The following is a 226,770-nucleotide window of genomic DNA, read 5'->3' on the forward strand; positions in this document are numbered from 1 at the left end:
CATTCCGAACAAGTCCATTGGAGAGTCGCGTTGTCAGGATCTCTATTAGGGCATGTGTTTGGTACCGATCGAGCTGTTTTGTGAGTAGCTGTTCCATCTCACAATCGATCATCTCCGGTGCTCTTCGTCCAATCAATGTGTACGAAATCGACTCTTCGAAGTCTGAAAGCTGGCTTTGAAGTGTAGCGACCGATCGTCTTTTAGATTCGTCAACATGGTCGATTGCAATGACCGCTCCTGCGGTGGTTGGTTGGAGCCAGGAAGCAAGCTGATCGTAGATTGTGTCTGTCCCTATCCCATGTTTTGGAACCTCGTTTTCGACAAGTTGGTCCAGTATTGTATGATAGAGCGAAAACTGCGTTGTTGCCTCCCGACTGTCAACATAGACAAAATCAATGGGATTTATTGAGTCGACTCGTGTCGTCGTATATATTGGCGCCGTTTGCTGTCTCCGGAGTCGTCGGAATCCACTGAACAATGCGGTTACAACCGCACTTTTACCACTTCCTTTTGGTCCCCATAAATACAGATTCTCAGGCTGCTCGCCGGTAAATGCCGGCTCGTAGACATCTAGTAGCTGTTCAAGCAACGATCCGCGGCCTGTTGGATCTGTTAGATGGTAGACTGGGCTGAGTTGGTCATATTCAAGCACTAATCGCGGGCGAGTTTCGATCTGTCTTCGCCGTGCAATTCGTTCGTCGATGTTCATCGGTTCCGTTGTATCTACTGTTGTTTCGAAGTCACAAACTGGTCACCTTTCTGTACGGTATGTTGTAGTCTCTGCTCTGATCATATTTTGATCAGAATGACTGCGGGTTCCGTTCGCTGTACCGGTGCGGTGCAGAAAGGAGAGCCGAGATGTGCTGTGCTGTGATTCGATTATGGTGCCCCAGGTACCCACACCGCGGTGTCGAAGATTCCAACAAGTGCAAACACTGCAATGAGGAACGTCCCGAAGACAATTGCTGCTGCCGGTGGATCAACGTGTGTATCTCCATGGGCGTAGAAGATGCGTTGGAAGAACTCACCAAAGAGTCCTGAGACGAACCCGAATACGGCTCCGACAATCACAGCCACAGTCACATCACCAAACGTTGCAAATGCTGCAAGCGCTGCGGTGCTCGCTGGTAACGTAATATGATGCGTCACTGGGATCTTCTCGACACCACAGTTCAAGAAGACAAGGCTTGCAGCGCTGATTCCGAACGCTAAGAACGGGCTGCCTGTCTCAAGTGCAATAAACGCTCCAAGTACACCAACAAAGAAACTCATCAATCCGACACCCGCCCACTCATACTGGTGTGGAAGCCATGGTTCCACGAGCAATCGGCCAGTCCCATCCGTCTGCTCATTCTCAAACGGTTCCATATCAAGATAGCCATCACCCTCCGGCTCTCCAATGATATCATAGCCAAATGCTGCTCTGTGTGCTATTGCCGACAACACGACAGCGACCGCGATCGGATCCCACGGTAATCCAACACCTGCTGATATGGTTGTGATTACAAACCCCAGAATCCCGAACAATCCACCGACAACAAGAACGTCTTTCTGATGTGTTCCGAATGCGTAGAGGATATTTTTCCCTTCATGATAGCCGAAATCGGTGTCGATATATCCCTTTTGTGCGGCGTATGCTGTTGCGGCCGCACCACCAGCGAAGGCGATGTGTGGACCAAAGACTGGGCCGAATGCGATCGCATCCGTAATCATCACTGCCTCTTGTCCGCTTGCAATGCTTGCTGCTTCTCCGGCAATAACCATGAATCCCGTGAAGATGAATGCTGGAAGCGCACCCAGCGCCGCTCCAAATAGTCCGCCTGCGAATGCAGCGATCCACAGCTGCGGCTCAAAAAACGGCCCAAATTGGAGAACGACGAACTCACCAGCCATCTTCAGTCACCACCGCGCGCCCAATCGAGCGACCGCTTCACTGCTTCCTGCCAGCGGTCGTAGCGTGCATCCACGTCGCTTGTGTCTTTTGGTGAGAACTCCCGATCGATCTGCCAGTTGTCGCGCAACTCGTCGATCGTGTCCCAGTAGCCGACTGCGAGGCCAGCGGCGTATGCGGAGCCGAGGGCGGTTGTCTCGTCAACAACCGGTCGGGCGATATCCGTGTTGATGATGTTCGACTGGAGTTGGCACAAGAAGTTGTTTTTGACTGCGCCACCGTCGACACGCAGCGACTGGAGGTCAATTCCGGAGTCTTCTTCCATCGCTTCGGCAACGTCGCGTGTCTGGAACGCGATCGATTCGAGGGTTGCGCGGACGATGTGTTCGCGCCGCGTGCCGCGGGTCATTCCCACGATTGTTCCGCGTGCGCGCTGATCCCAGTGTGGTGCGCCAAGACCGGCGAACGCTGGGACGAAGTAGACGCCGTCCGTGGAGTCCACACTGCGTGCGAGTTTTTCGGACTCCATTGCATCCGAGATAAGCGTCATATCTTCGAGCCATTCGATCGCAGCGCCCGTGATGAAGATCGAGCCTTCGAGGGCGTACTGGACTGGTTGGCCTGAGCGCTGGAAGCCAACGGTGGTGAGGAGGCCGTGTTCGCTCATGACGGCCTCGTCGCCGGTGTTCATGAGCATGAACGAGCCGGTTCCGTAGGTGTTTTTGGCGTCTCCGGCGTCGAAACAGGTTTGCCCGAAGAGGGCGGCTTGCTGGTCACCGAGTGCGCCCGCAACAGGTACTTCAGCACCCAAGAAGCCGTCTGCGTCGGTGCTGCCGTACGTGTCTTCGTCCGAGGATGGACGGACTTCCGGTAGCGTTGCGCGTGGTACGTTGAACTCTTCGAGAAGTTCGTCGTCCCACTCCATGTCGTGGATGTTGAACAGCATCGTTCGCGATGCGTTCGTCACGTCAGTGATGTGGTTGCCCGTCAGATTGTAGATTACCCACGTATCGATCGTGCCGAAGAGGATTTCGCCCTCTTCAGCGCGGTCGCGGACATCTTCTGGCCGGGATCGCTGGAGTTTGATCGGGTCGGTGTTGTCCAAGAGCCACTCGGCTTTGGTTGCGGAGAAGTACGCGTCAGGCTCGAGACCGGTTTTCTGCTGAACGTCGTCTTTTTTGCCGTCTGCTTCGAGGGTCTCGATTCGGTCAGTGGTTCGGCGGTCCTGCCAGACGATCGCGTTGCCGATGGGGCTGCCGGTGTCTTTGTCCCACATGACGGTGGTTTCACGCTGATTGGTGACACCGATGGCTTCGAGCTGTTCGGCATCAATGAGGGCGTCATCGAGGGCGGTGTTGATGACGGATTTGGTGTTTTCCCAGATTTCCATTGCGTCGTGTTCGACCCAGCCCGGCTCCGGATAGATCTGTTCGTGCTTTTCATAAGCGTTTGCGATCACTTTGCCGCTGTGATCGAACACCATAAACCGTGTGCCTGTCGTACCTTGGTCGATTGCGCCGACGTATGTGTTATCTGCCATTGGTAAGTCACCACTCTTGTGTGGGGCCATTCGTTCAGGAATTCTTTACTAACGCCCCCACATCAGCAGTAAATTCTATGGACAATAGTGATAATAGTTTCTTCAATTAACACGATTTTCAGGGTTATTTTCCTACTAATCCGACAGATTCGGGCATATACCGACAGGAATCCCATATTGTTGAGTGACACTGACTATCATACATATTGGTACTTTACGGACATCGGCCCTCGGGAGGTAAAGTAAAGTGTACAGCGTCCAAGATCAAACTGGACAATGACTGACGCGCCACACGTCCTCGTAATCGGCGGTGGCTCGACCGGGTGTGGAATCGCCCGAGATCTTGCCATGCGCGGTTTAGAGGTCACCCTCGTCGAAAAGGGGAACCTTACACACGGGACAACCGGACGGATGCACGGGCTTTTACACAGCGGTGGGCGATATGCTGTGTCTGACCAAGCAAGTGCGAAAGAATGTATTGAAGAGAACAGAGTACTCCGCGAGATCGCAAGCCACTGTGTCGAGATGACTGGTGGATTGTTCGTCCAGCGACCTGAGGATCCAGATGAGTATTTTGAAGAAAAACTGGAGGGCTGCCGTGAGTGTGGTATCCCAGCAGAAGTACTGAGCCCAGAGGAGGCCCGAGAAATGGAGCCATACCTCGCAAAGGACATCAAACGGGCGATTAAGGTTCCGGATGGAGCGATCGACCCCTTCCGGCTCTGCGTTGCGAATGCAGCCTCAGCACAAGAACACGGTGCACGTATTGAGACCCACGCAGAGGTCATCGACGTACTTGTTGAGGATGGCGCTGTTGTTGGCGTTGAGATCAAACACGACACTGGACCGGGCAAGCGGGTTCACCGAGAGCCTGGCTCAACTGAGAAAATTCATGCGGATCATGTTGTCAGCGCAACTGGTGCATGGGCAGGAAAAATCGGAGACATGGCTGGTGTCGACGTTGAAGTCCGTCCATCGAAAGGTGTGATGACTATCATGAACACTCGACAGGTCGACACGGTTGTAAACCGTTGCCGCCCAAAGGGTGATGCAGATATTGTCGTCCCACACGAGACAACCTGTATTCTTGGAACGACCGATATCGAGGTTGACGATCCAGATGATTATCCGGAAGAGGAGTGGGAGGTCGATATGATGATCGACACACTCTCCGAGTTGGTTCCAATGCTTGCAAACGCTCGGACCATCCGATCGTTCTGGGGTGTTCGACCGCTGTATGAGCCGCCTGGGACGGGAACAACGGATCCAACCAACATCACTCGCGACTTTTTCCTGCTTGATCATGAGGATCGAGATGGCCTTTCGGGAATGACTTCGATCGTTGGTGGGAAATTCACTACCTATCGAATGATGGGTGAGAAAATCTCGGATCACGTCTGCGAGAAGTTCGACATCGACGCGGAATGTCGAACTGCAGATGAGCCGCTACCTGGAAGTCATGATTTCTCCATTCTGCGAGACTACATGGATGAATTTGGACTTCGATCGCCAATTGGACGACGAAGCGTTGAGCGACTTGGCTCACGTGCAGAGGAGGTCCTCAAAACGGGCGAACCGAATCCAGTGGTCTGTGAGTGCGAAGCAGTTACCAGAGCAGAGATTCAGGATGCGATCGACCAGTCCGGGTCTGATTTGAATGCGGTTCGAATCCGAACCCGTGCATCGATGGGTAACTGTCAGGGTGCATTCTGTTGTCACCGGATGGCACATGAGCTGTATCCAACCTACGATGAGCCGGTCGCGTATGAAGCCTTTGACGAGCTCTTCCAAGAGCGCTGGAAAGGTGAACGGCATGCATTGTGGGGTGAACAGCTATCGCAGGCGATGTTAAAGTACAGCTTGCACTCAACAACAATGAACGCCGATCACGATGCCGTTCGGACTGGCAGCGCGATCGACTTCTCGAAGTTTGACAGCGGACAAACAACAGCAGTTGCAGGTACTGCAGGCACGGAAACCGCAGCAACAGATGGTGGTCTTCCACCAGCTAATGGAGGCGATCAGTAAGTGGCGATCGAAGAGGATGTCATCGTTATCGGTGGTGGCATTGCAGGCTCAATCGCCGCACTATCTGCAGCAGACACTGGTGCACAAGTTCGGCTCGTGACACACAAAAAGAGCACACTCCGCCACGCAAGTGGACTCATTGACGTCCTCGGTTATACGGATGGTGAGAGTGGACCGGTGCATGACCCGTTTACGTCACTTGATGGGCTTCCTGAAGAGCATCCATACTCACTTGTTGGCGAATCAGCAATTCGTGGTGGTCTCGAGATCTTTGACACAGTAACTGACGGTGCCTACAGCGGTGCACACACAGACCAGAATGCGTTAGTAACGACCTCTGGTGGTGCAATTAAACCAACCGCACGCTATCCGACAAGTGCTGCTGCTGGTCTTGTGAGTGACGATCGATCGATGCTCATTGTTGGCTTCCGATCGCTCACTGATTTCAACGGTGAGCTCGTTGCAGACCACCTCGCGGCGGCAGGCGTTCCGTTCGAAGTTAACGGAGCAGAGATTGAGGTACCGGGTAACTACCGAGCAGATGCACGTGTAACTCGGATCGCAAACGCACTTGATCTTAACAAGGATCTATCCTACAATGGGCGTACCCTTCCCGCACGGGAAGCATTTGCAGAGGCAATTAAACCGCATCTCGGTACGGCCGATCGTGTCGGAGTTCCAGCACTTCTCGGCGACGATCACGCAGACGATGTTCGTGCTGATCTTGAGCGCTCCCTTGGCGTTGCTGTGTTTGAAATCCCAATGGGGCCACCGAGCTATCCTGGGCTTCGGCTGGAAGACTTGCTGTTTGATGCGCTTGACGACGCAGGGGTACGGATCAGTGATGGGAACCCGGCGGTTGGGTACGAAACCGCCGCAGATGGAGACACACTCGAGTCAATCACAATTGACCGGCGTGGAAGAGAGATTCCGTACCATGCTGAGCAGTTCATTCTTGCAACCGGTGGGCTAGTTGGCAAAGGAATTAACTCCGATCGAAATGGCGTCTATGAACCAGTGTTTAATTGCTATGTCCCGCACTCGGACGATCGGTATCAATGGTTCAGTGAAGACGCATTTGGTGAGCATCCGTTTGCGACGTTTGGTGTTCCGATTGACGAGCACTGTCAGCCACTGACGGCCGAGGGCAAGACGGAGTTTAGCAACCTACGAGCAGCAGGCGGCGTCATTGGTGGCGTCGATCCAACGGCAGAGAAATCAAAAAGCGGCGTCTCGCTTGCGACCGGCTATGCTGCCGGGAGAGAGGCAGGGGAGGCGATATAATCATGAGCGACGCAGAATCACCAAGCAGTTTCGACCCAACAGCACAGTCTTTCGAACCAGTCAGCGTCTTTCCGGATGCAGAGGACATGGATCTCCGGCCTGGTGCAGATAATTGTTATAAATGCACCGCATGTGACACGTCATGTCCAGTAGCAGAGGTTGATGATGAGTTTCCTGGACCGAAGTTCCAGGGACCGGAGCAGTGGCGACTCAAACGAAAATCCGATGAGGCAGTTGATGACTCGATCATGTCGTGTTCCAACTGTATGCGCTGTGACAATGCATGCCCATCAAGCGTTCCGCTCAGCCAAATGCATAATACGGCCCGAGCGGAGTACGTTGACGAGGAGATGGACAAACTCTCCCGTGAGTATCTCCGGAACCGGACCCTTGCAAACTATCGTACGCTTGCTTCGGTCGGAAGCAAAGTACCACGGCTGACGAACTTTGTGATGGGTAACAGTATCGTGCAAAAAATCAATGAGAAAATCCTCGGCATCACTGCAGAGCGCGAGTTCCCCGACTTTGCAACGGAGACGTTCCGCCAGTGGTGGAACAAACGCGGCGGTCCAAAAGTTCGATCGGAAGAAAAACGCGTTGCATACTTCCACGGCTGCTACTCAAACTACAACACCCCTGAGGTGGGTAAGGGGATGGTTCGAGTGTTCGAATCCTTTGGCTACGAAGTTGTCGTCCCGAAACAGGGCTGTTCGGGAACGCCAATGTTCGCAAACGGAATGCTTGCTGACGCAAAACGAGAAGCGGGCATTACTGTCGATAACTTCTCAGGGCTCATTGATGAGGGATACGACGTCATTGCATCGTGTACGTCCTGTTCAATGTCGCTAAAACAAGAATACCCGGAACTGTTCAGCATGGACGGAATTGAGGACCTCTCTATTCACACCTACGAAGCGATGGAGTATCTGCGCATCCATGAAGATCTTGAAGGTGCGATTGCTGACGCATCTGTTGAAGAGCAAGCGTTTGCATATCACGCACCGTGTCACGCACGAAATCAGGGGCTCGATCGACAAGCTGTCGAGCTGTTCCGCGATCTCGATGGTGTCGTCATCGAAGATGTTGGTGACTCCTGTTCTGGGATCTCCGGAACCTACGGGTGGAAAGAAGAAAAATACGAGACCTCAATGAAGATCGGTGAAGAGATGTTCGGCCATATGGAACATTCGACCGGGAACGTTGGAATGACCGAGTGTCCAACCTGTTCGATGCAGATGGAGCACGGAACTGGATACGATATTAAACACCCACTCCAGCTACTAGAAGAAGCACTCGTCGAATAGCGACCAGAATTTCTTTTGGTCTGCTAAAAGCGCAAAAAGTGCGATCGAAATACTATCTTGATTTTACGGTATTGTACGGTGTATTACTCACTGATATTCACTTGTCGAAACGTCTGTTGAAATGCTGTGCTTAGCGAGGTTACTCCAGCCGATCGACGCTTAGAGTGAAACGAGTATCGGTTAGAGTGGGCATAATCGTAGACTACGGCCGTATACAGCAACGTCTCTGACGGATCAAATTTTGTTTTGATTATCCGAGTGAAATGTATTAGCTGCTTTACTTTTCCAACGCGACACTACAGTATGGAATACAATATCGATGCGGACGAATCGGTGAGCGTGGCCGTGATACAGGCAGTAAGTACAGTTGAAGAATAAAAAATACAGTCTCTCACCGCTGGCAAACGTCGTTGACACTGATGCATTGGATGCCCTGTTCAGATCCCGACATAACGGGACAGAACGGACTGGTGGACGCCTTTCGTTTGTCTATAACAACTGTTTGCTCACAATCAAAAACGGGGAGTATCTTACACTCACACAGCTCAAATCTCATCACAGTAAATCAAATAATAATCAATTAGGTGACAAACACTTTACGTAAATATGTATTCGGGCCGTTTCACCGCTCAGGAAGCCGGCTCACGAACAGATAGTAATGCTTAAAATATGAACCAACGGGCAATCACGACAAGTCCGTTTCCGAATTTCTCACCGAAGATTGGTTGTTCTTTTTATATTAGCCATGACCGAACTCACCAAAATCGTTGATCGATCAGCCAGAAGGAGCCGGCCAATTGCCGGCGTGCCCCGTATTCAGCACTCCGTTATGATTACCTATTAAAACTGAACGATTTTAACTGAGCGGCGTGGCACGGTTCACCAAGAAAACAGATCGAGGCGATTCACAGAAATACAATGCGGATGCCACGGGGCTTGACCCCGAGGCTGTTGACAACGTACGCCGCTGTTTGTGCATGATTTACTGCTGCTCTGTGCTCTCAATGAATGGTGAGTCCGTCCCCATTGACGAGATGGATAACGGTGTTACGTGGACTTTTTGCGACGGATTGTTGTTACAGGGATCTCTGCTGTCCGGACAACCTTTTCGGTAACGCTTCCAAGCAGATAACGATCGGTACCTGTTCGTCCGTTCGTACCCATCAGAATAAGATCAATCTCGTTGTCATCAGCATATTTTAATATCTCTTTATATACAACGCCGCTCCCGATACGCTCTTTTGTTGAGACATCCGAAAGTTCTGCCACTGCCCGTTCGATCGCCCGCTCACCCTGCGATTTGAACGCTTCTTTCGACTCCTTTGGTGTCTTTCCGACCATTCCCTTTTTTTCACGGTTTTTTTCTTTTCCAGACATCCCCGATCGTTTTCCGGACGATCGTTTTCCAACCATGGCGCTATTAATATTGTGCGTCGGCATCACATACAGCACGTGTACCGTCGCATCAAATGCGGTGGCCATTTCTCGGACATGGGAGAGGGCAGATTCACACGGTTTACTACCATCTGTTGGGAATAAGATATTATCGTACATCCGTAGTATGGTACATACATTCACACATGATAAATCATTCTTTTTATACAAATATCGAGACACACTCCCAACACGATTTTTAAAACATGAAATGGACGCACACAGGTGAGAAGAAACAGGATCTGTTAGTCCCAAGAGTGATTCAACGTAGTCTCTATCTGTGGCTTCTGCAACGTGTTTTTACCATTAGAACGCGTAATGTAAATTGTCGTATTTTCGACCCATTGGCCGGTACATCTGGTATTTGCGAGTGCTGGCTGGATCGATTAATCGACAGAATACGGTTGTAATCCAATGACTCATACAACAACGGCACTAATTATTGGCGGTGGTGCAACTGGAGTCGGTATCGCCCGAGATTTAGCATTGCGTGGTGTTGGTGTAACACTTGTTGAGCGTAGTGGACTTGCAGGTGGAACATCAGGGCGATCGCATGGCCTTCTGCACAGCGGTGCACGGTACGCAGAGTCGGACCCACGGGGGGCAAAAGAGTGCATCGAGGAGAATGAAATACTTCGATCGATCGCAGGCCACTGTATCAGAGACAGCGGTGGGCTCTTTGTCCAACTTGATGACGACGATCCAACATACTTCGAAGAAAAACGAGACGCGTGCATCGAACTTGGAATTCCAGTGACTGAGCTCAGTGGCGACGATGCAAGAGTACAGGTTCCCGAACTATCTGATGATGTTGTTCGAGCGCTCGCTGTTCCTGATGGCGTCGTCTATCCATCAAGGCTTGTTTCGTTGAATGCACAGAGTGCGGTTGATGCAGGCGCAGAGATATTTATTCACAGCCCTGTTACCTCGATAACCGTCTCAGATGAGAGAATAACGGCAGTCTCTGTTGGTGGTGAACTAGACGAGACGATCGAAGCAGAGTACGTTATTAACGCAACTGGGGCATGGGCTGAACAGTGTGCTGCACTCGCAGGTGTCTCGGTTCCAATGCGACCAACAAAAGGCGTGATGGTTGCGATCCCGTACGAAGGGTTGGATCCCGTACTTAATCGGTGTCGTCTACCTGCAGATGGCGATATTATCATCCCACACGATGATCAGGTTGTTCTTGGCACAACAAGCGTTGCTGTTGATGACCCGGACAGTTACGCAATGGAGGACTCCGAGATTGAACAGATGTTTACCGAGTGTGCTGCGATGCTCCCATCAATCATCGGTCGTGAGGCGGTCCGCCCATACTGGGGTGTCAGACCGCTCTATGCACCAGATGAAGATAATCGTGGAACCGCTGATGCTGGTGTGGGTAATGAGCGAGGGATCTCCCGTGACTTCACGCTTATCGACCATACTGCGGACGGTGTTTCGAACTTCGCAACGATCGTCGGTGGGAAGCTAACCACGTACAGACAGATGGCTGAGGCAGCGAGCGACTTGGCTTCCGAAAAGCTTGGCGTACCCACAGCATCCACAACTGCAACGACGCAGATGGAGGGATTAGATGACCCTTCGTATCTCGATTCACTCGTGGATCGCTATGATGCCCGATCGCCTGCGGATGCAGATATGATCAGACACACAGTGTGAAATATCCTGTCAGAACCTGTGTGGACCCATGTGTTCTTATATACAGACCGATTCAGCGACTGTATGTTCGCGGATCGGTCCAGTTGGATTGCTGACAATCAGCCACTGAAGGGATACGGCGTGGCAGTTACACGACGGAGTACTGGAACCGACCCGCTCCTTTTTGTTACTGGATTTGGTGAATCAAACCGTCTCTATACATGGGATACTACTACAGAGCAACTTACGGACACCTCCTGTGGTATCCTTGCAGATACACAGCGACGAGCGATCGGTGTCGCTGCGGCAGATGTCGATGCTGATGGACATGAGGAGATCTACGTTCACAACACCGATGCGTATGGCGGATATACGAAAAACTGCGATCTGCTGTTTGACCGAATTGAACACGATGATCGGACGCTCTGGTGCGATATATTTAGTCTTGAAGTGAACTACGATCGGGGGAATTTTCATGCAGGGAGATCGGTAGCCGCCGTCGACCGATATGGGACTGGTCGCTATGGAATGCTGGTTGCTTGCTACGGAACACCATCACGCTTCTACGAACTTGGGGATGATGGTGAACTCACAGATATGTCTGATGCCGTCGGCTTGGAGTTCACCGGTGGCGGCCGATCGGTGCTTTCTGGGCCACTCATTAGTGATCGGATGGATGTCTTTATTGGCGCAGAGCGTGGGCCAAATAAGCTGTTTCGAAATGAGAATGGTCATTTCACGGACGTCTCTGAATCGGTCGGAGTGAGCGATCCAGACGGTAATGCACGCGGCGCTGCGCTGTTGGATAACGGCTGTGGTACCTTCGACATCGTTGTAGGTAACTGGGAGGGCCCGTGTCGCCTCTTCCAGCGCCATGGCGATCGATTTGTGGGCGGGATGCCAGAGGCGTTGCAAACCGCAGAACGCGTTCGAAACATTGTCGTTGCGGATTTCGATAACGACGGTAATCAAGAGATATTTGTCAACGCCATTGGAGCAGTAAACCGATTCTATCGCTGGGAGAACCGGACGATAACCCCACTTGATGCAGGCCATGCTGACGAGCCAACGGGACTTGGGACCGGTGCAGCTGTTGCGGACGTTGATGGAGATGGAACGGTTGAATTGCTCGTTGTGCATGGAGAACTCAAAGCACAGCCGTTATCGCTGTTTAGTATCCCAAACGAGAACGGCTGGTTGCGTGTGTATCCAACGACCCAGTATGGTGCCCCAGCACGTGGAGCCGTGGTTGAGCTACAGACAGACTGTGGTACGCAGCGGCGAGTGATTGACACTGCAAGCAGCTATCTCTCTCAATCTGAGCCAGTTGCGCATTTTGGCCTTGGAACCGATCAGGTACCGGTTTCGATCACCGTTACGTGGCCCGACGGACGGAGTACAACTGAAACCGATCTTACGGTATGCACAGAGGCTTCGGTCCCACATCCGATCGCGCCCCGATTTTAATTTTGGTTCACCCCGATTGTGTCCGTCACATCTGCCGATGGAGATGGGTTAAAGTGCTTCTACTGGAGAGTATTGTGATATGGTTAAACCGACGTCCGATCTGGGCGAGGACGTAGATGAGTCGAACGCTCCCGAATGTACTGTCTGTGAAACGAGAATCATTCGATCACCAACCCACCGTGTTGTCCCTCGAATAGAGGATGGTGTCGTCAAACACCGACATTTTTGTAGTGAGAAATGCCACACGGAGTTCGAGACAGCGTAGCGACGGGAGACAACACCGCAGTCGTATTCTCGGGGAGCGTTTTTATCCTCGGAGACGGAACATCGTGGTATGATTTCACTAGAGGATGCAGTGACGGCACGGTTGGAGTCTCATGGTGCACGATTTGAGGTACTTATTGATCCAGATGCTGCGTTGGCTATCAAGCGCGGCGAGTTTGATGGCGAACTTGAGGAGGTGATTGCCGCAGAAGATGTGTTCGAAGATGCATCTCGTGGCGATCGTCCTGCGGAGGCAGATCTAGAAAAAGCGTTTGAGACCACCGATCCACTTACCATTATCCCAGAGGTTATCAAGCGCGGAGAGATCCAGATCACGGCAGATCAACGCCGGGAGATGCAAGAACAAAAACGCAAGAGCTTGATTAATACAATCGCCAGAAATGCGGTGAATCCACAGATGGACAATGCACCGCATCCTCCTGAACGAATCGAGCGCGCGCTCGAAGAGGCAGGCTTTCGTGTTGATCCGATGGAAACAGTCGAAAACCAGGTTGATGAGGCGCTTGAAGCGCTCCGTCCCGTGATCCCAATTCGGTTCGATGAAGTGACGATCGCGGTCCAAGTTGCCGCTGACAAAGCAGGGAGTGCACAGGCACAGATTAGACAGTATGGTGACCTCGAACGTGAAGAGTGGCAGAACGATGGCTCATGGGTTGGCGTCTTAACATTCCCCGCTGGATTGCAGAATGACTTCTACGATATGGTCAACGATGTCACGAGCGGTCAAGCAGAGACACGAGTCATCAAAGACAAAGACGATATTAATACCCGGTAACAGAACCGCGTTCATTACCCCTGTTTGTATCCGATCAAAAAGCCGATCGTAAATCCCGCAGAGATCGAAAGCGTTGACAGAATTGTCCATACCCAATCCGGCGGTGCTTGGGTTGTTTGGTCTGTACCGCTGATCGCACCAGATGTTAGCCGTTCCCAGTCAACGGTTACAATGCCTCGTGCTTCAAGAAACCGAAAAATAGCCAACTCAATGCCGATAATGATCGCGATGAGTTTTGCGATTCGCTTGAACGCAAACCCGATAAGCCCACCAATAATTGCTGCCCCGCCAGCCTCCATTCCGAGCTGTTGGACATTCACGTCAATCATACAGTCATGTGATCATGAATGGCGATATGTCTTCCGTCCGGGCCGGATTTAAGGTTGTCCGCCGGCTACACTCTAGGTAACAGTGCAGGCATACTATCAACAGACAGGCGGTGATCAATAATGAGAGCCATCGTCGCAAAGCGTGTCGATGCTGGAACCGCAGATATCTCTGAGATCAGTGAACTTGCCGTTGCTGGCGGCTACGAAGCCGTTGATTCGCTAACGCAAACGCGGGAAGAGGATTCAGCGTATGTCTTTGGTGAAGGAAAGATCGCTGAGCTCGCAGCGCTTGTTGCCGATCGACAGGCAGACGCACTCATTATTGACAATGAGGTTGGCCCATATCAGATGTATAACATCGGCCAGGCGATGCCTGACGGTGTTGAGGTCATCGATCGGTTTACACTCATCCTCGAAATCTTCGGCCAACGAGCCCAAACGAGAAAGGCACAGCTGCAGGTTGAACTTGCAGAGCTACGGTATGAGCTCCCACGTGCGGCAGCAAAAACCAGTCTCGCAAAGCGTGATGAACGGCCTGGTTTCATGGGACTTGGTGAGTATGATGAGAGCCGTGAGAAGGATATCAAAGCACAGATATCCAATATCAAAGCCGAACTCGATTCGATCGCACAGAAAGAACAGGACCGCCGTGAACGTCGTCGTGAATCCGGGTTTGATCTTGTCGCGTTGGCTGGCTACACAAACGCTGGAAAATCAACTCTATTGCGACAGTTGGCGGCTGAGCTCTCTGTGGACGAAAACGTCGATAAACATCCGGACTTGGATTCGATCGCCGAATCCAAGGATATGCTCTTTACAACGCTTGGCACAACGACACGGCGGGCGACGCTCGATCGACGTGAAATTCTGCTCACAGACACTGTTGGATTTATTTCTAACCTTCCACACTGGCTTGTTGAATCCTTCCAATCAACGCTTGAATCGGTCTATAGAGCGGATTTGGTGCTGCTCGTTGTCGATGCAAGCGAATCCGTCCAAGAGATACGCGAAAAGCTTGTGACAAGTCACGACACGCTGTATGAACGGAATGAAGCACCGATTGTGACCGTTTTCAATAAGATTGACCAGGTTGAGCAGGCTGAGCTTGCAGACAAACTGTCCGCACTCTCTGGGCTGACGCCGAATCCAATAACTGTCTCTGGGCTTACTGGAGAGCACATCGAGGAACTAAAACACCGGATCGAAGCGGAACTACCTGCATGGGAGCGCGAACGGCTCTTGCTCCCACTGACTGATGAGACGATGTCTGTTGTGTCATGGATTCATGACCACGGATACGTCTCCGAGGAGAACTACGAGAACGATCACGTTAGCGTGTCATTTGAGGCGCGTCCACCGATCGTTGAAAAAGCACGAGCCAAGGCGGCAGAACTGCATCCAGTTGAACCAAACTGACAATCTGCCATATTTTCGTTCCATTAGCTGGCATATCTGGTCGTCGCGAGCACTGCGTTTACAGCAGCGGTCAAGCCGGCATCGCATATCGTACACTGGTTGTGGGAAACCAGCCGGGATCGAACGTCCACACGGATCCAAATGTGACCTCGTGTGCACAGTACAAACCGACAACCATGGGTGGGTGACCCAAACTGTCTTGGGAATCAATTATCCGGTATGGGCGATTTTTTTGCATAAACGCTGGATAGTCGCAATCATACCCCGGATTTAAAAACGATCGACCCAGTCGTTGTGTGGCCATGTGCAGCGATTTATTTATTGTGTGTCATATAATCTGTCCACAAAAATACTTTTTCGATGAACAAGTAATATGGAGGCATGGATGACGAATCATCTCTACCACAGATCGATGACAGAGCCGATATTGAAGAGCTAGAACGTAGATTGCATTACCAGAGTTTGCAGATACGACTACTATGGGCGACGCTACTAGTCGCGATTACGCTCATATTTCCAGTCGCTGGGTTTGGATTAGCATTTTTGATTGTAACGTTTCTGTTTTTCAAATCAAGACGGTGATTATATTGAACACATTGGAACCGGCCCACTTGCGGACATTGAAAACAGATTGCTGTCAGGAGATGACTATTGCTACACACGGTCCCCATGTGTAACATATTCTAATCGTTTACGACCCGTGCGTTGTCGGCTGGACTCGTGATTGAGGCTTTGAACAGACGCTTGAGGCAGTTATTTTCCGTGGACTCTTCATTCCAGCGGACATAGACCTGAGTGAGAATGTCGAACACAGGCGTCGATAATCGTTGTCCGTAGTGGTGGGCATACTGACGACAGAAATGCGATACAGCACTTCGCTCGTGAAGGGACAGTTGGCTTGTTGGTCAGAGCCATTATCAGGGCGGCCGATGCACTGTCAGCCTCCGGTTGGCTTGCAAACAAGGCTGGCTACGATCCAGCAGCAGTCTCTGATCCGTTGGTCACAACGGTTAAAGATGTCACCGCGTTAGTGATCTACTTCGGGCTCACAACAGCACTCCTACAACACCTGTTGTAACTACCGACATTCAGGTACTTTTGACTGTCAGGAACTCTGCAAATAGGCCTTACATCCCGGAGGTGGTAATATTGCTTATATATGGCCTCCTCAACAACCGAACAGACTGGTATCGAAGGCGGAGACCAACCAATCCCGGTCACAGTAGTTAGCGGTGTTCTCGGTGCTGGAAAAACTACGCTTGTCAATCAGCTTTTGTCAACGGTCGAGGACACCCGAATAGCGGTTATTGTCAACGATATGGGTCAGATAAACATCGATGCAGATCTGATTGAGCGTGAAAACGAGGATACCGGAATCGTCGATCTCTCAAACGGATGTATCTGTTGTCGATTACAGGATGATCTGATCACCGAATCCCTGCGGCTTGCAGAGATACGTGAGTTCGACTATCTCGTTGTTGAATCCTCCGGCATTTCAGAGCCCCTCCCGATCGCACGGACGTTTATTGAGGGAACTGACAAGACGGAGGGGCCGGTTGAGCAGTTCCGATTGGATACGATGGTGACAGTGTTGGACAGCTACGGCTTTTGGAAAGAGTTTGATTCCGGCGCATCAATCCCAGAGCCAGATACCGATCCTGAGCGGCCGCTTGCGGAGGTTCTCATTGAATCGATCGAGTTCTGCGATGTACTCCTGTTGAATAAGATTGACATGGTTCCCGATTCGGAGGTCGACCGAATCGAGACGGCGGTTCGAAAACTCCAGCCACATGCCCGGATTGAGCGTACAACCTACGGTAAAATCGATCCCGCAACTATTCTTGGTACTGGCCGGTTCGATTTCAAAACGGCGCGCCGATCAGCAGGCTGGAAACAACAGCTCCGATCGCACCGAAAAGTGGCAGAAACCAATCATGGAGCTGAACACAAACAGACCGACGACCATGACCATCCGCATACAGACGCGGCTGCAACACACGGGATCAACTCGTTTGTCTATACCCGAACAGACCCATTCGATGCGGAGCGATTAGCGGAGGTCCTCCACGATCGAACTGATAACGTCATTCGCGCAAAGGGACTCTGTTACGTTGCAGGGACAGATGATGTGATTGGGATGAGCCGAGCCGGTGACGCAATTCAAGCTGGACCGATCGGTTCATGGGGTGAACAAACACCAACGACAGAACTGGTATTTATTGGCACAACGATGGATGAGGACGCGATCGCTGATCAGCTTGATGCTGCACTCGCTGATTCAGGGCCACCCACAGATCCGGACGAGATATTCCCGCTTCGAATCAACCCCTAGACAACTCACACCGCGAGATCATCTTGTAGCTCGTCGAATCCTTCGCTAAATCCGTAGTTCGATCGCTCCGCTCGCAGCTGATCCATTGCGGTCTGGTAGGTCCGATCGTATTCCAACAGATCAGTCCACCCATCCGTAAACGCGTAATTACAGTATTTGCACATATTTATGCCACGTTCGCGTTTGTATTGGGTTTTTGTGGTTATTAAATAACATATCAAGTAAAAAAGAATAAATACTGTATCAAACGGAGAGTATATATTGGGTAACTTGCTATTTGAGGTAACACTGTGATCGATTCCGGGCATGGCTCGACACAGCTGTCACCTATGGAAAGTACAATCGAAACCACACACGGGTTCTTGACCGGGCAATGTGAACGCTGCGACTGGTATGTGATCAAGGATTCATACCCGAAACTCGTAACCGCATATCAAAGCCACCTTCGAGCCGAACATCCGAAACTGTGGCTACGTCGGTAAGTTCGGCAGCTAGCGACTAATCGTCTGCAGGTTCTGCACCACCGTTGCTTGCAACAGTGATTGCTATCTCTGCGGCTGCAGCTTTGTACTCCGGTATCTTTGCGCGATCGTCAAGCACATCGTTCGTGAGCCGGTTCGCTGATGCAGCAGCAAAGTGTGGCGTCGTCCAGATAACGCCCTCTTTAATCGCCTCTGTCACTTGCGCTTTCACCTCGATTTCGCCACGGCGAGATCGGAGCGTTACCATGTCACCATCTTCGATTTCATACCGTGCCGCATCATTGGGATGAATGTCAACAAAGTTCTCTGGGTGTTGGCGATTGAGGGTTGGCGATCGGCGACTCATTGTTCCCGTGTTGTAGTGCTCCTCCAATCGGGCTGTCGTGAGAATGAGTGGATACTCTTCATCTGGCACTTCTGCGGGTGGCTGATGGCGCACACCCTCGATCTGTCCGAGTCCATTTTCCGTATCAAATGAGCTCTCGTATAGATACGGATCACCCTCGTCACCGAGCTCATAACATGGCCAGTGAAGCCCCGTCTCCCCAAGCAGTTCATACGTCATCCCGTGGTAGCTTGGACAGACCTGTCTGAGCTCTTCGAACACTGCCTCAACATCATCAAAGCGGAATCCATCCTCACCAAAGAGCCGGCTTCCAATCTCCATCAGAATCTCCAGATCGTGTTTGGTATTCTCGTGTACCTTCTGGACGCCACGCATTCGCTGGACACGCCGATCGGTATTTGTGACCGTGCCACCACGTTCGGCCCACGTTGTAGCCGGTAAAATTACATCCGCATACCTAGCGGTTTCAGTCATGAAGATATCTTGTACGACACAGAACTCAAGCTCTTCAAACCGTTTAGCGACCTCGTTCGCATCCGGCTCGGACATAATTGGGTTCTCACCCATAATATACAGGCCGTGAATCGATCGACCAGCCTCATGTGAGATCTCGACGTTCGTGAGGCCAGGTTCGGATGGGATTTCGAATCCCCAGACAGCTTCTACGGATCTTCGAGCCTCATCATCGTCAACGAGCTGATACCCAGGAAGAACGTTTGGCATTGCACCAACATCACAGGTTCCTTGGACGTTATTCTGCCCACGGAGTGGGTTAACGCCGGTTCCAGGACGGCCAAGATTTCCAGTGATGAGTGCGAGATTGATCTCGTTTTGGACGTTATCAACACCGCAAGTGTGCTGGCTCATTCCCATCCCTGTGAAGATGGCCGCATTGTTCGCCATTGCATACTTTTCCGCAGCCAACTCGATATCTTCGAGCGGTACACCGCACTCTTCGGCCGCAGCCGCTTTATCAAACGATTCGAGCGTTTCTGTGAGGTGTTCGAACCCTTCAGTTCTGTTTGCAATAAACTCCTCATCAATCCAGTCATTTTCAAGAATCGTCTTGATAACAATATTGAGGAGTGGAATGTCTGTTCCCGGGTTCAGCTGGAGATGCATATGCCGATCGCTCTCGCTAATTTTGAACGATCGAGTCGTCTTATTCGCGTGTGGGTCAACCTGAATAACAGTTGCCCCTTCAAGCACAGCCTGTCTGAAATACTGGCTGTTTGCGATCGGATGCTGTTCACCTGGATTGGCACCTTGAATCCAAAAGAGATCCCCTGCCTCGCGCAGATCTGCCATACTGTTTGTCATCGCACCAGCACCGAGACTGGTCCGCAGTGCCCATACAGTCGAGGCATGACACATCCGTGTACAGTTATCAATATTGTTTGTCCCGTAGCGTCGAGCGATCTTTTGTAGCAGGTAGTTCTCCTCGTTCATCGTTTTTGAGGAGCCGAAAAAGCCCATTGCATCGGGTTCATACGTGTCACGGATACGCGTCATCTCTGAGACGATCCGATCGTATGCCTCCTCCCATGTTGCCTCTCGGAACTCACCATCCTCTTTAATGAGCGGCTCTGTAAGGCGATCTTCGTGATTGACAACTTGGGTCGCTGCACCGCCTTTGATACAGATTCGACCCTCATTGACAGGGGCATCAGCCCACGGCATGAATTTCACATCACCAGGGTCGTCTCCCTGCTTCACTTGAATCCCACAGCCAACACCACAGTACGGGCAGATTGTTTTCACCGGGTCCGATTCATCAGTTGACATGGTGATCACCTGTGAGGTATGTACTCATGCATCGATGTTACGGTTTGTCAGTCATGAGTGTGTCGGACAGAAAACATGAATATTTATTCTTATATATTCTATCGTCGACAAAACCATTACACTGCGTGGGGATGAGATCATGGTATGATGCTCTCTGCGGAAGACATCGATCGGTATGTCGAGCAGTATCAGGCGGTTGAACCGCTCTATCCTGTCGAATCGGAGGCGATCGAGACGCTCCCAACTGCGCTTCAGACTGGTGAGTACGGGTGGAAAGATACCGAGTGGATCGTTCAGTGGTGTTTTCGACGCTATCTCGGCGACTATCCCGATACGGACCGTCGTCGTATAGAGGATGCATTTGCGACCGAATCATTTGAGTTGGTCCACACGGCTATTTCGACAGCAGCAGACACAGACGACCTACACACTGCGGCCGATGCACTCACAGCACTTTCCGGTGTTGATATCTATGTAGCATCCGCATTACTGTTCTTTATTTCTCCGGAGCAGTACCTCGTTATCGGCCCGCGAGAGTGGGAGGTTCTCTCCGAATCTGGGTTTCTCGATCGGACGTATCCTGCATCGCTGACGATCGATGCGTATCAGGAGTATCTAACTGCCTGTACCCAACTGGCAACCGAAACCGATCGATCGTTTTGGGAGTGTTACATGGGGCTGTGGCAGTGCTGGAAGAGCGAGGTGGATCACTGACCCGCTGATACTCTCACAGTGTGAAAATCTACATCGCAGTTCATTATGTTCTACGCCCGACATTCACATATTCTATGACACCACAATCCACTGATTCACCTGTTGAGACGGACTATGAGATTGCACAAAACGCAGCTATCGATCCGATTTGGGAGATCACTGAACCGTTTGGGCTATCGCAGGCAGACGTAGATCCATACGGCCGATACAAAGCGAAACTCACACCTGAGGCGATCGATCGGATCCAGTCCGAGACCGAACCGGACGGAAAGCTTGTGCTTGTGACGGGAATGACACCAACACCAATGGGTGAAGGCAAAACGGTCACCGCGGTTGGACTTGGTCAGGCACTCACACAACGTGGCTACAAGGCATCAATTACACTCCGTGAGCCGTCGCTTGGCCCGGTTTTTGGAATCAAAGGAGGCGCTGCAGGTGGTGGCTACTCACAAGTGCTCCCAATGGAAGACATCAATCTCCATTTTACCGGTGACATGCATGCGCTGACCGCGGCTCACAATCTTATTTCGACGCTCCTTGATAATCATATCCGTCAGGATACAGAACCGAGAATCGATCGCAAAGCGGTGAGATGGAAACGAGCAATTGATATGAACGATCGGGTGCTCCGAAACACCGTTATCGGCCTTGGTGAAACCGGTGGGGCGGTTCGAGAGGATGGATTCCTCCTCACTGCAGCCTCTGAGCTGATGGCTGTGCTCTGTTTATCCAAGACACTCTCGGAGCTGAAAGATCGTATCAGCCGTATTATTATTGCATACGACGAAGGCAAGAATCCGGTCACCGTCGCAGATATTGGTGCAACTGGACCTGCAACACTACTACTTCGGGATGCAATCAAGCCAAACGTAGTACAGTCAATCGAAGGCACACCGGCATTTGTCCACGGTGGCCCGTTTGCAAATATCGCACATGGAACCAATTCGGTGATCGCAAATGACGTCGCACTGCGCCTTTCGGAGTATGTTATCACTGAGGCTGGCTTTGGGTCCGATCTTGGTGCAGAGAAATTCATGCACATTGTCAGCCATCAGACAGACGTTACACCTGCCGCAGTTGTGCTTGTTGCCTCGATTCGTGCACTTCGATACCATGGCCAAGAGATGTGGCCCGCAGATCTCGATGCGCTCAAAGAACCGGATGTTGCAGCCGTTCGAACCGGGCTTAGAAACGTGGATAAACACGTCGAAAACCTCAGAAAGTTCGGAATTCCGGTTGTCATTGCGATCAATCGGTTTCCGAACGATACAGACGAAGAGATTGAGATGGTCCTCGATCACTGTCGAAACGATCTCAATGTTTCCACTGCGGTCTCGACAGTTCACGAAGACGGTGGTGCTGGCGGAATTTCGCTTGCAGAGCATGTTGTGTCTGCCGCGTCCCAACCATCCGAACTCACACCGTTGTACGAGCCAGAGGCGTCGATCGAAACAAAAATTGAGACGATTGCGACTGAGATATACGGTGCCGATTCTGTCACGTATAGCTCGCAAGCAAAAACAGACATCGAGCGGATTGAGTCACTCGATATGGATACACCTCCAATCTGTCTCTCAAAGACGTTTCACTCACTTAGCGACGACCCAAGCTTGAAAGGAGTTCCAGAGGGGTGGTCACTAACTGTCTGGGAACTCTACTACTCTGCCGGTGCTGGATTTGTCGTCGTGCTCACTGGAGACGTGATGACACTTCCTGGTCTCCCCGCAGACCCTGCAGCGACTTCGATGGATATCGATACAGACGGAGACATATCTGGCTTGTTCTGAACGATACTCACCGCTTTTGCCACAATCCTCAACAGGGTGAGTACCGAACACATTCGATATGACCAACCGATCGCGTGACCATTTGCTCACGGTCGATCTGTCAACGAAGTCCGTTGAGCGGTGGAAGATTCCCAACAGATGGTGTCGTGAGTATATTGGGGGGAAAGGTCTGGGTGCGCGATATCTGTATGAGGCGCTCTCCCCTGGGACCGACCCTCTTGGTCCAGCTAACGCGATCGGATTTGTCGTAGGCCCGCTCTCCGGATATCTCCCCGGCCAGTCCCGATTTGCGGTGATTACAAAATCACCGCTGACTGGCGCATTTCTTGACTCCTACAGCGGTGGCTCGTTTGCCGATCGCCTCGCAGGCTCACTGGACGATTGTTTGGGTATGTTCGTTACCGGACAAGCCGATCATCCGGTTCAAATCGCTGTTTCCGGTGGGACTGCGACAATTGAGCCAGCGGAGACGTGGGGGATGGACACGGCCAACACAGATTCGAACGCACCGGCCGCGGCTACCGCCTGTATTGGCCCTGCGGGCGAAAATCAGGTCATGTATGCGACGATTGCAGCTGATGGAGGTGACCATCACGCTGGACGAGGTGGTGCTGGCGCGGTAATGGGGAGCAAACAGCTGAAAGCAGTACTCGCACTCGATGGGCCGCCGGAGATACCACCAAACGTTGCACCACTCAAAGAAGCGCTGCTGGAGACGTACGAATCTCACGACACTGGCACATGGCACGCTTCGGGAGGCACAATGGAGAGCATTGATTTTGCCAATACCGTTGGTCATCTTGCAACAGAAGGCTGGCAACGCGATCGGTTCACTGAGGTTTCTGACCTTGGCATTGCGGCTGTACAGCGCGCCGCGAGCAAGCGTGAACAAACAGAGACGGAAACAGAACTCCCCGGTGACTTCTATTTCGAAACCGATGACGGACGCGTCGTGCTGCGCGGTGCTGCACCGATGACGCTTGGTGCAGGGCTTGGCATCTATGATTTGGAGGCAGTCACAGCACTTGGAGAGCAGTGCGATCTGCTCGGAGTTGACGTCATAGACACCGGAAATGCGGTCGCATGGGCAATTCGCGCAGCGGAGGAGGGTGTGATAGAGACAGACCTCTCATTTGGGGATGCAACGGGTGCAAGCGAACTCATCGACGCCATTGCAACGCGCGATCGATCACCGAATCCACATTGGCCCGAGAAGCTTCCAACAACGCTTGCAGACGGAATCGACGCCGCAGCAAACGCGTACGGTGGCAACGACCTGATCCCAACGGTAAAATCGATGGCGCTCCCCTCGTACGACCCTCGTGGGGCCGCGGGGATGGCACTCGCGTACGCGACAAGCGATCGCGGTGCCTGCCACAGACGCGCTCGCCCAATCGAGACAGAGGCACTCGCGGCTGAGACATGGTCTGTTGCAAAAACCATCGAATTTGTGATTGGTGCACAAACAGTTCGATCAGTGCTTTGGAGTCTTGTCATTGATGATTTCGTTGGCGAAGCGTTATGGGAAACACTGGGAAGTGACTGGCTCTCTGCGATCGGGTATGACTACACGCAGCCGGATCTCTTGGAAGTTGGCGAGCGAATTTGGACACTCGTCAGACTGTTCAACGCTCGCGAAGGGTTTGATCGGGCGGACGATCGGCTCCCACCAATACTGACATCACCTGCGAACGATGCCACTCCCGAGCGGATTGTCGATCCAGAACGCTTCGGGTTGCTACTTGATGGATACTATGCTGCGCGCGGATGGGATGCAGACGGGATCCCCACCGCGGACACAATTGCTCGACTTAACCTTTCAGACGTCATTGCGTCCATGTGAGAGACGTAATCCATTTTGCACCCAGCGCCCTACCTTATGTATGGACCTCCATCCGGGTACCTCACGCAGGTCGTTTCTCAAAGCGGCAGTTGCCGTTGGTGGCGCATCCGCACTAGCTGCGTGTCTCGATCGGTTTGAGGATGATGAACCAATCCCAACTGGAACGGACGATACGTCTTCGCTACCGGCTGGCCAACACGAGTGGAACCAGTCACTTGACCGAGACGAACATGATAATCTTATCCTCCCAAAACATCATGTCTTTTTATATCTCGACCTTGCTAATGGCGGTGAGCCAACTGCTTCAGACCGCGAGTCAGTTGAGACCGCGCTCCAGACAATCGAGCAAGCGTACGAATGGAGTCATCGAGGAGCCGTATTCGAACTCGCATACTCGCCCTCGTACTTTGATCGGTTCTCGGAGTCGCTTGATGAGACGATCGATCTCCCGATGCCAACGGCGATTGGATCGCTTGAAAACCCGACGTTGGACACGCAAGACGCGCTCTTACACATTGCATCTGATCGACCGGATGCACTGTTGGCGATCGAGGAGGCGATGTTCGGTGACGAATCAGAAATGAACGGAGTCGAGATAACCGAACGGCTCAATTCAGTCTTTTCGGTTGATAATCGCCGATCCGGGTTTATTGGCCCGGGGTTACCAGCCGAACGCCAAGATATCAGTGGTATCCCAGATGACCGGCCTGTACCGGAGGAATCACCGCTATTTATGGGGTTCAAGGCTGGGTTTACTGGCAATCAAGCAACCGAGGAATCGGTGACGATTGCTGCGGGCCCGTTTGCTGGTGGGACGACAAAACACGTTTCAACGGTTCGACAGGAGCTCGATAAATGGTATACTGAGAACAGTTTTGACGATATGGTTGCGTTGATGTTCAGCCCTGAGCTTGCCAGTCGGGGCACTGTCGAAGGAGTTGGTAATAATCTCGGCGATCACAGCGGTGTAACCGAGGAAATATACGAAAACGTTCGCGAGCACGCGGAACAATACCGACGTGTTGGGCACGCTGAAAAAGCAGCCAGAGCAAACAGAGATGATGACGGAAACCCGCTCTTGCTTCGTCGGCACGTGGAGTCTACTGATGGAAGCGTTGCAAGCCTGCATTTTCCAACCTACCAACTCCAGATTTCGGACTTCATTGCCGTCCGCGAGGCGATGAACGGCTCCGATCTGACTGACACCCCTTCGATCCAAAACCGTGTTAACAACGGTATTTTACGATACCTGTTTACCCAACACCGTGGAAACTTCCTATTGCCGCCACGATCGCTTCGATCGCTTCCGACTCCCACCGGTGAATAGTACAGTCACGGTTACTCAGTGTATGTCAACGCGACTGTGACACCATCTGCATACATGACGTATACGTCAAAAACACCATCATCACTCGTGTCTAACAGTGTTGGACTTGCATAGATACGCACATCTTTCTCTCTCTCATATGTGGCCATCACCGAACCGTCGCTTGGATTAATCACAACCACCTGATTTGTATGGGTCGTCACGATCAGTTCTGTCTCCCCATCACCAGTCACATCCGCCGCCGCTGCTGGTGGAACCACTTGTACCGGGTTTTCAGTGAGCTGTTGTCTCCATTTTGTCTCTTGTGTTTCGCTATCGATCGCAGCGATACCGCCACCACGCGTGGTAACAAATAGTTCAGAGACACCGTCACCAGTGCCATCAAATACAGGGCCAACATTTGCAGCGCTGCCAACAGAATGATTCCATACCGTGTCACCAGTCTGTGCCGACACTGCCGTCACAGAGCCATCTGATTGACCCAACACGATCGTCGCTGCGCTATTTGCCGGTGTAGACATTGTTGTCATGCTATACACAGGAGTCTCATGTTGGCGTTCCCAAATACGTTCACCCGACGAATTGAGCAGGACCATTGACCCACGGATTGTCGTTGCAAGAATGTTGGATTCGCCATCACCAGTGAGGTCAGACACGATCGGATCTGCCTGCATGTATCCGTCGATCGTATATTGCCACTGTCTCTCACCATCAATTGAGTAGAGATAGAGCGAGCCAGTGCCATCTGCAAGAAGCAGCTCCGGCTCATTGCCAGTAATGGTTGCTTTGATTGGTGCTGCGTATCCGTAGCTATCGATCGGGTAGCGTTGCTTCGCCGCGCCTGTCTCTGGATCGTATGCGACGACTGCGTTCTCCGTTGAGCCGGCAAGCACACGCGTGTCTCCATCTACGCGTTCAACACTGACATCGGAGATCCCGTGGATCGTACAGACTTGTGGATCAATGCCTGCTTCCCATTCCGTCGTCCCATCCGAAGCAGAGACTGCAACTAACCGACACTCGGCACTGTCTTCGGCACCACTTACAGGGAGAAACACCCGTTCACCATCAGTTGCCGGTGTATGATGGTTTCCAGCAAGCGACACTGCGGTATCTGAGTGCCACTGTTCGGTGAGTTCGCCGTGTTGTCCATCTGGGACACCCGCCAGCGCTCCAACCGTACCAATCAGTAGGCATGCGACGCTGACGCCAATGACAACTGCAATTGGCTGAACGGTCCGGTTCTGTCGTGTCACTTACTCAAGCGCCGCCTCAATCGCATCAGACACCGGCCCGTACGAGTCTCCTGGTGAATCATATGCGACGATCGACCCATCAACAACGATTCCTGGTGTTCCTTCAATACCGGTCGAAAGCCCATGCTCTTTTTCGGCATCTGAGACATCGCGATACGACTGGTGGCTGCCCGCAGCGAGTGCGGTACATGGATCTGCACCAACGCCATCTGCAAGGTCTCCAACGAGTTGCCAACTGTAGTCTCCAAAGTCTTCGTATACTGCTTTCGAGAATGAAAAGAAGGCTTCGTCGTCTACCGTATCTTGGACGCTTCTTGCGGCACTTGCAATCTGGTATGACCAATCATCGCTTACCGGGATTGGGAGATCGTAGTGCTCAATTCGAAGCTGCCCGGAATCAACATAGTCAGCTTCGATCTCCGAAAACACATTCGTTGCAAACGCGGCACAGCCACCGCAGCCGTAATCTTCGAACAGTTGCAGCGTCACCGGTGCATCCTCGTCACCGATTGCTGGTGGATCGAGCGATGAAACCGAATCCGGCTCTTCAAGATCACAGTCATAACTTGTCTCCACCTCATCGCCACCGAGACAGCCTGCTAGCCCGATCGCCGCTCCTGCACCAACAGCTGTGAGGACCGATCGGCGCGTTGGATTCATGTCGAAATATATGGGACGTGCGGTATTTATCAGCATTGCTGCAGACATATTCGTGAGCGACAGTTCTTTGATACGTCACAACATACCAGTTATTATGCCGACAGTAGAGTTTCGTGGCCAGTCGATCGAGTGTAAAGAAGGTGCTGTTCTCCGTGACGTGCTTAAAAAAGCAGGTCTTTCGGTTTATAATGGAAAAGCAAAGCGGCTCAACTGTCACGGGATGGGTAGTTGCGGAACCTGTGCGGTTCGTGTTGATGGAGAGGTAAGTGATAAAACCCGTCGCGAGAGTGTTCGGCTACTTGTGCCACCGCATCATCCAAACTACCGGCTCCGGCTGTCATGTCAGACAAAGGTGCTTGGGGATGTTCGTGTCGAAAAATACGGCGGGACATGGGGTACAGATGTTGGAAACGATCCACATGGTCCGATCGAGGACGATGAGTAATGGAGTGTGAACCGGACGAATATACGGCAGAGAAATATCTCACCGCAAAGCGAACTGTCGACGACCGGGCACTACATCGGCCAACAATTGACCGACTTGTTGAAGAACTAGCTGCACGCGCTGGCGACCGATCGGAGCCACTGCGAATTCTTGAGGTTGGTGTCGGCGTTGGAACAATGCTTGAGCGACTTCTTGCGTGGGAGCTACTGCCACCGGGCCCTGTCGAATACGTTGGTGTCGATCAGAACCCGGCGGCGATCGAAGCCGCACGCAATCGGGCACGATCGCTGTCGGATCACGACCCCTCGGAGGCGACAGCGGTCACAATCGAGCGAACTGATGGTCAAAGAATTACTGCGGAGTATCATATCGGGGACGCGCTTGCATTCGCAGAGAAAACCGATCCAGTCGATTTGCTCATTGGAATGGCATTTGTCGACCTTATCGATCTCCCCCACGATCTCTCAACGCTTTGTACTGCACTGAGACGTGACGGCCTTGCGTACTTTCCGATCACGTTTGACGGAGAAACGATCTTTACTCCTGTTTCGGATCCACAGTTTGAGTCACAGCTACTCGATACCTACCATGCAACGATGGATGCATCCGATCGACCGGGGACAAGTACGACTGGCCGATCGTTGCTACACGAGGCAGTGCCACCGGAGCTGTCGCTCCGTTCTGCCGGTGGGTCTGATTGGGTCGTTCATCCAGTACGTACCGAACCACCGCACTACGCCGCTGATGAAGCGTACTTCCTCCATCACATCGTGAACACTGTTCACACCGCAGTTGAGTCATTCGAACCACCATTGGGGATGCATTCGAATCCGATCGACACACCAACGCTTGAGCAGTGGGCTGAAACCAGACATACCCAAATTGGGGATGGAGAACTCACGTATGTCGCCCACCAGTACGATCTGTTATTCGCTGCGGACGCGAATCGTACATAGAAAACTGTTTACAATACGCGGCAACACTTGCGAGCATGCACGTCTATGTTGGTGAGGGAACAAGCCATGAGGAGGCAGAGGCGATCGCGTCTGCGGTTGCGACGCACCTCGGGGTTGCTGTTGAGGTTTTTATTGGTGATGCAGGCGAACCGGCTGCAAACGGAGCGCCGCAGTATCCGCTTGCTGATGAGTTCGGGCCGACCGAAAGAGAACAGACGCTAAAAGACGAAATCGACGATATTCTCGCGGGTGGGCCTGAAAAGTACAAACAGCGGCTTCCAGAACAAGGAAAACGGTTCGTTCGCGATCGGTTATCATTGTGGTTTGGCGACGACGCTGAGGACTCCCAAATTAAATTTGAGGATGGAAAGTTTGCTGCGTTTGATAACTGGCATCCATCGAGTCCAGAGGTTGAAGAAGCAGACGAAAATACTCGACTTCCTGGAGATGGCTTGTTAACTGGTGCTGCGGAGTTTGATGGCCGTGACGTTCATTTCATGGCCAATGATTTTACCGTGAAAGCCGGATCAATGGCCCGCCTTGGTGTTGAAAAATTCCTCCGAATGCAACAGCGTGCACTCAAAACTGGCAAACCGGTTCTGTATCTGATGGACTCCTCTGGCGGCCGTATTGATCAACAAACTGGGTTCTTCGCAAACCGCGAGGGCATCGGTAAATACTACTACAATCATTCGATGCTCTCCGGTCGTGTCCCACAGATCTGTGTCCTGTATGGTCCATGTATTGCTGGAGCAGCATACACGCCTGTATTCGCTGATTTCACTATTATGGTCGAGGGGATGAGCGCAATGGCGATCGCCTCACCACGGATGGTTAAGATGGTAACGGGTGAGGAGATCGACATGCAGGACCTCGGTGGACCGGAGATTCACGCAAAATACTCCGGCTCGGCCGATCTCATTGCACGGGATGAAGAACACGCTCGTCAACTTGTCTCCCAACTTATCAGCTATCTCCCTGACAAAGCAGGAGAGAAGCCACCACGAAGCACGCCACGGCCGCCAAAGTACGACCCTGCAGGAATTGATGAACTCATCCCCGAGGAACCAAACCGACCGTACGACGTTCACGATCTTATTGAGCGAATCGCAGATGCGAACTCTGTGTTTGAAATAAAAGCGGCATACGGACCGGAGATCGTCACTGCGTTCGCTCGGATTGATGGTCGCCCAACCGGTGTCATCGCAAACCAGCCGATCGCCCGATCGGGTGCAATCTTCCCGGATGCGGCTGAAAAAGCAGCTCAATTCATCTGGACTTGCGATGCGTACGAAATCCCACTGCTCTATCTCTGTGATACACCGGGGTTCATGGCAGGATCACAGGTTGAAAAAGATGCGATCTTAGAGAAAGGAAAGAAGATGATCTACGCAACCTCTTCTGCAACCGTTCCAAAACAGACCGTGGTTGTTCGAAAGGCATACGGTGCGGGTATCTACGCAATGGGTGGTCCTGCCTACGATCCGGAGAGCGTTATTGGCCTTCCATCGGGAGAGATTGGAATTATGGGGCCAGAAGCAGCGATCAACGCGGTATACGCCAGAAAGCTTGCATCGATCGACGACCCGGACGAACGCGCAGCGATGGAAGCACAGCTTCGCGCGGAGTATCGAGAGGATATCGACATTCACCGAATGGCAAGCGAGGTCGTTGTCGATGAGATTGTCCCACCAAGTGAACTCCGCAAAGAACTGGTGCAGCGATTTGATTTCTATCGATCGGTCGAGAAATCGCTGCCAAATAAAAAACACGGCACAGTCATTTAATATCGGATATCGTATCTGATAGTTGAAGCAGGCCACTTATCAGATGATATTAACAATAGAGAGACAATGTGGTGGAGCGTCGTCTCGCAGTTGGAGTCGTTATTGAGTGATATTGCTTCAACGGAGATGCGTTTGGCGGCATCGGTTGTGATCATTCTATTCGCACTCGGGCTTGGATGGCTTCTCATTCCACGGATTGTGACGACAACACAAAGACTGGTTGGAACATGGAGCGAGCGCCTCCTTCAGGGCCGAGCGGAAAAATCGCGTGATAAGCTTGCAGTATCAGTCCCAATTTCGGCCCTTCTTCGGTTATTTATTGGCCTCCTCCAACTGCTTCTCTTCGTGCTCACAATTGTTGCAATTCTCATTCTGTGGGGGCAGCTAGATGTTGTCTTGTTCCTTCTCCCGCTTGCTGAAGATGCATTTTCGATCGGAACACGCATTGTCATCACGGTTGGACTGCTTGGTGGAGCATACATCGGCAGCGACTTGCTTGATGAGCTCATCACCGAATTCAGCCAAGACACCGATCAGATCACCGCTCACCAGCAACAGTTGCTCACACGGCTTGTCCAGGTCTCGCTCCTCGTGCTTGCTGCAATTACCGCACTTGGTGTCTGGGGAATCGACCTGAGTGGATTCCTTGTAGGTGCTGGTTTCTTGGGAATTGTATTGGGTATGGCTGCCCGACAGACGCTTGGCTCACTTATCGCCGGATTTGTACTGATGTTTTCTCGTCCGTTTGAGATCGGCGATTGGGTGCAAATCGGCGAAGAGGAGGGGTTCATTACGGAGATTACGATCATGAACACACATATGCGGAACTTCGACGGAGAATACGTCGTCATTCCAAATGATAACGTCACAGACGATGCGATCACAAACCGAACTCGAGAGGGGAAGATCCGTCTGCATATGGATGTTGGGATTGATTATGAAAGCGACCCAACGCATGCGTGTGAAATCGCACAGTCAGTGCTTGATGACATTGACTCGATCGCAAACAATCCACAGCCGCACGTCATTCCTGCAGAGTTTGGCGACTCTGCGATCATTTTGGATATGCGGTTCTGGATTGATCCACCGATGCCTCAACTCCGATGGCGGTCAAAAGCAGCGATCGTGACGCGGATTCAAAAGGAGTTTGCAGCCGAAGGAATCAGCATTCCATTCCCACAACGCGTTGTCTCCGATCGATCCCCGGGGCAAACAGTTCCTGGAACCGGAGATCCTTTCGAGAAACCAGTGTCACCGAAACACGATCAAAAATAGGGGGCGTTGGCTCAGTCCGAAAGCTCAACCGTCGCGCCGAGATCGCGCATCGCCTCAAAGAAGTTCGGGAATGAGACATCAACGTGTTCGGCTCCGGTGACTGTTGTTTTGCCGTCTGCACAGAAGCCAGCGATCGTCAGCGACATAATAATCCGATGATCGTGGTAGCCAGCAACAGTCGCGCCCGTAAGCGTTGTCTCCTCGCCGTGGATGGTGAGCGTATCTTCTTCCTCGGTCACTTTTGCACCCATCTTTTCGAGTTCGGTTGCCATTGCGCTCACTCGATCGGTCTCTTTCAGCCGGACGTGTGCGCAGTTTTCAATCACTGTCTCTCCATCTGCGATCGCTCCGAGCAGTGCAATTGTTGGGAGTAGATCCGGTGTATCACCAACGTCAACGGTCGTCCCTGTAAGCGTGGATTTCTCGATGCGAATCTCGCCTGCGGTGGTATCCCATTCAATCGTAGCACCCATCGCTTCGAGAATTGAGACGATCGCACTGTCCCCTTGTGCACTTGGCTGTGCACCTTTCACGATGACTTCCGTTCCAGCCGCTGCAGCCACAGCCCCTGCTGCAAGCAGATACGACATCGAGGAGAAGTCACCCGGAACATGATACGTTCCATCCTCGGCGCGGTACTGTTGGCCGCCCTCGACAACAAACCCATCCGCACCGGCCGATCGAATCTCGCTATCCGGATCTGCACCAACTGGCTCTGCGACCACACCAAATGCGTCTAAGACCTCAAGTGTAATATCGACATATGGTGCAGACTTCAGCTCTGTGGTCAGCTCAATCTCGATTCCATCGTCGGTCACAGCACCGGCCATGAGCAGCGCTGAAATATACTGTGAGGAGACGTCTCCAGGGATCGAGACTGACCCACCGGTGAGTGGGCCTTTGATTGCCAGCGGTGCCTGTCCATTTGCTCTGGTGCTCTCGGCGCGCACACCCAATGCTGAGAGTGCATCGAGGAGTGGCCCTTGTGGACGCGATCGAAGCGAGTCATCGCCAGTCAGTACCGTGATTCCGTCTGCGAGCGCGGCAGCGGCCGTCACAAGTCGCATTGTCGTGCCACTATTCGCACAGTCGATCACATTGTCCGGGACGCCGGTCGTGCCGTCAAAGCCGGTTATCGAAAGCGGTCCATCGTCGCTTCGATCGACAGTTCCACCAAAGGCATCAACCGATCGCATTGTCGCCTTGGTATCTGCGCTATCGAGGTAGTCGTACACTGTCGCACCGTCGCTGTATCCTGCAGCAAGGATCGCTCTGTGCGTGTAGCTCTTCGACGGCGGTGCCCGAACGGTTCCAGAAACCGTCGATGGTGAAATATGTGCGTCCATACAGAGTCGTTTATTTCGAGGGGTATCAGCGTACCGAAGGCGACAGACCGTGGACTGCCGATCGTAACCAGGAGCTATTCCGCGACAAAAATTGCTTTACTGATTGACTGTGCAGTTGTGGTATGGAACCAGATCTATCCCTCCTTTCGGATCATGTACGCGAACTCGATGTCGATGGCTATCTTATCCACGCAGCAAGCACCGATTCAAATCAGCGCTATCTCGCTGGATTCGGCGCACCTGACCCGTTTGTGACACTGTATACCCCTTCTGGACTACATCTTCTTGTATCTGGCTTGGAGTATGGCCGAGCACAAAAAGAGAGCCATGCAGATACCGTTGAGCGACCGTCGGATTACGACCTGTCGGAGTACCGTCAACAGTACCCAGAACATGAAGCAACGGCTCGTATGCATGCTGATTTCCTCAACACATACGATGTCGACTCCGTTGCTGTCCCCGAGACATTCCCACTTGGCACCGCAGACGGCTTACGCAAACATGGGATTGAGGTCGAAGCTGACGCAGATGATGTATTAACGGTGATTCGATCGGTCAAGACGGCCGACGAACTGGACCATATTCGTACCGTCCAAGCAGCAAACGAAGCTGCAATGGTCGCCGCAGAGGACCTCATCGCAACTGCAACCGTCTCAGACGGTGTACTCTACGATGATGGTGAGCCGCTCACAAGCGAGCGAGTCAAAGAGGCGATCGAAATCGAACTGCTAAGGCATGGCTGTGCGCTTGATGAGACGATCGTTGCATGTGGGAAAGATGCAGCGGACCCGCATAATCGTGGGAGCGGGCCGCTCCACGCGAACGAGTCGATTATTATCGATATCTTCCCACGGGGGAAAGCGTCAAAATATCACTCCGACATGACTCGGACGTTCTGTAAAGGCGAACCCTCGGACACACTTCGTGAGTGGTATGAACTGACTGCGGAGGCACTGTCGGCTGCATTGGATGCGGTTGAGCCAGGTGCGACGGGTGCTGATGTCCACGCAGCAGCGTGCGAAGTGTATGAGGATGCAGGATTGCCAACATTCAGAACCGAGCCAACCACCGAGGTTGGGTTCATTCACAGCACCGGACACGGTGTTGGGTTAGATGTACATGAGCTTCCGGGATTGAATCCACGCGCGGGGGAGCTTTCAGCCGGCCACGTGATTACCGTTGAACCAGGGCTGTACGACCCTGCAGTCGGTGGTGTCAGAATCGAAGATATTGTTTTCGTCACTGAAGACGGCTACGAGAATATCACGGAGTATCCGATCGATCTCGTTGTCGAATAGCCTGACTCGATCGCCGGAAGCAAAACGGGCTTTTGTCTCGCTCCAAATTCACCACCAGTGAACTGGCGATATCGGTACACGGTGTTGATTCTCTGTACGCTCGCGTTTTTCGCGACAATGGTCGCGCGCCTTGTGATCAGTCCGGTTGTCCCTGCGATCGGAGAGTCGTTTGACGTTACCAATGCAACGGTAGGCGTTGCGCTCTCCGCAATGTGGGTTGCATACGCGCTTTCGCAGTTTCCAAGCGGTATCCTTGGCGATCGGTTCGGCGAACGCACGATCATCCTCACCGCAGTTGGACTCACCGCAATCGCCAGTCTGTTGCTGGCGCTGTCGCCATCCTTTATTGTCTTTTTCTTGTTTGCGGTCGTTCTCGGCGCGGGTGCTGGCCTTCATTACAGCGTTGCGACCACATTTCTTTCACGGCAATACGACGATATTGGTCGGGCGATCGGGTTTCATGTCGCTGGCGGCCCGCTTGCAGGATTGCTTGCACCGGTAATTGCAGCAGTTGTTGCTGCACGCTATGGCTGGCGAGCCGCACTGCTACTCGGGACCATCTTTGCGGTTCCAGTGTTCGTCTTATTTTTGTGGCGGATCAAGCCAACCCCACCCCAACGACCGGATCAACAGCTCAAAGAGCGGTTCCAGATCGGGCCCGTTGTTGAGTTACTCTCCCGGAGAGACATCCTGTTCACCGTCTTTCTCTCAATGCTTGGTGCATTCTCTTGGCAGGCAACTGCATCATGGCTTCCAACGTTTCTTGCGGTTCATCACGAACTCTCAACCGCTGCTGCAAGCGCCCTCTTTTCGTTGTATTTTGTTGTCCACGGCCTGACGCAACCGCTAACGGGGTGGCTCTCAGATCGGTTCTCTCGTGATGCTGCCGCTGCGGTGACGATGCTCACTGGCGTGTTTGGATATGGACTGATTGTGGTTGCTGATGGTTTTGTCTCGATCGTTTTTGCCGTGATGCTTGTGGGGCTTGCAATGAGTTGGGGCGCACCGCTGCAGTCACGGTTCATTGATCGGCTTTCCGAACGTGAACGAAACGCCGGATTTGGCCTTGTGCGAACTGTCTACATGGTGCTTGGCGCAAGCGGGAGTGTTGTGATTGGTGCGTTCTCCGAATGGTTTGGCTGGATCGTTGCGTTCGGATCGATCGCAGCAATACTCGCGATTGCATTTGTTGGGATCATCTTGAACCGACTTTTCAAATTGAATCTCTGAGAGACGTCGAAAGACACTCTTCGATCCCCGCAAAAACAGTAGTTATGAGTACAGAGGATCGGACAGCAACCACTGTTGCTGTCGTTGTTACTGCGCCGGAGGGTGTACAAAAGTACACTGCCCGTGTTTCGTGTACTGATGGAACGATCGAACAGGTTGAACCAAGCGTTCTGACACGGTTTTTTGAGATTGCAGAGGGCGGTGAGGGTGCTGCATTTGTTCGTGCACGAGCAGTTGATATGACTGGTGAAGCCCGATCGGTTGATGGGAGCAAGCCCCTGTTTTCGCTGACGTTTGAGGAGGCTGTTCCTGTTGAATCGATCTCGTTGCACTTTGAGACGTTACTTGGGCATGATGGAGAGACGATCCCAAACGAAAACGTCCGATTTGATGTTGTCGAATAAACAGCGGTAGGTGAGTCCATCGAACTACTTTTGAGCAGTCGCCCGTACGTCCGAGTATGGAACTTCTTGTCGTTGGTGCCGGTGAGATGGGTCGGTGGCTTGCCGACACCGTCGACGCCTCAGTTGCGTTTGCTGATCTTGATTCTGCGGTTGCTGTGGACGCGGCTGCTGGCCGACCGACATGCCGTACGGTTGAGACTGACACCGACGAACAGTTTGACGCAGTCTGTCTTTCCGTTCCGATGTCGGCTGTTGTCCCCGCGATCGAACAGTACGCGGAGAATGCAACCGGAGCGATCTTTGATATTTCTGGCGTGATGGCTGCGCCACTTTCGGCGATGGAAACACACGCCCCATCGATTGAACGGGCAAGCTACCACCCACTGTTTGCACCGCCTCGAATTCCCGGTAACATCGCGGCGGTCACAGCAGACAGCGGGCCGATTCTTGAGGCGATTGAGTCGGATCTTAAAACCGCTGGCAACACGGTTTTTTCGACGACAGCCGAGGAGCACGATCGAGCAATGGAAACCGTCCAGTCCGCGGCTCATACCGCAATTTTAGCGTATGCACTCGCAGCAGAGGATGTTCGACCGGAGTTTGCAACGCCGGTTTCAGCACGGCTCGATGATCTCGTCAGCACCGTAACTGAAGGCTCACCGGACGTGTATGCAGAGATTCAGGACGCCTTCGATGGCGCAGATCGTGTTGCAGCGACCGCCCAGGCAATTTCGGACGCCGATCGAGCGGCGTTCACGGAGCTATACCGAAAGGCAGGTACGGATACGGAGACTCGAACCCGACATGACTAATGACGTAATGAGGCCATTGCAATGATTGACCGAGAGGCAGTCCGATCAAACGCAAAGTATCTCCGACAGGTGCGGCCGATCGATCCTGAAGAAATCGCAGAGTATATTGAAGACTACCCACATCCTGCGGTCGTCAAACAGACGCTTCGTGAGGAGGCGTTTGATTTGGGGCTGATCGAGAAGGAAGATGGCACGTTTGTCCCAGTTCCGGAGGAACCAGTGGACGCCCCAAACTGGAATCCTACGGCAGTCCCGGACTCGTACTGTTTTGCGCTTGAGGATCTGCTTGTTGGCGAGTACGGTGCCAACTGGCACGTTGGAGAGAGTGGTGACCGGCTCCGTGAAGCGATCCGACGGCTCAAAGCCGACTACTTCTACGGGAATGCTGTTGAGTACGATCAGGTTGCTGCGCTTGGCTATGCGATCTATCATCTCCCGGACTACTATGCCGTTGTGGGCTATGTGCTTGAGACGCTTGCCGAACGTGGATTGCTCGATAGACAACTCCGAGTACTCGATGTTGGCGCAGGCTCCGGTGGGCCTGCGCTTGGGCTGTCCGACTTTCTCCCTGCTGATGCGCTCGTGGAGTATCATGCGATCGAGCCAAGCGCATCGACGGACATCCTCTCGCGGATGCTTGAGGAAACCGGTCCGAACTTCCACACGACGATCCACGAGACGACGATTGAGTCCTATACTCCTGCGGACGGGGAGACATTTGATCTGATTCTCTTTGGAAATGTACTGAGCGAATTAGACGCCCCAGCGGATGTGGTGTCAGACGCAACGGCATGGCTCGAACCGGATGGCTCAATCGTTGCGATTGAGCCTGCGGATCAAAACACTGCAATTGGGCTTCGTGATGTTGAGCGAACGGTTGCCCCACCGGACGGCGCGTTGAACATCTACGCACCAACGCTCCGGTTGTGGGATGGGCACGCACCAAGCGATCGTGGTTGGTCGTTCGATGTTCGAGATGACCTTGAGGTTCCTCCATTCCAACAACGGCTTGCAGATGGCGCAAAAGATGATGAAACACCGATCGAACTGCCGGACCCGGACGCATACATCAATGTTGATGTGCAGTTCGCTTACAGCATTATTCGGTTGGATGGGGAGCTTCGATTCCCCTTCAAATCAACGGCAAGCCGATATGCAAAGATGGCACAGATGGAGAATCACGTCACTGAACGAATCAATCTGCTTGCTGTGAAACTCAGTCATAATCTGAGTTCGGACGCAGACGCCAACCCACTATTTAAAATTGGAGACGGAAGTGAGACGATTGACCACTACGCGGTCCTTACACGACGAACCGCACTCAATGGCGAGTTGGCTGCTGCACCGTATGGATCGGTTCTTGAGTTTGAGAATGTACTCGTCCTGTGGAATGACGATGAAGAGTCGTACAATCTTGTTGTTGATGACGAGACGGTCGTCGACGCGATTGCGGGCTACACCCACTAATTTCGATCTCTCCGCAGGTTCTTATGAATCCACACCGTACAGCTATGTATGTCGACAGAGACCGCAACGTTCGGTGGCGGCTGCTTCTGGTGTATCGAAGCTCCATTTAAAGAGATCGACGGTGTAACCGAGGTTACGTCAGGATACGCCGGTGGGCATGTTGAAAACCCTACGTACAAACAGGTCTGTTCCGGGAATACGGGACACGCCGAAGTTATCCAGGTCACGTATGACCCAACCGTTCGTGACTACGTTGATCTCCTTGAAATCTTCTTTACTGTGCACGATCCAACACAGCTCAACCGGCAAGGGCCGGACGTTGGCTCACAGTACCGATCGGCGATTTACACACATACGGAGTCCCAATATGAGCAGGCAATCGCATTTATTGAAGAACTCAACAGCTCAGACGCATATACAGATGAGGTTGTCACAGAGGTTGAGCCGATTGAGACCTTCTACGAGGCCGAAGCACATCACCAGGACTACTACGAAAAGAATCCCGATCAGGCATACTGCTCGTTCCACATCCCACCGAAACTTGATAAAGTCCGAGAAAAATTTGCCGATCGGATGAAAACAGAGCAGATTCACTAACGACCCACTCCATCCACCCCATGGCGACTCCCTCTCGAAAACCGCGAAGACGATCTATTACGAACACGCGAAGCATCATTGAGGCCTGCCTCGTTATTGTCACAACGACACTTCTTGTTGGCGCGGCGCTTCGAGTGTTCAGCGAGGTTGATCTCCAATCGCTTGCAATGGGCGGTGATGCGCTTGTTGTTGCGTTTGCGCTTCCAGTGCTTCTTGTTGGTGGACAAGTGGTGTTCGGGTTGCTTGCAGTCAGTGCATTTCGTCGCGGTCGCCGATCGCCATACCGTTCAACGCAGACCGGAATCACAACCAATGTTTCTGAGACCGCGCTACTCCCTGGTGAAGCCGCAGGATCGTGTGCTATTTGTGATGGCCAAGTTGGGACAGGAGCAAAGCGAACATACAGGCGTGATGTCGTGATCTGTGGAGTTCCGCTCAACCTTCGGCACGGATACAACGAGTACTGTCAGCAGTGTCTACCGGATGTGACTGTCGATCGTGAGCACGCGACAGAACCAACCGCAGCGGATGCGGGTCCAGCCACCTACGATCGGGAGTACGAGTTGGACATGAACCGATAGCTTAGTCTGCAGGTGTGTTCTTCGGCGTGGTATCCGCTACTGTGAGCTGTCTAACGGCTCGAAGCGCGCCGATCGCAATCAGGATTTCGAGCCCGCCAACAACCAGAAACGCGGCGAGATAGCCGTATGTTTCTGCAACGAGACCGCCAATCAAGAAGCCAGAGAGAAAGCCAAGGCTGCCGAACACATTGAATCCACCCATTGCGACACCGCGCTCTGCTGCGGGGACAATATCGGTTACAAGCGCCATTGTTGCCGGCGCAACAAGCGCCCCACAGACGCCGACAAGAATCATAAGGCCCATCGCCAACTCGACAACCGGAGCCACCCCGACTGCAATGATTGCTACTCCATAACAGACGGAGCCGATGATGACTGGCACAAACCGGCCAATCCGATCCGAGAGCGTTCCAAGCGGATACTGTAACAGTGCAAACGGGAGGAAGAACATCGCAAGCGCGATTCCGATTCCTGCAGCATCAAGCCCAAACACATCTCCGAAGTAGTACACCCCAACAAGCGAGAAGAAGCCCGCTGTGAGCCGATCAATAAAGCCAAACGCGTATGGAACCCGAAGTGCTGGCCGATCGCGAAGCGTTCCAATAACCGCACGTAGTGCGACGCCGCCACCGGCTGCTCGATCGGGTACTGTTGCAGCGACCAATCCAGCGCCAGCAAGCACGACAGCACCTGCATACACCGGTGCAAATGGGTCAATCGCTGCAAGCTGACCGCCAGTGACCGAGCCAACGGCAGCGCCAAGGCCGATCGCAATTCCGGCAGCACCCATATTTCGGCCATGCCCGCCTGAAAGGTCCATTAACATTGTAATCCCAAGCGAGAACGCTCCGATTGTGAGTGCGCCACCGATCACACGGATAACGAGAACGGCCTCAAAACCGAGTCCAAGAGTGGGCACCACTGCAAGCAAAAGATAGCTTGCAGCCCCGCCAAATGCGCCAAAGACGACAAGTGGAGTTCGGCGACCGAGTGAATCACTTGCCGCACCCCAGACGGCTGCAAACGAGACAAACGCTGCAAACTCCGCAACCAAAAACCACATTCCGGCGCTTATTCCACGTGGTGCACCCAACGCGACAACTAATGCATCCAATCCAGGATAAAACAGGACCTGTGACACAAGCACCGCCCACACGACAACTGCAAGTCGGCGTCGATCGGTGCGTGAGCCACTCTCCATAGCTACTTATTGACGATACTGCCTGAAAGGCTATCCGCCTTGCTAGCTACGATAGTGACACTGTCGGTGTGTCAAAGAATGCAGTTTCATACCCCTCGTGGCGGGCAATCTGTGCTGGTGTCGTAACGGTCACTGCAACCTCCGAATCAGCCGTTAGCTCGGCGACTGGTGTTCCATAGTGAAAGCCAAGTTCGGGATCGATCGCCGGTGACAATGGAACTGTTTCGTCGTTCCCATCTGTTGTAACTGTTGCATCCAATCCTAACTGTGGAATGAGTAGTTCGTTGTATCGTGTCTCTGCAGTCACAGCGAGGTACGGATCGCTCCCAAAGCGATCGGCATCGACGACCGCAGCCTTGTACCGAATATCGTCCTCTCTTCCTTCTCCTAGTGACTCTCCAGGAAGCGACTCTGCGAACCCAAGCGGCATATGATCCATATGCATCGGCTCAACAGCGGCTTGTTCTCCCTGTCGATCAGGGTACTCTTCGAATGGGAGGTCGTTTCGTTCGGCCTCGTCGTATTCGAAATCGATCGAAACCGTCTGTGCTTGGTCAAATCGACCTTCGAAATCACCGTAGGCCTCGCCAACGATACCCTCAACTGTGACCTCCGCGGTGTACTCACCATCACCGTCAAGGTGGTAGTTATCCCCGTAGTGGAATCCCATCCGTTGAGAGAGCATTGGATAGACGGTTTCACGTTCGTTTACGTCATTGCCACCAGTGATCCCAATGTTTACACCTGAAACAGGGATTGGGAGTTCCGTCTCGTGGTCCCACACACCTACCATGAGATGGACAGCGTCATCTCGACCAACATCGAATTTTCGAGCCTCGTACCCACCGTCGTCTGCGGAGAAGATTCGCCAGAACCGGTGCGGAAACGTGTACATCAGATGCACATGGAGGCCGTTATCTGCCATGCCCATCCCAGACATGTTCATTCCTTCGGTATGCGTTGGGTAGTAGATGGCATCCGGCCGATCGGAAACGAGCGGTGGCTCTCGGCCGTAGGTAGTCTCACCGAGTACGGAGAGCGGATCAGTACACCCTGCAAGCGAGCCAACAGCACCCGCACCGAGTGTACTCAAAAACATCCGTCTGTTCATATCTTATACTCAGTGATTGTCCCTTTTACCCATTCTGGTCTGCACGTCTAATCCCTAGTATTGACCTCGTAGACGTTGGTACACGCGTCGAAACAGCGTTCCGATCGAACGAGTTAGGTGTCCCAATCAACTATATGTGAATATGGTACTCGCCCCTGCACACATCCCTGCAGAGCCAAATACAACGCTACTTTTGGTTGTCGGGGTTGCGGGTGTGCTTTCGGCGATCGTTTTTTTGATTAGTGTTGCTGCGTTCTTCCGACGCCAGTCAGTCGCATATCTCCTCTTAGCAGTTGCATTTGGCTTACTCTTTGGTCGGGCATTGGTCGCATTCCTTGCGATCGGTGGCATCGTATCGATGGCAAACCATCACCTGATTGAGCATGCAATTGATGCACTCATGGCAGCAGTTGTAATTGTTGCAATCTACTACGCACGACGGGTTGAAAAACAGGTTTCAGAGGCATCTTATGAGTGATACACGAACACAAATATACCAGCGAATAGAGAATGAACCGGGAATACATTTTAATGCGCTTGTCCGGGAGTTAGAGTTTGCTCCTGGACAGGTGCAACATCATATAAAAAGGCTGCTTCGATCGGAGAGAGTAATTAAAGAGCCACGAGATGGCAGAACCCATTATTTTGTGCCAACGTTTGAGCCATGGGAACGGTGTCTCCTCACGCGATACCGGCGTGAAACAAGCCGTGATATTCTCTTATATCTGCTTTCTGAAGGCCCATCAACGCCAACTGCGGTTTCTGAGTCGGTTGGGATTGCGCGCAGTACGCTTTCGTGGCATACCGATCGACTCGTTGCTGATGAGATCGTTGAAAAAGAACGAGATATTCGGGGCCATGTGACGCTCTCGCTTTCTGATCCTGAACGGACCGCTGCGCTCCTCGAAGCGGTGACACCGCGACCAACGGAGCGTGCAACCGATCGGTTCACACGGCTCTTTGATGGCTTGTTAGACGGATAAAAAATAGGACGTTGTGCTTGTGCTTACGGTTCGAGAAGCACTTTTGTAACGCCCTCTTCTCGGTTATCGAACGCTTCGTACATCTCTGGTGCCTCTTCAAGCCCAACACGGTGTGAGACAACCCAACTTGGGTCTGCCTCGCCGGAGATGATCATGTCACGGAGATAGCGGTTGTATCGTTTGACATTACACTGGCCGGTGCCGATCTTCTGTCCTTTCTCAAACAGCTTTCCGAAGTCGATTCCAAGCCGCCCCTGTGCGGACATCTCATCCGGTGCGCCTGGGTCGGATGGAACATAGAGACCGGGGATTCCAAGCCGTCCAGTTGGTCGTACCGTCTGGATAAGCTGGTTAAGAACGACCGCAGGGTTCTCTCGGGCAGGATCGTACGCGTCATCACCTGGATCAGTCTCAGGATCGATCGCTTGATATCCAACTGCATCAACACCTTTGTCAACCCCGCTGCCGTGTGCGTCTTTGATCTGCTCAACCGGGTCTCCCTCTTCAAAGTTGATCGTTTGTGCATTGCAGTGTTCTTCTGCAAGCTCAAGCCGACTTGGGACACGATCGACAATATAGATCTCGGATGCGCCTTGGATGTGTGCACTGTATGCTGCCATTAGCCCGACTGGCCCTGCACCATAGATTGCGATCGACTCACCTGGCTGGAGATCTGCCAATCTGGTTCCGTGCCATCCGGTTGGGAAAATATCTGCCAAGAGGGCAAACGAATCCTCATGTGCCTGACCCTCCGGGAGTTTGAGGGCATTATGATCCGCATACGGGACACGGAGTTTCTCCGCCTGCCCGCCTTTATAAGGCCCCATTGCAACGTACCCATACGCACCACCTGCAAAGCCTGGGTTAACGTTCGTACAGAAGCCTGTGTAGCCTTCTTCACAGTTCTGACAGAAACCACACGAGACATTGAATGGGAGGACGATTCGATCGCCTTCCTCCAGTGTACTCACTGCGTCGCCAACATCGGTCACAACACCCATGTTTTCGTGACCAAAGACAATCCCCTCTTCTGCGGCCGTCCGCCCCTCGTACATATGGAGATCTGACCCACAGATACAACTGGTTGTGATGTCGATCAGTACGTCGTTTGGATGTTCAAGTTCCGGTTCCTCGACCTCTTCAACCGCAACCTCATGCGGTCCTTTGTATACCACTGCTTGCATTGACATTGTGTAACACCTATTCCGCGGATGAAACTGCCACGTCCGGGCCGTTATTACTTTCTTCAGCCCGTATGATAGTCGAAAAATACTGTAACAAGACTGTTTATCTCTTATGAAAAAACTGCTAGGCTGTCGTGTATTTTTGTGATTTGATCACTGACCAATTGGCGTCGATGAGAGTCGTTGTTACCAACCGGTTGCAATGTCATCGGCGATCGCCTGTAGAATGCGATCGGTCGCACGCTCGACAACGGTTTCCATGTACGCAGAGTCTGACTCGGTTGGGTCGCCCAACCCGCCTTGTTTTGTAATGTCGTCAAAGTAGGTATACGGTCTGGTTTGTGGCATCTCACTCACCGTTTGTGGCTCTTTCTTTGCTTCAACAACCAAATCTGGTCGGTACAGTTCAACAAAACTGGTCTCATGCTCACCTGCGTGCCCCCACTGGTCACCAAACTGCTCTTCGAGGAGGTCAGTTGCATACGCAGTCCAGTGAATAAAATGGGTTGTGAGATCGTGATCGCGCTGGAGCCGATCGGCTGCAATTGAGAGGGAATCCTTGTTGCCACCGTGACAGTTCAACAACAGCAGCCGATCGACATCGTGTTCGCTGAGTGAGTGTCCGATATCAATAATCGTCTCGATATACGTTTGCTCCGAGAGAGTAACTGTGCCGGGGAACTGCATGTGGTGTTCGGAGAAGCCATACGAGAGTGTTGGCAGGCGATAGATTTCCAACTCATGATTTTCTGCGCTCGTTACCAGCTCTGCGGTAAGATGATCCGCTCGGAGCGAATCAACCGATACTGGAAGGTGTGTCGAGTGTTGCTCGTGGCTCCCACACGGGAGAATCACCAGATCAGCCCGATCGTACGCGGCTTCCACTTCTTCCCACGTCATCGTTGCGAGGTCATACGCAGTTTCAGTACCAGTCCCAGTTCCAGTTCCAGCTGTAGTTTCGGACATACACTGCAACGGGACTGCTATCAGCAAAGAGGTGTGGGTGACAGCAACCGAGACACGCCCTATGAAATCTGGTGCTTCTCTTTGGAGACGACGTGGACGTTCTCGATCGCAGTTCCTGGGTACTGTCCCTTCGAATCCTTCTCTGCGGCTTTGACCATATCCCACACTACATTCAAACCGGTTGTGACACCCTCAAGCGCTTCCATCTCACATCCGGTTTTTCCGGTTGTCTCCACAGCAACCGACAGCACAACTCGATCGTCCAAAATCCTAAACTCCGTATCAATGTTGGTGATCGGAATCTGGTGGCACATCGGAATCGTCTCCCAAGTGTGTTTGACGGCTTGGACAGCGCCAACCCGTGCGGTCGCAAGCACGTCCCCTTTCTCAACGGTGTCTGTTTCGATCGCCTCCACTGTACTTTCTGAAAGGTGAATATGACCTTCTGCAACAGCACGGCGCGCAGTGTCCGGTTTTGCTCCAACATCGACCATTTGGACGTTTCCTGCCTCATCTGTGTGTGTGAGCTGGTCTGTCGAACCAGCATCAGTCGGTGATGGCTCTTCACTCATGCGTGCGACGTGCCTCCGGGAGCAGGTCGATTAAATCCGTCGCCATGAGTCCATTTCCAGACTGTTCAAACGCAATATCGCCTGCGGTGCCGGTGAGATATGCACCGACAGAGGCCGCGGTAAGTGGGGGAGACGTGGCGAACAGCGACCCGGTAACGCCGGCGAGAACATCACCAGTTCCACCAACCGTCATCCCGGGGTTCCCTGTTCGGTTGACCCTCGTCTCTTTCCCATCTGTAACAATGTCGTAGGCTCCTTTCACCAGTACTGTCTGCTCGATTTGCCCCGCAAACGACTCGACCAGCGCTTTCCGCTCTCGCCACGCAATGTCCGTCTTTCCACCCATCTTTTTCAGTTCGCCCTGATGTGGGGTACAGATGAGCGTCGCATTGGTGTCTACATCTGGGACAACGGATAATGCGTCTGCATCAATCACTGCCTTGCCATCATACGACTGTAAAAACTGTCCAACTGCCTCGATCGTCTCCGGATGGTCACCGAGTCCTGGCCCAAGCACAACAACATCGTTGTCTGCTGCGATCGGCATGACAGACTCAAGCTGCTCCGGCGTAAGCCGATCGCCCGCATACGATCGAACAATAAGATTCTCGCTGAATCCTTGTACCTCCCGTGCAATCACCTCCGGAACAACGACGCGAACCAGATCTGTCCCCGATCGCAACGCAGCGCGTGCAGTAAGGGTCGGTGCCCCAGTGTAGGGCCCGCCGCCGATCACTGCTACTGTCCCGTGGTCTCCCTTGTGGCTCTCGGAAGCCCGCTTTTCAGCGTCAAGATCGCCAGGACCAACAAATACTGACGCTGCGTCTGGAATCCCGATATCGTGAACCGTCACGGATGCTGACAGCGTTTCGAGGCCTGGTTTTGTATCGTGGAAGGTAACCACGTAATCTGCGTTGACTGCAATTCCCGCTGCCTTCCCGGTATCAGCATCAATACCTGATGGAACATCGATGGCGACCGTCACTGCATCTGTATCGTTAATTACGTGCGCCGCTGTTGCTTCTGGCTCTCGAAGCGACCCGGAGACACCAGTCCCGATCATCGCATCGACAACCACATCAGCGCTGTCAAGATCGATCGACGAGAGCTCGCTGCTGTCTCTTACAACCTGTGTCTTAGACTCGCTGTTGCGTAGTGCATCCCAGTTCTCTTTTGCAATTACGGTTGTGATCGTTTCCGGCTTGCCGAGTAGTATTGTCTCTGTCTGGTACTCCGAAAGGAATCGTGCAGCGACGAAGGCATCACCACCGTTGTTACCCCGCCCACAAACGAACACCACCCTTTCACCAGGAGACACGTGCTCACGAACCACGCGGGCAATGGCGTTCCCGCTTGATTCCATCAGTTGCTTGCGGGGAATACCAAGGGCCTCCGCATTTCGATCGACAGCAGCCATTCGATCGCTTCGTATCATTACGGTGAATATCGACGACAGTATGCAAAAAGGTGGTTGCCCCGGCGCAACATATTGATACCTAGACGTGGAATGAACGGTATGGAACCGCCTGTATCGGGGTCGAATCAACGTCAGTCAACCATCTTGCGTGCCCGCCCCACCGAGTATTGGGGGTGGCTTGCGGTCGCATTGTTTTTATTGTTGACCGTTGATCTGCTTACTTCGATGTATGCCGCAGCAGCGGTTGGCCTCCACGCAGAGGCGAACCCGATTATGGCGTGGCTCCTTGTGCAACCGCTGTGGATACTTGTTGGCACCCACGTTGTCGCAGCCGTTGTGAGTGCGATCGCGTTTGAAGGAATCCTTCGACTGTTGAACCGATCGACCGGTACCGGACAAAGACTGTTTGCCGTAAGCCTGGAATGCTGGCTTGGCTGTCTCGTTGCCTTTGGGCTGTTTCTGTTTGCGAATAACGTCTCCGTAATTGTCCATGGAATGAGTCTACTCTAGGCTGACTCTGAGGATTTATCAGTGATGGGGCGCCGAGTAACTGGTAGATGCATACAACGGGTGTCCGTCCATGACCGAACAGCCGTGGAGCGATATCTTCGGGCACTCACGCCCGTATTCGGAGCAAGCAGACGGGATTGAGACTGCGATTGAAACCGCAGATGCCGGCGGGTACACCGTGATCGAGGGCGCGTGCGGAACCGGAAAGACCATGCTCGCGCTCACTGCTGGGATCGATCGGGTTCGTGATCCAGACTCACAATATGAACGTGTTGTCGTGCTAACAAGCGTAAAACAACAGCTCAGACAGTTTGAAACCGATCTCAACACGATCAACGAAAATCTGCCTGCGAACTATGCGCCGATCTCCGGGTTGACGATCGTGGGGAAGGCGGATGTCTGTCCGTACAGCCGTGAAGGCTGTGGCAATATTGACGAACAAAGCGTCTATGAACGCTGTGAAGGGCTCAGAGAACGGACACGAAATCTCGTCGGTGATGGGGGGTCAACGTCTGCCGGTGCGCTTGCCGAACAGGCACGCCGGGCTCAAACTGGGCTTGGGAACTCAGGTACTGGCGGACCAACCTATCTCAAAACTGCTGACGAGCCGACACCGTATCTCCCATCGATGCCGGAGCATGGAAGCGGCACTGCAAGCACCGAATACTGTCCGTTCTATGCGACATATCTCGATGATCTGCCGGAGGACGGGGATCCGATCGAAGCAGTGCCGTTCGATATTACGGATAAGGGATTGATGGATACAGAGCAACTGGTCGCACTGGCTGCAAGCCACGGGAGTTGTCCCCACTCAGTGATGGGTGCGGTGCTCCCGCACGTCGAAGTTGTTATTGGAAACTACTATCATGGATTCGACCCACTCACGTCAGGGACGTTTACGGGCCCGGTTATTAACGAGGAGACGTTTCTCGTCTGCGATGAGGCGCATATGCTTGAACCGCGGGTTCGTGATCTGGTGAGCCAGCACGTTGGTGATCGAACGCTTCAAACTGCAGAGAGCGAACTGACACGAATCATTCAGCCGTTGACGGACGATCGCCAACAGTTCAATACTGATGTCCAAACAGTTCGCGCAGAGATCGAAGCCAGCGATGTCTCGATTCGTGAGTTGAAGTCGTTTCGATCGTTTATTCACGATCTCCGTGAGGAACTTGACCGGCGAGTCACCGCTCATCTTGACAGCGAACACCCCAACTGGCGATCGAGTCTGAAAGACCTGCCTGATGAAGAGATTCCGCTTCGTGATCCGAAAACACCACAGCCAGACGAACTGACCGACTGGGCTGACGAGCAAGGGTATACTGATGGTGTGTGGTCACGAGCGGAGATTATCGGGAGCCTCGTTGGTCGGGTACTCAATGAGGTTGAAGACGAAGATACAAAACGAAGCATCCCTGCAGTTGGACGAACACTTAGCGCATGGTATCTCCATGACCACAGCGACTATTTCAGAGAGATCGAACTCTCACGAACGTGGGAACAGTCCGAACCGGCGACATCGTGGCGACGAGCGTACAATGCGAGTCTAGTGTTATACAACTGTGTTCCTGGTGATGCAATCGGCGATCGACTCGCCGAGTTTGGTGGTGGTATTCTGATGAGCGCAACTCTGGCTCCGATTGACGTCTTTGAGCAGGTGTCCGGATTAGACCACCTCAGAAGATCCGATCGGCCGGTTTCGCGGAAGACGTACGGACTCACATTCCCTGCGTCAAACCGGGCGAGCTTCGCTGTTGATGCACCAAAATTCACCTACGAAAACCGTGGTGACCCCGGAGAGAAGACACCAACTCGGCAAGCCCACGCTGATGCGGTGGTTGCGGTTGCAGCGTCGCCCGGAAACGTCCTTGTTGGCATGCCAAGCTATCGTGAGGCAACGTGGATTGCGGAGGTTCTCGAACAACGGATCGACAAACCGGTGCTTCTTGATGAATCAAGCGGCGATCGGGCGACAAACTCGCTTAAATCATCGTTCTTTGATGGGGAAGACAAAGTTCTCGTTACAAGCCTTCGTGGGACGCTCACCGAAGGTGTCGATTACAGCGGCGATCGGCTCCATGCAGCAGTCATCTGTGGTGTTCCGCTGGTTAATACTGCAAGTCCACGAACACGCGCCGTAATGACCGCATACGATCGGCGATTCGGAAACGGATTCGAAACCGCGCTTACCGTCCCTGCCGTTCGAAAATCTCGTCAAGCGATCGGTCGTGTGATTCGTGGACAGGATGAGAAGGGTATTCGTGTACTTGTCGATGCGCGGTATGCGAGAGAGTCATGGAACAGCGTCCGTGGTTATTTTCCTGAACACGAGCGCGAGGAGTTCACGCCTGTGAGCCCTGATATGCTTACATTTGGGATTGAACAGTTCTGGAACTAATCGATCACCGTTCAACGAGATCACTCCCCGTAGGCTATGGATAACTATGCGTTTCTCACACTAGCACTCTCTTTATGGTTGCCATGCAGCAGCAGTATCATGTGGTTTGTCGACACTGTCGGTTTGAGAAGCTAGTGGACTCGGAAGCGGAGGCCGATGCAACCGTTCGAATGCACCACCGAATGACCGGCCACTCTACCGTGTTTGGTGAGGTTGTATAACAACTCACCGCAGGCACAACACACTTGCAGTATTACCGTCACCATACAGATATGACTATTTCCGATCGACGTGCGGCCACCGCTCGCGCTGCCGAGTATGGTGCAGAGATCGCGCTTGAACACTTTCGATCGACACTTACTGTCGACACAAAGCAAGGGATTCTGGACTCTGTCACCGAGATCGATCGGACCGTCCAGACGGAACTCACTGAACAATTGGAAGCGGCGTTCCCCGAAGAGCCAATCATTGGCGAAGAGAACAACGCACCGTCAGTCGTGCCTGCTGAGGGGCCAGCATGGATTATCGATCCGATCGATGGCACAAATAACTACATTGCGGGAAACCGAGTCTGGGGCGTTGCAGTTGCAGCAACAGTTGATGGTGAGCCCATCGCCGCGACGACCGCACTTCCAGCACTTGGTGAAACATATACCGCTGGAGCGGAGTGGACACATCGATCGGGCGACTCAGTAACGGTAAGTACACTGTCGAATCCTGCCGCGTTTACACTCACGCCAATCTTTGGACTTGCAGATATCCACCGCACAGAACTTGTTGCGGCAACGGAGACGATCATCTCCACATTCGGTGATATGAGACGAGCAGGCTCCGCACACGCAACGCTCGCTGGTGTTGCAAGTGGAGAGTTACAGGGAGCGGTCTCAACAGTTGAGCTTCATCCATGGGATACCGTTGGTGGTGTTCACCTTGTTCGGCAAGCAGGTGGGACCGTGACTGATCTTGACGGCAATCACTGGCGACATGACTCAACGGGGTTAGTTGCGACGAACGGAACCGCACACGAGGCGGTTCTAGATGCATTTCAGGAGTAGCGCAGATTAAGCAAGTTTGGCGATTGCATCGAGGAGGTCGTCTTTGTCTTGCACGCCAATGACTGTGTCTTTGAGTTCACCATTGCTGTAGAACTCAAGCGTTGGTACACTACGGATGCCTCGTTTCTCTGCGATTGATCGAAGCTCATCAATATCTACTTTGAGTACCGCAGCGTCCGACTCTGCAGCAACGTCTTTGACCGTTGGCTCAAGCATCTTACATGGGCCGCACCACTCTGCGTGGTAATCAACAAGAACCACCGCATTCGACTCAAGCAGTTCGTCAAATTGGGATTCACTCTCGACGTGGATCGGCTCCGAGGCAGTTGTCGTGCTCATAATGAACAATAGGTACGCCTATCATAAAATAGTTCCACGCGTGTGTTGGACGTACGCACTTCCATCGTTATTCCATCGTATAGCTCAGAAGGACTCCATCATCCATCCGATCGACCGACTCAAGAGCTACTGTAGGGAAGTCAGTAACGAAGCCATCACCGTCGGCTAATGTTGGTGCATCTCGACCCCCGATGATTTTTGTTCCGACATACACGGTTAGCTCGTCTACAACCCCTAATTCGATCAACGAGAAGATCAACTCGCCACCGCCTTCGACCATAAGCCGGTTGACACCCTCCGTTTCTAACGTATCGAATGCAGTTTTGAGGTCAACCTGATCGCTGCCAGCGGTAATGATCTCCGCACCAGCATCACCGAGCGCTTCAAGTCGATCGGTTGGCGCAGCCGACGAAACCAATACATACGTTGTTGCTTCGTCATCAAGTATTCTTGCGTCAGGCGGTGTTCGAGCACGGGAGTCTGCAACTACACGAGCGGGGTTTCCAGAGCGGCCATTTTTGAGGCGATGTACTCGTCTATCTTCAACATCGAGCGTTAGATGTGGATCATCCGCAAGTACGGTCCCGACGCCAACCATTACACCATCTGCAGCCGCTCGGATTCGATCGACGCGATCGAAATCACTCGGGCCACTAATCGCGATCTGCTCGCGTTGTCGTGATGAGAGTTTCCCGTCGACGCTCATTGCCGCGTTGACGACTACATACATGCCAGCGAGAACGAACGCAGCAGGCATGGTCGTTTCGATTGAGCCTAAAAGCTAAGAGGCTGTTCACACAAACACCAGTATGTCACTTTCTGTCCGAATGCTTGGGTGGGGTATCCCACCAAACGTCACCGGTGGACTCGATACACACGTTGGCTATCTTGTCTCGGAACTCGTTGATGCAGGTATTGATATCGAACTTATTTTTCCTGCAGAGTTTGCGCCGGCTGAGCCACGAGATGAGTTGGTGCCAGTGGAGACTGGCGATGGCGATGTTCGCGGACGAGTTGACAAGCTAACCGACACGTTTGTTGAACGCTCACGAGATGCAGATATTATTCACACCCACGATTGGTTTGGATATAACCCTGGGCGACAGGCAGCCGCGGAATCGGATGCTGTCTGGGTTTCCTCATTTCATTCGCTTTCTTCCGATCGGAACATCGACCCACCACAGCTAGAGGTCGAGACCGAACACAAACTTGCTCAAGAGGCAGATCATCTCATCTCCGTCAGCCAGCTTGTGGCGGATGATGTAAAACAGCTCTACGATGCTGACTCTACGGTGATACACAATGGGTTTGCTTCAGTTGAGCCATCAGGCAAAGATGTCCGATTGGAACTGGGTATTGAGGGACCAATGGTACTGTTTGTTGGCCGACACACCGATCAGAAGGGAATTTCGCATCTGTTGTATGCAATGAAAAAGCTTCGACGCTCCGATGTTACCTTGGTCGTTGGTGGTACTGGTCACCAGACAGAGCAGTTGAAAGAGTTTGCATCTATTCTCGGGATCGAGGATCAAGTGATCTTTGCTGGCTACATCCCGAGTAAGACGTTGGGGGATTACTATGCTGCCTCTGATGTGTTTGTCTCGCCATCGCTTGCGGAGCCGTTTGGGCTGACAATCACTGAAGCACTGGCAGCGGGCTCACACGTCGTTGCAACGAAATCGGGAGTCAGAGAGACGCTCCCTGATGGGCTTCTTATTGAAGTAACTCCAGACTCTGAGTCAATCGTTGCGGGGATTGAAGAAGCACTCGCTCGAACGGAGCCACCACAGTACGAAGAACGGACGTGGAAACAGATGACTGGCGAAATTATCGCAGTCTACGAAGAGCTTGCAGAGACTGCCTGATCGCCACAAAGAACAGTTACGTCAGTTGCAGGCTCTGGATGAACAATACGGAATCCACGTCGGGTCCGAATGACGCCGCGTGTGCTTGTTGCGTCGCTACTTTGTCCTTGGTATGATGTCTGTCGGTCGTACGGCGTTTGGCGATCGTACGGCGTTTGACGGTCATACGGAGTCGCTTCACTTCGGTCATACGGGCTTGTTTGAGATTGTGATGACTGCTCTCCCACCTCCCATTCTGGTGGGAGATAGATTCGCTCGCCGCTTTTCGATCGGATAACAACTGCAATGTCGCCTTCGCCAGCAACTCGCACCTCAGTTCGTTCACCAGTGATTGTTGTGGTGTATTCAAGACGCTCTGCCATACACGCTGATTCGTCTACAGGTAGTTAGTAGTGCTGGCTGTCTGGAAATGTGTGATGCGGGCGCGAACAGTTTTAACCTAAGGCGAACGAATCGAAAGTGATGGATATCGACAGCCATGCCGAAGAGCTTGCCTCCGCTCTCGGTGTTGATAAAACGGAGGTCAAAGACGACCTAGAAAACCTTTTGCAGTATAGCGTGCCGATCGACGAAGCAAAACAGAGTGTCCGCCGGAAACACGGCGGCGGAACAACCGAGTCAGTGACACCCGAGTCTGTTTCGATTCGTGATATCTCAACCGAACACAATTCGGTGAATGTCACCGTTCGCGTCCTCAATGTCGGCACACGAACGATCAGATACCAAGGTGAAGATAACACGATCCGCGAAGGAACGTTCGCTGATGAGACGGGGACGATCTCGTACACTTCGTGGCAGGACTTCGGATTTGAGGCCGGTGATTCGATTACAATCGGTAATGCGAACATCCGAGAGTGGGATGGTAACCCAGAGCTCAATCTTGGGGCGAACACCACGGTTGCATTTGCGGACGAAACTGTCACGGTCCCCTATGCTGTCGGTGGTGATGCGACGCTGCTTGAACTGGAGCCCGGCGATCGTGGTCAGAACGTTGAGGTTCGTGTTCTAGCGGTCGAAACACGAACAATCAATGGGCGTGATGGAGAGACAGAAATCCTCTCGGGCGTTCTTGCAGATGAGACAACAAAACTGCCATTTACTGATTGGCAGCCACGATCGGAGATTGAACCTGGGGCAAGTATCCGTATCGAAGACACCTATATTCGGGAGTTTCGTGGTGTTCCCTCAGTGAACCTCTCGGAATTCTCGACAGTAACCTCGCTGGAGACTCCTGTTCAGGTCACTGAAAACGCTCCGCGGATGGCGATTGCAGATGCGCTTGATGCTGGTGGAATGTACGACGTAGAGGTTGTTGGCACTGTCCTCGAAGTTCGTGACGGCTCAGGTCTCATTGAGCGATGTCCTGAATGTGGCCGTGTCATTCAAAACGGGCAGTGTCGGAGCCATGGCGCTGTTGAAGGCAAGGATGACCTCAGGATCAAGGCAATTATTGATGACGGGACCGATGCACTCACCGCAATTTTAGGAACAGAATTAACGACAACTGTGTACGGTGGCGATATTTCGGATGCAAAAGATGCTGCGCGTGAGGCGATGGATAAAGAAGTGGTCTCATCGGCGATCGCAGAACGTCTTGAAGGGCGTCTCTACAGAGTCCGAGGAAACCTTTCAGTTGACGAGTACGGTGCAAACCTTAATGCTGATGAGTTTGAGCGGTTTGCGGAGTCACCACATGATGCGGCTACTGCAGCGCTCTTGGAGGTGGAGCAATGAGTACCACCGATGCACCAGGACGGCGTGAAGTTGCGCATCGGCTGTTTGCTGCGGAGTTTATGCATACGACACTCTCGTACTCCGAAAGTGATGAAGAACGAGCACCAAACTATGTTGTCACACCGACTGGAGCTCGAGTAAATCGACTCTTCGTTGCCGGTGTTCTGACCGAAGTTGAGCGGGTCAATGACGACACACTTCGTGGCCGCGTTGTCGATCCAACAGGCGCGTTTGTCACGTACGCTGGCCAGTACCAGCCCGAAGAACAGACATTCCTTGATACCACAACACCACCTGCATTCGTTGCATTGACTGGCAAAGCACGAACGTTTGAGCCGGAAGACTCCGACATCGTCTACACGTCGGTTCGTCCAGAACGGTTGAGTACGATCGATGCAGATACTCGGGATCACTCGATTGTCACGACAGCACGTGCAACGCTCGACCGGATTGCCGTATTTAAACAAGCACTCGAATCCGACCTTCGAGGTGAGGAGCTAACCGCTGCACTCCACGCTGGTGGCGCGTCGCCATCACTTGCAGCGGGTATTCCACGTGCAATTGACCATTACGGGACAACGGAAGCGTATCTCGAAGCAGTGCGGCAGCTTGCAGTGCAGGCGCTCAATGTTGTCGCAGCAAACCGTGAGGCAGTTGAGAGTCTTGAAGTCTCCCCGGACGAACAGACGCCAACAACAATTGGGTCGCTCCCAGAAACATCGGTAACGATCGAAGCGGCGACAGTGCAGCCCGATTCAGTAGCCGAGGCGGTTGACGACCCGGCTGTTACCGAACAGTCCGAATCGATCGACGACTCAGTCTCTGCTGTATCAATTGAAGAACCCTCGGCTGAATCAACACACGAGTCAGAGCCACGCTCTGGATCCGAATCTGAAGCGAGGGCCGAATTAGACGAAAAGGTAGACGCAGAACCGACTCAAGCACAGCCCGCTGAGACCGAGGAACACATAAAAGAAGAACCTACGGTGGAGTCCACTGCGATAGATGATGCCGAGCCAATCGGCGACTTCAAAGACATTTCAATGGACTCTCCAGAAGACAGTCCTGAAACTGAGAGTGAGACTGATACTGAGACTGTTGACGACGAGGTGGATGCCGAACTCGACGGAATGTATGAACTCGATGCAGAGGAGCGAGAGGCGGTCGAAGAAGAGTTCGGAACAGAGTTCTCAACTGGTGGTGAGGTCGATGACCCTGGAGAAGCAGGAATCGACGTGCCTGATGTGGATGAGCTCGCAGACGCAATGGAAGCAGCAGAGGCAGATGAAGTCGTGGAAGATGATGCTGAAACTGCCAAAACAGAAAATACAGGTGAACTAGGTAATTTCGAGGATATCGCGTCAAACGACGCTGATACAACAGCCGAAGAGACACCATCCGAATCAGTTGTGGAGCCGGAAACGGCGTCACAGCCCGAGGTCGAGACAGAGCCAAAACCGGAGCCTGAACTAGCAGAATCAGAACCGGAGACAGAACTAACAGAGCCAGACGACACGGACAGCTCTACAGCGGGAGAGCCAGAGCCGTCCGCAGTCAACCTCGAAGATGCCGCGATCGACGTAATGCAGGAACTGAACAACGGTGACGGTGCAGAACGATCGACAGTTGTAGAAACGGTTACCGATCGATACAACGCAGATCCGGATGCTGTTGATTCAGCGATCCACGACGCCCTCCTGAGCGGCCGCTGCTATGAGCCAACAGATGGCGTGCTGAAAGCGATATAATATATCGCTCTATCTACTACGACACACTGATGGGCCGCTCACGGATACTCGTTGAACCAATCCCAAACGAACCTGCTGCTCGGATTTATTGTGGAGATGAACTCGCAGTTGCGATCGCAGATTATCATGCAGGAATTGAGGCTGGGTTACGGTATGAACGTGGTGTCGAACTGGAAAGTAATGCTGATCGGCGGCTCGATCGGGTCTGTTCATTGCTTGAGCGGACCGGTGCAGATCGACTCATTGTGCTCGGTGATCTTGGGCATCGAATCGGAGAACCAACTGGTGCTGAAAAGGAGGAGCTGGACACATTTTTTGACACCGTTCTTGAGCGTGTTAGCCTCACACTTGCAGTTGGCAATCACGATGGTGGATTAGTTGCGGAGTATGACTCGCGTCCGGGAGTGACAATTATAGACAGTGCTGGTGGCTTGGTTGGTGATCGTTCAGTAGGCGTCTTGCATGGTCACACATGGCCTGATCCATCATTGTCGAAGGCAGAGATCATCTGTATGGGTCATGAGCATCCAACCGTTCAGCTACAGGATACTGTTGGTGGAACACGGGTTGAAAAAGTATGGCTTAGAGGGACGTTCGATCGGACAACACTATTCGACAATCCAAAGGGTGCGTGCGGTGCTGATCAAGCCATAACAGCCTTCGGTTCTGTTGAGCTTGTTGTCTTCCCCGTGTTCAATGAGCGATCAGGTGGGACATGGATCAATGTCGAGGGACAAGCGTTTCTCTCTCCATTTCTCCCTGATGCGTTGTCTGAAGGTCACGCATACCTGCTCGACGGGACACGATTAGGTGCATATCAACAGGTATGAAATCTCAACATCTGAGTAGAGAAAACACATAAACATCCATTGTATCCCCTTAAAAAACAAATGTGGTGCTCTATGTGCCAGTATGTGTCGCTATTCACGAACTACGGTTAAGCGATTAGGCACGGTATCTCTGTCTGTCATGAGTGTCGTAACTCCATCTGACGACAGTACCGAATCGTACACCATGGGGTGGAATGTCCTGCTTATTGCAGGAGCGTTGTTTATCCTCTTTGGACTGTTTGCGGTCATCTTCCCATTTATTACGGGGATTTCTATTTCACTGCTCTTTGGAGCGTTGATCATTGCTGGAGGAATCGTTCATCTGGTTAATGCTGTTCGTATCCCAGGGTGGAAAGCAACGAGTTGGAATATACTCCTCGGTGTCGTGTTCGTCCTCGGTGGCGTTGCACTTGTTACACAACCGATCATTGGCTTGGTAACCTTGACGCTCCTCCTCGCTGGATTCTTCATTGCAGAAGGAGTGGTTAGCATCGCCATGGCACTCCGTTTTCGAGGTGAAAACGGGTGGACACCAATGCTGGTAAACGGTGTTTTCTCACTCCTTCTTGCAGGCATTATCCTCGCGGGGTTCCCGGGAAGTGCGGTTTGGGCGCTCGGCATTATTGTTGGGGTCGATCTCCTGATGACCGGTGTGAGCCTCCTTGCGCTTCGATCGCAGGCACGATCGACAGCGTCCACAGAAACACCACCTGACGATGGGGTGACACGACCAAGTGTCTGAAAAACGCTAGTTGTATTCTTTTCGAGCGGTGCGCTTAATCCGCTGTGAGCAGTACCACTGATAGATGAGTGGACAGCAGGAGGCTGCTGGTGCAGACGTCTTTACGCTCTTTGGTGATGCAGTCCGATCGGCACTCTCTGAGCGTGGTTTTTCAACGCCGACTGCACCACAGCGACAAGCGATTCCACCGCTTGTTTCCGGACAGAACGCGCTTGTCATTGCACCCACCGGGACCGGAAAGACCGAGACTGCGATGCTGCCAGTGTTTAATGCAATCGCAGAAGCCCCCGATCGGGACGGGATTTCAGCACTGTACATTACCCCCCTACGCGCACTGAATCGAGATATGCAGGATCGACTTGCATGGTGGGGTTCATACCTTGATATTGAGATTGACGTTCGGCACGGAGACACAACACAGTATCAACGCCAGAAACAGGCCAACGACCCCCCGGATGTACTTGTCACAACACCTGAAACGCTACAAGCGATGCTGACTGGCAAGAAACTTAGAACAGCACTCTCGGATGTCGCGCATGTGATTATTGATGAAGTCCACGAGCTTGCAGCCTCAAAACGAGGTGCACAGCTAACGATCGGACTTGAGCGACTACGGATTGTGGCAGATTCGTTTCAACGAATTGGGCTGTCTGCAACAGTTGGGTCGCCTGCTGAGGTTGCTCGGTTTCTCACCGGCTATCAGGGCGAGAGACGGCCAGACCCGGACGCGGATCGGGGGTATGCGATCGTCGAGGTTTCGGTTGGCAGTCGTGTTTCGTTTACCGTTACCCAGCCGGAAATTGAACCACGAGATGATCGGCTTGCTGGCAAACTTGCGACCACACCGGAGATGGCAAGCCATGTCCGAGCAATTCGAGATATTGTCACAGCCCACGAATCCACGCTTATTTTTGTGAATACTCGACAGACAGCGGAAGCGCTTGGCTCACGATTCAAGAAACTCGGGCTCCCCATCGATGTTCACCACGGAAGTCTCGCAAAAGAAGCACGAATTGACGTCGAAGACCGATTCAAAACTGGCGAGATTGACGCATTGGTCTGTACCTCCTCGATGGAGCTTGGTATTGATGTCGGTCGTGTTGATCACGTCGTACAGTACGGCAGCCCGAGAGAAGTTGCGCGGCTCTTACAACGCGTTGGCAGAGCTGGGCACAGATACGACAAAGTATCGGATGGCACGATTATCACAAGCTCCGCAGATGATACATTCGAGTCGATCGCAATTGCCCGGCGAGCAGTCTCCGGGTTGGTTGAGCCAGCCGGAATTCACCATGGGAGCCTGGACGTTGTGGCCAATCAGATCGTTGGTCTCCTTATGGATGTTGGCGAGGTTCGTATCGACGATGCATTCCGACTGGTTACAAACGCGTACCCGTTCCGAGACCTGACCGAATCACAGTTCCGATCGGTCATCAAAGAACTGCGTGGGAATCGACTCATTTGGGAGGATGAAGAGAACGACCGACTGGAAAAATCAGGCGGTACGTGGCAGTATTTTTATGCAAACCTCTCGATGATCCCCGACGAAGAGAGCTATGAGGTCCATGATATGTCCTCAAGGACGCAGATTGGAACGCTGGATGAGCGCTTCGTTGTGAATTTCGCATCGCCAGGAGAGGTATTTATTCAACGCGGGGAGATGTGGCGGATTAACGATATCGACGATGACGAAGCCAGGGTGAACGTCGCGCCGATCGAAGATCCCGGTGGGGAGGTGCCATCATGGGTCGGACAGGAAATTCCAGTCCCGAAAGCGGTTGCAAGCGAGGTCGGTAAAATCCGCGCTGCTGTTGAGCCACAGCTGCACGATGGCGCATCTCGATCAGCCGTTGGACGTGAGCTACGACAGCGCTATCCGACCGATACATATACTATTGAACGAGCGCTTGAGCCGATGGAACGACATGTCGCAGAAGGCTATCCAGTTCCAACAAACGATCGAATTGTTGTCGAAAGCTATGGCCGAACCGTCCGTCTCAACGCCGCATTCGGCCACGAAATTAATGAGACACTTGGCCGGCTCTGTTCTGCACTAATCGGCCAACAGACAGGATCATCCGTCGGCATGGAGGTTGACCCGTACCGAATCAGTTTCGAAGTGCCAGCGGCGGTGGGGCCGGGCGCATTCATTGACGTGCTTGAAACAACAGCCCCAGACCATCTGTCCACATATCTTGAACTCGCACTGAAGCGATCGGACTCGCTCAAGTTCACATTAGCGCAGGTCGCAGCAAAGTTTGGCTCGTTAAAACGGTATCAAGGCCGGAACCGATTCGGTGGCGATCGGTTACTGGCCGCACTTGAAGGGACTGCCGTCTACGACGAGGCAGTGAGAGAGACGTTCCACCGCGATCTCGACGTTGAGGGGACCGAAACCATCCTCAGAGAGATACAGTCAGGCACTATAACGATCGAAACAGCACGTGGTGAAACGCCGATCGGCATTGATGGGCGATCAGGTGGCAAAGAGCTGCTTGTGCCGGAGAATGCGGATGCAAGCGTGATTGCGGCCATCAAAAAACGAATCCAGAACGATCGAGTCATTCTGTTCTGTCTGCACTGTCACGAATATGAACGGCGAACCAAAGTACGGCGCGTTCAGGAACACCCACACTGTCCACACTGTGAATCGACGAGAATTGCGGCGCTGAATCCATGGGCAGACGAAGTTGTGAGTGCAGTGAAAGCGAGTGATAAAGACAAGGACCAACAGAAACAGACCGAGCGTGCGTATCGATCGGCAAGCCTTGTCCAAAGCCATGGCAAAAAAGCGGTGATTGCGCTTGCTGGACGGGGTGTCGGCCCACACAATGCGGCTCGAATTATCGCAAAGCTTCGAGAGAACGAGGCGGACTTCTACAGGGATATTCTTGCCCAAGAGCGACAGTATGCACGAACGCAGTCATTCTGGGACTAACAGGCGGGTTGCGGCTGGAACAACGACAAATGCGACATACGGCATTGTAAACCCGAACAAAAACCCACCGAGATGTCCCCATACGTTTGTTCGATCGCCAACCAACACAAGGGCACCGAATATGCCAAACGTCGCAACGGTCCCACCAATAAGCAGCGCAAGCTGTTCGTTCTGTGTGATTACTCCAAGTTTCGATCGGCTTCGAAATAAAAAGACAGCGCCAACGGTGCCGAGTGAGCCGACAGCAACAAGCGCAACCATGGGGACACCGATCGGAGTTCCAACTTGAGTCCCAAGCGAGACAGTTACCGCAAGTGCGAACGGAACAATCGCCCACAGTGGCGTGATTGTATCATCGCTCACGGCACCAACTGCAGCAAACAGCACAACCAATAAAAATCCGATGAGCGTTGCGTTGAGCCCCGAAAAGCCGAGTGTTGCTTGATCGGTCATGGTGCCAAGGGTGGACAGCGTTAGCCATGCGATCGCAGGCGGTGCAATCGTTACATAACAGAGTACGGCCGTTCGAAACTGTGTCCGCCACTGTGCAACTCCAGCGAGCGGATAGATTGCTGCAACAGTAACCCAATAGTTGAGTATATTATCAAACAGGTGTTGCCCATCGAGGTGGACGTAGCTCAGCGTATATGCAGACACAAATATATGTGGGCTCTCAAAAATAGACTCCGCACTCAGATCGAATGCCCATTCGTAGCCGATCGGAGATATCCAGATAAGGGTTAAAACAAGCGGCACTGCAACGAAAACACCGAGCAACTCTCTGGTGTCCGGCTTGCCGCTTGTAACATACCACCAGTGTGCAGCATCTTGGAAAAACGATCCGATTGTAGCACCTCTCGATTGCACAGCGTCTCTTCGGACTCAACAAGTATACATGTTGCAGTGTCAGTCAACACCCTCCCACTCTTTGAGTAGCTCAACAACCGCAGTTGAGAGAGCCTCAAAATCCTGCATAGTCAATCCGTCTGTCGTCACAAACACACCGGAGTCTTCAGTTCCTGCTCGAACGAGAAACCCATTTTCGAAGACGCGGATTGTGTAGCGATACTTGCCAAGTTCGGAGCCACGATACGCATCGGTTGTTGTTTTAAAATCGTGCCACTCATGGCCAATGAAGGACATCTGATCTGCATCCCGTTCTAAGTCATCTCTGAGGTATACCTGCATATAATTCGTCGGATCAAAATACGTCACCGATCGGCAGTTATCTCCAACTGCACTCCGACAGGTTCGAGTCAGTTGTTCAGCACGCGTTTCAGTTAGCGGTGGATCACTCATCGGGATTTCTTCACCAGACATTGTATACGTACGTTGTTCTCCGGTGAAATTAATCCACCCCTCGTGACAGTCTATAACACAGGTGTCGCTGTTAGCGTCGACGTTCGATTGCCTCGAGGGCGGATGCAAAGTGGTCTGCAGTGATGATGACCTCATCTGTATGTTGATTTGCCGTCTCTCCTTCATATGTCTCTGCAACATTCAAAATTGCGAGGAGTGCAGCCTCCCGACAGACAGACGTAATCTCTGCACCGGAGTAGCCCTCTGTCTGGTTGGCGAGTGAGTCGAGATCAACATCATCAGCAAGCGGCTTCGATCGCGTATGCACGTCGAAAATTGCACGTCGAGCACCCTGATCCGGCTCTGGAACTTCGATATGCCGCTCAAGCCGCCCTGAACGAAGGAGCGCACGATCGAGCGAATCTCGCCGATTTGTCGCCGCGAGGACAACGAGGTTCGGATTGTCCGAGAGTCGATCGAGTTCAGTGAGTAGCTGTGAGACGACCCGATCGCCAACCCCGGAGTCACCACCGATTGCGTCTCGATCGCCCGCGATTGCATCGATTTCATCAAAGAACAAGATTGCAGGGGCAGATTGCCGTGCCCGTTCAAATACTTCTCGAACCGATTTTTCGGATTCACCGACGTATCGATCGAGCAGCTCAGGCCCTTCTACCTGAATAAAGTTCACACCGCTCTCACCGGCGATCGCACGGGCAAGCAACGTCTTTCCAGTCCCTGGTGGGCCATATAACAAGACGCCAGTTGGTGGCGTTGTATCTGCTGCATCAAACAGCGGCCCGTACTGTAACGGCCATGTTACCGCCTGCTCAAGGTTCTTTTTTGCCGTCTCCAACCCGCCAACATCTGCAAAGTTCGTTGTTGGCGTCTCTGCGACGTACTCACGCATCGCACTTGGCTCTATATTCGCCATCGCGTGTTCGAAGTCTGCGCGTGTGACTTCGACTGTCTCAAGCGGCTCACCGGCATGTCGCGCCCGTCGGAGTGCCGTCATTGCGGCTTCTTTCGAGAGCGAAGCCAGATCAGCCCCAACAAAACCGTGGGTTTGAGAAGCAATCTTATCTACTTTCACATCCTCCGCGAGTGGCATCCGCCGGATGTGTACGTCAAGTATCTCGCGTCTACCTGCTTTTCCTGGGACCCCGATCTCGATTTCACGATCGAACCGACCACCACGCCGAAGCGCCATATCAAGCGAATCAACGCGATTTGTTGCACCAATCACGATGATATCGCCACGCGCATCCAACCCATCCATCAGTGTTAGCAACTGCCCGACAACACGATTTTCAACATCCCCGGAGTCATCTCGTTTTCCGGCGATCGAATCAATTTCGTCGAAGAAAATAATTGCAGGCGTGTTTTCCGCAGCGTCCTCAAACACCTCTCGAAGCCGCTCTTCGGATTCACCTTTGTACTTCGACATAATCTCCGGCCCTGAAACAGTGCGGAAACTTGCGTCAACCTCATTGGCGACTGCTTTTGCAATCAGTGTTTTTCCGGTTCCCGGTGGACCGTGGAGGAGTACGCCTTTCGGCGGCTCAACGCCAAGCCGTGTAAATACCTCCGGACGAGAGAGCGGCAGTTCGATCATCTCACGGACCATCTCAAGCTCGTCGTCTAATCCACCAATATCCTCATACGTGATACCATCTGTTGGGCGCTCACCATCAGGCTCTGTGCCGGTAACACGATCGACCGTCTTTTTGAGACTCCCTTTTTCTGTCACGGCGACTCGGGTATCTGCTGTGACACGAACGGTTCCTGCGGGAGTGGTGTTCGTGACGACAAATCGACTGCCTGCAAGTCGTTCGATACGAACACCTTCGCCCTTTCGGACCGGCCGGTCGCGGAGATCGCGCTTCACAGCGGCCTCGATCGTCTCGTGTTTGATATCTACTTTCGCGAGTTCCGCAGGCGCAGATAGCGTTACTGACGTTGCCTCTTTGACGGACTCTTTGTGGACACGAACGGATTCACCAACTTTCACGCTCGCATTCGATCGTGTATCCGCATCAATCTGGATCGTTCCATCCTGCGCACCGGGGCCACCGGGCCAGACCTTTGCAACGGTTGCATTTGGGCCATTGATTACGACTGTATCGCCGCTAAGGACGCTGAGGGCTCGCATCGACGACGCGGGGAGGCGGGCAATTCCACGCCCGGCATCACGCTTTTCAGCGCTTTTGACCGTGAGGGAAATACCATTGTCATCGCTCATATTCATTTGTTAGTGGCCGACTCTTTTAGCCTTCCCGACAGCCACACTGTCCCGTTTGCTGAGAATAACGGTTTTATGAAGTGATACCGAACCACATGATATGGTCACACAGACAAAACGGGACGATGGTGTGTGGTTCCAATGTGAGAAATGTGGCCTTCTACTTGATGATCAGATCGATGCCAAAAGGCATGAGGAGGCTTGTGACGCGAAGGATCCAACCTACTTTCAGTGACGGTCGCACTTATTGGTGTTCTGCCGCGAGTTGTTCGGCGTGCGATCGCGACTGCGCAACCGTCCAACGAATTTTTTTCGCGTTCGGGTCGTAGGAGAGAGCATCTTTCACGACGTCTCGAAGCACTCCTGTGTCGAGTTTGAGTACCGTGCCATCCGCATCACCAAGCTCATACACGCCGTATCGATCGGGTGCTTTCGAGACAGTTGAGCGATCGAGCGATCGCCACTGCTTTTGCAGACTCATTCTTCGGATTCGTCTGCTGGTTCGTTGACAAACTCGAAACTCTGTTCGCCCCAATCATCCTCGACAAAACAGAAAACACGACCGCGTGCAACCTCGGGGTCCGCTTCGACTTCATTTCGCAAGCCGTCGATATGGCGAACCGTTACCCCGGGGAAAATCTCCTCTTCTTCACCTGAACCTAACATTATGCGTCCGACTCCAGTATCTTTGAGAATATCGTCGTGTGTCTTTCGATCGTTGACATACAGCATGACGCCCTCCGTTTCAGTTGGATCAGTAACGAGAACATGTGTCTCTTTTCCGGGGCCGGTCCGGAGCGTATCTGTAACCTTCTCTGGTACACCATGATATAGTGTTGTTCGGCCATCGGTGTATTCAACGACGACACCCTCCGGGCGAAGCTCCACGCCAAGTGTACTTGGTGCGATGTCGTTTCGTGCGCTCATATAGGAACTCTTTGACAGTCAGAGGGAAAAACACGCTGACTCACCGAGCCTTTTTGTCTCCACTGGTAGTCCAACCAATATGGTACCAAATAACACGGTGTACACGGATGACTGTGAGTCTGTTCGATGTGTAGCGTGCGGTGAAAAAACACCACTGGTGCACACGGTTGGGAGTCCAACGTGTTATCATACACTGTGTCGCGACTGCAATAGCAAGTGAATATGGGGTATTCGCCGTCATCGCTACACCTTTTTACTCCGCTCTCTGCGATATGCACATGGACGGACAGGCGGCCGCACCCGGTGCGGGTACTGTGTTGAACGCGTTGGCAACCGGTGTCGGATCAGCGTTTGCGATCGATATCGAGACGCGAGCGACGGTCTCGCTCTCTTCTGATGTGGAGTCAATCGACGGCGAGATTGCAGAAGACCTAACCGCAGACACACGGCTCATCGAAGCGTGTGTTCGTGCGGTTGTCGATCGGTTTGGCGATGGGGAAGGCGGCACTGTTCGGACCGACAGCGACGTGCCGATGGCCGCAGGATTAAAAAGCTCAAGCGCCGCTGCAAATGCAACCATCCTTGCCACATGTGACGCACTCTCAGTCTCTGTTGGTTCAACTGGTGAGCTAACCCACACAGAGGCCTGTCTGCTTGGTGTCAATGCCGCACGAGATGTTGGTGTCACAATTACCGGTGCGTTTGACGATGCAAGCGCAAGCATGTTGGGCGGTGTCACCGTCACAGACAACACCGAAGACGAGTTGCGTGCCCGAGAGACAGTCGACTGGGATGTCTTAGTGTGGACGCCCCCAGAGCGGGCCTACAGTGCGGATGCGGATGTCGATCGGTGTCAGAATATCGCCCCAACGGCGCGGCTTGTCGAAGAGTTAGCACTCGATGGACGCTACAAAGATGCGATGAATGTGAATGGCCTTGCATTCTCGGCCGCGCTTGGCTTCCCAACCGAGCCGACGGTCGATGCAATGGCACACGTCGATGGTGTCTCGCTGTCAGGTACTGGGCCAAGCATCGTTGCAGTTGGAGACGAATCCGAATTAGCACACCTCAAGTCCCAGTGGGACGAACAAGATGGAACAGTCATCGAGACGACAACGCGAACAATGGGAGCACACATACTATGAGTCAACAGTCAGCAGAAAAAGAACTTGCAGCGCTACGAGAAGAGATCGAAGAGATCGATCAAGATATTGTTGAACTGATCGCCCGGCGGACCTATGTCGCAGATTCAGTTGCACAGGTGAAAGCAGAGCACGATCTGCCAACAACCGACGAATCACAAGAAGATGTCGTCATGGATCGAGCCGGACACAATGCAGAGCGATTTGAGGTAGATTCGAACCTTGTGAAGGCGATCTTCCGGTTATTGATCGAGCTGAACAAGGTAGAGCAGCGTGAGAATCGATAGTAAATAGCACGGCCCTTGAGGTCGGTATCTACCTATCCCTCTAAACGGATACGTCTACACGTCCCGCCACAAGAGCGTCGTCCAATTCTGAGGTACCCTCAAGTTCGCCGATGGAGGTCGGGGGTTCAGGGTCATTCGTGTATGGCTGTAAGGCAAGGTTCCACCACTTAACGTCGTGCCACTTCCCCTGCTCGTAACCGACGTTTCGATAGGTGCCCACCGGCTCGAATCCCATCGCTTGATGAAAGCCTACACTCGGTGGATTCGGTAATGTCGTGCCCGCATAGACGTTGTAGAACCCTTGCAGACGTAAGGTCTCGAACAACGAGTTGTAGAGACCTTTCGCGACACCGGCTCTGTGAAACTCCTCGCTTACATAGACGGATGACTCCACGCACCACTGGTACGCGTCACGCCCACGATGCCCACCGGCATAATAAGCTCACTTGAAAACTGGTCAACGGCTCTCCCCTTCGGTACGCTATCAGCACCCCAGTATGTGTACCTCCTATACTGATCACAGCAGATACGTCAGTCCAGTCCGAGACTCAGTTTCAACGCTTCGTCCACTGCCTCCATCGACTCTCTATCGAGACTTCCAAGCACCGAGTGAATTCGTTTTTCGATGGAGACAACACGAATTTGATCGAGGCGAATTGAGGAATCTTTCTCAAACGGCGACTCTGCTGCTTCGACTAATACCTCAAAGGGATAGCCCCTATACGTTCCCGTCGCAGGGGCAACGATAGTCGTACTAGCATTGTTATTACCAACGTCGTTCTGGACGACTACCGCAGGGCGAGTTTTCTTCATTTCGTGCCCTTCCGCAGGATCAAGCCGTACGATAACGACGTCGCCGCGACGAATTTCCAAGTCCTCGCTCATTTATCCAGCCCGCCCCACGCCTCGTCCGATGCTTCGTCCCACTCTTCTGCAAGCTCTTCCGCACTCTCAGATGCCTCGCGGTACGCAGCAGCCAGTTCATCTTCGTCGGGATGGTCAGATTCCACCTCGACGACGGCGACGGTCACACGTTTGTTCGCATATTCCGTTCCGAGATAGATTCGACCTCGGTCATCGGTCTCGTTCGTTCGGAGGTCTCGAGCATCTACTTTCGTCATGTTACCGACTTGGACCTATTGCTGAATAAGTGTTGCCCACTATTACCCACGATAGATATTTTCTGTGATTCGTACCATGGATTTCATCTACTTGAACAAGGTCGAGCAAAGGAACAGTAGATAGCACTAATCGGGTTTCTAAGCGCGTGTAGCGCCAATAAGCAATTAGAAATCTTCCGGTTGCTGTTCAGTTGGTTCGTGTTGAACGGATTGAGCAGTAGACCGATCACCAGATCCAGCGGATACTACACTTGCTTGTTGAACAGCAGTATCCAATGTAGGATTCTGAAACCAAAGTCATGCATGACATCCTCCTCGCCGTAAACGACGAGGTTTCCCCATCCGCGCCCGGGGTCGCACCGGCCATCGCACCCTGCAACACGGTGCGTGGGGCCCGGATTGTCCGACGGGGGCAAATTCACCCGGCAAAGCCGGGGTGTCTCGGTTCGTGCGCTGTACGTGAGTCCCGTGAGGGATATGGCGTATTCGGCGTCCGTGCGAACGCGGTATCTCCTTGCACCGTGCATCCCCGTTGCCCGCAAAGGGGTCGGAGGATGCCCCCGGACGCCGATTTCTCCGCGTCTGAGCACGGGTCGTGCCATCGACCTGCGTCACCTTTCTACCACGGTGGTGACGCTCAAGCGCAGTAGGCTCGCGTTTTTGATACCCATCTTTCGGCGGGTGCGTCGGTGGACGTGAGTCCGGTCGAAGGTATGTTATCGACCACGCCGACGGGAGGAACGCCAAACCACCTCCAGTTTTCCGCGTTGAATTACCGGAGAGACGGCCCCCGACTGCATAAAAACGCGGTTTGGGGCGCAAGTGGTCGGATTCACGCCCGTCCCCAGAACGCGCCGCGTTCTGGTGTACGAACGAGAGCAGAGCTCTCGTCAACGCCGTAAACGGCGGGACTCTCTCCTTGATTTGGGTAGGTCAACCAGAATGTACTTACTTAGTCAGTCTTACTGAACCTACAATGGCTGGTGCAGCATTACAACGATTTGGTATCCTTACTGTGCTGTTTGGGGGCTTCTCCGTGTTTATTGATCCATCTGGAATGGAGACAGCAGCGACGATAATGATGATCGGATTTATTATTGGGATTTTTGGTTTCGGGATTGAGGTAATGTCCACTATGGATAAATAGACCTCCCAGATGAGTTCTGATACTGGCTACTGTATACCCTGTACTGATCGGTGAATGTCAAGCCAGCCTCTCGATTGGCAACTATCGTTCGTGCGAATGTATGGTGGATTTTGTTGAGTTGAACAAGGTCGAACAAAGAGAAAATAGGTAGATCTGCATTAAAAACGTGCCAATAGGATTTCATTAGACTCGTTTTCAGACTGCCTCATCCAGTAACAACGTATTACCGTAGCTGTAGACCCACAGTACATTACTACAGGAAATCATATTGAAAACAGTTATAACTAGCATACTAGTTCGTTTAAACGAATGTCTACCGATTTGACAGTTGGGGCCGCTATCAGCAAGGAGGATCTTACTACGCTCGAATCTGAACTCCGTGGGAGCGTTGTCCGTCCATCGGATTCCGATTTTGACGACCGCCGATCGGTGTGGAACGGGGCGATTGACAACTACCCTCTGCTCATCGTGCAGTGTCAGGGTGCAGTTGATGTACTCAATGCACTTGCATTTGCAACCGAACATGAGCTTCCATTTTCGATCCGCGGTGGTGCACACCACCAAACCGGTGTGGCGATCGCCGAGGACGGTATTGTCCTCGATCTTTCCTCGATGAATCACGTTCGCGTTGATCCTGATGAACAACTTGCACAGGTTGGTCCGGGCTGTCGTGCTCGTGATGTTCTCAAAGAAACACAGCACTACGGGTTAGCACCACCAACAGGCAGTGCAGGTGATGTTGGTGTCGCAGGATCGACGCTTGGCGGTGCAATCGGATGGATGCGCCGAAAGAACGGGCTCGGCATTGATGCACTCCGATCGGTCGATATCGTTACACCGGCTGGTGAACTCATAACTGCAAGCCCTGAAGAAAATGAAGAGCTATTCTGGGCAGTTCGTGGCGGTGGTGGAAACTTTGGCATTGTGACGAACTTTGAGTTTGAACTGTACGAGGTCGGGCCGATCGTCGCTGGACTTGGTGTCTTCTATCCTGCGGAAAACGCACCCGCGCTCTTAACAGAGTATCGGGAAGCAGCAGCTGAGGCACCTGATGAAGTCACGACGATGGCACTGAAAACACACGTGCCAGACCTCCCTCCGATGCCGGATGCGTTGGTGGGTGAGGAAGCGGTTGCAATTCTTGGAAGCTACATTGGTGAGACAGAGGCTGGCATGGATGCGCTCCAACCGTTTCGGGAGTTTACCGACCCGCTCATCGATATGAGCGATCCGATGCCGTACCTCCTCTTACACCAACTCGGAACAATGATGTTCCCGTCCGGTCGAAAGTACAGCCACCGATCGTGTTTTGTTGATGAGCTTTCGGATGATACGATCTCTGCGGTTGTCGATCAGATGGAGACCGCACCATCTGCTCTCTCTGCGATCGGTATCTGGCAGCTGGGGGGCAAAATTGCAGCGGTAGGTAGCGACGAAACAGCCTACCCACACCGTCAGGCAGCGTATATGATTACTGTTGAGTCTAACTGGGAATCCGGCGACGATGATGCAAATATTCAGTGGGCGCGTGGAGGTGACGAACGATTCCGTGAGCTAGGTGGCTATGGTGCATACGCCGGTTTTACAGGGGTTTCCCCGCGCGACTCAGAACCGGTACGTGAACGAGTCTATGGAAGGAACTACGATCGTCTTCTCGAAATTAAAACTACCTATGATGAGCAAAACATCTTGAATAAAAACGTCAATCTCGACCCGTCATCTGAGTAGCCCGAACGTTCGCTCTTTTTATTGTTACAGTAATTCTTAAAAAGGAACAACGGCCCCTCTATCGGCCGATTCGGCAGCATCGTAGACAAATCTTGCCGCTGCGGCATCTAACACAGCAGTTCCAACTGACTTCACCACAACAATCCCCGATCGTGTACTGGGTTTGGATTCGAGTTCACGCCCAAGCGGTTGAATATGTGCTGCGTATTCGCTCGGGATGTCTCCGGTTTCGATCGCTTCTTCTGGAACATCAGCATAGCGCGCTGTCGCTCGCTCGATTGTCTCACGATCAAGCTCCTGCATCGTAGACGTGTAGGCACCAACTGCAATCACGACCGCATCGTCACGAAGTAGCGAGCCGTCAAATGTTGGTGCAGTCGCAGTCGTTGCTGTGACAATAACATCAACATCTGAGACGGCAGCGTCCGATGTCTCAACAGCAACTGCATCAATCCCTTCCGATCGGAGCTCATCTGCACACGTATGTTTTGAATCGCTTGGCGAGTAGATGTGGACCTGCTCGACCGGACATGCGGTGGCGATTGCACGTGTCTGCCACCTCGCCTGTGTTCCCGCCCCAAGTACACCGACCGTAATCGGACCATCGGTGAACTGCCTTGCTGCAAGCCCACCGATACAGCCGGTTCGAGCGTTTGTAATCGTGCGTCCATCTAGGTACCCCAATGGTGTCCCAGTTTCTGCATCGGTTACGGCGATCGTCGCTTGCACTGTTGGTAATCCACGATTCGTATTTCCGTCGTGGACCGTTGCCAATTTTGTCACCGCATATGGCTCACCGTGAATATACGCTGGCATCGCAAGCCCTGTTCCGAGCGGTTCATTGCCGTGAATACCCTGACCGATCGGGTAGTGCGGTCGCTCCGGCCGTGTTACCGTGCCCTGTGCTTGACTGATCAACGCATCCCGACAGAGTGGAAGAAGTTTCTCAAGCGAGAGCAGTTCGTCAACCGCTTCGGCTCTAATGATTCGCATGCCAACGCAAACAACACACGTCCTCGAATAGCCATCGGTCTGTGTGGAATGGTCACATGCCGATCAATTTATACGGAAAATGTGTGAACTGTTGTAGCATGACAAACCCCGTGGTTATTGTTGGTGGGGGAATAATCGGGTTAGCCAGCGCACACGCACTGTGTGAACGTGGTGTTGATGTTCTCGTGTGTGAAAAGGGGTCGATCGGCAGCGGCAGTACCGCTCGATCAGCAGGTGGGATCCGAACACAGTTTTCCACCCGTGTGAATGTTGCACTCTCGCTTGCGAGTCTCCCCACATGGGAATCGTTTGAAAAGCAGTTTGGGGTCGATATTGCGTTCAGACAGGTTGGGTATCTCTTCCTCGCACGCGAGTCGGATACCGCTGACGCGTTCGCAGCCAATGTCGAAATGCAGCAATCGCTCGGAGCGGTCAGTGAACTGCTGTCGCCGGCGGAGGCAGCCGAACACTGCCCCGCGCTCAACACGGAGGCGTTTGTTGCTGCGACGTATGCTGCATCGGATGGGTTCGCAGATCCGTATCTTGCCCTCCAAGGCTACGCGAGCGCGGTCCGTGAGGCAGGTGGCGAAATACGGACAAAGACAGCTGTGACAGATATTCACCACGAGGACGGCGGTCGAGTTACAGGTGTGACGATCGACACACCGGATGGACCCGAGCAGATTGAAACCGCGACAGTCGTGAACGCGTCAGGACCGTGGGCCAAGCAGGTGGCCGCGCTCGCAGACATCGACCTCGCGGTTTCTCCACGGCGGCGACAGGCGCTCGTGGTGGATCCTGAATCACCGATCGAAGCGGACACTCCACTCACAATCGATCTTGATACAGGCTCATATTTCAGACCGGAGCGAGAGGGCGCGGCGATTGTCGGTGGAGAGTTCTCTACAGATGACCCGGAACAGAATCCGGATCACTACACTGAGTCGATCGATCTTGAGTGGGCAGCAACCGCAATCGAGCGTGCTGCCGATGCTGCAACATACTTCGGACCGGAAACGCGGATTCGACGTGGGTGGGCCGGACTGTATGCAGTAACGCCCGACCACCATCCTATCATTGAGGAAACCGTTCCTGGCTTTGTGAACGCGGTTGGATTCTCCGGACATGGGTTCCAGCATGCACCCGCAACGGGCAAACTTGTCGCAGAGATTATTGCAGAGGGAGCGGCAACAACAGTTGATATCTCACAACTGACGAGCGATCGTTTCGACAAAGATGAGCTGCTTGTCGAACGGAACGTCGCCTAGGTCGGCGTTCTGCTGTGCGTCCACAGATCGGAATCGCTCCGAGCACAAGCGCGAATGTGAGAATTAGAATCCGACCGATTTGATGTCTGTTAGAACCCCTTCCCAAGCAGCTCTCGTGCGATGATATTCTTTTGAATCTCCGTTGTCCCTTCATATATCTGGGTGATCTTGGCGTCGCGATAGAATCTCCCAACATCGAAATCATCTACGTAGCCTGCGCCGCCATGCACCTGCACTGCTTCATCGGCAACGTCAGTTGCAACACGCGAGGCATACTCCTTCGCCATCGACGCAAGCATCGTTACATTCTCCGCATCCACATCGACACCCCAAGCAGACTTGTATGTCAGTCCTCGAGCCGCTTCCGTTTGCGTATACATCTCTGCAAGCTTATGTTGAATCGCTTGGAACTCGGAAATCGATCGGCCAAACTGCTCGCGCTCCTGTGCATACTCCAGCGCCCGCTCTGCAGCGCCTTTTGCGATTCCCACTCCCTGTGCTGCAACGGCGGTTCGCGTCTCATCAAAGAACTGCATAATCTGCAAAAAGCCCATGCCACGGGTGCCAACAAGATTCTCTTCTGGGACGCGAACGTCATCAAACACTAACTCTGCGGTGTCGCTAGCACGGATCCCTAGCTTCCCTGTGATTTTTTCTGCGGAGAACCCGTCGCGATCGTTCTCGATGATAATCTGTGAGAAGCCAGTGTAACGATCGTCAACATCCGGATCGGTCTCACAGACCACCACAAAGTAATCGCCAACTGTGCCGTTCGTAATCCACATCTTGTTCCCGTTGATCACCCACTCATCACCATCCTTCTCTGCACGGGTCGAAACCGAACTAACGTCTGATCCTGCATGCGGTTCGCTTATTGCGGCACCCATGACGGCCTCACCCTCCACAAGTGGTGGGAGGTACGTCTCTTTTTGTTCCTCAGTTCCAAACGCAATAATTGCTTCTGCGCCGAAGCCCGCACTCGCAATACAGAGTCCAATACCGGGATCGGCAGCAAACAGTTCCTCAACAAGGATTGCCGTCTCAAGCGTTGAGTAGCCAATACCACCGTACTCGATCGGGACATGCGGTGCCAATAGTCCCATCTCGGCAGCCTTCTCCATCACCGCATCAGGATACGCTTCGTTGCGATCGTACTCCGCAGCGACTGGTTTAATCTCGTTTGCAGCAAAGCGCGATACCTCTTCTCGAAGTGCAATCTGCTCGTCGGTGAGTCCAAAGTCCATACGGTGTGCTCACAACCCGCATAATTATTCCTTTGTGAACCCACGTTGCGTGGTAACAAGTTGTATGAGCAATCGGCACATAGCTGGAAATAACGCTTTTTCAGTCTCTCGGTAAGCCATATCTATGGACGCCAAAACGATGCTTGGCGAGATCGAATCTGCAATCGAGGAAACCTTCGATCCGCATAAACGGCATCAAGAGAAAACACGCGCGGAATCGCGACGAAACGTGTATAAGAAAGCGCTCAAAGAGGTCGAAACTGTTGGCGGGTCAGAGCAGATGCATGCACTTGGCGTTTGGATTCAAAACCAGATCAGATACCATCAGCGGCTTCCGTCAGGCCGTGAAGTAAGAAAACGTGGCGCAGAGATGTGCCGATCGAACGGTCACCGAGTTTCGACCGGCTCATGGCTTGGTGCTTGACTACCCATTAAGAAACGTATCGATCCGGTTCATCGCTTCTTTTAGCTCCCGCATGCTTGTCGCATAAGAGACACGAAGATGGCCTGCACCCCCTTCTCCAAAGACACTTCCGGGGACAACTGCAACTCCCTGTTCTTCCAACAGTGTTTCAGCAAATGCTTCATCATCACCACCGGGTTCTGGGAATGCATAGAACGCACCACGAGCCTCAAAACAGTCCATCCCCATCTCATCAAACCGTGAGAGGACGAACCGGCGGCGACGGTTGTACGCCGATCGCATCTCTGCAACTGCATCACCACAGCTTCTGAGCGCTTCAATCGCAGCAAACTGTGCTGTTGTTGGGGCTGATAACATGGTGTATTGGTGCACCCGATTCATCGCGTCAATACCCTCCGCAGGTCCCATCGCATACCCAAGCCGGAGGCCGGTCATCGCATACGCTTTTGAAAAGCCGTTGATGACAATCGTCCGCTCGCGCATACCAGGTTGTGTGGCGATCGAAGTATGGTTTCCACCATATGTCAGTGCAGCATAGATCTCATCCGCAATCACGGTAATATCGTGTTCAACACAGAACTCCGCAACACGAGCGACCTCACGTTCGTTCATAACCGCACCGGTTGGATTGTTCGGATAACAGAATACGAGAACGTCTGCATCCTCTGCACCTGCTGTTTCGAGTGACTCCGGCGTGAGTACAAACTCATCTTCCGGATACGTTGGGACGCGGATCGGTGTCCCACCTGCAAACTTCACCCCTGGAACGTAAGAGATGTAGCTTGGCTCATGAATTGCAACGCCATCACCCGGGTTAACGAACGTTCGCATTGCAAGGTCAACCGCTTCGCTTGCGCCGGTTGTAACAAGAATCTCTTCATCCGGATCGTACTGCAGCCCCCACTGGCGGACATCTTCTGCAATGTACTGTCTAAGCTCACGCTTGCCTCGGTTTGAGGTATATGAGGTTTTGCCGCGTTCAAGCGAGTCGATCGCAGCCGATCGAGCCGCCCACGGTGCAGAGAAATCCGGCTCACCAACACCCAATGAAATGACATCATCGCGCTCTTCGGCCAACTCAAAGAACTTCCGAATACCGGACTCTGGAACCGACGACGCGCGGTCTGAGATTCGCATCTATTGATCCCTCACGGAGACACCGACAGGCGATCATCGTCATCTCGGTCACCGAACTCAATGCCACCCTCTTTGTATGTGTCCATGATGAAATGCGTCACTGTCTGGGTGACTTCCGGAATTGGCGCAATCTGCTCGGAGATGAACCGAGAAACCGACTGCATCGATTCGCCGTTGACTTCGATCGCAAAATCATAATCCCCGGAGACAAGTCGGAGCGATTCGACCTCCGGGAACTTCGCAATCCGATCTGCAATCTGCTCATAACCGGTTTCTCGATCGAGTTCAACATTGAGTTCAACGAATGCAGCGACATGGCGTTCATCAACTTTGTCCCAATCGATTACCGCTTGATAGCCGTGAACTATCTCTTCGGATTCAAGTTCGGCAATAAGTTGGACGATCGTTTCGACGTCCACTCCCAACTGACGCGCAATATCGTCGACGTCTTCTCTGGCATCCGTCGACAGTACGTCAAGCAGTTCGCGTTTCGTCTCCATATCCACTCATCACAGGTCACACGTCAAAGGGTTTGCTACTGTGCGCGACGCGGTAGCATGGTGGTTGTCGACTGCACAGTTCTCCCCCTTCGGTACCATTTATATTGCCGCCTCAAAATCGGTGGATGTGTCCGAACAGCAATCCCGTCGTGTGATCGCACTTGTCTCTGGATCACATGTGATCAACCATGCATATCTCGTTATTTTAGCGCCGCTTGTGACTGTGCTTGCAACCGAATTTAATGTGTCAGTCGGTGCGATCGGTCTTGCGATCGGAACGCAAGGGGCTGTTGTTGCACTGTTGCAGATTCCATTTGGCGAACTCTCCGATCGTCGTGGGCGATACTTCGTGCTTAAAATCTGTCTGATCGTCGGTGCGATCGGAGCGACACTGACTGCGCTTGCGCCAACATATTGGACGCTTGTTGCTGCGCAAGCTGTGCTCGGTGTTGGGGTGGCTGGTCATCATCCTGCGCACTATCCAATGCTCGCAGCAGCAAGTACAGAAGACAAACGTGGCCGCGCATACAGCTACCATGCGCTTGGCGGGGCACTTGGATTTGGCCTGCCATTTGGTGCGGTTGCGGTCGCACGCATCCTGGGCTACTCGTGGCGGGTTGCACTGCTTTCGGTTGCGATTATCGGTGCACTCTATGGAATTGGCTGTCTCCTCGCACTCCGTTCTGCGGATCCTCGAATAACTGGCCCCGCAAAAGACGTTGACGCAACAACTGGCTCGCGGATGCAGGATGCAATTCGCAGCCTCAAAGCGTCGGTTAAATCTGCACCCATTCTCGGAATTGCGATCCTCTCGCTTGTCACCTCTGCTGCAGCATGGGTGATTCGAACGTATGCGCCGATCCTCTACGAGCAAACGTATGGATTGTCTCCCGAGGTTGTTGGCTTATTCATGTCTGCCATGTTCATCGTTGAGGCTGTGCTCATTCTGTTTGGCGGGGTTGTGACCGACCGCTTCGATCCGATCGGCGTGATGATTGGTGGCTACCTCGGATTAACTGTGCTTGCGGTGTCGCTTGCAACTGGATCAGTGCCGCTTGCACTGCTTGCGATCGGGTTGACATTCACCGGCACCATTACCGTGAGTCGTCCAGCTCGATCGACACTCACCGATCGGCTCTCTGCACGTGCAGATCTTGGCAAAAATTTTGCGGTCGTGAGTGTCGGTATCTCTGCAGGTGGTGCAATCGCACCGCCGGTATTTGGGTGGCTTCTAGATGTTATTGGGGTACAACTTGTGTTTGGACTTGTTGCGGTGCTCGGCGGTGTCTGTCTGGGAATGACGTTGTGGCTTGATCGAATGACCCCGGATCGACATCCAACAGGAGCACTACAAGCGGAGTGAGACGCGGCTGGCCGCCATCAGAACCGCTAACACGATTGAGCGGTCTCATTCTGTATGAACTATCTTCCATGGGCAGTTCTCGCGCTGGCGGCATACACCCTTGTTGCGCCGTTAATGCGGGTCGCAACAACCGGCGATGGGGCAATTCCATCCGATATTGCAACGATGATCTCAAACACCGTTCTTGTCGTGGCCGCAGCTGGCATTGTTGTTGCAACGAGCCAAAACGTGAGTGCACATCTCACGAGCTCGAAAATTCCATATGCCCTTGCAGCAGGTGTTTGTCTTGCGATCGGTATTCTTGCGTACTATCGGGCGCTTTCGCTTGGACCGGTGAGTGTAGTCACACCTGTATTTGGGCTCTTTCTTGTGACAAGTTCCGTGTTAGGAATTCTTGTTCTCGGGGAGGATTTCACTGCGAGAAAGCTACTTGGAATCGTCTTTGCCGTGCTTGCGGTATACTTTGTCACAGTCGAGTAACAGTCCGCACAGACGATCTTCTGCAAGCCGAACTATTTTGCGATCGGGCTATTAACAGTCAGCTATGGTCCTAAAAGAATCCGAATCCGAGCTCGATCGTGGTGACGAAGCACCAGATTTTGAACTCAAAGGGACAGATGGGGAGCGTTACTCGCTTTCATCGTTCACCGACAACGCGGCGCTGTTAGTGGTGTTCACATGTAACCACTGTCCATACGCGAAGGCGAAATTCGAACTCCTCAACGAGTTGGCTGCAGACTACGATGATGCGGCGATCGTTGGGATCAATCCAAACGCAAATGAGGAGTACCCAGACGACTCTTATGAGCGGATGGTTGAACTCACAGCTGATGGAACGATCGCATACGATGCATACCTCTATGACGAAACACAGGCGGCTGCTGCAGCGTATGGGGCAGTCTGTACCCCTGATCCATTCCTCTTCGAGAATGATAACGGCACGTGGCGGCTTGCATACCACGGGCGGCTTGATGATGCACTAAACCCGGATGCAGAGCCAACGGCGTTTTACATCCGTGATGCGATCGACGAGGTTCTTGCTGGTGAGGCTGTTTCACATCCCGATCGGCCATCACAGGGTTGTTCGATCAAGTGGACTGACAACTGAAGCTACGTCGATCTGGCTTTACCAGCCTGTTCTTTTGCCTGCTTCAGTGCAGTTTCCGCATTTTCGACCGCAGCGGCGTGTTTTGCAGGATATGCCTCAACTTTTGCTCGAAGGGTGATGCCATTGCCGATCTCGATGCTGTTTTTGAACGCTTGTTGTTTGTCTAGTCGAAGGAAGAACGAGCAGTTATCATCAATTCGTTCATCAAGCTCTCCGATAATTGTGTCAATATCGTCGAGCTCGCTCAATCGCTCAAGCACATATCGCATATCATCGGCCAACTCAACGCGAGCCGAAAGGATGATGATTCGATCGCCGTGATGTCCCTTGTTTTCGACGCGATCGAGTTCAAACTCGTCCGGAAGCAGGTTTCTGATTGCGTCTTCAACCCGTTTTTCATCCTCAGTCGCATAACAAAACGTCCGCAGATCGATGTAATGAAACGGAACACTCGCCATTAGTTGATCTCTACGCGGGCGCAGTGAAAAAGGGCGTGGCTTAGGATAACCGGTGTTTACTCTTCGTCAGTTTCGCTGTCGTCTGCTGCTGAGAGGGCATCAGCAGGAACGCCTGCTTCCTGTCCTTCATCGAAACTAACGGTGTAGGTTGCTTCACCGAACATGTTTTCGATGACCTGCGTGACTGTCCCTGTCTCTCCATCAAACTCGCTGTGTTTGTCTGCCAGGACAACTTTGTCGTCTTTCTCAAAGCTCATAGTCTATATTCTGTTGAGATGCCTATAAGGTCGGTGATTCACCGTGCAGTATGGTCGAAGGATTATTGACTTGTGCGCGAGTAATAATTGGCATGATTATTTCGTTGCGTTGCCTTCCAACCACGCCATCATCTTCAGTTCCAATATATGACGGCGGTTGATGAACTCTGGTTTCTCGCTGATCGTGCCGCCCAACAAGCTGAACAAACCTACCATACCCTCAGTAGTCGATACGACTCTTTTATACTCGCAGAGCGAACCGATCGTGTCTCTCGTCCGCGGTTTCGAACACTCGCTGACCGAATTGTCAACTGTGGCGCGCCTTACGGTGCACATACGATCGTTTATAACCGGATAGATGGTGGTTCTGTGTTGCTTGTGTACCACGATGGTGTTAATAAGTGGGTGCTTCCCGGTGGCGAGATCGACGGTGGGGAAACATACCGAGAAGCCGCAGTTCGTGAACTACACGAAGAAGCAGGGATTGACGCAACATATGAAGGTCTCACCATGCTCACTCGTGTCACAATAACAACGCGATCGTATCAAACATGGGGCGTATTACCCGTCTTTGCTGCACAAACCGAGTGCGTTGAAACAACGGTCTCAGATCCCGATAATGAAATCACTGCTGCAAAGTGGTTCAGTTTCAGTTCGTTGCCCGAGGAGACACGCGATCGGTCGGCACTCAAAGAGTGGTGGGACGGACAGAAAGAAACCGCAGAGTGAGCTTACCGCGTCTGTGCGTTTGAGATTGCACGGTGGAACGGCTGATCAGCGATCTGCCGTCGAAATTCGACGATCGAATCTTTTCCGGTTGTACTCATGGCTGCGACAACAGCATATACTTCTTCGCGAGACACTTTGACACCCGTTTCGGTGAGTGCATCTTCCGGCCGAGCAGTAAGCTCACGAAGTGTTCCAACTGCAAGGAGGAATGGGACACCCCATGCAGCCATCGTGTTTCCGTGTTTCAACGGCATTGCAGTCAGGTACTTTTCGGCGTCATCAAGGAATGAATGAGCGTGGTCTGCAGTTCGGTTCACCACTGCAGCGGCCGCGTCTCGGTTCGATGGATCAACGACACTGTCTTGATCAATTCCTTCATCAGCAAGCCACTCTGCAGGCAAGTAGACATTGTTCTCTTCTGTGTAATCGTCATACACGTCTTTCGAGATGTTCACCAACTGCAAGAGCAATCCAAACTCTTCTGCGGTCTCATACAGTGTTTGGCGCTTCTCGGATGCAAGGTCGCCTCGCGTAAGGAGATTTGTGATCAGATTCCCAACGGTTCCGGCTGCATAGTAGCAGTACTCTTCGAGTTCATCACGTGTGTTGATTCGGAGGCCACCGTTGTCCGCGTGGCGTTCGACAAACATCGCCATCCCACTGACAAGTTCAGAAACAGGCGGGACGATCGCTTCTTGAACGTCGGCTGGAAGGCTTTCAAATGCGGAGAGGACTCGTGGTGCAGCCGCGACAACCTCCCAATCAGCCGATCGCTCAGCAACTGGTGGCAGCCATGGATCGATCGCAACAAGGAATGCATCAATCTCGGTCTCTGAATCCGGATCGATCGCCTCGTTGTAGATCTCTAAGGCCTCAGCCTGTTCTTTTGGTGGGATGTGACCTGCATCCTCGACAGTATCAGCAATTCGACAAAGGAGATAGCCCAGACAGATGTGCGTTGACATTGGCTCTTCGAGCACGTCAACAGTCAGCGCAAACGTCCGTGAAACGTCCTGAACGGCGTCGTGACACCATCGCAGGTCGTCTTCGACGTCAGTCCCGGGTGGGCGAGATTCGTGTCCGCTCATTCAAGTACTCTACTGTATGTAAGCAGGCCTAAAAAGTCTCTTGGGCAAGAGATGGATTTCTGCCAGTAGTCTAGGATGAAAAACCGTGTGGAAACGCCTAAGGTAGCACACCGAAAACGTGGGATATGGATTTTAGCCTCTCCGCTGAACAACGCCAAATTCGGGATATGGTTTCGGAGTTTGTTGATGAAGAGATCAAACCTCGTGCTGAGGAGATCGATAAAACCGACGAGTTTCCTGCAGACCTTGTTGCTGAGATGGGCAAGCTTGGACTTATGGGAATGCCGTTTCCGGAGGAGTATGGTGGTGCTGGACTGGATTACCACAGCTATGCGATCGGTCTTGCTGAAATCTCGCGCGGCTCAGGTGGGCTCGGAACGGTAGTCGCAGCACATACAAGTCTCGCTGGAAACATGCTGTATGCATTTGGCGATGACGAGCAAAAAGAACAGTACCTTACACCACTAAATGAGGGAACGGATATCGGTGCATTCGCACTTTCGGAAGCCAGTGCAGGAAGCGATGTTCCGGCTATGGAGACGACTGCTGAGAAAGATGGGGGCGAATACATACTCAACGGCGGAAAGCTCTGGATCTCAAACGGATCCGTGGCAGAGACGGTAACTGTCTTTGCAAAGACCGATCCGGATGCCGGAAATAAGGGGATCTCTTCGTTTATTGTCCGTCCCGAAGAGGATGATGGCTTCATTGTCGAAGGAACCGAACACAAACTGGGTGATAAGGGCTGTCCGACTGCAGAGCTACGATTTGATGAGCTGCGAATCCCTGCCGATCGGCTCCTTGGAGACGAAGGTGACGGCTTCGTCCACGCACTAAAAACGCTGAACGGTGGTCGCATTACGATCGCAGCCCGATCGGTCGGCATTGCGCAAGCAGCACTGGATGACGCAGTGAACTATAGCCAAGAGCGAGAGCAGTTCGATGGCCCAATTAGCCAGTTCCAAGCGATCCAGCACAAGCTTGCAGACATGGATACCAAACTACAGTGCGCACGCCTGCTTATGCACCAGGCAGCCGATAAAAAGATTCGCGGTGAGAAGTTCATCAAGGAGGCAGCGCAGGCAAAACTGTATGCGAGTGAGATTTCCCGTGAGGTTGCAAACGAAGCGATTCAGATCCACGGTGGCTACGGCTACACAACGGATTTCGCAGTCGAGCGATACTACCGGGATGCGAAGCTCAACGAAATTTACGAAGGGACCAGTGAGATTCTTCGGAATACGATCGCCGCACAGCTGTTAGACTGAACGATTAGGATGCCTGTCGCGGTTGGGGTGGCCGATTGACGTTATCTGTTATTTCTCCGTCTTGACCGGTGTACGGGCTGTATGCCTCGGCAAATACCTCGGTGAATGCTTTTGTGACGCCGACAACAAGCGGTCCCAAAAAGATGCCAATAAATCCAAACAGAAACACACCGCCAAAAATGCCGAGGAGAAACAGTCCGGGATTCATCTGTGCGGTTCGAGCCCCGATCATACCGCGTAACAAATTATCTGAGAGGCTGATCACAATCAGCCCAAACAACCCCAAAAACAGTGCTGAAAGAAACTGTCCACCCGCAAGCAGATAGAGCGTTGCAGGAATCCAGATCGCAGATGCCCCAATGACAGGCAAAATTGCAAAGAACACGGCAATGACGGTCCAGAATACGATACTAGAGAATCCGCTAATCGCCAAGGCAATTCCTGTGAGCACGCCCTGAATCACCGACACAAGCACGCTCCCAACAATAATCGCCCACAAGAGGCGGTCTACCCGATCGTGTAACTCCATGCGCAGCGGTTCCGGTAATGGCGTAACCGAGTGAATCCACGCAACAAACCGATCGCCATCTTTCAAAAAATAATACAACAACAGACCAAAGACGGCGATTCCAACAAGGAACTCAGTTACACCACCAAGCAACGAGACTACATTTGTCACGTACCCCGCAATGCCACCTGGTTCACCAGTCAGGAACTCGATGAGGAAGCCTTCGCCCCGACCGATCCATCCGGGTGTATCAACCGGTCTCCCGAGCAGATTCTCAACCCGCTGATCAATAAGAAACAAATCAATCTCACCCTCTTCAATGCGAGTGCCAATCTCTATGGCTTCAAGAATCGCAATTCTGAGGATCAACACAACGGGAATGACGAATAGCAGGGTTGTTGCAACTACTAACAGCGCAGCGGAAATACCTGCACTCAGCCGATCGGTGAGCCGATGTTGAAGCGGCAAGAGGAGATAGGCGACAAGTGCAGCACCCACAATTGGTGTCACAAATGGAAGGAACAAAAGTGCAGTCAGCAATCCGAGTATCGCCAAGACAGACAGCGCAAAGCCGTTTGTAAGCTCCATGACCGAACACGGTCAGAGATACGGTTAGTAGCTGTTACCAGATACGTGACTACTCGTGACCGGAAACACGAACCGATTCATACGGTTCTTCAAGATATTCGATATCGCTACTAGTCAGGTTGATTGACAGCGCTTCAACGGCATCTTCGAGATGTTCGATCGACGTTGTCCCAACGATTGGTGCAGTGACAACGTCTTTTGAAAGGACCCATGCAAGCGCAATCTGGGCCATCTTCACGCCTTTCTCTTCAGCGAGCTCTACAACGCGGGCGTTAATCTCTTTGCCACCGCCCTCGCGGTATGGATGTCTGTACAGATGCTCTTCAGTCTCCCCACGTGTTGTCGAGTCGATCTGGTCATCCGGACGGGTCAGATAGCCGCGAGCAAGCGGTGACCACGGGATCACACCAACGTCTTCTTTTTTACAGAGTGGCAGCATCTCTCGTTCCTCCTCCCGATAGACAAGATTGTAGTGGTTCTGCATCGTCACAAACCGATCGAGACCGAGTGAGTCACTCGTATACAACATATCCGAGAACTGATGTGCCCACATGGATGATGCACCAACGTATCTGGTTTTTCCACGTCGAACTGCATCGTCAAGCGCTCGTAGTGTCGTTTTCGGTGGTGTGTCGTAATCGTAGCGGTGGATCTGGAGGAGATCGAGCGTATCCATCCCTAATCGATCGAGACTGGCATCTAACTCCTGTTCGATCGCCTTTCGGGAGAGTCCGCCCGAGTTTGGGTCGTTCTCGTCCATCTGGAAGTAGACTTTACTGGCGACAACTGCCTCATCGCGGCGGCCTTCTAGCGCCTTCCCGAGTACTCGCTCGGACTCTCCGTTTGAGTACATATTAGCCGTATCAAAGAAATTGATTCCAAGATCGATCGCCCGATCAACCAACTCAATCCCCTCTTTTTCATCAAGGACCCACCCACGCCAGTCGCTTGAGCCAAAACTCATACAGCCTAAACAGATTTTCGAGACTTCCATACCAGTCGTGCCAAGCGTCGTGTACTCCATGTGGGATACTCACACGCAACCGACAAAAAGCCGATCGAAGCGGCTAGGTGGGCGAGGCAATTTAGCCAACAGCGCACCAACTATCAGTATGACTGTGTGGGTACTCGGTGACCAGTTGACAGCGGATGTAGGGCCAATTCAGCACACAGACCATGTGCTGATGATCGAAGCGCACGGGTTCGCCGATCGGCTCCGTTATCACCCACAAAAACTGTTGCTCTTATTTAGTTCGATGCGTCACTTCCGCGATTCGCTTCGCGCAGATGGATACGAGGTCACATACATTACTGCTGAGACGTTTGGTGAGGGAGTACAAACGTATTTTACGGCAAACCCTGGCGACAGGCTGGTGTTGATGGAGCCGCCGAGTCACGGTGCTGGCGATCGACTACAGCACCTTGTCGAAAACTGCGGCGGGACACTGACTCGCGTTGAAAACGAACTCTTTGTGACCACACACGCGATGTTTGATTCGTGGGCCGGTGAGCACGAGGAGGGTCGGACATACAGACAGGAGAACTGGTATCGCCACGTTCGCCGAGAAACAGGTATTCTAATGGAAGACGGAGAGCCGATCGGCGGCGAGTGGAACTACGATGACAAAAACCGTGAGACGCCACCCAAAGAGTGGTCTCCCCCACCAGTTCCAACATTTTCCCATGACGATATTACCCGATCAGTCCATGCGTTTGTCAGCGATCGCTATCCTGACAGTTGGGGACGGGTACCGTCAGTTGAGGAGCCGCTGCAGTGGCCAGTAACCCGCGAACAAGCGGTCTCGTTGCTCGATCACGTGATCGACGATCGGCTCGAAGCGTTTGGGCCATATCAGGACGCGATGTTAACTGATGAGTGGGCGTTGTCGCATTCACTGCTTTCCGCTGCGCTAAACATTGGCCTTCTTACCGCACAGGAGGTTGTCGATCGCGCAGCGGCAGCCTATCAGACGGGAACCGCACCAATACATAGCGTTGAGGGATTCATTCGTCAGATCATCGGCTGGCGTGAGTTCATGCGGCATGTTTATCGGCGATCGATGCCGGAACTCGCACAGGCAAACCAGCTTTCCCAGACAGAACCGCTGCCGCCGCTCTATTGGGGCGGTGAGACGGAGATGCAGTGTCTTTCAGAAGCAGTGAACCATGTGTACGATCGAGGCTATGCCCACCATATTGAGCGATTGATGGTCCTCTCGAACTTTGCCCTTATGTATGGCGTTACCCCACAAGCGTTGAACGAGTGGTTCCATCTGGGCTTTGTTGATGCTTATCATTGGGTGACGACACCGAACGTGATTGGAATGGGTTCATTTGGGAGCGACGTGCTCTCCTCGAAGCCGTATGCCTCGTCGGGAAACTACATCAACAAAATGAGTGACCACTGCAAATCGTGTCCGTACGCGATCTCAAAAACAACCGGCGAAAACGCCTGTCCGTTCAATGCACTCTACTGGGACTTCCTCAAAACAAATGAAGAGACGCTTCGTGGAACTGGTCGGATGGGGCTAATGTACGCTCACGTTGATAAGAAAGACGATACTGAGTGGGCGGCAATTCGATCGCGCGTGGATGAAATTCGATCGCTCGCCCAGGAGGGAGAGCTATAGCTACCGCTGATAGCGTTATAAAAACCACGAACGAAAAGACAGCGATCGCTCGTGGCGTGTGGACGGTCACAGCAAAACTGAAACCGCAATTATAACTGATACTGCGTAGCTACGTGTGTAGCTACAGCCGTTCGAGGTTTTTTGCGCGAGGGCCTTTGTCGGCCTGTTCGACGTCAAATTCAACCTCTTGGCCTTCTTCGAGGTCAGGGCCACCGATATCTTCCATGTGGAAGAAAACGTCCTCGTCGAGGTCGTCGCTTTCGATGAAACCGTAACCGCCTGTATCGTTAAAGAAGGCTACCTTCCCTTTCGGCATGACACCTCAATGGAGGGTTAGAAAACATAAAAACGTTTGGACGAAAGGCGATTTATCTATTTTTGTAGAACAGTCTCAACGGGAGGAAGTGATAATCCGTATGTGGATCCCACCGCCGGAATGCGAGACTGTTTGTCATCACAGAGACGCTTGATCCTGCCATTGCGAGTCCTGCAAGTGCAGGGTTGAGCATCCCAAGCGAGGCGATCGGAATAAGCGTCGTATTGTATGCGAACGCCCAAAACAGGTTCTGTCTGACTTTGGTGATCGTGGCCTCCGAAATACGAATCACCTTCAAGACATCCGCTGGGTCGTCCCGCATGAGGGTGACATCCGCGGCTTCGATCGCAACGTCGGTTCCCGAACCGATCGCAACGCCGATGTGAGCAGTCGTGAGTGCAGGCGCATCATTGACTCCATCACCAACCATCATCACTCGATCGCCTGTCGATTGTAACTCGTCTACGGCATCGGCTTTATCCGCTGGAAGGACGCCCGCACGAACGTTGTCCGGGTCAATGCCGACATCCGCTGCGACCGCACGCGCAGTTCGTTCATTATCTCCAGTCAGCATATAGACCGAAAGGCCACGTTTCTGTATGGCTTCGATCGTTGTTTTTGCGCTTTCTCTGACCGTATCTGCTGCGGCAACAACGCCGACGAGGCTCCCTTCGACTGCGACTAACATCGCTGTTTTCCCCTCATTCTCCAAGCGGACCAACTCCTCTTCAGCGGGCTGAGGATCGACTCCGTTGTCCCGCATGAGCTTTCGGTTGCCGACTAATGTCTTACCAAACTCAGTCTGTGCACTAATTCCATGCCCAGGAATGTTTTCAAACTGTGTTGGCTCCGCAAGCGCAAGATTCCGATCGGTTGCGCCGGCGACGATCGACTGTGCTAGTGGGTGTTCCGACCCACGTTCCGCACTGGCTGCGGCAGCGAGGACGAACGCTTCTGCATCACGGTCTGGTTTTTCAATAGCGATTCCCGCACCGTCAGTACGAACGGGGTCTTCGAGCGACACCACATCTGTGAGTGCCAACTCGCCGTGTGTCAGCGTCCCTGTTTTATCGAAGACGATTGCATCAATCTCTTTTGCGCGTTCGAGAATGTCAGCCCCTTTGAACAGGACGCCGTTTGTTGCAGCGATCGTCGAACCAACCATCGTTGCTGCAGGCGTTGCCAGCCCGAGTGCACATGGACATGCAATAAGGATCGACGACGCAAGCACAACCATCGAGAACTCAAGCAGTGGGACGCCGCCCGCAACTGGGCCGCCGCTTACAGGAGTTAGTGGGAGCAGTCCAACGACTGATGACAGCTGTGCTGGGAATAGATACCACAGCACCGCCCACGTGAATGCGTTTATAATGACCAGTGGAACAAAGTAGGCACTCACTTTGTCAACAAGGCGTTGGATATCCGGCTGTCGGGATTGCGCCTCTTTAACGCGTTTGACGATCTGCTGGATTGCCGTCTCTGCACCAACCTTCGTCGCTTCAATAGTGAGCACTCCGTTCTCGTTGATCGTCGATCCGATAACCTCATCACCAACCGATTTCTCTACGGGGACGCTTTCGCCCGTTAACATCGACTCATCAACTGCGCTCTCACCGGAAACAACGACGCTGTCAGTTGGAATCCGTTCGCCAGGTCTAACTTTCAGTCGATCGCCAACCTGTATCGAATCAACCGCAATTGTCTCTTCTGTCCCGTCTTCATGGACGAGCGTTGCATCATCTGCTTTCAGCTCAAGCAGTGCGCGAAGGGCATCGCTGGCTTGCGCTTTCGATCGCGCTTCAAGCCAGTTGCCAAGCGTAATAAACCAGAGGATGAACGCAACGGCCTCGAAGTAGAGTCCTTCGCCAGTGATGGCACCTCCAAGCACACCGACACTGTAGAGATAGCCAACACTGGTTCCCATTGCAACAAGCGTATCCATGTTGGCTTGTCGATTGTGGACTGCCGCGCGGTAGGCACCAACAAGGAACTCCTTTCCAAGCGTTGCCATCAATGCAGTGGCAAGAACGAACTCAATAATGCCAAGCTCGATTCCTGCGATCGTCTCCGGGAGTGAGACGAGCCCAAACATCGACGCCATGATTGGAAGGAATGGCAGGGTAAGGATGCCACCGATAATCACGAGCCGCCACTGCTTTTTCATCTCACGCTTGGCAACCGACTCGCGCTCAGTCTTGGGGTCGCCGTCTTCGGTTGGGCGGATCGGCTCATAGCCTGCCTGTTCGATCGCGTCAAACACCGCATCGAGTTCGATGTCCACCGGGTTGTATTCGACAGTCGCTTCATCTGCTGCGAAGTTAACCGACGCTTCAATAACTCCCGGCACTGCCTCGATCGCGCGTTTGTTCGCTGCAGAACAGTTTGCACAGGACATACCGCCAATCTCGATCGTTTTTCGCTCTCGGAGTGGCTCATAGCCTGCGTTTTCGATCGTTTCATAGATTGTTTTAAGCGAAACAGTATCCGGGTCGTATGTCACCGACCCGTCGTCTGTTGCGAAGTTTGCACTCGCGGACTCAACGCCAGGAAGATCATGTAAGGCATCTTGGACAGTTCCGGTACATGTTGCACAGGACATGCCGGAGATTTCAAGATGGGATGTGTGGCTCATACTAGTCTATACGGGCTCCACTTTCAACCGATTTTTCATTTTGAATCGATAGTAAATCGTGTCCTGAACTTTGGATTCAAAACTACGCATCAGCAGCAAAGCGGTCGTACCGTTCGGTGAAGTTCCCCAAACACGAGCCACAACAAAAGTGGTACAGCGTTCCGTCAATACGTTCGGACTCGCCCTCTCCAGTTACTGCGTTTCCACACTCAACACAGTCAATGGCAAGCTGTGCGTCCGAGCCGATACGTGGTGACCATGACGAATTCGAGAGGAGATGGACATTGATCGATCGAACTCGGTTGAAATCCAGAACGCTATCAAGTAACGCTGTAACGCTGTCCGTTCCAACCGTCGCATGGACAAAAATCGACGCATCTGCGGTGGTGTATTGGTGCTCGATCCGTTCAACATCGCGTAATGCATCGCTTGCAACGGAGAGATATGCGGGTTCAACCGCCAGTTCAACTAATACTGGAACACCGTCCCGAAGCAACCCTGTATCGAGATCGACAGAGAACCCTTCGATCAGACCAACCGCTCGAAGCCGATCGATTCGATCGGTAACTGCAGGTGCGGAGAGCCCAACATGCGCTGCAATATCGCTGTACGGTCGCCTGCCATCTTCAAGCAGAAGCTGGATGATCTCGCGATCGATCTGGTCTAATTCGCGCATACTTCATTTATGTACTGTGTCTCATTAGAGCTATCGATGGGGGTTTATGATCCCAAGTTGGTATACACATATACTTTGGTTTCAAAACCATAATCAACTTACTTGAGTGTCTACTTTCCAAATATATGGTACTCAAACTCGCCGTGAGCGGAATGAGCTGTACGGGCTGTGAAGCGAATGTTGAGAGTTCAGTGAGCGACATTACTGGCGTATCGACTGTCGACGCAGATCATGAGTCAGGTGTGGTCACTGTTGAGGGTGATAGCGACAAACCAGCGATCGAAGCCGCAATCACCGAAGCAGGATATAAAATCGAATAATACTGTTCGTTCACAGTTACTCTCGGCCAAGCGTATGGAACTCCTCGTTTGGCCGCATATCCGCAAAATGGGCCATCCGATTTGAGAGGTTATAGAATGCAGTCACGGCACCGATATCCCAGATTGCTTGTTCGCTGTAGCCGACCTCGGCTAAGCGATCGAGGTCCGCCTGTGTGATCTCCATTGGCCGCTCAGTAAGGGTAACTGCGACGTCTAACATTGCCTTGCGTTTGTCAGAAATATCTGCAGTTCGATAGTTCGAAATGAGTTGATCAGCAAGCAATGGATCCTTCGCATAGATCCGACAGAGTGCACCGTGTGCAACGTTGCAGTAGTAGCAGTGATTGACGCCGGAGACTGCAACCACGATCATTTCGATCGCTTCTCGATCGAGTGCAGACACCTCAACAAGCGCGTCGTGATACGCCATGAATGCACGCCACTGAGCGGGGCTGTATGCCATCGCTGCAAACACGTTTGGGGTAAATCCAGCACGGGCGGTCTCTTCTTCGATCCGCTCTTGTATGTCTGCAGGCAGTGAGTCATACTCCGGGACCGTGAAATTACGCATTGCGTCTTGATCAAGTGTCGGCTGGTCGGTCATACCGATCGGTTTCGGTGCAATCTTCAAAAAGATACGCGCAGGTTAGACTCTTAAAAGACGCCGAATGCAAGGCCCATAACGGCTGCGGAGACGAGCACCCCAAGCGCGAACAGTCCCTGATTTGCGATCGTGTTATCCGCTCGTGTGAGATACACCGAGAACGTTTTTGTGCTCAGTGGCCACAGGTAGTTCACTCCTGCAGGCGTGAGCGTGTCGCCAATAAGATGTGCAAAGACGCTCACGAATCCAAGAAAAAACCCAAATGCAGCAAGACTGAATCCAGCAACGGTAAACGCACCCTCTAACAAAAACCCAGCACCAGCAAACACTCCACCAACCAATGCGGCAAACAGGAGCGAATGTGTTGGTCCTCGATGTGAAATAATTGGAAGACGATGATCAATATCCGGGAGCATCGCTAACCAGACCATCACCGCACCAGTGAGGAGCGAAAGCTCCGGCTCTCCGATTGAGACAAGCCCGTATCCGATCGGTGCAAAGACAAGTAACGAAACACCGAGATGCCCTTTTCGATACATATCAGAGTATTTGAACGCACCCCATCAAAACGTGGCGGTTTCTGTTCACCTGTGTACAGAGTGACAACAAACCTATAGGCGGCTCTCCCGACAGCTATGGTATGTTCGGAACGAGTGGCGTTCGTGGCCCTGTTGGAACCGACGTGACTGCATCTCTTGCATTGGATATTGGCCGTGCAGTTGGCGCAACAGCCGATCGGGTCGTTCTTGGCCGAGATGCTAGAGATTCCGGACGAGCCCTCCTTTCTGCACTTGAGGCAGGTCTTGTCGAATCTGGGACGGATTGTATCAAACTTGGAACCGTCGCAACACCCACACTGGCCCGTGCAATTGCCAGACATGATGCTTCGGCTGGAATCATTGTCACCGCATCGCACAACCCACCGGAAGATAACGGAATAAAGCTCTGGACACCGTCTGGGCAAGCATTCGACACGACTGCACAGAATGCGATCGAAGCGCGAATTGAGACCAGTAGTTTTGATCTCACATCGTGGGATGAACATGGATCGGTAACGCATGATACAAGCGCCACGGATGCACATACTGACGCACTGACCTCGTATATCGATGCAGCGAATGCAGACCTTTCGGATCTATCTGTGGTTATTGATCTCGGCAACGGGATGGGACAGGTAACCGCAGACGCACTGTTCCAAGCGGGCGCAGATGTTGAAACGCTCAATGGGCAGCCGGATGGTCGGTTCCCCGGACGACCAAGCGAACCAACCGCAAAGACAACGGCCACACTCCAAGCACATGTTCGTGCAACCGATGCTGATCTCGGTATTGCACACGATGGTGACGCCGATCGGATGATGGCTGTCACAGATACTGGTGACTTTGTCGCCGGAGATCTGTTGCTCGCAACGTTTGCACGCGAGATTGCGTCTGACGGCGATCGGGTCGCAGCACCAGTTGACACAAGCCTTGCCGTTGATGATGCGCTCTCAGCGATCGGTGCATCCGTTGTCCGGACACGAGTTGGCGACGTCTATGTTGCGGAAAAAACACGCGAGCCGGATGTATCGTTCGGCGGTGAGCCTTCCGGGGCATGGATTTTCCCTGAACAGACCTACTGCCCGGATGGCCCACTGGCTGCCGTGACACTCGCCGTATTGGCAGCAACACAGCCGCTTTCCGAGCGGCTTGCATCGATCGACACCTATCCAATCCTGCGCGATTCAATCGAGGTCGCAAACAAATATGACGTTATGGAGACGATCGTTAAAACCGTTAAATCGAGGTATGATGACGTGACAACGATCGATGGCGTCCGAGTTGGGGTAGCTGATGGGTGGTTCCTCATTCGAGCATCCGGCACACAGCCAATTATCCGACTCACTGCTGAATCACGAGATGGGGATCGAACTGTTGAGATCCTCGAAGAGGCACGATCGATTCTCGACAGTACAATGGAGTGACGTAACAGTAGTCACCGAGACACATATATTGAATCCGCACAAACCGCGAAGTATCGTAGATGGCCGATCGAAATAACTCCTCCAAACGGTACTCGTTCTCCCGTCGGAACGCGATCAAAGCAAGTGGTGCTGCACTCATTGGTGGTCTTGCGGGATGTGTCGCCGCACCTGGAACACCAGTATATGACAAGACACAGGCTGAGTTCAACCCAGAACTGCTGCCGTACGATCGGACGTATCCGGATGACGAGAATATTACAATGTTTCGCCGTGGGCTTCGACGGCTTGGATACTATCCAGAGCAAACGGTTCCGGATGCAGTCGAAATTAACTGGCAACTTCCGGTAAACTACATCGGCCATACCGCAGCAAAAGCAAGTCCACTTCCAACACCTGATGGAGAGACCGTACTCATCCCTGCTGATACCGGTCGAGTCCACGCAGTCACCCCAAACGGCGAGCACAAATGGACCGTCCAAACAGGGGCGACAAACCTTGGTATTCATGGCACACCTGCGATCGTCGATAACGTCGCCTACATCGGCGGCTATGATGGAGATCTCTACGCGTTCAATATTCACACTGGCGAGGAGGTATGGCGAACCTCACGGATGGAGTTAGACGGATCGATCGCAATTGGCTCCTCACCTGCATATTGGGATGGCGTGATCTACGTCGTTACCGAGTACAATCATCCACCGGCCGGGACGATGTGGGCGATCGACGCCGCCTCTGGACAGCCGCTCTGGAAAGACGATCGACCATTGGGGATGCCACATCCATCAACGGCGATCGACCCCAAAACCGAACGGATGGCGATCGGCTCGAACGACGGTGTGATGTATTGCTGGGAGTTCCCGTCGTTGGAGCCTGCATGGGAGTTCGAAACCGGTGCGGAGATCAAAGGAACCACACCAATGTATGAGGGTGGTGTTTTTGTCGGCTCGTGGGATGGGAACTTCTATCGCCTCAATCTCGAAGACGGCACAGAGACGTGGCGATTTGAGACTGGACGTGTCATCATGTCAAATCCGGGGATCGACCCGGAAACAGGCATTGTCTACATGGGTGGTGACGACAACCATGTTCACGCATTGGATACCGAAACTGGTGAGGAGATTTGGTCAACAAACGTCGGCGGAAGCGTTATCGGATCACTCACAGTGACTGCAGATGCGGTACTTGTTGGTTCGTATGACACACACCTATATGCACTTGAAAAGGATACCGGAACGGTTCGTTGGCGAGTCCAGAGCCGAGGGCATGTTACAAGCGAAGCCGTTCCACACGACGGCCGGATATACTACGCAGAACGAGGCGATATTTCGGGATACTGGGATGAAGATGAAGCGGAAGTTGTCAACGCACCAGGTCACGCATACTGCTTGGTACCTTCTGAGTGAGGGTCGAAGAGCTGCACCATTAGCGATCGTGTGTCACAACCTCTCCCGGTGTCGTAAATGATTCACTGGAGAGAATAACACCCGGATTTAAACTCGTATTGATTCCTGTTTTTACCTCATCGCCACAGACGACGCCCATCTTCCGGCGACCGGTAGAGACACGCTTACCCTTGACTGTTAGCTTAATCGGTTCGCCATCATGACGAAGGTTTCCGACTGTTGTTCCCGCGCCGAAATTTGTCTGCTTGCCAATGAGGCTATCACCAATATACGAGAGGTGTCCAACAGTGGCACCCTCAAAGAGAATACTGTTTTTGACTTCAACAGCGTGGCCGACTTTTGCATTCGAGCAGATGTATGTTGAGCCCCGAATGTACGCGTTTGGACCGATGGTCGCACCGCTTCCGATATATGCTGGCCCCTCAATCGTCACACCACTTTTAATAGTTGCACCGTCCGCGACAACAACTGATCCTGAGATCGTCGCATCTGAGTGAACGGTCCCCGCCTGCTCGGATACAAGAGATTCAGACAACCATTCGTTTGCAGAGAGCAACTCCCACGGTCGGCCGACATCAAGCCATCGCTCGAATGGAACTGCAGTCACAGTATGTGCGTCACAGACTGCTTGCAGGACGTCTGTAAGCTCTAGCTCACCGCGTTCTGACACACCAACATCGAGCCGATCGCGGGTCTCAGCAGGGAATACATAGGCACCTGTGTTGATGAGATTTGATGGCGGATCTATTGGCTTCTCGACAACACCAGTGACTCGATTGCCGTCGGTTTGTAATACACCGTACGAACTTGGGTTCGAGACTCGGTACGAACCAACTGCGGGACCATTCTGATACAGTTTCTGGAGGGCAGGGATGTCATAAAGTGCATCACCATTCAGTACCACAAACGGCTCATCAGCAAGTGCTTGCGAAGCAACACGGACAGCATCTGCAGTCCCTCGCTGTTCAGGTTGGACTGTATATTCGATCGGAACACCATCATATGAGTTACCAAAGTACGTTCGGACCTGGTCGGATTCATATCCAATAACGAGAATGATTCGACTTGCCCCTGCGGCGACCGCTCGCTCAATGGTATGCGCGACGAGTGGTTGCCCCGCAACAGGTAGCATTGGTTTAGGGATAGAGTCGGTAAGCGGACGCATCCGAGTCCCAGCACCTGCAGCAAGTACGACTGTTTGCATATACAACACGTGCTGCCGTCGGCAATAAAGCGATTGTGGTCACGTCAGTGTAAAGACATCAATATTCTCCAAACTGCTGGATAAGTACTGTTTTATCGCCACACACTACACAGGTATGACAATGGGCGATCGAACCAGCAATTTGTCTGAAACGGCCACCACCGCAGACATTGATGCAACCGCTTCCGACGTCTGCGTCTTGTTGCCGACATTAAATGAGGCTGCAACGATCGAGTCTGTCGTTCACGGCTACATTGATGCCGGGTTTAGCAATGTGCTTGTTGTTGATGGCGACTCCGAAGACGAGACACGTCAGTTGGCACGTGATGCTGGTGCTCGTGTAATTACACAAACTGGAACTGGAAAAGGCCAAGCGATCCGCGAGGCAGTGGAACATATCACGGCAGAGGTTGTGTTGATGGCGGATGCTGATGCAACATACGATGTTTCGGATGCAGAGCGAATGCTTGAGCCGATTCTTGTTGGAGACTTCGACCACGTCATTGGAAACCGGTTTGCAAATATGCAGCCCGGAGCAATGACTCCGCTCAACAAAATTGGAAATCGGATCATAAACAGCGCATTTGCTCTTATTCACGGGCAAAACTACCGAGATATTCTCTCCGGGTATCGAGCATTTACGACGGAATCGTTCTCACAGATGCAACTGAGCGCCGATGGGTTCGGTGTTGAGACAGAGATGTCAGTTGAATGTGCAAAGCGCGGATTCAAAACAGAGGTTGTTCCGATCACGTACCGCCCGCGTCCGGATGGTTCAGACACGAACCTGCATCCAATCCGTGATGGTGGCATTATTTTCATAGAACTGTATCGAAAAGCAAAGACAAACAACCCGTTGTTTTATTTTGGAAGCGTTGGTGCAATCTCAACGACGATCGGTCTCATACTTGGATTCTATGTGGTCTATCGCTGGCTTGCATTTGGGATTGGCCATGAAATCCTTGCGATCGGCGCAGTTGCAGGCGTTCTGTTTGGCGTTCAACTGCTCATGTTCGGTGTGCTCTCGGATATGTTGCTCTCGCTGCACCGCGAACAGCTGTCACGATTTGAGCTTCTCGAAGCACGGACACAGACACAATCACCGCCAACGTCGCAATCGTCTGAAGGGGACCGCAGTGCAAACGCTGACGACGCAATATCTGCAGAGTATACCGATCCACAAAAATCATACAACAAGTAGCAGTTTCCGGTATGGTTAGAATGGGAGCAGCGATCGGAGACGACCAAAAAACCCACTGCTTGCTTCTTCGCGATACATCTCAAAAACGGGGTGTAGCTGGTTGAGTAGCTCGGTTTTATTTTCAAATTCTTGCTGTGGAAGTTGCTCGAGTGCCTCTTGTAACTCGACCGTGTTTCCAGAGCCATCAATTGGTATTGCAGTTTGCTGTACAGCGTCAACAATCTTGGTAGCTGTTGTAGGGTATGTTAGCTCAGTATTTTCAAGTCGTGCATCAAGCGCAGCAATACCAAATTCGATGAGATCTGGCTCTGATGAATCACTTGGTGGGGGTCGTGCTGCCATTGTAACTGGATATGAATGCAGCTACCAAAAAGCCCGGCGACATTGGATTTCGCTCACGCGACCCCAAAACGTATCCATTGCCATAGCATCATCCCCTACATGACTGAATACACGACCGTCTCTATCCCGAAGGATCTCGCAGAACGTGTTGAGGAGACAATTGAAGGAACATCATTCACAAGCACGAGTGACCTTGTTCGGTTTCTGCTCCGAAGTATCGTTATTCAGCATCAACGAGAGGGACAGCTTACCGAAGCGGAGTTCACTGAGATCGCAGACCAACTCCGTGATCTGGGATATCTGAAATAATGCTCATTCGAGCAGGTCGATCGGCGGTTCAGCCTCAACAACGTGCAGTTCAAATCGATCGCCTGACCGATCGAACGCTGCGACCGATTCATCATCCCACGGCGGAACCGCGACAAAAATAACGCCCGCAAGGTCATCCGTTTTTGTCACGGCTAACGGGCCGGATGGATGAGAGACAAACTTAGCATTTGCACCACCTGCTGGCCTCCCTAAGTCCATCCCAAAGACCGAATTTACCGACCGGCCTGCATCTGGGATGTACATATCAGTTACAATCGGTGTTTCCGGAGGAACAACATCAGCCAGCGACTCACCAAACTCGCTTGCTGGCAGTGTTGCTAAAGAGATCGTCACTGGTGCTGGTGCTCGTTTATCTGCGTGCTCAAGGAGTACAGAGAGCAGTCCACGGGTTATGTAGATAGCCATCTATTAGAGTGGGAGGAAACTTTTCAGTGTCTTCCCATAGAGTTTTGGCGTTTTCCCTCTTGACCCCGAAAGCGCGTGCTGAAGTGCCCGATCGGCATCCGAAAGAATACCCTCACCATGTCCAACGAGAATACGCGCTGGACGATACTGTGAGAGTACCTCAGTTGGAGGGAATAGTCGAAGCATTGGATGGACACCTAGCCGCTCTTCCTCAGTGACAAAATACGACGCAGTGCCCACTGACTCTGGAATAATGAGTGTGCCATTGTCTGCGTTGAACAGGCCTGCTTCCTGCCATGGTGGGACTGTTGAATCACGGACAACAAACGCTTCATACCCTGTGTCTGCTAGCTTCGACCCAAACCGCTCAACTGGAGCGTTAAGCTTCGTCTCAACACCAGTCATCCAGTTTGGAATATAAACTGACACATCGTGGCGTGTTGCAATCTCGGCTGCATCCCGTTTGTGTCGATCAAGACAAACTGCAATACCTTGAACAGGCCCAAACTCAGCGAGTAGCTCGTCAAGTCCATCCGCATCAACAGGATCAACAAGCCAGACACCATCATCGGTAGCGATCGCATGGCTCGCACGCTCCATTGTTTCATCCGGGTATGAAATCCACCCAACGCCACCATCGAATCGATCGATCTCGCGCAACGCAGTCGTCCCCGCTCCTTTCATCGGCATGACTCAAGATATGTGATACAGCCGCATAAACGCAAGGCGTCTTGAACTGTGTTCAGAGCCGATCGGTATTAATCGACACGTCCGGTGGAGAGACGATGAGGAATTTTCGAAAATGCATCAGCTCGCCCCCCATATCTTTTATTTCCCGAGCAAAGCCCGACGCAAGGGTGTTCAAATCACCTTCAACAGCGAGGACAAGTACGTTTCCGTTTTCCACTGTTTTCACCCAATCCTCTGGTGGTGTGGTCCCGTTAAGAATGCCCAGAACAACTTCATCAGCAGGAATTTCATCTAAATGATCTTCCGCATTTCGAAGGTCAAGATCGAATTCGCTCATACTCCACCGTTACCCGGGCACCCCAAAAGACTTCGGGCCTCTTTTTGAAGATTGTCCAACCACCCAACAGATACTCATCGGTAAAAGTTGAAAAACAGAACCAAAAAATAGCGCACATATATAAAGGCAAATATCACGACGATGAATATTAGGTATTAATACACATACAAATTCTTCCTAACTCGGTTGTGTACCGCGATTAGCCGCTAAATTCATCATTTTCTATCTACACATTTGTCCAGTTGTTTTGAAATAGCGGTGCATTTATATAGATACACGTCTGAGGAAGAGATACAATGTCATACAACGACACGGAGGATTCGTCGGCTACCCCGGCGGATCGAGTTCTTCCAGGGCACACTGGACAACACTGACGGAATTGAGTCAGTACGAATTTTCGATACGACACTGCGTGACGGCGAGCAATCGCCACGCACCTCGTTCGATTACGATGATAAGCGCGAGATTGCCGAGGTTCTGGATAACATGGGCACCCATGTTATTGAGGCAGGATTCCCGGTAAACTCTGAACCAGAATTTGAGGCGGTCTCGGACATCGCTGCAGCCACGGATACAACGATATGTGGGCTTGCACGCGTCGTCGACAAAGACATCGAATCTGCGATCGACGCTGGCGTAGACATGGTCCACGTGTTCGTGAGCACAAGCGATGTACAGCTGCAAGACTCGATGCATGCGAGTCGAGAAGAGGCCAAAGAGCGTGCGGTCGAAAGCGTTGAGCGCATTCGCGACGCCGGTGTTGAAGTAATGTTCTCACCAATGGATGCGACTCGAACACAGGAGTCGTACCTGATCGAGGTCATTGAAGCGGTCGACGAAGCAGGTGTTGATTGGATCAACATTCCAGACACCTGTGGTGTTGCAACACCGACGCGGTTTGCAAAACTCGTCACAACTGTCCGAGAGCATACCGACGCACGTGTTGACGTGCATGCACATGATGACTTCGGCCTTGCTGCAGCAAATGCAATTGCCGGATTCGAAGCAGGTGCACACCAAGCACAAGTCTCTGTCAACGGAATTGGTGAACGAGCCGGCAATGCAGCCTACGAGGAGGTTGTCATGACTGCAGAGTCGCTGTACAATGTCGATACCGGAATCGATACCACACAGATCACGAAACTGGCACGGATCGTTGAGGAGAAATCCGATATCCCGATTCCGGCCAACAAATCGATCGTCGGCAGAAACGCATTTGCTCACGAGAGTGGGATTCATGCAGCCGGCGTCATTGAAAACTCGGATACATTTGAGCCGGGTGTCATGACACCGGAGATGGTTGGTGCCCGTCGAGAGTTCGTGATGGGCAAACATACCGGAACGCACTCGGTTAAAAAGCGTCTGGTTGATGCAGGATACGATCCAACCGACTCGGAGGTACGAGCGGTAACGAAGCGTGTCAAAGAGTTCGGCGCTGAAAAACGCCGTGTGACTGACCAAGTCATCTCACGCTTCGCAGAGGAGATCGGTGTTCGCTCAAAAGAGGAGGTCAGAATTTAATGACTTCCTCGCGGTTTTTCTCCCACCGAGAGCGACCGCATTGGGTTCTGTCGTGGAGCGTCAACAGTTGCCAGACGCGTAACGATTATAAGCCTGTGGGAAAATCGAACATATACGATGGAACAGTCAATCGTACTCGGTGTACACGAGTCCGGAGCGATTGCTGTCGGTTCGATTATTATTGTAGGGGCCTAGTCCCCTACTTATCCCACCTCCACGATTCTATTGTACAACTTTCGAACAACAGTGCTGTCTCTGTTTCGAGACAGACAGCTGTAACCGACAGCACATCATGAGTAGGCGAACATCACAATCCAACCGAACCGTCCGACAGACAGACCATCAACCAATGAGGCCCTATCGATGAGTAAGCACGCAACTGCACCACAAGACGAGACCGCAACGGACACAAATCCGGACTCGGAAACAGACGCAGAATCGACTACAGAAGCAACACCAACACAAGTTACCAACGGCGCGACTGCGGTCGTCAGATCGCTTGAGAACGCGGGTGTGACGCACGCGTTTGGTGTGCAAGGTGGTGCAATTATGCCCGTTTATGATGCACTGTGGGATTCTTCCATTCGCCACATTACGATGGCGCACGAACAAGGTGCATCTCATGCCGCTGATGCATACGGTGTCGTGAAAGGAGTTCCCGGAATCTGTCTTGCGACGTCCGGACCAGGGGCAACAAATCTGGTTACTGGAATTGCTGACGCAGCGATGGATTCGGATGCAATGCTTGCCCTGACCGGCCAAGTGCCAAGCGGCATGGTTGGCTCTGATGCATTCCAAGAGACTGATACAACCGGTGTCACCGCGCCAGTCACAAAACACAACTACTTTGCATCGGATGCAACCACCGTCGGAAAGACGGTTGGCGAAGCATTTGCACTCGCAGAAGCTGGTCGACCAGGACCAACGCTTGTCGACCTTCCAAAGGATGTTACATTCGGTGAGACGGATGATGACCCCGGTCCACCAAAAGCACCTGCACGATCGTCGCCATCACCGGATGCTGATCCTGATGCGGTGATAGCTGCGGCAGAAGTAATCTCCCGTGCAGAGCGCCCAGTCTGTTTGTTTGGCGGCGGCGTTATCAAGGCCAACGCGTCCGAGCAGGCTCGTGCGTTCGCACGTGAGTACAACGTCCCAGTTGTGACTACAATGCCTGGAATCGGGTCATTCCCCGAGGACGATGAACTTTGTTTGTCATGGGCGGGAATGCACGGAACCGGCTATGCGAATATGGCAATTACACACACTGATTGTTTGATCGCAGTTGGGACTCGATTTGACGATCGGCTCACCGGTGGGATTGAGACGTTTGCTCCGGAGGCCGAGGTTGTGCACATTGATATTGACCCGGCTGAAATCTCGAAAAACATCCACGCGGATTATCCACTGATTGGCGACGCTGCAACCGTCTTAGAGCAGTTGTACGATGCGATCGACGATGATCCGGAGACGGACGCATGGGTCGAACAGTGCACAACATGGAAAGAGGAGTATCCGATGGACTATACAACGCCAGAGGATGAACCAGTAAAACCGGAGTTCATTGTTGAGGCGTTCGATGAAGCCACAGATGATGATACGATCGTCACAACCGGTGTTGGCCAACATCAGATGTGGGCCGCACAGTACTGGACCTACACCAAGCCACGGACGTGGGTTTCATCCCACGGGCTTGGAACGATGGGATACGGTCTTCCTGCGGCGATTGGTGCACGATTTGCAGCAGACGACGACCAGAGCGTCATCTGTTTTGACGGTGATGGGTCATTCTTGATGACACTTCAAGAGCTGTCAGTTGCGGTTCGTGAAAACCTTGATATCACGGTTGCTGTGCTCAATAACGAATATATTGGTATGGTTAGACAGTGGCAGGATGCGTTCTTCGAGGGGCGACATATGGCATCCGAATACAACTGGATGCCGGAGTTTGACAAACTCGCGGAAGCGTTCGGTGCCAAAGGCTGGCGTGTCGATGAGTATGACGAGGTCGCAGCGGCGATCGAAGAAGCACTCGCATACGATGGCCCATCGGTCATTGATTTCCATATCGATCCTGGTGCGAATGTCTATCCAATGGTTGCAAGCGGGGGCGCAAACGGCAAATTTGCCCTCTCGGAGGATCAGCTATGAGTTCAGACGAAGATCCAACGTCACAGCGAGGACTACAAGGAAAGCCGCCGGAACAGCGTCCACATCCAACTGGACGACGGAACAAACAAGGCATTCGGATCGATCCCGAAGCAGAAGCGGAACCACGTGTTCGCAAAGCGGTGGTTTCGGCGCTTGTTGACAACGAGCCCGGCGTGTTGTCCCGTGTTTCAGGGCTGTTCTCTCGACGACAGTTCAATATCGAGAGTTTGACTGTCGGCCCGACAACTGTCGAAGGGAATGCCCGAATCACGCTTGTTGTTGAGGAGACCGATCCAGGAATTGATCAGGTGAAAAAACAGCTCGCTAAGCTCAAACCCGTAATGTCCGTTGGCGAGCTTGAAAATAACGCTGTTAGAGCGGAACTTGTGTTGTTGAAGGTCCACGGCGATGAGCCCGATAAGGTCCACGCAATCACACAGATGTATGACGGACAGACACTCGATGCCGGCCCGCGGACGATTACCGTCCAGATAACCGGTGATGAGAGTAAAATCGATGATGCAGTCGATGCGTTCAGACAGTTCGGGATTATTGAAATTGCTCGAACTGGACAGACTGCGTTGGCTCGCGGTGACACCCCAACGACACCTGGTGAAGAGCCAGCACCGGAAGGGACGATCGCTGAGGAACCATCACAACCGAGCGCAAACGTACAGTATTCAGACGACTAACAGACGAAGACGAGACTACATATTACATAACAATGACTGACGAACTTAACGCAACAATCTACTACGAAGACGATGCGGACGCAAACTATCTCAGCGGTAAAACAGTAGCTGTCCTTGGCTACGGAAGTCAAGGCCATGCCCACGCACAGAACCTTGCAGACAGCGGGGTTGACGTTGTGGTTGGCCTCCGAGAGGACTCATCCTCCCGTGCGGCTGCTAAAGAAGACGGCCTCGAAGTTGCAACGGCAAAAGAAGCCGCAGCAAAAGCGGACGTCGTCTCTGTATTGGTACCTGATACCGTACAGCCAGCAGTGTACGAAGAGATCAAAGACGAACTTGAAGCAGGTAACACGCTTCAGTTCGCACACGGATTCAACATTCACTACAACCAGATTAAGCCAAAAGACGGTATCGACGTGACGATGGTTGCCCCAAAATCACCGGGGCATCTTGTCCGTCGAAACTACGAAGCAGGCGAGGGAACGCCCGGATTGGTTGCGGTCTATCAGGACGAAACTGGAGAGGCAAAAGAGCGAGCCTTAGCATATGCACAGGCGATCGGCTGTGCCCGCGCAGGCGTTGTAGAGACAAGCTTCCGAGAAGAGACCGAAACCGATCTGTTCGGTGAACAGGCAGTCCTGTGTGGCGGTGTCACGTCCCTTGTTAAAACAGGCTATGAGACGCTTGTTGATGCGGGATACAGTCCAGAGATGGCATACTTTGAGTGTCTCAACGAGCTCAAACTGATCGTTGATCTGATGTACGAAGGCGGACTCGGTGAGATGTGGGACTCCGTTTCGGATACGGCTGAGTACGGTGGTTTGACACGTGGAGATGTCGTTGTTGACGATCATGCACGAGAGCGAATGGAGGAAGTTCTCGAACAGGTACAAAACGGCGAGTTTGCTCGTCAGTGGATCGTCGAGAACCAAGCAGGTCGACCAAGCTACACCCAACTTCGCGAGGCGGAAGGCAACCACGAGATTGAACAGGTTGGCGAAGAGCTTCGGGCACTATTTGCGTGGGCCGAAGAGAAAGAGACAGAAGAAGACAAAGAGTCACCAGTTAACGCATGAACAACCGATCGAAGACGGGGCGGACAATGAAACAAGTGAGCCACACACATCCGTTTACGGGTGAAACCTTTGGCTCGGTCTATCGGCGAGGGCCACTCCTTGCAGATGGTGGGCAGACAGTTCCAGTTCGCACGGGCGAACAAACGGAGCCACATGAAGAACAGCCACGGATGCGAGACATCGACCATACACCACGACATGACGCGGAGACAAATCGTGTCTGGTCTCGTGGGCGACCCGCTGAAGTAGACGATGGAGATAATCAATGAGTAACGGAACACTATACGACAACGTATGGGACAAACACGCAGTCACTGAACTACCAACTGGACAAACACAGCTGTTCATTGGACTCCACCTTATTCACGAGGTAACGAGCCCACAAGCTTTTGGGATGCTCCGAGAGCGAGGGCTTGAAGTCGCATATCCGAAACGGACGCACGCGACAGTTGATCACATTGTCCCAACCGCAGATCAGTCCCGTCCATACGGTGATAGTGCGGCCGAAGAGATGATGTCCGAGCTCGAACAAAACGTGCGTGACTCGGGCATCGTGTTCGATGACCCGACGACAGGAAATCAGGGAATTGTTCACGTTATTGGACCCGAGCAAGGGATTACGCAACCGGGAATGACGATCGTCTGTGGTGACTCACATACATCAACTCACGGTGCATTTGGTGCGCTTGCATTCGGTATCGGAACGAGCCAGATTCGTGATGTGTTGGCAACCGGGACCGTTGCAATGGAGAAACAGAAGGTTCGAAAAATCGAGGTTACGGGTGAGCTCTCAGCGGGGGTTACTGCAAAAGACATTATCCTCACGATCATCCGAAAGCTTGGTACTGACGGTGGTGTTGGGCATGTATACGAGTATGCTGGGAGTGCAATCGAAAGCCTTGGCATGGAAGGTCGGATGTCGATCTGTAACATGTCGATCGAAGGCGGTGCTCGCGCAGGCTATGTGAACCCTGATGAGACAACCTACGAATGGCTCAAAAACACCGATGCGTTCAAAGACAACCCAGAGCGGTTTGAGACGCTGAAAACGTACTGGGAGTCAATCCGAAGCGACGAAGATGCTGAGTACGATGACGTCGTCACGATCGACGGCAGCGCAATTGAACCAGTTGTCACATGGGGTACCACACCTGGTCAGGGGATCGGAATTTCAGAACCGATCCCAGAGCCAGAATCGCTCAGCCCGGAGAAACAGGAGACTGCGCGGAGAGCGCAGAAACATATGCGTGTCAAACCAGGAGAGACGATGGAGGGCTACAACATTGATGTTGCATTCCTTGGCTCCTGTACAAATGCTCGGTTGCCTGACCTGCGTGCTGCAGCAGAGATTATTAAAGGACGAGAGGTTGACCCAAGTGTCCGTGCAATGGTTGTTCCGGGAAGCCAACGGGTCAAAGCAGCCGCAGAGGCTGAAGGCCTCGATGAGATATTCAGAGAAGCAGGCTTCGACTGGCGAGGTGCAGGCTGTTCGATGTGTCTTGGAATGAATGAAGATCAATTAGAAGGGGATGAAGCATGTGCATCCTCATCGAACCGTAACTTTGTGGGTCGGCAAGGATCAAAGGATGGCCGAACCATCTTGATGAGTCCACTCATGGTCGCTGCAGCGGCGGTGACTGGTGAGGTTACAGATGTTCGTGAGCTTGAGGAGGTGGTCTCAGCATGAGTGACGGACCTGCTGACATCGTTGAGTACGTTTCGGGAACCGGTATTCCAGTTCGCGGAAACGATATTGATACGGACCAGATCATCCCTGCCCGATTCATGAAGGTCGTCACGTTCGATGGCCTTGGTGAGTTTGCATTCTTCGATCAGCGTTTTGATGACGAAGATAACCAGAAAGAACATCCGTTCAATGAGCCACAGTTCCAGAATGCGAACATCCTCGTGGTTAATAACAACTTTGGCTGCGGCTCATCGCGTGAACACGCACCACAGGCATTGATGCGGTGGGGTATCGATGCGGTGGTTGGTGAAAGCTTTGCAGAGATCTTTGCAGGAAACTGTCTCGCACTCGGCATCCCGACAGTAACCGTCTCACAAGAGGATGCAGAGGCGTTACAGGCGTTCGTTGATGAGAATCCTGATGCAGAGATCGATGTTGATGTCGCAGCCGAAACGGTCACCTACGGTGACAAAACGGTTGATGTGACAGTTGACGATGCACAGCGGAAGGCACTTGTTGAGGGTGTTTGGGATACAACTGCACTCATGAAAGCAAATGCGAACGCTGTTCGTGAGAAAGCAAAATCGCTTCCATATATCCAGGATCATGAGGTTCCAGCGGTGAAGGATGACTGAGGAGATCGTTGTTATTCCAGGTGACGGGATCGGCAAAGAGGTCATCCCAGAAGCCAAACGGGTAGTTGAGTCGGTGATCGATGTTACATTCATCGAAGCCGATGCGGGTGATGCAGTCAAAGAAGAGACGGGAACCGCACTTCCACAGGAGACGTATGATCTCGCAGCCAGCGCAGATGCAACGCTCTTTGGTGCGGCTGGAGAGACTGCCGCAGATGTGATCCTCCCACTTCGAGATGCTGTTGGCTCGTTTGTCAATATTCGGCCTGCAAAAGCATACCCGGGTGTCGATGCCCTTCGACCGGAGACCGATTTGGTCTTCCTTCGTGAGAACACAGAGGGCGTCTACTCAGGACATGAGGATCGGCTTTCGGATGATCTGTCAACACTCACACGCGTTGTGACAACATCCGCATCCGAAGCATTGGCAGCGTTCGCTTGCGACTACGTTAGCGGCGAGGAACACGATGGGTTCACGATTGCACACAAAGCGAATGTCATGCGAGAAACCGATGGTCGGTTCCGTGACGCCGTTGTTTCTGTGGCGAAGGAAAACGATGTTCCTGTTGATGAGGTACTCATGGATGCGTTCGCAACCCGTGTCTGTCTCGATCCGACACAGTTTGACGTGATTGTCTGCCCAAACCTTGCTGGTGATGTGCTTTCGGATCTCGCAGCTGGGCTTGTTGGCGGACTTGGACTGTTGCCGTCAGCAAACGTTGGAACCGATCGTGCATTGTTTGAACCTGTTCACGGAACAGCGCCGGATATCGCAGGCAACGGGATTGCGAACCCAACGGCGACAATTCTCTCTGCGGCGATGATGCTTGAATATCTTGGATATGAAACCGAAAGCAACGCGGTGAACGATGCTGTTGAGGCTGTCCTCTCGGATGGTCCACGGACGGGAGACCTGGGTGGCAACGCAACCACTACGGAAATGACAGATGCGATCATCAACCACCTGTAACACAGGTTGTTTGGCTGTCGGCTGGAGTATGTAACCGGCCATGTTATTTTTTGTAGCTCTGTGCGGTATCCTGTTACAGTATGCCACAGATACAGGTATCAGAAAAGACGGTACAGCGGCTTGATCGACTCCGAGAAGATGATGAAACGTATGATGAGTTGGTTACAGAACTCCTCAATATCTATCGAGCAAGCGAGATGACGATGTTTCGGAGTGGCGATGGATAACAACGCTACTCTTGATACGCAATCCGAACCTGTTCCCACGTTCCTTTCTCTTCAAGGTGCGATTGTAGCAGGTCCGCATACGCCTGTGTGAGCTGTTTTGCAGCTGCTAACTGCTCGTCATCGACACCGTCGGAACTGCTACCAAGCCCAAGGGCATTTTTAATCGAGGAGACGATTCCGCCACTGGACTTTGTCGACGAGCCACCAGCACCACCCATTGCAGCCATTTGGGATTGGATAGTATCCAGCTCTGGCATAATATGTTTGAGTTTCTCAGTGTTTGCGACGATCCGTGCCTCCTCTGGATCGTCCGCGTGTTCGATCTCAAACTCCGTGGCAGTCATGATTAGCCCCCACTGTTGGCTACTAAATTGTGACTGGTGGACCTGTTCGTTGAACTGCCTATCGACCGCCATTCGATCGCCAACGATCGCATCTGTCCAGTTGCTATTGCTCATACACGACGTAAGAAAAGCAGCCGTATCAGCGTTTCCGTCCGGATGATGTATCGTATTCTATTCTCCGCTAAACTCTGGCTCACGACGCTCTGCAAATGCAGCGGCACCCTCTGCATGATCTCGTGAGTCAAGCACCGCTGCTTGGGCTGCTGCTTCCTGTTCGATCGCTGCGTCCAGCGACGTGTTCGGATTATGCCGGAGCAGTCGTTTGGAAGTCCGAAGCGCGACGGTCGGACCTGTTGCGATCGTCTCGGTGAGCTCGGTTGCGTTTGCCTCGAACGCGTCCGTGTCGTACACATGGTTTACGAGACCGATCTCTTTGGCTCGATCGGCATCAAGTAGCTCGCCAGTAAACACAAGCTCACGAGCAATATTGTCTCCGACAAGTCGAGGGAGGAGATACGAGGTTCCTGAATCTACTGCAAGCCCAACCTGACGGAACCCAAAGCTGATTTTTGCATCATCACTGAAGAGCACGATGTCACAAGCAATTGCTAGATTTGCACCGGCACCAAACGCAGCGCCGTCTACTTTCGCAACGGTTGGGAACTCACACTCTGCGACGCGTTGAATTGCACGACCGGTCTGTTGAATCACGTGTCTGACACCCGCATCCAGTGACATCTCATCAGCAAATCGTTCAATCATCATCTTTACATCACCACCAGCACAGAACGCAGGCCCAGCACCCGCAAGCACAACACAGCGCGTCTCTCCCCCCTCAATTTCATCTAACGCATCCATGATACCATTGGAGACCGCAATGCTGAGTGCGTTCCTTCGATCGGGTTGATTGATTGTGATTGTTGCAATGCCGTTACGCTGTTCAAGCAGTACTGGGTCGTCACTCATTCAGTAGCTACTGGATGGGCGAGCGTCCTAAATCCATACTAAATAATCACGAGCATCGTTTTCTTACGTTGTTTCTCAAAAAATGAGAGGAAACGGCGAGACTCAAGAGCACTGACCTGCTAGAGACGGTATGGACGAACCGACGACTCGACGTCGTGTACTGCTTGGAACTGCGGGTGTAGCCACAGTTGCGCTTTCAGGGTGTATGGGTGGCGATGATGGCGGGAACCCGGATGCAGATCTTGAAGAAGACACGTATGGAGACTGGTTCGCAAGTGCACGTGGATACGAGGGGACAGTTGATCAGACAGGCAACTCGGAAGTTACTGTCGAGGTTGGAACTGAAGGTGGATTAGCATATACGCCGGCAGCAGTACGAGTAAGCACTGGTACAACGGTTGTTTGGGAATGGACTGGACAGGGTGGCTTACACAATGTTGTCGAGGAGGATGACGTGTTTTCGAGTTCAAATAAAGGGGAAGAGGGTGCAACCTTCACGCATACGTTCGATGAGCCTGGTGTGTATCGTTATGTTTGTACACCGCACGAGCATCAAGGGATGGTTGGTGCGGTTGATGTCGTCGAAGAGTAGTTCGAGTTCGTGACGCTTACTCCGGTCGTGTTTTGATCATAAATTTCATATCGCCCTCAAACACAACGGTCCCTTCCTGATTCGTCATTGTTGTATCGATCACAACAAGACCAGCATCATCACGGCTGGAGAACGGTTTTGTTTCTATGACTTCCATTGCAAGTGAAATACTGTCGTCCATTTTGACTGGTGCTGGAATATCCATATAGTTCATGCCCAAGAATGCGACAACCGTCCGCTCGAGGAAGCCACAGCGATAGACGAACCCAGTCGCTAACGTAAACGTCATTGGCCCATGAGCGACCCGCCCACCAAAGTACTCCTCTTCGGCATAGTGACGGTTACTATGGAGTTCTGTCCAATCACCAGTAAACATCGAGTGGAATGTAAAATCCGATTCAGTGACCGTTCGACCAACACTCTGGAACGTTTGTCCAACAGCAAAGTCTTCGAAGTAGTGTGGTTCGTAGCTATATGCCATGGCTGTCCGCTCGCAACGAGGAATAAAAAAGCATAGTGATTCTACACGATCGATTATTTCATTGAGTCATGATAACGCTTAACACATATTGTAGCTTATAGTGTAATCGATGCGTGTTCAATCTGGGTTTAGATGTTCCGAGTGCAATCATCGGGTAAGCACGGCCTCATACCACTCACGATGCCCACAGTGTGACGGTAGGTTAACATCTCAGCGGACCTATTAGTCGACAATGGTTGACTCGGATGGTCCAACAAGCAACGATCCGCATGTAATTCGATCGATTGCAGTGACTGTTGATGATATCGTGACTGCAGTGGAAGCAAATCACCGAACCGATCGAACCGCTGTGCTTCGAATTACGCCGCCGTTTAACGGACGAATGCGCGCTCGCATACATATTGCTGGTGGTGAGGGTAAGTATGGCACAGCACCAGTTGAACCGATCCATATTGACCCATCTACATTTGTTGACACGGTTCCAGCGTATCCAGAAGTCGATGAGACCGCTGAACAGCTTGTGTCTGGGTACTCGGTTGAGAAGCACTATGAATCGCACACAAAAGCAGTCAGCGCCTGGAGAGAGACAGTAACAACCGAGCTAGTGGATTCAATCACTATTGAGACTCCAACCGGAACTCATTCAGTTCGTGTGGCGTATTTAGGTCGTTAGTGCGCGTGCTCAATCGACTCAAAAAGCTGCGGTGTGGAAGACTCCGCTTGCTCGTGGATACGTTCTGGAGATACTGCAGCCGAAATAATAAAATCATCCGCATTTCGCATCACTGCAATCTGTCCACGGATGTCGACTGACTGCCCCTCCATCACCGCTTCGGCAGTGAATAGTGAAGCGGTTACTGATTCGCCCAAGATTGTGTACGTTTCTGTCCCTCTCTGTTCAAGATTGGAGACCTCACCGTACTGTTCTGTGAACATCTCAATGAGTTCTCTGTGATCCAGCTCTGCAACGGGATTAAACTCTTGACCTGCAATCTCCACTGCAGGTGTTGCGACAGCTGCAAACACACCCGTTTCGGTTTCCCCCACATCAGGGATCTCGAACTGTTTGTAATAGATTGCAAGTTGGTTTGTCGCCTCGACCTCTCGTGTTTGTCCTGCAGCAGCAAACTCCTCGCGAAGCGTTTGTGCTTCCTCTCGATCGACTTCGTACCCGGTGTCAGCAAGCGTATTCGATGGCACTGTTGCGGGTGATGCTTCAACGCTGAGCGGCCCGCTTCCAGTAACAAAATCAGCACAGCCACTGAGCAGCGTCACACCACCGATCGACATTCCCAACAATTGTCTCCGTGATACCATGATTTATAAAAAATATGTGTTCGAGTATCATAAACGGTAACAAAAAGAGGGCTCTCCCAACAGTGAAAAACGCGAAAATAGATTATGTATATCGTTATCTGAAGCCCATTGCTTCGATCTGCTCTTGATACCGGTTTCGAATGGTCACTTCGGTGACTTGCGCAACGTCTGCGACTTCTCGTTGTGTCTTCTTTTCGTTACACAGAAGCGAGGCCGCGTAAATTGCGGCCGCCGCAAAGCCAGTTGGGGATTTCCCTGAAAGCAGACCTTGCTCAGCTGAAACGTCAATAATTTCCGTTGCTTTTGCTTGCACTTCTTCAGAGAGGCCAAGCGAAGAAGCAAACCGTGGGACAAACTGTTTTGGGTCAACCGGTCTCAGCTCAAGGCCGAGCTCTTGGGAGATGTATCGATAGGTTCGACCAATCTCTTTCTGTGGGACTCTGGACACTTCTGCGACTTCATCAAGCGATCGTGGGATTCCCTCTTGTCGGCATGCTGCATAGAGTGCCGCAGTTGCAACACCTTCGATCGATCGACCACGGATCAGATCCTCGTTGAGTGCACGACGATAAATCACGGAGGCAACTTCCCGAACCGATCGTGGGACACCAAGGGCGGATGCCATCCGATCGATCTCCGAGAGTGCAAACTGGAGATTCCGCTCACCAGCATCTTTTGTTCGGATACGTTCTTGCCATTTACGGAGTCGATGCATCTGACTTCGTTTTTCGGAAGACAACGAGCGGCCATAGGCATCTTTATCTTTCCAATCAATCGTTGTTGTCAATCCCCGATCGTGCATTGTCTCGGTGATTGGTGCCCCCACACGAGACTTGCTTTGACGCTCGGAGTGATTGAATGCACGCCACTCAGGACCGCGATCAATCTGACGCTCATCAAGAACCAACCCACAATCATCGCAGACGAGTTCGCCTTGATCTGCATCGGTGATAACCTCATCTGAGCCACACTCTGGACACGATAAGATTTCGTCCGATTGTTGTTCCGATTCCCGCTCCTGTTGGCGTTGCCTGCTCGGACGTTCCATTAATAAGGTTTTTGGTCGGTGGAGTATTTAAATCTTTGTGCAAGATATAATATCCACGATATATTAGAAATCCTACTTTTCAAATCTAAACACGTGGTATAACGCTTAGAAGTGCGTATTTCAAGGGTCAATTGCGTATACGAGATGTTAATATGTGTTGCTGTATAATTATTATCGTGACGTTTGATCACATGTTATATGATGTCTCACTGCTTGGAAATAACCACTGGGCATTAACAAACATTTTTGTATAACTAGTGAATATGTGTTTGTATGAGCACCACCCATCTCGCCCCTGCGGTACGTACATCTCACACGCACGAAATTACCCCAGTTGAAATCACTGAGTCTGAACTTGAGTCAACGGCACCCGAATCGCTCCGGGACCTCAAAGCAACGCTTGCACAGGAAGGATACCAGCCAACAACCCTCCACGTCTCTGCGTGTTTCAGTGAAGATTGTTCTCTCAAAACACAACATGAGATTGAGCGACTCCGAAACTCTGTCCGAACGGCGGCATTTCTTGGCGTTTCAACGCTTCAGATTGAGATTGATGACGTCGAATCGGTTGAAAAAACAGGAGACGCACTATCTGCCCTCTCGGAACGAGCGTACAGAGAGGGGGTTTCACTGAACCTTTCGGGGAAAGGGGCCGAACATATCACCCTTGAGACCACAGTGTAGCTGTGGCATCAAAACGCGCACTCGCAGGAAAGCTCTCGGTTGTTGCTGGATTTGAGAATCCACAACTTGGGCTTGAACAGTATCCAACGCCCCCAGACCTCGCAGCGCACGTCATACACTTAGCTGATTTACAAGGTGACATTGCGGGCCGAACAGTGATCGATTTAGGTGCTGGAACTGGTATGCTTACCCTTGGTGCGGCGCTACGGGGGCCCGCACGTGTTGTCGGCGTTGAAGTCGATCGATCGGCAATTGAGACCGCACGTAAAAATCAAAACCGCGTTGGAACAACAACTGCAATTCATTGGATACAAGCAGATGGTGGTCGAGTTCCACTTCAGTTATCCGAACCAACGACGGTCGTAATGAACCCACCGTTTGGTGCACAAAACGGCTCTCACGGTGCCGACAAGCGGTTTCTCAAAAGCGCAGCAGAGCTCTCTGATGTGTCGTATTCAATCCACAACGCCGGGAGTCAGTCGTTTATTGAGTCGTTTGCTGGAGACCACGGTGGTACGGTAACACACGCATTCGAAGCGGCATTCGAGGCGCCCAAGCAGTTTGCACACCAGACCACCGATCGAAAGGAACTCTCAACAGAAGTGTACCGCATTGTGTGGTCTACGTAACCGGTACTATCTCTGCTCGTTGCCATACCGCTCTTTTTCAGCAACACGAACTCGCGTCTCCGTTTCCTCATCAACAGCAAACAGAACGTTCTCTACGTTTTCTATCTGAAGCCCTGCAAGCGCTGCAGTCTCATTCTCTGCCGGGATCTCTTCGGTAGCCACGTCACCGTCAACATCCGTTGCAACAACAAAGACGTCCTCTACAACACCGACTGTGATGTTTTGTCCAGCGATGGTCGGCTCCGCAGTTACTGGATCGGAAACAAACTGCGTTCGTTCTTCTCCAGCATACCGAAGCGAGACGCGATACGCAGTCCCACTGTTCGCTGCACGCCAACCCTCGCGTTCTGCAATCACGGTCTCTTGCCACCCAACGCCACCAACGCGGATTGCTGCCCGACCATCAAACGCCAACCTGCCGCGTGTTGTCGCTGTTGTCCAAATATGTCGATCGGTGTTTCGAACAATCACACCCGAGGTGTTAACCTGTGTACTTTCACCAAACGCGTCAATATCAACAACACCGATCATACCATCCGGAACATCTTCTCCATACGTTATTTCATAGCCGTCGATTTCGATCGGATCGCCCGGGAGGTCGCTTTGATCTGCAGTGTTGAGGCTAATCGGAATCGTCGGTCCGAGAAGCGAGGCAACAGCAACCAACAAGACAACAAATGCAACCTGTTGTGTCGTCCCGCTCGTTAGTGACTCGAACGTCGTTGTTGGGTTTGGGACCACACGAGTTGGAAAGAGCGGCCGATCGCGCGAAACGACAGCGGCAGCAATGATCGTCGCTAATATGAACACAAGCGCAAGCCCGAGCCCTCGGTAGAGTATGTACTGCTCGCCACCTCGATACCAGTAGATCGCCCACAGTGACTGGCTTACCGCATAGAGTAATGCACCGGTCCACAGCCGAAGCGCAGTCGGCGGGTTATCGTTTCGGTACCACATGAGCGCAACACCAGCAACAACGCCAAGTAGGAGGCCGATCGCATGGCCCTGAACCGCAATGCCTGCAAACCACGGTGTACTGTATGTCGCTTCTGCGGCTGCAAACTGTACCGGGTTTGCGAGTGCATTGTTGAGTCCGCTAATCACCTGTCGAGCGGTGAGCGCGACCACGGTTGCGATCGGGTAATACACCAACGCAAACCCAGCAAATGCATAGACGACACCGGAGAAGCCGATCGACGGCCCAAGCGAGAATACACCTGTGAGAATGCCGATTGCAATGACTCCAAGCGGAAAGAGCACGAACGCACGAATGTATGGGTTCGTTCGGAGCGAACTGAAGGTTGACTCACCACGTTTGTCGGTGTAGTGACCAAACGCAAACTCCGCAAGCGGTGCAAGCGCGAGTGTCCCGATCATATTCCCACGCAGGTGACCGTAATTTGCGTGTGCAAACCCGGATACTACGACCGGGAATGGGTCAAGGTAGCTCCACGCACGGAACGGAATAACCGTTGGTGCATATCGGTTGTGGATCCCACCTTGGATGAATAGATACACCCCAATAACAAGTGCCATCGACACGATCGTCCCCCAGGGTACGCCAAAGAGCAATCGGGATCTCAGTGTTGCCCCCCACGCACCACGCGGTGTGTCGAGGCGGTACACAACGTAGAGCGAGCCAACCACTACAAAAAGTAAAAAGAGCTCAAAAATCGGTATCTGTTGGGAAACAGCAATGAGGTCAACCTGCCCGGAAAGACCAGTTATTGGTCTCAGGCTGAGTGAGCTGTCACTTCCAAACACCGTGCTCATACCGATAGGAGCCGTGGAGGGGTTAAGAAATCGCTGGTTGGTGCAGGGTGCGATAGTTGACCACCGCTATCTACCCACCACACGGCTAACTTACAGTTTGTTTTCGGCGTCTTTTGCGAGCTCTTCCATGCGCTTGCCGACACGACCGGCGCTCGAGAACTCATCTTCGCTCATTGCGGTTGCGAGTGCGTTTCCAAGGACAAACACTGCATGTTTGTGTTCGCTTTTTGATTTGTGAACGTGAGATGGGTCGACAGATAGCTGTTCGTACGGGTCAAACAGCGAGGAGTCGACGTCTTCGCGCGATCGGAAGTACTCCATAATCTGAACCATCTGTTCGTGTAGTTCAAGTAGCTCGTCTTTGTGCATAGGTCCACGTAAGACGGGTTACGTTTTAAGGATTATTGGGGAAACCTCGCACGCAGACAAAATATTAGAACACGTATTCGTCTTCGTGGCCCATCATTCCGTCGTCTTCGAACGCCGGATCCTCGTCTTCGAGGGGACCGCTTGTTTTGTATGCTTTAAGACCGGTTGAGAGAAGCCCTTCAACGGCCTCTTCTCGGTTGAGGAACTCGCCCTGCTCAACCAACTGCGTTACTTGCATTTCAAGGTGCTCGGGGATATTGATCTCGACTTTCGGCATCTGATCATTCTGGGCTTAACGGGATGGTTATTTAAACCTACCGCCGTGTATGAGATCTACACAACCGGAACGTCTGTTTCGTTGACTAGTACTACGACCGAATACAGTGAACCACCGCCAGAGCGGTATACATACACGTCTTGAGAATCAATCAGCGTCTATGAAAGACGTCACCGATCTCTATCAGTCATACAGTGATGATCGGCTCCCACCAGGGCAACGAGAAACCGATCGATTCCCCGTCCTGTCAAAGAGTGGAACTCCGAGTTGGAACCCAAGCGAGTGGGCGTTTGAGGTGTGGGGAGCAGTTGAGGAACAATTCTCGCTTTCATACGATGAATTCTGTGAACTCCCGTCAGAGACGCAGCTACAAGATTTCCACTGCGTAACGGGCTGGAGCAAGTTCGACTGCCAGTTCACCGGTGTCCGTTTTGAGACAATCACAGAGCGTGCGGAGGTCGCAGATGATGCGGTGCACGTGATGTTTCACGCTCTTGATGGATACACGACCGATCTAACACTGGAGGAGTGCATGCGCGAGGAGGTTCTGTTTGTGTATGAATATGACGGCGAAGAGCTGCCAGCAGATCATGGCGGACCGCTTCGTGTTGTGACACCACACAAGTATGCATATAAAGGTGCAAAATGGGTTACCGGTGTTGAGTTCCTTACCGAGCATGAGCTTGGATACTGGGAGCGCCGAGGTTACTCAGACACAGCAAACCCGTGGAACGAAGAGCGATATAGCTAATTTTCGATCGCAGCCGCTTTTTTAATAGTCAATCTAAAGAGTGCGCAGCCCTGAGTGAGAGTGAATGAGTCCGCCCCAGATAACTGATCGGCAGGCACTGGTGAGCCGTGCAACACCGATCAACAACGTGGACATCCGGGCGGTATTGGATGCAACAACCGAACCACGAATTGTTTGGGGTGCACCGGATCAAGCAACCGTCGTTGGCTGGGGGTCCGCTGCGACATTAGTTGCGAACGGTCCGGATCGCTTCTCAGAGATCCAAACACAGGCAGAAGCGCTTTTTTCATCGGGTGATGTGCATGCGGGGACAGAAGCCGCACGGCCACGACTGTTTGGTGGGTTCTCGTTTCACGAACAGACGGCAGCTCGATCGCCATGGAACGCGTTTCCGGATGCCCGATTTGTCTTTCCACGCGTGCAGGTTACGTATGCCGATTCCGGTGTCTGGCTGACGGTTAATGCAGTTGGGACGGATGCAACGCCAACACAGGTTGAAGACACGCTCCAACAAGCGAAAGATCGGCTCGAATCACTCGAACCACACAGTCACGATCCAGTTGCACCGGGAATTGGTGAATCACACCGAACAACCACGAAGCAAGCGTGGACCGAGAGTGTGAACGAAGCGACTCGACGGATCAACGCGGGTGAATTACAGAAGGTCGTGCTTGCACAAGCGCTTGAAGCATCGCTTGCCTCTGAGCCCTCGATCGGCGATATTCTCAATCAACTCTCAGTAAGCTATCCAAACTGTCATCTGTTTGCGATTGAGCCACCTGCGTCCGAGCGGATCAGTTTCTTTGGTGCAAGCCCAGAGCGTCTCGTTTCGGTTCACGGGCGAACTGTTGAGACGGACGCACTCGCGGGGACGACTGGCCGTGGTGAGACGCCTGCCGAAGACGAGTGGCTTGCCGAGGAGTTGCTGGCGGATCCAAAGAACACCCACGAACATCAGCTTGTTGTCGAAACAATCAGAGAACAGCTCAAGCCATACGTTGCGTCAATTTCGGTTGGCGATCGGCGTGTGAAACGACTTGCGACCGTCCAACATCTTCACACACCAATCACTGCTGAGTTAGCTACTGATGAGCACGTACTGTCGCTTGTCGAAGCACTCCACCCGACACCGGCTGTCGGTGGGCTCCCGCCTGAGAAGGCACTGGAGACAATTATCCGAACGGAACCATTCGAACGCGGGTGGTATGCCGCACCAGTTGGATGGATTGATGCTGCAGGTAATGGGACATTTGCCGTGGCACTTCGATCGGCAGTCACAACACCAACAACGGCGACGCTCTTTGCCGGTGTTGGCTTGGTTGCGGATAGCGACCCTGACGCTGAATGGGACGAGGTTGAATTAAAATATCGATCGATTCTTGATGTCCTTGAAGGCTCGTCAGTTCGATAGCCGTTTCCACATCGCTATTGTATGCACAGTTCATACTCACAGCTATGTCTTTCCCCAATCGGAACACGCTCTGGGCACACGCAATCGTTGAAGAGATTGCACGGGCTGGTATTTCTGCGGTCTGTATCTCTCCGGGTAGCCGATCGACGCCCCTAACGGTTGCATTCGCAGAGCATGACGACATCCATGTCTTTTCACACCTTGATGAACGCTCAGCAGCGTACTTTGCGCTCGGGCGGGCACGTCGGACAGGCGATGTGACGCCTCTTGTCTGTACATCTGGAACAGCAGCAACGAACTTTCATCCAGCAGTAATCGAAGCATCAACTGCGCGTGTTCCACTGTTGTTATTGACTGCAGATCGACCACCAGAACTCCGTGACTCAGGGGCAAATCAGACCGTCGATCAAGAGAAACTGTACGGTGATGCCGTTCGTTGGTACAAAGACCTGCCAGAGCCGGAAGCCACCGACAGAAAGCTTCGATCGCTCAGAACAGACGTCGGGCGAGCGATCGGCACCGCAACAGGAACACCGTCAGGACCAGTGCATCTCAATGTGCCGTTCCGAAAGCCACTCGAACCAGTGCATGTCGAGGGAGACATCCCTGACTCGCTTTCAGCGCTCGCAGCGACTGGTCGAACAGACGAGTCACCGTTTGTTCGAACCACTGCTGGGACGATGGGGCTTGGCGATCGAGACGTCCATCGGCTTGCAGAGGCAATTAGCGTCGATCGCGGACTGATTGTTGCTGGGCCAGCCGATCCCCCCGGGTATGACAAAGAGTCTCTCCTCGCATTCGCGCATGCGAGTGGCTTCCCAGTGCTTGCGGACCCACTCTCGGGGCTCCGATTCGGGGGCCAGAATCGAGTCGCACCGATCATCGGTGGCTATGATGCATATGTAAACACTGACGCTACTGCGCTGTGGCCGGATCCAGAGGTTGTGATTCGATTTGGGGCGTCACCAACGTCGAAACCGCTACGGAAATATTTGGCCGGGACGGATGCACGACAGCTCCTTGTCGATCCAGCAGGCGAGTGGCGTGAAGCCGAGTTCACGGCAACGGATCTTATTTCAGTTGACCCATCACAGTTCTGTGCACGGCTTGCACGCAGTATTCGACAGCCAGGTGATCCACAGTGGCGATCGAGATGGGTGGATGCAGACAACGCGCACTGGTCCTGTGTTGAACAGTCAGAAACGTTCTCTGAGGGTCATATCTTGAATACGGTTGTCTCGGAGAGCCCAGATCCGGCCACGATCGTCGTCTCAAATAGTATGCCAGTGCGCGATCTCGATCGGTACGGAAAGCCAACAACAACATCGATCACTGCGCTTGCAAACCGCGGTGCTTCCGGGATTGATGGCGTTGTCTCGACCGCACTTGGGGCAGGGAGTGCGACAACCGACCACCTAACGCTTGTGATCGGTGATTTGGCGTACTACCATGATATGAACGGACTGCTTGCGCTCGATCGGTGTGACGTCGATGCGACGATTGTGCTCATCAACAACGATGGCGGCGGTATCTTCCACATGCTCCCGATCGAATCGTACGATCCACCGTTTACGTCACAGTTTAAAACACCACATGGAGTAGACTTTGAGCCAACAGGTGAGCTGTACGGGAGTCCGTTCTATCGTGTCTCTAATATGGAGACGTTTACAGAACGCTATACTGAGTCGATCACCACGCCTGGCTCGACAATTATTGAAGTCCAGACTGATGCATCCGAAAGTCACGAGGTTCGAGATAACTTGCAGGCGGAGACGATTGAAAACGTCTCGTCGATCGAGTAACGCAAGGTACTTACCATCGTTCTCTCATAGATATAGGTGCGCGTGGGTAGCCAAGCCAGGAAACGGCGCAGCGCTTAGGACGCTGTCTCATAGGAGTCCGCCGGTTCAAATCCGGTCCCACGCATCCAATAAATCGGTGCATTCTTGCGTTTTCTTCCTGTCAAAACCATTTTAGTCAACCCAACGAAAAACTGTGACAATATATTAGAGGTGAATTTGGACCCCGGACACCACATGAAAATTGTCCCATCAGCCAATCGCGAGCGACTCAACGAGAAACAGATTGTTGACTACCACAGTTACCGGGAATCGTTCCTAGAATGGTTCTTCATATAGGGAAGAATCCCGTGTATGGCCTCGTTTATCAATGAAGGGAATCCACGCTCCATTCTGGGGTGTCCACAGTACCCTCAGATAGCCCTCTGCTTTGTTATGGGTTTATAGAGAACACAGCGAGCGAGGTGTGGTGATATCTGTAAGATTTCAAAAAAGGCCGACGGGCTAAACGACGGAGTTCCTAATAAGGGTAAGAATAAGAACCAATTTTGCTTGCTGATATATTTATTCACCCCATTGTGAAAAGAAAATGACTTCATGCCGATATTTATATTTATTTAAGTAATATTGGCGTGATTTCCCGGACGTGCCCTCTCTAAATTGTATATATGTTGTTAAGATCGTCTTTTCGCGAACATTATCCCCGCAAGTGATTACACTTCATCAGAATTCACCGGGAGCCAAGACCTATTATCAAGACGAACCAAATTTAAATCACGAAGATTTTGGAGCGCAGTTTGAACATCAGTACGGGACTCTCCCCATTCATCATCCCACTCAATCGGAGACTCATCAAACTTAGCAACCGTGCGGTGAATTGAGCGGAGCGATCTACCCGGATTTGCTCTAACTGCCCTGAGAACAAACTCTTCCTTCGAATTAGGTTCCTCTCTTCGTTTAGAGTCGTCTGCAAATAGGTCATCTGTAGTCTCGGCAGTTCGCAATTCCCCAAGGGTGGTATATTGTAGTGACTGAGGCCATTTGTTCTTGAACGGAATGGGGTCTTCCAATTCATAGAGGCTATTCTTTTCAAAGACAACGACCCTCTTCCCATCCTCAATTTCTTTTCTATCCACGTAGGATTCCGGTTCACGTCGAAGTTGAGCATTTTCGGGAGAAACAATCTCTTTGACCTTTGCTAAGTATCTCACTTCCTGAGCATCTCGAGATAGATACATAGCCACATAGTCTGGCTTGCCCCCAATCCGGACAAATCCCCAAGCGTTGTTTTCGGTGAGGAACTTGAGTCCCGATTCACGGGAAGGGAATACTGCGACCTTGGCGTTATCAGGGCCTGAGATATTCTGCCTTCTAATCGCTCCCACTACTCCACCCCCACCCGAATCAGGACTCTCAATCTCTTCTTCAATGTTATCGATGAGCCGGTCAATCATCTCCTTGGCTTGAGACTCAGCAGGTTGGGAGAGAGTTTCTGAGACGTTATTGGCTAACAGTTCAGCGATTTCGGTAGCTAAGTCATCCTTGTCTCTTCCGAGTGTATCACGGGCATCCCTCAATTCCGTAATGCGATTCAGAATTTTCACCCACTCATTATTCTCAATAGCATCTTTCGTAAACGCTCTCAGAATCGTAACTCTTTCACAAAGGTTCTGAAGGTCTGTCTTAGCGAGTGTATTCACATTGACTTTGGTATCAACAACCTGCCGTCTGTAGAACTCATAGTCTTCACCGTTGGTCAATATCCCTAAATTCACGTCTTCGTTCTTCAGGTATGCTCTCAGTTGCTCCCGGTGCTTGTTGCCGAGCGAGTTGTCAACGCCTTTGGCTTCAAGAAATGCGACAGGGGTTCCTTCCAAGACCAGCGCATAATCTACCTTGTAGGTCTTTCCGAACGCCTTCACCGAGTATTCAAGTTGAGTGTTGGCCGGAATATTCCATCCGAGAAGGCCAAGAAAATCCCGTAGGATTGCCGCCTTCGTGTTCGCTTCATCCATTTGAGGCGAAGCGTCTATAATTGATTGAGCGTGTTCAATGTACTCTCTCACCGCTTCCCGTTCCATAATTACTTACAGATTGTTCAGCCCAATGTTATCAAAGTATCTGACTCAACTCTCCAAACGACAATATCGTTTGGCCCTGTGGGGTGGGTGTTCTTATAATGATATAGACCCAAATAAGGCTTATCAGGCAGGGAATCGGTGAGATACGCCGGAATTGAAGTTGGTCCTACTGCAGCGCTTAGGACGCTGTCTCATAGGAGTGCGTCGGTTCAAATCCGGTCCCGCGCATTTTTGCTCCGAATAATAAGACCTGCAATCTTTCTGAATGGAGTTAACACAGTAACCGATCGAGGTTCAAATTTCAACAGTGGGTTCAATAATCCGAATCCGACTATGACGTTCTAACAGTCTTTATACGCCGCAGCAAGCCCATCAAGCGCTTCGTGATGTTCTGCCGTATGTGGTGCCGTGAGTGGTGATACACTCACTCGACCTTCCATGATCGCCCGCCGATCGTATCCCTCCGGATCAGGGATAGTACCATCTCGCATCTGCTCCCAGATGTAGTCTTTAATTGCCACCGTTGAGCCGTTCTTTTCGGCACCCATTTTGTACCACCGAGATGGTGTTGTCACTTCGATCGGTGCCACCGTTCCGTTAAACAGCGGTGCATTCACGTTGAGGTAATCAACCTGTTCGAATACGCCTGCATCGACCGAGTGTTTAACCAGATAGGTTGCGGCTTCGGTCGCATTTCGGTAGTCTTGCGGGTCGGTCGCCTGTTCACGCCAATTGTCGCTTGCTGGAATATACATCGAGACGGCGATCGCTGGCACATCAAAATATGCGGCCTCAACTGCAGCACTCACAGTGCCCGATCGGCCGAGTACGTACGACCCAATGTTTGCACCTTTATTACAGCCAGCGACGACAATATCGGTATCTGGACACAGCGACCCTAGCCCTGCAACAACACAGTCTGTTGGTGTTCCAGCAACTGCGTATCCGAGTTCGTGTTCTTCAAGTGTAACTTCGTGTGACATCGATCGACCAACCGCGCTCTGGTCGTTTTTTGGGGCGACGGCAGTGACAGAGCCGACAGTATCTAACGCATCATAGAGGGCACGGAATCCAACGCTGTCGATACCATCGTCGTTTGTCAGCAAAATCGAAGGGTCATCCATGCGTGACAGTTACGCGGACAGCGCAAAAACACACCGACAACCCACAAAGAAGACAAGGGGGGAGCATATATCAGAGAGTATGGGACTCGGTAGTACAACAAAAAAGATTCAATCGATTGCTGATACCGCAGAGCAGATGTACCAACGAATGAACGAACTCCGGATTCAGGTCGAAAATACCCAAGATACGGTACAGACAACCGGTGAAAAGGTGCAGAGACTCGAAGCAGAAATTATTGAACAGCGAGCAATCATTGAAGCGATCGCCGAAGAGTTGGATGTTGATCTTGAATCAGTCACTGCTGAAGCTCATATTCTAGAGGCAGAAGCCGAAGCGGAGAAGGCTGATTCGGACAACACTGATACCGAGTCATCGATCGATAACGCAGAGGAATCAAACAACCCCACCGAATAACTCTCCGTATTTATTGACAACGGGTCGATGAAAAGGTACACAAACAGGGGCAACATTTGCCTACCTAATGACAACCCATCGGCAGCCACTCGATTCTGTGCTTGAGACGATCGGCGAAACGCCGCTCGTCCGAGTACACGCTGGGCCTCCGGGAGTTCCGATCTACGCGAAATTGGAATCGTTCAATCCGGGGGCGAGTATCAAAGACCGGATTGGCAAGTATATGCTTGAAGAGATGTTAGCAGATGGAACCCTCAAACCAGGTGGGACCGTCATTGAGCCAACCGCGGGGAATACGGGTATTGGAATCGCGGTGGCTGCAGGTCAACTCGATTTGGAGGCTGTGTTTGTTGTCCCAGAGCGGTTCAGTCTTGAGAAACAGCAATTAATGCGCGCTCTTGGTGCAACGGTCATTAATACACCAACTGAGAAGGGAATGGGATATGCGATCGATCGGGCTCATGCGCTTGCCGAAGAGCTTGCGAACGCAGTTGTTCCACAACAGTTTGAGAACCCACTAAACGCTAACGCGCACTATGAGACGACCGCACCGGAAGTCTATGAGGCGCTTGAAAATGAAGTCGGGGCGATCGTCGCCGGTTGTGGGACTGCAGGGACACTCATGGGGATGGCACAGTATGGCCGAGAATACGATGCACAAACCCATGTAGCCGCAGTCGAGCCGGAAGGTTCACTCTATGCAACATTCACTGGTAAGGACGTCGAAGAAGGATCGTACAAAACGGAGGGTATCGGAACGCATGATCCATCAACAAACGCCTTATTTGACCCCACGCTTGTTGATGAAGTGCTTCGGTTCTCCGATCGCATGATCCACGAAGAAATGCAACGGCTTGCGGCTGAGGAAGGCCAGCTTGTAGCTTCCAGTGCTGCAGCAAACAGTTTAGCTGCACAATCTGTGGCAAACCGGATCGCTGACGGATCCATTGATGCACCATCCGATTCGGTTGTTACGGTGTTTGCAGATTCAAGTGAGCGGTACCTCTCGAAAGGAGTGTATCGATCGTACGACGAGTGGGAAGGATAGTCCGACAGTGAGGCGTGAATCAGCACTCCAAGCTATCGAAGTAATAGTCCGTGCTCAACTTTCATACAGCGGTCTTCTACAACAGTGAGTCCAGCGGCTTCTGCTTTCGCAACCGCATCGTCATCATGAATTCCAAGTTGGAGCCAAATAGTATCTACGTCACCACGTGCTTCGTGCCGATCAAGAACTGAGTCAACAATCCCAGCAACTTCCTCACTTGGCCGGAACACGTCAACAATGTCGATCTCCGAATCTATATCTGCTAGTGACTCAACGGCGGGGACTCCAAGAATTTCATCCGCATATGGATTGACCGGAATGATCGTATAGCCGTGTCGCTGGAGGTACGCTGGTACTTCGTGTGCTGCTTTCCCGGGCGTTGTTGAACAACCAATAACTGCAACAGTCTGTTTTTTAAGTATCTCCGTCAGTCCGGCAGCATCTGAAACAGGCATACATAGACAACAACGGTAGCGAAAAAAAGTGTTTGTGGCGTATTGTTCGGTCTCAAAGGCCGGAGGTCAGAGGTCAGAGGTCAGAGGTTAAAAGCCAGTCACGATCGAGCAATTCGGATATCTGGATCAGCATCTTCACTGGTGGTGATGATCCCATCGAAGAGCTGTGTGAGCGTATTCATTGTCTGTTGGTCATGTGCTGTCGAATCAATGCAGAACAGGCCAAGTCCACCAACGCTTTGAATACGTCCAGTAAAGACGTGAAGGAACCGGAAGACAGTCTGTAGATCGGAGTACATTAACAACGTTGACAGTGAATGCACCATGATCCGGTTCTTTTGGATCCCACGATCTTGGTAGAACGCTTGGAGAAACTCAGAGAGTTTGATTCCAATACCAGTCATATCAACCGGTGAAGACGTGTACTTGATTCGCTCATCATCAAGTACATCATTTACGCCTTGTTGGCGAGTGACACAGTCGACAACCGCAACAGGTCTTCCTTGGTACGCTGTTCGCTTCTTATAATCGCTCAACACTCGCTCTGCACCGTCTTTTGTTGTCACGACGATCGCCCCGTTCTTTTGTTCAGTTCCAGCCGCAAGAATGTCAAGACACAGTGCTCGTTTACCTGTCAGTGGTGGACCTGTGACGAGTAGATTGGTGCCTGGTTCGACCTCTGTCTCAAGGTCGGGACCTAAATCATACATTGTGTGATCCTCGTGAATACCACTCCCGACTTCTGCCACTCAAATGACGTTGTATCTCGTCGGAAGTCATTAGCTGTTAAAAACATACTCCGAGCCAGTAATATTCTTTTTGATTACGACGGAGATGTATATTTATATTTTCAATCATCAGACACCGCCAAGTCGCCCTAATAAAAATGCAACTGCAGCGAGGAGCATCCCCACTTTGAGATATTTTTGTCCAACTGTTGGATCACTGAAGGATCGATAGGTCGCCCACAACATCACAATATCCGCAGGAATAATCGCGAGCAGGTAGATCAAGCCAAATGTTTCAGTTACATACGGAATGACACTCGCAGCGACACCGAGAACGATTGCACCGGTACCAACCCACAATGCAGGTCGCTCGCCAATGACAATCGGTAGCGTCCGAAGATTCTCCTTTCGATCTCCATCAATATCTTCGACGTCCTTAACAATCTCTCGAGTGACGGTTGCGATTGCAGCAAGGAAGAACAATATTATCGCCCCAAACGGCTCACCGACGGCGGCCCCGCCAAAGAGGAACGTACTCCCTGTAAGGTAACCAACAATAACGTTGCCAACCCCCGGAAGCCCTTTGAATAGCTCTGTGTACGCAAGGAGTGCGAGCAGATTGATCACTGCAATAATAATCGCTTCGATCGGAAGCAAGAGTGCCGCAGTGACTGCACCAAAAAAGAGTGCAATGCTGAATACAAGCGTTTCGCGGGGACTTACACGACCGCTTGGGATTGGCCGATCGGGACGATTAACTGCATCAATCTCGCGATCGAAGTAATCATTGATCGCATTCCCAGCTCCGGTTGCAAGTCCAGTTGCTGCGATCGCAAGCGCAACATTCAGCGGACTAACGGAGAGCCCACCCGCAACAAATGCACCAATAAATGTGAGAAAGGATGCAGCGACGACATTGCCCGGTCGCGTGAGTTCAACGCACCCACTGAGTTTCTGTGTGAGACTCATACCCCTCCGTTCGTCTGTTCTTGTGGCCCCTGTTCTGACATACCCACTCTCATCAGGGGAACCGAATAAAACACCCGCATCTTGTGTTTGTGTCGATCGCGTGGTATAGTGGCGCACTCTCGATGCAGACCGACGGCCTTATAACCAATCTGACCGCTACATGTGAATGCGGGCACTTAGCTCAGTCTGGACAGAGTGCTTGGCTTCGGACCAAGTTGCCGCGGGTTCAAATCCTGCAGTGCCCATCACATTTTGTGACAGTCCACATTTCGCAGACGGGAGCGACCCGCTTATAAAAGATACCCCGATCGGCGTAATAGAAGGTTACTTACGACGCATCAATCTACGTCTCTTAGTACCAAAACCGTCGGAAAATCCAGTCATTATTATTTATATCCTCTGATTCCTACTTTTGAGATGAATAAACACTCAAGCAAATTCCAAGTTCGAATGCTTGTATGAATACAGCTGAATATCTTGATCATCACAGTACGAAGCAAGTTTCGCAGCATGGATCGTTTCCCAGTCGCCAGGCCCTTCTTCTAAGTGTGGCTGGAATGCAACGTTTACAGCCTCATCTTCCATAGCGTTTCCATAAATACTGGTCTCTGCTTCCGGTGGTAACACTTCAATCACAATAGCAGGGTCTCCTCTATGGCCCTCTTTTTTCACAACCCGATCGCCAGGTACGGACGGATTTTCTGGCATCTGATTCAGGTGAGCTGTGTTCGGTCCAATATCAATCAACTCATTCATTGGATTCAGCGAGATCGGCTCCAACTTGGCAGGTGTTTCACCTGAATACTTCTCGTCCATTTTTACCTTCGTTACCAAGCTATGAACCCACTCCCAACCAAGTAGAATAAGAGCATCCTCATTATCACGATGTCAAACCATCACAATGATATCGTCGTCTGAATCATTCTCAACCAATGACTCTGGTGAAAAAGCTGAGATATCTCTTGATGTTTTCACATCAACTTCATACTCGAAGATCTCAAAATCATAGCTACTGAAACTCTCTGGATTGCAGCGCCGAATCGCCTCTTCATTCATCCAAGTCCACATCTCAACAGGAAGATACTCTCGGCAGAACCGTTCAAAAGCTATTTCTCCAAGGTTTCCTACTCGCTTACTATCTAATTTATCACCCTTACATCCCTGTAGTAGTGCTTGGTGATTTGATCGTTCTCTGTCAATTTCGTCTGGTTCAAACCGATACATAAGTGACTCACCGGAAACGACACCCCGTATCTTGACCGAACAATGTATGGGGCCAAGGTATAGGAAGCAATCTCCGTAGCTTTGCATCTATTTGTCCTGAAAGATATAATTTCCCCTCAAGCGATAGTTCTACAAAAAGCATCTTTTCTATCAGTTCGTGACGTGTGATTACAGTATTGGTTCGTGTGTTCGAATGACTATTTACGGACAGAGACACACGAAATAAAACCAATATATAAGGACACAAAATATTGCCACAGCTGAAATCGAATCCACTGATAAGACCAGTTATGTGAAACAACTTCCACTCTGTTGGTCGAGTCTACACACTTTTACTCAGTTACTCAATAGAGATATCTATGACGCTAGAAGAGGATGCACTCGAGTATCATAAATCGAAGCCACCGGGCAAGATCGAGGTTACCACAACAAAACCGACAAACACCCAGCGCGAGCTCAGCCTCGCGTATTCGCCGGGCGTTGCGGAGCCGTGCCGCAAGATCGCAGCAAATCCTGACGATGCGTACCGCTACACTGCAAAAGGAAATCTTGTTGGTGTGATTTCAAACGGGAGTGCCGTACTCGGGCTCGGTGACATTGGACCACAAGCATCAAAACCGGTTATGGAAGGGAAAGGAGTCCTATTTAAGCGATTTGCTGATATTGATGTCTTCGATATCGAGATTGGTCATAAAGACACCGATGCCTTCATTGAGTCTGTTGTTGGGTTGGAACCCACATTTGGCGGTATCAATCTCGAAGACATTGCTGCACCGGAGTGTTTTACGATCGAAAAGCGGCTGCGTCAACGAATGGACATTCCAGTCTTCCATGACGATCAGCATGGGACTGCGATCATTACTGGGGCAGCTCTACTGAATGCACTTGAGATTGCCCAAAAGGATATCAAGTCGATACAGATCACATTTGCGGGGGCTGGCGCTGCCGCGATCGCAACCGCTCGGTTCTATGTCTCTCTTGGGGTTCAAAAAGAGAATATTACGATGGTTGATATTGATGGGATTCTCACTGCCAGCCGTGCTGACGCTGGTGAACTTGATCCATACAGTCAAGAGTTTGCTCGTGATATTCCGGATGGCGGCCTTGCGGATGCAATTGCCGGTGCGGATGTCTTCGTTGGTCTGTCTGCTGGTGGGATTGTTGACCCGGAGATGATTCGATCGATGGCGGCAGATCCGATCGTGTTTGCGATGGCAAATCCGGATCCAGAGATTGGGTACACTGCGGCTAAAAACGCCCGCAAGGATACGGTCATCATGGCAACAGGCCGATCGGATTATCCAAATCAGGTCAATAATGTGTTAGGGTTCCCGTTTATTTTCCGTGGGGCGCTCGACGTCCGAGCGACCAAAATTAATGAAGCGATGAAAGTTGCTGCCGCAGAGGCGTTGGCCGAGCTTGCAAAAGCAGACACGCCTGATGCAGTTCGCAAGGCCTACGGTGACCAACCGCTCAAATTCGGCCCAGAGTATATTATTCCAAAACCGATGGACCGTCGGGTTTTATTCGAAGTCGCGCCTGCAGTGGCAGAGGCTGCAATTGCTAGTGGTGTTGCTCGGAGAGAACTCGATCGTGACCGGTATGTCGAGCAGCTTGAGGCTCGCTTAGGGAAGTCACGAGAGATGATGCGTGTCGTGTTGAACAAAGCAAAAAGCGATCGCAAACGGATTGCACTCGCAGAGGGTCACAGCGAGAAAATTATCAGAGCAGCACATCAGCTCATCGATCGTCATATTGCGGACCCAATTTTGATTGGGAATGCAGCCCACATCAGGCGGACGGTTGACGATCTTGGGCTAGCGTTCGTTCCGACAATCGTAGATCCGACAGCCGAACCGTATGATAAGTATATCGAATCGCTGTATACCCAACGACAGCGCAAAGGAATTACACGAAGGGAGGCTGCCGAGCGGATTCAGGATAGCAACTATTTCGCCTCAATGATGGTACAGCAGGGAGATGCAGATGCGATGTTAACTGGATTAACACATCACTATCCCTCTGCACTGCGACCACCGTTACAAGTCATTGGGACTGCAGATGACGTCGAATACGCTGCAGGAGTCTATATGTTGACATTCAAAAATCGTGTGATCTTCCTTGCGGACGCAACAGTCAATCAGGATCCTGATGCAGAGACGCTCGCCGAAATCACTCGGCATGCTGCAGCGACTGCGCGTCGATTTGATGTCGAGCCACGGGCTGCGCTCTTATCATATTCGGACTTTGGAAGCGTCGACAACGAAGGGACACGGAAGCCCCGCCGTGCAGCCGAACAGCTACGAACCGACCCGAGCGTTGATTTCCCAGTTGATGGTGAGATGCAAGCAGATACTGCAGTGGTCGAAGAACTGCTTGAGGGAACATACGAATTTACAACACTGGAACAGCCTGCAAATGTGCTCGTGCTCCCAAACCTTGAGGCAGGTAATATCACATACAAACTGCTCCAGCGGCTCGGTGGTGCAGAGGCGGTTGGCCCAATGTTGGCAGGGATGGCAAAGCCAGTGCATGTGCTCCAGCGTGAAGATGATGTGAAAGATATCGTTAATTTAGCTGCTGTCGCAGCAGTCGAAGCCCAAGAACCCGAATAGCAACACTATGTCTTTGACAATCAGGTAACGTATCGATCGTTCCAGCGTGGCCTGAGACAAATGAAATGCGTACGCTCTTTGTATGGCTACCGAGAACGTGGAGACAGATGACAAAGCGACAATTCGCAACCAATGGTGTCCACTCAGGCGAAGGAGAACACGATGCACATGGTGCACTCGTTACACCAATCTACGCAAATGTAACGTATCGATACGACTCTCCAACAGAGATGAAAAGCGAGTATCGGTACTCACGGATGAAAGAACCGACGCGAGAGTCACTCAACGCCGTTGTCTCGGATCTCCATAATGGAGAATATGCACGCACCTTTGCGAGCGGGATGGCTGCAATCAACACGCTCTTTACCACCGCTCTGTCTGCAGACAGTCATGTTGTCGCCGGACAAACCCTCTATGCAGAGTCACACACACTGTTGACGCGTGTCTTTTCTGATTTCGGTGTCGATGTGACGTTTGTCGATACAACAGATACAGAGAACGTTGCGAATGCGATCGAAGAGAACACTGATCTCATCTATCTCGAGTCACCAACGAACCCAATGCTGCAGATTACAGACATTGCTGCAGTCGCAGCGATCGCGGATGAACATGACGTACTCATGGGGGTTGATAATACGTTCTCTTCACCAGCACTCCAACGGCCGCTTGATCTTGGTGTTGATGTTGTTGTTGAGTCGCTCACAAAATATGTCTCGGGGCACTCCGATGCGATCGCCGGTGCGATTGTGACAAACGACAAAGCGCTTGATGCGGAGTTTGAGGTGATACAGTACAACCAAGGCGCAACCCTTGGCCCACATGATGCATTCCTCGCGCGCCGCGGTGCAAAAACACTCGGTGCACGGATGGAGAAACACTGCGAAAATGCTCGTGCAGTTGCACAGTTCCTTGATGAGCATGATGCAGTCGATCGCGTCTACTACCCAGGCCTTGCGTCACATACCAACCACGAGGTTGCGGCTGAACAGATGGCGGACTTCGGTGGAATGGTCAGCGTCGAACTCGATGCGACGCTTGAGGAGACGATCGCCGTACTTGAAGCGCTTGAGGTGTTCCAACTGGCAGAGAGTCTCGGTGGTGTCGAGAGCCTTGTTGAACAGCCAGCAGTAATGACGCACCAAGACCTTTCAGTCGAGGAGCGCGACAAAGCAGGCATCGCTGACAGTTTGATCCGATTCTCGATCGGGATTGAGGGAACTGAAGACCTCCTCCACGATCTCGAACAGGCACTTGCGGCGGGCTGCAACTAATCTACGCTACTGCAATGACGCTCGAATACGACACGATCGAATCATTGGCTGCTCGCTTAGTCCAGATTCCGTCCGAAAACCCCCCCGGAGAGGAAGCCACGTGTGCGGAGTTCATTCATCAGTGGTTCACTGATAGAGACATCGCTGCCGAACTGCTCGAAGAACCGGATCCCGATCGACCACAAGTCGGTGCACGTGTTGGTAGTGGTGCGCCAACACTTGTGATTAACGGCCACACAGACGTTGTCCCTCCGGGCGACCACGATGCATGGACAGACGGCCCGTATGACGGAGTCGTCTCCGACGGTCGCCTCTATGGTCGTGGCAGTGCAGATATGAAGACCGGGCTTGCGATCGGGATGCTGTTATTGGCTGCGTTTGCAGACCGACTCTCGACAGGAGAGCTGCCAGGTTCGCTTGTATTTCATGCTGCAATGGGCGAAGAAACCGGCGATCCAGGGACAAAAACGCTGCTTGAACAAGGCTATGATGGTGATCATGCGATCGTGATTGAGCCAACTTCGTTCCGTGCCGCAACGAGTTCAAAAGGACTTGCCGTCTATGAAGTGACACTCACCGGTGCGGCAACACATGCAAGCCATCCGGAGAAGGGTGTTAACCCGATCGAATCCGCTGAGCCGGTCCTCAACGCCATTCAGGAGTATAATACAGAGCTCATCAATCGCGGGACAGGCCTCTGTGGGACCGCGCTTGCAAGTGTGACCGAATTTGAGTCCGGTGTGGGATCGAACTACGGTGTCATTCCCGAAACTGCTCGGTTTATTTTCGATCGACGGATTGTGCCGGGTGAATCACTGGAATCGGTCGACGCTGAGGTGTATGCGCTATTTGATGAGATTGCGGCTTCGATTCCGCTCTCAATCGAGGCGACGCGAGTCCAACATTATGCTGCATCGGACATTCCGGTTGACGATCCGCTCGCAGTCCGAACACGTGAGCTCTCAGCGGACCGTGCTGGTGCTGACACGAAACCATGGGGAATTGAAGCCGCAACGGATATGCGGAATTTCATCAACGATGCAGACATGCCTGCGATTACGTGGGGACCTGGGTCGTTATCACAAGCACACACTGTTGATGAGTCGATCGACCTTGCCGAAGCCGCACTCGGTTATGATCTGTTGACACAACTCACAGAGGAGTTCCTCAACGGAGCAATCACGGACAACCGGTAGCGACCGGTTTGTCACTATTGTCACCGTTTCACCGATCGAACGAAACTCCTTTTAGGCTCGCTGACTGACTGATCAGTCAGGACTCAATGACGAGCGAACAGACACATGACAAAATTATGGAGGCCACGCACACGGCCCTCTGTAAACAGGGATATGGCGGCCTCACAATGCAAGATATTGCAAACGAGGCTGGCAAATCAAAGTCGCTTCTTCATTATCATTATGATACCAAGGCTGACCTCCTCGTCACATTTATCGAGCATCTACTCGACGACTTTGAAGATCGAGTGGCGGTAACTGAAGATGCATCGCCACAGGATCGGCTGCTCTCATTTATTGAGTGGTTTATTATCGAACCACACGAGGAGGAGCGAGCAGCATTTCATCTTGCACTGTTGGAGCTTCGGGCGCAGGCAGCATTCAACGAAGCGTTCAGCGAACAGCTTCGCGCAAGCGATGAGCTGCTCCGGGAGACGGTTGCATCGATTATCCGTGAAGGGATTGGCGACGGTGTATTCTACGATGTGGAAGTTGAACCGCTCGCAGCAATGATTATTGCAACACTGGATGGTGCACGTACCCGTCAAATCACACTTTCGACCGACTGGTATACCGAAACCGTCTGTACGCAACTGATCTCTGCCCTCCAAACGATGCTCTTTGTTGATTCGGAAGTGGTGACTCCGCGTGAGTAACGGGCAACGCTCACGAGTCGCTGGAGGCGTCGATGAGTAAATCGAAGGAGACCGATCGATCCGTCAACGTCACTGATGGAAAGCTTGCAGGGCCGCTTGTCCTGCTGTCTGCACCGATCGTTGGCTCACAGCTGCTCCAAGTAGCATACAATCTTGCAGACACCTACTGGGTTGGGCGTCTCGGTGAGGATGCAGTTGCAGCGCTCTCGTATTCATGGGCGATCGTGTTTCTGATGGTGAGCGTTGGTGGTGGACTCACGGTTGCAGGAACGGTCCTCATCTCACAAAATAAAGGTGCAAACAACCTCACACAGTCACACCACGTTGCCGGACAGACGCTTTCGTTTGTCACACTCATCGCAGCAGCCTTTGCGGTTATCGGCTATATTGGATCGCCATATCTGCTTTCACTGGTTGGCGCAACGCCCGGAACGGACCCGCACACATTGGCGACACAGTACACGAGAATCATCTTTATCGGTGTGTTGTTCATGTTCTGGTTCTTCATTTTTGACGCACTCTCTCGTGGATGGGGAGATACACGGACACCGCTGTATCTGATGGCAGTCAGCGCGCTCATCAATGTAGTCATTGATCCATTCTTGATTCTTGGCTTTGCTGACAATCCCGTCTTTGGCTGGGTTGGGATGGAGTCGCTTGGAGAGACACTCTTTGCGGCAACCGGATTTGAAGGGTACGGGGTTGCTGGTGCTGCCGTTGCCACGGTTATTTCCCGCGGCCTAGCAGCAACGGCTGGTCTCTACATTCTCTTTAGTGGTCGTGTTGGACTCAAACCACAGCTTTCAGACCTCATTCTCCAGCGAGAGACTGTGGCGAAAATCGTTGAAATCGGCGTCCCGATTGCAACCGAGCAAGGATTCCGATCGCTCGGAATCGCGCTTCTCACCGCAATCATTGCGATCGCAGGTGACCAAGCGGTTGCTGCATATGGAATCGTAAACCGTCTCTCCTCGCTCATGTTTCTTCCTGCGCTTGGGCTTGCTCGTGGGACCGAGACTGTTGTCGGACAGAACATCGGTGCAAACCAGTTCGATCGCGCAAAGCGGGCGGTGTATCTTAGCTCAGGAATTATCGTTGGCGTGTTTATTCTCGTGCTGGCAGTCGCGATCCCGTATGCGGAGGCGATCGTTGCATTCTTCATTGAAACAACAGGCGAGTCGACGGATGTGGTGACGATCGGTGCGGCATACATCATGATCGCTGGGCCAGCCTACATTTTCCTTGGCGTCTTTCAGATGCTTCTCGGAGGGTTCAGAGGCGCAGGAAGCACACGTGCGGCAATGCTCTTTTCGCTACAGGAGTTGTGGCTCTTCCGCCTGCCGATCGCATACGCAGCGCTCGTCTGGTTTGATGTTGGGATCGTCGGCGTCTGGTATGCCGTTGCGATCTCATACATCGCATCAGCCATCACCACCGCACTCTGGTTCTTCCGAGGAACGTGGATGAAGCGGGTCGTCGACGACGATTCTCCAAAAGACCCGGACCCAGCAGTTGGGACACAAACAGCGGGAGACGACTAATATGAGTAAGACAGCACAATCAGACACAGGAATCGGCTCAAAAGCAGTTATTTTAGCAGTGGTTGGAAGTACGTTCTTCGTCGGCTTTGGTGGCGGTGTGATTTTCCCAATCCTCCCGAATTTGGGTGTTGTCTTGGGAATCACGCCGTTCATGGTTGGAATTATTCTGAGTGCAAATCGGTTTACTCGGCTGTTTATGAACGCCCCTGCAGGGATGTTCGCCGATCGGTTTGGCACCCGAAAACCGTTCATTATTGGGCTATTCATCCAAGGATTTGCCACCCTTGGCTATGTCATTGCGCTCAATTCCACACTGCCGGAGGCTTGGTTCCTTGCGGCTCGATTGCTCTGGGGCATTGGGAGTGCATTCGTCTTTGCAACCGCCTATACGATCGTTGCAGATATTACACCGAGTGAATCTCGCGGTTTAGGGATGGGAGTTGTCCGAGGTGGAATTACGCTTGGGTTCCCAACGGGCGTGGTGCTTGGTGGAATCGTCAGTGAGTGGTACGGCATCTCGGAAGCATTCATTCTTGCGGCTGTATTTGCACTCTTGGCAGGTGTTGTTGCGTTTGCAACGGTCCCCGAAACACACGTTGAAGAGGAGAACTCAACCGTCAAACCATGGGATGTAGATACGAGTATTCCTGCAGTCACCGTCGGATTAGTTAATTTTGGGCTCTACTTTGCGTATATTGGCGCGCTGTTTGCATCGCTTGTGATCTTCCTCGATGCATACGACATCGGTGTCTTTGGATTTGGGGCCCAAGGCTCATCGGGAATCTTCATGGCTGTGACTGTCCTCTCAGCGTCGGCGTTCATGATCATCGGTGGGAAGATGAGTGATATGCTTTCTTCACGGGTCCCGCCACTCATGGGTTTCATTGGCGTCTCATTTATTGGCTTTATTCTCCTCACACTGAGTACTGAGATTTATGTGCTCACGATCGCGTGTATCCTTATTGGAGCTGGACAAGGTGGAACGAGTGGCCCACTTATTGCGCTGCTTGCGGATCTAACACCAAGCGATCGGATGGGTCGAGCGATGGGGACAAATAACGTCTTTGGCGACATTGGTGGCGGACTCGGCCCAGTTGTAACGCTTCCATTGATTGATTGGGTAGGATTCGCTCCAATCTATGCGGCGTGTGCAGTTATTCCACTACTCGCCGGCGCGGTGCTGCTTGTCGGTATTCGGCGTGAGACCGGCTCGGCACTTCCAAAGACAGACCTTGTGAGTGCAGACTAAGATGATCGCAGAGCTGTCACTCGTGGTTGATCTTGGCATTGGTGAGTCCCTCTCTGAGGCAAGTGGGATTGTTCAGTATCTTCTTGTATTTATTTTCGCTGCGATTCCATGGGTCGAAATCTTGGTTGTGATTCCGATCGCGATCGGTCTTGGTCTCAACCCATTTTTTGTTGGTATCTTCGCGTTTGTTGGCAATATTGCGACTGTGTACCTGCTCATTATTTTCCACAGACGGATTGCAACATGGTGGGCAGAGCGGAAGTCACGTGATCCCGATAAGCCCACTGAAAACGATGACACAGGGCGATCGAGCCGGGCACGCCAGCTCTGGAAAAAGTACGGAATTGCCGGCTTGGCACTGGCTGCACCAATCGTGACAGGCGTTCATTTGGCTGCCTTTATCGCAATGCTCGCAGGGAGCCGTGGCCGCGTTGTTGGATGGTGGATGACTGTTTCAATGGCAATCTGGACAGTCGTTATTGTGATCGGATCGATCTATGGGCTTGGATTCCTCGGGATCATCTAGCGCTGTTGTGCTCGCTCGAGCGACCCCACGAATCCAAAGTATGCCACAATCCCCGCAAGCATGAACATATAATACGCCCATGTTGGGCCATCAAGTATCGAAAAGATGGCGCTGACGATCGTTACCCAGACGATCGCAAACGCCAAATCACCAACCATACCCCACTTTTGTGCTCGCACATCAGTGAGAAACCCATCCAGTCGACTCATTTGAGACTCACAACAGTGATTACCAGACCCCAATAAATAAATCCAAACTTCCAGTTAGCTGTTTGTCGGAATCCGTGCCGTTGGGCTCTCTGCCTCGGCCTCATCGTATGTGGCATACAATATACCAAGCACAATCAATGTCGCAGTCTCTAATATTTTTGAAATCAGTGCCGTTGTTTCAACAGCCAAATGAGAGACCATCGTCTCGATGAATCCTGTGTCGTGATGCCCACCCATTTCACCCGGCCCCCATGGCCAGAACGCACCATGTCCTAAGACGGTGTGCCATGCTGCATACCCGACAATGTATGTCGCCATCAGGACCATCCCAAAAAGATAGATCTGTTTTGGGTCGTGTCCATCGAGAATACGCGTGATGCCAAAAATAATGAGGACGCTTGAGAGAACGAACGTGATCGGCCGTGGATCGTGAACCATACCAATCTCAATCTGTGTGACCAATCGCGGGAACCCCCAATAGAGGTGGACTGCCGCAACTGCAAGTGCGAGTGCTCCTGCGAGGTAGTGAAGCCCTGTCCGGTTCATTGGTAACTACTCAGCGATGGACGTACCTGAGCGTTTCTTTCTCAGGTAACTTGTGAATCGACGTTCACCGTTGTAACTTCCTCATCTGCAAGCGATCGGATCAGCTCTACCGCATCCCACACATCAACAAACCGCGTGTACAGCGGTGATGGACAGAGCCGAACCACATTCGGTGGTCGATAATCAACAACCACCCCCGCCTCCCGAAGTGCGGCACTCAGCTGTTTTGCGTTTGGATGTTCGATCGACACATGGCCACCTCGACTAGAGGGCTCTCGTGGCGTTCCCACCGAAAACACCTCACCAAGCCGTCCATCAACAAGCGTAATGAGATAGTCGGTGAGCGCGACGGATTTCGATCGGATCTGTTCAATTCCTGCCTCATCAATCACCGCAAGCGCACCTTCAAGCGGTGCAGCACTCAACATCGAGACAGTTCCAATCTGCCATGCACCTGCCGTTTCAGCAGGTGTAAACGTCTGATTCATCTCAAACTGCGTTGCTTTCTCATGACCCCACCACCCAGCCAATGTGGGTTCTGCTCCGAAATGGTTCTTATTCACATACAGTCCTGCCAGCGCACCGGGGCCTGCATTGAGATATTTATAACTACACCACACCGCAAAATCGACGCCGACAGTAGACAGTTCGTGTGGCACAACACCGACAGAGTGCGCACAATCAAATCCAACGTATGCATCTGCCTCGTGTGCAGCCGTTGTAATCGCTTCAAGATCAAATAGCTGTCCGCTCCGATACAATACACTTGGCATAAAAACGATCGAAATATCAGCATGCGTCTCAAGCGCGTCAATGATCGCATCCATCTCAATCGTCCGGCCATCACTGCTTTCGACAACCCGTAGCTTCTCATCAGGATCAATGCCGCGCTGTGTGAGTTGTGCGGCGATCGCATAGTGATCCGTCGGGAAGTCAAGATCGTTCACTAACACCGCGGGAGGGGGAGTATTTTCAGGCTGCTCCGCAAGTGCGAGGTCAAGAAACGTCCCAATGAGTGTATGTATGTTGACTGTCGTTGAGTTTCCGACGACGACCTCCGAAGCGTTCGCGCCGACAAGCGGTGCCACTAGCTCACCGAGATACTCCCCGTAGTGGAACCAGTCGGGATCGCTGTCGGTCCACCCACGGATTGCAAGCGCTTTCCACTCCTCGACAACCCGATCGAGCGTTTCGATCGACGCATCCGAGGCAAGTCCAAGCGAGTTGCCATCCATATAGAGCGCATCCTCCGGCTGGATGAACCGATCGCGAAATGACGCAAGCGCATCGGCGCTGTCGCGTTCGATTGCGTCAGCCCGATCGTACTGTGGAGACATACCACATCACAGACCTGCAGATAAAAACCAGTTCCTGTCTGCGCTTATTCTCGTGCGCCAATCAGTCGTCGAATCTGCTCGACATACGCACCCACAGCAGGATCCGATCGCCGTCGTGGTCGGGGGACATCAATTGAAACAATCTCGCTGACACGCCCAGGGTCGGCCGCCATCACGACCACTCGATCAGCAAGCGCGACTGCCTCGTCAACGTCGTGCGTAATAAAGAGAATCGTCTTTTTTGTCTCCGTCCAGATCTCCAACAGCTCTTGTTGAAGATGCTCTTTCGTTCTGGCATCAACCGCGCCAAACGGCTCGTCCATCAAAAGCAGCGATGGGTCGACGGCAAGCGAGCGGGCGATCGCAACTCGCTGTTTCATCCCACCTGAGAGCGCTGATGGATACGATGATGCAGCATCTGCTAACCCAACAAGCGAAAGCATCTCTGTGACCCGGCGCTGTCGTTCTTTTTTATCAACACCTTGTTGTTTGAGACCAAAGCCAACGTTCTCCTCTACAGTGAGCCACGGGAAAAGGTGGTATTCTTGAAAAACGACACCCAGTTCAGGCCCTGGTTCCGTCACTGCTGTTCCATCCAAACGGATCTCCCCATCCGTGGGAGGCTCCAGTCCAGCAACAATTCGAAATAGCGTTGTTTTCCCACAGCCAGAGGGGCCAACAATACAGACAAACTCACCATCATCGATCGAGATATCGACAGCATCAAGCGCTCGAACTGGCTCATCACCACCGAACGTTTTGCCCACTCGATCGATATCCAGTTTTGTCATCTCATTCATGCTCGCCATCGGAGAGCCCTCCGTTGTCCAACGCGGAACAGTGTATCAACTACCAGGAACATCAAACTCAGTACGAGAATGTAGGCGATGACGCGATCGACAAGTAGATTAGTGCTTGCTCGTTGGATTTCGCGCCCGATGCCCGGAACACCAAAAATCTCGGCGGCAACGACAAGCATCCAACAGCGACCAATCCCGGTTCGAATACCAGTCAAAATCTCGGGAAGTGCACTAGGAATGACGATCGTTCTGATTGTCGCAAGGTTTCCATTCACGCCGAGGGTTCGACCAACGTCGATGAGATCATCCGAAACCGATTCAACGCCACCATACGTCGCGTAGAAGTTGATCCAGAACGCACCGAGTGCAATAATAAATGCTGCACCGACATGGTTGATTCCGAACCAAGCGATTGCGAATCCAATCATCGCAAGCGGTGGGATCGGGCGGAGAATCCGAACCACTGGCGCAGTGATCTGATCAGCAGTTCTGCTCCAGCCAAGAATGACACCAGCACCAACACCAAGTGCGGTTCCCACGATCGTCCCCGGGAGCCAATGCATCATGCTCTGTTGGAGTGCCGTGGTCATGTCACCGGATAGTAACTCATCAACAAATCGCTCGCCAACCGCGATCGGAGACGGGAGCACAATATCCGGCTGTGTCAATGAGAGAAGATGCCACAGTATCAAGAAACCAATGACACCAGAGACACCAAGCAGATACGATCGTACCGTCTCCGAATCGATACGTGAACGGTATCGTATCCATGGCTGCGTTCCGGAGGCAACACCACCGTCAGTTTGTTTCCGACCCATGCTTACAACGAGTCGTAGAGCGTATAATCGAAGATGTCATCCACTGATAGCTCGGCTTCCGTTTGTTCATTTTCAGCCGCAACACCCGCAAACACTTCGACACCGGACTCGATCTCTCGTGGATCAGTAATGAAATTTGAAAGCGGCGAGTCAAGCGCTCTTCGTGCACGATCCTCTGGCATACCGATTCCGTCGCTTACATGAACGGCTGTTTCATCGGGATGGTCGTTAATGAATTCGGTTGCTCGGACGTGCTGTTCGATGAACTCCAACCCAACACCGTTCTCTCGGACTTCATCGCTCATGAGCGTCACCGCAGCCGGCTGTCCGGGCATAATCTCGCTTGCAGTTCGGAGCATTGTTACATCGGAGTCCTCTTCCTCAGCGATCGTTGGAACCGGCTCCATGATGCTTGTGCCGTCGATCTCATCATTTGCGATCGCTTGCCAGACTGCACTTGCACCGTTTATTTCGGTAATTTCGACGTTCTCGTCGTTTTCTGGATCAACACCGTTGTTCGAGAGCCAGTAGCGTAGCAAGACGTCAGGGACACTCCCTTGCGGGAACGTTCCAAACCTGAATGGTTCGCCGTGTTCATCTGCCCATGCCTCGAATGCTTCTGGGCCCTCTGTATCGTTCCACAATGGGTGGAACGACTCATCTGTGAGTATCCCCATCGGTTCAACAATGTTTGCAGCGGTTACCTTGGCGGGTATTCCTCGATCGATCACAATCATCGAAGGGACTGCACCAAACATTGCAACGTCAATCTCATCGCCGGCGTATGCTTGGACGATCGCGGGTCCATCACTGAACTCACGTCCGTCAACGGAGACGGAAAGATCGTCAAAGTACCCCTCACCCTCCATTACGAAATACTGCAGATCGGGATAGATCGGCATATATGCGACTCGGAGTTCGCCAATATCGTCATCACCGAGGCAGCCCGAGAGTCCAGTAAGCCCTGCCGTTGCAGCAATCCCAGTTCCTGTCGTTTGAATAAACTTTCGTCTGTCGATGCTCCTGTTGCTCATGCCCGTAGTCATTACATCTCTTACGTGCCCAATCAATAACCGCCCTCTGTCTACGGTAACTGCCGCGGCTGGCTGGGTTACGTGCTTTTGTCCTATTCCCGTATGAAAACGCAGCGCATCCTCCAACACCCGCAGATTCTATTTCACCGTATGTCACAGAAACCGGTAATTTACGTCTGTTTGTATGACACTCCACAACACAAGGTAAGAACTATCGCTCCCCGTACCCGGAGTGTAGGTATGACGGAGTTTTCCTCTCGTGTTGAACGGATTTCGATCAGTGGTATTCGGAAAGTGTTTGAAGCCGCAGGCGAGGATGCAATTAATCTTGGACTTGGGCAGCCGGATTTCCAGACGCCAGCGCACGCTCGACAGGCAGCGATCGATGCAATCAATGATGGCTTAGTGGATGCATATACCCAAAACAAAGGGACGGAGTCGCTCCGGGAGGCCATTGCTGCAAAACATGAACGTGATCAAGGCATTGATCTTGACCCAGACGATATCATCGCAACAGCAGGTGGAAGCGAAGCGCTCCATATTGCGATCGAGGCACACGTCGATCAGGGTCAAGAGGTTATTATCCCTGATCCGGGCTTTGTCTCGTATGATGCACTAACCAAGCTTGCCGATGGTGAGCCGGTTCCAGTGCCGCTCCGGGATGATCTGACGATTTCACCCGACGCAGTTGAAGACGCGATTACAGAAGACACCGCTGCATTCATTGTTAACAGCCCAGGAAACCCGACCGGTGCAGTCTCACCAAAGGAGGATATCGAAGCGTTTGCACGGATTGCAGATGAGCATGATGTGCTCTGTATCTCCGATGAAGTGTACGAATACACGGTGTTTGAGGGCGCACACTACTCGCCAATCGAGTTCACAGAAACAGACAATGTTGTCGTCGTAAATTCAGCTTCAAAGCTCTACTCGATGACTGGTTGGCGACTCGGATGGGTGTTTGGCTCCGCCGATCGGGTTGAGCGAATGGTTCGGGTTCATCAGTACGCACAAGCGTGTGCAAGCGCTCCCGCACAGTACGCTGCTGAGGCTGCCCTCACAGGGCCACAGGATATTACCGAGGAGATGACAGCGTCATTCAAGAAGCGTCGAGATATCCTTGTGGATGGATTGGAGTCACATGGGATTGCGGTCCCAACTCCAAAAGGAGCTTTCTACGCGATGCCGGAGGTTCCAGATGGTTTTGTCGAGGAGTGTATCGATCGTGGCGTAATTCTCGTCCCCGGTGAGGCCTTTGGTGAACACGGAGCAGGCTATGCTCGAATCTCGTACGCAACAGATGAAAAACAGCTTCGCGAGGCGATCGAAATTATGGGCGATGCAATGGCTGCGCTCGAATAACGGCGCGAGTTAGCTTCGTGCTTGTGGCGCGCGCAAACGCTCTTCGCGCCGTGATTTTGGTGTGATGAGCCGATCAGTCACACGCCGTGCACCGACAATATTCCGTGCGAGTGGACCAACTGAGCCTTCTGCAAGATAGCCGCTGAGATAGATGTTTGATTCAGTTTGGTCTGTGGTCTCCCATGCGAGCGTTCGATCGTTGAGAATTGGCATTCCTCGATAGCCACGTGCAAGCGAGAGAGTGCTCGCAACGCGATCGCAGAGCGGATGTGCGTACGTCGCTTCCGTTCCGGTCGCAAGCAACACGCAATCAGCGGTGAGCATCGTACCGGTTGTCTGCTGAAGCCGGATACACTCACCCGCACTCGTTGCGGACTCCACCTCACCGTATTTGATCGTGAGCCTATCCGCATCAATCGCCTGGTCCATTCGATCGAGCAAATGCGGTGGGATCGTTCCATCACGGCGCTCACGCTGAATAACTTCGTATCGACCCTGCGATCCTGCAGGCAGTGAATGGAGTTGCTTTTCGATCCGTTGCCAGTTCATCCACGGCGGTGCTGCCTCCGTATTTGCTTCCCGTAGCTCGTGCCGTGAGAGGAGTGTTACCGTTGCACCGTCTCTGATGGCTTTCAGTGCAGATTGTGCGGCAGTAATCCCACCACCAACGACAACCACGTGCGTGTCCGAGTGGACTGGTGGCTGATCTTCATCCCATACGTGGACAATCCGATCGTCAAGATGGTTCGAGCATGATCCAACTTCGGCCCAAGGAGGAACGGCTGGCGTTGTTGGTGGGCCAAGTGCAAGCACACAGTTTTCGGCGGCGATCGTTGTGGTCGGTGTGCTGGCCACAAGTAGCTCACCATTCGCCTCAATATCTACGATCGGCTCGGATCGATGGCACTGATTCAGACCCGATCGCTCAATGACTGACTGAGCGTGGTCAAGGAATAACGAACGTGTTGGCCGTGGCGGATACCCCACCGAGTCGACAATCTCATCTGTTCGATCGTGCTGTTCGGCAAACGATTCAAGATCAAACGGCTCCGCACCGACATGTTGGACGTACGTCGATCGAAGCGTCTTCATTCCACACTGTTTCGCCTTCTCGGAAAATGCGGCCAAGAGCTTTTCATGCGGATCACAGATACAGAGATCGCTTTTGTTGAGGCTAGTTTCGCGCAGTAGCCGGTTTCCAATGTAGGTACCATGGATACCCCCGCCAACAATGAGGTATGAGTACGGCGTCTGTTCGGGTGTTTCGATCGCCATAGCAGTCTGGTTGAATAACACAACTCAGTACTAATAACAATTTTGGAAATTGTAATAACAAGAATTAATAAGTGAATTCTATTTTTTGTTACGTATGGTAAATCAGACGATCCCGGTGACTGTACTTAGTGGCAATCTCGGTGCTGGGAAGACAACGGTACTTAACCACCTGCTTCGTTCGGCGACCGATCGAGAGATCGCAGTGCTTGTTAACGATATGGGCGAGGTGAATATTGATGCAGAGCTTGTCGCAGAGGCATCAGATATCTCCGAGGAGGACGACGAAATAATTGAGTTGTCCAATGGCTGTATCTGCTGTGAGCTTCGTGGCGATCTGTTGGACGCGATCGGCCAGCTTGCACGGTCACGATCATTTGATACACTTATTATCGAGTCAACTGGTGTTGCTGAGCCGCTTCCGGTTGCACAAACGCTTACACTTGGATTCGACCAGACCGATCTTGAACCAACCGAGTTCTACGAAGAAACCGGTATTGAACCGCTCGAACAGTATCACTTGGATACCGCAGTTACGGCTGTCGATGCCCATCAGTTCTTTTCGACGTTCCGATCGGAAGAGTCGCTACTTGATGGTGACACTGAAAAGCAGCTCGGCGATCTCCTTGTTGAACAGATCGAGTTCTGTGATGTGTTGTTGCTCAATAAGTGCGACCTTGTCGATTCAGCACAGTTGGACGAGATTGAAGCGATCCTTGAAACGCTCCAGCCCCGAGCAGAGATCATTCGAATAGAACATGGACAGGTCGATCCGGATGCTGTGTTGGAAACTGGTCGATTTGATTTTGCGGCTGCAAGCCAGTCTGCGGGTTGGATCAATGAGCTTCAGGAGCCACACCAATCCGCAGAAGAAGAACATGGCGTCACCTCATTCGTGTTTGAGACCGGCCGTCCGCTTCACCCGGAGCGATTCGCAGATTTCCTTGATCATGTCCCTGTGTCGATCGTCCGTGCAAAAGGTCATTTCTGGATCGCCGGCAGAGAGGACGAAGCACTGACACTCAACATTGCTGGACAATCAATCCGTGTCGGTGCTGGCGGCCAGTGGATTGCGACATTGCCAACTGAAGAACAAAAAGAGTATTTTGCGACGTACCCGAATCTCGAAGCATCGTGGAATGAGACGTGGGGCGATCGCGGCTCGCAGCTTGTCTTCATCGGGACTGAGATGGACCACGACAGCATCCGATCACAGCTTCAATCATGTTTGCTATCGGAAACAGAGATGGACGAACAGTGGGAGCAGTATGACGATCGGTTCCCACAAATAGAGCCAGAACCGGATCCCGATTCAGATCTCTCAGACAATGAGGCTGGAAAAGATGCAGCTGAGATCGCACTGACCGACTAACATGTTGGAAATGAACAGTACAGACATGCACACTGTTTTGAGGGATCCATGTGAGTAGCTGATATGAATCCGCTTGATCTTCGTACACAGATCCCTATTACGAGTGAATGTGCATTTTTTAATACTGGTGCGAGTGGACCAAGCCCGACTCCAGTTCTTGATGCAGCAACCGGATTTATCACTCACCACAAAACGATCGCCCCCTACACAGATGGGATGTACCCACACGCAGACAGTGCGTATGAGTCCAGCCGAGAGACAATCGCCACACATCTTGGCACCGCCCCTGAAAACATCGCACTGACCGAGTCGACAACGGATTCGATCGGGATGGTTGCTGGTGCGATCGACTGGCAGCCTGGTGATGTGATTGTCCGGACAGATACGGAACACCCCGCTGGCGTACTGCCGTGGGAACGCGCAGCCCGTGTCCATGGTGCGACTGTCGAGGTGCTTGAGACGGATGCAGGTGTGATCGATCGAGAGCAGTTCACAGATGCGGTTGCTGATGCACGAGTGGTTTGTTTTAGTTCGCTTGTGTGGAGCTATGGAAACCGAGTTCCAGTGCGAGAACTAGTTGAGATCGCCCACGACCACGATACGTTTGTCATTGTTGATGCCGTCCAGTCAGCCGGCCAGATGGCTGTCGATCTTTCCGAATGGGGGGCAGACGTGGTTGCAGGCTCCGGTCATAAGTGGCTGCTCGGGCCATGGGGGTCGGGGTATCTCTATGTCGACCCGGATTCGATCGATCAACTCCACCCACAACAGGTCTGCTATCGTGGCGTTGTTGATCCGAATACACCAGCATACGAACTCAAACCGAATGCACTGCGGTTTGAGCGCTCAACTGCCTCACCGGCACCACACGTTGGGATGGCAGCAGGCATCGAGCTGATCGAATCAATCGGTCTGAATACCGTCGAATCACGAATCGAGTCGCTTACCGATCGGCTCAAATCACAGCTTCCTGAAGAGCGATTGTACGGACCACAATCGTACCATTCGGGGCTTGTCTCAGTTGATGTCGACAATCCAGATGCCACTGTTGAAACATTGAAACAACAGGGGTTCATTCTGCGTTCGATTCCAGATATTGACGCCATTCGAGTCTCAGTACACGTGTTCAATACGGAAGATGAGGTCGATCGTGTTGCTGCTGCGATCTCTGAACTGTTGTAGCAGTCGGGTGAATAACACAGCGTAGTGGCGTGTTAAGATCCATCATACCAGGCGGAATCTAAAAATCAAGCGTTGAGGAGCATCCGTATGGAACTCGTGGAAGCCACCGCAGACGATCTTGATGCGCTCGTCAGTCGCTGGTACGACCTCGCAAAAGGAATCGAGGAGTACTCCGAACTAAATGCACTCACTTACTCGAACGTTGACGAGGTTCCAGACGACGGGTTCCGAGCCCATCTTAACAGCGACGGCACCACCGACTATCTCATCGTTCACGAAAATGAGACAATCGGATTCGTCACGCTCTCTGTGGGCCGTCATCCCTCTCGAACGTACGCGAAATACATTCAGATTGTGAACATCGCGATCGATGAAGACAGCCGGGGGAAAGGCCACGGTACTGCTGTTGTCGAACATGTCAAAGAGCGAGCCAGAGAACACGGCTGTGATCATCTCAAAGTTTCCTGTGAGTGGCAAAACGAGGATGCCCGCCAATTCTATCGTCAGACTGGATTTAAACAAAAACAAGTGGACTACGCACAACCACTGGAATAAGCCGACACGGTTGGTATAGAATTGTCTGTAGTGTCAATTTGTACTCACGATCTTGATCACTACTTCTGAGTACACACAACGTACACAACGGAAAACATAGCCAGGCTCTGTGAGCTGCAATAGCAAGGATTACCTCGAGTGCAATCTGAGTGAACGAACGAATGACAGACTCGTTCTGGTATCCGTCAGTGGACGACGTTCTCGCCATCCACGACGACATCGTATCAGAGTACTCTGACACGCACGCTGGCGTCCAGAATCGTGGCGATATCGAGTTTGTTTTGAACTACGTCAAGGACGGGAGTTTCGGGACGGTACCCGAAACGATCCACGAGAAAGCGTTTCACCTCATCCGGCTGTTGGTTGCGAACCATCCGTTCGTCGATGCCAACAAACGCACCGCGCTCAACACGACGGTCGTATTCTACTTCCTCAACGGATATCGGTTCACATACGACGACGAGATCAGGACGATCCTCAAGCAGTTCGGCACCGATCAGACGACCGTCGAAGAAGCAGAAACCATCGAATACCTTCGTTCTCACACTGAAGAAATCGACCTCGTGGGAGAGATTGAACAGTGGCGCGACGATCTCATCCGGTACGGACTGGACGAACTAACCGGCGACTCGTCTAACCCGAACGATTAACCGAAGTCGGGGCGATATAACAACTATGGCGACCAAGGAAAGTTCAGAGTCTGAGACCCCACTCGATGAAGTGATGGAGGATATCCGAGGTGAGCTTGTCCGTCGGGTAGCAGCGGCTGACCGAGACGCGAATCGAGATATCTACGACGCGCTCGAAAACGAATAACCCGCCACGACTCCTGCTGTATCAGTTAGTACTCACGATCTTGATGACTGCTTATGAGCCATAACTTTGTACACAACTTAGTCAGTTAGAGGACACAGTGTAGTAGTAAATTTGATGCGATTCAATAGTCCATAACAAAGTATGCCCTCCAGACGCAAATTACTCAGTATATCGGGAATTGTCGTGGTAGGGAGTACACTAGCTGGATGTCTTTCCAACACTGTTTCAGCTGAATCGGTTCAATCGAAAACAGTTACCGTCGAATGGGATTATGAGGGACAGTCATACAGGGGCCACATTCTCCGGGTTCTTTCTGATGGTGAAAGTGAAATAACTGGGCGAGTTGCGGCAGAGTATAGCCAGCTCGTATCTTCACCCGATACTGTCACAGTTAGCGAGGAAGTACGAGATGAATTAGAGCAGGAATTTGCCGATGTTAGTTACGGGGTCGGAATTTGTGGTGAGGACTTGGGTTCAGACGACGATTTTGGATGCCGAAATGCACCAACTGACAGAGAGGATTTCAATACGCTTCAATTCGGTGATCAGGCCGAAGCAGAGATCGTCAATAATCACATTACCATTCATGATGTCGAAGAAGGCGATATTAACGGCTGGAGTGTAGATATTAGTGAATTCGATTGGAGCGACAAGCACGCAGGGCATGGACAGTGAATAGCGACACTGTACTGATCGGTGTGCTCAATTAGAACACAAATAATCCGATTGTGTGGGCGTTTAATTAATTAGTGCTCACGATCTTGATTACGTCACCTTCTTCTAGTTCGTAGCTATCCGATATTTTTCGATTTGATTTCCCATTCACTGCGTGTAAGTAGCCTTCGCCAATATCTGTGTGGACCGCAAATGCGAGATCTTTCGGTGTCGATCCGCGTGGAAGTAAGAACGCATCCGGCAGCACGTTTCCGGTTGCGTCTGTCCATTTTGACTCGTTTTGCACCGGAAATGCGGTGAGGTGATCGAGCAAGTCATAGACGGCTGCATTCAGTGCGGTCTGCACGCCTGTGCCCCCATACTCGCTCATTACCTCACGGATCTGTTCGAGCCCTTTCGTTTGTGCATCATTCAGATCGCCAGTAATTGTGAAATCCGCATCGCCTGGATCGTAGTCGATCACACCGGCTTCAACGCCACGACGGAGCGCCAACTCACCATCTGCGGTTGTAGGGATCACATACTCCGCAGCGTCAGAAAGGCGTTCAAGATTCGATTTCGGTGCAACGTCTGCTTTGTTTGCAACGAGAATGATCGGTTTCGTTCGCTCGCGAATATCGGTTGCGAGTGCGTTCCGATCGTCATCCGTCCACTGAATCGGATCGTCTGGATACTCTAGCTCTCGAAGGCTGAGCGCAACGGTGTACTCTGTCGCACCAAACCCAGTGAGCATGTCGGTGAGTGCCTCGTCAATCTCGAAATCCGGCGATCGGGACTTCCGCTCGATCGTTTCCCAGTTTCTGTCGACAATCCCTGTAAGCCACATATCCAACTCGTTTTGGATGAATTCGACATCGGCAACCGGATCATGGCTTCCAATTTCGACGGGCTCACCCTCTTCGTTAGTCCCACCCGATGCATCAAGGACGTTGATAATCACATCGGCGTTCGTCAACTCATCAAGGAACTGGTTTCCGAGGCCACGACCTTCGTGTGCGCCGGGTACCAACCCTGCAACGTCGATCAACTCAACTGGGACGTACCGCTTCCCATCATGGCAGCGATCGACGCCACAGCGTGCATCACGTTCGAGACATGGGCAGTCCGTCCGAACCGTAGCGACACCACGGTTTGCATCGATTGTTGTAAACGGATAGTTTGCGACATCAACATCAGCGAGCGTTGCTGCGGTATAAAAAGTAGATTTCCCCGCGTTCGGTTTTCCCGCGAGTGCGATCGAAAGCATACACATCCGTTCACAACCTGGAGGAAATTGCCTTTCGGTCCGAACTTACAATCTCAGCGGAGAATATCTTGTACTCGTCGTGGCTCACCGGAAAATGTGGGCTCTTTCTCTACCATTCGCAAGACATCGTGATCGGTGACATCCGGATACGATTTCTCTGTTGCCTCCTCAATAAGGGCTTTTTCAAGCCGGAACTCGGTGCCTTCGTACTCAACGTCAACACCATCATCATCAAACGAGAGAACGGTCATACCAGACAGTATCACATCCGAAGGCAAATACTTCGGGATTTTCGTACGACTCAGTCTGTGATCTCCACGTCAGAGATCTCAAATCGTGCACCACCGTGTGCTCCCTCAGTCACTCGTATTTCCCACTCATGTGCATCGACAACCTGTTTAACGATCGCAAGCCCAAATCCGGTTCCGTGGGCTGAGTTGCTATATCCACGATCGAAAACAACAGTCCGCTCTGCGTCCGGGATCCCGGGACCTGTATCTTCAATATAGAACCCAGTTCCGTCCTCCAACATCCCAGCAATAATTGTGACTGACGGGCCACCGTGTTCGATCGCATTCCGGAGGATATTTTCGATCGCCTCTATTGTCCGCGCTGGGTCACAGCGTATTTGTTTTGAGTCCCGAATCTCAAGTGTTGCCTCTGGCATGAGGATGTTCTGGCTGCTTGTTTGAACCAGTTCTGAGAGTGTGATCTTTCGACGGTCTTTGAGTACCGCACCCTCTTTTGCAAGCGTTAACAGTTCGTTAATAAGTGTATTCATCCGGCTGAGAGCACCTGCTGCAGTTTTGAGATATGGGCTGTCATGCGCTTCTCGTGCGAGATCAATATACCCGTCCGCAACATTCAACGGATTACGAAGGTCGTGTGCAACTGTCGATGTGAACTGTTCTAGTTGCGCATTCTTTTCCACCAACTGCTGATCATGAAGTTTTCGTTCAGTAATATCGCGGGTAAACCCGACAATGAAGTCTACGTCTCCCTTTGCATCCGTAATTGGCTTGCAGCGAGATTCGACCCATAGCTGAAGCGCATCGGATTTGTTCACGCGATATTCGATCTGGACGCTATGTCCATCGGAAGCACGTTTCATCGCCTGTTGGATTCGGTCACGGTCTTCAGCAGCGATCCGGTGGACAAACGATTGCGGATTCTCTTGTAACTCCGAGACAGGGTGTGCGAATATCTTCTCATATGCAGCGTTGACAAATCGAACAGTCCCCCAATCAGCAGAAAATACCCACAACGCATCGTCGGTATTCTCAGATAGCTCTTGAAGTTGCGCGTTCTCATACGCGATCTGCTGGTTTTGACGACGTGTGTCAACGTATGAGCATATTTTTCTCGCCAGAAGCTCGGATTGATTGCCGATCGTATCTTGAATCACATAATCAGTTACACCAGCGCTAATACTCTCGCTAGCAACGGCTTCGTCTCCTGTCTCCGTAAACAGGATGAACGGAATCTCACGATCTTGCTCACGGACCGATCGAAGAAGATCAACACCGGTCTCGACAGGCATATGATAATCACTGAGAATGCAGTCGATATCCCCCATCTCAAATATCTCTCTTCCGTCCGCAGCGGAGTGAGCCGTTCGAACGGTGAGACGGTTGTGCTCTCGCTCCAACCGTGTACTAACCAATGTGAGTAGGTCGGGATCATCATTGACATACAAAACAATAATCTCGCTGTTAGACATCACAAACTGTTCAGTTATTATATATTATCACACGATGAAAATCTTTCCGTAAAAGGGGTACAAAAAGGCAGTATACGTACGGACGGCTCAGAAATACCCAAACAGCGTCCCACCAAGAACGAGAACCCAAATAAGAACGCCTGTAAGCAAGAGGCTGTTCCAATGTGTGTCACGGGTTGCACGGCGAGCGGCCCCGGCCGCAATAAGTCCGATCGTTACCACAACAAACATCCGTTGAACGACCACGTCGATCGGGAGCGAATCAACGCCCATTGCGCCATAATCAATCCAGATTGCAACTGCAAGCGTGAGTGATGCAGTGATGGCGGCATCCATCCGTCGCTCCAATCCGTGTGCGATCGCATATGTTGCGACTGGAATTCCGATTGCAATAATCGGGTATAGGAGGGCCGCGATCATATGCATCGACAGGAAATCCACATGCCGTTCTAACACGACACCGATTATACGGACACCCAAAAATAGTGTAAGGATTGTCGCAGCAAGCATCAGATGTCGCGCTTCAATCCGATCGGTGACGACGGCGATCCGCTTGCGATCAACTCGCGTGAGGTGCCGATTCAGTACGCTTGTTGTACGATCACCAAACTGACTTGCCATGGTGAGTCCCATCCCAACAGGGAGTAGTATCATTCCGACAAGATCGACAAGTGTTGCCCAACCATCAGCATCAGACGGTCCTGAGTTCTCGATATTAATGCGGGTCACATCCGATCGATTATCGATAGATGGCAGTGACATAAAGTCGCGTTCGATTGCAAGCTGGGCGGATTCGACTCCATCAACGCGGTGTCTGAGCGTAAACCAATCAAAATGCTCTGTATGACCCTGCATTGCGACCCAGTTATCATTCTCATTCGGTGCTTCGTACAGCCGAATATGCATGCGGTGTCCGTAGTAATCTCCGTTATCCAGCTGTAGCGTCTCTGTCATCCAGTAGCCGCTCTCGTTTGGCCCAGGGTCAACCCATGCATATCGGGTTGTACCCGCGGCTTCACCCCATTCAAGTCCCGTTGCATGGTGTTGTTCTTCCGAAAGGAACGAGTAGGTTTCAGGCTCTGCGTCAGTTTCGTTTTCGCTCATCTCTTCCCACTCGCCATTGCCCTCCTCTGACAGTGCCTGAATGACATCTCCGCTGTCACCGCGCACGATGACATTTATCGGACTCCGCTTTTCGAACGACTGAGCGGAATTCATAAATGCCCAAAATCCGCTTTCAGAATCGTCGAAGGTGACCAAATCAGGTGCCTCATCTTCTTCTGGAGCAACATCGCTTGTGGAAGGAGATGCGAACAGCGACGGACCCCCAATGAAGACGAATGCAATCCCAATCAGCACAAGAACAATGAGAATCTTTCGTCGCATTATCCTCTTTTAGGAGTCAGATGGTTTATTTTTTGCTTCCTCAGTGAGAGTTCCCGGGCGCTTTATTAGCCCCGAGCGACAGAGTGGGTATGTGTCTTCCCGCGTCGATCCGCTCGATATACTCCAGATCCCAGACGGGACAACAGTCGAAGAACACGACGTTGTAACGGATGGAGATGTCCTTATTGGGAGAGACAGCACGGTTGAATTTGGCGTCCGCGGTCGAACAGTCGCAGCCGGTGAGGGTGTGTCGATCGGCAATAGTATCGAAGCAGATGCGGACTGCCGGCTCGATACATTTTGTGACGTTGGTGGAAGCGTGCTTGTTGGTGCAGACGCATATATCGGCGAGCGAGTTGAAATCGGTGGCCGATTGCTCGTCTCTGGCGATCTAGATGTTGGTGACGACGTTGAAATCAATGAAGGGTTCGAGGCAAATGGGTGGATCAATATTCGGAATCCAATCCCAGTCTATCTATTCTATTTTATTATCCTGTCGCACCTGCTTCGGTTTGGAGATCAGGATGCGGCTGAGCAGTTTGCAACTGCACTTGCTGGTGAGGAGATCGAAGAACGTGAGCCGTTGACAATCCCTGCAGACGCACAGATTTCTGACGATCGCTGGGATGTTGATACACCAGCGACGATCGGTAATGACTGTCGAATTCACGGAAATATCCGCGCGAGCGCAGTCACTGTTGGCGAGCGAAATACGATTTTTGGTGGACTCACCGCAGCCGGTGGTGACATTACTGTTGGCTCGGATACCGAAATTGTTGGCAATGTAACGACGTCAGGAACAGTGACAATTCATCCTGATGCGATCGTTCGTGGAACGGTCCGTGCGGGGGATTTGGTTGTCCATGAAGGTGCAACAGTCACTGGGTCGCTTCACGCAAGCGGCGATATGCGGTATGTGCAACAAAAATCAACGGCAGATCAAAATCAAAACGATGACTCCGAATCCGAGTGACGATTTTCAAGTAAACTGAGTTAGTCAGGTGTGCTCTCACAGTGACAGGTGAACTCGTTTTCGTGTAGTCTGTTGGTAACCGTCTCTGTGAGTCGTTTAAGATTCACTGCATCCTCTCGATTATACGAGACAAGTGTCTCAAGTGATCCATCTCTCCCTTGTGTATGTTCTTGCCAGAGTCGAACGGCGTCAAGGCCAGAGATGTCCGGTCGATCACGTTCGATTCCAATCTCGCGCTCGATTGGTTTGAGCCCGCCTGAAAGCCCGAGCTTTTTGCAGGGATACATGAGATCCAGGTGTGGTGTCTCAATCGACAGTTCGAAACAGTCCTCTAAGAACGGCTGATCGAATCGAATGCCGTTGAAACTCACAAGTAACGACGCATCTGCGCACATTTCTCGGATACGTTCTGCAGTAAGATTATCTCCTCGGACAAGCGTCGTTGTGTCGCCATTCTGATGGTAGCTGACTGTTGTGACAACGTTTCGTGATGAATCCAACCCTGTGGTTTCAATATCAAAAAAGCAGGCACGATCGCGGAAATTCTCGTACAATCGCCATCGCTCACTACTTGGGAACCGGGTATCAAAGAACCGTGCATCCGGATCGCCGAGATGTGACTGTGCTTCGTCGATGAACTGTTCAATTCGCTTGCCCGTCGCCGGACCGACTGCGGATCGGTCAAACGCATCCCAGTGGGTAATTCCTTGCTGCCAGAGGTTCTGTTCTGTCTGTGTTCCCACACCTTCGACAGGAATGAAGCTATTCTCAATTCGCACAGCTACAGTGTATGAGTCAGCCAGTAAAACATCATGGGTTAGTCGTATAGACGGTAGTGATTAACAGCCACAGCAGGTAGAATACGATATGTGTGGACGCTACTCGCTTTTTACGCCACAGGTCAAACTTGTCGATCGGTTTGGCGCAACACCAGAACAGCCACTAACAAGCCGATACAACTGCGCACCTGGCCAAGAGCTGCCGGTAATTACAACCGAGCACCCAGACAGAATGCAATTTTTCAAATGGGGATTCACGCCAAGGTGGGCTAAGAAGTCGTTTGATATGATCAATGCACGAGCAGAGTCCGTGCGATCGAAACGAAGCTTTTCGGATGCGTATAAATCACGACGCTGTCTGGTTATTGCAGATGGATTTTATGAATGGGTCGAAACTGATGACGGTGAGAAGCAGCCATATAGAGTGGCGTTTGCAGACGATCGGCCGTTTGCAATGGCAGGATTGTATGAGGAGTGGACACCGCCAACACAGCAGACTGGGTTAGCAGACTTTGGTGCCGGTGGAGACACAACCCCGGAGACCGTCACATCGTTTACAATAATTACAACTGAACCAAATGAGTTGATCGCAGACCTCCATCACCGAATGGCGGTTATTCTCTCTCCGGATGAAGAACAAAAATGGCTTACTGCGGACCCTGACACAGCAGAACCGTTGCTCGATCCATATCCTGATGACGAACTACAGGCATATCCGATCTCAACGCGAGTGAATAGCCCAGCAAACGATGACCCGTCAATTATAGAACCAATCTGACAGAATTAACTGTCAATATAGACGGTGTAATTGTACTGACTGTTAACTGACTGTGGGCCAAAACACAAATATGGCAACATACCAAGCGACATTCGAGGTGGACTCAAAATCCGACACATATGCCGTAGAGCGTATTCTTGATCAGGCATATGATGCCGTTCGAGAAGAGTCTCGTAGCGTCAGAGAAGGGAGTACTGATTCGACAGCGCTCCTCGAATCATTTAAAAGGCTTCGAGAGGGTGCAAAAGGATCGACCAGCGGGACGCTAACCATCACATACGAAGAAAAATAGTAGAATCTATCGGATAGTGGAACGCTCCAAACGTTCTTTGAGAGGATTCACGTCAACAGTACATGGCAGAGCTTCCACCAGATCGACAGCTCATACTTGAGGTTCGATCGGAACTGGATCAGTGGACGACACGTGCTCGTAATGAAGCATACGATGAACTGTTTGCGGGTGAATCACCGATCCTCTCGGCAGATGATCAACAACTGCTTGATGCAGTCGACTCTGCACTAGAACGACAGGGAGGCGATGGTGTGTGGGGAACCGATCAATACGGTATTTACAGCACAGATGACACTGATACAGATCTTCCGATCGCAGTTGTCTGTGTGTATCATGCACAAATCACGTCTGATTCTGTGTTGCGAGGATTCGATGCGATTGATGACGATGTTGAAGAACGGATCAATGGTGCGCTGTGGACCTACTGTGAGCGTGTCTCTACGCTGATTGGATTAGAACTTGAGGAGTATCTTAGTATACAAGGCTGAGTCGATCGATGCTTCTCCACAGAACAGTCAGGATACTAGACACTACGACAGCCTGATACCTACTGACAACCTATCTTTGGATAGTGGTTCGCGGATGTTCACTTGGCTCTGATTTCGACTGCTATTTTCAGCGCTTGTGCGCTCCGGTGATAGACATATGAAAGACAGTACTCAGACACGAACAGTTGAAACACGAGCGATCGACGGCGTTGATGCCCTCATTAATACAAATCCCGGAGACATCTTCATTGATCTTCCAGCCTCGAATCCACGGTACATTCGGCTACAGGAAGGCGATCGGATTCAAGAAGGCGATGTCAGCACACGGACTGCTGCGGAGATGGCAGGCCCACTCTTGGCACATTGGACCATCGATACAATCACAACAGAGACGGTCCGTGGAACAAACACTCAGAATGGCAAAGAGCGCGAGTGGGATCGCGAGAACCTCATTGCCCGGTTATGTGCTGGAGAGTTTAGTACAGAGTTGCGGACGTTCGATCGCGTCAGTATCACTGAAATTGAGGGATGGCCTGGATTGCAGCATGATAGAGAGAGTGATACTACGCAGCCATATATTGTCGCAGTTATATACGGAAATAACGGGGACAAATTTACCCAGGTGTATGCCGCCACCGCGAAGGGCGAGTGGGACTCATTACAGCTCGTCCAGCAGGATACTGCAATCACGGACCTCAGTGATTCACTGCAGCAAACGATCGAAGCCGCAGTTCAGACTGCACTCGCAACTGAAAAACAGTATCAGAGATTTGATTCACTCGAGTAAGGTACACGTTCCTCAAACTCAGATAGCGGAAGTCTCGTTCTTTCCCCTGTAAAACATCACACGTTGTGTTGAGACTAGATGAAGCACAACTTCGGAGGATCGGTTTTGATGTGTGCCTTAATTCACCGTTTCAAAGAGAGGTCTAAAAGACACTATTATATCAAAAAGCGCTCCATCACGCGATTACCATTCCACCAGATCCTAGATTTACTGTGAATCGTTCGTGTCGACTTCGTCGAACAAGTCTGTGACTCGCTGTTCGATATCATCTCGGATCGCACGGACCTGATCGAGATCTTGGCTGTCTGGATCTTCCAGTGCCCAGTCACCACTTCGTTGCGGATGCTATCGGCGGGGTGAGTACCACCGGTAATGATGTTAACACTGTCTTCGAGGCCACGACGCTCACGCTCGCGCTCGGCGAACGCTGTCGACATCTGACTACGGCCAGCGTTCTATACACAAACGAATGCTAAGGTAACCGATGAATTATCACTCATAAACTGTAGATTCGCTGCTGCCGACTTGAGAGCTTGTCTGTGAAATATATGTCTCTATAGCACCAGACGGTGGCTGATAGTAATCATGGGACGATAGATCGAGAGCCGTCGAGTGCAATCAGGATGGCAGTGGCTCGGTTCGTTGACCGATATTTGCGCCACTTCCCGTCCTTTCGCCGTGTGAGGAGCCCGGCCTCAGTGAGCTGAGAGAGTGCGTGGCTAATCGCACTGTCACTCACGTCGAGTAGTGGGGCGAACTCACAGACACACAGTTCTTCATCGGCAGTATGGAGAATTCTGACGATCTTGTAGCGTGTCTCGTTTGATAGCGCGGACAGCAGGTCGACGTCCGCTTCGAGATCAGGGCCGCCGACGGCTGCATCCAATTCTTCGAGTTCTTCGAGGCGTTCTTGGAGCGCGTCGCTCGTACAACTCCCCCGTTCATCGCTGAGATACCGTTGGAGCCGGTCGCTCGCTGACATACAGATAGTTGATCGATGACTAAATTAACTCTTTTGCAGTCATTGCCTGCTCAACAACTGAACGATTTAGGATCTCCTAATTTACTGTGATCATAATATTCAGTATACTACAGTGAGAGATGACACAGTCAACATGGTCACAAAGGGAATGATCGACGACAGCAAAGTAGTTGCTACAATACCTTGCTGTGTCTTAACTGCGAATTGAAAGCGTATTGCTCGAATACCGCCACCCAGCGAGAGAGAACGCAGCGACTGAACTCGTATCCTGACAGAACTACTGCGGCCGCTTTTCGATTTAGTTATCATCGAAACGTTTAGTGCATAGTTCATGTTTTGTTCAAATGAGTACGAAACAAGACGACTCTCAATCACGGTCGAAGGTTCCGGCCAACCGAGACTCGTTTGATCACCGATCCAACAAACCCATGACTCAAATCCAACTCTACGAAGAAGCAATGTGCTGCTCCACAGGCGTCTGTGGACCTGACCCCAACGACGAACTTGTCGAACTAAGTGCTGCACTCGACCAACTCGAAGACGAATTCGCCGAGGCTGAGATTTCGCGTGCCAATATGCAGCACAACATCGACGAGTTCCTCAATACTCAGGAGATCTACGATCTCGTCGAAGCAAACGGCCCCAAAATCCTCCCGATTACCACCGTCGACGGCGAGATCGTCGCCAAAGAGGAGTATCTCTCCTACGATGAGCTGGCAGCCGAACTGCGCGCCAATCAACCTCAGGAGACCTAATTAATGGCAACAACGCAACCGGCAACTGACGCCCGAGAGATCGTGGAACCGAGCAGCGAGGACACCGAGTTCGTCTTCTTCAGCGGGAAGGGCGGCGTCGGCAAGAGCACCGTCAGCTGTGCGACAGCGACGTGGCTCGCCGACAACGACTACAACACCCTGCTGGTGACGACTGACCCCGCGCCGAATCTCTCGGATATCTTCGGCCAGGAGATCGGCCACGAAGTCACCGATATCGACGGGATCGACAACCTCTCGGCCATCGAGATCGACCCCGACGCCGCAGCCGATGAGTACCGCCAAGAGACCATCGAGCCGATGCGCGAGTTGCTCGATGACGAGCAGATCAAGGCTGTCGAAGAACAGCTCAACAGCCCGTGTGTCGAGGAGATTGCGGCCTTCGACAACTTCGTCGACTTCATGGATTCCCCGGAGTACGACGTGGTCGTCTTCGATACTGCACCCACCGGTCACACCATCCGGCTGATGGAACTTCCCTCCGACTGGAACGCCGAACTCGAAAAAGGCGGGTCAACCTGTATCGGCCCCGCCGCCTCAATGGAGGAGCGTAAGAAGGATTACGAGCGCGCCATTGACACCCTCCAGGACAGCGAGAAAACCTCCTTTGCCTTCGTCGGCAAGCCAGAGGACTCCTCGGTCGACGAGATCCAGCGAAGTGCGTCGGATCTGGGCGAACTTGGTATCGAATCGCAGCTCCTCATTATCAACGGCTATCTACCCGAATCAGTCTGTGAAGACCCCTTCTTCGATGGAAAACGCGAGGACGAACAGGCGGTCATCGAACGCGCCGCCTCGGAGTTCGACGTCGACGCGATGGAAACCTATCCGCTCCAACCCGGTGAGATTGCCGGTCTGGACCTCTTGGCAGATGTCGGTGGCGTCCTCTACGATGGTGACGAGGCCACCGTCGACGTGGGGTCGGCAACCAACGTTGCGAAAGCCGAGTCGGTCGACATCGAGTCACTAGTCGATCCCGACGCAGTCGCCGAGAAGCTCCAGCCGGTCGACGGGGAGACGCGCTATCTGTTCTTCACTGGGAAGGGCGGGGTTGGCAAGAGCACCATCGCCGCGACGTCAGCAACGAAACTCGCTGAAGCAGGCTACGAAACACTCGTGGTGACAACAGATCCGGCCGCACATCTTGAAGACATCTTTGGCGAGCCAGTCGGCTACGACCCGACATCGGTAAGCCAAGCAAACCTCGATGCAGCCCGCATCGACCAGGAGCAGGCTCTTGAAGAGTACCGCGAGCAGGTGCTCAATCACGTCACCGAGATGTACGAGAACAAGGAGGACACTCAGATCGACGTCGACGCGGCCATCGCGAACGTCGAAGAGGAGCTCGAATCACCGTGTGCCGAGGAAATGGCAGCCCTCGAAAAGTTCGTGGCCTACTTCGACGAGGACAGCTACGACATCGTCGTCTTCGACACCGCGCCGACTGGTCACACGCTCCGCCTCCTCGAACTCCCCTCGGATTGGAAGGGCTTCATGGATCTCGGGTCGCTGACGAAGGGTGCAGCTCCCGCCAAAGGCGACCAGTATGACAACGTGATCGAGACGATGCAGAACCCTGACAAAAGCTCGTTCGCCTTCGTCATGTATCCCGAGTACACACCGATGATGGAGGCCCATCGGGCGGCCGAGGACCTGAAAGATCAGGTCGGAATCGAGACCTCCTTCGTCGTCGCCAACTACCTCCTGCCTGAAGAGTACGGCAACAACGCCTTCTTCGCCAACCGGAGGGCCCAACAGCAGCAGTATCTCGGCGAGATCAAGGAGCGGTTCGAGACGCCCATGATGCTCGCACCGCTTCGACAGGACGAGCCCATTGGCCTCGACGAACTCAGCGCGTTCGGCGACCAGGTGACCGGACTGGATGCACTCAACGAGCAGGTCACAGAGATGCCACAACAATGAGCGACTCCGAATCCGTCCAGAACGCAGAGGACGCCGTCGAAGAGAAACTTCAAACTTTCATCGATGCTGTTGCGGACAGCGAGAGCTATCAGGAGTTCATTGAGGTCAACAAGCAGCTCGAAAGCGACCCCAAAGCGATGGAGCTGCTCGATGAGTACCGACAGAAGCAACAACAGATGCAACAGGGCTTCGATCAAGAACTCATGGCTGAGCTCCAAGAGATTCAAACAGAACTCTCGGAAAACAAGACGATTCAGCAGCACAGGGAAGCCCAGTCGGCACTAGTCGAGTTGCTTCAGGAGACCAACGACGTAATCAGCGAGCCGATCGGTATGGAGTTCGCCCAGTCCTCGGGAGGTGGGTGCTGTTGAGCACCGCTGACGAAGAGGTATTGGCAGCTGCCGAGGAATTCGCCGAGGAGCTTCGAAGCGCCCAACAGGAATCGAGCCAGTTCGAATTCAACTCACTGCTGCTGCGCTGCAACGATGCGATCACTGCGGAGATCGGGGTCGACTACGGCGATGTTTGCGATACTGACGATTGCGGTTAGTCGACGGGATGTCGGTGGTAAGTGGGCTTGATCAGGAGAACCGAGCGTTCAAATTCGCCACGCTATCGATTGTCGGGCAGAATATTCCACTCGTCTTGGCTGTCGAATCTGTGCGGGAGAGCTCAGCATGGGACGAGAACCCATCTAATCAGGTCCATCGAATTGTCCGTCGACTCCTCCAACGTGCTAAAGAGCATGTGCCTATCAAGACAGTACTGTTCGACCGGGAGTTCGACTCTATGCGAGTCTATCAGACACTCTCGAATCTCGAAATAAATTACCTCATCCCGAAACTGGTCTCCAGCTTTGAACAGGACGTATTCAATCACTTGGAGGCGGACGATCAAGAGGTCGTTGTTGAGTTGGCCTCCGTTCACGTCGAGACGGGCTCGCATCCGATGCGGTTCCTATACGTTCCGTCGACGAAAGGCGAGGAACGGCAGTATTTGCAACTAATCTCAGGGTCAGTCCAGATGAAGCCGAAGCACTCTGTCGCCGGTATAGTCACCGGTGGCAAATCGAAAACGAGTACAAAAGCATCAAGAACGACTTCTTGGCGAAAACGTCCTCGAAGGACTATCGGGTTCGGCTATTCTACTTCGTATTCGCCGTGCTATTGTACAATATCTGGCGGCTCACTGACTTCCTGTTGAAATCCGGTGTCGATGGTGAGATGGACTATGCGCCGGTCCTGACAGCAGGAGAGTGCGTAGAGTTGGTGTGTGGAGAACTGATACCGCCTGATTAAACGGGTATCTCACCAATGGCTCGCATTTCTTGAGTGGCGACACTCCGATTCGAGGCCAAATACCAATTAGCACCAGTGGTGTTATTTCTGGAGCGTGTCGAATAGAAACCCACGACAGTTCGTCTGTCTGCTACTCGATTAGCGGTGATTACTGAAAAATAGCGAGAACAGGCCCAGTTCTACCCCATCCTCCGAAACTGTGGCTGAAGATCGCACCCCATATTTTGTATAGCGTTATATAATTTATGAGTTCAAAATACAACAGTAGTTTTGCTAAAATGAGATACAAATAATTGCTCAACAGATCGAGTAGATACTTTCCACGTAGGTTTCTCGAACTTGGTCGCCCCAATTGTGGGTGTAGGTGTCGATGATATCATCAGCAACATCACCCCGGAGATACTTCACGATCCCTCGGTCGCCTGTTCGATCGCGCAGATGTGTGGTGAAAAAATGCCTAAAATAGTGTGGTGTAACGTTCTCAGAGGCATCGCCACCGGTATGATACCAGCCTTGCTCGCGTGCATAGCGCTCAACGATCGTCCGAACTGCTGGGGGCGTGATTCGATCGCCCCAATCGTGGCCCGTTGGAACAAACAACGGCTTCGCAGGTGAGTGGATGTCCGGTCGAATCGCAAGCCACCGTTTGAGTTCGTATTGGAGCTCTTCATCGATCGGTATCACTGTATCCCGTTTCCGTTTGTTCGATGCGGTTCGTTCTTCGCCGTGATACACCTCTCCGCGCTGCGGCTCTGCTGCGACATATAACGAGTTTGGACGTGATTCCAACAGTGCCCTTGGGGAAATCTCGTATGCGTCAACGATCTCAGGGTCCGTAAGTGAGAGATCACGCAAATCGAGGTTACAGAGCTCTCCAACACGCATCCCTGTTTTCAACAGCGTAATAACCAACACCCGATCGAGCGGATGAGCGATCTGTGACACGAACATTCGCATCTGGGGGATGGTGATCTCTCGACGCTCAGGGTCTTTGTCGATCGTTTCATCCATCTCCTCCATAACCAGTGCCATTGGATTCCCTTCAAACACCCCAACTTGATTCATATATGCGTAAAATCGGTGGAGATACGCCGCATACGAGGCGATCGTACTGTCTCCGATCGTCCCACGAAGCGAGTGAATCCAGGCCATACAGTCTCGATGCGTCGCCTTACCAGGTCCGATCGACGTACCACGCGGATTGACTGCGGAGTCAGACAAAAATGTCTCGTATTGACGAAGCACACGTTGGTATGCCGCTCGTGTCCGCTCGGATTTCCCATGAAACAGCATGTCCTGGAGGAAGTAGCCGATCGGATCCTCGGGATCATCGGTCGTTGTTGTTGCACTCATGAATCGAGTGCCTCGTATCCACCCTTGCGTGGGTTGTACCGAATCTTGTTCTCCGATTCAAGTTCCGAAATTGCATCTTCTAATCGATCTTCAAAATCCCCCGAAAGTTCTGCAACAAGGTTTTCCCATGACATATGTGGTTGTGAAAATAAGGTCTCGAGAAGGCGTGTTTTGAGGCCATCACCCCCGGGGTGTGAGCGGTCAGAACCACCCTCCAGATTTGGCGCGTTCGACTCAAATTTGAACCCGTTTCTCCCTGCTTGTACCATTGTTCTGACAAATTCGGCTTGACTCATCTCCAACGCATCAGCATGAGCCTTCCACTCGGATTTTTGATACTGGGGGACGTATGTCTTTACTGCGGTTCGTGTTCGATCGCCCTCATCTGCCATATACTCACGTTATTCTGAACGTTCTTGAATCTATCCCCATAATACAGGATAAGAAGACTTATGTCATTATTTGACCCTCAAAATCACCCTAGAGTATGCTAATATCTCTTACTATAGTGCTACTAATTTCCCCATCTAGTCCTACTAAATTAGATATTTATATCCGAAGTGCATATTTGTCCTTTATCGAGCATCATAAATTGGTACTCATCGGATGCTTATTTTGTGTGCGTTCAGTATTTTCTCGAGTTTCATTTGATTTGTCTCCTGATCAGAAGGTGATATAATACGATCGTTGTAACAGGTGATCGCTCCACAACCGGCACACATATCAGTATTCCTACTATGAGTTACACTGAATGAAATCGGGGCTCGCTGATCCGACTGTTGTGGTAATTGGAGCTGCCGCGATCGATCGACATTACCGGCTCTCAAACATGCCCACGCGTGATGGTGGTGCATACGCGCATGCAGTTACGGACGCTCACGGTGGCGTCGGTGCGAACGTCTCAATTGCGCTTGAAAAGTTGGGTGTTTCCACGGGATTGATCGCACAGATTGGCGATGACGATATTGGTGCGCAGGTATCCGAACACCTGGAAAAAGCACCGATCGACAACAGACGTGTTCGACAAACGCAAGCGACCTCGACACACTGTCTCGTGCTTGGTGACGAGCAGGGAGATCGGATGATTGTTGCTGCGGGGGACAGCGCAAAACAGCTTGCACTCACCGAAGCAGACCTTGCATATATCAAATCTGCAGATATCCTCTTTTTTACCGCATATGTCCCCGATCGCGTTACACAAACGATTATTTCGGAGCTTGGCGGGAAGGACGGCCCTGCACTTGCGTTTGACCTCTCGGGACCACTCGAGGAGCTAAAAGACCGTGGAACGGAACCAGAGACGATTGATCGGCTGCTTGAGCATCTTACACTGTTTGTTGGAAATGAGGTTGCAGTTAGCTCATATTTCGATGAATCCACGACAGACCCAATTACAGCTCTCTCTGCGGCAGGTGTCGATCGCGGTGCGATCACAGCCGGATCATCAGGTGCAACCCTATTTACGGGTGATACGAGACATCACATCCCTGCATTTTCGATCGATCCAGTTGATACCACCGGAGCAGGAGATACGTTTGTTGCAGGACTCCTCACTGTCTGGGTAATTGAAGGTAAGCAGATGGCTGTTGCAGGTGAGTTCGCTGCAGCCGCAGCTGCACTCAACTGTGTGGAGCCGTATGCACAGAGTGGGCTTCCAACACGGAGGGACGTTGCATTGTTTCTCGATGAACGACGGACGTGATTATCTAACGCGTTCGGCTGCAGCCATTAGTTCGCGTACTCGATCGACAGATACCGGAGCAGTTGTCTGTCCGCCTTGTTTAAGAGACGTACCCACGATCGCACCATCAACCGTCGAAAGAATCGTCTCAATACTGTCTTTCGTCACGCCACTGCCAACAAAAATCGGAGTAGTAAGCCCATGGTCCTCTCTAACTGCCGCCATTGATTCAAGATATGACTGGTCTGCCGCATGGCCGGTTCCGCTCCCAGTGAGAATTGCGGCATCTGCAAGCCCGCGATCGGTTTGGTCAGCAAATGACTCTGCGGTGAACGATTCGCTGGCAAGCGGTGCAGAGTGTTTCACGTCAACATCAGCAAACACAGAGACATCCGACCCAAGCTGTTTCTGCAATCGTAGTGTCTCATGTGCAACTCCCTCGATCACACCCTGGTCTGTCACGCGTGCGCCCGTGTGAACGTTTACACGGATATATGCTGCATCAACCGCGTGTGCGATCGAGAGGGCGGCGATCGGATCGTTGCGCAACACATTGATTCCGATTGGGAGTGTCGTCGCCTCACTTACGGCGGTTGCAGCACGAGTCATCGCAGCAACCGTATGTTTCGGGACATCATCGGGATAAAACGGCGCATCACCGAAGTTTTCGAGCATGATCCCATCAACGCCTCCTGATTCGAGCCGTTCAGCATCTCGCACCGCACGACCGATCACTGTTTGTAGCGAGTCGCTATGTTTCGGCGATCCTGGAAGCGGTTCGAGATGGACCATCCCAATAACTGGATTTGCGGTCCCGTACACAGAGTGGAGATTCATATACACCGTTTTGTCCGTGCTGTAATCAATACCGAACATCGAACTGCGTTTGAGTATGAGTCCTTCGACTGATGTACAACAAATAAATTGCATATCGCTATACAAAATTTAGTATGCTACATGATAGTTGATCAGATCATGCTTCCCTACAGAATACTCACTACGAACCGCGTTACAGATGAAAAACGAATTAAACCAATAGGTCTGAGTATGGGTAGAGACGGTTTATCATATCACATTGTACGCATGTTGGGAGAATACGACTTAGTCATTATTGGCGGCGGAATTAGTGGGGCCTCACTGCTCTACACAGCATCGCAATTCACAGATATCGACCGCATTGCACTCGTCGAAAAGGAAGATGAGATTGCGGCGATCAACTCACATCATACAAATAACTCACAAACACTGCATTTCGGGGATATCGAGACAAACTACACGCTCGAAAAGGCCGAAGAGGTAAAAGAGGGTGCAGAGATGCTTGCAGGGTATCTCGAAAATGTGGACCCTGATCGGGAAATGCACGCAAAGCGGAGCAAAATGGTGCTCGCAGTTGGTGAAAAAGAAGTAGAAAAGCTTGAACACCGCTATCACGAGGAAGGATTTGGGGAACTATTCCCAAAACTTGACGCGATCGGTCGAGAAGAGATTACGGAGTTGGAGCCGAAGGTTGTTGAAGGACGCGACCCATCAAAAGATCTGCTTGCATTACAGACGCCTGACGGATACGTTGTTGATTACGGTGAGACGGCAAAATCCTTCATCAAGGATGCGACGAACCGAGATGGCGTTGACGTATTCACTGGGACAACTGTTGAAAACATCGAGCAGACAGACGATGGCTACGTCATCGACACTGACGATGGATGGTTTGAAGCGGAGACAACCGTTGTAGCGGCAGGCTCACACAGCCTCCAAATCGCAAAACAGCTGGGGTACGGCCAAGATGTGTCACTGCTCCCGGTTGCAGGGAGTTTCTTCCTTGCCAACGACATGTTGAATGGGAAGGTATACACGCTCCAAATGAAGAAACTTCCATTTGCTGCAGTGCATGGCGATGCTGACGTTCACGACGCCTCGATTACCAGGTTTGGTCCAACAGCAAAACTTGTCCCTGCGCTTGAGCGTGGGCGGATTCGAACTGTTGGTGACTTCTTTGATGTCTTTGGTCTCAACGTGTCCTCATTCTTGAGCTACGGAAATATCCTTGCAGATCGGATCTTGCTTCCGTACGTCTTGAAGAATCTTGTCTACGATCTCCCGGAGATCGGGAAGCGATCATTCCTCCCAAACGTGCAGAAGGTAGTCCCATCCGCGACGATCGAGGATATTGAGCGAGCGAAAGGTTACGGCGGCGTTCGACCACAGATTGTCAATACGAAAACAAAGAGTCTGGATATGGGCGAGGCCAAAATTACAGGCGACGATATTCTGTTTAATATCACCCCGTCACCAGGTGCTTCAACCTGTCTGAAAAACGCATTCCGTGACATTCAGACCGTAATCGAGTTCTTGGATGACGAATATGAATTTGATGAGACTGGGTTCCGTGCAGCGACGATTGGCCAGTTCCCACGAAAAGAAAAACAATCAATTTCGGCTCAAGACTAGCGACCCAACTGCCGAGATATAATTATCACATAATTTATGTGAATAGTCTGTATTAGACTGACAAGTACCGTAGAATAACTCTGTAACAGTGTGAATCACATCTTCACATACTCTGAAATTTGTTTAATCGCTGAAAGTTATAAGTTGGTGGATGCTGTACTAATACACGCGATGAGTACACACAAGAACGTTCGTAGACAAAAAGGCAGCGTCGAAGAAACCGGACTTCGATTAGAGAAAGAAAAAGCAGAACAGATTATCGATGCACTCAACAGCGATCTCGCTGACGCGTACGTGCTATATCATCAACTGCATAAACATCATTGGAACGTCGAAGGTGCGGAGTTCCTTGACATCCATGTCTTCCTTCAAGAGGTATACGAAGATGTGGAGTTGGCTGCAGATGCCGTTGCAGAGCGTCTACAAGCACTCGGTGGAATCCCACATGCAAGCATGACAGCGCTATCAGCCGCTGCAACGGTTGAGCCTGAAGATGAGGATGTCTATGACATCCGTACGTCACTGACTAACGATCTTGAGATGATGGGCAACATCATAGAGAGCTATCGCCAGCACATCGGGCTTGCAGAGAATCTTGGTGACTACGCAACCGGACAGATGCTTCGAGGACAGCTTGAAACGATCGAGGAGCATACTCACCACATTGAACACTACCTCGAGGACGATACGCTTGTTCTTGAGTCTGCGACGAACTAACTGAGGCCTATTTTACGTCTGGCGCTTTTTGATCGCTGTGTCCTGGAATCTCTATCTCGATCTCCAGTTCTTGATCTTTATAGCCTTCATAATCGATTTCTAGTTCGATCGGCTCACCAAACGCAAACGGTAGCTCCCACTCTTCGTCAACAATTGTGAGCTCAGAATCGTCACGAAGCTGTTCCCCAATTTTAATTAGAAATTCACCCACTTCAACCGCGCTGAGGCGATACTCCTGCTCAAAGTCACGCCCCGGTCTAATCACTGTTCGCTCTGTTTCTGTAGTGTCTTCTCCATTTTCGGGCATACACAAGTTGTTTGTTCGTACACGTGGAAAAATTAGTGGCCACTCAAATGACAGTTACCTACACAAAAAATAATCAGAGCGGTATGGAACTATATTCGGAGTTCTGTTTCAAGTGGTGGTGAAATGAGTGCATGTTTGATCTGATCTATTGCCTCGTCAGATTCAGCGCAGTTTTCCATAAGTACTGTCTCGCTCGGGAACAACGATTCACCAAGCACAAGTCCATGTTCACGGGCTGTTGACCCCGTCATTGTTAGATAGACACCAACGCCCGCCTCTGCAATCGCTTTCTCTTCCTCAACAGCAGGGTCTGGATAGACAAATCCAATGCCGTCTGTTGCGTCCGTCCCTAATACTGCAGAGACAAGCCGTTCGTATCGTGCAGAGATACAAAGCGGCCCGTCATATGTTTCAATAAACGATCGGTCAAGGGTCTCACCCGGCCCAAGTACCTCTGGCATGGCCATTAATGTGTGATATACGGTGTCTCCTAATCCAGTAACAACACGGACATCGGTATCCCGCGGATTGATTCTTGCATTAACATCTGCAAGCGAACCAACACCATCCCCACGCAGCTCAACAACCTCCTCAAGAACGAGGTCTGCACTGTCGAAACCAAGTGCAAATTCATGCGTCCGAAGCGCTCGGAAGGGCTCTTCTCGTCCAATAAGTTGGAGCTCAATATCGTCGATTTTGACTGTTGCACTGTCGAAGACAATCCGTCGTGGATAGCCATCCCGGTCATCGCGAAGCAAGGTATACTCAGGGGCGAATGGGTCTACTGGGTTACTGTACTCCGCAAGCCGCTCGTATGGTCCATGATCAGTTGATTGCGTCCCTTTAGTGAGTGCTTTTTCGTATCGGAGCGTCGAACTCACACTGTCTGCAAGTTCCTCTACGGCAGTCACCGTAGATAATCGTTCAAGGACTGCCTCAAGCGGGCGTCCTTTTCGAGGAACTGCGACCGCAACCGTTCGGCTCATTGTCCGATTGTTGTACTGCGTAAGTAAACCGATTCCGTTTCACAAATGGGTTCTCAAGAGAGCGGTTACTCTTCGTTTTCGTCTCCATCTGGTGCTGCAGCACCAGCACCGGCACCACCCATAAACGCACCACTCAGTCGCTCCCGGAAGGCATCTACTGCCTCTACATCCGTTTCGAGTTCGTCAATCCGTGACTCAAGCGATGTCACTGCTGCGCGATCGGCCTTGTCATCGAGCTTTGAGACGGTCGATCGAAGCGCAGAGAGTTCCTCATTGAGTGCTGATTCAACGGATGCAAGTTCGCTCTCCAGCCCCTGTACAGAGGACGAAACCGAGTCCACACTCTCTTCGAGTTGGGCTGCAGTTGTCGTTGCATCCTCCACATCTTCTTTGATTGTATCAACGGATTTTACAACCCGATCGGCAGTCGCAGCAGCTTCGCCCGCAGTTGTTGCGGTCTCCTCGAGATCAATCTCAAAGGAATCTAGCATCGAGTCGGTTTGAGCGAGATCATCGGCAACGGTCTCTATCTGCTCAACTGTCGCATCAATATCTTCCGAAACGTCGCCAATCTCATCGAAGGCCTCCGATACATCGTCCCCAAGCGAATCAACATCATCAACGATAGAGCCAAGATCGTCATCCAGATCCGAAGTCGCCTCTTCGACGGCATCAACGGTTGACTCCGTTCTCTCGACGCGATCGGTCAGTGCGGAGATGTTGCTTTTTGTAGTGGTTATATCCGCGGCAAGTTCTGTCCGTTCTTCGTCTGCAGCCGCAACCGAGACGGAGAGATCATCAACTGCCTCTGAAAGACCTTCCAACTCGTTCTGTACGGTTGTGAATAGCTCCTCGGCGGTTCCATTGTCGTCAATGAACTCTGCCAGCGCATCACTATACGCAGCAATATCTTCGACGTTCGACTGCAAGCGATTGAGCCGAACCTCGAAACTTCGAGGAACGCCCGTTCCAAGTTCCTTTTTCAGAATTGAGAGATCTTCTTCCGAGACATTCCCGTTACGAATTTCGGAGGCAAGCACCGCAGAGATGCCACCTTGGACCGCAACGAGAGATGATCCTGCATCAGGCTCAGGCTCCGTATTTGCTGTATCAACCGCTGTAACTGGTGGCTTGTCGGTTGTTTCTGAAGTGTCTTCAACTGAATCAGTCTCGCTGTCTGAATCTTCTGGATGCTCACTAGTAGTTTCGCTACTGGCTTCTGTCTCCTGTTTGGTCGCTTCTACAACCGGTTCCAGCTCATCATCGGTGTCGCCTATTGAATCGGCGCCAACAGTTGTTTCTGTCTCTGTTTCAATGGTGGCTTCGGTTGCAGTTTCTTCCGCTATTTCTACCTCTACCTCTACTTCAGATTCAGATTCCGTATCAGTCTTAACCGCGTGGTCATCCGCGTCGATCGGTTCGTCTTCGTCCACAGGCTCACGTTCATCGATCTCAGCGTGCTCATCGCTTGCAACCGGTTCTTCATCCACTATTTCGACGCCGTCATCGACGGCTTCAGTGAGCGTATTGTCTGCAGTATCCGGTGCAGCATCGGTTTCGATCGCGAACTCACCATCCGGATCATCTGCAAACGGATCAGATGTAGACTTTGGACCGTCTGATTGTGTTATCTCTGTCGATGAAACCTCAGAGAGTGGATCAGGGGTTGCACCGTCAGGGTCCAGTGGATCTGGTTGGTCTTCATCTTCATCTTCATCAACGCCCGGCAGCGACGATCGTTCACCCGAAAGCACGTCACGTATTAGTTGACTATTATCGGGTCCAAGAACGCCCTCAATATCTGCAGCCTCTTTGTTTTCGCTTGCTGCGACCTCTTTGATCTGCGGCTCAGTGAGAAATGCAGAGAGTTCTGTCGGGTCGTCTGCCCGGATGCCATACACTGTCCGCACTGATTCGCCTGGCTCAAGATCACGTTCAAATTCAACACGTTGATCTTTGTATGCTGTCCACCGTTCGCTTTCAAACTCCGGGTGAAATCCAACGCGCTCCATCGGGAACGAATCAGGTATCTGATCAGTTAGCCGAACGTGTACCGGCGCGGAGGCATTTGATTGAAGCGTGAAAACAACTGCTGGAACGGGGAACTCATCCGATGTGACGGTTTTCTCGACGGTTACACCGTCATTTGAGACCGTCACAGACTCATTCATGTCTGACCCCTGGCTCATGGGTGTGAATTTCGTAGCAGCAACTTAAATAAATCGGGCCAGTTGTCGATGTTGATACTCACCTGTTTTCTTGCGTATGGTTACAGCTCGATCCGATCACCAATCTCGACCACATCAAGCACTGATGGATACGCGTAGCTTTGTGTATGTTTGTGTAGAACTGTTGGGTCTGCGGTCATTCCCTTCCACATATCCCAGTGCGTCGGAACTAGCCGATCGAGTTGGAGATCGCTTGCAGCTTTTACGATCTCGTTTTCAGTGCTATACCATTTCGTCCGAACCGGCTCTCTCGTCTCTTTGTCAGGGATGTTACCAATCGCGCCAAATGCGAGAATACCGATATCAATATCGTACGCTTCACCAACCGCAGTGAAATTCTCGGCTGGTTTAGTATCACCACCGTGGAATATGGTTCCGCTCTCATGATGGATTACATATCCAACTGGATGTGTTGCGTCCGCGTCGTGTGTTTCAACGGCGTCGATCGTAAACTCACCAATCTCGAACGTATCACCTTCGGTCACTTCGGTAAACTGTGACTCATCGAGGTTGTAGGTGGTGAGCCACTCCTCATTTTCAAATGCAACGCTGAGACTGTCGTCCGGGGCAAAAAAGTCTGCACCCGTCTGTTCGAGAATTGGCCCTTGGCTTGGCCCATGTGTATGGTCCGTGTGTTCGTGCGTCGCAAGCACTGCATCTGCAGCGGTCACATCCGCCGGATCAAATGGAACCGGAACCATTCGGATCGTCCGCGGTGGATCGCCGAGTCCAACATACGGGTCAATCCACAGCACCGTTCCTTCCGAGCCTTTGATGGCAAATCCATTACAGCCGAGATACCACAGCGAAACGGTATCCGGCTCTGCCTCTGCAACGGCGGTTGGGAGCCACGCTCCCCAATCACTTACGGTCATAGCTATCTCTCTATCGGGATGTTGGGTAAGTGTTTTTGAACGGTTCGCCTACATTGGGGTACTCATCCTCAGAGCCACGGGCTCTCCGGATCAATATATCCCTCAGGAACGGAGCCATCGTACACTGCGAGAATATCGGTTCCAATATGAGTATTAAGATCCATCAGTGAGGCCTCCGAGTAGAACGCAGCATGCGGTGTCAAAACTACATCAGCTCGTTCTGATAGCGTTGGCTCTGTCGGTGGCTCAGTTTCCAACACATCCAACCCAGCCATCCCAACCCGATCGGCCGACAGCGCATCAACTAACGCATCTTCGTCAATAATTCCGCCACGGCCAACGTTGACGATCGAATCAAGTCTCCCCGCAGTTTCAAACGCATCTGCATCGATCATGTGGCGTGTCTGTTCGGTGAGCGGCGCGTGAACCGATAGATGATCTGATTCGATGAGCAGTTCATCAAATGAGACCTTCTCAACGTCGTGCGCAGCCATCGCATCCGCATCGGTATATGGATCAAACGCGATAACCGAACAGTCAAATCCGGATAGCTTCGCTCTTGTGCGCTTGGCAAGGCCACCAAATGAGACCAACCCGATCGTTGAGTCAGCGAGCCGTGCGATCGGCTCACCAACAGTCCAGTCCCACTGGCCATCATTAACGGCTCTATCATACGGCTTTAATCGGCGGATACACCCAAGTAGCAAGGATACCGCGTGTGTTGAAACTTCCTCAGTACAGTAGTCTGGAACGTTAACAACAGTAACATCGTTCTTGGTCGCTGCAGAGATATCGATATTGTCAACACCAACACCAGCACGAGCGATTATCGAGAGCGACTCGCCCGCAGCAATACATGATTCTGTGACTGCCGTTGAGACGTCGACAACAATCCCAAACGGATCGTGTGTTTCGATCGCATCTTTGAGCGACTCACGTGGAGTAATTTCAATCGAAAAGTCAGATGAGAGCGCCTCAGACAACGTTGACTTCCGGATCATTGGATCCCTAACGGCGACAACAGTGGGCATACAACTACTACGGTAGTTTGTGTTTTAATAAACACTGTACTGTCAGTTTGTGTGAGTGCAAAAAGCTATTCGACACTGGAGAGCGTACTGTGTGGAATATGTCTGTAGCGCCTGTTGATGCGGTTGTGGCTGCATTCGATACTGCCGACCACGTGGTTGTGATGACCGGCGCTGGTGTCAGCACTGCATCCGGTATCCCCTCATTTCGCGGTGATGATGGCATCTGGGGTGCGCAGTTTGATCCAAATGCGTTTCATATCTCCCGATTTGAACGTGACCCTGCAGGATTTTGGACAGATCGCCTCGCACTCTATGAGCAGATGCTTCCTGCCGGCCTGGCACCGAACCCAGCGCATGAAGCACTCGCGGCACTCGAATCCGCGGGCCGCCTTGATGCAGTTATTACACAGAATACAGATGGGCTCCATCGAGCAGCAGGTACGACGAGCCTTATAGAGCTTCACGGAACCACTGCACAGGTACGGTGTCATCGCTGTGACGCGGCAACGCCAGCGGAACCAGTACATCAGCGGATCCGGGATGGAGAGAACCCACCGCACTGTCCGTGTGGTGGTGTTTATAAACCGGACGTGATTTTATTTGGTGAACTCCTCGATCGGGAGGCCCTGTCACAGGCAAAATCACTCATTCGAGAGACAGAACTATTGATCGTGGCTGGCTCATCACTGACGGTGCAGCCCGCAGCGGGCCTCCCACGGGGACGGAATGGGGCCGATCTTGTGCTCATCAACTACGATCGAACACCGTACACAGAGACAGCAGATATCTGGATTGACGGCGACGTTTCGACAGTGCTACCGGCGATTGCAGCTGCCCTTGTTGAATAGTGGAGATCTCCGAGAAACACGCAGCATTAATTCACTCCCTTTCGTTCGTGTGACTACCAATGCGTGTGAGCATAATTGGCGGCGGGACGATCGACGATGAGACGGCGACAATCGCTGAATCGGTCGGGGAAGCGGTGGCAACGAGGGGACATACTGTTGTCTGTGGTGGATTAAGTGGGGTGATGGAGGCCGCTTGTCGTGGGGCACAGACTGCTGGCGGTGAGACGATCGGTATTCTGCCGACAGACCGACTTGAGGATGCAAACGAATATGTGACAACGCCGATCGCAACTGGGATTGGTCACGCACGGAACCCAATCGTGGTCATGAATGGCGATGCGGTGATTGCGATTGATGGTGCTGGCGGAACATTATCTGAGATTGGATTTGCAACCGTGTTTGAAAAGCCGATCGCAGGTATCAACACGCATGATGTCCCGTATATTCACCAAGTCTCTTCGGCGGCAGAGGCGGTTACGTACATTGAAGAGGCGGTCGAAACCGCGGATTGAACGTGCTGGATTGATGATTGTCAGGCCAACAAGAATAGCATTGATAAGGGTTGGGCAAGTGTGGCTACGGTATGCACCGTCGTGCCCTCCTTGCGTCGATCGTACCAGTTGGTCTGAGCGGATGCGGTGACGTTCGAATAATAAATAATACAGGTCAGACTGAAACCGAGGAGGAACCAACAACGGAACCGGAGGAAACACCGGACGAGCAGGAAGATGAAGTTGAAATCCCAGATATTGGTGTTGACCCTGGAGAGATCCGATGTCCACCCTTTGAGCCGCCTGTTGATACCGTCGTAGCGGACACAACAACTGCACCACTCCGTCTTGGCATATCGGAGCATGAACTCACGCTCCCGGAAACCGCGTTTACCCTTGAGATAACAAACGAGAGCGAGACAACAGTCTCATTCGGCGCCTACAGTTGGACGCTGTGGAAGCGTGTCGAAGCGGAGTGGTACCACATCGTGCCATTCACCCAATCAACACCTGAAATAATACTTTCCACAGGGAATGAACATGAGTGGAAGTTTGAAATCGATAATACAGACCTGTCTCGGCTTCGCTGGACAGACGGCGAAAATACAACACTGAATGGCATTGGTCCAGGCGAGTATGCACTAACATTGGCGTGCAACGTAGAGGCAGGAGAGCAAACCGAACGATTCGGCCTCTGTCAGTCACTCACAATTACCGGTGATTCGATCGAAGTCACCCCGACTGTCGATCCAGAAACACAACAGCGGGCAGGGTCGGCAGTCACCGTTCAAACAGACACGCAAGCGGAGCCGGTGCGTGCATATGAGCTTGTGCGTGCAGATTCAAACGAAACCCCACAACGCACCCTGATCGCAGAACAGCTGTTTCAGTCAGGGACGCCACAACCGCATCCGCTTCGAAATATGATTCCATTTTTTGCTGACGATGTGACTCGGGTGCAGTATGCTATCGCTACTCGTCAGATCCATCCGTTGGTCGATCCACCGACGGTGTTCGAATACGAGGGACAACAGTATCACCTCACAACCGAAGAGTTCATCGAACCGGAAGAAACGGAGACAGAAGCCGAGACCGAGACCGATATTGAGACTGGAACCGAAGAAGAGTAGGATATAGCCGCTACCGCGTAGGTTACCAAGTTCCGTGGAAGGTATCGAACTCAAGCGAGTCAAGCGGTTTATTCCCAACTGCAATTTCGTACTCGCCTGGGGTCAACATCGGCTTGTGGAATCGCGGTCCATCGTCTGTTGTAATCCGTGGACAACCGGTGTTGACGAACGCATCCATGTTGAAGTTCCGTAGCCGATCGGGCGTCACTTCGTCCATCGTAATAAGATATGCATTATCGTTGTTTTCGATGATCTTTTCAGCAATCTCCCAACGACCTTGCCCAATCTTTGTACAGAAGATGACACCCCATTTTTCCGATCCCATTGCTTTGTGAACCGAGGCGTAGCGCTGTTTCATGAACTGCTCTGGATCTGCAATTGTCACCACATTGTTCACTGGGTCTGCGATGACGACGTTCTTGTCTGGATGTTCCATTGCAAGTCCAAGCGGATGGAACTTCCCACCACCGACGTACAGCACTTGCTCTGCATCAATATCGGCAGATGCATAGTTGCAGCCGAGTACTTGACCCTCATAAGTGAGCCGATCGTCCCCACGTCGGGTGTGAACATTGTAGTCCCGTTCTTCAAGCCAATCGACCATGTCACCAAAGAGATTCATGTGTTGGGCCGTGGTGACAAGCCCAACATCGGGATCATCAGCAGGGTCCGCGAGCTCTTCGAGCGAGTCCTCCATGATCGGATATGGATCCACGTTGGAGAACAGCGGAACGTAGATGATTCGATCGGATTCTTTCATTGCTGAGTGCCCAAAGTGGACAAACACATCAGTTCGCCGCATCAAGTAGGTGTCCAAGTCACAGGCACCATAGCATGGCTGTCCAGAGAGCATGAATGTTACATCCGGCGCAAGCTCTCGGAGGTCGTCTGCAACTGCAGGACCACGGCGTTTCAGTCCCTCTGGGAACTGAAGTCCAACTTTTGATGCATCTCGTGCTTCTATTTCTTCGATAATCCGATCGAGTTCGTAATCCCATTCGCGGTCATGTTTTAACGACATGCCCGTATTTCGAAGGTCACCCTCGGTTTGGGGTTCCGAGGTACCATCCTGACTCATTGTACGTGTTTACGCATCAGGACGGTTAAACACGGTGTTTTCAAAAACAATGGTCTATCTATACTAATTGTTTACAATTTTCACTGTTTGGTGAACAACATTCAATATTATATAGTGATAATAGTAATGTCGTACCAAGACGTCCATGGTGAGTGTTAACAGTATAATTCACATCTTCGTATCAATATAGATAATTGGCACCCCTAATTTATTTTTTGGCTATTTTGAATGTATTATATGACAGACGGAGAAATGAATCTCGCCCGTCGGCTCTATGACAAATTACGGGGTCGATACATGTTCAAAATCGGGGCAGCAGTTCTTATTGTCACTGCAGTACTTTTTGCAGGGAGTGCGTTTGCATTCACCCAGACGCAAGCCGGTGTTGAAGCAGATGCCGAACAGACACTAATGAATGCAGCGGAACGCGAAGCAGAAGGGATCGATCGGTGGCTCGAAGACCGTCAAAACGATGTCGAGACGATCTCCGCATCACCAACACTGGCTGATGGTGACACATCTGAGATTCGTGCCCAATTAATAAACGATGATAATTTGCTACCAGACCATGTTATCGAAATCCATTACTACAACATGAAAACTGGCGAAGTCGAAGTAAGCTCGGCGGGAGCTGAAGAAGGGCTGAATGCCCGAGATGCTGATCGGCCGTGGGCAGTTGATGAGACATACTTTGACGATGCAGATCAAGTGACGGTATTCGACCCATACGAGGCAGCAGGCACGAACCGACTTACGTTCATGAGTCCGGTAGAAGGGGATGGCTCGTATGCAGTGGTACTTATTACGGATCTTGCTGTGCGAGGTGACGTGCTTGACTCTCCTGTCGAAGGAGGTGTGCTTGAGATACTGTCCACAGACACGGGAAATGTCGTGATTGCAGCGGATGGTTCCGCAATTAATCAAGAGTACTTCGGGCTTGATCCACTTCCACACCTCACATCGCCGCTTCATGAGCCACGAATTGACACTGTTGAGAACGAACATGAGCTAATTGATGACAACCAGATGGTTGTTGCACAGGCACCAGTGCAAGACCAACCGTGGGCTGTAACTGTTGCCGCACCCGAGGGGCAAATATATGCGACCGTCGGTATTGTGACACAGAATATTCTTATTCTGGTTGCAATCTCGTTGTTCGGGCTCATTGGGCTCGGTGCAGTCATTACTCGTGATATCAACAACTCGTTGGACGATATGACTGGCTACGCGGAGGCAATCGAAGCAGGTGATTTGGAGGTGTCGATCGATCGTTCTCGAACGGATGAGTTCGGCCAACTCTCCGTGCTCTTCACTCGGATTCGAGATACGCTGAAATCACAACTCCAAGCGGTCGAGACACAAGCAGAGGACGCTGCCGCTGCAAAGGCAGAGGCGGAATCGTTTGCAGACCACCTCGAAACAAAAGCTCGCGAATACGAAATGACAATGGACGCCTGTCGTGAAGGGAATCTGACGTCACGACTCGATCCACAGTCGGATAGTGAGGCACTTGAACAGATTGCACTCTCATTCAATAGCATGATGGACGAATGGGAGGAGACCATCGTGGATGTCCAAACGTTCGCAGAGAACGTTCACGAATCAAATACGGTGTTGGTCTCAGATCTTGATGAGGTAAACGATGCAAGCGTTGAGGTTGCGGAGTCAGTTGATGAGATTGCACAAGGTGCAGAAGCACAGCAATCAAACCTCGACCAGGTTGCAAGCGAGATGAACAATCTCTCTGCAACGATCGAAGAGATTGCATCCTCTTCGGAAGCAGTCGCGGAAACATCCGAAGATGCGGTCCAATCCGTGTCATCAAGTCGTGATGATGCTGGCGAAGCGATCGATGAGATTCAAGGTATTAAAAGCCAGGCCGATCAGACGATTGAGCAGATCGATCGGCTTGATCAGCGAGTGACAGACATTAGTGAAATAACGGATTTCATCGGTGATATGGCCGAACAGACCAATATCCTTGCGCTCAATGCGTCAATCGAAGCCGCACGGGCGGGAGAGGCAGGTGCAGGATTTGCGGTTGTCGCAAATGAAGTGAAATCGCTTGCTGGGGAGACCCAAGAGGCAGCCGAAGAGATCGAATCGATCGTAGACGATCTCCAAGCACAGGCCGATCGGACAGTGGAGGATTTCGAAACCGTCCACGAGCGGGTTGAACGTGGGATTGACGTGATCGAAAACGCGAATAAGTCGCTTGAAGCAGTTGAATCGCACGTCATGGAAACGGACTCAAATATTCAAGATATCAACCAATCCACTGAAACGCAAGCCGTTTCAACGGAGGAGGTTGCATCAACCGTTGATGATGTTGTCTCCATTTCCGAAGAGTCAACTTCGGAGGCTCGATCGGTCGCCTCTGCTGCAGAACAGCAACGAATGGTACTTGAAGACGTGGTCTCGCGAACGGAGACATTAGCAAACGATGTGACGACACTGAATAAACAGCTCGAACAGTTCCATGTCTCAGCCTCCACGAGCGAGGAGGAACTTACACCACAGCCACAGCTAGCTGATGGTGGGGAAGATATCAAACGTAACACTACGACCGACACAGAACAAGAATAAACGCCTTTTTGATGGCGGAGTTTTTTCAATATTGACAGAGTAATACCAATAGAGTCAGCGATGTCGAAACCCAGTTCGGATGCATTTAACGATGAACGAGTGTTACAGCACCGATCGGAGCGGACCGGCTGGGACCGATTTCTGACGGATGCGATCTACTACGGGCTTGGGCAGATAATCCTGCTCACATTTCCAATTTTTTGGCTGCTGTATCAGACGCCGTTTATTGATATTGAGGCAATCGCAGCGGGGTGGGCTACACTCGTTGCGTTGGTTATCGGAATTGGATTCGGACGTGGTGGTCGACTGCCGATCAACACTTCATGGCCGTCTTTGACAAATGGAATGCTTGGCTCTGCAGATGGATATCGAACCTATCTCTCCCGCGCAGTCTACCTCTCTACGACATTCATGCTTGGTGCATACATCGGTGCATATGCGGCAATCTGGAGTGGATCACTCTTTGTAGCGCCGATCGTTGGTGGCAGTATCGGCCTCATTGCGATACTCATGCTTCCAACACTCCTTCATGAGAATTCGTCGATCGCAGTCGCACGTATTGGGTACAATATCGTTGGGTTGGGGGTCGGTATTATCGGATCATCTCCATTTGATATCGGTGTAGGCGACCCAACTGTTGGCGTGGTTCTGCTTGCTGTTGCGATCTGTATCTACCTAGATGCAACCTACATACTGGGTACATAGTACACAGATGTGGTTTGATATGTATCTGAATCTGTTCAGTTGCTATCGAGATACTTGCTAACAGTGTAAACAATTAAACAGTGAACATACCTACTCTCTGTTGTTCTACTCTGAGAGACTATCTGTGCAATATACCCGGAGGGAGGGATGAAAACACACACATTTGACTGGAAATCCGGAAGCGAACCGAGCGTTGCAATCGTTACTGCGGTCGCGGATACTGTTGACAAATCACCATCATTACTGCCGCCACTCCAGCAGTATATTGAGGTTGACTCTATTGACACGTTGTTGCTCGATAGCGCTGAAAACGGCCGTGTGATACAGCTGTCATTTACGTATGCCAAAACAGATGTCACGGTTACAAGCGATGGTTACGGCGTTGTTGAGTATGGACCCTAAAGTGACACTGGTGTTACTCCCCTGTTGAAGTGTCTCTATAGCTAATTACGCGTATGTCAGCGCTACCGTTAGAACACATCTCACTCGAACCAAAAGAACAGTCAGATGGCCCGTCACCCGCCGTATTTGTGCTACACGGACGCGGTGCAAACGAGCAGGACCTACTCCCGATCGCAGACGAACTCCCCGATGAGTTGCATGTGATTAGTCTACGGGCACCCGATCGGCTCCAAGGCGGCTACACGTGGTATGAACTTGATCTCTCCGGCGGTGGGCTCCATGAGAGCCAACCGCACCCAGAGCAGTTCCGCCGCAGCCTTGAGCTTGTTTCTGAATCCGTTTCGGCAGCAATCGAGAGCTACTCTCTTGACGCCGATCAGATAGGGCTGCTCGGATTCAGTCAAGGATCAATAATGAGCATGTCGCTTGTGCTTGAGAACCCAACGCAGTTTGCATGGGTTGTTGCATTGCATGGCTATCTTGCAGATTCACATACAGATGTCCAACCGGATGCCATTGCGGGAAAACCGATTTTTATTGGTGCAGGGAAAGCGGATCGAATTATCCCGCATACACGAGCGAAGGACGCAGCAGATCGATTTGAATTGATCGGCGCAGACGTCTCATTTACCGCATATAATGCGCCACATGGCGTCAGTCCAGAGGAACTGCGCGATCTGGTTGCCTTTGTGTCAGCGCAACTCTGATCAGACACTTGGAAGTAAATTGACATACCCTGCTGTTTCGATAAGAATCCAGATCACGAATACACCGTAACACCCCAATAAAAACAACCCCTCATTTCGTGTGATCGCTAAATCGGTTCGCATCGCTGTGAAAAGTGCAACGGTTGCGACAGTCAGAACGCCCATCATCGGGACCGCAAGGCTGTAATCTACAGTGGTTTGGCCGATCAAGAGCACACCAACCGGAAGTGCGACAAGCAGGTCAAACGTGTTGCTCCCAAGTACATTTGCAACACTAACCTCCCCATGGCCGCCACCTGCTGCACGAATGCTCACAAATGCATCAGGAAAGCTCGTTCCTGCAGCAACGATTGTGAGCCCCCAAAAGAACTCCGGAGAATCAAACATGTCGCCGAAGCCAAGCGCCGCACGAATCAACCCCTCAACCGCAACTACAATAAGAACCATTCCAACTGCAAGCTTGATCCACTCGGGAGCGATCGACATCTTTGGTGGTTTAACGGGCGGTTTATAATCGCTTACATCCTGATACTGAATAAAAATATAGAGAACGTACATTCCGATCGGAATCAGTGCAAGCGGCCGGCCGATGACGGATGTTGACCCACTTCCATCGGTGTTATAGATCACACCGAACGAAAATGTCAAGAGCAAAATGGCGATCGCAAGCATGTAGAACTGGCCTTCCTTGTACACGACATCACGAGAGACTTGTAGCGGGCTTCGTCGTAGTGCACTCAACCCCGGAATGACGAGAATATTGAAAATCGCAGAGCCGACAATGACACCGACACCAAGGTCAAACGTCCCGTGAACAAGCACACCGAGGACAACACTTGCGAGTTCGGGGAAACTCGATCCGATCGCAACAATCACTGCACCTTGGACGACAGCGGGGAGTCCGTAGTAGGCTGCGATCTTGTGGCTCGATTGCTCAAGAAGTTCGCTTCCTTTCCAAATAACGACGGTGGAGATAATCGCAAGAAAGCTGAGCCACAGAATTGACATATGACTGACTCACCCACGAATCATACTAAACAGTCCGGTATGAGGCTCCTCATGCAGTGGGAGTTGGATCCACTCCGGTTCCTCATGCTCTTCAGCATCAACCTCATCAATCCATCTCGGCTCTTCGACAAACTGGCCATCAACAGCGACAATCTGCATTTCAAATCGAGCTGGTTCATCCTCACCAACGGCGGTATATTGGACTCGAAGAAAGTCAACACGGCCAGTTGGTTGGATAATTGCCAGGGCACGGTAGTCATCAACTGCTGCATGGAACTCCTCTGGTGGTGTGGTTGACTCAACGATGTATGCAGCGGTACCAAACACGACATCTTCTTCAACCGACGTGTTTGGTGTATCCAGATACCGCTCTACAACCTGCGCGGTTATTCCTGTTGCAGCGGCAGTCCCTTCCGGTGATCCTCGGACCTCTGTTTGGGTCTCATTGTCGAGCGTCGATCGACGATATTCGGTTTCCCCATTGGCGTATATTTCAACACTTGTGTTTCTACGGGTAGCGTCTACGGTGTAGTTCATCTGCTCTTCAAATCGGTAGACGGTCCCGTTTGCAACCTCACCGTCAATACGACGACTTACGACATCGGGGAATTCGGTTGCAGTCGCTGGGCCCGATTCTCGGATTGAAAAGACATACTGTGCACCGGTAAGTGTGTCTCGGTGGGCCTCTGCGAGGGCGCTACTGTCAGTGACTCCACTGGCACTCGTCCCCGGAGGATAGCCCTGTTGTTGGTCAGCATTGTCTGTGGTGGCTGACTGATTTGTTTGATTTATAAACCGGTCTGAGCCATCAAACTCCATCCCCCGATCGAATTCGGATGCGTCTGTGGTCTCGAACAGCGGTATGATTCCAGTAGCGATCGCAGCACCTGCAAGACAGACAACGAGTACAAGAACAACCGCCATCAGTGGGGGTCGCGCTTGGAGCGCGTCTGAAGACGTATGTCCCGTCTCTGTGTACGTGAGCGATCGTCCGAACTGGTTTTGATAGAGCGCTTCTGCTGCGGATCGATCGATTCCATACAGCAGTAGATTTCGGACGGCTGCTGCATCCCACACAACGACATCATCGTGCAGTGGAGGCTGTTGTGATTGCTGTCGGATCCGGGCTCGGAGTCGATCGCCCCATGACGGGGCCGGCTGCTCGAGATACAGCCGTTTTGACTCCGCATTTTTTGAAAGTGTCAATACCGACTGCCCGTTGATCGTCTCGATCGAACCGTTCCATCCCTGTTTATTAAACAGCAACAGGACAAACGCGTACTGCTTCTTGCGCGAGAGCCTGTTGAAAACAGACACAAACGTGTCTTCAGGGACGACGGCCATTACCGAGTGTACGGCCTCACTACGCACAAAGATTCCGGCAGCAACACCCATCTCCGGCAGGCCTAAATCGCCGGAGTCCTAAAATCATCTATGAGCGTCGAAACGGTATCCCTTGCAGATATTGGTCGAGATCTCGGTGAGCAGATTGCAGAGACAGACGTGTACGAACGCTTCGAAAGAGCAAGCCAAGCAGTTGAGAACGATCCAGAAGCACAAGAAAAAATAGCGTCATTTGAACAGCTTCGCCAAGAATTCATGGCTGCCAGACAAACCGGTGATGCCGACCGAGAGTCGCTTCGACGGGTCCAGAACGCGCAAAATGAGCTCCACTCGCTCCCAGTGATGAAGGAGTATCTCGCTGCGCAGAGTGACCTACAAAACACGCTCGAAGAGATTAACAAAGCCATTTCAGAGCCGCTGTCGGTTGATTTCGGTGGTGAAGCAGGCGGTTGCTGTCACGATTAATATCGGTCTTACTGTCAGTGTAGCGTGACAATATTTAACTGCGTATCACTGTAGAGTGTTTATACGTGACACGACTCTCGACTGGTATCCCAGTTCTCGATCGGCAACTCGATGGCGGGTTTCCAGCTGGAAGCATCGTGCTTCTTTCTGCGCCTCCCGCAAGCCAGTCTGAGCTATTTTTGTATGATTTCACGGCACCACGGCGGACGCTCTATCTGACAACGCTTCGATCTGAGGAGTCGGTTCACGATTCATTCGTGGATACAACATCACATGTTACCGTCCCAAAAATCATGGAGTTGGGTGCGGATGCCCCACTTGATGAAGCGAATCAACTGATTGGAATGTTGCCCGAAGAGTCAACACTGATTATTGATGCACTCAATCCGCTTGAAGAACAAGACCATAACCGGTATCGATTCTTTTTAAATCAGCTACAGCGACACCTACAAAACACGGATAGCGTTGCAATCCTTCATGCGCTTAGTGGGCAGTACATTCCAGAATCACGGGACATGACTGAGTACATGGCAGATATCGTCTTTGATTTACAAACAACAGTCAGAGGAAACGAGGTTATCAACAAACTTGCGGTACCAAAGTTCCGCGGTGGCAGGGCCTTAGAAGATACGGTCAAACTCAAACTTACAGAAGCGGTAACGATCGACACCAGCCGCGACATCGCGTAAGCCGCAGTAGATTCGTGAATTACCACGGGTCGGGTGACCCGTGGAATTCTGCTTGTTACCGTTTAAAATACGGTGAGTGCAACTGCACCGATCGCAGTCGAGAGCGTAATCCCAACCCACGGCAGGGGCTTGCTGAACAGTTCTCCTGGTATCGCATCACCAAAAAATAAATAGATAAAGTAGACATACAGCGGTGAGAGCTGAATGAGTGCGTTTGTACTGGCATCGAATACAAATCGAAGTACAACAGTGAGCAGTACCGTACTGACACCAGCAGCAGCAGCAACAACAAGATCGTCCCGGGCACTATCTAAATCCATACCTATCGGTCTGTAGTGTGGTGCAAAGAAAAGCGTGATTTTGTTCCCAGCACTCTCGCAGTAACTGCTGGAGGAGTGGGTCTTACTCTTCGTCGAGTTCGTCGGCGAGTTCGTCGGCGTCAATATCGATATCTTCGAGCGCTGCTTCGATATCTTCGCCACCTGCGCCACCGAGGCCACCAAGGCCACCCATACCCATTCCCATTGGGCCTGCACCGTCGATCGTTTCTTGGACGATCACGCGATCGAGGTCGAGTTTACCCATGACATCTTGGGCGATCTGTTGTTTGGAGAACATCCACTGCTGGTTCATTGTGAGCTGTGGGGTTGCTTCGATGTAGAGCGTCTCTTTCTCGACGGTTTGGGTCTCCGTCTCCGGCTCTGCATCTGCATCCTCATCCTCGTCCTCGTCATCGTCATCATCTGACTCAACAACAACCTCTTCTTCGACCTCATCCGTCTGGATCCAGACGGTTGGTGCGTTCTGGAGGTACATCCCGAGGAGGCCTGCTGCCTGCTCTTCTCGGTCATCGACTTCTGCGACGACCTCATACTCGTACTCAAGGTCCTCGCCTGCAAGTGGGTGGTTGAAATCAACACGTGCTCTGCCACCGATGATTGTCTGGATATGACCCTGTTGGCCGTCGATTTGGACCTGTGCACCTGGGTAGCGATCGTCCTCGCCAATCTTTTCAGCGCTTACGGTACGGACTTCGTCGTCGTCGTACTCGCCAAACGCTTCGGCTGCTGGGATTTCGACAGTGCCGCTGTCACCGACAGCACCGCCAACGAGTGCGTCATCAACGGCTTGGAAGACGTGTCCTTCCCCGATGATGATGGTGCGTGGTGAGAAATCGTAGTTGTCGTTGTCGATTCCTGCTTCTTCAGCAACCGATTTATCCGTTGTGTCGACGACCGTGTCGTCGTCTGCTGTACGGACGGTGTATGCGACTTTGACGAAGTCGCCGTTCTCGAATCCGTCGGTTGCTTCCTGCTCGGTTTCCTCCGCCTCAACGTCATCGGCCGACTCTGCGGCGTCTTCTGCCGCTTCGGCCTGCTGTTCGTCGCTCATACCCCAAACAACTCCTGTTTCACCCTTAAGAAGCACGGTTCGTACCGCAAACCGTGTGAATAACCAACACTCCCAGACGAGCTAGGCGCTACCGTACCTGCTCGATCGCAGCAATCGCGGTATCCAGAGAAACAACATCGCCATACTTGGCGTCAATGTCAAACAGATTTGCGTTGTGTGGCCCCGCTTTTCGATCGCCAACGGCATCTTCAGGAACGATAACGCGATAGCCGTACTGTAAGCCATCAACTGCAGTGGCACGGACACACCCGCTTGTCGTGACACCAGCTAAAACGAGCGTATCGACACGGTTTGTTGTGAGCGCCGTTGCAAGATCAGTCCCGAAGAACGAACTGGCGTACTTTTTGAGGATGACTCGCTCCCCTGACTGTGGTGATAGCCGATCGTCCACGGCGACCGCATCAGTTCCCAGCTTGAGCTCTTTAAGTGCCGGAACTTTCTCAATAAACACGCCTGCATCGCCGTAGGACTCCTCATACGCAACAGTTGTGAAGTATACTGGAAGGTCTTTTTTGCGGAATAGTTCAAGGAGTTCCGACGTTGCATTAATGACTGAGTCTACGTCCGATCCGAGGTCTGTTGTTGGATCTGTGAATGCGTTGATGAGGTCGATAACAATCAACGCTGGCCGATCGCCAAAGCCAACGTCGACGCCGAATGCATGCTCCTCGTAGTACGCTTGTGTTTCCGAACCGTGTGTGTCCTGAGGCATTGATCGTGGTATGTGTATCGTCTCTCGGAGCGCTACTCAGCCATGACGAGCATTGAACTCGGCTCGCTCTGTTGCGATCTGTTCTGCAAGGTCGTCATATTTTGGCAGTGGGCCAAAGTCGAACTGGCCGCTCGGTTCGCGTGTTGATTGAATCTCCTCACGCCGTTTTTCAGTTGCATCGGTATCGAGTGAGCCATCATCGCCCACCACAACCCCGTAGGCTTCTTTGGCTTCACGAGCTGAAATCAGCCCCCGTTGGACTTCCGTTGCGACAAACTCGGCGTCTCTCTCAAGCGGATCACCAAGTCCGCCACCGCCTGCGGTGTTGAATACAAGTGTATCACCTGCGGAGACCGGGATATTCTCCACTTTGGACGGAAGGTCTTCAACCGTACCGTCGGTGCGAATCAGCTGTTTCGTACTTGGTTCGGCATGGTGGCCTCCATCAACACCCCACGGATACGTCACTGCCCGATCGTCCTGGAATGTGATTGCCCCATCCGCTTCGAAGGTGTACACCTTTCGTATACCGTGGCCACCACGGAACTGGCCTGCGCCGCCGGTATCCGTTCTGGCCGCATACTCATCGATCGACATCGGGTAGTACGCCTCTTGATACTCTACAGGGACCGTTTTGAAAAGCGGCCACCATGAGTGGCCATCTAAGCCATCGCCACCAGGGCGGGCTGGAATGCCACCATACAGAATTTCAAGCAGTTGGAACTGGTTTCCATCCTCGTCAACACCGGAGTAGACAAGGTTTGGACTCGTCCCATAGCTGCCTGCAACGCTGAATTTGTCGCCGAGCGCATCCGAGAAGACCGCTTGTAGAATGTCGAAATGCCGTGCCATAAGCGTCAGCCGGTTCCCTAACGCAGCGGGGAACTCCGGCTTCAGCACCGAGCCCTCCGGAATCGTGACGTTGATCCGATCGTAGTAGCCATCATTGAACGTTAGCTGTGGATCGAACGCCATGATGAGAAAGACCCCAGTGAACATCTTGAACATTTCCTCATTAAGCAGGAAATTAACGGTTCCCGGAACCTGTGGATCGGTCCCTGTCCAATCAATGTAGATCTCATCTCCCTTTCGGGTGAGTTCCATATGCAGTTTGATTGGGCCGGTTCCTTGCCCGTCATCGTCTGCAAAATCTTCAAATGTGAACGTCTCCCCCTCCGGGAGTAGTTCCCGAATAAGCTGTGTGACACCGTCTCTGGTCCGAGCTAAGATCGCATCTGTGGCTTCAAGATAGGTTTCTTTGCCAAAGCGATCGCACAGTTCCTTGATCCGAGTCTCTGCAACGGCAGTGCCAGCAGCCAGCGCTTTGATATCTGCCTCCGCATGCTCAGGAAGTCGTGTGTTGTGTTTAAATGTCTCAAGGAGATGCTCGTCGAGTTCGCCTGCAGTCCAGAGTTTGGTTGGTGGCAGTCGAATCCCCTCCTCAAAGATTGTTGTCGCATTCACCGGGATCGATCCCGGCGTCTTTCCACCAACGTCCATCAGGTTCCCCCACTGACTGGCGTAGCCAATGAGCTCATCATCGTAGAAGATTGGCCGCAACAGGAGCATGTCCGGCGTGTGTGACACCGCTCCGGCACACATATACGGATCATTTGTCGCAATCACGTCACCATCCTCGAGGTCATCGACCGTATACGGTGAGTTCTCGAGAATATCGTCGATCGCAGAGCCAAACTGCCCCATCACCATCCGACCTTTCGCGTCAGCCATCAGTGGGAACTGATCGGACTGCTCACGAATGACGGGGCTAATTGCAGTTGTTTCGACAACGCGATCCATCTCCTCTCGAGTGTTCGCAAGTGTACTTTCGATAATATCAAGCGTTGTCTGGTCTATGTCGTGTTCGCGGACGAAGTCTGGGGTGCTCATTGTGTCTCACCTCGGGTTATTTCAAGGGCTGCATACGGATCGACAACCACCTCATGGTCCGGTTCGACAACAACAGTCGAATCGTCTCCAATGACGATTGCGGGTCCGGAGAATTCGGTCCCGATGCCGAGTCGAGTTCGATCGTACACTGGCGTCTCCTGTCCTTTGCCATCAAAGAACACTGTTTCAGTGCCAATCACGGCATCCTCCGGATCGGTCGCGTCTGTCTCTTCGGGCGTCAGTTCAACGCCAGCGATCGTCCCACGGCCGATCGTCCGAAGGGTTGCGATCTCAAGCGGTGCATCCAAGGTAAAATCAAACTGCTGTTTGTGTCGCTTCTCGAATGCCTCCTTGATGGCGGAGATTCCATCTTCGCTTTGGAGTTCATCGATCGTCACTGGAATCGAGATCTGAATATCCTGTCTGTAGTATCGACAGTCTGCAAAGTACTCAAAAGCGTGGTCCTCATCAACGACGCCTTCCGAACGGAGCCATTCTGCTGCAGCCGCTTGGAGCGATTCAAGCGCCGCCCCAACCGCATCGCCATCTACGTCACCTTCGACCTCAAGATACGTTTCAGAGAACTCGTTTTGAATATCGCTTGTCAAAAATCCGAACGCGCTCATCACACCAGGAGCGGGTGGAATAATGAGCGGGTACGCGCCGATCAGATCGGCCAGCGCGTTTGCATGCATTGGCCCTGCACCACCAAACGCAACCAGTCCAAACTCTCGTGGATCGTAACCGCGCTCAACTGAGACAACTCGGAGCGCGCCATACATGTTTTCATTAACGATATCAACGGTCGCTTGGGCGGCTTCTTCGACAGTGGTTCCGCGTGCATCGGCGATTGGCTCGATCGCTTGGTATGCTGCGTCTCGATCGAGATCCATCGTCCCACCAAGCTTGACCGAGGATGGAATTCGACCAAGCACAACGTTTGCGTCCGTTACGGTTGGTTGCTCACCGCCACGCCCATAGCAAGCAGGCCCTGGATCAGCACCTGCACTTGCTGGGCCAACAACGAGCGAGCCATTGATTTGGACGCGTGCGATTGATCCGCCACCTGCTCCAACAGTGTTGATGTCGATCCCTCTGGATTTGAACTCCCGATACCCAACTTTTGTCTGTCGGGTTGCCTCTGGAGTTCCATTTTGCACAAGACTCACGTCGGTCGACGTCCCACCCATATCGAGCGTCAAGACATCCGAAACGCCCTTTTCTGTTGCCAGTGCAGCCGCACCAACAACACCACCGCTTGGGCCTGAAAGTGCAAGTTCAACTGGGCGTTCTTTTGCGGCACTCGCGCTCATCAATCCGCCATCCGATCGAACCACATTCAGCCGGCCAGTTGAGCCTGCGGCTTCCAGATCAGTCTCTAAATCGTCAAGGTAGTTGATAACCTGTGGGCGTGCGTAGTCGTTAATCACTGTAGTAAGCGTTCGTTCATATTCGCCATACTCTGGGACAATCTCTGCGGAGATTGAGACTGGCAGATCTGGATATGCATCCGCAATGATGTCACGAACGGCCTCTTCTTGTGTCGAATTGAGATAGGAGTTCAAAAGCGAGATTGTCACTGCCTCCACACCTGAATCGACCAACTCATCTACAGCGTCCGTGATTTCTGCGTCGTCGATCTGTTCGACAATCGATCCATCCGGAGCGCTCACTCTGCCGCGGATCCCACGAGTATCGGTAAGGTCTGCAAGCGGGTCGGGCTTTTCCATGGCCATCCATCCGTAGAGTGGCCCTGGCGTCCATGCACGCGCTAAATGGAGAACATGTTCCTGCCCGGCAGAGACAATCAGCCCGACTCGTGCGCCAGTCTCCTCAAGGAGCATATTGGTCACGACAGTCGTCCCGTGAAACATCGCTGCTAAGTCCATGAGGTCTGCACCAGCTTTGTCCGTGGCGGATTCAACACCATCGAGCACTCCGTGTGCAGGGTTCTCTGGCGTTGATAACACTTTATCAAGCGTTAGCTCACCAGTCTGTTCATTAAAAAGGATTACATCAGTGAACGTCCCGCCGACATCCACGCCAATATTGTATGACACGTGTTATCACCTACATTGATATCTGTAGAATGGTGGCTATAGCTTCCCCCAAGCAGTGTTGGTTCTTTATATACGATTAGTAAACAATCCACGTCGCTCGAAAGAGTACTACTGAAGTTTGTAGCGATGCTGGTCATTCAATGCATCAGTAAGGAGTTTCTGTTCCGCTTTACGTAGATGTTCGAGAAACGTTGCCCGGCTAATATCCAGCTCTTGGGCAAGCGTTTCGCTATCCGTTGTCCGAGGCCACTCAAAATACCCTGAATCGAGTGCAACCTCCAACACCTCACGTTGGCGGTCTGTGAGTGGAGATACAACCCCTTCGTACGTTGTGAGGCTCGTCAGTGAGACTCTCCCAACTTCCCGAAATGCCTCGATCATCCCTTTGAGATCATCTCTGTTAAATAACAGAATGCTGTAGATACGCTCATTTCTGTCAATCCGAGTTGGCCGTTGCAAAATCCCGTTATGTTTGTACACCGCGTTGTATGCACTACAAGAGCGTTTTGTCACAAGAAGTCGATCTTCATCTAACTGTTTAGCGCGGACAACCTCATCGGACTCTTCAAGTGTCTTTTTGTATGAATCCAGCCGATCGCCCGCGTTCAGAATGAACGTCACATTCTCATCGTGAAGCTCTTCAATATCAATGTCAAGCCGATCATGTGGGCCTGTTTCAAGTGTTGAGAGGACACACGGGCGCTCTTGTTCAATCCGCAACTCTGCTTGGTACATAGTCGCTCACGTAGATTGTCATTCACAACCAGTCCACAAAATTCTAGTTGTTATAAAAAACCAACGCTAGTTAGCTTGATTCTTCCCAGTTTCAAACAACTCTGTTGCCAATTTAACTGCTCGCTTGGTCTCAAGTGGCCCCTGTTCGGTAAGTGCATCCCGGTACGTACGAATGCGATCGACAGTTGGCTCAATATTCGCACGTTCCAGCAGTTTTCGCGCAGCCGATCGCCCGGTTCCAGCACCGAACAACAGTCGCCGCTCACCACCAAACGTTGCTGGATCAAACGGCTCGAATGTACTTGGATCAGTGAGCATTGCTGCGGTGTGAATCCCGGACTCGTGGGTGACCACCGCATCACCAAGAATCGCTTTCCGATCGTCAATCGACTCTCCAAGTTCCGCGAGTACAGACCGGCACGTTGGAATCAGTTTCTCCGTCTCGATCGACAGCTCATCCCCGTACTCAACGGCGAGACACGTGATAATCTCCTCTAGTGCTGGATTGCCCGCACGCTCACCAAATGATGCGATGCTTGCGTCAATCCGATGCACACCCAGCTCGTATGCAACGAGTGCATTCGCCGTTGCCACCCCCATATCATCGTGAAAGTGGACACCCAACCGATCGGTGGTGATTGTATCCGAAAGCGCAGTCAGTGTCTCTCGGACCGATCTCGGTGTTCGAACACCGACCGTATCTGCAAACACAAGACAGTCAACATCAGCAAACGTCGGGATCACCGACTGGAGTTCCGCAATGTCGGTGCGGAACGCATCCGCAAGCGTTAGATGAACCGCTGTGCCGCGTTCGTGTGCCCGATCGACGGCCGTTCGGAGCATCTCTTTCATTGTGTCTTTGTCACTTTCAAGTGCATTATCGAGATACCGCTTTGCGAACGAGCCAAAAATCTCAACAACGTCCGACTCAGCATCTACAGCTGCATCAACGTCGCCTTCAAGCGCCCGTGCAAGGCCAATAATCTCCGCATCGGTGTTCGCTGCAAGCTCTTTGATTACGGTTTGGTCTTTCTCGCCCGTGATTGGAAAGCCCGGTTGGAGATACTGAATTCCCAATTGGTCGAGCTTGAGCCCGGCATCGACCTTCTGTTCAACACTGTAGGATCGCCCGGGAAGTTGATCCCCTTCACGGAGCGTGACATCACACAGTGCCATTACAGGACCCCTGCCTCTCGAAGCTCATCAAGCTCTTCGGTCGATCGCCCAAGCTCGGTTCCGAATATCTCGTTATTGTGTTCACCGTGGCCCGGACCCATGTGATTCACACGACCCGGTGTCCGTGAGAATTTCGGGACGGGTCCTGCAGTTTTAATTCGGCCGACGTCCGCATCGTCAACTTCGATAACGTTATTTCGTGCCTGAAACTGTTCATCTTCGAAGATATCTGCGATCGTATACACTGGCCCAACGATCGCGTCATGGGCCTCCATCGCTGCGACCGCATCGGCTGTTGTTCGTTCTGTGGTCCACGCTTCAATCGCGTTATCGAGTGGTTCAACATTCTCTACCCGACCGTCGTTGTCCGCAAAGCGTGGGTCATCAATGAGATCCTCGCGATCGATCGCGTGCATTACCCGCTCAAATGTTCGCTGGTTAGACGCTGAAAGCGTCATGTACCCGTCTTTGGTTTCATAGACATTTCGTGGGGCGGCGTTTGGGTGCCGATTGCCCGTCCGTTTTCGCACCGTTCCGGTTTTGTCATAGCCTTCAACCTCGCCCAAAAAGAGCCGATAGAGCGGCTCATAGAGGCTGACGTCTACGACTTGCCCTGTCCCGCTACCCGTTCCGGCTTGCCCGCCTGCCTCCCGTTCATAGATTGCAAACATTGTTGCTTGGACTGCAAACATGGCAGTCGTTAGATCAGCAAGGCTGATCGGTGGCAAGAGCGGTTCACGATCCGGAAACCCGTTCGCATGTGCCCAGCCAGAGAGTCCTTCCGCAACCGTTCCAAAGCCCGGTTTGTCCGATCGCGGTCCGGTTTGCCCATATCCGGATATCCGAACAATAACTAGCTCGGGATTGAGTTCCTGCAGTACGTCTGGACCAAGCCCCCATCGCTCAATGGTTCCTGGGCGGAAGTTCTCAATAAAGACGTCTGCATCAGAAATGAGTTCAAGGAGTAGCTCTGCACCCTCCTCAGCGGAGAGGTTGAGCGTTACACATCGTTTATTTCGACCGATCGATTTCCACCACAGCGAGGTGTCTTGATCGAACGGCGGCCATGCACGAAGCGAATCTTTGTACTCCGGATGTTCAACCATAATCACATCCGCACCAAAGTCTGCGAGTTGTGTCGTCGCAAATCCACCGCTTATCATCCCCGAGCAATCAACGACTCGCAAGCCGTCAAGTGGCCCAGCTGTATCCGAACTCATTTCTTGTTCACTCCGGCATCAACAGTTCAACCGCAAAGCTCAATCAACATTCTCCCATCCTGTGTTGGCTGTTTATATACTTCGACCCAAAACGGCGACTATGTACGAGGTCGAAATAAAGATTGAAACCGATCACGGACCAGTTCGTGACCAGTTACGTAAACGAGGGGCAACGGAGACGGATCATCGAACCCAGATTGACACGTACTACAATGCCCCACATCGTGATTTTGCCGAAACTGATGAGGCGCTCCGGATCCGACGGGAGAAAACTGCAGACTCCGAGACTAATAAAGTGACATACAAAGGGCCGCTTATCGAGGCCGAATCGAAGACCCGTTTGGAGCATGAAACAATCGTTGCAGACGGTAACACACTAGATCAAGCGCTACAAGCACTCGGATTTACGCCTGCCGCAACCGTTGAAAAAGAGCGTACCTTCTACGAAATCGATGGATATACAATCACGCTCGATTCGGTGTCTGAACTTGGCGAATTTGTTGAAATCGAAACGGAAGCCGAAGCGGCTGCGATCGAAGCCGCACGTGAGGGAGCGACAGAACTTTTGACAACGCTGGGGTTAGACGCAAGTGAACAGATTCGAACATCTTATCTTGGCATGTTATTGGAACCTGACACGAAGTAGCGTCAAATATTGGTTTCAAGATGTTTCAGGGTTATCCTTTGAGCACAGAAGGTTTCCGCAAGTTATAGCACCCGCCAAATCCAATCGAAGGTCAATGGAACGCAACATTCAGGTAAGTGAACTCGATCGTCGCGCAGTCGAGGACCAAGATGTAGAGATTGTTGAGCGGAAAGGAATCGGGCACCCTGATTCGATCTGTGATGGGATTGCAGAAAGCGTCTCGCGGGCGCTTTCACAGCTATATCTCGACCGCGTCGGTAAGGTACTCCATTACAATACTGACGAGACCCAACTTGTTGCAGGACGTGCGGCACCCGCATTTGGAGGTGGAGAGGTTATTGAGCCGATCTACATCCTTATTGTTGGGCGTGCAACAAAAGAGTACGACGGTAAACAGCTTCCTGTTGATTCGACCGCACTGAGTGCGGCCAGAGAGTATCTCAGCGAACGTATTCCAGAGCTTGAGTTTGGCCATGATGTGATTGTCGATGTCAAACTTGGCGAGGGGTCGGGCGATCTACAAGATGTCTTCGGAGAGGACGCTGTTGAAGTTCCAATGGCTAACGATACATCGTTTGGTGTTGGCCATGCTCCACTAACCGAAACTGAAACGATCGTCTTCAGCGCCGAACACGAACTCAATACGACCTACGCAGATTCGCACCCAGAACTTGGGCCGGATGTGAAAATCATGGGCAAGCGTGAGGGTGACGAGATCGACATTACGGTTGCTGCTGCAATGGTTGACAGCTATATCAACGATTTTGATGAGTATGACACCGCAGTTGAAAATGTTCGAACGTTTGTCACTGAATTAGCGCAGGAGTACACCGATCGATCAGTCAACGTTGATGTGAATACTGCAGACGACTATGATGAGGGATCTATCTATCTGACCGTGACTGGGACCAGCGCAGAAATGGGAGACGATGGCTCCGTCGGCCGAGGGAACCGCGCAAACGGCCTCATTACTCCAAATCGACCAATGAGTATGGAAGCAACCTCCGGGAAGAATCCGGTCAACCACATCGGAAAGATCTACAACTTGCTCTCAACGAAGATTGCCGAAAGCGTCGTTGCAGAAGTTGATGGCATCCGTGATCTGCAGGTTCGACTCCTGAGCCAGATCGGACGGCCGATTGACCAACCACATGTCGCAGACGCACAGGTTGTCACGGTCGATGGTGTCGACGTGTCCGATGTTGAAGCGGAGATTCGAGCGATTATCGATCGAGAGCTCGCAGACGTGACAGACATTACTCGCCAGACGATCGAAGGCGACATCTCAACGTTCTAAACAGCGAAACTGGTCAGTATATCAATAGTAATTTATTCTTTCCCTGCGCTGTTTTCAGACAGTGACCAAGTCTCAGTCTGCCGCAATCGTCTCTGCGATCGGCCTCCTCACTGGGTCGATAACTATTTTTACGCTTCTTACGGACCCAAGCGATCAGGTAGTTACGCTATTGGTTCGGTCGTTTCTCCCGCTCTGTTTTTCAACAATATTAGTTGGCGCAGGCTGGTGGATGCATACTCAGGGCCTCTCACAAACAGTAACCAAACGAATACTGCTGTGGTTGTTCGTGGTTGGATCACTTATGATGGCGTTCGAGTTTGCGACAATCCTGTTTCAACAAGCGGAGGGAGTTGTCTTGGCCGATCGGATCGCGACGGTCCACAACGGATTTGTTCGAGGTGCAGTCATCGGTGTCGCCATTGGACTCTACGACGGGCAGCGGATGATAACAGAACAGCGAGAAAAACAGCTCCAACGGCAGAACGATCGGCTCGACACGTTCGCCTCAACAGTCTCACACGATTTGAGAAATCCACTCACCGTTGCAAAAGGGAATCTCGAACTGCTCCGGATGGATGTCAAGAATCACGATACGCTCTTTAGTGAAATTGAGACGGCTCACAACAGAGCTGAGGAGATCATCGAGGATGCACTTACGCTTGCACGTGATGGTGCAATTATAACCAATGCAGAGCCACTGGAGTTAGACGCCGTCAGCACTGCTGCGTGGGACTCGATCGACGCACCAAACGCGACACTATCAATTGTTGAGACGACCACCATCGACGGTGACCGAGCTCGGATTCTTCGGCTCTTTGAGAACTGTCTTCGGAACGCAGTCGAGCATGGTGGCGCAGCTGTCAGCATAACCGTTGGGACACTACCAACAGAGGACGGATTTTATATTTCGGACTCGGGTCCCGGTATCGATCCAGAAACTGGTGAGGATGTCTTCGAGCAAGGCTACACAACGAACGAGGAGGGGAGTGGACTCGGGCTCGCGATCGTCCAGACCATTGCGGAAGCACATGGATGGACAGTGCGATTGCGAGAATCCACAGCCGGTGGTGCACGATTCGAATTCGTAACCGAGGGCAGCACAGAACCAATCGAAGCCAAAGCCTCATAACTTCGGTCTGCAGACGATGTCAATATTTTTAGCTTTTCGATCATAACCGCTATACTCCCCGATCAATTGTGTAGAGACGTGACACGTGTTTGCTTTGTGGGAAAATTGGATATCAGCCTCCGTGATGAGCTTTTTTCGCGAGATACCTCACGGGCTGCGCTGCAAACATACACACTCAGCCAACCGTTTGCGAATTCGATCGCCGTAGATACCGTAAGCCTCGGTGCGGCGGTTGCGCTCTGTAACGATCTCAACTGGTATCTTACCCGCTTTGTTGACACGGTCTTGATTAAAGAGCCATCAATTAGCAACAACGAATGGTTGTCGCGGCTGCTTGCGACAGATGTTCGCGATCGAAAGCTCCCACCGGAAGAGACTGACCAGTATCTCACGGTTTATGGAGTAACCGAAAATCGGCTTGTTGAGCCGATGTACGTAACGCGTATTGATGGGTCAATTCCATCGTACGACCTCCAAGACGTCGAAGAAACAGTGGTTGTACGCGTCGCAAAGCGCGAATTTTCGCATTGAAGAGACCGCTAATCAAAGAGCCCGGTCGACAGATACCGTTCACCGCTATCCCAGAAGACAGTGATTATCAGTGGGCAGTCTTCCTCACCACCGTCAGTTTTGACAGAGACATCATCGCCAAAGGAGACCGTCCGTGGTGGCTCCGGACACTCCGCCTCTGGCGTTGCAATCCGGGTTGCAACACGCCGTGCAACGACATTTGATGCACCGCTTGATTGGCCGACCAGGATTCCCTCCTCACGTGCCAACCGACGGCACTCCGCTTCTGCCTCGTCGATCGTCACCGTTTCGACCGAGTCGATAAGCTCTGTATCAAGATTTGGGCTAATGAAACCAGGGCCCATTCCTTGGAAGGAGTCTCCAACCGGCTCCTTGCCTGAAAGCACTGCGGAGTCCGCAGGCTCAACAGCGACAATCTCTACATCTGGATACTCCTCTTTGAGCCGGCGGCCAATTCCGGAGAGTGTGCCACCGGTGCCAACGCCTGCAACAAACGCGTCAACGGTTCGATCGCCAACCTGTTCGACAATCTCCTCACCGGTTGTCCGGTAGTGTGCATCCGGGTTTGCGCTGTTTTCAAACTGCCGCAGTTGGACCATTCCCTCGGTTTTTTCGAGCTCATCAGCTCGGTCTTTTGCATCGGATATATTTCCATCAACGAGTTCAAGCGTTGCACCGTATGCCTGCATAATCTGTCTCCGCTCTGGAGATTTCGAGGCTGGCATGACGATCGTCACAGTATACCCTTTTGCAGCAGCCACCATTGCGATACCAATCCCCGTGTTTCCACTGGTTGGTTCAACGATTGTGTCGCCCGGAGAGAGCTGTCCGCGTGCTTCGGCCCGCTCAATCATCGCGAGTGCCGGTCGGTCCTTTGCAGAGCCACCCGGGTTCTTTGATTCAATTTTTGCAGCGATCGTCGACCCCTCTGGTGAGTCGACCTGGACGAGCGGTGAGCCGATCGTGTCCAGAATGTTTCGCTTCATTATTCGTGGCTACGTGCTTGGGGCCTAAACAGGTGGCGGACACCGGCAAGGTTGGGTGTCGTTTTCTATCACACAAGGGCCAAATCTGTTTATTGAGTTCCACATTCGATATGTGCTCATGGCTGATACTGATACACAGCAAGATAGCCATCCACTTGCACCGTTGACACCTGCGGAGATCGAACAGGCTCGTGATCTGGTTCTTGACTCGGAAGCGCTCAGCGCAGACACACGGTTTGTTGAAATCACGCTGAAAGAGCCCTCAAAAGTAACTCTCAGATCGTATGAGGCAGGTGAATCCGACACCGATCGACAGGCGTCGGTTGTCGTCCGAGACAAGGAGAGCCACACGTCATACGAGGGAGTTGTTTCGATCGACAGCGGAGCTCTCGTCTCATGGGAGGAGATCGATCGCGGTCAACCGCGGATGATCGGTGAGGAGTTTGTAGAGGTCGAAGAGGTGGTTACGTCCCATCCGGAATTCCAAGAAGCCGTCAAGCGCCGAGGGGCAGACCCAGCCAATGCAATCGTTACGGCATGGTCTGCGGGGTATGATTTTGTGCCTGCGGATGTCGATCGGGGTCGTCGGCTTGCACATGGGATTGCGTGGGTCAACGCAGATGCAGACGACAAGGCCGCAACCGCATACAATCGCCCGCTCTCAGGAATCCACGCATGGGTTGATTTAGACGAGCGCGCGGTTGTGAAACTTGTTGATACGGGGCCAAAAAACGAGGATGTGGTCACGAATCTCAACACATATCGGTATCGGGAAGCGGAAGTCGAACTCCGAGACGATCTGAAACCGTATCATGCAGTACAGCCAGAGGGACCAAGTTGGTCGGTTGACGGCCACACCGTCTCGTGGCAAAACTGGACAATTAGAGTCGGATTCAACCACCGAGAGGGTCTTGTCCTGTACAATATCCGGTATGACGATGATGGAGACGAGCGGATGATCCTCCGACGTGCGTCATGGCCGGAAGTGGTCACTGCATACAATGACCCGGATCCGGATCACGATTGGAAAACGCCGTTTGACGTTGGTGAGTATGGGCTTGGACGGCTCGCGAACTCGCTAACAGATGGCTGTGACTGTCTCGGCTATATGCACTATTGGGACGGCGTACTAAACGACGGAGATGGTGAGCCACAGATCATTGACAACGCGATCTGTCTGCACGAGGAGGATTATGGGCTTCTTTGGAAGCACTACGACTGGCGCGAAGGAGATACCGAAGTGCGGCGAAACCGACGATTAGTGATTTCATTTATTTCAACAATCGGAAACTACGATTTCGGCTTCTACTGGTACTTCTATCAAGATGGTGCGGTTGAGGGACAGGTTCGGCTTACCGGCTGCAATGCGACTGGCCTCATGGACACTGATGAGCGTGAAACCGGGTACTCGGAAACGATCGGTCCGGGACATAAATCGATGCTCCACCAACACGTGTTCAACGCTCGACTCGACTTTGAGTTGGATGGGCCACAGAATGCGGTTCGAGAAGTAGAACTCAACACGGTGCCGTATGGTCCAGAGGGATACGACCCACAGCCACACCGTGAACCCGATCGGATGCATCTCAATCCGCATGGAAATGCAGCGTATATGTCACGTCGTCGGTTCAGCAGTGAGGGTGAGACTGGCCGACTCACAAATACACACACCGGTCGACTATGGGAGATCATCAATCCAAACGTAAAGAATAGTGCAACTGGTGAGCCTGTCGGGTATCGGCTACGAGGAAAAACGGGCTCAAATACACGGTTCGCACAACTGCCCGGCTCTGCAAATGACAAGCGCGCAGGGTTTGCACAGAAGCACTTCTGGGTGACGCAGTACGACGATGACGAGCGATTCCCTGCAGGATCATATCCAAATCAAAACCCGGGTGGGGAGGGGCTCCCAGCGTGGATCAAACAGGATCGATCGATCGATAATGAGGATCTTGTTGTCTGGTACAATCTCTGTCAAACACACGTCAGTGTGCCCGAGGATTGGCCGGTGCTTCCAGCAAAGATGCTCTCATTCAAATTAGAGCCAGCGCACTTCTTCGAAGAGAACCCGTCGATCGATGTTCCACCGGAGCATGCGATCAAAGATGTCGAAGCGTGGCGAACGGAGAATCAGGAGTCGATCTCACTCGAATAGCACGAAACCTCGCCGCGAGCGGGGTGATTATATCCGTTCCAAACGAAGGGTGAGCCATGGAACTTGAAACGCTCACACCCGTAGCTGAGTGGACCGGCAACGTAGATGAGATTGCAGTTCTCGGCACAGATGGCCTTGTGTTCAAGATCTGGGGTGGCGACTGGTGTATCGATTGCAAACAGCAACTGCCAGCGTTTGCAGCCGCACTCGAAGCCGTTGGTGTTTCTGAGGAGTCGATCGAGCACTATCCTGTTGAAAAAAGCGACGACGGAAGCAAATCCGGCCCCGGCGTTGAGGCGTACGAAATCGAACGCATCCCAACAGTCGTTGTTGAACAGGATGGAACCGAAGTGGTACGGTTTGTTGAGACCGAATCACAGCCGATCGCGGAGTATCTCGCTGGGCAGTTGCAGTCAAAAATAACCGCGTAACTGCGATGATTTTCTACGGCCAGTTTCCGCTCTGTTTGTAGGCGTTAGCGACGCGTTCGATTGCAACGACATACGCCGCGGTTCGGAGATTTGGTGCTGCAGTTTCCTCAAACGTTGTGGTCAGATCGTCAAATGCCGCAACAATAATGCGTTCTAATTCATCGTTAACCCGCTCTTCAGTCCAGTGGAACCGCTGACGGTTCTGTACCCACTCAAAGTATGAGACCGTAACGCCACCGGCGTTTGCAAGAATGTCCGGAACAACATGAACCTCCTTCTCAGTGAGAACTGTGTCCGCTCGGGGGGTGAGCGGGCCATTTGCGGCTTCGACGATCACATCTGCTCGCACATCTTCAGCGAGTGATTTATCGATCGCATTTTCGAGTGCTGCCGGAATCAGCAGATCAACATCCAGTGTCAACAGCTCGTCGTTTGTGAGCTGCTCAGCAGTATCATCATAGTCACCGACTGCTCCCTGTTCAGCTTTGAACGATTTGACATCGCGTACGTCGAATCCATCCGGATTATAGATCCCTCCGCGTGAGTCAGAAACGGCAACGATCGTTGCCCCGAGGTCATCGAGGAGGGCGGCTGCAATCGAACCAGCGTTTCCAAACCCTTGCACGGCGACCGTTGCGCCCTCAATATCTTTTCCAAGGTAGTCGAATACTTCACGCGAAGCCAACATTGTCGATCGGCCTGTTGCTTCGACGCGCCCTTCAGAGCCACCGGATTCAATCGCCTTTCCGGTAATTACGCCCGGTGCAGTTGTGTTTTCAAGCTTCTCGTAGGTGTCTTTAATCCAGTTCATCTCGCGCTGGCCAGTGTTGACATCAGGAGCGGGGATGTCTTTGTCTTCGCCAATGAACGGCCGAAGCTCTTTGGCAAATGCACGGGTTACGCGCTCCAGTTCAACTTCGCTATAATCGCTTGGATCAATAACGATTCCGCCCTTGCCTCCGCCGTATGGAATGTCGACGATCGAGCATTTGTACACCATCCACCCGGAGAGCGCCTTTACTTCATCGCGATTGACGCCAGGATGGTATCGAATGCCACCTTTATACGGGCCACGGTCGCCATTAAATTGCGATCGATATGCACGGAAGACCTCGATTGAGCCATCGTCCATCTCAACGGAGAGATTTGTCTCCAACACACGCTCTGGATTCTTCAGCCGCGTCAACACATCCTCGTCGAGATCGAGATACTGGGCTGCTTCATCAATCTGCGTGCCCAGGCTCTCGAACGGATTGGCATCATCGCTCATACATCTAGCAGTGTGAGCAATGGGATTAATTGTGACGGAGCAAGCACAGCTAGATTAGGCTGCCCGTTCAAGAATGCGTTCTGCCTGTGCAATAAGCGGTGCATCTATCATCTCGCCAGCAACCTGAAACACACCCCGATCGGACGCAGCAGCCTCATCGCGAGCGGCGAGCACTTTTTTTGCCCACTCGAGCTGTTCGTCTGTCGGTGTGAATGCATCGTTGATTACTGGAACTTGGTTTGGGTGGATCGCTAATTTTCCGTCAAACCCAAGTGTCAGAGAGAACTCCGTATCGGTTCTTAACCCTTCAGTATCGCTAAAGTCGGTGTAGAGAGTATCGATCGCATCAATGTTCGCAGCACTTGCTGCGAGGACAACACGCTCTCTGGCATACAACACTTCAGTGCCTTCCGTTGTACGCGTTGCACCCAAGTCCGCGGCAAGGTCTTCAGCTCCAAACACAACGACATCAGTGGCTGTTGCTGCCGCGATCGCCTCAGCATTGAGCACTCCTTGTGCCGTTTCAATCAGTGCATACAGCGTGAGATCATCATCATACCCCATCAGCTGTGCCTGCAGTTCGTCAATCTGCGCGGGATCGTCAACTTTCGATCGCATGATTGCGTCCACTACGGAGCCATCTGCACAGATTGCAGCAAGGTCTGCACGATCGTCAACGCCTGATAACCGAACACAAACTTCAGCAGTTGGTGAAAAGTCCGGATCTGTGAGCACTGAGCGGACTGCACTACGTGCGTCGTCTTTTCGAGCTGGTGAGACTGCATCTTCAAGATCGAAGACGATGACGTCCGCCTCGGTTTGGGATGCTTTTCGGAGTAGCTCCGGTCGATCGCCTGGTGAAAAAAGAACGCTTCGTCGAGCCATATATTGTATGCTTCGAGGAGCTACTTGAGCGCTCGCGTTGGATGACCTGCTTGCTGGAACCCATGAACAATCGATATAATTTTTGCCGCGGCTGTGAATCTGCGTGCATGGCTGGACGCTACTTTGCGGAGTTTACTGTTGGTGAGACGATCGAACATAAACGACGCCGAACGATCTCCGAGAGCGATAACCAACGGTTCTGTGATATGACGATGAACCAGCAGCCACTCCATCTTGATGCGATGTTCGCATCTGAAACGCAGTTTGGCGAGCGGCTCGTTAACGGAATATATACAATGGCGCTTGCAGTGGGTATTTCAATCCCGGAAACGACAGACGGAACGATCGTCGCAAACCTCTCATACGATAATGTCTCACACCCAGCACCCGTTTTTCATGGCGATACGATCCGCGCACAGTCGACTGTGACCGAAAAGCGTGAAACAAGCGATGGAGCGCGCGGCGTTGTGACGATGCATGTTGAGGTGTTCACTGTCTCCCCGGAAGCAGCTGATGAGTTGGTCTGTGAGTTCGATCGCACCGTTTTGTCGCTCAAAAGGTCGTCACAGTAACTGATTGGTCGTATTGGTCGCACCTTTTTAATCAGTTGGCTGTGAGAGAGCCTTCATGAACGGACAGACAGAACAAACGTCCCCGATTGTTCCAGACGGAAGTGGCGACCTTGACCTCTCCACAGACCTTGACTGGCTCTCTATTGACGACGGTGAGGAGATTTTGTGGGCCTCAACAGCGCACAAAAGTAGCCTTGTCCCTTCGTTTGCGATCGGCATTCCGCTGGTGTTTATTCTCATTGGAATTCCGATTCTGATTGCGGCGTATCTTGATTTCAAAAACACGAACTACGTTGTGACTAGCCGTGGCTTATATCGAAAGTCCGGGATTCTCTCCCGAGATGTCCAACAGATTGGCTTCGATAAAGTACAGAATATCTCATACATGCAGACCGCGGTTGGCTCCTACTTCGGATACGGTAATGTGAATGTGAGCACCGCCGGTAGTTCAGGTGTTGAGCTACAGTTTCGAAGCGTCCCCGAACCGGCCCAACTGCAGGACCTAATTACAGGACAAGCGGAGAAACGAAGCGAAAAACGCGATCGCGAGGGGCATGCTGATGAACCATCGAAGGAAGATGTCCTCGCAAACATTCTCACCGAATTACAAGCGATTCGAACTGCGATCGAATCAACAAACGCCATCGAACAAGAGCACCCACGAGGCGATCAGACAGATGAGCGATGAGAGGGAGAGACCAACGTGGCTACCCAGAGATGAGCGAATCCAGTGGGAGGGACAGCCACGAACAGCACATATTCTCCCAAGCGTCGTGATTGGAGTGCTGTTCATTATTGGGTCGGCGTGGGCAGCGAGTGCCCTGTCGTCCCTGTTTGTTTTGGGTGCGATTATCGGACTGCTCATTATTGGCTGGTCATATCTGTATCTGCAACGGCTCCAGTACGTTGTCACCGAGCACGCTGTCTGGGCCCATAGTGGCGTGCTGAGTCGAACTGTTCGACGAATCTCACTCGAACATGTGCAAAACGTTGGCTACACACAGTCAGTTCGTGGCTCGTTGTTCGGATACGGGACGGTGTCGATCGAGGTGGCAGGCGGGGCCGATATGTGGTTCCGGGATATCAAGTCACCACAAGCTGTGATGGAATATATTGAATCCTCGAATAGCGATCGAGCGCAGGACAGAGCTGAGATTCCCGGATCAGTGGCACAATGGCGATCAATTTACAAGGAGGTAGCCGCGATTCGGGAGTTCGTTGAGAAGGACCGTCTGTAATTTAGGCTCTCCCTGTTAGTACGGAAAACACGCATACCTAACTGTCTCCATCTCACAGTGTGCGTTGATGACTACCTCCCGTGAGCTCGTCGGTATTTTTCTCCGAGGGCTCTGTATGGGTGCTGCAGACGCAGTTCCTGGCGTCTCTGGCGGTACGATCGCACTGATAACCGGCATCTATGAGCGCCTCATTGCGGCCATAACTGCAGTTACCCCTCTACGACTCTACCGAGTTGTCCGTGGGATCAAGGCGCCGTACCGCGATGATGCCCGTGCGGCACTCGCTGAACTCGATATGGGGTTTCTCGTTGCACTAATTGCAGGGGTTGGCACCGCAGTTGTTACTGTTTTAAGTATCGTTTCGTATCTCCTTGCGACATATCCGATTCACACCTTTGGCTTCTTTTTTGGGTTGATTGCAGCGAGCGCGATCGTTCTCTACCGAGATGTCCGGCTTGACACACGTGGACGCATTGTCGCAGCAGTTAGTGGGTTTATTCTCGCATTTCTTGTTTCAGGACAGGCTGCAAGCACGCTTGGAACTGGGAGCGTGATGATATTTGTTGCAGGTGCGATCGCAGTCAGTGCAATGATTTTACCCGGTATTTCCGGTTCGCTCCTTCTCATTTTGCTTGGGCAGTATGAGTATATGTCAAATGCACTCTCGGAATTTGTCCGATCGGTGTTGGGGATTCTCACTGGAAACGGCATTTCGGGGGCGATCGAAACTGCACCACCCGTTATTACATTCATGATTGGTGCTGTCTGTGGGCTATTTACAGTCGCCTACGCGGTACGATTTGCACTGAAGCGATATCGAGCCGCAACGATTGCATTTCTTGTCAGCCTCATTGTTGGAGCGCTGCGTGCACCTGTTGTCCGTGTTGATGAGCACCTCACACAGACTGGAGGGGTCTGGACACCAACCGTTGTTGGTGTCTTTGTTGGGGTAGCGGTAATCGGGGCGGTTGCTGTCGGTGTGTTAGATTACTATGCAGGAGCGATAGAGTACAGCCGAGAATAGTACTGTTACTCGCGCGAAACCGCAATATTACGAACGGTGTCGCCACAGTGCGGACACGTTCCTGGGCTGTCTGTTCGATGCTCACGGTACGTACACGAGACACATTCGTAGTATCCAGTCGAAGGAGTATATGGATCAATATCTGCGTGGTTTGTGTTCATACAACATGATTACTGTTCAGTGCTCATCAACGTTCTCCTCAAACACTACAAATCGCTATTAATCAATATTAATACTACTAGCATCGAATCTAAAACAGTTTTCATGTATTGATAAACATACTAATATAGCGTTTCTTCAGACAATCGTTAAATTATATGACCGCGATCGTATCGGGCTACGCGCTTGTTGTCGGTCATTTTTTAGTAACACTCCACCTCTACACTGCATGGTTTCAGAGCTGTTTGACCCCGATCGATGGGAGACAGTCACGGACGAATTTGACGACATTACCTATCATCGCGGTGTCGATGTGCCGGTTGTCAGGATCGCATTTGATCGCCCGGAGGTTCGAAATGCGTTCCGACCAGGGACCGTGGACGAACTGTATGCCGCCCTTGATCATGCACGAAAGCAAGCAGATATCGGCTGTGTGCTTCTCACTGGAAACGGTCCATCAAACAAAGATGGCGGCTGGGCATTCTGTTCCGGTGGCGATCAGTCCGTCCGCGGTGGCTCCGGGTATGAGTATCGTGATGACGATGCAGCAGGCAGTGACGACGATCCGTTAGTCCGGGAGGCAAAAGCTGGACGACTGCATATCCTTGAGGTCCAGCGTCTTATCCGATTCATGCCAAAGCCAGTTGTTGCGGTTGTTCCCGGCTGGGCAGTTGGTGGTGGCCATTCCCTCCACGTGATTTGTGATCTTACGCTTGCAAGCAAACAGCATGCAAAGTTCCTCCAAACGGATCCGGATGTTGCATCGTTTGATGGTGGCTTTGGCTCCGCATATCTTGCCCGGCAGGTTGGACAGAAGAAAGCACGGGAGATTTTCTTCCGTGGGAAAACCTACTCCGCGGACGAAGCGGTTGAGATGGGCATGGCGAATGAAGCGATCGATCACGAGTCGCTTGAATCCGTGGCGATCGAGTGGGCCGATGAGATGACACAAAAGAGCCCAACCGCGATGCGGATGCTGAAATATGCATTCAATCTTGCAGATGATGGCATGGTTGGACAGCAGGTGTTCGCCGGAGAGGCCACTCGGCTTGGCTATATGACAGATGAAGCAAAAGAGGGGCGGGACGCGTTTCTCGAAAAGCGGGAGCCACGATTCCGTGAGTTCCCATGGCACTATTGAGTAATACACGCTGACAACGTAACCATAGCCGCTTTGCATGACCGATTCCTATACGGTATAATGAGTATGCAGGAGGTGTCAATGCCAAAGGCATGGGTGATGGCTGCACGACCGCAGACGCTCCCTGCTGCGGCAGCACCGGTGTTTGTTGGTGTTGGGCTTGCGTGGAACGATGGCGTCTTTGCACTGTTTCCCGCACTCGCTGCACTAATCGGAGCCGCGTTGATTCAGATCGGGACCAATTTTGCAAACGACTACTACGATGCAGTGCAGGGTGCAGATACTGAGGCTCGGGAGGGGTTTACTCGAGTGACGCAGGCTGGAATCATCGAACCGACTGCGGTGAAACGTGCGATGTATCTCACGTTTGCGGCAGCGATTCTTGTTGGAACATATCTTGTCTATGTTGGTGGTGTTCCAATCCTCGTGATCGGACTCATCTCGGTTGCGAGTGGGATTGCCTACACTGGCGGCCCATATCCGCTTGGATACCATGGGCTGGGTGACGTCTTCGTGTTTGTCTTCTTCGGCGTCATCGCCGTGATGGGAACCTACTATGTCCAAGCGGCAGCCGTGCTTGCAGCACCGCTGTCGATCGGAGTCCCTGCCGGAACCGTCACCGCCGCGGCATTCGTTGCAAGCCTCCCAATCGCAGCGATTTCAACGAACATTCTCGTCGTGAACAACATCCGCGATCGAAGAGAGGACGCAACAACCGGAAAGCGAACGCTCGCCGTTCGGTTTGGGTACCGGGTGAGTCGGGTTCAGTATGTGGCGCTGATGGTGCTTGCCTATGCAACGCCATTCTGGTTCGTACTCACAGAGTCCTCTTTCGGAGCACTGCTCCCGCTTGTGACGCTGCCGCTTGCAGTGAGCGTAACGCAAACGGTGCTAACAAAGACGGAGGGTGCTGCGTTGAACCCGGCACTGGAACAAACCGGAAAACTGCTTGCAGCGTACGCAGTCTTATTCACGGTGGGTCTTGCGATCTAACGGCGACCGTGCACTACTGAAATGATTACACCATTTTCACTCCGTCTCAAACAGCCGCTTTCGACAGCGCACGGAGACATAACCGAACGGCGTGGGTTTATTTTCCGAATCGATCGTAATGGGACGGTTGGCGTGGGAGAAGCAACACCGTTGCCGGGGTGGACTGAACGCTACGACGAGTGTGAAACGGCACTTACAACCTATGCGAATACAGATGCGACGGCACCGGATCCGACAACACATCCCGCCTGTGCCCATGCGATCGAGTCTGCTGAGCTTGATGCCGCGGCACGGCAAAATGGTTGTTCACTTGCCGCGTATCTTCGCAAAACGGTGTTTGGCCGCTCATCTGGACGCGACGCCATTCCACTGAACGCCACGATCGGTGCAGAGACGACTGAAAAGACGGTTAATCAAGCGATTGCTGCCGTTGAAAACGGATTCCGCTGTCTCAAACTCAAAATGGGTGTTTCCAATCCCGAAGATGATCTCGATCGCGCTCGCGCAGTCCGAGACGCAGTTGGTGAGACGATCGCGATTCGGGTAGATGTAAACGGCGGGTGGGATCGAGAAACCGCAACCGATTGTTTGCCAACGCTTGCAGCGATCGGTATTGAGTATCTTGAACAGCCATTACCTGCAGGAGATATAGAGGGGCATACAATGCTCCGAGAGAGGGGAGCCGTTCCGATCGCGGTTGATGAATCGCTTCAACGAGCGTCCGTGACTGAACTGATTGCTGCTGATGCAGCAGATATCCTTGTTCTCAAACCGATGGTGCTCGGTGGGCCGAAACAAACTGCACGCGCAGCACAGACAGCCCAAGAACATGGACTCGATGTTGTCGTGACGACAACCATTGATGCTGCCGTCGCCCGGACGACTGCTGCACACGTTGCAGCGGCAATTCCACGCTGTCGTCCATGCGGACTTGCTACTGGATCATTTCTTGCAGAAGATGTGGTTACAGATCCGCTGACAATTACTGACGGGGCACTGTGCCTTCCTGACACAACCGGGATTTTCGACGGTTTTATTCAGTCGATCTGAGCGGGTATCGTATGGAGAGACGCGCGACAGACTGGCGATCGACAGCGGTCGATTGGAGCGGGGCCGCTGCAGTCTGTGTGACAGTTGGTGGAATTATGCTCGCAACAGTGCTATCGCCCACATTCAGTTGGACACACGCTCCGCTCTCAGAGCTTGGAGTCGAACCTGGTGTTGCATGGATATTCAACGGCGGACTTGTGGGTGGCGCACTCATTGGCCTCCCATTCGCATACGCAATCGCCACAGAGATTTCAGGGTGGAAACACAGCGTGATTGGCGTGGCGCTGGCTGTTGGACTCTGTTTCATGGCTGCTGTTGGCGTCTTCCCGATGGATAACCCGCTACATACCCCGGTCGCAGTTGCGTTCTATCTCACCGTTACCGCGCTGTTTGCGATCGATGGACTGCTACGTCTGCGGACACGCGCAGGGAAGATTTCGATCGCGTTTGTGCCGATACACATGCTCGGATGGATTCTCTGGGGTGCAGGGTATTTCCCGGGGCCGGGGCTTGCACTGCCTGAGCTGTACGGTGCGCTCTTATTTTCTATTTGGGTGATTGTGCTGAGCCCAAAAGCTGTTGTGTCGATTGAAACATAACTGGCACACAGTTTTGATCGTGGGTGGAAAATCAGTGCTATGGTCCGGGAAGTTCGAATTACAAAGACGGAACCGCTTCGCATTGATGAATCAGACATCGACCCCAAGTACGGCGATATCGCAATTTGTCAGTGTGGCCTCAGCGACGATCGACCGTTCTGTGATGGGAGCCACAAACGGACGGATGATGAGATGGAAGGAGTAATCTATCGATATACCGAAACCGATCGAAAGGTCGTCGAATCGCTAACGCTTACTGAAGAAGAAATATAAATCGCTGTAAAATAAATCAGTTAGATCTGCCCTGCGCCGACATAGAGGACGACGACGAGGAACACCCAGACGATATCGACAAAGTGCCAGTACATCGATGCGGTACTGACTGAGAGATGCCGTTCTGCGGAGTACTGCCCATAGAGGCCACGAATAAACACGATCGAGAGGATTACGATACCGAGTGCAACGTGTAGCCCGTGCAAGCCGGTCAATCCGAAGAATGCAGATCCGTAGACTCCTTCAGTGAAATTAAATCCGTATGTGACAATGAATTGGTAGTACTCAAGCGTCTGTCCGCCAAGGAACACCAGCCCTAAAAAGACTGTGAGACCCATTCCGCGGACGAAGTTTTTCCGATCATTGTGTCGGATTGCGTGATGCGCCCAGTGAAGCGTAAAGGACGACGCAATCAGGACCATCGTATTTGCAATGATGAGCGAACCGGTCAACGCCTCCGTCGGTGTTGCAGCCGGGAGCGCCCAATCAGTTCCTGCACGGAAGTAGAAGTAGTATGCAAAGATCGCACCGAAGGTCGCGATCTCTGTCCCGAGGAATGTGATCATTCCCCATCGAAGCGAAACGGGACCTGCAGCAGTGATATCGCGCGTCCAGAACTTCGTAATGAACGCATGGTAGAGCCAGCCATAGATACCGACAAGGAACAAGCCAATGCTTGCAACTGCGGCTCCGATACCGATCAGTGGTGATCCAACGACGTCGCGAAGAATCCACAGCGCCATCCCGATGTAGATTCCGGATCCACCAACGGCAGTGATAAATGGCCACCAGCTTGCTTCACCGAATCCACGTGGCCAATCTTCTACCGCTGGAAGATGGTGATGGTGATGATCGTCGTGACCATCGTCCGTTTCTAGACTCATACCAATCCCTTACCAGCCGACTACTAAAAATCCATCCAACTGCGACGGCACATTTTGCCACACGCAAAATCTATGCTAACTGGTACACCAATCGAACTGACGGACGATTCCGCAAGCTACTCGTGGCTCCCATCCGTCCTTTCGATAATGGACCGGGTCCCACGACGAGTGGTACGTACTGTTGGGGGAATGGCGATACTTGCGACAGTGCTTGTCGTTTTTGTCGGGAGCGCAAGCGCACACGCAGCGGCGCTTCGAGATGCCGCACCGAGTTCGCTCGATGTTCCGACTTGGCTCTTTCTGACAACAGGTGGTGGCGCAGTTGGTGCCTCGTTTTTGCTTGCGAGCTTTGTTACCGATCGAGTCTTCATCCGGTCGCTACACGAGTGGGGTGGAACACTTCCGTCTCCAGGGCGGGTTCTCAGTGGGCTCATTAAACTAACAGGCGTAGTGCTGCTTGCCTTCACCATCTATGTTGGATTCTTCGGCCCACCGACTGGGTATCGAAACTTCGCTGTGCTCTTTGTGTGGATTGCGTGGTGGGGAGGGTACGTTGCGTCAACGTATCTCATTGGGAATACGTGGCCGACGCTGAATCCGTTTCGGACGATCGCAGAGCTATTTCCGTCCGCTGACCTCACCTATCCGGAGCGGTTGGGTGCATGGCCGAGCGTTGCAGGCCTGTTGCTCCTGATTTGGATCGAAGTTGTGAGTCCCCTTGCAGATGATCCACAAGTACTTGCGGCGACAATCTCCGGCTATGCAGTGGTGACAGTCATTGGGGCGATCGCCTTTGGGAGCGACACCTGGTTCGGTACTGTAGATCCGCTGTCGCGAGCACTTGCATACTTTGGTCGGTTTGCTCCGTTTGAGCGAACTGAAAACGGGATTGTGTTCCGTCTACCAGGGATGGCGCTCTCGGAGCCAACGCTTGTCTCTGGTCGAGACGAGGTTGCATTTATTGTCTGTTTGCTCTATGTCACTACATTCGATGGTTTTGTCGCAACATGGCTGTGGGCGGACTTTGCGCTGTTCGCTGTTGGATTGGGTTTTCCGCCAATGGTCGTCTATTTTGTGAGTTATCTGCTTGGATTCGCTGTGTTCCTTGCAGCATTCTGGTGGGCACTCGACGTTGCTCGGACGTACGGAAACACGTACATTTCAAAAGATGAGTTGGCACGGCGGTTTGCACCGTCATTACTTGCGATTGCCGTCGGGTACCATATCTCACATAATCTTGGTGTCTTTTTAGGACTCCTCCCATCAGTTCTTGTTGTCGGAGCAATGCCACTGTCACCACCACAACAGCCACCGATCCTTGCCGCACTCCCCGGATGGGTTGCAGGGTTGGAACTCGCATTCGTCCTCATTGGACATTTCATTGCAGTGTGGGTTGCACACGCGGCAGCGTACGATCTCTTCCCTGGACGGATGGAAGCGATCAAAAGCCAGTACGGAATTACGATTGTTATGATATTTTATACCGTGGTTAGTCTCTGGATTGTTACCACGCCGATCGTTGAACCGCCATTCATTGCAGGAGGTGAAGCCCCGCAATGACGAAAGAGCAGATCACGAATGCCCATTGGCCACCGGAAACAGAGATCCCAAATGGTGACGATCCCACCGTTTGTCCATACTGTTCATTCCCGCTTCCGGACGATGAACAGCTCGTGCTTCACGTTGGACTTCGACACTACGGGGAGTGTACAGAGGAAGAAAAAGAGGCGTTCAGAGACGCCTATGTTGAAGAGGAGAAAGCGCTCAACCGGTTCCGTATCATTGCACTCGGCGGATTAGTGCTCCTATACTTTGGATTTCTCATTATATACGCACTCTTAGCTGGATGATCATGCTACCAAAACCCACAATCAACAGATAATTACTGAAATTAACGTCAGACGCTCCGGAAAGTATTTCCCTCGTGTCGGGAGACGTTACGGCAAATGGAACGTGAGATTGTCGAGACGATCACCGAGTGGGAGCCGGTGCCGTTCGGCGGTGGATACGATGGGCTCCATTCGCTCGCAGAGAGCCGTTTCTCAGGGGCGATTTCGTCGGGGTCTACATGGGCATTCATGCTGAACGGAAAACTCATTGGTGTCGTTGATGGAACAGTAGCGTCGTTTGAGGACGGCAGTGGAACTGCCTACGAGGCACCGGACACCGCATTGCCGCTTCTGTTTGCGATGCAAACAGCCGATCGTGAAAAGAAAGGACAGTATTATACAAACGATACTCCACTGTCTTCTGTCGATGAGACCCTTTCATCAGGTGGGTTTACCGGGTATATAGAACTCTCTGAGAATGTGCTTTCTGGTGATTACTACATTGTATACTACGGTGGCAAGCCAATGAGTGTTGCATTTGTTGGCAATAGCAGACAGCTTCTTACGGAGGATGAAGCATTCAATCGTGCCGATGATGAAGTTGGGATCTATACCGTTCATAGTGCAGACATCTCCATCATCGAGATTCCGGGCGATAGTGGAACTAATGAAGCTACAGCAAGAGGCGTGGCGAGCAAGACAGAAGCAAAAGAAACGGAGCGCCACCCCACAGAGGATGATACAACAGCACAGACCGGTGCCGACGAGCAGTCAGCGCCTACTGATGGTGAGACAGAGACAAATACAGAGACGGACACTGACACGGAGGCAGATACAACCACCGCAGCGCAAGATGAGCCTACTGAAACGACTACCGTAACGTCATCAGCTGTGGACTCCGTTTCTGAGGCCGAACCGCCATCCAAGAAAGGCCCAGACAGTAACGTACCTCACATAGATAATCAATCACAAGAGCAAACAGACGCTGCACCGGAGTCACACACAGACACGACTAAACAGCGTGCTGAATCAACAGACCGCCAACAAAGCTCCAACGCCGACGTATTTAGCAAAGAGGCAAAATGGCGAGAGACTCGGTCGATTCCATCGCTTGACCCATCAGAATCTGCGACAGTTGTAGAGCCGAAGGGACAGGAAGAGGAAAGCAAAGAGACAGAACACACACCACCCACAGATAGTACGCGACAAGCCAATCGCCGTCCACAGAACAAGACCGCAACACAATCAAAATCACGTAGCAACGCTGAGCAACAGCTGCAACGTGCAAAAAAGCTCTATAAGCAGTTGCAACAGAAGGGAAAACGCCTCGAGGCAGAGCGGGACAGCGCTCGAAAAGAACGCGACGCTGCGGAAAAGAAGGTCAAACAGCTCGAACAAGAGCTTGAAGAGCTCCGATCGAAGCTCGAGTCCCAACAAGTGTCTGAGGCTCCGTCAGCGCCTCAGGCCAGAGAGCCGCTTGCGGCTTCTGAAGCGCTGTCAGGAACAAACCTGTTTGTTCGGTATGAAAGCAAAGGCGCTACGACACTCGAAAAGGTGGCTGAAAAACAGGGATCAAAACAAGAGCTCATCGATAATCTCCGATTGGAGAAACACACCTCTTTCGATCGAGAAAACATCAGCGTCAACGGACACGCATATGACACATTCTTGAAAGAGACAATCGAGTATGGTTTCACCAAATGGGTTGTTGAGGACCTCCTGTTTGAGATCATTGATACAGGGAACGAAAACGGGTTGCGCGATGTGTTTGCTGCCGTACCGAAGATTGACCGTGCAGAATTCAAAGGTGTTGTTGAGCTAGAAAGTGATGAGGAGGACGACCCACTCACAGCAACGTTCGATGTGGTACTTCGAGATCGGATGGGGGTGCCGCTTCTCGTTGCAAATTTCAATGACACGCGCGATCCAGCTCGATCTGGGATGATCGAATCGCTCGTCCGATCGGGAAGCGACCTCACCGGTCTTCATGAGAACTTCGGTGGGGTCATCGCAGTTACAGCAAGCTTCTTCGATCCAAGCGCACTTGAGGCTGCAGGCGGCGCTACCGGTGGCGGGTTATTGAGTCGAAGTAAAGGAAAAAGCTATGTGAAAGTCGGACGGAAACAAGGATTTCATCTCTGTCTCGTCGAAAGCCGAGAGGGTGACTTTCACATGAGTGTTCCTGAATTGTAGTAGAGTATAAGGTAAACGACCGACAGCTTAGCCTTCGATTTCTGCAGGATCTTCGATGCGCATCGTACTCAGTTTGTCACCGATGTCATCAAGTTTCTCGTCTAGTTCGTCAACGAACTCCGCAGTTCGCTCGGTCGTAATAGCACCTTGGCTCGATGGCTCGATCAGGTTCTCTTCTTCGAGAACGCGGAGCGAGTAGCGAACCTTGTGATGCGGGTAGCCCGTTTCGTTGGACATTTTCACGATTCCGATCGGCTCGTTATCGAGAACCATCCGAAGTACCTGAAGATGCCGTTCCAACATATCAACTTCTTTTTCAAGTCGGTCTATCATGCCACATGTTAACTTGTCTTTTCAGGGTTTAAAAGTTCCTGTCTGCAGCGACATTCAAAATAGTGGATCTGAATGTTACCCATGGGTGTAGTTAACGGTTCGGTTTTTGTGTTAACAGCAGGCATAATTATTAATAATACAGCGGCTTGAACTCTCTCGGAAATATGTAGATACGATTGTACACAAATATGTATATATGGTGACTCTCGACCGTAATCTGTTTATTGGGTGATTGAGAACCTTCGCACATGACAGTCACTATCGTCGGCTCCCAACTTGGCGACGAGGGTAAAGGCGCCCTCGTTGACTTGTGGGGTGGCGACGCAGACGTAGTTGTTCGATATCAAGGCGGCGACAATGCTGGCCATACTGTCGTTGAAGGTGGAACGGAGTACAAGCTTTCACTTGTTCCAAGCGGTGCAGTCCGTGGAAAAGTTGGTGTACTTGGAAACGGCTGTGTTGTCAATCCGAACACACTCTTTTCGGAGATTGATGAGCTCAGGGACCGGGGCCTCGACCCGGACGTTCGCGTCGCAGAGCGCGCACATGTAATTCTTCCATATCACCGTGTGCTTGATGGAATCGAAGAGGAGGCAAAAAGTGGCTCCAATCTTGCAGCAGGTACCACAAAACGAGGCATCGGCCCAACATACGAAGATAAAGCAGGCCGCCGAGGTATCCGAATCGGTGACCTTCTTGATCCAGATATCCTGCGCGATCGACTCGAATACGTCGTTCCACAGAAACGTGCACTGGCAGAATCCGTTTATGCACTTGATGTTGATGACGGTGAGCACGCAGAGGCATTCGACGTCGAGTGGCTCTTTGAGACATACAGTGCGATCGGTGAGCGACTAGCTGATGAGAATATGCCGGTCAACGCAGGCGATTTCCTTGGCAAACAGTTCGATGCTGGAAACGAGCTTATGTTTGAGGGCGCACAGGGGACCTCAATTGATATCGATCATGGAATCTACCCATATGTTACATCCTCTAACCCAACTGCGGGTGGGGCTGCAACAGGTTCAGGCTTGGGACCCACCGTTGTTGGGCAAGGCGAAGTGATTGGGATCGTCAAAGCGTATCTTTCCCGTGTTGGGACGGGTCCACTCCCAACTGAGTTGGATAACTCCGATTCCGAAGAGGCACTTGCGGACTTTATTCGTGAGAAAGGCGGTGAGTTTGGGACCGTAACTGGTCGCCCGCGACGTATCGGCTGGTTAGACCTGCCAATGCTCCGACATGCGACCCGGGCAAACGGCTTCACCGGAATTGCAGTAAATCATATTGATGTTCTTGCTGGCTTAGATGAAGTCAACGTCGGACACGCATACACATTGCATGGTGAAACGATCGAGACAATGCCAGCAACAACAGAGAAGTGGGGCGAGTGTGAGCCAGTTCTAAAATCGTTCGAGCCATGGCCGGAGGTTGACTGGTCGGCTGTCGCAACAGAAGGCTATGATGCGATTCCAGACGCTGCACAGGAGTACCTCCAGTATATCAGTGATGAGCTTGATGTACCGATCTATGCGATCGGTGTCGGACCGGATCGCGAAGAGACCGTTCACGTCGAAAATCCGTTCGATCAATAGGCTTGTTGCCAGTCACGTTTTCATTCACGGTGAACCCGTAGGCTTTTGACGATCCCAACCAAGATATTGGCAATGAAAGAGTCGTTGCTGGATATCATCTGTTGTCCGATCGACAAACACGACCTCGAACTTGAGGTCGATGAAAAAGATGGCGATGAAATCATCAGCGGCACGCTTACGTGCCCCGAGTGTGGTGAGACGTATCCGATCGAAGACGGGATTCCAAACCTCCTTCCCCCGGATATGCGAGACGAAGTGACCGCATAAATACCCGATTATCACGCAGTGACACCGGGCGAAACTCCTTTTAGGTACTGTCCCTGAACGGCAGTCGTACATGGTACAAGATGCTCGCCGTCGATTTCTTGAACTGACGGGGACTGGTGCGGTACTTTCGCTTGCAGGATGTATGGGCAGCGATGATGAAACGCCAGATATCCAAGATGGCGAAGAAGACGGTGCAGACACTTCAGATGACGGTGACGCCGAATCCGTCGTTGAAGAGGGAATGGTGACTGCTGCAGTCGAACCAGATGAAGAGGCGATCGCGGAGCTCCAACAGGAGATTCAACAGGATGTCGAGGACGGCGAGATTGACGAAGAGGAAGCCCAGATTGCGCTTCAAGAAGCACAAATGGAGCTAATGGCCGAGGCACTTGCTGCGTTTGAAGACACTGCAGGTGGTATAGATGGCCTCACGATCGTTGATTCGATCGATGAAGTCGGTGCGATCTTACTTGATGGTGAAGCGGAGGCCATACTTGAGACGCTCACGTATGATGAAGTGTCTGCCCTGCTCCCTGGCGAGCTGTTTGACGAAGTACAACAGCAGGGACAGCAGACTCCATAGTGTAAAATAGCCTCTAGTTTTATTTTCTCTGAGAACAACCGCCAACTAGTGTCAACCCTCACTGTCGAACTTAATCGTGAGTCGCCACATGATGTGAGCGTTGCGTCCACGTTTTCAACAGAAACCCGCTTCACGATTGAGCTCGTCAATACTGGAGAGCCGATACACGTGCATCTTCATCTCGATGATACGCTCTCTCGGGTTGCAGCTCTTGCAACAAATAATCACTTTCTTGGGAGAAAAGAAACAGTGACTGTCGAGATTCCAGTCTCGCCACGTAAAGAGCCAACCAGTGGCCGTTTGAAGATTGTCACAGGCCATGGCTCTGAGATTGCCTACACTACCATCACCGTGTCACCACCTGCAACAGGGACCCAACGGGTTGCTGTTGATGAGAAACTATCTCAACCGAAACCGAAACCGAATCCGGACCCTGAACCATCTGTTCTGACAGTGCTTTCGAACCAGCTATCGAATCAGTCAGCGCTCACCGTTCTCTTTGCCGTTTTTGCGGTCCTCCTTGCGTTGGGGATCGGCCTCAGTATTGGTGACCCACTTGTGCTTGTTGGTAGTCTTGTTGTGATCATTGGTGCGGTTGGAGCGATCGTGATTGCAAACAGTTGGTAACGGTGGTCTACTCTTCGTGTGTATCTTGCTCGTGATCAGAGTGACCGTGACCAGCATCCGCTTCAATAAGATGCCCATGCTCGTCCATCCGTTTCTCGCGGAGGAACCTTGCTCGATACCGATTTGCACCTTCATACACATCTGCCTCCCGGATGTCGTCCGTCTCATCATCCGCAACAGCGTGGATAATATCCTCAATCTGTTCCTTTTCGCTTGATGTTAGCTCAAACGTATACGTCTCCGTTTCCTCACGCTCAAGTGTTGTCCATTTGCGTGCGGCCGCAACAACAAGCGAACATGGCTCACGGCACGGGAATATCCCATCACCGCCCTCTGCATGGAGCGGTGTCTCCTCATCGTACTGCCACTCTCTTCGCTTGAGACACTGGCTGTCTGTACAGCACGTCGCTGCAACATGCTCGACTGCGTCGTACGCAAGTTCGTCAATAATGCCGTAGATGCCTGTTTGTCGCTCTGCAGTATCTCGCCAATGGTCAATATCGATCGTCCCCTGGTGTTCTCTGTACCAGTTGGCGATCGTTGCAGGGTAGAATGTGTCGACCGTTTCATAAGCGTCTCGAGCCGACAGCTCCGTGAATACCCAGCCAGTCGGGAGCGATGGTGCAGTTCGGAGTGGGCGGTAGCGGCCTTTTCCATCAAATGTGCTGATATCTCTCGCTGAAAGCGGGTCGCTGTATGCATCAAGCGTTGATGCTGAGGAGTCATGGTCGTCAACATGACGAATCTCATACTGTCGGGCACCATCCTGTGCCAGTGTGGTTGTTATCTGCAGTTGTCCCCACGCTTTTGTCATCCCGTCAGCTAATGCAGCATAGCGATCGACGACCGGATGTTCGTCTCCGTCTTCTAAAAATCGAAGGAATGCGAATAAGTGTGGGACTTCGTCACCGACGACCTCACTCCAAAACCACCAGTTGGTGAGATAGTCGGACGCCTGTCTGGCTTGTTCGTGAAGCTCGCTTTCGGAGAGACGGCTGGCCGTGATTTCGTTCGTTTCGAACTCATAGGTGTCCGTTTTTGGCTCGTAGCGAACATAGAGATCATCAAAGGCGATAACATCCTCCGATGAGAGCGTCGAAAGAAATGCGTCGAACTGATTCGGTTCGATCGAATCAAGAGTAACGCTCATTACTTAATCACCCATCGCTGGTTCCGCAGACCGGGTCTGTTCACGAACGATCTCAAGCGCGTCACCGATTGACGCACCAGCATCCGCAGCACGTTCCAAAATAACATCCGCCATCAATCCTTCAGTCCCCACGGCACCTGCATACCAGATTCGATGCCCATCGACGTGTGCTGGTATGTCGTAGCCTTTTGTATAATCATCTGTGAGCCCCATATCTTCGGGGATGTCCTCCTGTGTATGGAACCCATCTGCGATGAATAGCGGAACAACAACGATGTCTTCGGTTTCAAAGAAATCAGTCACGTCGTCTACTTCCGGTTCTTCATCCATATAGAGGGCTTGGACCTCCTCGAAGCGATCCATCTGTCGAATTCGATCGGCGTGGTACTCAATCGCTTTTGCGGAGTTTTCATTTCGCTCTGTTCCATGCCCAACAACCGCAAATCCAAATCCGTCACCGACATCTGAGTCTCCGGTCACAGACTCTGCGCGACGAACGAGCACATCAGTCATCGCCTCGTGTGTTCCAACAGGGCCGCAGTAGTGGACTGTTCGATCGATATCTTCTGCAGTGATAACGGCATGATCTGCACTGAGTCCATCGGAGTCCCACTGAGAGACATCCCACCCATCTAACCGAAGTTCGCGTGGAATCACTTGTTCTGTAAAGTATCCCTCGCTGATGAACAGCGGAACCACGTAGATTTCGTCACCTTCGACTGTCCGTAGCACCTCCCGAAGCGATGGCTCTTCTTTCCAGAATCCAGTGCGGACTTCATCAAACGCACCAATCGATCGGATCGTGTCCGCGTGATCGTGTGTTGGTGCACTTGAGTCTGGATTCAGATGTGAACCGTGCGCAACAATTACCAGCGATTGCATACCCAATATTGGGATGGCAGCGGTTTATGAACTTCGACGGTGAGTTCAATGTCAATGTTAATTTTAAAACATATCAACATTTCATACATTCTGTATAAAATGGAATAATGCATGCATTTATGCTCAATTAGTTAAAATATACATACCAAATAGAGGCATTCGGCAACAATTTATAAATAATGAGGTGTATGAAGAATGTATGTCATCAGATGTGACAACGACCGACGGACGGCGTCGTAAGATTCTCAAATCGATCGGCGCAGCGGGTCTTATTGGCCTTGCAGGATGTACCGGAAACGGGAACGGAGACGCCAACGGTAATGGCAACGGTAACGGTGCGGACGACGGAAACGGTAACGGTGCTGACGACGGCAATGACAACGGTGCGGGCGATGAAGGAGAGCGTATTGCGTGGCACGCAGGAGGGACTGGTGGAACGTACTATCCACTCTCCAATGAGTTCAAAACGATCGTTGAAGCTGACACTCCACACACCCTTCAGGTTCAGTCGACAGGTGCATCCGTAGAAAATGTCGGCAGCCTAGAACAGGGAGCCGCGGACTTTGCGCTTATTCAGAACGATATTGCGTTCTTCGCACGCAATGGAGAATCACTTGATGTATTCGAGGGTGCACCCGTCGAGAACCTTCGCGGTGTTGCAACGCTGTATCCGGAGACAATCCATATTGTCGTCAACCCAGACTCAAACATTACCAGTTTCGAAGACCTCGAGGGGACAACAGTCAATACCGGAGACCTTGGATCCGGTACCCAAGTGAACGCGCTTCAGATTCTCGAAACTGTTGGTATCACAACCGACGACTTTACAGAGCAGAACGATGGCTTCGATGGCGCTGCTGACCAGCTCCGCGACGGAGATATCGACGCCGCATTTGTTGTGGGGGGATGGCCAGTCGGTGCGATCTCCGACCTCGCAGAAACTGCAGAGATTGAGCTTCTCAACATCGACGATGAGACCCGAGAAGACCTTTTAGCCGGCGCAGAGTGGTTCGCAAACGATACAATCCCAGGAGGAACCTACAGCGGTATTGACGAAGATGTCAACACAATCTCTGTGCAAGCAATGATCGCAACGCGTGAGGAGTATGATGCAGACATTGTAGAAGAGATCACTGAAACAATCTTCGAGAACGTCGATCAGCTAACAATCAAAGAGGATTTCATCAACACAGAGTCCGCCCAGGACGGAATGTCGATCGAGCTACACGAAGGGGCAGCACGCTACTTCGAATAATACACACCTGACGCATGACACACCGACTCATACGGTCGCTCATTAACATAAATGTTGCTGGTACCACATGGTAACACGACAGTCGGCGGTTGTTGGAGTTGGTGTATTCTTGTTTTTTATAATCGCTATTGGAGTTTCGACAGGAGTGGTTAGCTATGCGACACATACTGTCGTTGTCGAATCTTCGTCAGGGAAGACACTCATAGAACAGCCAGCTACCGATGGCGAAACGGTAGAGCTTGCGTACACACACAGTGTTGAGCGAACACTCGTTACTGAGAGATATGAAATTGAAAATCAGGCGTTCAGACAATCAGCAATGATCTTTTCATCGTTTGGGGCCGGCTTTCCATCGGAGGCAGCGGTCGATCGAACAGATGACGGCCAATTTATATATGAACCACAGGCTGTTGTATTGGACAGCCTGTACATTTCGTCAGGCCCTATTGCCAATCATGAGCTACGAATAGGAGTGCAAACATATGAGCTATATGACATCTCAGATGGTGACGCTGTGCGAGTGTACGTGGTTGAGCGAAGCACACCAATAACAGTCGGGAGAAACAATGGGAACAGCAGATAACACTGAGACAAGTTCACTATCGACAGATGATGAGCTTACTGAAGAAGAGCGTGAGCAGTTACTTCAGGAGATAGAAAAAAAGCGATCGCTACGGGGTGTTGCTGCAATTGTGGTTGCAGTCATCGGAATTACATTCTCGCTGTTTCAGGTAATTATTGCAGCTCGAAGCACAACCTGGCAGGCGGAAATACCGGTACTTGATATCCAATATCAGGTGTTTTCGTTGCAGCCGCTGCAAGCGAATGCAATTCATGTTGCGTTTGCGCTTATTTTGGCATTCTTACTGTTCCCCCCGACAAATGGAACCGGTCCAATATTCAAACGGGGAGGAGCGCTGGCAGACCGCCTCGGTTCACGTGGTGGTGACGCTGTCAAAGGACTCCTTGATCGAATTCGAGCTACAATCCGGTGGTTCATGGTTGACACGACCAACTCACGGATCACACCACTCGATTACACGCTGATCATTGCGACGCTGGCAACGCCAGTCTATATGCTTAGAGAGTTTGACGAGATCCGCCAGATGCGTGCACGAGGAATGTCGCTTGGTCGTCCGATCGACGAGGTGTATCCATTCCTTGATCCGATCGTCACCATTTTTACGACGCTTGGTGCACCAATTACCGACGTTCCGTACGCCATCTTGATTGGAGCGATCGGAATCCTCCTCGTGTTAGAAGCGACACGCCGTGCACTTGGAACATTTCTTATGGGAGTTGTCGCAGCGTTCATCGTCTACGCCCGATGGGGCTATCTCATTCCCCGAAATGTCTCCTATATCGGGATTCTCTCAATCCCACAGCTGGGATGGTTCGAAATTATTCGAGACCTCTGGTTTACCACAGTCGGTATCTTTGGAACACCAGTGAGTGTGAGTGTCCGGTTTATCTACATTTTCATCCTCTTTGGTGCCTTTTTGGAGATGTCCGGAGCTGGAAAATGGTTCATTGACTTTGCGTACTCGCTGACTGGTTCTCGACGTGGTGGACCTGCAAAAGCATCTGTTGTCTCCTCCGGATTCATGGGAATGCTTTCGGGATCGTCGATCGCAAACACTGTGACAACTGGTGCGTTTACGATTCCGCTGATGAAGCGATCGGGATACTCCGCGGAGTTCGCAGGCGGTGTTGAGTCTTCTGCATCATCCGGTGGTCAGATTCTCCCACCAGTAATGGGTGCTGCGGCCTTCCTCATTGTTGAGTTCACTGGAACACCATACAGCGATGTGATTGTCGCCGCAACAGTCCCTGCGCTTGCGTTCTTTTTCGGGATGTGGGTGATGGTTCACTTCGAAGCTGGACGACACGGAATCGGTGGATTGGACCGATCGGAGCTTTCGCGCCCAACTGATCTGCTCCGTGCAGGCTGGTTCTATCTTGTTCCGATCTTCCTCTTGCTCTACTACTTAGTTGGGCTTCGGCTCTCAGTTGGCCGATCCGGCTGGTATACAATTGTCGCAATCATCGCGTTGATTGCATTCATTGCAGCGTATAACGACAAAACACGGATTCCACTGGTCACTGCGATCGGTGTACTCACAAGCATCCAAGCAGCCTCCTATGTAAGCTTTGGTGTCGGAGTGACAGGCGTTATTTCGGGAGCAACCGGTACGGAGCTTGCTGTAACGGAAGCGATCCGATCGGCAGTTGGCGATCTGGATATGATCATACTCGTTGTGAGCCTTGTGGGGCTTCTTTTGACGAACCGTGGAGATGCACCGTTACTTGATTTAGATGATGCAGTTGATGATGCTGCAACAGATACGGCAACCCGGCTAGGCCGCCCATCACTTGGGACGAACAAAGCCTACCGATTCCTTGTCTTCGGTCTCAAATCAATGGAATCCGGTGCAAAAACGGCGACGACCGTTGTCATTGCAGTTGCCGCAGCAGGAGTCATTCCAGGCGTGATCAGTGTCAGTGGGCTTGGACCAAACCTGACATCACTGATTCTGACCGTAAGTGGGCAATCGCTTGTGATTATGCTGCTTCTTGCAGGCGTCTCTGCAATCATTATGGGACTCGGAATGCCGACGACGGTCATGTATATCCTCCTCGTCTCGATGCTTGGTGGTGCGCTGGAGCAGTTTGGCGTTGCAATTTTAGCGGCACACCTGTTCATCCTCTACTTCGGTCTCATGGCGGATGTTACACCACCGGTGGCGGTCGCAGCATACGCGGCTGCGGGTGTCGCAAAAGCTGATGAGTTCGCAACCGGCGTGACTGCATTCTTGTTGTCTTTGAACAAGGTGATGGTTCCATTTGCGTTCATCTTCGCACCAGGAGTCCTCCTGCTCCGTCAGGTCGATGGCGAGTGGACCGTGATTGGCCTTTCAGATGTGCTTGATGTTGGATTCTTCATCCCTGAGGTGCTCATTCCGATCGTT

At 52.0% G+C, this 226,770-nt stretch carries 231 protein-coding genes, 2 tRNA genes and 5 pseudogenes (2 of these 238 cut by a window edge); 136 read left to right on the plus strand and 102 right to left on the minus strand.

Features of this window, described 5'->3' with window-relative positions; translation table 11 throughout:
• From AArcSt2_RS09280 to glpK, 3 genes are all read right to left on the minus strand, one after another.
• On the minus strand, positions 1-709 hold the 5' portion of the coding sequence (locus tag AArcSt2_RS09280) for a Cdc6/Cdc18 family protein (protein WP_250584132.1). 479 nt of this gene lie to the left of the window's left edge; only the first 709 of its 1,188 coding nucleotides appear in the window; it begins with the start codon at positions 707-709; its stop codon lies beyond the left edge, outside the window.
• Positions 710-879: 170 nt separating this feature from the next.
• Positions 880-1,893 (minus strand): DUF7973 family transport facilitator, encoded by a 1,014-nt coding sequence (locus AArcSt2_RS09285; protein ID WP_250584134.1) that lies wholly within the window; start codon positions 1,891-1,893, stop codon positions 880-882.
• A gap of 2 nt (positions 1,894-1,895) precedes the next feature.
• Complete coding sequence (gene glpK / locus AArcSt2_RS09290) at positions 1,896-3,431, minus strand: glycerol kinase GlpK (protein WP_250584136.1); 1,536 nt, start codon at positions 3,429-3,431, stop codon at positions 1,896-1,898.
• Between the two features lie 276 nt (positions 3,432-3,707).
• Here glpK and glpA point away from each other — a divergent pair, with 276 nt between their 5' ends.
• From glpA to AArcSt2_RS09310, 4 genes are all read left to right on the plus strand, one after another.
• A complete protein-coding gene (glpA, locus tag AArcSt2_RS09295; RefSeq protein WP_250584138.1) occupies positions 3,708-5,459 on the plus strand; it encodes an anaerobic glycerol-3-phosphate dehydrogenase subunit GlpA in 1,752 nt (583 codons plus the stop codon).
• Positions 5,460-6,743 (plus strand): glycerol-3-phosphate dehydrogenase subunit GlpB, encoded by a 1,284-nt coding sequence (gene glpB, locus AArcSt2_RS09300; RefSeq protein ID WP_250584140.1) that lies wholly within the window; start codon positions 5,460-5,462, stop codon positions 6,741-6,743.
• A 2-nt stretch (positions 6,744-6,745) separates the two neighbouring features.
• Positions 6,746-8,047 (plus strand): anaerobic glycerol-3-phosphate dehydrogenase subunit C, encoded by a 1,302-nt coding sequence (locus AArcSt2_RS09305; RefSeq protein ID WP_250584142.1) that lies wholly within the window; start codon positions 6,746-6,748, stop codon positions 8,045-8,047.
• 424 nt (positions 8,048-8,471) lie between these two features.
• Positions 8,472-8,651 carry a hypothetical protein gene (locus AArcSt2_RS09310; protein WP_250584497.1) on the plus strand — a complete coding sequence of 60 codons (180 nt, stop codon included), beginning with the start codon at positions 8,472-8,474 and terminating at the stop codon, positions 8,649-8,651.
• A 58-nt stretch (positions 8,652-8,709) separates the two neighbouring features.
• On the opposite strand, the pseudogene AArcSt2_RS16815 reads toward AArcSt2_RS09310, so the two are convergent.
• Positions 8,710-8,848, minus strand: a pseudogene (locus AArcSt2_RS16815) (TrmB family transcriptional regulator); the annotation flags it as partial.
• A 246-nt stretch (positions 8,849-9,094) separates the two neighbouring features.
• On the minus strand, positions 9,095-9,601 hold the full coding sequence (locus AArcSt2_RS09315) for a universal stress protein (protein WP_174653749.1): 507 nt from the start codon (positions 9,599-9,601) through the stop codon (positions 9,095-9,097).
• 294 nt (positions 9,602-9,895) lie between these two features.
• Between AArcSt2_RS09315 and AArcSt2_RS09320 the strand changes: the two genes are divergently transcribed.
• From AArcSt2_RS09320 to AArcSt2_RS09335, 4 genes are all read left to right on the plus strand, one after another.
• Positions 9,896-11,146, plus strand: coding sequence for an FAD-dependent oxidoreductase (locus AArcSt2_RS09320; RefSeq protein WP_250584144.1), 1,251 nt, complete (start codon positions 9,896-9,898; stop codon positions 11,144-11,146).
• 63 nt (positions 11,147-11,209) lie between these two features.
• Positions 11,210-12,592, plus strand: a complete 1,383-nt coding sequence (locus AArcSt2_RS09325; RefSeq protein ID WP_250584146.1) for a CRTAC1 family protein — start codon at positions 11,210-11,212, stop codon at positions 12,590-12,592.
• A gap of 79 nt (positions 12,593-12,671) precedes the next feature.
• The gene (locus AArcSt2_RS16820; protein ID WP_250584148.1) at positions 12,672-12,857 is read left to right on the plus strand and encodes a DUF7576 family protein; all 186 of its coding nucleotides are present in this window, start codon (positions 12,672-12,674) and stop codon (positions 12,855-12,857) included.
• Positions 12,858-12,926: 69 nt separating this feature from the next.
• Complete coding sequence (locus tag AArcSt2_RS09335) at positions 12,927-13,652, plus strand: ribosome assembly factor SBDS (protein ID WP_174653745.1); 726 nt, start codon at positions 12,927-12,929, stop codon at positions 13,650-13,652.
• Between the two features lie 14 nt (positions 13,653-13,666).
• On the opposite strand, the gene AArcSt2_RS09340 is transcribed toward AArcSt2_RS09335, so the two are convergent.
• On the minus strand, positions 13,667-13,981 hold the full coding sequence (locus tag AArcSt2_RS09340; protein WP_250584150.1) for an FUN14 domain-containing protein: 315 nt from the start codon (positions 13,979-13,981) through the stop codon (positions 13,667-13,669).
• 117 nt (positions 13,982-14,098) lie between these two features.
• On the opposite strand from AArcSt2_RS09340, the gene hflX reads away from it, so the two are divergent.
• The 3 genes from hflX (at position 14,099) to AArcSt2_RS09355 (ending at position 17,729) form a co-directional block, all read left to right on the plus strand.
• Positions 14,099-15,397, plus strand: a complete 1,299-nt coding sequence (gene hflX / locus AArcSt2_RS09345) for a GTPase HflX (protein WP_174654617.1) — start codon at positions 14,099-14,101, stop codon at positions 15,395-15,397.
• A 901-nt stretch (positions 15,398-16,298) separates the two neighbouring features.
• Entirely contained in the window at positions 16,299-16,475 is a 177-nt protein-coding gene (locus tag AArcSt2_RS09350; protein ID WP_250584152.1) for a magnesium transporter, read from the plus strand.
• An 81-nt stretch (positions 16,476-16,556) separates the two neighbouring features.
• The gene (locus AArcSt2_RS09355; protein WP_250584154.1) at positions 16,557-17,729 is read left to right on the plus strand and encodes a CobW family GTP-binding protein; all 1,173 of its coding nucleotides are present in this window, start codon (positions 16,557-16,559) and stop codon (positions 17,727-17,729) included.
• A gap of 5 nt (positions 17,730-17,734) precedes the next feature.
• On the opposite strand, the gene AArcSt2_RS09360 is transcribed toward AArcSt2_RS09355, so the two are convergent.
• Complete coding sequence (locus AArcSt2_RS09360; RefSeq protein ID WP_174653740.1) at positions 17,735-17,893, minus strand: hypothetical protein; 159 nt, start codon at positions 17,891-17,893, stop codon at positions 17,735-17,737.
• A 334-nt stretch (positions 17,894-18,227) separates the two neighbouring features.
• On the minus strand, positions 18,228-20,342 hold the full coding sequence (fdhF, locus tag AArcSt2_RS09365) for a formate dehydrogenase subunit alpha (RefSeq protein WP_250584156.1): 2,115 nt from the start codon (positions 20,340-20,342) through the stop codon (positions 18,228-18,230).
• 144 nt (positions 20,343-20,486) lie between these two features.
• Between fdhF and AArcSt2_RS09370 the strand changes: the two genes are divergently transcribed.
• The 4 genes from AArcSt2_RS09370 to AArcSt2_RS09385 all read left to right on the plus strand — a co-directional run bounded on the left by AArcSt2_RS09370 (position 20,487) and on the right by AArcSt2_RS09385 (position 26,013).
• The gene (locus AArcSt2_RS09370) at positions 20,487-21,056 is read left to right on the plus strand and encodes a hypothetical protein (RefSeq protein WP_250584158.1); all 570 of its coding nucleotides are present in this window, start codon (positions 20,487-20,489) and stop codon (positions 21,054-21,056) included.
• A 74-nt stretch (positions 21,057-21,130) separates the two neighbouring features.
• Complete coding sequence (locus tag AArcSt2_RS09375; RefSeq protein ID WP_250584160.1) at positions 21,131-22,843, plus strand: formate--tetrahydrofolate ligase; 1,713 nt, start codon at positions 21,131-21,133, stop codon at positions 22,841-22,843.
• Between the two features lie 58 nt (positions 22,844-22,901).
• Entirely contained in the window at positions 22,902-24,686 is a 1,785-nt protein-coding gene (locus AArcSt2_RS09380; protein ID WP_250584162.1) for an aldehyde ferredoxin oxidoreductase family protein, read from the plus strand.
• 40 nt (positions 24,687-24,726) lie between these two features.
• On the plus strand, positions 24,727-26,013 hold the full coding sequence (locus tag AArcSt2_RS09385) for a DUF7405 family protein (protein ID WP_250584164.1): 1,287 nt from the start codon (positions 24,727-24,729) through the stop codon (positions 26,011-26,013).
• Between the two features lie 11 nt (positions 26,014-26,024).
• On the opposite strand, the gene AArcSt2_RS09390 is transcribed toward AArcSt2_RS09385, so the two are convergent.
• Complete coding sequence (locus AArcSt2_RS09390) at positions 26,025-27,269, minus strand: outer membrane protein assembly factor BamB family protein (protein WP_250584166.1); 1,245 nt, start codon at positions 27,267-27,269, stop codon at positions 26,025-26,027.
• Positions 27,270-27,929: a thioredoxin domain-containing protein gene (locus tag AArcSt2_RS09395; protein ID WP_174653733.1), complete on the minus strand. Its 660-nt coding sequence runs from the start codon at positions 27,927-27,929 to the stop codon at positions 27,270-27,272. It lies immediately after the preceding gene.
• Positions 27,930-28,023: 94 nt separating this feature from the next.
• Between AArcSt2_RS09395 and AArcSt2_RS09400 the strand changes: the two genes are divergently transcribed.
• The 4 genes from AArcSt2_RS09400 to AArcSt2_RS09415 all read left to right on the plus strand — a co-directional run bounded on the left by AArcSt2_RS09400 (position 28,024) and on the right by AArcSt2_RS09415 (position 32,392).
• Positions 28,024-28,374 (plus strand): 2Fe-2S iron-sulfur cluster-binding protein, encoded by a 351-nt coding sequence (locus AArcSt2_RS09400; RefSeq protein WP_250584168.1) that lies wholly within the window; start codon positions 28,024-28,026, stop codon positions 28,372-28,374.
• Complete coding sequence (locus tag AArcSt2_RS09405) at positions 28,374-29,330, plus strand: class I SAM-dependent methyltransferase (protein WP_250584170.1); 957 nt, start codon at positions 28,374-28,376, stop codon at positions 29,328-29,330. The genes AArcSt2_RS09400 and AArcSt2_RS09405 overlap by 1 nt, the downstream gene beginning before the upstream one ends.
• 35 nt (positions 29,331-29,365) lie before the next feature.
• Positions 29,366-31,117: an acyl-CoA carboxylase subunit beta gene (locus AArcSt2_RS09410; protein ID WP_174653730.1), complete on the plus strand. Its 1,752-nt coding sequence runs from the start codon at positions 29,366-29,368 to the stop codon at positions 31,115-31,117.
• A gap of 66 nt (positions 31,118-31,183) precedes the next feature.
• Positions 31,184-32,392 (plus strand): mechanosensitive ion channel family protein, encoded by a 1,209-nt coding sequence (locus tag AArcSt2_RS09415; RefSeq protein ID WP_174653729.1) that lies wholly within the window; start codon positions 31,184-31,186, stop codon positions 32,390-32,392.
• Positions 32,393-32,403: 11 nt separating this feature from the next.
• Here AArcSt2_RS09415 and aroA read toward each other — a convergent pair whose 3' ends face one another.
• Positions 32,404-33,738, minus strand: a complete 1,335-nt coding sequence (aroA, locus tag AArcSt2_RS09420) for a 3-phosphoshikimate 1-carboxyvinyltransferase (RefSeq protein ID WP_250584172.1) — start codon at positions 33,736-33,738, stop codon at positions 32,404-32,406.
• Between the two features lie 122 nt (positions 33,739-33,860).
• On the opposite strand from aroA, the gene AArcSt2_RS09425 reads away from it, so the two are divergent.
• The 7 genes from AArcSt2_RS09425 to AArcSt2_RS09455 are packed head-to-tail and all read left to right on the plus strand — an operon-like array spanning position 33,861 to position 40,127.
• The gene (locus AArcSt2_RS09425; protein WP_174653727.1) at positions 33,861-35,036 is read left to right on the plus strand and encodes a M24 family metallopeptidase; all 1,176 of its coding nucleotides are present in this window, start codon (positions 33,861-33,863) and stop codon (positions 35,034-35,036) included.
• Positions 35,037-35,093: 57 nt separating this feature from the next.
• Positions 35,094-36,266: an MFS transporter gene (locus AArcSt2_RS09430; RefSeq protein ID WP_250584174.1), complete on the plus strand. Its 1,173-nt coding sequence runs from the start codon at positions 35,094-35,096 to the stop codon at positions 36,264-36,266.
• A gap of 44 nt (positions 36,267-36,310) precedes the next feature.
• Positions 36,311-36,670, plus strand: coding sequence for a hypothetical protein (locus AArcSt2_RS09435; protein WP_250584176.1), 360 nt, complete (start codon positions 36,311-36,313; stop codon positions 36,668-36,670).
• Between the two features lie 56 nt (positions 36,671-36,726).
• Positions 36,727-37,482 carry a prephenate dehydrogenase/arogenate dehydrogenase family protein gene (locus tag AArcSt2_RS09440; RefSeq protein ID WP_250584177.1) on the plus strand — a complete coding sequence of 252 codons (756 nt, stop codon included), beginning with the start codon at positions 36,727-36,729 and terminating at the stop codon, positions 37,480-37,482.
• Between the two features lie 21 nt (positions 37,483-37,503).
• A complete protein-coding gene (locus tag AArcSt2_RS09445; protein WP_250584179.1) occupies positions 37,504-38,949 on the plus strand; it encodes a small ribosomal subunit Rsm22 family protein in 1,446 nt (481 codons plus the stop codon).
• A 48-nt stretch (positions 38,950-38,997) separates the two neighbouring features.
• On the plus strand, positions 38,998-39,546 hold the full coding sequence (gene msrA / locus AArcSt2_RS09450; protein WP_174653722.1) for a peptide-methionine (S)-S-oxide reductase MsrA: 549 nt from the start codon (positions 38,998-39,000) through the stop codon (positions 39,544-39,546).
• 20 nt (positions 39,547-39,566) lie between these two features.
• Positions 39,567-40,127: a DUF8108 domain-containing protein gene (locus tag AArcSt2_RS09455; protein ID WP_250584181.1), complete on the plus strand. Its 561-nt coding sequence runs from the start codon at positions 39,567-39,569 to the stop codon at positions 40,125-40,127.
• Position 40,128: 1 nt separating this feature from the next.
• On the opposite strand, the gene AArcSt2_RS09460 is transcribed toward AArcSt2_RS09455, so the two are convergent.
• On the minus strand, positions 40,129-41,328 hold the full coding sequence (locus AArcSt2_RS09460) for an MFS transporter (protein WP_250584183.1): 1,200 nt from the start codon (positions 41,326-41,328) through the stop codon (positions 40,129-40,131).
• A gap of 46 nt (positions 41,329-41,374) precedes the next feature.
• Positions 41,375-42,439 (minus strand): DUF7350 domain-containing protein, encoded by a 1,065-nt coding sequence (locus AArcSt2_RS09465; protein WP_250584185.1) that lies wholly within the window; start codon positions 42,437-42,439, stop codon positions 41,375-41,377.
• Between the two features lie 142 nt (positions 42,440-42,581).
• Between AArcSt2_RS09465 and AArcSt2_RS09470 the strand changes: the two genes are divergently transcribed.
• Both AArcSt2_RS09470 and AArcSt2_RS09475 read left to right on the plus strand, forming a co-directional pair.
• The gene (locus tag AArcSt2_RS09470) at positions 42,582-42,917 is read left to right on the plus strand and encodes a DUF7471 family protein (protein WP_174653718.1); all 336 of its coding nucleotides are present in this window, start codon (positions 42,582-42,584) and stop codon (positions 42,915-42,917) included.
• The gene (locus tag AArcSt2_RS09475) at positions 42,910-43,422 is read left to right on the plus strand and encodes a winged helix-turn-helix transcriptional regulator (protein WP_250584187.1); all 513 of its coding nucleotides are present in this window, start codon (positions 42,910-42,912) and stop codon (positions 43,420-43,422) included. The genes AArcSt2_RS09470 and AArcSt2_RS09475 overlap by 8 nt, the downstream gene beginning before the upstream one ends.
• A 23-nt stretch (positions 43,423-43,445) precedes the next feature.
• Here AArcSt2_RS09475 and AArcSt2_RS09480 read toward each other — a convergent pair whose 3' ends face one another.
• From AArcSt2_RS09480 to AArcSt2_RS09495, 4 genes are all read right to left on the minus strand, one after another.
• On the minus strand, positions 43,446-44,606 hold the full coding sequence (locus AArcSt2_RS09480; protein WP_174654616.1) for a glutathione-independent formaldehyde dehydrogenase: 1,161 nt from the start codon (positions 44,604-44,606) through the stop codon (positions 43,446-43,448).
• 186 nt (positions 44,607-44,792) lie between these two features.
• On the minus strand, positions 44,793-45,506 hold the full coding sequence (locus tag AArcSt2_RS09485; RefSeq protein ID WP_250584500.1) for a creatininase family protein: 714 nt from the start codon (positions 45,504-45,506) through the stop codon (positions 44,793-44,795).
• A gap of 125 nt (positions 45,507-45,631) precedes the next feature.
• A complete protein-coding gene (moaC, locus tag AArcSt2_RS09490; RefSeq protein WP_250584189.1) occupies positions 45,632-46,144 on the minus strand; it encodes a cyclic pyranopterin monophosphate synthase MoaC in 513 nt (170 codons plus the stop codon).
• Positions 46,137-47,579: an NAD(P)H-hydrate dehydratase gene (locus AArcSt2_RS09495; protein WP_250584191.1), complete on the minus strand. Its 1,443-nt coding sequence runs from the start codon at positions 47,577-47,579 to the stop codon at positions 46,137-46,139. Before AArcSt2_RS09495 ends, moaC begins: the two co-directional genes overlap by 8 nt.
• Positions 47,580-47,660: 81 nt before the next feature.
• Between AArcSt2_RS09495 and AArcSt2_RS09500 the strand changes: the two genes are divergently transcribed.
• The 3 genes from AArcSt2_RS09500 to AArcSt2_RS09510 all read left to right on the plus strand — a co-directional run bounded on the left by AArcSt2_RS09500 (position 47,661) and on the right by AArcSt2_RS09510 (position 51,524).
• Positions 47,661-48,071, plus strand: a complete 411-nt coding sequence (locus AArcSt2_RS09500; RefSeq protein ID WP_174653714.1) for a hypothetical protein — start codon at positions 47,661-47,663, stop codon at positions 48,069-48,071.
• Positions 48,072-48,141: 70 nt separating this feature from the next.
• Positions 48,142-50,469, plus strand: coding sequence for an ATP-dependent DNA helicase (locus AArcSt2_RS09505; protein WP_250584193.1), 2,328 nt, complete (start codon positions 48,142-48,144; stop codon positions 50,467-50,469).
• A gap of 272 nt (positions 50,470-50,741) precedes the next feature.
• Positions 50,742-51,524: an inositol monophosphatase family protein gene (locus AArcSt2_RS09510; RefSeq protein WP_250584194.1), complete on the plus strand. Its 783-nt coding sequence runs from the start codon at positions 50,742-50,744 to the stop codon at positions 51,522-51,524.
• A gap of 6 nt (positions 51,525-51,530) precedes the next feature.
• Here the strand turns inward: AArcSt2_RS09510 and trxA are convergent, their stop codons facing one another.
• Positions 51,531-51,863, minus strand: a complete 333-nt coding sequence (trxA, locus tag AArcSt2_RS09515; protein WP_174653711.1) for a thioredoxin — start codon at positions 51,861-51,863, stop codon at positions 51,531-51,533.
• Positions 51,864-51,930: 67 nt separating this feature from the next.
• A complete protein-coding gene (locus AArcSt2_RS09520) occupies positions 51,931-52,593 on the minus strand; it encodes a 2,5-diamino-6-(ribosylamino)-4(3H)-pyrimidinone 5'-phosphate reductase (RefSeq protein ID WP_250584502.1) in 663 nt (220 codons plus the stop codon).
• Between the two features lie 97 nt (positions 52,594-52,690).
• Here AArcSt2_RS09520 and AArcSt2_RS09525 point away from each other — a divergent pair, with 97 nt between their 5' ends.
• Positions 52,691-53,728 carry a glycosyltransferase family 4 protein gene (locus AArcSt2_RS09525; protein WP_250584504.1) on the plus strand — a complete coding sequence of 346 codons (1,038 nt, stop codon included), beginning with the start codon at positions 52,691-52,693 and terminating at the stop codon, positions 53,726-53,728.
• On the opposite strand, the gene AArcSt2_RS09530 is transcribed toward AArcSt2_RS09525, so the two are convergent.
• Positions 53,701-54,090, minus strand: coding sequence for a DUF7510 family protein (locus AArcSt2_RS09530; protein ID WP_174653710.1), 390 nt, complete (start codon positions 54,088-54,090; stop codon positions 53,701-53,703). The genes AArcSt2_RS09525 and AArcSt2_RS09530 overlap by 28 nt on opposite strands.
• A 100-nt stretch (positions 54,091-54,190) precedes the next feature.
• Here AArcSt2_RS09530 and AArcSt2_RS09535 point away from each other — a divergent pair, with 100 nt between their 5' ends.
• From AArcSt2_RS09535 to AArcSt2_RS09555, 5 genes are all read left to right on the plus strand, one after another.
• Complete coding sequence (locus AArcSt2_RS09535) at positions 54,191-55,462, plus strand: Single-stranded DNA binding protein (protein WP_250584196.1); 1,272 nt, start codon at positions 54,191-54,193, stop codon at positions 55,460-55,462.
• The gene (locus AArcSt2_RS09540) at positions 55,459-57,210 is read left to right on the plus strand and encodes a hypothetical protein (RefSeq protein WP_250584198.1); all 1,752 of its coding nucleotides are present in this window, start codon (positions 55,459-55,461) and stop codon (positions 57,208-57,210) included. Before AArcSt2_RS09535 ends, AArcSt2_RS09540 begins: the two co-directional genes overlap by 4 nt.
• 29 nt (positions 57,211-57,239) lie before the next feature.
• Entirely contained in the window at positions 57,240-58,040 is an 801-nt protein-coding gene (locus AArcSt2_RS09545) for a metallophosphoesterase (RefSeq protein WP_250584200.1), read from the plus strand.
• A 139-nt stretch (positions 58,041-58,179) separates the two neighbouring features.
• Positions 58,180-58,782 carry an HdeD family acid-resistance protein gene (locus AArcSt2_RS09550; protein WP_250584202.1) on the plus strand — a complete coding sequence of 201 codons (603 nt, stop codon included), beginning with the start codon at positions 58,180-58,182 and terminating at the stop codon, positions 58,780-58,782.
• A 64-nt stretch (positions 58,783-58,846) separates the two neighbouring features.
• A complete protein-coding gene (locus AArcSt2_RS09555) occupies positions 58,847-61,720 on the plus strand; it encodes a DEAD/DEAH box helicase (RefSeq protein ID WP_250584204.1) in 2,874 nt (957 codons plus the stop codon).
• Here AArcSt2_RS09555 and AArcSt2_RS09560 read toward each other — a convergent pair.
• The 3 genes from AArcSt2_RS09560 to AArcSt2_RS09570 all read right to left on the minus strand — a co-directional run bounded on the left by AArcSt2_RS09560 (position 61,706) and on the right by AArcSt2_RS09570 (position 65,261).
• On the minus strand, positions 61,706-62,587 hold the full coding sequence (locus AArcSt2_RS09560) for a hypothetical protein (RefSeq protein ID WP_250584206.1): 882 nt from the start codon (positions 62,585-62,587) through the stop codon (positions 61,706-61,708). The genes AArcSt2_RS09555 and AArcSt2_RS09560 overlap by 15 nt on opposite strands.
• A gap of 39 nt (positions 62,588-62,626) precedes the next feature.
• Entirely contained in the window at positions 62,627-63,040 is a 414-nt protein-coding gene (locus AArcSt2_RS09565; protein ID WP_425493656.1) for a DUF7522 family protein, read from the minus strand.
• Positions 63,041-63,110: 70 nt separating this feature from the next.
• A complete protein-coding gene (locus tag AArcSt2_RS09570) occupies positions 63,111-65,261 on the minus strand; it encodes a CDC48 family AAA ATPase (RefSeq protein WP_250584208.1) in 2,151 nt (716 codons plus the stop codon).
• Positions 65,262-65,361: 100 nt separating this feature from the next.
• On the opposite strand from AArcSt2_RS09570, the gene AArcSt2_RS16725 reads away from it, so the two are divergent.
• Positions 65,362-65,496 carry a DUF7128 family protein gene (locus AArcSt2_RS16725; protein WP_302928748.1) on the plus strand — a complete coding sequence of 45 codons (135 nt, stop codon included), beginning with the start codon at positions 65,362-65,364 and terminating at the stop codon, positions 65,494-65,496.
• A gap of 9 nt (positions 65,497-65,505) precedes the next feature.
• Here AArcSt2_RS16725 and AArcSt2_RS09575 read toward each other — a convergent pair whose 3' ends face one another.
• Positions 65,506-65,742 (minus strand): DUF7508 domain-containing protein, encoded by a 237-nt coding sequence (locus AArcSt2_RS09575; RefSeq protein ID WP_250584210.1) that lies wholly within the window; start codon positions 65,740-65,742, stop codon positions 65,506-65,508.
• Positions 65,739-66,188 carry a DUF5796 family protein gene (locus tag AArcSt2_RS09580; RefSeq protein ID WP_250584212.1) on the minus strand — a complete coding sequence of 150 codons (450 nt, stop codon included), beginning with the start codon at positions 66,186-66,188 and terminating at the stop codon, positions 65,739-65,741. Before AArcSt2_RS09580 ends, AArcSt2_RS09575 begins: the two co-directional genes overlap by 4 nt.
• Before the next feature lie 278 nt (positions 66,189-66,466).
• On the opposite strand from AArcSt2_RS09580, the gene AArcSt2_RS09585 reads away from it, so the two are divergent.
• A complete protein-coding gene (locus AArcSt2_RS09585) occupies positions 66,467-67,333 on the plus strand; it encodes a shikimate kinase (RefSeq protein ID WP_250584214.1) in 867 nt (288 codons plus the stop codon).
• A complete protein-coding gene (locus AArcSt2_RS09590) occupies positions 67,330-67,617 on the plus strand; it encodes a chorismate mutase (protein ID WP_174653699.1) in 288 nt (95 codons plus the stop codon). The genes AArcSt2_RS09585 and AArcSt2_RS09590 overlap by 4 nt, the downstream gene beginning before the upstream one ends.
• A gap of 40 nt (positions 67,618-67,657) precedes the next feature.
• Here the strand turns inward: AArcSt2_RS09590 and AArcSt2_RS16825 are convergent.
• The 3 genes and pseudogenes from AArcSt2_RS16825 to AArcSt2_RS09600 all read right to left on the minus strand — a co-directional run.
• Positions 67,658-68,038 (minus strand): annotated as a pseudogene (locus AArcSt2_RS16825) (GNAT family N-acetyltransferase); the annotation flags it as partial.
• Between the two features lie 110 nt (positions 68,039-68,148).
• Positions 68,149-68,502 (minus strand): type II toxin-antitoxin system PemK/MazF family toxin, encoded by a 354-nt coding sequence (locus AArcSt2_RS09595; protein ID WP_250584216.1) that lies wholly within the window; start codon positions 68,500-68,502, stop codon positions 68,149-68,151.
• Positions 68,499-68,738 (minus strand): hypothetical protein, encoded by a 240-nt coding sequence (locus AArcSt2_RS09600; RefSeq protein WP_174653696.1) that lies wholly within the window; start codon positions 68,736-68,738, stop codon positions 68,499-68,501. The genes AArcSt2_RS09595 and AArcSt2_RS09600 overlap by 4 nt, the downstream gene beginning before the upstream one ends.
• 976 nt (positions 68,739-69,714) lie before the next feature.
• Between AArcSt2_RS09600 and AArcSt2_RS09605 the strand changes: the two genes are divergently transcribed.
• Both AArcSt2_RS09605 and AArcSt2_RS09610 read left to right on the plus strand, forming a co-directional pair.
• A complete protein-coding gene (locus AArcSt2_RS09605; RefSeq protein WP_250584218.1) occupies positions 69,715-69,885 on the plus strand; it encodes a hypothetical protein in 171 nt (56 codons plus the stop codon).
• A gap of 309 nt (positions 69,886-70,194) precedes the next feature.
• Complete coding sequence (locus tag AArcSt2_RS09610) at positions 70,195-71,613, plus strand: FAD-binding oxidoreductase (protein ID WP_250584220.1); 1,419 nt, start codon at positions 70,195-70,197, stop codon at positions 71,611-71,613.
• A 36-nt stretch (positions 71,614-71,649) separates the two neighbouring features.
• Here AArcSt2_RS09610 and AArcSt2_RS09615 read toward each other — a convergent pair whose 3' ends face one another.
• The gene (locus tag AArcSt2_RS09615) at positions 71,650-72,606 is read right to left on the minus strand and encodes an ornithine cyclodeaminase family protein (protein ID WP_250584222.1); all 957 of its coding nucleotides are present in this window, start codon (positions 72,604-72,606) and stop codon (positions 71,650-71,652) included.
• 98 nt (positions 72,607-72,704) lie between these two features.
• Here AArcSt2_RS09615 and AArcSt2_RS09620 point away from each other — a divergent pair, with 98 nt between their 5' ends.
• On the plus strand, positions 72,705-73,874 hold the full coding sequence (locus AArcSt2_RS09620) for an NAD(P)/FAD-dependent oxidoreductase (protein ID WP_250584224.1): 1,170 nt from the start codon (positions 72,705-72,707) through the stop codon (positions 73,872-73,874).
• A gap of 89 nt (positions 73,875-73,963) precedes the next feature.
• Here the strand turns inward: AArcSt2_RS09620 and AArcSt2_RS09625 are convergent, their stop codons facing one another.
• On the minus strand, positions 73,964-75,118 hold the full coding sequence (locus tag AArcSt2_RS09625; protein ID WP_174653691.1) for an acyl-CoA dehydrogenase family protein: 1,155 nt from the start codon (positions 75,116-75,118) through the stop codon (positions 73,964-73,966).
• A gap of 124 nt (positions 75,119-75,242) precedes the next feature.
• Here AArcSt2_RS09625 and AArcSt2_RS09630 point away from each other — a divergent pair, with 124 nt between their 5' ends.
• The gene (locus AArcSt2_RS09630; protein ID WP_174653690.1) at positions 75,243-75,542 is read left to right on the plus strand and encodes a hypothetical protein; all 300 of its coding nucleotides are present in this window, start codon (positions 75,243-75,245) and stop codon (positions 75,540-75,542) included.
• On the opposite strand, the gene AArcSt2_RS09635 is transcribed toward AArcSt2_RS09630, so the two are convergent.
• Positions 75,543-76,679 carry a pyridoxal phosphate-dependent aminotransferase gene (locus AArcSt2_RS09635; RefSeq protein ID WP_250584226.1) on the minus strand — a complete coding sequence of 379 codons (1,137 nt, stop codon included), beginning with the start codon at positions 76,677-76,679 and terminating at the stop codon, positions 75,543-75,545.
• An 11-nt stretch (positions 76,680-76,690) separates the two neighbouring features.
• Positions 76,691-77,179 carry an Lrp/AsnC family transcriptional regulator gene (locus tag AArcSt2_RS09640; protein ID WP_250584228.1) on the minus strand — a complete coding sequence of 163 codons (489 nt, stop codon included), beginning with the start codon at positions 77,177-77,179 and terminating at the stop codon, positions 76,691-76,693.
• A gap of 127 nt (positions 77,180-77,306) precedes the next feature.
• On the opposite strand from AArcSt2_RS09640, the gene AArcSt2_RS09645 reads away from it, so the two are divergent.
• The 3 genes from AArcSt2_RS09645 to AArcSt2_RS09655 all read left to right on the plus strand — a co-directional run bounded on the left by AArcSt2_RS09645 (position 77,307) and on the right by AArcSt2_RS09655 (position 79,650).
• Entirely contained in the window at positions 77,307-78,542 is a 1,236-nt protein-coding gene (locus AArcSt2_RS09645; protein WP_250584230.1) for an MFS transporter, read from the plus strand.
• Between the two features lie 54 nt (positions 78,543-78,596).
• Complete coding sequence (locus AArcSt2_RS09650; RefSeq protein ID WP_174653686.1) at positions 78,597-79,022, plus strand: EamA family transporter; 426 nt, start codon at positions 78,597-78,599, stop codon at positions 79,020-79,022.
• Between the two features lie 64 nt (positions 79,023-79,086).
• On the plus strand, positions 79,087-79,650 hold the full coding sequence (locus AArcSt2_RS09655; RefSeq protein ID WP_174653685.1) for a thioredoxin family protein: 564 nt from the start codon (positions 79,087-79,089) through the stop codon (positions 79,648-79,650).
• Between the two features lie 2 nt (positions 79,651-79,652).
• On the opposite strand, the gene AArcSt2_RS09660 is transcribed toward AArcSt2_RS09655, so the two are convergent.
• Both AArcSt2_RS09660 and AArcSt2_RS09665 read right to left on the minus strand, forming a co-directional pair.
• Complete coding sequence (locus AArcSt2_RS09660; protein WP_174653684.1) at positions 79,653-80,108, minus strand: RNA-binding protein; 456 nt, start codon at positions 80,106-80,108, stop codon at positions 79,653-79,655.
• Between the two features lie 56 nt (positions 80,109-80,164).
• Complete coding sequence (locus AArcSt2_RS09665; RefSeq protein ID WP_174653683.1) at positions 80,165-80,365, minus strand: DUF1918 domain-containing protein; 201 nt, start codon at positions 80,363-80,365, stop codon at positions 80,165-80,167.
• Between the two features lie 147 nt (positions 80,366-80,512).
• On the opposite strand from AArcSt2_RS09665, the gene AArcSt2_RS09670 reads away from it, so the two are divergent.
• A complete protein-coding gene (locus AArcSt2_RS09670) occupies positions 80,513-81,094 on the plus strand; it encodes an NUDIX hydrolase (RefSeq protein WP_250584232.1) in 582 nt (193 codons plus the stop codon).
• Positions 81,095-81,096: 2 nt separating this feature from the next.
• On the opposite strand, the gene AArcSt2_RS09675 is transcribed toward AArcSt2_RS09670, so the two are convergent.
• A complete protein-coding gene (locus tag AArcSt2_RS09675) occupies positions 81,097-82,182 on the minus strand; it encodes a phytoene/squalene synthase family protein (RefSeq protein ID WP_250584234.1) in 1,086 nt (361 codons plus the stop codon).
• A gap of 125 nt (positions 82,183-82,307) precedes the next feature.
• Between AArcSt2_RS09675 and AArcSt2_RS09680 the strand changes: the two genes are divergently transcribed.
• Positions 82,308-83,450: an acyl-CoA dehydrogenase gene (locus tag AArcSt2_RS09680; protein ID WP_250584236.1), complete on the plus strand. Its 1,143-nt coding sequence runs from the start codon at positions 82,308-82,310 to the stop codon at positions 83,448-83,450.
• Between the two features lie 4 nt (positions 83,451-83,454).
• Here the strand turns inward: AArcSt2_RS09680 and AArcSt2_RS09685 are convergent, their stop codons facing one another.
• Positions 83,455-84,546 (minus strand): AI-2E family transporter, encoded by a 1,092-nt coding sequence (locus AArcSt2_RS09685; RefSeq protein ID WP_174653679.1) that lies wholly within the window; start codon positions 84,544-84,546, stop codon positions 83,455-83,457.
• Between the two features lie 49 nt (positions 84,547-84,595).
• Positions 84,596-85,570, minus strand: a complete 975-nt coding sequence (locus AArcSt2_RS09690) for an aldo/keto reductase (RefSeq protein ID WP_250584238.1) — start codon at positions 85,568-85,570, stop codon at positions 84,596-84,598.
• An 88-nt stretch (positions 85,571-85,658) separates the two neighbouring features.
• Here AArcSt2_RS09690 and AArcSt2_RS09695 point away from each other — a divergent pair, with 88 nt between their 5' ends.
• On the plus strand, positions 85,659-87,176 hold the full coding sequence (locus tag AArcSt2_RS09695) for a cryptochrome/photolyase family protein (protein ID WP_250584240.1): 1,518 nt from the start codon (positions 85,659-85,661) through the stop codon (positions 87,174-87,176).
• Positions 87,177-87,297: 121 nt separating this feature from the next.
• Here AArcSt2_RS09695 and AArcSt2_RS09700 read toward each other — a convergent pair whose 3' ends face one another.
• The 3 genes from AArcSt2_RS09700 to AArcSt2_RS09710 all read right to left on the minus strand — a co-directional run bounded on the left by AArcSt2_RS09700 (position 87,298) and on the right by AArcSt2_RS09710 (position 90,800).
• Positions 87,298-87,492 carry a cold-shock protein gene (locus AArcSt2_RS09700; RefSeq protein ID WP_174653676.1) on the minus strand — a complete coding sequence of 65 codons (195 nt, stop codon included), beginning with the start codon at positions 87,490-87,492 and terminating at the stop codon, positions 87,298-87,300.
• Positions 87,493-87,544: 52 nt separating this feature from the next.
• Positions 87,545-90,124 carry a heavy metal translocating P-type ATPase gene (locus AArcSt2_RS09705; protein ID WP_250584242.1) on the minus strand — a complete coding sequence of 860 codons (2,580 nt, stop codon included), beginning with the start codon at positions 90,122-90,124 and terminating at the stop codon, positions 87,545-87,547.
• A gap of 82 nt (positions 90,125-90,206) precedes the next feature.
• Positions 90,207-90,800 (minus strand): AsnC family transcriptional regulator, encoded by a 594-nt coding sequence (locus AArcSt2_RS09710; RefSeq protein WP_250584244.1) that lies wholly within the window; start codon positions 90,798-90,800, stop codon positions 90,207-90,209.
• A 125-nt stretch (positions 90,801-90,925) separates the two neighbouring features.
• On the opposite strand from AArcSt2_RS09710, the gene AArcSt2_RS09715 reads away from it, so the two are divergent.
• Positions 90,926-91,120: a cation transporter gene (locus AArcSt2_RS09715; protein WP_174653674.1), complete on the plus strand. Its 195-nt coding sequence runs from the start codon at positions 90,926-90,928 to the stop codon at positions 91,118-91,120.
• A gap of 16 nt (positions 91,121-91,136) precedes the next feature.
• Here the strand turns inward: AArcSt2_RS09715 and AArcSt2_RS09720 are convergent, their stop codons facing one another.
• Positions 91,137-91,724 (minus strand): peroxidase-related enzyme, encoded by a 588-nt coding sequence (locus AArcSt2_RS09720; RefSeq protein ID WP_250584246.1) that lies wholly within the window; start codon positions 91,722-91,724, stop codon positions 91,137-91,139.
• Positions 91,725-91,774: 50 nt separating this feature from the next.
• Positions 91,775-92,263, minus strand: coding sequence for a metal-dependent hydrolase (locus AArcSt2_RS09725; protein ID WP_174653672.1), 489 nt, complete (start codon positions 92,261-92,263; stop codon positions 91,775-91,777).
• Positions 92,264-92,364: 101 nt separating this feature from the next.
• On the opposite strand from AArcSt2_RS09725, the gene glmM reads away from it, so the two are divergent.
• Together glmM and AArcSt2_RS09735 are read left to right on the plus strand one after the other, a co-directional pair.
• Entirely contained in the window at positions 92,365-93,687 is a 1,323-nt protein-coding gene (gene glmM / locus AArcSt2_RS09730; RefSeq protein WP_174653671.1) for a phosphoglucosamine mutase, read from the plus strand.
• Positions 93,688-93,746: 59 nt separating this feature from the next.
• Positions 93,747-95,090, plus strand: coding sequence for an outer membrane protein assembly factor BamB family protein (locus tag AArcSt2_RS09735; RefSeq protein WP_250584248.1), 1,344 nt, complete (start codon positions 93,747-93,749; stop codon positions 95,088-95,090).
• 19 nt (positions 95,091-95,109) lie between these two features.
• Here AArcSt2_RS09735 and glmU read toward each other — a convergent pair whose 3' ends face one another.
• Complete coding sequence (gene glmU, locus AArcSt2_RS09740) at positions 95,110-96,294, minus strand: bifunctional sugar-1-phosphate nucleotidylyltransferase/acetyltransferase (RefSeq protein WP_250584250.1); 1,185 nt, start codon at positions 96,292-96,294, stop codon at positions 95,110-95,112.
• A 121-nt stretch (positions 96,295-96,415) separates the two neighbouring features.
• Here glmU and aglJ point away from each other — a divergent pair, with 121 nt between their 5' ends.
• A complete protein-coding gene (gene aglJ, locus AArcSt2_RS09745) occupies positions 96,416-97,495 on the plus strand; it encodes an S-layer glycoprotein N-glycosyltransferase AglJ (RefSeq protein WP_250584252.1) in 1,080 nt (359 codons plus the stop codon).
• A gap of 15 nt (positions 97,496-97,510) precedes the next feature.
• On the opposite strand, the gene AArcSt2_RS09750 is transcribed toward aglJ, so the two are convergent.
• On the minus strand, positions 97,511-97,837 hold the full coding sequence (locus tag AArcSt2_RS09750; RefSeq protein WP_174653667.1) for a hypothetical protein: 327 nt from the start codon (positions 97,835-97,837) through the stop codon (positions 97,511-97,513).
• 99 nt (positions 97,838-97,936) lie between these two features.
• Here AArcSt2_RS09750 and AArcSt2_RS09755 point away from each other — a divergent pair, with 99 nt between their 5' ends.
• Positions 97,937-98,146, plus strand: coding sequence for a ribbon-helix-helix domain-containing protein (locus AArcSt2_RS09755; protein ID WP_174653666.1), 210 nt, complete (start codon positions 97,937-97,939; stop codon positions 98,144-98,146).
• A 3-nt stretch (positions 98,147-98,149) separates the two neighbouring features.
• On the opposite strand, the gene AArcSt2_RS09760 is transcribed toward AArcSt2_RS09755, so the two are convergent.
• Genes AArcSt2_RS09760 through AArcSt2_RS09770 form a run of 3 tightly spaced genes read right to left on the minus strand, consistent with a single transcriptional unit; the run spans position 98,150 to position 99,599 of the window.
• Positions 98,150-98,572: a JAB/MPN domain protein-containing protein gene (locus AArcSt2_RS09760; RefSeq protein ID WP_174653665.1), complete on the minus strand. Its 423-nt coding sequence runs from the start codon at positions 98,570-98,572 to the stop codon at positions 98,150-98,152.
• 3 nt (positions 98,573-98,575) lie between these two features.
• The gene (locus AArcSt2_RS09765; RefSeq protein ID WP_250584254.1) at positions 98,576-99,262 is read right to left on the minus strand and encodes a hypothetical protein; all 687 of its coding nucleotides are present in this window, start codon (positions 99,260-99,262) and stop codon (positions 98,576-98,578) included.
• 52 nt (positions 99,263-99,314) lie between these two features.
• Positions 99,315-99,599, minus strand: coding sequence for a DUF5779 family protein (locus AArcSt2_RS09770; RefSeq protein WP_174653663.1), 285 nt, complete (start codon positions 99,597-99,599; stop codon positions 99,315-99,317).
• A gap of 291 nt (positions 99,600-99,890) precedes the next feature.
• On the opposite strand from AArcSt2_RS09770, the gene AArcSt2_RS09775 reads away from it, so the two are divergent.
• The 9 genes from AArcSt2_RS09775 (at position 99,891) to AArcSt2_RS09815 (ending at position 108,558) form a co-directional block, all read left to right on the plus strand.
• Positions 99,891-101,120, plus strand: a complete 1,230-nt coding sequence (locus tag AArcSt2_RS09775; protein ID WP_425493660.1) for a LeuA family protein — start codon at positions 99,891-99,893, stop codon at positions 101,118-101,120.
• Between the two features lie 363 nt (positions 101,121-101,483).
• The gene (gene ilvB, locus AArcSt2_RS09780; RefSeq protein WP_250584258.1) at positions 101,484-103,271 is read left to right on the plus strand and encodes a biosynthetic-type acetolactate synthase large subunit; all 1,788 of its coding nucleotides are present in this window, start codon (positions 101,484-101,486) and stop codon (positions 103,269-103,271) included.
• A complete protein-coding gene (ilvN, locus tag AArcSt2_RS09785; RefSeq protein WP_174653661.1) occupies positions 103,268-103,963 on the plus strand; it encodes an acetolactate synthase small subunit in 696 nt (231 codons plus the stop codon). Before ilvB ends, ilvN begins: the two co-directional genes overlap by 4 nt.
• 32 nt (positions 103,964-103,995) lie before the next feature.
• A complete protein-coding gene (gene ilvC, locus AArcSt2_RS09790; RefSeq protein ID WP_174653660.1) occupies positions 103,996-105,039 on the plus strand; it encodes a ketol-acid reductoisomerase in 1,044 nt (347 codons plus the stop codon).
• Complete coding sequence (locus tag AArcSt2_RS09795) at positions 105,036-105,308, plus strand: DUF7989 family protein (RefSeq protein ID WP_174653659.1); 273 nt, start codon at positions 105,036-105,038, stop codon at positions 105,306-105,308. Before ilvC ends, AArcSt2_RS09795 begins: the two co-directional genes overlap by 4 nt.
• Positions 105,305-106,726, plus strand: coding sequence for a 3-isopropylmalate dehydratase large subunit (gene leuC, locus AArcSt2_RS09800; RefSeq protein WP_250584260.1), 1,422 nt, complete (start codon positions 105,305-105,307; stop codon positions 106,724-106,726). Before AArcSt2_RS09795 ends, leuC begins: the two co-directional genes overlap by 4 nt.
• Complete coding sequence (gene leuD, locus AArcSt2_RS09805; protein ID WP_174653657.1) at positions 106,723-107,361, plus strand: 3-isopropylmalate dehydratase small subunit; 639 nt, start codon at positions 106,723-106,725, stop codon at positions 107,359-107,361. The genes leuC and leuD overlap by 4 nt, the downstream gene beginning before the upstream one ends.
• The gene (gene leuB, locus AArcSt2_RS09810) at positions 107,354-108,331 is read left to right on the plus strand and encodes a 3-isopropylmalate dehydrogenase (protein WP_174653656.1); all 978 of its coding nucleotides are present in this window, start codon (positions 107,354-107,356) and stop codon (positions 108,329-108,331) included. Before leuD ends, leuB begins: the two co-directional genes overlap by 8 nt.
• Positions 108,332-108,411: 80 nt before the next feature.
• Entirely contained in the window at positions 108,412-108,558 is a 147-nt protein-coding gene (locus tag AArcSt2_RS09815) for a DUF7557 family protein (protein ID WP_174653655.1), read from the plus strand.
• Between the two features lie 5 nt (positions 108,559-108,563).
• On the opposite strand, the gene AArcSt2_RS09820 is transcribed toward AArcSt2_RS09815, so the two are convergent.
• Both AArcSt2_RS09820 and AArcSt2_RS09825 read right to left on the minus strand, forming a co-directional pair.
• Positions 108,564-109,016, minus strand: coding sequence for a DUF5799 family protein (locus AArcSt2_RS09820; RefSeq protein WP_250584262.1), 453 nt, complete (start codon positions 109,014-109,016; stop codon positions 108,564-108,566).
• A gap of 57 nt (positions 109,017-109,073) precedes the next feature.
• Positions 109,074-109,868, minus strand: coding sequence for an enoyl-CoA hydratase/isomerase family protein (locus AArcSt2_RS09825; RefSeq protein WP_174653653.1), 795 nt, complete (start codon positions 109,866-109,868; stop codon positions 109,074-109,076).
• A gap of 130 nt (positions 109,869-109,998) precedes the next feature.
• Between AArcSt2_RS09825 and AArcSt2_RS09830 the strand changes: the two genes are divergently transcribed.
• Complete coding sequence (locus AArcSt2_RS09830; protein WP_174653652.1) at positions 109,999-110,460, plus strand: halocyanin domain-containing protein; 462 nt, start codon at positions 109,999-110,001, stop codon at positions 110,458-110,460.
• Between the two features lie 16 nt (positions 110,461-110,476).
• Here AArcSt2_RS09830 and AArcSt2_RS09835 read toward each other — a convergent pair whose 3' ends face one another.
• On the minus strand, positions 110,477-110,941 hold the full coding sequence (locus tag AArcSt2_RS09835) for a MaoC/PaaZ C-terminal domain-containing protein (RefSeq protein ID WP_174653651.1): 465 nt from the start codon (positions 110,939-110,941) through the stop codon (positions 110,477-110,479).
• A gap of 232 nt (positions 110,942-111,173) precedes the next feature.
• On the opposite strand from AArcSt2_RS09835, the gene AArcSt2_RS09840 reads away from it, so the two are divergent.
• On the plus strand, positions 111,174-111,614 hold the full coding sequence (locus tag AArcSt2_RS09840) for a DUF8009 family protein (protein ID WP_174653650.1): 441 nt from the start codon (positions 111,174-111,176) through the stop codon (positions 111,612-111,614).
• On the opposite strand, the gene AArcSt2_RS09845 is transcribed toward AArcSt2_RS09840, so the two are convergent.
• On the minus strand, positions 111,611-112,258 hold the full coding sequence (locus tag AArcSt2_RS09845) for a DUF6517 family protein (protein ID WP_250584264.1): 648 nt from the start codon (positions 112,256-112,258) through the stop codon (positions 111,611-111,613). The genes AArcSt2_RS09840 and AArcSt2_RS09845 overlap by 4 nt on opposite strands.
• Before the next feature lie 94 nt (positions 112,259-112,352).
• Positions 112,353-113,306 (minus strand): transcription initiation factor IIB, encoded by a 954-nt coding sequence (locus AArcSt2_RS09850; RefSeq protein ID WP_174653648.1) that lies wholly within the window; start codon positions 113,304-113,306, stop codon positions 112,353-112,355.
• A gap of 273 nt (positions 113,307-113,579) precedes the next feature.
• On the opposite strand from AArcSt2_RS09850, the gene AArcSt2_RS09855 reads away from it, so the two are divergent.
• A complete protein-coding gene (locus tag AArcSt2_RS09855) occupies positions 113,580-113,990 on the plus strand; it encodes a DUF7961 family protein (RefSeq protein WP_174653647.1) in 411 nt (136 codons plus the stop codon).
• A gap of 2 nt (positions 113,991-113,992) precedes the next feature.
• On the plus strand, positions 113,993-114,619 hold the full coding sequence (locus AArcSt2_RS09860) for an METTL5 family protein (RefSeq protein ID WP_174653646.1): 627 nt from the start codon (positions 113,993-113,995) through the stop codon (positions 114,617-114,619).
• Between the two features lie 6 nt (positions 114,620-114,625).
• On the opposite strand, the gene AArcSt2_RS09865 is transcribed toward AArcSt2_RS09860, so the two are convergent.
• The 3 genes from AArcSt2_RS09865 to AArcSt2_RS09875 form a co-directional block, all read right to left on the minus strand.
• The gene (locus AArcSt2_RS09865) at positions 114,626-116,392 is read right to left on the minus strand and encodes a rhomboid family intramembrane serine protease (protein ID WP_250584266.1); all 1,767 of its coding nucleotides are present in this window, start codon (positions 116,390-116,392) and stop codon (positions 114,626-114,628) included.
• Positions 116,393-116,482: 90 nt separating this feature from the next.
• Complete coding sequence (locus AArcSt2_RS09870) at positions 116,483-116,761, minus strand: UPF0058 family protein (protein WP_174653644.1); 279 nt, start codon at positions 116,759-116,761, stop codon at positions 116,483-116,485.
• A gap of 64 nt (positions 116,762-116,825) precedes the next feature.
• Positions 116,826-117,038: a DUF7120 family protein gene (locus AArcSt2_RS09875; protein ID WP_174653643.1), complete on the minus strand. Its 213-nt coding sequence runs from the start codon at positions 117,036-117,038 to the stop codon at positions 116,826-116,828.
• Positions 117,039-117,198: 160 nt separating this feature from the next.
• On the opposite strand from AArcSt2_RS09875, the gene AArcSt2_RS09880 reads away from it, so the two are divergent.
• From AArcSt2_RS09880 to AArcSt2_RS09895, 4 genes are all read left to right on the plus strand, one after another.
• A complete protein-coding gene (locus AArcSt2_RS09880) occupies positions 117,199-117,789 on the plus strand; it encodes a sulfite oxidase-like oxidoreductase (RefSeq protein WP_250584268.1) in 591 nt (196 codons plus the stop codon).
• Positions 117,790-117,853: 64 nt separating this feature from the next.
• Entirely contained in the window at positions 117,854-119,200 is a 1,347-nt protein-coding gene (locus tag AArcSt2_RS09885) for an isochorismate synthase (RefSeq protein ID WP_250584270.1), read from the plus strand.
• 44 nt (positions 119,201-119,244) lie between these two features.
• Positions 119,245-121,002, plus strand: coding sequence for a 2-succinyl-5-enolpyruvyl-6-hydroxy-3-cyclohexene-1-carboxylic-acid synthase (gene menD, locus AArcSt2_RS09890; protein ID WP_250584272.1), 1,758 nt, complete (start codon positions 119,245-119,247; stop codon positions 121,000-121,002).
• 40 nt (positions 121,003-121,042) lie between these two features.
• Positions 121,043-121,126: transfer RNA gene (locus AArcSt2_RS09895), tRNA-Leu, on the plus strand.
• A 586-nt stretch (positions 121,127-121,712) separates the two neighbouring features.
• On the opposite strand, the gene AArcSt2_RS09900 is transcribed toward AArcSt2_RS09895, so the two are convergent.
• Positions 121,713-123,080 carry a type I restriction endonuclease gene (locus AArcSt2_RS09900; protein WP_250584274.1) on the minus strand — a complete coding sequence of 456 codons (1,368 nt, stop codon included), beginning with the start codon at positions 123,078-123,080 and terminating at the stop codon, positions 121,713-121,715.
• 341 nt (positions 123,081-123,421) lie between these two features.
• Complete coding sequence (gene surE / locus AArcSt2_RS09905) at positions 123,422-124,204, minus strand: 5'/3'-nucleotidase SurE (protein ID WP_250584276.1); 783 nt, start codon at positions 124,202-124,204, stop codon at positions 123,422-123,424.
• Positions 124,205-124,283: 79 nt separating this feature from the next.
• Between surE and AArcSt2_RS09910 the strand changes: the two genes are divergently transcribed.
• Positions 124,284-124,619, plus strand: a complete 336-nt coding sequence (locus AArcSt2_RS09910; RefSeq protein ID WP_174653638.1) for a DUF5798 family protein — start codon at positions 124,284-124,286, stop codon at positions 124,617-124,619.
• A 67-nt stretch (positions 124,620-124,686) separates the two neighbouring features.
• Positions 124,687-125,667 (plus strand): PLP-dependent cysteine synthase family protein, encoded by a 981-nt coding sequence (locus tag AArcSt2_RS09915; RefSeq protein ID WP_250584278.1) that lies wholly within the window; start codon positions 124,687-124,689, stop codon positions 125,665-125,667.
• A 32-nt stretch (positions 125,668-125,699) separates the two neighbouring features.
• Here AArcSt2_RS09915 and AArcSt2_RS09920 read toward each other — a convergent pair whose 3' ends face one another.
• From AArcSt2_RS09920 to AArcSt2_RS09930, 3 genes are all read right to left on the minus strand, one after another.
• A complete protein-coding gene (locus tag AArcSt2_RS09920; RefSeq protein WP_174653636.1) occupies positions 125,700-126,122 on the minus strand; it encodes a CoA-binding protein in 423 nt (140 codons plus the stop codon).
• 98 nt (positions 126,123-126,220) lie between these two features.
• Complete coding sequence (locus tag AArcSt2_RS09925) at positions 126,221-126,832, minus strand: RAD55 family ATPase (protein ID WP_174654609.1); 612 nt, start codon at positions 126,830-126,832, stop codon at positions 126,221-126,223.
• 147 nt (positions 126,833-126,979) lie between these two features.
• Positions 126,980-127,819: a geranylgeranylglycerol-phosphate geranylgeranyltransferase gene (locus tag AArcSt2_RS09930; RefSeq protein WP_174653635.1), complete on the minus strand. Its 840-nt coding sequence runs from the start codon at positions 127,817-127,819 to the stop codon at positions 126,980-126,982.
• A 170-nt stretch (positions 127,820-127,989) separates the two neighbouring features.
• Here AArcSt2_RS09930 and AArcSt2_RS09935 point away from each other — a divergent pair.
• A tRNA-Arg gene (locus AArcSt2_RS09935) sits at positions 127,990-128,064 on the plus strand.
• A gap of 187 nt (positions 128,065-128,251) precedes the next feature.
• Here the strand turns inward: AArcSt2_RS09935 and AArcSt2_RS16830 are convergent.
• Positions 128,252-129,043, minus strand: a pseudogene (locus tag AArcSt2_RS16830) (DUF7961 domain-containing protein); the annotation flags it as partial.
• A 359-nt stretch (positions 129,044-129,402) separates the two neighbouring features.
• Between AArcSt2_RS16830 and AArcSt2_RS09945 the strand changes: the two are divergent.
• From AArcSt2_RS09945 to AArcSt2_RS09975, 7 genes are all read left to right on the plus strand, one after another.
• Positions 129,403-131,658 carry an NADP-dependent malic enzyme gene (locus tag AArcSt2_RS09945; protein ID WP_250584280.1) on the plus strand — a complete coding sequence of 752 codons (2,256 nt, stop codon included), beginning with the start codon at positions 129,403-129,405 and terminating at the stop codon, positions 131,656-131,658.
• Positions 131,659-131,765: 107 nt separating this feature from the next.
• The gene (locus tag AArcSt2_RS09950; RefSeq protein ID WP_250584282.1) at positions 131,766-132,929 is read left to right on the plus strand and encodes a trans-sulfuration enzyme family protein; all 1,164 of its coding nucleotides are present in this window, start codon (positions 131,766-131,768) and stop codon (positions 132,927-132,929) included.
• Positions 132,930-132,943: 14 nt separating this feature from the next.
• Complete coding sequence (locus AArcSt2_RS09955) at positions 132,944-134,125, plus strand: M20 family metallopeptidase (RefSeq protein ID WP_250584284.1); 1,182 nt, start codon at positions 132,944-132,946, stop codon at positions 134,123-134,125.
• A gap of 86 nt (positions 134,126-134,211) precedes the next feature.
• Positions 134,212-134,820 (plus strand): TetR/AcrR family transcriptional regulator, encoded by a 609-nt coding sequence (locus tag AArcSt2_RS09960; protein ID WP_250584286.1) that lies wholly within the window; start codon positions 134,212-134,214, stop codon positions 134,818-134,820.
• A gap of 32 nt (positions 134,821-134,852) precedes the next feature.
• Positions 134,853-136,361, plus strand: a complete 1,509-nt coding sequence (locus tag AArcSt2_RS09965; protein ID WP_250584288.1) for an MATE family efflux transporter — start codon at positions 134,853-134,855, stop codon at positions 136,359-136,361.
• A gap of 1 nt (position 136,362) precedes the next feature.
• On the plus strand, positions 136,363-137,610 hold the full coding sequence (locus AArcSt2_RS09970; RefSeq protein WP_174653629.1) for an MFS transporter: 1,248 nt from the start codon (positions 136,363-136,365) through the stop codon (positions 137,608-137,610).
• A gap of 1 nt (position 137,611) precedes the next feature.
• Positions 137,612-138,136 carry a small multi-drug export protein gene (locus AArcSt2_RS09975; protein ID WP_250584290.1) on the plus strand — a complete coding sequence of 175 codons (525 nt, stop codon included), beginning with the start codon at positions 137,612-137,614 and terminating at the stop codon, positions 138,134-138,136.
• On the opposite strand, the gene AArcSt2_RS09980 is transcribed toward AArcSt2_RS09975, so the two are convergent.
• Genes AArcSt2_RS09980 through AArcSt2_RS10005 form a run of 6 tightly spaced genes read right to left on the minus strand, consistent with a single transcriptional unit; the run spans position 138,133 to position 142,880 of the window.
• The gene (locus AArcSt2_RS09980; protein WP_250584292.1) at positions 138,133-138,345 is read right to left on the minus strand and encodes a DUF8119 family protein; all 213 of its coding nucleotides are present in this window, start codon (positions 138,343-138,345) and stop codon (positions 138,133-138,135) included. The two genes, AArcSt2_RS09975 and AArcSt2_RS09980, sit on opposite strands and share 4 nt — an antisense overlap.
• 54 nt (positions 138,346-138,399) lie before the next feature.
• Positions 138,400-138,891, minus strand: coding sequence for a hypothetical protein (locus AArcSt2_RS09985; protein ID WP_250584294.1), 492 nt, complete (start codon positions 138,889-138,891; stop codon positions 138,400-138,402).
• A gap of 41 nt (positions 138,892-138,932) precedes the next feature.
• The gene (gene kynU, locus AArcSt2_RS09990) at positions 138,933-140,228 is read right to left on the minus strand and encodes a kynureninase (protein ID WP_250584296.1); all 1,296 of its coding nucleotides are present in this window, start codon (positions 140,226-140,228) and stop codon (positions 138,933-138,935) included.
• A 44-nt stretch (positions 140,229-140,272) separates the two neighbouring features.
• Positions 140,273-141,037 (minus strand): ABC transporter ATP-binding protein, encoded by a 765-nt coding sequence (locus AArcSt2_RS09995; protein WP_174653625.1) that lies wholly within the window; start codon positions 141,035-141,037, stop codon positions 140,273-140,275.
• Positions 141,025-141,846 (minus strand): ABC transporter permease, encoded by an 822-nt coding sequence (locus tag AArcSt2_RS10000; RefSeq protein ID WP_174653624.1) that lies wholly within the window; start codon positions 141,844-141,846, stop codon positions 141,025-141,027. The genes AArcSt2_RS09995 and AArcSt2_RS10000 overlap by 13 nt, the downstream gene beginning before the upstream one ends.
• Before the next feature lie 2 nt (positions 141,847-141,848).
• A complete protein-coding gene (locus tag AArcSt2_RS10005) occupies positions 141,849-142,880 on the minus strand; it encodes an ABC transporter substrate-binding protein (RefSeq protein ID WP_250584298.1) in 1,032 nt (343 codons plus the stop codon).
• 240 nt (positions 142,881-143,120) lie between these two features.
• Between AArcSt2_RS10005 and AArcSt2_RS10010 the strand changes: the two genes are divergently transcribed.
• Positions 143,121-144,242, plus strand: a complete 1,122-nt coding sequence (locus tag AArcSt2_RS10010; RefSeq protein WP_250584300.1) for a pyridoxal phosphate-dependent aminotransferase — start codon at positions 143,121-143,123, stop codon at positions 144,240-144,242.
• 9 nt (positions 144,243-144,251) lie between these two features.
• On the opposite strand, the gene AArcSt2_RS10015 is transcribed toward AArcSt2_RS10010, so the two are convergent.
• A complete protein-coding gene (locus tag AArcSt2_RS10015) occupies positions 144,252-145,517 on the minus strand; it encodes an FAD/NAD(P)-binding protein (protein ID WP_250584302.1) in 1,266 nt (421 codons plus the stop codon).
• Between the two features lie 94 nt (positions 145,518-145,611).
• Between AArcSt2_RS10015 and AArcSt2_RS10020 the strand changes: the two genes are divergently transcribed.
• The 6 genes from AArcSt2_RS10020 to AArcSt2_RS10045 all read left to right on the plus strand — a co-directional run bounded on the left by AArcSt2_RS10020 (position 145,612) and on the right by AArcSt2_RS10045 (position 150,114).
• Entirely contained in the window at positions 145,612-146,886 is a 1,275-nt protein-coding gene (locus tag AArcSt2_RS10020; protein ID WP_250584304.1) for a GTP-binding protein, read from the plus strand.
• A gap of 63 nt (positions 146,887-146,949) precedes the next feature.
• Entirely contained in the window at positions 146,950-148,068 is a 1,119-nt protein-coding gene (locus AArcSt2_RS10025; RefSeq protein ID WP_250584306.1) for an aminotransferase class V-fold PLP-dependent enzyme, read from the plus strand.
• Between the two features lie 87 nt (positions 148,069-148,155).
• Complete coding sequence (locus AArcSt2_RS10030) at positions 148,156-148,623, plus strand: GNAT family N-acetyltransferase (protein ID WP_250584308.1); 468 nt, start codon at positions 148,156-148,158, stop codon at positions 148,621-148,623.
• 161 nt (positions 148,624-148,784) lie between these two features.
• Complete coding sequence (locus AArcSt2_RS10035) at positions 148,785-149,273, plus strand: type II toxin-antitoxin system death-on-curing family toxin (protein WP_250584310.1); 489 nt, start codon at positions 148,785-148,787, stop codon at positions 149,271-149,273.
• 25 nt (positions 149,274-149,298) lie between these two features.
• Positions 149,299-149,439: a hypothetical protein gene (locus tag AArcSt2_RS10040; RefSeq protein WP_250584313.1), complete on the plus strand. Its 141-nt coding sequence runs from the start codon at positions 149,299-149,301 to the stop codon at positions 149,437-149,439.
• Between the two features lie 141 nt (positions 149,440-149,580).
• Positions 149,581-150,114: a hypothetical protein gene (locus AArcSt2_RS10045; protein WP_250584315.1), complete on the plus strand. Its 534-nt coding sequence runs from the start codon at positions 149,581-149,583 to the stop codon at positions 150,112-150,114.
• Between the two features lie 67 nt (positions 150,115-150,181).
• On the opposite strand, the gene AArcSt2_RS10050 is transcribed toward AArcSt2_RS10045, so the two are convergent.
• The 4 genes from AArcSt2_RS10050 to AArcSt2_RS10065 form a co-directional block, all read right to left on the minus strand.
• Positions 150,182-151,360 carry a redox-regulated ATPase YchF gene (locus tag AArcSt2_RS10050; RefSeq protein ID WP_250584316.1) on the minus strand — a complete coding sequence of 393 codons (1,179 nt, stop codon included), beginning with the start codon at positions 151,358-151,360 and terminating at the stop codon, positions 150,182-150,184.
• A gap of 53 nt (positions 151,361-151,413) precedes the next feature.
• Positions 151,414-151,611 (minus strand): DUF5800 family protein, encoded by a 198-nt coding sequence (locus AArcSt2_RS10055; protein ID WP_174653617.1) that lies wholly within the window; start codon positions 151,609-151,611, stop codon positions 151,414-151,416.
• 50 nt (positions 151,612-151,661) lie between these two features.
• A complete protein-coding gene (locus AArcSt2_RS10060; protein WP_250584318.1) occupies positions 151,662-153,080 on the minus strand; it encodes a sensor histidine kinase in 1,419 nt (472 codons plus the stop codon).
• 87 nt (positions 153,081-153,167) lie between these two features.
• Positions 153,168-154,466 (minus strand): hypothetical protein, encoded by a 1,299-nt coding sequence (locus tag AArcSt2_RS10065; protein WP_174653615.1) that lies wholly within the window; start codon positions 154,464-154,466, stop codon positions 153,168-153,170.
• A gap of 91 nt (positions 154,467-154,557) precedes the next feature.
• On the opposite strand from AArcSt2_RS10065, the gene AArcSt2_RS10070 reads away from it, so the two are divergent.
• Positions 154,558-155,439 (plus strand): polymer-forming cytoskeletal protein, encoded by an 882-nt coding sequence (locus tag AArcSt2_RS10070; RefSeq protein WP_174653614.1) that lies wholly within the window; start codon positions 154,558-154,560, stop codon positions 155,437-155,439.
• A gap of 20 nt (positions 155,440-155,459) precedes the next feature.
• Here AArcSt2_RS10070 and AArcSt2_RS10075 read toward each other — a convergent pair whose 3' ends face one another.
• Positions 155,460-156,218, minus strand: a complete 759-nt coding sequence (locus tag AArcSt2_RS10075) for a ribonuclease H-like domain-containing protein (protein ID WP_174653613.1) — start codon at positions 156,216-156,218, stop codon at positions 155,460-155,462.
• An 88-nt stretch (positions 156,219-156,306) separates the two neighbouring features.
• On the opposite strand from AArcSt2_RS10075, the gene AArcSt2_RS10080 reads away from it, so the two are divergent.
• The 4 genes from AArcSt2_RS10080 (at position 156,307) to AArcSt2_RS10095 (ending at position 158,563) form a co-directional block, all read left to right on the plus strand.
• Positions 156,307-156,996 carry an SOS response-associated peptidase gene (locus AArcSt2_RS10080; protein ID WP_250584320.1) on the plus strand — a complete coding sequence of 230 codons (690 nt, stop codon included), beginning with the start codon at positions 156,307-156,309 and terminating at the stop codon, positions 156,994-156,996.
• A gap of 70 nt (positions 156,997-157,066) precedes the next feature.
• Positions 157,067-157,288 (plus strand): hypothetical protein, encoded by a 222-nt coding sequence (locus AArcSt2_RS10085; protein ID WP_250584322.1) that lies wholly within the window; start codon positions 157,067-157,069, stop codon positions 157,286-157,288.
• A 62-nt stretch (positions 157,289-157,350) separates the two neighbouring features.
• Complete coding sequence (locus AArcSt2_RS10090; RefSeq protein WP_250584324.1) at positions 157,351-157,776, plus strand: DUF7539 family protein; 426 nt, start codon at positions 157,351-157,353, stop codon at positions 157,774-157,776.
• A 157-nt stretch (positions 157,777-157,933) separates the two neighbouring features.
• Positions 157,934-158,563: a hypothetical protein gene (locus tag AArcSt2_RS10095; protein ID WP_250584326.1), complete on the plus strand. Its 630-nt coding sequence runs from the start codon at positions 157,934-157,936 to the stop codon at positions 158,561-158,563.
• 207 nt (positions 158,564-158,770) lie between these two features.
• Here AArcSt2_RS10095 and AArcSt2_RS10100 read toward each other — a convergent pair.
• Together AArcSt2_RS10100 and AArcSt2_RS10105 are read right to left on the minus strand one after the other, a co-directional pair.
• A pseudogene (locus tag AArcSt2_RS10100) lies at positions 158,771-159,000 on the minus strand (hypothetical protein).
• A gap of 146 nt (positions 159,001-159,146) precedes the next feature.
• On the minus strand, positions 159,147-159,545 hold the full coding sequence (locus AArcSt2_RS10105) for an ArsR/SmtB family transcription factor (protein WP_174653607.1): 399 nt from the start codon (positions 159,543-159,545) through the stop codon (positions 159,147-159,149).
• Between the two features lie 428 nt (positions 159,546-159,973).
• On the opposite strand from AArcSt2_RS10105, the gene arsD reads away from it, so the two are divergent.
• The 5 genes and pseudogenes from arsD to AArcSt2_RS10130 all read left to right on the plus strand — a co-directional run.
• Positions 159,974-160,300, plus strand: coding sequence for an arsenite efflux transporter metallochaperone ArsD (gene arsD, locus AArcSt2_RS10110; protein ID WP_250584508.1), 327 nt, complete (start codon positions 159,974-159,976; stop codon positions 160,298-160,300).
• Positions 160,301-160,303: 3 nt separating this feature from the next.
• On the plus strand, positions 160,304-162,241 hold the full coding sequence (gene arsA, locus AArcSt2_RS10115; RefSeq protein WP_250584328.1) for an arsenical pump-driving ATPase: 1,938 nt from the start codon (positions 160,304-160,306) through the stop codon (positions 162,239-162,241).
• On the plus strand, positions 162,238-162,612 hold the full coding sequence (gene hcsL, locus AArcSt2_RS10120) for a halo-CC-star protein HcsL (protein WP_250584330.1): 375 nt from the start codon (positions 162,238-162,240) through the stop codon (positions 162,610-162,612). Before arsA ends, hcsL begins: the two co-directional genes overlap by 4 nt.
• The gene (hcsS, locus tag AArcSt2_RS10125) at positions 162,609-162,791 is read left to right on the plus strand and encodes a halo-CC-star protein HcsS (RefSeq protein ID WP_425493657.1); all 183 of its coding nucleotides are present in this window, start codon (positions 162,609-162,611) and stop codon (positions 162,789-162,791) included. The genes hcsL and hcsS overlap by 4 nt, the downstream gene beginning before the upstream one ends.
• Positions 162,791-163,539 (plus strand): annotated as a pseudogene (locus tag AArcSt2_RS10130) (transposase); the annotation flags it as partial. The gene hcsS and the pseudogene AArcSt2_RS10130, both read left to right, overlap by 1 nt.
• Before the next feature lie 297 nt (positions 163,540-163,836).
• On the opposite strand, the gene AArcSt2_RS10135 reads toward AArcSt2_RS10130, so the two are convergent.
• Positions 163,837-164,892, minus strand: coding sequence for a tyrosine-type recombinase/integrase (locus AArcSt2_RS10135; RefSeq protein WP_250584334.1), 1,056 nt, complete (start codon positions 164,890-164,892; stop codon positions 163,837-163,839).
• A complete protein-coding gene (locus tag AArcSt2_RS10140) occupies positions 164,889-165,284 on the minus strand; it encodes a DUF5805 domain-containing protein (protein WP_250584336.1) in 396 nt (131 codons plus the stop codon). The genes AArcSt2_RS10135 and AArcSt2_RS10140 overlap by 4 nt, the downstream gene beginning before the upstream one ends.
• A gap of 359 nt (positions 165,285-165,643) precedes the next feature.
• Here AArcSt2_RS10140 and AArcSt2_RS10145 point away from each other — a divergent pair, with 359 nt between their 5' ends.
• On the plus strand, positions 165,644-166,594 hold the full coding sequence (locus AArcSt2_RS10145; protein ID WP_250584338.1) for a carbohydrate kinase family protein: 951 nt from the start codon (positions 165,644-165,646) through the stop codon (positions 166,592-166,594).
• Here the strand turns inward: AArcSt2_RS10145 and AArcSt2_RS10150 are convergent, their stop codons facing one another.
• The gene (locus tag AArcSt2_RS10150; protein ID WP_250584340.1) at positions 166,595-167,410 is read right to left on the minus strand and encodes a BtpA/SgcQ family protein; all 816 of its coding nucleotides are present in this window, start codon (positions 167,408-167,410) and stop codon (positions 166,595-166,597) included.
• A 246-nt stretch (positions 167,411-167,656) separates the two neighbouring features.
• Here AArcSt2_RS10150 and AArcSt2_RS10155 point away from each other — a divergent pair, with 246 nt between their 5' ends.
• Both AArcSt2_RS10155 and dpsA read left to right on the plus strand, forming a co-directional pair.
• Positions 167,657-169,021: an FAD-dependent oxidoreductase gene (locus AArcSt2_RS10155; protein ID WP_425493658.1), complete on the plus strand. Its 1,365-nt coding sequence runs from the start codon at positions 167,657-167,659 to the stop codon at positions 169,019-169,021.
• 171 nt (positions 169,022-169,192) lie between these two features.
• Complete coding sequence (gene dpsA / locus AArcSt2_RS10160; RefSeq protein ID WP_174653598.1) at positions 169,193-169,738, plus strand: DNA starvation/stationary phase protection protein DpsA; 546 nt, start codon at positions 169,193-169,195, stop codon at positions 169,736-169,738.
• 7 nt (positions 169,739-169,745) lie between these two features.
• On the opposite strand, the gene AArcSt2_RS10165 is transcribed toward dpsA, so the two are convergent.
• From AArcSt2_RS10165 to AArcSt2_RS10185, 5 genes are all read right to left on the minus strand, one after another.
• Entirely contained in the window at positions 169,746-170,045 is a 300-nt protein-coding gene (locus AArcSt2_RS10165) for an amphi-Trp domain-containing protein (protein WP_250584342.1), read from the minus strand.
• Between the two features lie 89 nt (positions 170,046-170,134).
• Positions 170,135-171,031 (minus strand): phosphoribosyltransferase HisG-related protein, encoded by an 897-nt coding sequence (locus tag AArcSt2_RS10170; RefSeq protein WP_250584344.1) that lies wholly within the window; start codon positions 171,029-171,031, stop codon positions 170,135-170,137.
• A 65-nt stretch (positions 171,032-171,096) separates the two neighbouring features.
• Positions 171,097-173,220, minus strand: coding sequence for a coiled-coil domain-containing protein (locus tag AArcSt2_RS10175; RefSeq protein WP_250584346.1), 2,124 nt, complete (start codon positions 173,218-173,220; stop codon positions 171,097-171,099).
• An 80-nt stretch (positions 173,221-173,300) separates the two neighbouring features.
• Entirely contained in the window at positions 173,301-174,134 is an 834-nt protein-coding gene (locus AArcSt2_RS10180) for an MBL fold metallo-hydrolase (protein ID WP_250584348.1), read from the minus strand.
• A 68-nt stretch (positions 174,135-174,202) separates the two neighbouring features.
• A complete protein-coding gene (locus AArcSt2_RS10185) occupies positions 174,203-175,165 on the minus strand; it encodes a C-terminal binding protein (protein ID WP_174653593.1) in 963 nt (320 codons plus the stop codon).
• A gap of 98 nt (positions 175,166-175,263) precedes the next feature.
• On the opposite strand from AArcSt2_RS10185, the gene AArcSt2_RS10190 reads away from it, so the two are divergent.
• The 3 genes from AArcSt2_RS10190 (at position 175,264) to AArcSt2_RS10200 (ending at position 177,634) form a co-directional block, all read left to right on the plus strand.
• Positions 175,264-176,013, plus strand: a complete 750-nt coding sequence (locus AArcSt2_RS10190) for an SIR2 family NAD-dependent protein deacylase (RefSeq protein ID WP_250584350.1) — start codon at positions 175,264-175,266, stop codon at positions 176,011-176,013.
• A 59-nt stretch (positions 176,014-176,072) separates the two neighbouring features.
• Complete coding sequence (locus tag AArcSt2_RS10195; RefSeq protein ID WP_250584352.1) at positions 176,073-176,525, plus strand: TIGR00725 family protein; 453 nt, start codon at positions 176,073-176,075, stop codon at positions 176,523-176,525.
• Positions 176,526-176,596: 71 nt separating this feature from the next.
• Positions 176,597-177,634: a hypothetical protein gene (locus tag AArcSt2_RS10200; RefSeq protein ID WP_250584354.1), complete on the plus strand. Its 1,038-nt coding sequence runs from the start codon at positions 176,597-176,599 to the stop codon at positions 177,632-177,634.
• A gap of 22 nt (positions 177,635-177,656) precedes the next feature.
• On the opposite strand, the gene dph2 is transcribed toward AArcSt2_RS10200, so the two are convergent.
• Positions 177,657-178,712, minus strand: a complete 1,056-nt coding sequence (gene dph2 / locus AArcSt2_RS10205) for a diphthamide biosynthesis enzyme Dph2 (protein WP_174653589.1) — start codon at positions 178,710-178,712, stop codon at positions 177,657-177,659.
• A 237-nt stretch (positions 178,713-178,949) separates the two neighbouring features.
• On the opposite strand from dph2, the gene AArcSt2_RS10210 reads away from it, so the two are divergent.
• The 4 genes from AArcSt2_RS10210 to AArcSt2_RS10225 all read left to right on the plus strand — a co-directional run bounded on the left by AArcSt2_RS10210 (position 178,950) and on the right by AArcSt2_RS10225 (position 183,112).
• Positions 178,950-181,298: a methyl-accepting chemotaxis protein gene (locus AArcSt2_RS10210; protein ID WP_250584356.1), complete on the plus strand. Its 2,349-nt coding sequence runs from the start codon at positions 178,950-178,952 to the stop codon at positions 181,296-181,298.
• Between the two features lie 60 nt (positions 181,299-181,358).
• Entirely contained in the window at positions 181,359-182,003 is a 645-nt protein-coding gene (locus AArcSt2_RS10215) for a DUF8215 family protein (RefSeq protein ID WP_250584358.1), read from the plus strand.
• A 147-nt stretch (positions 182,004-182,150) separates the two neighbouring features.
• Positions 182,151-182,405: a HalOD1 output domain-containing protein gene (locus AArcSt2_RS10220; RefSeq protein WP_250584359.1), complete on the plus strand. Its 255-nt coding sequence runs from the start codon at positions 182,151-182,153 to the stop codon at positions 182,403-182,405.
• Positions 182,406-182,458: 53 nt separating this feature from the next.
• Positions 182,459-183,112, plus strand: a complete 654-nt coding sequence (locus AArcSt2_RS10225; protein ID WP_250584361.1) for an alpha/beta hydrolase — start codon at positions 182,459-182,461, stop codon at positions 183,110-183,112.
• Here the strand turns inward: AArcSt2_RS10225 and AArcSt2_RS10230 are convergent, their stop codons facing one another.
• Together AArcSt2_RS10230 and AArcSt2_RS10235 are read right to left on the minus strand one after the other, a co-directional pair.
• The gene (locus AArcSt2_RS10230; RefSeq protein ID WP_250584363.1) at positions 183,113-184,120 is read right to left on the minus strand and encodes a sodium:calcium antiporter; all 1,008 of its coding nucleotides are present in this window, start codon (positions 184,118-184,120) and stop codon (positions 183,113-183,115) included.
• 9 nt (positions 184,121-184,129) lie between these two features.
• Positions 184,130-185,464, minus strand: a complete 1,335-nt coding sequence (locus AArcSt2_RS10235; RefSeq protein WP_250584365.1) for a hypothetical protein — start codon at positions 185,462-185,464, stop codon at positions 184,130-184,132.
• A 90-nt stretch (positions 185,465-185,554) separates the two neighbouring features.
• Between AArcSt2_RS10235 and AArcSt2_RS10240 the strand changes: the two genes are divergently transcribed.
• On the plus strand, positions 185,555-185,929 hold the full coding sequence (locus tag AArcSt2_RS10240; RefSeq protein WP_250584367.1) for a YlbF/YmcA family competence regulator: 375 nt from the start codon (positions 185,555-185,557) through the stop codon (positions 185,927-185,929).
• Positions 185,930-185,994: 65 nt separating this feature from the next.
• The gene (locus tag AArcSt2_RS10245) at positions 185,995-186,618 is read left to right on the plus strand and encodes an RAD55 family ATPase (RefSeq protein ID WP_174653581.1); all 624 of its coding nucleotides are present in this window, start codon (positions 185,995-185,997) and stop codon (positions 186,616-186,618) included.
• Positions 186,619-186,680: 62 nt separating this feature from the next.
• Here AArcSt2_RS10245 and AArcSt2_RS10250 read toward each other — a convergent pair whose 3' ends face one another.
• The 8 genes from AArcSt2_RS10250 to AArcSt2_RS10285 form a co-directional block, all read right to left on the minus strand.
• Complete coding sequence (locus AArcSt2_RS10250; protein ID WP_250584369.1) at positions 186,681-186,938, minus strand: DUF8049 family protein; 258 nt, start codon at positions 186,936-186,938, stop codon at positions 186,681-186,683.
• Positions 186,939-187,020: 82 nt separating this feature from the next.
• Positions 187,021-188,010 carry an FKBP-type peptidyl-prolyl cis-trans isomerase gene (locus AArcSt2_RS10255; protein ID WP_250584371.1) on the minus strand — a complete coding sequence of 330 codons (990 nt, stop codon included), beginning with the start codon at positions 188,008-188,010 and terminating at the stop codon, positions 187,021-187,023.
• Positions 188,011-188,098: 88 nt separating this feature from the next.
• The gene (locus AArcSt2_RS10260; RefSeq protein ID WP_250584373.1) at positions 188,099-188,743 is read right to left on the minus strand and encodes an isochorismatase family protein; all 645 of its coding nucleotides are present in this window, start codon (positions 188,741-188,743) and stop codon (positions 188,099-188,101) included.
• 36 nt (positions 188,744-188,779) lie between these two features.
• Positions 188,780-190,633 (minus strand): hydantoinase B/oxoprolinase family protein, encoded by a 1,854-nt coding sequence (locus AArcSt2_RS10265; RefSeq protein WP_250584375.1) that lies wholly within the window; start codon positions 190,631-190,633, stop codon positions 188,780-188,782.
• The gene (locus AArcSt2_RS10270; RefSeq protein ID WP_174653576.1) at positions 190,630-192,693 is read right to left on the minus strand and encodes a hydantoinase/oxoprolinase family protein; all 2,064 of its coding nucleotides are present in this window, start codon (positions 192,691-192,693) and stop codon (positions 190,630-190,632) included. The genes AArcSt2_RS10265 and AArcSt2_RS10270 overlap by 4 nt, the downstream gene beginning before the upstream one ends.
• 108 nt (positions 192,694-192,801) lie before the next feature.
• Entirely contained in the window at positions 192,802-193,428 is a 627-nt protein-coding gene (locus AArcSt2_RS10275) for a helix-turn-helix domain-containing protein (RefSeq protein WP_174653575.1), read from the minus strand.
• A gap of 66 nt (positions 193,429-193,494) precedes the next feature.
• Positions 193,495-194,604, minus strand: a complete 1,110-nt coding sequence (locus tag AArcSt2_RS10280) for a LeuA family protein (protein ID WP_250584377.1) — start codon at positions 194,602-194,604, stop codon at positions 193,495-193,497.
• A complete protein-coding gene (locus AArcSt2_RS10285; protein WP_250584379.1) occupies positions 194,604-195,824 on the minus strand; it encodes a CaiB/BaiF CoA transferase family protein in 1,221 nt (406 codons plus the stop codon). Before AArcSt2_RS10285 ends, AArcSt2_RS10280 begins: the two co-directional genes overlap by 1 nt.
• 100 nt (positions 195,825-195,924) lie before the next feature.
• Here AArcSt2_RS10285 and cyaB point away from each other — a divergent pair, with 100 nt between their 5' ends.
• From cyaB to AArcSt2_RS10305, 4 genes are all read left to right on the plus strand, one after another.
• Entirely contained in the window at positions 195,925-196,470 is a 546-nt protein-coding gene (gene cyaB, locus AArcSt2_RS10290; protein WP_174653572.1) for a class IV adenylate cyclase, read from the plus strand.
• A gap of 94 nt (positions 196,471-196,564) precedes the next feature.
• Positions 196,565-197,767, plus strand: a complete 1,203-nt coding sequence (locus AArcSt2_RS10295) for a methionine adenosyltransferase (RefSeq protein ID WP_174653571.1) — start codon at positions 196,565-196,567, stop codon at positions 197,765-197,767.
• A 61-nt stretch (positions 197,768-197,828) separates the two neighbouring features.
• Positions 197,829-198,896: a sensor histidine kinase gene (locus AArcSt2_RS10300; RefSeq protein WP_250584381.1), complete on the plus strand. Its 1,068-nt coding sequence runs from the start codon at positions 197,829-197,831 to the stop codon at positions 198,894-198,896.
• 78 nt (positions 198,897-198,974) lie between these two features.
• Positions 198,975-199,427 carry a DUF5804 family protein gene (locus tag AArcSt2_RS10305; protein ID WP_174653569.1) on the plus strand — a complete coding sequence of 151 codons (453 nt, stop codon included), beginning with the start codon at positions 198,975-198,977 and terminating at the stop codon, positions 199,425-199,427.
• 8 nt (positions 199,428-199,435) lie between these two features.
• On the opposite strand, the gene AArcSt2_RS10310 is transcribed toward AArcSt2_RS10305, so the two are convergent.
• The gene (locus tag AArcSt2_RS10310) at positions 199,436-200,413 is read right to left on the minus strand and encodes a PLP-dependent cysteine synthase family protein (protein ID WP_250584383.1); all 978 of its coding nucleotides are present in this window, start codon (positions 200,411-200,413) and stop codon (positions 199,436-199,438) included.
• Between the two features lie 118 nt (positions 200,414-200,531).
• Between AArcSt2_RS10310 and AArcSt2_RS10315 the strand changes: the two genes are divergently transcribed.
• Together AArcSt2_RS10315 and AArcSt2_RS10320 are read left to right on the plus strand one after the other, a co-directional pair.
• Positions 200,532-202,568 (plus strand): primary-amine oxidase, encoded by a 2,037-nt coding sequence (locus AArcSt2_RS10315; protein ID WP_250584385.1) that lies wholly within the window; start codon positions 200,532-200,534, stop codon positions 202,566-202,568.
• A 56-nt stretch (positions 202,569-202,624) separates the two neighbouring features.
• Complete coding sequence (locus AArcSt2_RS10320; RefSeq protein ID WP_250584387.1) at positions 202,625-202,999, plus strand: TlpA family protein disulfide reductase; 375 nt, start codon at positions 202,625-202,627, stop codon at positions 202,997-202,999.
• Positions 203,000-203,012: 13 nt separating this feature from the next.
• Here AArcSt2_RS10320 and AArcSt2_RS10325 read toward each other — a convergent pair whose 3' ends face one another.
• Together AArcSt2_RS10325 and AArcSt2_RS10330 are read right to left on the minus strand one after the other, a co-directional pair.
• The gene (locus AArcSt2_RS10325) at positions 203,013-204,269 is read right to left on the minus strand and encodes a Glu/Leu/Phe/Val family dehydrogenase (RefSeq protein ID WP_250584389.1); all 1,257 of its coding nucleotides are present in this window, start codon (positions 204,267-204,269) and stop codon (positions 203,013-203,015) included.
• Positions 204,270-204,323: 54 nt separating this feature from the next.
• Complete coding sequence (locus tag AArcSt2_RS10330) at positions 204,324-205,154, minus strand: HpcH/HpaI aldolase/citrate lyase family protein (protein ID WP_250584391.1); 831 nt, start codon at positions 205,152-205,154, stop codon at positions 204,324-204,326.
• Positions 205,155-205,261: 107 nt separating this feature from the next.
• Here AArcSt2_RS10330 and AArcSt2_RS10335 point away from each other — a divergent pair, with 107 nt between their 5' ends.
• The 4 genes from AArcSt2_RS10335 (at position 205,262) to AArcSt2_RS10350 (ending at position 207,988) form a co-directional block, all read left to right on the plus strand.
• Positions 205,262-205,726: a MaoC family dehydratase gene (locus AArcSt2_RS10335; protein WP_174653563.1), complete on the plus strand. Its 465-nt coding sequence runs from the start codon at positions 205,262-205,264 to the stop codon at positions 205,724-205,726.
• A gap of 55 nt (positions 205,727-205,781) precedes the next feature.
• Positions 205,782-206,414, plus strand: coding sequence for a PH domain-containing protein (locus AArcSt2_RS10340; protein ID WP_250584393.1), 633 nt, complete (start codon positions 205,782-205,784; stop codon positions 206,412-206,414).
• Complete coding sequence (locus tag AArcSt2_RS10345; RefSeq protein WP_174653561.1) at positions 206,404-206,964, plus strand: PH domain-containing protein; 561 nt, start codon at positions 206,404-206,406, stop codon at positions 206,962-206,964. Before AArcSt2_RS10340 ends, AArcSt2_RS10345 begins: the two co-directional genes overlap by 11 nt.
• 67 nt (positions 206,965-207,031) lie before the next feature.
• Positions 207,032-207,988, plus strand: coding sequence for a DUF368 domain-containing protein (locus AArcSt2_RS10350; protein WP_174653560.1), 957 nt, complete (start codon positions 207,032-207,034; stop codon positions 207,986-207,988).
• 5 nt (positions 207,989-207,993) lie between these two features.
• Here AArcSt2_RS10350 and AArcSt2_RS10355 read toward each other — a convergent pair whose 3' ends face one another.
• Positions 207,994-208,149, minus strand: coding sequence for a rubrerythrin-like domain-containing protein (locus tag AArcSt2_RS10355; RefSeq protein WP_174653559.1), 156 nt, complete (start codon positions 208,147-208,149; stop codon positions 207,994-207,996).
• Positions 208,150-208,376: 227 nt separating this feature from the next.
• Here AArcSt2_RS10355 and AArcSt2_RS10360 point away from each other — a divergent pair, with 227 nt between their 5' ends.
• The 5 genes from AArcSt2_RS10360 to AArcSt2_RS10380 are packed head-to-tail and all read left to right on the plus strand — an operon-like array spanning position 208,377 to position 212,203.
• A complete protein-coding gene (locus tag AArcSt2_RS10360; RefSeq protein WP_174653558.1) occupies positions 208,377-209,288 on the plus strand; it encodes a 1,4-dihydroxy-2-naphthoyl-CoA synthase in 912 nt (303 codons plus the stop codon).
• A 60-nt stretch (positions 209,289-209,348) separates the two neighbouring features.
• Positions 209,349-210,281, plus strand: a complete 933-nt coding sequence (locus AArcSt2_RS10365; protein WP_250584395.1) for a 1,4-dihydroxy-2-naphthoate polyprenyltransferase — start codon at positions 209,349-209,351, stop codon at positions 210,279-210,281.
• 21 nt (positions 210,282-210,302) lie between these two features.
• On the plus strand, positions 210,303-211,331 hold the full coding sequence (gene menC, locus AArcSt2_RS10370) for an o-succinylbenzoate synthase (RefSeq protein WP_250584397.1): 1,029 nt from the start codon (positions 210,303-210,305) through the stop codon (positions 211,329-211,331).
• Between the two features lie 11 nt (positions 211,332-211,342).
• Positions 211,343-211,930: a DUF998 domain-containing protein gene (locus AArcSt2_RS10375; protein WP_250584399.1), complete on the plus strand. Its 588-nt coding sequence runs from the start codon at positions 211,343-211,345 to the stop codon at positions 211,928-211,930.
• Positions 211,931-211,969: 39 nt separating this feature from the next.
• Positions 211,970-212,203, plus strand: a complete 234-nt coding sequence (locus AArcSt2_RS10380) for a CDGSH iron-sulfur domain-containing protein (RefSeq protein WP_174653554.1) — start codon at positions 211,970-211,972, stop codon at positions 212,201-212,203.
• 20 nt (positions 212,204-212,223) lie between these two features.
• Here the strand turns inward: AArcSt2_RS10380 and AArcSt2_RS10385 are convergent, their stop codons facing one another.
• On the minus strand, positions 212,224-213,087 hold the full coding sequence (locus tag AArcSt2_RS10385) for a cytochrome c oxidase subunit 3 (protein WP_174653553.1): 864 nt from the start codon (positions 213,085-213,087) through the stop codon (positions 212,224-212,226).
• Between the two features lie 72 nt (positions 213,088-213,159).
• Here AArcSt2_RS10385 and AArcSt2_RS10390 point away from each other — a divergent pair, with 72 nt between their 5' ends.
• The 3 genes from AArcSt2_RS10390 to AArcSt2_RS10400 all read left to right on the plus strand — a co-directional run bounded on the left by AArcSt2_RS10390 (position 213,160) and on the right by AArcSt2_RS10400 (position 217,109).
• Entirely contained in the window at positions 213,160-214,647 is a 1,488-nt protein-coding gene (locus AArcSt2_RS10390; RefSeq protein ID WP_250584401.1) for a hypothetical protein, read from the plus strand.
• Positions 214,644-214,937: a C2H2-type zinc finger protein gene (locus AArcSt2_RS10395; RefSeq protein WP_174653552.1), complete on the plus strand. Its 294-nt coding sequence runs from the start codon at positions 214,644-214,646 to the stop codon at positions 214,935-214,937. The genes AArcSt2_RS10390 and AArcSt2_RS10395 overlap by 4 nt, the downstream gene beginning before the upstream one ends.
• Positions 214,938-215,033: 96 nt before the next feature.
• Entirely contained in the window at positions 215,034-217,109 is a 2,076-nt protein-coding gene (locus AArcSt2_RS10400) for a DUF7527 domain-containing protein (RefSeq protein ID WP_250584403.1), read from the plus strand.
• A gap of 27 nt (positions 217,110-217,136) precedes the next feature.
• Here the strand turns inward: AArcSt2_RS10400 and AArcSt2_RS10405 are convergent, their stop codons facing one another.
• Positions 217,137-217,442, minus strand: a complete 306-nt coding sequence (locus AArcSt2_RS10405; protein ID WP_174653550.1) for a hypothetical protein — start codon at positions 217,440-217,442, stop codon at positions 217,137-217,139.
• Between the two features lie 248 nt (positions 217,443-217,690).
• Between AArcSt2_RS10405 and AArcSt2_RS10410 the strand changes: the two genes are divergently transcribed.
• The 4 genes from AArcSt2_RS10410 (at position 217,691) to AArcSt2_RS10425 (ending at position 220,514) form a co-directional block, all read left to right on the plus strand.
• Positions 217,691-219,037 carry an adenylosuccinate synthase gene (locus tag AArcSt2_RS10410; RefSeq protein ID WP_250584405.1) on the plus strand — a complete coding sequence of 449 codons (1,347 nt, stop codon included), beginning with the start codon at positions 217,691-217,693 and terminating at the stop codon, positions 219,035-219,037.
• Between the two features lie 72 nt (positions 219,038-219,109).
• Positions 219,110-219,304: a methytransferase partner Trm112 gene (locus AArcSt2_RS10415; protein ID WP_174653548.1), complete on the plus strand. Its 195-nt coding sequence runs from the start codon at positions 219,110-219,112 to the stop codon at positions 219,302-219,304.
• 70 nt (positions 219,305-219,374) lie between these two features.
• Positions 219,375-219,887 carry a hypothetical protein gene (locus AArcSt2_RS10420; RefSeq protein WP_250584407.1) on the plus strand — a complete coding sequence of 171 codons (513 nt, stop codon included), beginning with the start codon at positions 219,375-219,377 and terminating at the stop codon, positions 219,885-219,887.
• 48 nt (positions 219,888-219,935) lie between these two features.
• Positions 219,936-220,514, plus strand: a complete 579-nt coding sequence (locus AArcSt2_RS10425; RefSeq protein ID WP_250584409.1) for a DUF7524 family protein — start codon at positions 219,936-219,938, stop codon at positions 220,512-220,514.
• Between the two features lie 7 nt (positions 220,515-220,521).
• Here AArcSt2_RS10425 and AArcSt2_RS10430 read toward each other — a convergent pair whose 3' ends face one another.
• The gene (locus AArcSt2_RS10430) at positions 220,522-221,664 is read right to left on the minus strand and encodes a DR2241 family protein (RefSeq protein ID WP_250584411.1); all 1,143 of its coding nucleotides are present in this window, start codon (positions 221,662-221,664) and stop codon (positions 220,522-220,524) included.
• Positions 221,665-221,667: 3 nt separating this feature from the next.
• Positions 221,668-222,546 (minus strand): CbiX/SirB N-terminal domain-containing protein, encoded by an 879-nt coding sequence (locus AArcSt2_RS10435; RefSeq protein WP_250584413.1) that lies wholly within the window; start codon positions 222,544-222,546, stop codon positions 221,668-221,670.
• A gap of 199 nt (positions 222,547-222,745) precedes the next feature.
• Between AArcSt2_RS10435 and AArcSt2_RS10440 the strand changes: the two genes are divergently transcribed.
• From AArcSt2_RS10440 to AArcSt2_RS10450, 3 genes are all read left to right on the plus strand, one after another.
• Positions 222,746-223,801, plus strand: coding sequence for a TAXI family TRAP transporter solute-binding subunit (locus tag AArcSt2_RS10440; RefSeq protein ID WP_250584415.1), 1,056 nt, complete (start codon positions 222,746-222,748; stop codon positions 223,799-223,801).
• 67 nt (positions 223,802-223,868) lie between these two features.
• The gene (locus tag AArcSt2_RS10445; RefSeq protein WP_250584417.1) at positions 223,869-224,384 is read left to right on the plus strand and encodes a DUF1850 domain-containing protein; all 516 of its coding nucleotides are present in this window, start codon (positions 223,869-223,871) and stop codon (positions 224,382-224,384) included.
• Positions 224,368-226,770, plus strand: partial view of a TRAP transporter permease gene (locus AArcSt2_RS10450; RefSeq protein WP_250584419.1) — the 5' portion only. 315 nt of this gene lie beyond the right edge of the window; 2,403 of the gene's 2,718 nt are visible here — the first part of the coding sequence; its start codon is at positions 224,368-224,370; the stop codon falls past the right edge of the window. The genes AArcSt2_RS10445 and AArcSt2_RS10450 overlap by 17 nt, the downstream gene beginning before the upstream one ends.

Source organism: Natronocalculus amylovorans (assembly GCF_023638035.1).
GTDB classification, from domain to species: domain Archaea; phylum Halobacteriota; class Halobacteria; order Halobacteriales; family Haloferacaceae; genus Natronocalculus; species Natronocalculus amylovorans.

What these genes read in the sequence shown, in the direction of transcription:
- AArcSt2_RS09840 (WP_174653650.1), top strand. Translation starts at nt 111,174, where the DNA reads ATGGTTGACTCGGATGGTCCAACAAGCAACGATCCGCATGTAATTCGA.
- AArcSt2_RS09750 (WP_174653667.1), bottom strand. Translation starts at nt 97,837, where the DNA reads ATGGCAGCACGACCCCCACCAAGTGATTCATCAGAGCCAGATCTCATC.
- AArcSt2_RS09870 (WP_174653644.1), bottom strand. Translation starts at nt 116,761, where the DNA reads ATGCACAAAGACGAGCTACTTGAACTACACGAACAGATGGTTCAGATT.
- AArcSt2_RS09915 (WP_250584278.1), top strand. Translation starts at nt 124,687, where the DNA reads ATGACAACCCATCGGCAGCCACTCGATTCTGTGCTTGAGACGATCGGC.
- AArcSt2_RS10105 (WP_174653607.1), bottom strand. Translation starts at nt 159,545, where the DNA reads ATGTCAGCGAGCGACCGGCTCCAACGGTATCTCAGCGATGAACGGGGG.
- AArcSt2_RS09670 (WP_250584232.1), top strand. Translation starts at nt 80,513, where the DNA reads ATGACGGCGGTTGATGAACTCTGGTTTCTCGCTGATCGTGCCGCCCAA.
- AArcSt2_RS10165 (WP_250584342.1), bottom strand. Translation starts at nt 170,045, where the DNA reads ATGCCCGAAAATGGAGAAGACACTACAGAAACAGAGCGAACAGTGATT.
- leuC (WP_250584260.1), top strand. Translation starts at nt 105,305, where the DNA reads ATGAGTAACGGAACACTATACGACAACGTATGGGACAAACACGCAGTC.
- AArcSt2_RS09370 (WP_250584158.1), top strand. Translation starts at nt 20,487, where the DNA reads ATGATGCTCTCTGCGGAAGACATCGATCGGTATGTCGAGCAGTATCAG.
- AArcSt2_RS10230 (WP_250584363.1), bottom strand. Translation starts at nt 184,120, where the DNA reads ATGTCAATTCTGTGGCTCAGCTTTCTTGCGATTATCTCCACCGTCGTT.
- AArcSt2_RS09815 (WP_174653655.1), top strand. Translation starts at nt 108,412, where the DNA reads ATGCCACAGATACAGGTATCAGAAAAGACGGTACAGCGGCTTGATCGA.
- AArcSt2_RS10025 (WP_250584306.1), top strand. Translation starts at nt 146,950, where the DNA reads ATGAATCCGCTTGATCTTCGTACACAGATCCCTATTACGAGTGAATGT.
- AArcSt2_RS10235 (WP_250584365.1), bottom strand. Translation starts at nt 185,464, where the DNA reads ATGGCCGTCGTCCCTGAAGACACGTTTGTGTCTGTTTTCAACAGGCTC.
- AArcSt2_RS09680 (WP_250584236.1), top strand. Translation starts at nt 82,308, where the DNA reads ATGGATTTTAGCCTCTCCGCTGAACAACGCCAAATTCGGGATATGGTT.
- menC (WP_250584397.1), top strand. Translation starts at nt 210,303, where the DNA reads ATGATTACACCATTTTCACTCCGTCTCAAACAGCCGCTTTCGACAGCG.
- leuD (WP_174653657.1), top strand. Translation starts at nt 106,723, where the DNA reads ATGAGTGACGGACCTGCTGACATCGTTGAGTACGTTTCGGGAACCGGT.
- AArcSt2_RS09550 (WP_250584202.1), top strand. Translation starts at nt 58,180, where the DNA reads ATGAGTGTCGTAACTCCATCTGACGACAGTACCGAATCGTACACCATG.
- AArcSt2_RS09845 (WP_250584264.1), bottom strand. Translation starts at nt 112,258, where the DNA reads ATGGTATCACGGAGACAATTGTTGGGAATGTCGATCGGTGGTGTGACG.
- AArcSt2_RS10440 (WP_250584415.1), top strand. Translation starts at nt 222,746, where the DNA reads ATGTCATCAGATGTGACAACGACCGACGGACGGCGTCGTAAGATTCTC.
- AArcSt2_RS10135 (WP_250584334.1), bottom strand. Translation starts at nt 164,892, where the DNA reads ATGAGTGCAACAACAACGACCGATGATCCCGAGGATCCGATCGGCTAC.
- AArcSt2_RS09335 (WP_174653745.1), top strand. Translation starts at nt 12,927, where the DNA reads ATGATTTCACTAGAGGATGCAGTGACGGCACGGTTGGAGTCTCATGGT.
- AArcSt2_RS09830 (WP_174653652.1), top strand. Translation starts at nt 109,999, where the DNA reads ATGGACGAACCGACGACTCGACGTCGTGTACTGCTTGGAACTGCGGGT.
- AArcSt2_RS10220 (WP_250584359.1), top strand. Translation starts at nt 182,151, where the DNA reads ATGAAAACACACACATTTGACTGGAAATCCGGAAGCGAACCGAGCGTT.
- AArcSt2_RS10410 (WP_250584405.1), top strand. Translation starts at nt 217,691, where the DNA reads ATGACAGTCACTATCGTCGGCTCCCAACTTGGCGACGAGGGTAAAGGC.
- AArcSt2_RS09375 (WP_250584160.1), top strand. Translation starts at nt 21,131, where the DNA reads ATGACACCACAATCCACTGATTCACCTGTTGAGACGGACTATGAGATT.
- AArcSt2_RS09665 (WP_174653683.1), bottom strand. Translation starts at nt 80,365, where the DNA reads ATGAGCTTTGAGAAAGACGACAAAGTTGTCCTGGCAGACAAACACAGC.
- AArcSt2_RS09530 (WP_174653710.1), bottom strand. Translation starts at nt 54,090, where the DNA reads ATGGCAGAGCGTCTTGAATACACCACAACAATCACTGGTGAACGAACT.
- AArcSt2_RS10265 (WP_250584375.1), bottom strand. Translation starts at nt 190,633, where the DNA reads ATGAGCACCCCAGACTTCGTCCGCGAACACGACATAGACCAGACAACG.
- AArcSt2_RS09675 (WP_250584234.1), bottom strand. Translation starts at nt 82,182, where the DNA reads ATGAGCGGACACGAATCTCGCCCACCCGGGACTGACGTCGAAGACGAC.
- AArcSt2_RS09995 (WP_174653625.1), bottom strand. Translation starts at nt 141,037, where the DNA reads ATGGCGAGCATGAATGAGATGACAAAACTGGATATCGATCGAGTGGGC.
- AArcSt2_RS09650 (WP_174653686.1), top strand. Translation starts at nt 78,597, where the DNA reads ATGAACTATCTTCCATGGGCAGTTCTCGCGCTGGCGGCATACACCCTT.
- AArcSt2_RS10335 (WP_174653563.1), top strand. Translation starts at nt 205,262, where the DNA reads ATGGCTGGACGCTACTTTGCGGAGTTTACTGTTGGTGAGACGATCGAA.
- AArcSt2_RS09700 (WP_174653676.1), bottom strand. Translation starts at nt 87,492, where the DNA reads ATGCCGAAAGGGAAGGTAGCCTTCTTTAACGATACAGGCGGTTACGGT.
- AArcSt2_RS10255 (WP_250584371.1), bottom strand. Translation starts at nt 188,010, where the DNA reads ATGAGCGACGAACAGCAGGCCGAAGCGGCAGAAGACGCCGCAGAGTCG.
- glmU (WP_250584250.1), bottom strand. Translation starts at nt 96,294, where the DNA reads ATGCAAACAGTCGTACTTGCTGCAGGTGCTGGGACTCGGATGCGTCCG.
- dpsA (WP_174653598.1), top strand. Translation starts at nt 169,193, where the DNA reads ATGAGTACACACAAGAACGTTCGTAGACAAAAAGGCAGCGTCGAAGAA.
- AArcSt2_RS10430 (WP_250584411.1), bottom strand. Translation starts at nt 221,664, where the DNA reads ATGAGCGTTACTCTTGATTCGATCGAACCGAATCAGTTCGACGCATTT.
- AArcSt2_RS10420 (WP_250584407.1), top strand. Translation starts at nt 219,375, where the DNA reads ATGGTACAAGATGCTCGCCGTCGATTTCTTGAACTGACGGGGACTGGT.
- AArcSt2_RS09980 (WP_250584292.1), bottom strand. Translation starts at nt 138,345, where the DNA reads ATGAGTCGACTGGATGGGTTTCTCACTGATGTGCGAGCACAAAAGTGG.
- AArcSt2_RS09970 (WP_174653629.1), top strand. Translation starts at nt 136,363, where the DNA reads ATGAGTAAGACAGCACAATCAGACACAGGAATCGGCTCAAAAGCAGTT.
- AArcSt2_RS09625 (WP_174653691.1), bottom strand. Translation starts at nt 75,118, where the DNA reads ATGGACTTTGGACTCACCGACGAGCAGATTGCACTTCGAGAAGAGGTA.
- AArcSt2_RS09695 (WP_250584240.1), top strand. Translation starts at nt 85,659, where the DNA reads ATGACTGTGTGGGTACTCGGTGACCAGTTGACAGCGGATGTAGGGCCA.
- AArcSt2_RS10145 (WP_250584338.1), top strand. Translation starts at nt 165,644, where the DNA reads ATGAAATCGGGGCTCGCTGATCCGACTGTTGTGGTAATTGGAGCTGCC.
- AArcSt2_RS10180 (WP_250584348.1), bottom strand. Translation starts at nt 174,134, where the DNA reads ATGACCGTAAGTGATTGGGGAGCGTGGCTCCCAACCGCCGTTGCAGAG.
- AArcSt2_RS09975 (WP_250584290.1), top strand. Translation starts at nt 137,612, where the DNA reads ATGATCGCAGAGCTGTCACTCGTGGTTGATCTTGGCATTGGTGAGTCC.
- AArcSt2_RS09385 (WP_250584164.1), top strand. Translation starts at nt 24,727, where the DNA reads ATGGACCTCCATCCGGGTACCTCACGCAGGTCGTTTCTCAAAGCGGCA.
- AArcSt2_RS10340 (WP_250584393.1), top strand. Translation starts at nt 205,782, where the DNA reads ATGAACGGACAGACAGAACAAACGTCCCCGATTGTTCCAGACGGAAGT.
- AArcSt2_RS09500 (WP_174653714.1), top strand. Translation starts at nt 47,661, where the DNA reads ATGGAACCGCCTGTATCGGGGTCGAATCAACGTCAGTCAACCATCTTG.
- AArcSt2_RS09320 (WP_250584144.1), top strand. Translation starts at nt 9,896, where the DNA reads ATGACTCATACAACAACGGCACTAATTATTGGCGGTGGTGCAACTGGA.
- AArcSt2_RS09630 (WP_174653690.1), top strand. Translation starts at nt 75,243, where the DNA reads ATGGACGCCAAAACGATGCTTGGCGAGATCGAATCTGCAATCGAGGAA.
- AArcSt2_RS10010 (WP_250584300.1), top strand. Translation starts at nt 143,121, where the DNA reads ATGACGGAGTTTTCCTCTCGTGTTGAACGGATTTCGATCAGTGGTATT.
- AArcSt2_RS10365 (WP_250584395.1), top strand. Translation starts at nt 209,349, where the DNA reads ATGAGTATGCAGGAGGTGTCAATGCCAAAGGCATGGGTGATGGCTGCA.
- AArcSt2_RS09575 (WP_250584210.1), bottom strand. Translation starts at nt 65,742, where the DNA reads ATGAGTCTGCAAAAGCAGTGGCGATCGCTCGATCGCTCAACTGTCTCG.
- AArcSt2_RS09315 (WP_174653749.1), bottom strand. Translation starts at nt 9,601, where the DNA reads ATGTACGATAATATCTTATTCCCAACAGATGGTAGTAAACCGTGTGAA.
- AArcSt2_RS09555 (WP_250584204.1), top strand. Translation starts at nt 58,847, where the DNA reads ATGAGTGGACAGCAGGAGGCTGCTGGTGCAGACGTCTTTACGCTCTTT.
- AArcSt2_RS09725 (WP_174653672.1), bottom strand. Translation starts at nt 92,263, where the DNA reads ATGTATCGAAAAGGGCATCTCGGTGTTTCGTTACTTGTCTTTGCACCG.
- glpA (WP_250584138.1), top strand. Translation starts at nt 3,708, where the DNA reads ATGACTGACGCGCCACACGTCCTCGTAATCGGCGGTGGCTCGACCGGG.
- AArcSt2_RS09735 (WP_250584248.1), top strand. Translation starts at nt 93,747, where the DNA reads ATGGCCGATCGAAATAACTCCTCCAAACGGTACTCGTTCTCCCGTCGG.
- AArcSt2_RS09545 (WP_250584200.1), top strand. Translation starts at nt 57,240, where the DNA reads ATGGGCCGCTCACGGATACTCGTTGAACCAATCCCAAACGAACCTGCT.
- AArcSt2_RS10415 (WP_174653548.1), top strand. Translation starts at nt 219,110, where the DNA reads ATGAAAGAGTCGTTGCTGGATATCATCTGTTGTCCGATCGACAAACAC.
- AArcSt2_RS10260 (WP_250584373.1), bottom strand. Translation starts at nt 188,743, where the DNA reads ATGCCTCAGGACACACACGGTTCGGAAACACAAGCGTACTACGAGGAG.
- hcsL (WP_250584330.1), top strand. Translation starts at nt 162,238, where the DNA reads ATGAGCGACTCCGAATCCGTCCAGAACGCAGAGGACGCCGTCGAAGAG.
- ilvN (WP_174653661.1), top strand. Translation starts at nt 103,268, where the DNA reads ATGAGTTCAGACGAAGATCCAACGTCACAGCGAGGACTACAAGGAAAG.
- AArcSt2_RS10360 (WP_174653558.1), top strand. Translation starts at nt 208,377, where the DNA reads ATGGTTTCAGAGCTGTTTGACCCCGATCGATGGGAGACAGTCACGGAC.
- AArcSt2_RS09880 (WP_250584268.1), top strand. Translation starts at nt 117,199, where the DNA reads ATGAAAGACGTCACCGATCTCTATCAGTCATACAGTGATGATCGGCTC.
- AArcSt2_RS10400 (WP_250584403.1), top strand. Translation starts at nt 215,034, where the DNA reads ATGGAACGTGAGATTGTCGAGACGATCACCGAGTGGGAGCCGGTGCCG.
- AArcSt2_RS10325 (WP_250584389.1), bottom strand. Translation starts at nt 204,269, where the DNA reads ATGAGCGATGATGCCAATCCGTTCGAGAGCCTGGGCACGCAGATTGAT.
- AArcSt2_RS09965 (WP_250584288.1), top strand. Translation starts at nt 134,853, where the DNA reads ATGAGTAAATCGAAGGAGACCGATCGATCCGTCAACGTCACTGATGGA.
- AArcSt2_RS10080 (WP_250584320.1), top strand. Translation starts at nt 156,307, where the DNA reads ATGTGTGGACGCTACTCGCTTTTTACGCCACAGGTCAAACTTGTCGAT.
- glmM (WP_174653671.1), top strand. Translation starts at nt 92,365, where the DNA reads ATGTTCGGAACGAGTGGCGTTCGTGGCCCTGTTGGAACCGACGTGACT.
- AArcSt2_RS09960 (WP_250584286.1), top strand. Translation starts at nt 134,212, where the DNA reads ATGACGAGCGAACAGACACATGACAAAATTATGGAGGCCACGCACACG.
- AArcSt2_RS10250 (WP_250584369.1), bottom strand. Translation starts at nt 186,938, where the DNA reads ATGGATTTAGATAGTGCCCGGGACGATCTTGTTGTTGCTGCTGCTGCT.
- AArcSt2_RS09540 (WP_250584198.1), top strand. Translation starts at nt 55,459, where the DNA reads ATGAGTACCACCGATGCACCAGGACGGCGTGAAGTTGCGCATCGGCTG.
- AArcSt2_RS09925 (WP_174654609.1), bottom strand. Translation starts at nt 126,832, where the DNA reads ATGTATGATTTAGGTCCCGACCTTGAGACAGAGGTCGAACCAGGCACC.
- AArcSt2_RS09710 (WP_250584244.1), bottom strand. Translation starts at nt 90,800, where the DNA reads ATGCGCGAATTAGACCAGATCGATCGCGAGATCATCCAGCTTCTGCTT.
- AArcSt2_RS10355 (WP_174653559.1), bottom strand. Translation starts at nt 208,149, where the DNA reads ATGAACACAAACCACGCAGATATTGATCCATATACTCCTTCGACTGGA.
- AArcSt2_RS09600 (WP_174653696.1), bottom strand. Translation starts at nt 68,738, where the DNA reads ATGACGAAAGTAGATGCTCGAGACCTCCGAACGAACGAGACCGATGAC.
- AArcSt2_RS10065 (WP_174653615.1), bottom strand. Translation starts at nt 154,466, where the DNA reads ATGCGACGAAAGATTCTCATTGTTCTTGTGCTGATTGGGATTGCATTC.
- AArcSt2_RS10275 (WP_174653575.1), bottom strand. Translation starts at nt 193,428, where the DNA reads ATGTACCAAGCAGAGTTGCGGATTGAACAAGAGCGCCCGTGTGTCCTC.
- ilvC (WP_174653660.1), top strand. Translation starts at nt 103,996, where the DNA reads ATGACTGACGAACTTAACGCAACAATCTACTACGAAGACGATGCGGAC.
- AArcSt2_RS09950 (WP_250584282.1), top strand. Translation starts at nt 131,766, where the DNA reads ATGACAAAGCGACAATTCGCAACCAATGGTGTCCACTCAGGCGAAGGA.
- AArcSt2_RS09985 (WP_250584294.1), bottom strand. Translation starts at nt 138,891, where the DNA reads ATGAACCGGACAGGGCTTCACTACCTCGCAGGAGCACTCGCACTTGCA.
- AArcSt2_RS09865 (WP_250584266.1), bottom strand. Translation starts at nt 116,392, where the DNA reads ATGAGCACGGTGTTTGGAAGTGACAGCTCACTCAGCCTGAGACCAATA.
- AArcSt2_RS09605 (WP_250584218.1), top strand. Translation starts at nt 69,715, where the DNA reads ATGGCTGGTGCAGCATTACAACGATTTGGTATCCTTACTGTGCTGTTT.
- surE (WP_250584276.1), bottom strand. Translation starts at nt 124,204, where the DNA reads ATGGATGACCCTTCGATTTTGCTGACAAACGACGATGGTATCGACAGC.
- AArcSt2_RS09755 (WP_174653666.1), top strand. Translation starts at nt 97,937, where the DNA reads ATGACTGAATACACGACCGTCTCTATCCCGAAGGATCTCGCAGAACGT.
- AArcSt2_RS10190 (WP_250584350.1), top strand. Translation starts at nt 175,264, where the DNA reads ATGTCTGTAGCGCCTGTTGATGCGGTTGTGGCTGCATTCGATACTGCC.
- arsD (WP_250584508.1), top strand. Translation starts at nt 159,974, where the DNA reads ATGACTCAAATCCAACTCTACGAAGAAGCAATGTGCTGCTCCACAGGC.
- AArcSt2_RS09565 (WP_425493656.1), bottom strand. Translation starts at nt 63,040, where the DNA reads ATGTCTGGTGAAGAAATCCCGATGAGTGATCCACCGCTAACTGAAACG.
- AArcSt2_RS09835 (WP_174653651.1), bottom strand. Translation starts at nt 110,941, where the DNA reads ATGGCATATAGCTACGAACCACACTACTTCGAAGACTTTGCTGTTGGA.
- fdhF (WP_250584156.1), bottom strand. Translation starts at nt 20,342, where the DNA reads ATGTCAACTGATGAATCGGACCCGGTGAAAACAATCTGCCCGTACTGT.
- AArcSt2_RS09470 (WP_174653718.1), top strand. Translation starts at nt 42,582, where the DNA reads ATGGTACTCGCCCCTGCACACATCCCTGCAGAGCCAAATACAACGCTA.
- AArcSt2_RS09405 (WP_250584170.1), top strand. Translation starts at nt 28,374, where the DNA reads ATGGAGTGTGAACCGGACGAATATACGGCAGAGAAATATCTCACCGCA.
- AArcSt2_RS09510 (WP_250584194.1), top strand. Translation starts at nt 50,742, where the DNA reads ATGACTATTTCCGATCGACGTGCGGCCACCGCTCGCGCTGCCGAGTAT.
- AArcSt2_RS09415 (WP_174653729.1), top strand. Translation starts at nt 31,184, where the DNA reads ATGTGGTGGAGCGTCGTCTCGCAGTTGGAGTCGTTATTGAGTGATATT.
- AArcSt2_RS09340 (WP_250584150.1), bottom strand. Translation starts at nt 13,981, where the DNA reads ATGATTGACGTGAATGTCCAACAGCTCGGAATGGAGGCTGGCGGGGCA.
- AArcSt2_RS10225 (WP_250584361.1), top strand. Translation starts at nt 182,459, where the DNA reads ATGTCAGCGCTACCGTTAGAACACATCTCACTCGAACCAAAAGAACAG.
- AArcSt2_RS10320 (WP_250584387.1), top strand. Translation starts at nt 202,625, where the DNA reads ATGGAACTTGAAACGCTCACACCCGTAGCTGAGTGGACCGGCAACGTA.
- AArcSt2_RS09615 (WP_250584222.1), bottom strand. Translation starts at nt 72,606, where the DNA reads ATGCGAATCATTAGAGCCGAAGCGGTTGACGAACTGCTCTCGCTTGAG.
- AArcSt2_RS10175 (WP_250584346.1), bottom strand. Translation starts at nt 173,220, where the DNA reads ATGAGCCAGGGGTCAGACATGAATGAGTCTGTGACGGTCTCAAATGAC.
- aroA (WP_250584172.1), bottom strand. Translation starts at nt 33,738, where the DNA reads ATGGACGCACATATTTCACCATCGACGGTTTCTGGAACCGTTCGGGCA.
- AArcSt2_RS09465 (WP_250584185.1), bottom strand. Translation starts at nt 42,439, where the DNA reads ATGAACAGACGGATGTTTTTGAGTACACTCGGTGCGGGTGCTGTTGGC.
- AArcSt2_RS09395 (WP_174653733.1), bottom strand. Translation starts at nt 27,929, where the DNA reads ATGAATCCAACGCGCCGATCGGTCCTCACAGCTGTTGGTGCAGGAGCG.
- AArcSt2_RS10195 (WP_250584352.1), top strand. Translation starts at nt 176,073, where the DNA reads ATGCGTGTGAGCATAATTGGCGGCGGGACGATCGACGATGAGACGGCG.
- AArcSt2_RS10140 (WP_250584336.1), bottom strand. Translation starts at nt 165,284, where the DNA reads ATGGCAGATGAGGGCGATCGAACACGAACCGCAGTAAAGACATACGTC.
- AArcSt2_RS09475 (WP_250584187.1), top strand. Translation starts at nt 42,910, where the DNA reads ATGAGTGATACACGAACACAAATATACCAGCGAATAGAGAATGAACCG.
- AArcSt2_RS10000 (WP_174653624.1), bottom strand. Translation starts at nt 141,846, where the DNA reads ATGGGTCGGAAACAAACTGACGGTGGTGTTGCCTCCGGAACGCAGCCA.
- AArcSt2_RS09580 (WP_250584212.1), bottom strand. Translation starts at nt 66,188, where the DNA reads ATGAGCGCACGAAACGACATCGCACCAAGTACACTTGGCGTGGAGCTT.
- AArcSt2_RS10435 (WP_250584413.1), bottom strand. Translation starts at nt 222,546, where the DNA reads ATGCAATCGCTGGTAATTGTTGCGCACGGTTCACATCTGAATCCAGAC.
- AArcSt2_RS09590 (WP_174653699.1), top strand. Translation starts at nt 67,330, where the DNA reads ATGAGTCAACAGTCAGCAGAAAAAGAACTTGCAGCGCTACGAGAAGAG.
- AArcSt2_RS10445 (WP_250584417.1), top strand. Translation starts at nt 223,869, where the DNA reads ATGGTAACACGACAGTCGGCGGTTGTTGGAGTTGGTGTATTCTTGTTT.
- aglJ (WP_250584252.1), top strand. Translation starts at nt 96,416, where the DNA reads ATGGGCGATCGAACCAGCAATTTGTCTGAAACGGCCACCACCGCAGAC.
- AArcSt2_RS09715 (WP_174653674.1), top strand. Translation starts at nt 90,926, where the DNA reads ATGGTACTCAAACTCGCCGTGAGCGGAATGAGCTGTACGGGCTGTGAA.
- AArcSt2_RS10350 (WP_174653560.1), top strand. Translation starts at nt 207,032, where the DNA reads ATGACTACCTCCCGTGAGCTCGTCGGTATTTTTCTCCGAGGGCTCTGT.
- AArcSt2_RS10380 (WP_174653554.1), top strand. Translation starts at nt 211,970, where the DNA reads ATGGTCCGGGAAGTTCGAATTACAAAGACGGAACCGCTTCGCATTGAT.
- AArcSt2_RS10045 (WP_250584315.1), top strand. Translation starts at nt 149,581, where the DNA reads ATGCCCTCCAGACGCAAATTACTCAGTATATCGGGAATTGTCGTGGTA.
- AArcSt2_RS09885 (WP_250584270.1), top strand. Translation starts at nt 117,854, where the DNA reads ATGAGTCCGCCCCAGATAACTGATCGGCAGGCACTGGTGAGCCGTGCA.
- dph2 (WP_174653589.1), bottom strand. Translation starts at nt 178,712, where the DNA reads ATGAGTCAGGATGGTACCTCGGAACCCCAAACCGAGGGTGACCTTCGA.
- AArcSt2_RS09455 (WP_250584181.1), top strand. Translation starts at nt 39,567, where the DNA reads ATGGCGACTCCCTCTCGAAAACCGCGAAGACGATCTATTACGAACACG.
- AArcSt2_RS10060 (WP_250584318.1), bottom strand. Translation starts at nt 153,080, where the DNA reads ATGTCTAACAGCGAGATTATTGTTTTGTATGTCAATGATGATCCCGAC.
- AArcSt2_RS10020 (WP_250584304.1), top strand. Translation starts at nt 145,612, where the DNA reads ATGGTAAATCAGACGATCCCGGTGACTGTACTTAGTGGCAATCTCGGT.
- AArcSt2_RS10280 (WP_250584377.1), bottom strand. Translation starts at nt 194,604, where the DNA reads ATGGCACTGTGTGATGTCACGCTCCGTGAAGGGGATCAACTTCCCGGG.
- AArcSt2_RS09705 (WP_250584242.1), bottom strand. Translation starts at nt 90,124, where the DNA reads ATGAGCCACACATCCCATCTTGAAATCTCCGGCATGTCCTGTGCAACA.
- trxA (WP_174653711.1), bottom strand. Translation starts at nt 51,863, where the DNA reads ATGAGCACGACAACTGCCTCGGAGCCGATCCACGTCGAGAGTGAATCC.
- AArcSt2_RS09620 (WP_250584224.1), top strand. Translation starts at nt 72,705, where the DNA reads ATGACAAACCCCGTGGTTATTGTTGGTGGGGGAATAATCGGGTTAGCC.
- AArcSt2_RS09685 (WP_174653679.1), bottom strand. Translation starts at nt 84,546, where the DNA reads ATGGAGCTTACAAACGGCTTTGCGCTGTCTGTCTTGGCGATACTCGGA.
- AArcSt2_RS09595 (WP_250584216.1), bottom strand. Translation starts at nt 68,502, where the DNA reads ATGAGCGAGGACTTGGAAATTCGTCGCGGCGACGTCGTTATCGTACGG.
- AArcSt2_RS09485 (WP_250584500.1), bottom strand. Translation starts at nt 45,506, where the DNA reads ATGACGTGGGAAGAAGTGGAAGCCGCGTACGATCGGGCTGATCTGGTG.
- AArcSt2_RS09690 (WP_250584238.1), bottom strand. Translation starts at nt 85,570, where the DNA reads ATGGAGTACACGACGCTTGGCACGACTGGTATGGAAGTCTCGAAAATC.
- menD (WP_250584272.1), top strand. Translation starts at nt 119,245, where the DNA reads ATGTCTTTCCCCAATCGGAACACGCTCTGGGCACACGCAATCGTTGAA.
- AArcSt2_RS09355 (WP_250584154.1), top strand. Translation starts at nt 16,557, where the DNA reads ATGGCCTCCTCAACAACCGAACAGACTGGTATCGAAGGCGGAGACCAA.
- arsA (WP_250584328.1), top strand. Translation starts at nt 160,304, where the DNA reads ATGGCAACAACGCAACCGGCAACTGACGCCCGAGAGATCGTGGAACCG.
- AArcSt2_RS16725 (WP_302928748.1), top strand. Translation starts at nt 65,362, where the DNA reads ATGGTCACACAGACAAAACGGGACGATGGTGTGTGGTTCCAATGTGAG.
- AArcSt2_RS10055 (WP_174653617.1), bottom strand. Translation starts at nt 151,611, where the DNA reads ATGACCGTTCTCTCGTTTGATGATGATGGTGTTGACGTTGAGTACGAA.
- msrA (WP_174653722.1), top strand. Translation starts at nt 38,998, where the DNA reads ATGTCGACAGAGACCGCAACGTTCGGTGGCGGCTGCTTCTGGTGTATC.
- AArcSt2_RS09850 (WP_174653648.1), bottom strand. Translation starts at nt 113,306, where the DNA reads ATGGAACGTCCGAGCAGGCAACGCCAACAGGAGCGGGAATCGGAACAA.
- AArcSt2_RS09285 (WP_250584134.1), bottom strand. Translation starts at nt 1,893, where the DNA reads ATGGCTGGTGAGTTCGTCGTTCTCCAATTTGGGCCGTTTTTTGAGCCG.
- AArcSt2_RS10155 (WP_425493658.1), top strand. Translation starts at nt 167,657, where the DNA reads ATGTTGGGAGAATACGACTTAGTCATTATTGGCGGCGGAATTAGTGGG.
- AArcSt2_RS16820 (WP_250584148.1), top strand. Translation starts at nt 12,672, where the DNA reads ATGGTTAAACCGACGTCCGATCTGGGCGAGGACGTAGATGAGTCGAAC.
- AArcSt2_RS09445 (WP_250584179.1), top strand. Translation starts at nt 37,504, where the DNA reads ATGATTGACCGAGAGGCAGTCCGATCAAACGCAAAGTATCTCCGACAG.
- AArcSt2_RS09765 (WP_250584254.1), bottom strand. Translation starts at nt 99,262, where the DNA reads ATGCCGATGAAAGGAGCGGGGACGACTGCGTTGCGCGAGATCGATCGA.
- AArcSt2_RS09720 (WP_250584246.1), bottom strand. Translation starts at nt 91,724, where the DNA reads ATGACCGACCAGCCGACACTTGATCAAGACGCAATGCGTAATTTCACG.
- AArcSt2_RS09900 (WP_250584274.1), bottom strand. Translation starts at nt 123,080, where the DNA reads ATGGAACGGGAAGCGGTGAGAGAGTACATTGAACACGCTCAATCAATT.
- AArcSt2_RS09920 (WP_174653636.1), bottom strand. Translation starts at nt 126,122, where the DNA reads ATGCCTGTTTCAGATGCTGCCGGACTGACGGAGATACTTAAAAAACAG.
- AArcSt2_RS09660 (WP_174653684.1), bottom strand. Translation starts at nt 80,108, where the DNA reads ATGGCGAGTGTTCCGTTTCATTACATCGATCTGCGGACGTTTTGTTAT.
- glpK (WP_250584136.1), bottom strand. Translation starts at nt 3,431, where the DNA reads ATGGCAGATAACACATACGTCGGCGCAATCGACCAAGGTACGACAGGC.
- AArcSt2_RS10035 (WP_250584310.1), top strand. Translation starts at nt 148,785, where the DNA reads ATGACAGACTCGTTCTGGTATCCGTCAGTGGACGACGTTCTCGCCATC.
- AArcSt2_RS09435 (WP_250584176.1), top strand. Translation starts at nt 36,311, where the DNA reads ATGAGTACAGAGGATCGGACAGCAACCACTGTTGCTGTCGTTGTTACT.
- AArcSt2_RS09520 (WP_250584502.1), bottom strand. Translation starts at nt 52,593, where the DNA reads ATGTATGTAGTCGTCAACGCGGCAATGAGCGTCGACGGGAAACTCTCA.
- AArcSt2_RS09640 (WP_250584228.1), bottom strand. Translation starts at nt 77,179, where the DNA reads ATGGAGACGAAACGCGAACTGCTTGACGTACTGTCGACGGATGCCAGA.
- AArcSt2_RS09635 (WP_250584226.1), bottom strand. Translation starts at nt 76,679, where the DNA reads ATGCGAATCTCAGACCGCGCGTCGTCGGTTCCAGAGTCCGGTATTCGG.
- AArcSt2_RS10015 (WP_250584302.1), bottom strand. Translation starts at nt 145,517, where the DNA reads ATGGCGATCGAAACACCCGAACAGACGCCGTACTCATACCTCATTGTT.
- AArcSt2_RS10395 (WP_174653552.1), top strand. Translation starts at nt 214,644, where the DNA reads ATGACGAAAGAGCAGATCACGAATGCCCATTGGCCACCGGAAACAGAG.
- AArcSt2_RS09460 (WP_250584183.1), bottom strand. Translation starts at nt 41,328, where the DNA reads ATGGAGAGTGGCTCACGCACCGATCGACGCCGACTTGCAGTTGTCGTG.
- AArcSt2_RS09760 (WP_174653665.1), bottom strand. Translation starts at nt 98,572, where the DNA reads ATGGCTATCTACATAACCCGTGGACTGCTCTCTGTACTCCTTGAGCAC.
- ilvB (WP_250584258.1), top strand. Translation starts at nt 101,484, where the DNA reads ATGAGTAAGCACGCAACTGCACCACAAGACGAGACCGCAACGGACACA.
- AArcSt2_RS10405 (WP_174653550.1), bottom strand. Translation starts at nt 217,442, where the DNA reads ATGATAGACCGACTTGAAAAAGAAGTTGATATGTTGGAACGGCATCTT.
- AArcSt2_RS09655 (WP_174653685.1), top strand. Translation starts at nt 79,087, where the DNA reads ATGGTCCTAAAAGAATCCGAATCCGAGCTCGATCGTGGTGACGAAGCA.
- AArcSt2_RS10185 (WP_174653593.1), bottom strand. Translation starts at nt 175,165, where the DNA reads ATGCCCACTGTTGTCGCCGTTAGGGATCCAATGATCCGGAAGTCAACG.
- AArcSt2_RS09480 (WP_174654616.1), bottom strand. Translation starts at nt 44,606, where the DNA reads ATGCAAGCAGTGGTATACAAAGGACCGCATGAGGTTGCGGTTGAAGAG.
- moaC (WP_250584189.1), bottom strand. Translation starts at nt 46,144, where the DNA reads ATGAGTGAAGAGCCATCACCGACTGATGCTGGTTCGACAGACCAGCTC.
- AArcSt2_RS10215 (WP_250584358.1), top strand. Translation starts at nt 181,359, where the DNA reads ATGTCGAAACCCAGTTCGGATGCATTTAACGATGAACGAGTGTTACAG.
- AArcSt2_RS10295 (WP_174653571.1), top strand. Translation starts at nt 196,565, where the DNA reads ATGGAACGCAACATTCAGGTAAGTGAACTCGATCGTCGCGCAGTCGAG.
- AArcSt2_RS09400 (WP_250584168.1), top strand. Translation starts at nt 28,024, where the DNA reads ATGCCGACAGTAGAGTTTCGTGGCCAGTCGATCGAGTGTAAAGAAGGT.
- AArcSt2_RS10095 (WP_250584326.1), top strand. Translation starts at nt 157,934, where the DNA reads ATGAAAGACAGTACTCAGACACGAACAGTTGAAACACGAGCGATCGAC.
- AArcSt2_RS10200 (WP_250584354.1), top strand. Translation starts at nt 176,597, where the DNA reads ATGCACCGTCGTGCCCTCCTTGCGTCGATCGTACCAGTTGGTCTGAGC.
- AArcSt2_RS10030 (WP_250584308.1), top strand. Translation starts at nt 148,156, where the DNA reads ATGGAACTCGTGGAAGCCACCGCAGACGATCTTGATGCGCTCGTCAGT.
- AArcSt2_RS09495 (WP_250584191.1), bottom strand. Translation starts at nt 47,579, where the DNA reads ATGATACGAAGCGATCGAATGGCTGCTGTCGATCGAAATGCGGAGGCC.
- AArcSt2_RS09380 (WP_250584162.1), top strand. Translation starts at nt 22,902, where the DNA reads ATGACCAACCGATCGCGTGACCATTTGCTCACGGTCGATCTGTCAACG.
- AArcSt2_RS09875 (WP_174653643.1), bottom strand. Translation starts at nt 117,038, where the DNA reads ATGCCGAAAGTCGAGATCAATATCCCCGAGCACCTTGAAATGCAAGTA.
- AArcSt2_RS09360 (WP_174653740.1), bottom strand. Translation starts at nt 17,893, where the DNA reads ATGTGCAAATACTGTAATTACGCGTTTACGGATGGGTGGACTGATCTG.
- AArcSt2_RS10315 (WP_250584385.1), top strand. Translation starts at nt 200,532, where the DNA reads ATGGCTGATACTGATACACAGCAAGATAGCCATCCACTTGCACCGTTG.
- AArcSt2_RS10375 (WP_250584399.1), top strand. Translation starts at nt 211,343, where the DNA reads ATGGAGAGACGCGCGACAGACTGGCGATCGACAGCGGTCGATTGGAGC.
- AArcSt2_RS09440 (WP_250584177.1), top strand. Translation starts at nt 36,727, where the DNA reads ATGGAACTTCTTGTCGTTGGTGCCGGTGAGATGGGTCGGTGGCTTGCC.
- AArcSt2_RS09945 (WP_250584280.1), top strand. Translation starts at nt 129,403, where the DNA reads ATGACGCTAGAAGAGGATGCACTCGAGTATCATAAATCGAAGCCACCG.
- AArcSt2_RS09955 (WP_250584284.1), top strand. Translation starts at nt 132,944, where the DNA reads ATGACGCTCGAATACGACACGATCGAATCATTGGCTGCTCGCTTAGTC.
- AArcSt2_RS10040 (WP_250584313.1), top strand. Translation starts at nt 149,299, where the DNA reads ATGGCGACCAAGGAAAGTTCAGAGTCTGAGACCCCACTCGATGAAGTG.
- AArcSt2_RS10210 (WP_250584356.1), top strand. Translation starts at nt 178,950, where the DNA reads ATGACAGACGGAGAAATGAATCTCGCCCGTCGGCTCTATGACAAATTA.
- AArcSt2_RS09570 (WP_250584208.1), bottom strand. Translation starts at nt 65,261, where the DNA reads ATGAGCGATGACAATGGTATTTCCCTCACGGTCAAAAGCGCTGAAAAG.
- AArcSt2_RS09410 (WP_174653730.1), top strand. Translation starts at nt 29,366, where the DNA reads ATGCACGTCTATGTTGGTGAGGGAACAAGCCATGAGGAGGCAGAGGCG.
- AArcSt2_RS09585 (WP_250584214.1), top strand. Translation starts at nt 66,467, where the DNA reads ATGGACGGACAGGCGGCCGCACCCGGTGCGGGTACTGTGTTGAACGCG.
- AArcSt2_RS09825 (WP_174653653.1), bottom strand. Translation starts at nt 109,868, where the DNA reads ATGAGTGACGACCCAGTACTGCTTGAACAGCGTAACGGCATTGCAACA.
- AArcSt2_RS09535 (WP_250584196.1), top strand. Translation starts at nt 54,191, where the DNA reads ATGGATATCGACAGCCATGCCGAAGAGCTTGCCTCCGCTCTCGGTGTT.
- AArcSt2_RS09325 (WP_250584146.1), top strand. Translation starts at nt 11,210, where the DNA reads ATGTTCGCGGATCGGTCCAGTTGGATTGCTGACAATCAGCCACTGAAG.
- AArcSt2_RS09930 (WP_174653635.1), bottom strand. Translation starts at nt 127,819, where the DNA reads ATGAGTCTCACACAGAAACTCAGTGGGTGCGTTGAACTCACGCGACCG.
- AArcSt2_RS10240 (WP_250584367.1), top strand. Translation starts at nt 185,555, where the DNA reads ATGAGCGTCGAAACGGTATCCCTTGCAGATATTGGTCGAGATCTCGGT.
- AArcSt2_RS10170 (WP_250584344.1), bottom strand. Translation starts at nt 171,031, where the DNA reads ATGAGCCGAACGGTTGCGGTCGCAGTTCCTCGAAAAGGACGCCCGCTT.
- kynU (WP_250584296.1), bottom strand. Translation starts at nt 140,228, where the DNA reads ATGTCTCCACAGTACGATCGGGCTGACGCAATCGAACGCGACAGCGCC.
- leuB (WP_174653656.1), top strand. Translation starts at nt 107,354, where the DNA reads ATGACTGAGGAGATCGTTGTTATTCCAGGTGACGGGATCGGCAAAGAG.
- AArcSt2_RS10385 (WP_174653553.1), bottom strand. Translation starts at nt 213,087, where the DNA reads ATGAGTCTAGAAACGGACGATGGTCACGACGATCATCACCATCACCAT.
- AArcSt2_RS10310 (WP_250584383.1), bottom strand. Translation starts at nt 200,413, where the DNA reads ATGAAGCGAAACATTCTGGACACGATCGGCTCACCGCTCGTCCAGGTC.
- AArcSt2_RS09505 (WP_250584193.1), top strand. Translation starts at nt 48,142, where the DNA reads ATGACCGAACAGCCGTGGAGCGATATCTTCGGGCACTCACGCCCGTAT.
- AArcSt2_RS10345 (WP_174653561.1), top strand. Translation starts at nt 206,404, where the DNA reads ATGAGCGATGAGAGGGAGAGACCAACGTGGCTACCCAGAGATGAGCGA.
- AArcSt2_RS10285 (WP_250584379.1), bottom strand. Translation starts at nt 195,824, where the DNA reads ATGAGTTCGGATACAGCTGGGCCACTTGACGGCTTGCGAGTCGTTGAT.
- AArcSt2_RS10050 (WP_250584316.1), bottom strand. Translation starts at nt 151,360, where the DNA reads ATGCTTTCGATCGCACTCGCGGGAAAACCGAACGCGGGGAAATCTACT.
- AArcSt2_RS09795 (WP_174653659.1), top strand. Translation starts at nt 105,036, where the DNA reads ATGAACAACCGATCGAAGACGGGGCGGACAATGAAACAAGTGAGCCAC.
- AArcSt2_RS09425 (WP_174653727.1), top strand. Translation starts at nt 33,861, where the DNA reads ATGGAACCAGATCTATCCCTCCTTTCGGATCATGTACGCGAACTCGAT.
- AArcSt2_RS10150 (WP_250584340.1), bottom strand. Translation starts at nt 167,410, where the DNA reads ATGAATCTCCACTCTGTGTACGGGACCGCAAATCCAGTTATTGGGATG.
- AArcSt2_RS09770 (WP_174653663.1), bottom strand. Translation starts at nt 99,599, where the DNA reads ATGAGCGAATTCGATCTTGACCTTCGAAATGCGGAAGATCATTTAGAT.
- AArcSt2_RS09305 (WP_250584142.1), top strand. Translation starts at nt 6,746, where the DNA reads ATGAGCGACGCAGAATCACCAAGCAGTTTCGACCCAACAGCACAGTCT.
- AArcSt2_RS09820 (WP_250584262.1), bottom strand. Translation starts at nt 109,016, where the DNA reads ATGAGCAATAGCAACTGGACAGATGCGATCGTTGGCGATCGAATGGCG.
- AArcSt2_RS09855 (WP_174653647.1), top strand. Translation starts at nt 113,580, where the DNA reads ATGAGCACCACCCATCTCGCCCCTGCGGTACGTACATCTCACACGCAC.
- AArcSt2_RS10005 (WP_250584298.1), bottom strand. Translation starts at nt 142,880, where the DNA reads ATGAGCAACAGGAGCATCGACAGACGAAAGTTTATTCAAACGACAGGA.
- cyaB (WP_174653572.1), top strand. Translation starts at nt 195,925, where the DNA reads ATGTACGAGGTCGAAATAAAGATTGAAACCGATCACGGACCAGTTCGT.
- AArcSt2_RS10085 (WP_250584322.1), top strand. Translation starts at nt 157,067, where the DNA reads ATGGCAACATACCAAGCGACATTCGAGGTGGACTCAAAATCCGACACA.
- AArcSt2_RS09525 (WP_250584504.1), top strand. Translation starts at nt 52,691, where the DNA reads ATGCTTGGGTGGGGTATCCCACCAAACGTCACCGGTGGACTCGATACA.
- AArcSt2_RS10330 (WP_250584391.1), bottom strand. Translation starts at nt 205,154, where the DNA reads ATGGCTCGACGAAGCGTTCTTTTTTCACCAGGCGATCGACCGGAGCTA.
- AArcSt2_RS09910 (WP_174653638.1), top strand. Translation starts at nt 124,284, where the DNA reads ATGGGACTCGGTAGTACAACAAAAAAGATTCAATCGATTGCTGATACC.
- AArcSt2_RS09610 (WP_250584220.1), top strand. Translation starts at nt 70,195, where the DNA reads ATGTCTACCGATTTGACAGTTGGGGCCGCTATCAGCAAGGAGGATCTT.
- AArcSt2_RS10390 (WP_250584401.1), top strand. Translation starts at nt 213,160, where the DNA reads ATGCTAACTGGTACACCAATCGAACTGACGGACGATTCCGCAAGCTAC.
- AArcSt2_RS10090 (WP_250584324.1), top strand. Translation starts at nt 157,351, where the DNA reads ATGGCAGAGCTTCCACCAGATCGACAGCTCATACTTGAGGTTCGATCG.